210 protein-coding genes, 4 tRNA genes, 2 other RNA genes and 3 other annotated features (2 of these 219 only partly in view) are annotated in these 230,686 nt (G+C 46.7%); of the genes, 182 read left to right on the top strand and 34 right to left on the bottom strand.

The window, feature by feature from the left end:
• The 5 genes from AC4PHM_RS02260 to guaD all read left to right on the top strand — a co-directional run.
• Positions 1-1,027 carry the 3' portion of a pyridoxal-phosphate-dependent aminotransferase family protein gene (locus AC4PHM_RS02260; RefSeq protein ID WP_492019280.1) on the top strand. 149 nt of this gene lie to the left of the window's left edge, so the window shows 1,027 of its 1,176 coding nt (coding positions 150-1,176); its start codon lies off the left edge, out of view; it ends in the stop codon at positions 1,025-1,027.
• Between the two features lie 149 nt (positions 1,028-1,176).
• Entirely contained in the window at positions 1,177-2,685 is a 1,509-nt protein-coding gene (locus AC4PHM_RS02265) for a DUF1846 domain-containing protein (protein ID WP_492019281.1), read from the top strand.
• 244 nt (positions 2,686-2,929) lie between these two features.
• A complete protein-coding gene (locus AC4PHM_RS02270) occupies positions 2,930-3,574 on the top strand; it encodes a cyclase family protein (RefSeq protein WP_492019282.1) in 645 nt (214 codons plus the stop codon).
• Between the two features lie 269 nt (positions 3,575-3,843).
• The gene (gene proC, locus AC4PHM_RS02275) at positions 3,844-4,659 is read left to right on the top strand and encodes a pyrroline-5-carboxylate reductase (RefSeq protein ID WP_492019283.1); all 816 of its coding nucleotides are present in this window, start codon (positions 3,844-3,846) and stop codon (positions 4,657-4,659) included.
• A gap of 113 nt (positions 4,660-4,772) precedes the next feature.
• Complete coding sequence (gene guaD / locus AC4PHM_RS02280; protein WP_492019284.1) at positions 4,773-6,044, top strand: guanine deaminase; 1,272 nt, start codon at positions 4,773-4,775, stop codon at positions 6,042-6,044.
• A gap of 76 nt (positions 6,045-6,120) precedes the next feature.
• Here guaD and greA read toward each other — a convergent pair whose 3' ends face one another.
• From greA to modA, 4 genes are all read right to left on the bottom strand, one after another.
• Entirely contained in the window at positions 6,121-6,588 is a 468-nt protein-coding gene (greA, locus tag AC4PHM_RS02285; RefSeq protein WP_492019285.1) for a transcription elongation factor GreA, read from the bottom strand.
• A 73-nt stretch (positions 6,589-6,661) separates the two neighbouring features.
• Positions 6,662-7,381 (bottom strand): ATP-binding cassette domain-containing protein, encoded by a 720-nt coding sequence (locus AC4PHM_RS02290; RefSeq protein ID WP_492019286.1) that lies wholly within the window; start codon positions 7,379-7,381, stop codon positions 6,662-6,664.
• Positions 7,382-7,408: 27 nt separating this feature from the next.
• A complete protein-coding gene (gene modB / locus AC4PHM_RS02295) occupies positions 7,409-8,083 on the bottom strand; it encodes a molybdate ABC transporter permease subunit (RefSeq protein ID WP_492019287.1) in 675 nt (224 codons plus the stop codon).
• Positions 8,084-8,111: 28 nt separating this feature from the next.
• The gene (gene modA, locus AC4PHM_RS02300; protein WP_492019288.1) at positions 8,112-8,963 is read right to left on the bottom strand and encodes a molybdate ABC transporter substrate-binding protein; all 852 of its coding nucleotides are present in this window, start codon (positions 8,961-8,963) and stop codon (positions 8,112-8,114) included.
• 393 nt (positions 8,964-9,356) lie between these two features.
• Here modA and glsA point away from each other — a divergent pair, with 393 nt between their 5' ends.
• The 3 genes from glsA (at position 9,357) to asnS (ending at position 12,767) form a co-directional block, all read left to right on the top strand.
• Complete coding sequence (gene glsA, locus AC4PHM_RS02305; RefSeq protein WP_492019289.1) at positions 9,357-10,256, top strand: glutaminase A; 900 nt, start codon at positions 9,357-9,359, stop codon at positions 10,254-10,256.
• A gap of 115 nt (positions 10,257-10,371) precedes the next feature.
• A complete protein-coding gene (locus tag AC4PHM_RS02310; RefSeq protein WP_291400637.1) occupies positions 10,372-10,956 on the top strand; it encodes a helix-turn-helix domain-containing protein in 585 nt (194 codons plus the stop codon).
• A gap of 91 nt (positions 10,957-11,047) precedes the next feature.
• Positions 11,048-11,297 (top strand) — a binding site (T-box leader).
• A gap of 84 nt (positions 11,298-11,381) precedes the next feature.
• Positions 11,382-12,767: an asparagine--tRNA ligase gene (gene asnS / locus AC4PHM_RS02315; RefSeq protein WP_492019290.1), complete on the top strand. Its 1,386-nt coding sequence runs from the start codon at positions 11,382-11,384 to the stop codon at positions 12,765-12,767.
• 205 nt (positions 12,768-12,972) lie between these two features.
• On the opposite strand, the gene AC4PHM_RS02320 is transcribed toward asnS, so the two are convergent.
• Positions 12,973-13,656, bottom strand: coding sequence for an MgtC/SapB family protein (locus AC4PHM_RS02320; protein ID WP_492019291.1), 684 nt, complete (start codon positions 13,654-13,656; stop codon positions 12,973-12,975).
• 206 nt (positions 13,657-13,862) lie between these two features.
• On the opposite strand from AC4PHM_RS02320, the gene AC4PHM_RS02325 reads away from it, so the two are divergent.
• The 5 genes from AC4PHM_RS02325 (at position 13,863) to AC4PHM_RS02345 (ending at position 18,745) form a co-directional block, all read left to right on the top strand.
• Positions 13,863-14,801: an NAD-dependent epimerase/dehydratase family protein gene (locus AC4PHM_RS02325; protein ID WP_492019292.1), complete on the top strand. Its 939-nt coding sequence runs from the start codon at positions 13,863-13,865 to the stop codon at positions 14,799-14,801.
• 47 nt (positions 14,802-14,848) lie between these two features.
• Positions 14,849-15,748, top strand: coding sequence for a glutamate formimidoyltransferase (ftcD, locus tag AC4PHM_RS02330; protein ID WP_492019293.1), 900 nt, complete (start codon positions 14,849-14,851; stop codon positions 15,746-15,748).
• Between the two features lie 4 nt (positions 15,749-15,752).
• Positions 15,753-17,036, top strand: a complete 1,284-nt coding sequence (hutI, locus tag AC4PHM_RS02335; RefSeq protein WP_492019294.1) for an imidazolonepropionase — start codon at positions 15,753-15,755, stop codon at positions 17,034-17,036.
• A gap of 71 nt (positions 17,037-17,107) precedes the next feature.
• The gene (locus AC4PHM_RS02340; protein WP_492019295.1) at positions 17,108-17,725 is read left to right on the top strand and encodes a cyclodeaminase/cyclohydrolase family protein; all 618 of its coding nucleotides are present in this window, start codon (positions 17,108-17,110) and stop codon (positions 17,723-17,725) included.
• 186 nt (positions 17,726-17,911) lie between these two features.
• Entirely contained in the window at positions 17,912-18,745 is an 834-nt protein-coding gene (locus tag AC4PHM_RS02345; protein ID WP_492019296.1) for a DegV family protein, read from the top strand.
• A gap of 71 nt (positions 18,746-18,816) precedes the next feature.
• On the opposite strand, the gene AC4PHM_RS02350 is transcribed toward AC4PHM_RS02345, so the two are convergent.
• Both AC4PHM_RS02350 and ytvI read right to left on the bottom strand, forming a co-directional pair.
• A complete protein-coding gene (locus AC4PHM_RS02350) occupies positions 18,817-20,727 on the bottom strand; it encodes a type I glutamate--ammonia ligase (RefSeq protein ID WP_492019297.1) in 1,911 nt (636 codons plus the stop codon).
• A 153-nt stretch (positions 20,728-20,880) separates the two neighbouring features.
• Positions 20,881-21,948 (bottom strand): sporulation integral membrane protein YtvI, encoded by a 1,068-nt coding sequence (gene ytvI / locus AC4PHM_RS02355; RefSeq protein WP_492019298.1) that lies wholly within the window; start codon positions 21,946-21,948, stop codon positions 20,881-20,883.
• A 222-nt stretch (positions 21,949-22,170) separates the two neighbouring features.
• On the opposite strand from ytvI, the gene AC4PHM_RS02360 reads away from it, so the two are divergent.
• The 8 genes from AC4PHM_RS02360 (at position 22,171) to AC4PHM_RS02395 (ending at position 30,347) form a co-directional block, all read left to right on the top strand.
• Positions 22,171-22,944, top strand: coding sequence for an enoyl-ACP reductase FabI (locus tag AC4PHM_RS02360; RefSeq protein WP_492019299.1), 774 nt, complete (start codon positions 22,171-22,173; stop codon positions 22,942-22,944).
• A gap of 218 nt (positions 22,945-23,162) precedes the next feature.
• Positions 23,163-23,747, top strand: coding sequence for a hypothetical protein (locus tag AC4PHM_RS02365; protein ID WP_492019300.1), 585 nt, complete (start codon positions 23,163-23,165; stop codon positions 23,745-23,747).
• Positions 23,748-23,779: 32 nt separating this feature from the next.
• Positions 23,780-24,715 carry an RluA family pseudouridine synthase gene (locus AC4PHM_RS02370; protein WP_492019301.1) on the top strand — a complete coding sequence of 312 codons (936 nt, stop codon included), beginning with the start codon at positions 23,780-23,782 and terminating at the stop codon, positions 24,713-24,715.
• A 31-nt stretch (positions 24,716-24,746) separates the two neighbouring features.
• A non-coding RNA gene (gene ssrS, locus AC4PHM_RS02375) (6S RNA) lies at positions 24,747-24,924 on the top strand.
• Between the two features lie 68 nt (positions 24,925-24,992).
• On the top strand, positions 24,993-26,435 hold the full coding sequence (pdxR, locus tag AC4PHM_RS02380) for a MocR-like pyridoxine biosynthesis transcription factor PdxR (RefSeq protein ID WP_492019302.1): 1,443 nt from the start codon (positions 24,993-24,995) through the stop codon (positions 26,433-26,435).
• A 61-nt stretch (positions 26,436-26,496) separates the two neighbouring features.
• Entirely contained in the window at positions 26,497-28,587 is a 2,091-nt protein-coding gene (locus AC4PHM_RS02385; RefSeq protein WP_492019303.1) for a YgiQ family radical SAM protein, read from the top strand.
• A gap of 4 nt (positions 28,588-28,591) precedes the next feature.
• Positions 28,592-28,834: a DUF896 domain-containing protein gene (locus tag AC4PHM_RS02390; RefSeq protein ID WP_492019304.1), complete on the top strand. Its 243-nt coding sequence runs from the start codon at positions 28,592-28,594 to the stop codon at positions 28,832-28,834.
• Positions 28,835-28,880: 46 nt separating this feature from the next.
• Positions 28,881-30,347, top strand: a complete 1,467-nt coding sequence (locus tag AC4PHM_RS02395; protein WP_492019305.1) for an aminopeptidase — start codon at positions 28,881-28,883, stop codon at positions 30,345-30,347.
• A gap of 118 nt (positions 30,348-30,465) precedes the next feature.
• Here the strand turns inward: AC4PHM_RS02395 and AC4PHM_RS02400 are convergent, their stop codons facing one another.
• Positions 30,466-31,362 (bottom strand): selenium metabolism-associated LysR family transcriptional regulator, encoded by an 897-nt coding sequence (locus AC4PHM_RS02400; protein WP_492019306.1) that lies wholly within the window; start codon positions 31,360-31,362, stop codon positions 30,466-30,468.
• Between the two features lie 199 nt (positions 31,363-31,561).
• Between AC4PHM_RS02400 and AC4PHM_RS02405 the strand changes: the two genes are divergently transcribed.
• From AC4PHM_RS02405 to AC4PHM_RS02425, 5 genes are all read left to right on the top strand, one after another.
• Positions 31,562-32,236 carry a response regulator transcription factor gene (locus AC4PHM_RS02405; protein ID WP_492019307.1) on the top strand — a complete coding sequence of 225 codons (675 nt, stop codon included), beginning with the start codon at positions 31,562-31,564 and terminating at the stop codon, positions 32,234-32,236.
• Between the two features lie 15 nt (positions 32,237-32,251).
• On the top strand, positions 32,252-33,673 hold the full coding sequence (locus AC4PHM_RS02410; protein WP_492019308.1) for a sensor histidine kinase: 1,422 nt from the start codon (positions 32,252-32,254) through the stop codon (positions 33,671-33,673).
• A 166-nt stretch (positions 33,674-33,839) separates the two neighbouring features.
• The gene (locus AC4PHM_RS02415; protein WP_492019309.1) at positions 33,840-35,039 is read left to right on the top strand and encodes a S1C family serine protease; all 1,200 of its coding nucleotides are present in this window, start codon (positions 33,840-33,842) and stop codon (positions 35,037-35,039) included.
• Positions 35,040-35,226: 187 nt separating this feature from the next.
• Complete coding sequence (locus AC4PHM_RS02420) at positions 35,227-36,054, top strand: MBL fold metallo-hydrolase (RefSeq protein ID WP_492019310.1); 828 nt, start codon at positions 35,227-35,229, stop codon at positions 36,052-36,054.
• 64 nt (positions 36,055-36,118) lie between these two features.
• Positions 36,119-36,457: a hypothetical protein gene (locus AC4PHM_RS02425; protein WP_492019311.1), complete on the top strand. Its 339-nt coding sequence runs from the start codon at positions 36,119-36,121 to the stop codon at positions 36,455-36,457.
• 80 nt (positions 36,458-36,537) lie between these two features.
• On the opposite strand, the gene AC4PHM_RS02430 is transcribed toward AC4PHM_RS02425, so the two are convergent.
• Positions 36,538-36,621 (bottom strand) — tRNA-Leu (locus AC4PHM_RS02430).
• A gap of 158 nt (positions 36,622-36,779) precedes the next feature.
• On the opposite strand from AC4PHM_RS02430, the gene AC4PHM_RS02435 reads away from it, so the two are divergent.
• From AC4PHM_RS02435 to AC4PHM_RS02625, 39 genes are all read left to right on the top strand, one after another.
• The gene (locus AC4PHM_RS02435; RefSeq protein ID WP_492019312.1) at positions 36,780-39,311 is read left to right on the top strand and encodes a sulfatase-like hydrolase/transferase; all 2,532 of its coding nucleotides are present in this window, start codon (positions 36,780-36,782) and stop codon (positions 39,309-39,311) included.
• A 113-nt stretch (positions 39,312-39,424) separates the two neighbouring features.
• Positions 39,425-40,366 (top strand): metal-dependent hydrolase, encoded by a 942-nt coding sequence (locus AC4PHM_RS02440; RefSeq protein WP_492019313.1) that lies wholly within the window; start codon positions 39,425-39,427, stop codon positions 40,364-40,366.
• A 247-nt stretch (positions 40,367-40,613) separates the two neighbouring features.
• On the top strand, positions 40,614-41,204 hold the full coding sequence (locus AC4PHM_RS02445; RefSeq protein ID WP_492019314.1) for an RNA polymerase sigma factor: 591 nt from the start codon (positions 40,614-40,616) through the stop codon (positions 41,202-41,204).
• Entirely contained in the window at positions 41,204-42,508 is a 1,305-nt protein-coding gene (locus AC4PHM_RS02450; protein ID WP_492019315.1) for a DUF4349 domain-containing protein, read from the top strand. The genes AC4PHM_RS02445 and AC4PHM_RS02450 overlap by 1 nt, the downstream gene beginning before the upstream one ends.
• A 219-nt stretch (positions 42,509-42,727) precedes the next feature.
• A complete protein-coding gene (gene polA, locus AC4PHM_RS02455) occupies positions 42,728-45,397 on the top strand; it encodes a DNA polymerase I (RefSeq protein ID WP_492019316.1) in 2,670 nt (889 codons plus the stop codon).
• Between the two features lie 50 nt (positions 45,398-45,447).
• Positions 45,448-46,047: a dephospho-CoA kinase gene (gene coaE, locus AC4PHM_RS02460; protein WP_492019317.1), complete on the top strand. Its 600-nt coding sequence runs from the start codon at positions 45,448-45,450 to the stop codon at positions 46,045-46,047.
• A gap of 95 nt (positions 46,048-46,142) precedes the next feature.
• Positions 46,143-46,229, top strand: a tRNA-Leu gene (locus AC4PHM_RS02465).
• 129 nt (positions 46,230-46,358) lie between these two features.
• The gene (locus AC4PHM_RS02470; RefSeq protein ID WP_492019318.1) at positions 46,359-47,150 is read left to right on the top strand and encodes a hypothetical protein; all 792 of its coding nucleotides are present in this window, start codon (positions 46,359-46,361) and stop codon (positions 47,148-47,150) included.
• Positions 47,151-47,536: 386 nt separating this feature from the next.
• The gene (gene rsxC, locus AC4PHM_RS02475) at positions 47,537-48,856 is read left to right on the top strand and encodes an electron transport complex subunit RsxC (RefSeq protein WP_492019319.1); all 1,320 of its coding nucleotides are present in this window, start codon (positions 47,537-47,539) and stop codon (positions 48,854-48,856) included.
• Positions 48,857-48,868: 12 nt separating this feature from the next.
• Positions 48,869-49,813, top strand: a complete 945-nt coding sequence (locus tag AC4PHM_RS02480; RefSeq protein WP_492019320.1) for an RnfABCDGE type electron transport complex subunit D — start codon at positions 48,869-48,871, stop codon at positions 49,811-49,813.
• Positions 49,810-50,382 (top strand): RnfABCDGE type electron transport complex subunit G, encoded by a 573-nt coding sequence (locus AC4PHM_RS02485; RefSeq protein ID WP_492019321.1) that lies wholly within the window; start codon positions 49,810-49,812, stop codon positions 50,380-50,382. The genes AC4PHM_RS02480 and AC4PHM_RS02485 overlap by 4 nt, the downstream gene beginning before the upstream one ends.
• 15 nt (positions 50,383-50,397) lie before the next feature.
• Positions 50,398-51,000 (top strand): electron transport complex subunit RsxE, encoded by a 603-nt coding sequence (rsxE, locus tag AC4PHM_RS02490; protein WP_492019322.1) that lies wholly within the window; start codon positions 50,398-50,400, stop codon positions 50,998-51,000.
• Positions 51,001-51,013: 13 nt separating this feature from the next.
• Positions 51,014-51,595 carry an electron transport complex subunit RsxA gene (rsxA, locus tag AC4PHM_RS02495; protein WP_492019323.1) on the top strand — a complete coding sequence of 194 codons (582 nt, stop codon included), beginning with the start codon at positions 51,014-51,016 and terminating at the stop codon, positions 51,593-51,595.
• A 16-nt stretch (positions 51,596-51,611) separates the two neighbouring features.
• Complete coding sequence (locus tag AC4PHM_RS02500) at positions 51,612-52,595, top strand: RnfABCDGE type electron transport complex subunit B (RefSeq protein ID WP_492019324.1); 984 nt, start codon at positions 51,612-51,614, stop codon at positions 52,593-52,595.
• A 284-nt stretch (positions 52,596-52,879) separates the two neighbouring features.
• On the top strand, positions 52,880-53,119 hold the full coding sequence (locus AC4PHM_RS02505) for a DUF4321 domain-containing protein (protein ID WP_492019325.1): 240 nt from the start codon (positions 52,880-52,882) through the stop codon (positions 53,117-53,119).
• The gene (locus AC4PHM_RS02510) at positions 53,119-53,694 is read left to right on the top strand and encodes a Maf family protein (protein ID WP_492019326.1); all 576 of its coding nucleotides are present in this window, start codon (positions 53,119-53,121) and stop codon (positions 53,692-53,694) included. The genes AC4PHM_RS02505 and AC4PHM_RS02510 overlap by 1 nt, the downstream gene beginning before the upstream one ends.
• A 29-nt stretch (positions 53,695-53,723) precedes the next feature.
• A complete protein-coding gene (gene radC / locus AC4PHM_RS02515; protein ID WP_492020446.1) occupies positions 53,724-54,407 on the top strand; it encodes a RadC family protein in 684 nt (227 codons plus the stop codon).
• 168 nt (positions 54,408-54,575) lie between these two features.
• Positions 54,576-55,592, top strand: coding sequence for a rod shape-determining protein (locus AC4PHM_RS02520; RefSeq protein WP_492019327.1), 1,017 nt, complete (start codon positions 54,576-54,578; stop codon positions 55,590-55,592).
• Positions 55,593-55,605: 13 nt separating this feature from the next.
• Complete coding sequence (gene mreC / locus AC4PHM_RS02525) at positions 55,606-56,457, top strand: rod shape-determining protein MreC (RefSeq protein WP_492019328.1); 852 nt, start codon at positions 55,606-55,608, stop codon at positions 56,455-56,457.
• A complete protein-coding gene (gene mreD / locus AC4PHM_RS02530) occupies positions 56,454-56,939 on the top strand; it encodes a rod shape-determining protein MreD (RefSeq protein ID WP_492019329.1) in 486 nt (161 codons plus the stop codon). Before mreC ends, mreD begins: the two co-directional genes overlap by 4 nt.
• 13 nt (positions 56,940-56,952) lie before the next feature.
• On the top strand, positions 56,953-59,832 hold the full coding sequence (locus AC4PHM_RS02535) for a penicillin-binding transpeptidase domain-containing protein (RefSeq protein WP_492019330.1): 2,880 nt from the start codon (positions 56,953-56,955) through the stop codon (positions 59,830-59,832).
• Positions 59,833-59,886: 54 nt separating this feature from the next.
• Positions 59,887-60,615: a septum site-determining protein MinC gene (gene minC, locus AC4PHM_RS02540; RefSeq protein ID WP_492019331.1), complete on the top strand. Its 729-nt coding sequence runs from the start codon at positions 59,887-59,889 to the stop codon at positions 60,613-60,615.
• A 19-nt stretch (positions 60,616-60,634) separates the two neighbouring features.
• The gene (gene minD, locus AC4PHM_RS02545; protein WP_492019332.1) at positions 60,635-61,429 is read left to right on the top strand and encodes a septum site-determining protein MinD; all 795 of its coding nucleotides are present in this window, start codon (positions 60,635-60,637) and stop codon (positions 61,427-61,429) included.
• A 12-nt stretch (positions 61,430-61,441) separates the two neighbouring features.
• Entirely contained in the window at positions 61,442-61,711 is a 270-nt protein-coding gene (gene minE, locus AC4PHM_RS02550) for a cell division topological specificity factor MinE (protein ID WP_492019333.1), read from the top strand.
• A 104-nt stretch (positions 61,712-61,815) separates the two neighbouring features.
• Positions 61,816-62,928, top strand: coding sequence for an FtsW/RodA/SpoVE family cell cycle protein (locus AC4PHM_RS02555; RefSeq protein ID WP_492019334.1), 1,113 nt, complete (start codon positions 61,816-61,818; stop codon positions 62,926-62,928).
• Between the two features lie 50 nt (positions 62,929-62,978).
• Complete coding sequence (locus AC4PHM_RS02560; protein ID WP_492019335.1) at positions 62,979-64,811, top strand: TIGR03960 family B12-binding radical SAM protein; 1,833 nt, start codon at positions 62,979-62,981, stop codon at positions 64,809-64,811.
• The gene (locus tag AC4PHM_RS02565) at positions 64,811-65,548 is read left to right on the top strand and encodes a TIGR03936 family radical SAM-associated protein (RefSeq protein WP_492019336.1); all 738 of its coding nucleotides are present in this window, start codon (positions 64,811-64,813) and stop codon (positions 65,546-65,548) included. Before AC4PHM_RS02560 ends, AC4PHM_RS02565 begins: the two co-directional genes overlap by 1 nt.
• A gap of 11 nt (positions 65,549-65,559) precedes the next feature.
• Positions 65,560-66,972 (top strand): ribonuclease E/G, encoded by a 1,413-nt coding sequence (locus AC4PHM_RS02570; RefSeq protein WP_492019337.1) that lies wholly within the window; start codon positions 65,560-65,562, stop codon positions 66,970-66,972.
• A gap of 182 nt (positions 66,973-67,154) precedes the next feature.
• The gene (gene rplU, locus AC4PHM_RS02575) at positions 67,155-67,466 is read left to right on the top strand and encodes a 50S ribosomal protein L21 (protein ID WP_291401108.1); all 312 of its coding nucleotides are present in this window, start codon (positions 67,155-67,157) and stop codon (positions 67,464-67,466) included.
• Between the two features lie 9 nt (positions 67,467-67,475).
• On the top strand, positions 67,476-67,823 hold the full coding sequence (locus tag AC4PHM_RS02580) for a ribosomal-processing cysteine protease Prp (protein ID WP_492019338.1): 348 nt from the start codon (positions 67,476-67,478) through the stop codon (positions 67,821-67,823).
• Positions 67,813-68,094, top strand: a complete 282-nt coding sequence (gene rpmA, locus AC4PHM_RS02585) for a 50S ribosomal protein L27 (RefSeq protein WP_291401111.1) — start codon at positions 67,813-67,815, stop codon at positions 68,092-68,094. Before AC4PHM_RS02580 ends, rpmA begins: the two co-directional genes overlap by 11 nt.
• Positions 68,095-68,182: 88 nt before the next feature.
• On the top strand, positions 68,183-69,454 hold the full coding sequence (gene obgE, locus AC4PHM_RS02590) for a GTPase ObgE (RefSeq protein WP_492019339.1): 1,272 nt from the start codon (positions 68,183-68,185) through the stop codon (positions 69,452-69,454).
• Positions 69,455-69,507: 53 nt separating this feature from the next.
• Positions 69,508-69,801: a ribosome assembly RNA-binding protein YhbY gene (gene yhbY, locus AC4PHM_RS02595; protein ID WP_492019340.1), complete on the top strand. Its 294-nt coding sequence runs from the start codon at positions 69,508-69,510 to the stop codon at positions 69,799-69,801.
• 13 nt (positions 69,802-69,814) lie between these two features.
• Positions 69,815-70,462, top strand: coding sequence for a nicotinate-nucleotide adenylyltransferase (gene nadD / locus AC4PHM_RS02600; RefSeq protein ID WP_492019341.1), 648 nt, complete (start codon positions 69,815-69,817; stop codon positions 70,460-70,462).
• On the top strand, positions 70,443-71,051 hold the full coding sequence (gene yqeK / locus AC4PHM_RS02605; protein WP_492019342.1) for a bis(5'-nucleosyl)-tetraphosphatase (symmetrical) YqeK: 609 nt from the start codon (positions 70,443-70,445) through the stop codon (positions 71,049-71,051). The genes nadD and yqeK overlap by 20 nt, the downstream gene beginning before the upstream one ends.
• Positions 71,052-71,060: 9 nt before the next feature.
• Positions 71,061-71,435, top strand: a complete 375-nt coding sequence (gene rsfS, locus AC4PHM_RS02610) for a ribosome silencing factor (protein WP_492019343.1) — start codon at positions 71,061-71,063, stop codon at positions 71,433-71,435.
• 247 nt (positions 71,436-71,682) lie between these two features.
• Positions 71,683-74,142, top strand: coding sequence for a leucine--tRNA ligase (gene leuS / locus AC4PHM_RS02615; protein ID WP_492019344.1), 2,460 nt, complete (start codon positions 71,683-71,685; stop codon positions 74,140-74,142).
• A gap of 5 nt (positions 74,143-74,147) precedes the next feature.
• On the top strand, positions 74,148-74,798 hold the full coding sequence (locus AC4PHM_RS02620; protein WP_492019345.1) for a helix-turn-helix transcriptional regulator: 651 nt from the start codon (positions 74,148-74,150) through the stop codon (positions 74,796-74,798).
• A gap of 11 nt (positions 74,799-74,809) precedes the next feature.
• Complete coding sequence (locus AC4PHM_RS02625) at positions 74,810-75,211, top strand: Rid family detoxifying hydrolase (RefSeq protein ID WP_331488090.1); 402 nt, start codon at positions 74,810-74,812, stop codon at positions 75,209-75,211.
• Positions 75,212-75,294: 83 nt separating this feature from the next.
• On the opposite strand, the gene AC4PHM_RS02630 is transcribed toward AC4PHM_RS02625, so the two are convergent.
• Positions 75,295-76,683: a D-alanyl-D-alanine carboxypeptidase family protein gene (locus AC4PHM_RS02630; RefSeq protein WP_492019346.1), complete on the bottom strand. Its 1,389-nt coding sequence runs from the start codon at positions 76,681-76,683 to the stop codon at positions 75,295-75,297.
• A 98-nt stretch (positions 76,684-76,781) separates the two neighbouring features.
• On the opposite strand from AC4PHM_RS02630, the gene AC4PHM_RS02635 reads away from it, so the two are divergent.
• The 7 genes from AC4PHM_RS02635 to AC4PHM_RS02665 all read left to right on the top strand — a co-directional run bounded on the left by AC4PHM_RS02635 (position 76,782) and on the right by AC4PHM_RS02665 (position 84,856).
• Positions 76,782-77,300: a ComEA family DNA-binding protein gene (locus tag AC4PHM_RS02635; RefSeq protein WP_492019347.1), complete on the top strand. Its 519-nt coding sequence runs from the start codon at positions 76,782-76,784 to the stop codon at positions 77,298-77,300.
• Positions 77,301-77,433: 133 nt separating this feature from the next.
• A complete protein-coding gene (gene selD / locus AC4PHM_RS02640; RefSeq protein ID WP_492019348.1) occupies positions 77,434-78,474 on the top strand; it encodes a selenide, water dikinase SelD in 1,041 nt (346 codons plus the stop codon).
• Between the two features lie 46 nt (positions 78,475-78,520).
• Positions 78,521-79,915, top strand: a complete 1,395-nt coding sequence (selA, locus tag AC4PHM_RS02645) for an L-seryl-tRNA(Sec) selenium transferase (protein WP_492019349.1) — start codon at positions 78,521-78,523, stop codon at positions 79,913-79,915.
• 12 nt (positions 79,916-79,927) lie between these two features.
• The gene (gene selB, locus AC4PHM_RS02650) at positions 79,928-81,835 is read left to right on the top strand and encodes a selenocysteine-specific translation elongation factor (RefSeq protein ID WP_492019350.1); all 1,908 of its coding nucleotides are present in this window, start codon (positions 79,928-79,930) and stop codon (positions 81,833-81,835) included.
• 33 nt (positions 81,836-81,868) lie between these two features.
• On the top strand, positions 81,869-82,558 hold the full coding sequence (locus AC4PHM_RS02655) for a response regulator transcription factor (RefSeq protein WP_492019351.1): 690 nt from the start codon (positions 81,869-81,871) through the stop codon (positions 82,556-82,558).
• Positions 82,559-82,682: 124 nt separating this feature from the next.
• Positions 82,683-83,984, top strand: coding sequence for a sensor histidine kinase (locus AC4PHM_RS02660; RefSeq protein ID WP_492019352.1), 1,302 nt, complete (start codon positions 82,683-82,685; stop codon positions 83,982-83,984).
• Positions 83,981-84,856: a GerMN domain-containing protein gene (locus AC4PHM_RS02665; protein WP_492019353.1), complete on the top strand. Its 876-nt coding sequence runs from the start codon at positions 83,981-83,983 to the stop codon at positions 84,854-84,856. Before AC4PHM_RS02660 ends, AC4PHM_RS02665 begins: the two co-directional genes overlap by 4 nt.
• A gap of 126 nt (positions 84,857-84,982) precedes the next feature.
• Here AC4PHM_RS02665 and AC4PHM_RS02670 read toward each other — a convergent pair.
• Together AC4PHM_RS02670 and plsY are read right to left on the bottom strand one after the other, a co-directional pair.
• A tRNA-Sec gene (locus AC4PHM_RS02670) sits at positions 84,983-85,079 on the bottom strand.
• 53 nt (positions 85,080-85,132) lie between these two features.
• Complete coding sequence (gene plsY / locus AC4PHM_RS02675; protein WP_492019354.1) at positions 85,133-85,762, bottom strand: glycerol-3-phosphate 1-O-acyltransferase PlsY; 630 nt, start codon at positions 85,760-85,762, stop codon at positions 85,133-85,135.
• Between the two features lie 223 nt (positions 85,763-85,985).
• On the opposite strand from plsY, the gene AC4PHM_RS02680 reads away from it, so the two are divergent.
• From AC4PHM_RS02680 to AC4PHM_RS02695, 4 genes are all read left to right on the top strand, one after another.
• Complete coding sequence (locus AC4PHM_RS02680; protein ID WP_492019355.1) at positions 85,986-86,900, top strand: 2-thiouracil desulfurase family protein; 915 nt, start codon at positions 85,986-85,988, stop codon at positions 86,898-86,900.
• Positions 86,901-86,974: 74 nt separating this feature from the next.
• A complete protein-coding gene (locus AC4PHM_RS02685; RefSeq protein ID WP_492019356.1) occupies positions 86,975-88,489 on the top strand; it encodes a cryptochrome/photolyase family protein in 1,515 nt (504 codons plus the stop codon).
• A gap of 216 nt (positions 88,490-88,705) precedes the next feature.
• Positions 88,706-92,959, top strand: a complete 4,254-nt coding sequence (locus AC4PHM_RS02690; RefSeq protein ID WP_492019357.1) for an acyl-CoA dehydratase activase-related protein — start codon at positions 88,706-88,708, stop codon at positions 92,957-92,959.
• 250 nt (positions 92,960-93,209) lie between these two features.
• Entirely contained in the window at positions 93,210-94,100 is an 891-nt protein-coding gene (locus tag AC4PHM_RS02695; protein WP_492019358.1) for an MBL fold metallo-hydrolase, read from the top strand.
• Positions 94,101-94,164: 64 nt separating this feature from the next.
• Here the strand turns inward: AC4PHM_RS02695 and AC4PHM_RS02700 are convergent, their stop codons facing one another.
• Positions 94,165-95,385 (bottom strand): alanyl-tRNA editing protein, encoded by a 1,221-nt coding sequence (locus AC4PHM_RS02700; protein ID WP_492019359.1) that lies wholly within the window; start codon positions 95,383-95,385, stop codon positions 94,165-94,167.
• A gap of 184 nt (positions 95,386-95,569) precedes the next feature.
• Between AC4PHM_RS02700 and AC4PHM_RS02705 the strand changes: the two genes are divergently transcribed.
• The 6 genes from AC4PHM_RS02705 to holA all read left to right on the top strand — a co-directional run bounded on the left by AC4PHM_RS02705 (position 95,570) and on the right by holA (position 103,607).
• A complete protein-coding gene (locus AC4PHM_RS02705) occupies positions 95,570-96,472 on the top strand; it encodes a hypothetical protein (protein ID WP_492019360.1) in 903 nt (300 codons plus the stop codon).
• Positions 96,473-96,495: 23 nt separating this feature from the next.
• On the top strand, positions 96,496-98,430 hold the full coding sequence (locus tag AC4PHM_RS02710) for an Eco57I restriction-modification methylase domain-containing protein (protein WP_492019361.1): 1,935 nt from the start codon (positions 96,496-96,498) through the stop codon (positions 98,428-98,430).
• Positions 98,423-99,151, top strand: coding sequence for a PIG-L deacetylase family protein (locus AC4PHM_RS02715; RefSeq protein WP_492019362.1), 729 nt, complete (start codon positions 98,423-98,425; stop codon positions 99,149-99,151). Before AC4PHM_RS02710 ends, AC4PHM_RS02715 begins: the two co-directional genes overlap by 8 nt.
• Positions 99,152-99,319: 168 nt before the next feature.
• Positions 99,320-99,880: an ECF transporter S component gene (locus AC4PHM_RS02720; protein ID WP_492019363.1), complete on the top strand. Its 561-nt coding sequence runs from the start codon at positions 99,320-99,322 to the stop codon at positions 99,878-99,880.
• A 274-nt stretch (positions 99,881-100,154) separates the two neighbouring features.
• Positions 100,155-102,458, top strand: a complete 2,304-nt coding sequence (locus AC4PHM_RS02725; protein ID WP_492019364.1) for a DNA internalization-related competence protein ComEC/Rec2 — start codon at positions 100,155-100,157, stop codon at positions 102,456-102,458.
• A gap of 90 nt (positions 102,459-102,548) precedes the next feature.
• Positions 102,549-103,607 (top strand): DNA polymerase III subunit delta, encoded by a 1,059-nt coding sequence (holA, locus tag AC4PHM_RS02730; protein WP_492019365.1) that lies wholly within the window; start codon positions 102,549-102,551, stop codon positions 103,605-103,607.
• Between the two features lie 184 nt (positions 103,608-103,791).
• Here holA and rpsT read toward each other — a convergent pair whose 3' ends face one another.
• On the bottom strand, positions 103,792-104,061 hold the full coding sequence (gene rpsT / locus AC4PHM_RS02735; protein ID WP_291401165.1) for a 30S ribosomal protein S20: 270 nt from the start codon (positions 104,059-104,061) through the stop codon (positions 103,792-103,794).
• Between the two features lie 207 nt (positions 104,062-104,268).
• On the opposite strand from rpsT, the gene lepA reads away from it, so the two are divergent.
• The 30 genes from lepA (at position 104,269) to rnpB (ending at position 137,014) form a co-directional block, all read left to right on the top strand.
• Positions 104,269-106,089 (top strand): translation elongation factor 4, encoded by a 1,821-nt coding sequence (gene lepA / locus AC4PHM_RS02740; RefSeq protein WP_492019366.1) that lies wholly within the window; start codon positions 104,269-104,271, stop codon positions 106,087-106,089.
• Between the two features lie 112 nt (positions 106,090-106,201).
• On the top strand, positions 106,202-107,332 hold the full coding sequence (gene hemW, locus AC4PHM_RS02745) for a radical SAM family heme chaperone HemW (RefSeq protein ID WP_492019367.1): 1,131 nt from the start codon (positions 106,202-106,204) through the stop codon (positions 107,330-107,332).
• A 293-nt stretch (positions 107,333-107,625) separates the two neighbouring features.
• Positions 107,626-108,654, top strand: a complete 1,029-nt coding sequence (gene hrcA / locus AC4PHM_RS02750; protein WP_492019368.1) for a heat-inducible transcriptional repressor HrcA — start codon at positions 107,626-107,628, stop codon at positions 108,652-108,654.
• Between the two features lie 18 nt (positions 108,655-108,672).
• Positions 108,673-109,248, top strand: a complete 576-nt coding sequence (gene grpE / locus AC4PHM_RS02755; protein WP_492019369.1) for a nucleotide exchange factor GrpE — start codon at positions 108,673-108,675, stop codon at positions 109,246-109,248.
• 85 nt (positions 109,249-109,333) lie between these two features.
• Entirely contained in the window at positions 109,334-111,166 is a 1,833-nt protein-coding gene (dnaK, locus tag AC4PHM_RS02760; RefSeq protein ID WP_492019370.1) for a molecular chaperone DnaK, read from the top strand.
• Positions 111,167-111,282: 116 nt separating this feature from the next.
• Positions 111,283-112,446, top strand: coding sequence for a molecular chaperone DnaJ (gene dnaJ / locus AC4PHM_RS02765; protein WP_492020447.1), 1,164 nt, complete (start codon positions 111,283-111,285; stop codon positions 112,444-112,446).
• Positions 112,447-112,605: 159 nt separating this feature from the next.
• Entirely contained in the window at positions 112,606-113,553 is a 948-nt protein-coding gene (gene prmA, locus AC4PHM_RS02770) for a 50S ribosomal protein L11 methyltransferase (protein WP_492019371.1), read from the top strand.
• A complete protein-coding gene (locus AC4PHM_RS02775) occupies positions 113,546-114,328 on the top strand; it encodes a 16S rRNA (uracil(1498)-N(3))-methyltransferase (RefSeq protein WP_492019372.1) in 783 nt (260 codons plus the stop codon). The genes prmA and AC4PHM_RS02775 overlap by 8 nt, the downstream gene beginning before the upstream one ends.
• A 3-nt stretch (positions 114,329-114,331) precedes the next feature.
• On the top strand, positions 114,332-115,666 hold the full coding sequence (gene mtaB, locus AC4PHM_RS02780) for a tRNA (N(6)-L-threonylcarbamoyladenosine(37)-C(2))-methylthiotransferase MtaB (RefSeq protein ID WP_492019373.1): 1,335 nt from the start codon (positions 114,332-114,334) through the stop codon (positions 115,664-115,666).
• A 1-nt stretch (position 115,667) separates the two neighbouring features.
• On the top strand, positions 115,668-116,012 hold the full coding sequence (locus AC4PHM_RS02785) for a histidine triad nucleotide-binding protein (RefSeq protein WP_492019374.1): 345 nt from the start codon (positions 115,668-115,670) through the stop codon (positions 116,010-116,012).
• A gap of 140 nt (positions 116,013-116,152) precedes the next feature.
• Entirely contained in the window at positions 116,153-116,338 is a 186-nt protein-coding gene (gene rpsU / locus AC4PHM_RS02790) for a 30S ribosomal protein S21 (protein ID WP_291401175.1), read from the top strand.
• A gap of 31 nt (positions 116,339-116,369) precedes the next feature.
• Positions 116,370-116,816: a GatB/YqeY domain-containing protein gene (locus AC4PHM_RS02795; RefSeq protein ID WP_492019375.1), complete on the top strand. Its 447-nt coding sequence runs from the start codon at positions 116,370-116,372 to the stop codon at positions 116,814-116,816.
• 195 nt (positions 116,817-117,011) lie between these two features.
• The gene (locus tag AC4PHM_RS02800) at positions 117,012-118,079 is read left to right on the top strand and encodes a PhoH family protein (protein ID WP_492019376.1); all 1,068 of its coding nucleotides are present in this window, start codon (positions 117,012-117,014) and stop codon (positions 118,077-118,079) included.
• A gap of 23 nt (positions 118,080-118,102) precedes the next feature.
• Positions 118,103-118,576 carry an rRNA maturation RNase YbeY gene (gene ybeY / locus AC4PHM_RS02805; protein WP_291401178.1) on the top strand — a complete coding sequence of 158 codons (474 nt, stop codon included), beginning with the start codon at positions 118,103-118,105 and terminating at the stop codon, positions 118,574-118,576.
• A gap of 2 nt (positions 118,577-118,578) precedes the next feature.
• A complete protein-coding gene (locus AC4PHM_RS02810; protein ID WP_492019377.1) occupies positions 118,579-119,709 on the top strand; it encodes a DUF3048 domain-containing protein in 1,131 nt (376 codons plus the stop codon).
• Position 119,710: 1 nt separating this feature from the next.
• Entirely contained in the window at positions 119,711-120,106 is a 396-nt protein-coding gene (locus tag AC4PHM_RS02815; RefSeq protein ID WP_492019378.1) for a cytidine deaminase, read from the top strand.
• 49 nt (positions 120,107-120,155) lie between these two features.
• Complete coding sequence (gene era / locus AC4PHM_RS02820; protein ID WP_492019379.1) at positions 120,156-121,046, top strand: GTPase Era; 891 nt, start codon at positions 120,156-120,158, stop codon at positions 121,044-121,046.
• Between the two features lie 64 nt (positions 121,047-121,110).
• Positions 121,111-122,496: a magnesium transporter gene (gene mgtE / locus AC4PHM_RS02825; protein WP_492019380.1), complete on the top strand. Its 1,386-nt coding sequence runs from the start codon at positions 121,111-121,113 to the stop codon at positions 122,494-122,496.
• 1 nt (position 122,497) lies between these two features.
• Positions 122,498-123,319, top strand: coding sequence for a DNA repair protein RecO (gene recO, locus AC4PHM_RS02830; RefSeq protein WP_492019381.1), 822 nt, complete (start codon positions 122,498-122,500; stop codon positions 123,317-123,319).
• A gap of 13 nt (positions 123,320-123,332) precedes the next feature.
• Positions 123,333-124,010 carry a DUF4342 domain-containing protein gene (locus tag AC4PHM_RS02835; RefSeq protein WP_492019382.1) on the top strand — a complete coding sequence of 226 codons (678 nt, stop codon included), beginning with the start codon at positions 123,333-123,335 and terminating at the stop codon, positions 124,008-124,010.
• A 459-nt stretch (positions 124,011-124,469) separates the two neighbouring features.
• Positions 124,470-125,855: a glycine--tRNA ligase gene (locus AC4PHM_RS02840; RefSeq protein WP_492019383.1), complete on the top strand. Its 1,386-nt coding sequence runs from the start codon at positions 124,470-124,472 to the stop codon at positions 125,853-125,855.
• Positions 125,856-126,074: 219 nt separating this feature from the next.
• Positions 126,075-126,734, top strand: coding sequence for a transcriptional regulator CcpN (gene ccpN / locus AC4PHM_RS02845; protein ID WP_492019384.1), 660 nt, complete (start codon positions 126,075-126,077; stop codon positions 126,732-126,734).
• Entirely contained in the window at positions 126,731-127,546 is an 816-nt protein-coding gene (locus AC4PHM_RS02850; protein ID WP_492019385.1) for a pyruvate, water dikinase regulatory protein, read from the top strand. The genes ccpN and AC4PHM_RS02850 overlap by 4 nt, the downstream gene beginning before the upstream one ends.
• Before the next feature lie 10 nt (positions 127,547-127,556).
• On the top strand, positions 127,557-130,208 hold the full coding sequence (gene ppdK / locus AC4PHM_RS02855) for a pyruvate, phosphate dikinase (protein WP_492019386.1): 2,652 nt from the start codon (positions 127,557-127,559) through the stop codon (positions 130,206-130,208).
• A 216-nt stretch (positions 130,209-130,424) separates the two neighbouring features.
• Complete coding sequence (locus AC4PHM_RS02860) at positions 130,425-131,432, top strand: deoxyguanosinetriphosphate triphosphohydrolase (RefSeq protein ID WP_492019387.1); 1,008 nt, start codon at positions 130,425-130,427, stop codon at positions 131,430-131,432.
• A 277-nt stretch (positions 131,433-131,709) separates the two neighbouring features.
• Positions 131,710-133,554: a DNA primase gene (dnaG, locus tag AC4PHM_RS02865; RefSeq protein ID WP_492019388.1), complete on the top strand. Its 1,845-nt coding sequence runs from the start codon at positions 131,710-131,712 to the stop codon at positions 133,552-133,554.
• Positions 133,547-134,653, top strand: coding sequence for an RNA polymerase sigma factor RpoD (rpoD, locus tag AC4PHM_RS02870; protein ID WP_492019389.1), 1,107 nt, complete (start codon positions 133,547-133,549; stop codon positions 134,651-134,653). Before dnaG ends, rpoD begins: the two co-directional genes overlap by 8 nt.
• A 158-nt stretch (positions 134,654-134,811) precedes the next feature.
• Positions 134,812-135,525, top strand: coding sequence for a tRNA (adenine(22)-N(1))-methyltransferase (locus tag AC4PHM_RS02875; RefSeq protein WP_492019390.1), 714 nt, complete (start codon positions 134,812-134,814; stop codon positions 135,523-135,525).
• A complete protein-coding gene (locus tag AC4PHM_RS02880; RefSeq protein WP_492019391.1) occupies positions 135,501-136,634 on the top strand; it encodes a Nif3-like dinuclear metal center hexameric protein in 1,134 nt (377 codons plus the stop codon). The genes AC4PHM_RS02875 and AC4PHM_RS02880 overlap by 25 nt, the downstream gene beginning before the upstream one ends.
• 25 nt (positions 136,635-136,659) lie before the next feature.
• Positions 136,660-137,014, top strand: an RNA gene (rnpB, locus tag AC4PHM_RS02885) — RNase P RNA component class A.
• 124 nt (positions 137,015-137,138) lie between these two features.
• Here rnpB and AC4PHM_RS02890 read toward each other — a convergent pair.
• The 6 genes from AC4PHM_RS02890 to AC4PHM_RS02915 form a co-directional block, all read right to left on the bottom strand.
• Positions 137,139-137,567, bottom strand: a complete 429-nt coding sequence (locus AC4PHM_RS02890) for a flavodoxin family protein (protein ID WP_492019392.1) — start codon at positions 137,565-137,567, stop codon at positions 137,139-137,141.
• A 105-nt stretch (positions 137,568-137,672) separates the two neighbouring features.
• A complete protein-coding gene (gene fdhD, locus AC4PHM_RS02895; RefSeq protein WP_492019393.1) occupies positions 137,673-139,067 on the bottom strand; it encodes a formate dehydrogenase accessory sulfurtransferase FdhD in 1,395 nt (464 codons plus the stop codon).
• Positions 139,068-139,090: 23 nt separating this feature from the next.
• On the bottom strand, positions 139,091-141,775 hold the full coding sequence (gene fdhF, locus AC4PHM_RS02900; RefSeq protein ID WP_492020448.1) for a formate dehydrogenase subunit alpha: 2,685 nt from the start codon (positions 141,773-141,775) through the stop codon (positions 139,091-139,093).
• A gap of 57 nt (positions 141,776-141,832) precedes the next feature.
• Positions 141,833-143,632 (bottom strand): NADH-quinone oxidoreductase subunit NuoF, encoded by a 1,800-nt coding sequence (gene nuoF / locus AC4PHM_RS02905; RefSeq protein WP_492019394.1) that lies wholly within the window; start codon positions 143,630-143,632, stop codon positions 141,833-141,835.
• A 24-nt stretch (positions 143,633-143,656) separates the two neighbouring features.
• Positions 143,657-144,025: a (2Fe-2S) ferredoxin domain-containing protein gene (locus AC4PHM_RS02910; RefSeq protein WP_492019395.1), complete on the bottom strand. Its 369-nt coding sequence runs from the start codon at positions 144,023-144,025 to the stop codon at positions 143,657-143,659.
• The gene (locus AC4PHM_RS02915; RefSeq protein ID WP_492019396.1) at positions 144,022-144,522 is read right to left on the bottom strand and encodes an NADH-quinone oxidoreductase subunit NuoE family protein; all 501 of its coding nucleotides are present in this window, start codon (positions 144,520-144,522) and stop codon (positions 144,022-144,024) included. The genes AC4PHM_RS02910 and AC4PHM_RS02915 overlap by 4 nt, the downstream gene beginning before the upstream one ends.
• Positions 144,523-144,964: 442 nt before the next feature.
• Between AC4PHM_RS02915 and AC4PHM_RS02920 the strand changes: the two genes are divergently transcribed.
• The 5 genes from AC4PHM_RS02920 (at position 144,965) to epsC (ending at position 149,239) form a co-directional block, all read left to right on the top strand.
• Positions 144,965-145,861 (top strand): diacylglycerol/lipid kinase family protein, encoded by an 897-nt coding sequence (locus AC4PHM_RS02920; protein WP_492019397.1) that lies wholly within the window; start codon positions 144,965-144,967, stop codon positions 145,859-145,861.
• Positions 145,862-145,921: 60 nt separating this feature from the next.
• Positions 145,922-146,314: a large-conductance mechanosensitive channel protein MscL gene (gene mscL, locus AC4PHM_RS02925; RefSeq protein WP_492019398.1), complete on the top strand. Its 393-nt coding sequence runs from the start codon at positions 145,922-145,924 to the stop codon at positions 146,312-146,314.
• Between the two features lie 103 nt (positions 146,315-146,417).
• On the top strand, positions 146,418-147,368 hold the full coding sequence (locus tag AC4PHM_RS02930) for a nucleoside hydrolase (protein ID WP_492019399.1): 951 nt from the start codon (positions 146,418-146,420) through the stop codon (positions 147,366-147,368).
• 104 nt (positions 147,369-147,472) lie between these two features.
• Positions 147,473-147,689: a binding site (T-box leader), on the top strand.
• 56 nt (positions 147,690-147,745) lie between these two features.
• Positions 147,746-148,660: a cysteine synthase A gene (gene cysK, locus AC4PHM_RS02935; RefSeq protein ID WP_492019400.1), complete on the top strand. Its 915-nt coding sequence runs from the start codon at positions 147,746-147,748 to the stop codon at positions 148,658-148,660.
• Between the two features lie 6 nt (positions 148,661-148,666).
• On the top strand, positions 148,667-149,239 hold the full coding sequence (gene epsC / locus AC4PHM_RS02940) for a serine O-acetyltransferase EpsC (RefSeq protein ID WP_291401211.1): 573 nt from the start codon (positions 148,667-148,669) through the stop codon (positions 149,237-149,239).
• Positions 149,240-149,309: 70 nt separating this feature from the next.
• Here epsC and AC4PHM_RS02945 read toward each other — a convergent pair whose 3' ends face one another.
• Genes AC4PHM_RS02945 through AC4PHM_RS02955 form a run of 3 tightly spaced genes read right to left on the bottom strand, consistent with a single transcriptional unit; the run spans position 149,310 to position 152,884 of the window.
• Positions 149,310-151,136 carry an ATP-binding protein gene (locus tag AC4PHM_RS02945; RefSeq protein ID WP_492019401.1) on the bottom strand — a complete coding sequence of 609 codons (1,827 nt, stop codon included), beginning with the start codon at positions 151,134-151,136 and terminating at the stop codon, positions 149,310-149,312.
• Between the two features lie 47 nt (positions 151,137-151,183).
• The gene (locus AC4PHM_RS02950; protein ID WP_492019402.1) at positions 151,184-152,437 is read right to left on the bottom strand and encodes an ABC transporter substrate-binding protein; all 1,254 of its coding nucleotides are present in this window, start codon (positions 152,435-152,437) and stop codon (positions 151,184-151,186) included.
• A 15-nt stretch (positions 152,438-152,452) separates the two neighbouring features.
• A complete protein-coding gene (locus tag AC4PHM_RS02955; protein WP_291401217.1) occupies positions 152,453-152,884 on the bottom strand; it encodes an Lrp/AsnC family transcriptional regulator in 432 nt (143 codons plus the stop codon).
• A gap of 159 nt (positions 152,885-153,043) precedes the next feature.
• On the opposite strand from AC4PHM_RS02955, the gene AC4PHM_RS02960 reads away from it, so the two are divergent.
• The 18 genes from AC4PHM_RS02960 (at position 153,044) to AC4PHM_RS03045 (ending at position 170,152) form a co-directional block, all read left to right on the top strand.
• Positions 153,044-154,441 carry an oxaloacetate decarboxylase subunit alpha gene (locus AC4PHM_RS02960; RefSeq protein ID WP_492019403.1) on the top strand — a complete coding sequence of 466 codons (1,398 nt, stop codon included), beginning with the start codon at positions 153,044-153,046 and terminating at the stop codon, positions 154,439-154,441.
• A 327-nt stretch (positions 154,442-154,768) separates the two neighbouring features.
• The gene (locus AC4PHM_RS02965; RefSeq protein WP_492019404.1) at positions 154,769-154,909 is read left to right on the top strand and encodes a hypothetical protein; all 141 of its coding nucleotides are present in this window, start codon (positions 154,769-154,771) and stop codon (positions 154,907-154,909) included.
• 27 nt (positions 154,910-154,936) lie between these two features.
• A complete protein-coding gene (locus AC4PHM_RS02970; RefSeq protein WP_492019405.1) occupies positions 154,937-155,338 on the top strand; it encodes a hypothetical protein in 402 nt (133 codons plus the stop codon).
• 90 nt (positions 155,339-155,428) lie between these two features.
• Positions 155,429-156,403 carry a hypothetical protein gene (locus tag AC4PHM_RS02975; protein ID WP_492019406.1) on the top strand — a complete coding sequence of 325 codons (975 nt, stop codon included), beginning with the start codon at positions 155,429-155,431 and terminating at the stop codon, positions 156,401-156,403.
• A gap of 252 nt (positions 156,404-156,655) precedes the next feature.
• The gene (locus AC4PHM_RS02980; protein ID WP_492019407.1) at positions 156,656-157,591 is read left to right on the top strand and encodes a TadA family conjugal transfer-associated ATPase; all 936 of its coding nucleotides are present in this window, start codon (positions 156,656-156,658) and stop codon (positions 157,589-157,591) included.
• Positions 157,575-158,345 (top strand): type II secretion system F family protein, encoded by a 771-nt coding sequence (locus AC4PHM_RS02985; protein ID WP_492019408.1) that lies wholly within the window; start codon positions 157,575-157,577, stop codon positions 158,343-158,345. Before AC4PHM_RS02980 ends, AC4PHM_RS02985 begins: the two co-directional genes overlap by 17 nt.
• Positions 158,346-158,351: 6 nt before the next feature.
• Complete coding sequence (locus tag AC4PHM_RS02990) at positions 158,352-159,065, top strand: hypothetical protein (protein ID WP_492019409.1); 714 nt, start codon at positions 158,352-158,354, stop codon at positions 159,063-159,065.
• The gene (locus AC4PHM_RS02995; protein ID WP_492019410.1) at positions 159,062-159,274 is read left to right on the top strand and encodes a Flp1 family type IVb pilin; all 213 of its coding nucleotides are present in this window, start codon (positions 159,062-159,064) and stop codon (positions 159,272-159,274) included. Before AC4PHM_RS02990 ends, AC4PHM_RS02995 begins: the two co-directional genes overlap by 4 nt.
• Complete coding sequence (locus AC4PHM_RS03000; RefSeq protein WP_492019411.1) at positions 159,271-160,521, top strand: FHA domain-containing protein; 1,251 nt, start codon at positions 159,271-159,273, stop codon at positions 160,519-160,521. Before AC4PHM_RS02995 ends, AC4PHM_RS03000 begins: the two co-directional genes overlap by 4 nt.
• Before the next feature lie 188 nt (positions 160,522-160,709).
• Positions 160,710-161,318 carry a TetR/AcrR family transcriptional regulator gene (locus AC4PHM_RS03005; RefSeq protein ID WP_492019412.1) on the top strand — a complete coding sequence of 203 codons (609 nt, stop codon included), beginning with the start codon at positions 160,710-160,712 and terminating at the stop codon, positions 161,316-161,318.
• A gap of 75 nt (positions 161,319-161,393) precedes the next feature.
• Positions 161,394-162,494: an efflux RND transporter periplasmic adaptor subunit gene (locus AC4PHM_RS03010; protein ID WP_492019413.1), complete on the top strand. Its 1,101-nt coding sequence runs from the start codon at positions 161,394-161,396 to the stop codon at positions 162,492-162,494.
• 5 nt (positions 162,495-162,499) lie between these two features.
• Positions 162,500-165,544, top strand: coding sequence for an efflux RND transporter permease subunit (locus AC4PHM_RS03015; protein WP_492019414.1), 3,045 nt, complete (start codon positions 162,500-162,502; stop codon positions 165,542-165,544).
• A gap of 106 nt (positions 165,545-165,650) precedes the next feature.
• Entirely contained in the window at positions 165,651-166,190 is a 540-nt protein-coding gene (gene hpt / locus AC4PHM_RS03020) for a hypoxanthine phosphoribosyltransferase (protein ID WP_492019415.1), read from the top strand.
• Entirely contained in the window at positions 166,187-166,786 is a 600-nt protein-coding gene (locus tag AC4PHM_RS03025) for a flavodoxin family protein (protein WP_492019416.1), read from the top strand. Before hpt ends, AC4PHM_RS03025 begins: the two co-directional genes overlap by 4 nt.
• Before the next feature lie 84 nt (positions 166,787-166,870).
• Positions 166,871-167,440: a phosphate propanoyltransferase gene (locus tag AC4PHM_RS03030; protein WP_492019417.1), complete on the top strand. Its 570-nt coding sequence runs from the start codon at positions 166,871-166,873 to the stop codon at positions 167,438-167,440.
• A gap of 118 nt (positions 167,441-167,558) precedes the next feature.
• The gene (deoC, locus tag AC4PHM_RS03035) at positions 167,559-168,224 is read left to right on the top strand and encodes a deoxyribose-phosphate aldolase (RefSeq protein ID WP_492019418.1); all 666 of its coding nucleotides are present in this window, start codon (positions 167,559-167,561) and stop codon (positions 168,222-168,224) included.
• Positions 168,225-168,342: 118 nt separating this feature from the next.
• The gene (locus tag AC4PHM_RS03040; RefSeq protein ID WP_492019419.1) at positions 168,343-168,726 is read left to right on the top strand and encodes a hypothetical protein; all 384 of its coding nucleotides are present in this window, start codon (positions 168,343-168,345) and stop codon (positions 168,724-168,726) included.
• A 211-nt stretch (positions 168,727-168,937) separates the two neighbouring features.
• Complete coding sequence (locus AC4PHM_RS03045) at positions 168,938-170,152, top strand: ROK family transcriptional regulator (protein ID WP_492019420.1); 1,215 nt, start codon at positions 168,938-168,940, stop codon at positions 170,150-170,152.
• 132 nt (positions 170,153-170,284) lie between these two features.
• Here the strand turns inward: AC4PHM_RS03045 and AC4PHM_RS03050 are convergent, their stop codons facing one another.
• Both AC4PHM_RS03050 and AC4PHM_RS03055 read right to left on the bottom strand, forming a co-directional pair.
• Positions 170,285-171,142, bottom strand: coding sequence for a thiamine pyrophosphate-dependent enzyme (locus AC4PHM_RS03050; protein WP_492019421.1), 858 nt, complete (start codon positions 171,140-171,142; stop codon positions 170,285-170,287).
• A complete protein-coding gene (locus AC4PHM_RS03055) occupies positions 171,139-172,812 on the bottom strand; it encodes a 2-oxoacid:acceptor oxidoreductase subunit alpha (RefSeq protein ID WP_492019422.1) in 1,674 nt (557 codons plus the stop codon). The genes AC4PHM_RS03050 and AC4PHM_RS03055 overlap by 4 nt, the downstream gene beginning before the upstream one ends.
• Before the next feature lie 132 nt (positions 172,813-172,944).
• Here AC4PHM_RS03055 and tpx point away from each other — a divergent pair, with 132 nt between their 5' ends.
• Positions 172,945-173,448, top strand: a complete 504-nt coding sequence (gene tpx / locus AC4PHM_RS03060) for a thiol peroxidase (protein WP_492019423.1) — start codon at positions 172,945-172,947, stop codon at positions 173,446-173,448.
• An 85-nt stretch (positions 173,449-173,533) separates the two neighbouring features.
• Here tpx and AC4PHM_RS03065 read toward each other — a convergent pair whose 3' ends face one another.
• The 3 genes from AC4PHM_RS03065 to AC4PHM_RS03075 all read right to left on the bottom strand — a co-directional run bounded on the left by AC4PHM_RS03065 (position 173,534) and on the right by AC4PHM_RS03075 (position 175,813).
• A complete protein-coding gene (locus AC4PHM_RS03065) occupies positions 173,534-174,871 on the bottom strand; it encodes an MATE family efflux transporter (protein WP_492019424.1) in 1,338 nt (445 codons plus the stop codon).
• Between the two features lie 111 nt (positions 174,872-174,982).
• Positions 174,983-175,660, bottom strand: a complete 678-nt coding sequence (locus AC4PHM_RS03070) for a uracil-DNA glycosylase (protein ID WP_492019425.1) — start codon at positions 175,658-175,660, stop codon at positions 174,983-174,985.
• A 65-nt stretch (positions 175,661-175,725) separates the two neighbouring features.
• A tRNA-Leu gene (locus AC4PHM_RS03075) sits at positions 175,726-175,813 on the bottom strand.
• 186 nt (positions 175,814-175,999) lie between these two features.
• On the opposite strand from AC4PHM_RS03075, the gene AC4PHM_RS03080 reads away from it, so the two are divergent.
• The 8 genes from AC4PHM_RS03080 to AC4PHM_RS03115 all read left to right on the top strand — a co-directional run bounded on the left by AC4PHM_RS03080 (position 176,000) and on the right by AC4PHM_RS03115 (position 184,732).
• The gene (locus tag AC4PHM_RS03080; protein ID WP_492019426.1) at positions 176,000-176,377 is read left to right on the top strand and encodes a hypothetical protein; all 378 of its coding nucleotides are present in this window, start codon (positions 176,000-176,002) and stop codon (positions 176,375-176,377) included.
• Positions 176,378-176,395: 18 nt separating this feature from the next.
• On the top strand, positions 176,396-177,217 hold the full coding sequence (locus AC4PHM_RS03085; RefSeq protein ID WP_492019427.1) for a two-component system sensor histidine kinase NtrB: 822 nt from the start codon (positions 176,396-176,398) through the stop codon (positions 177,215-177,217).
• Positions 177,218-177,231: 14 nt separating this feature from the next.
• Positions 177,232-178,188 (top strand): 1,4-dihydroxy-2-naphthoate polyprenyltransferase, encoded by a 957-nt coding sequence (locus AC4PHM_RS03090; protein WP_492019428.1) that lies wholly within the window; start codon positions 177,232-177,234, stop codon positions 178,186-178,188.
• Positions 178,189-178,257: 69 nt separating this feature from the next.
• On the top strand, positions 178,258-179,481 hold the full coding sequence (locus tag AC4PHM_RS03095) for an MFS transporter (protein ID WP_492019429.1): 1,224 nt from the start codon (positions 178,258-178,260) through the stop codon (positions 179,479-179,481).
• A 48-nt stretch (positions 179,482-179,529) separates the two neighbouring features.
• Complete coding sequence (locus tag AC4PHM_RS03100; RefSeq protein ID WP_492019430.1) at positions 179,530-180,810, top strand: MFS transporter; 1,281 nt, start codon at positions 179,530-179,532, stop codon at positions 180,808-180,810.
• 119 nt (positions 180,811-180,929) lie between these two features.
• Positions 180,930-181,844, top strand: coding sequence for a LysR family transcriptional regulator (locus tag AC4PHM_RS03105; protein ID WP_492019431.1), 915 nt, complete (start codon positions 180,930-180,932; stop codon positions 181,842-181,844).
• 411 nt (positions 181,845-182,255) lie between these two features.
• Positions 182,256-183,212: an agmatinase gene (speB, locus tag AC4PHM_RS03110; protein WP_492019432.1), complete on the top strand. Its 957-nt coding sequence runs from the start codon at positions 182,256-182,258 to the stop codon at positions 183,210-183,212.
• 62 nt (positions 183,213-183,274) lie between these two features.
• Entirely contained in the window at positions 183,275-184,732 is a 1,458-nt protein-coding gene (locus tag AC4PHM_RS03115; RefSeq protein WP_492019433.1) for a YjiH family protein, read from the top strand.
• A gap of 161 nt (positions 184,733-184,893) precedes the next feature.
• Here AC4PHM_RS03115 and AC4PHM_RS03120 read toward each other — a convergent pair whose 3' ends face one another.
• From AC4PHM_RS03120 to ychF, 5 genes are all read right to left on the bottom strand, one after another.
• Positions 184,894-186,207, bottom strand: coding sequence for an ABC transporter permease subunit (locus tag AC4PHM_RS03120; protein WP_492019434.1), 1,314 nt, complete (start codon positions 186,205-186,207; stop codon positions 184,894-184,896).
• A 1-nt stretch (position 186,208) separates the two neighbouring features.
• Positions 186,209-187,252: an ABC transporter permease subunit gene (locus tag AC4PHM_RS03125; protein WP_492019435.1), complete on the bottom strand. Its 1,044-nt coding sequence runs from the start codon at positions 187,250-187,252 to the stop codon at positions 186,209-186,211.
• Positions 187,249-188,856, bottom strand: coding sequence for a sugar ABC transporter ATP-binding protein (locus tag AC4PHM_RS03130; protein ID WP_492019436.1), 1,608 nt, complete (start codon positions 188,854-188,856; stop codon positions 187,249-187,251). Before AC4PHM_RS03130 ends, AC4PHM_RS03125 begins: the two co-directional genes overlap by 4 nt.
• A 162-nt stretch (positions 188,857-189,018) precedes the next feature.
• Positions 189,019-190,194: a DUF3798 domain-containing protein gene (locus AC4PHM_RS03135; RefSeq protein ID WP_492019437.1), complete on the bottom strand. Its 1,176-nt coding sequence runs from the start codon at positions 190,192-190,194 to the stop codon at positions 189,019-189,021.
• 386 nt (positions 190,195-190,580) lie between these two features.
• Complete coding sequence (gene ychF / locus AC4PHM_RS03140) at positions 190,581-191,672, bottom strand: redox-regulated ATPase YchF (protein ID WP_492019438.1); 1,092 nt, start codon at positions 191,670-191,672, stop codon at positions 190,581-190,583.
• 235 nt (positions 191,673-191,907) lie between these two features.
• On the opposite strand from ychF, the gene rpsD reads away from it, so the two are divergent.
• The 32 genes from rpsD to pyrR all read left to right on the top strand — a co-directional run bounded on the left by rpsD (position 191,908) and on the right by pyrR (position 224,623).
• The gene (gene rpsD, locus AC4PHM_RS03145; protein WP_492019439.1) at positions 191,908-192,495 is read left to right on the top strand and encodes a 30S ribosomal protein S4; all 588 of its coding nucleotides are present in this window, start codon (positions 191,908-191,910) and stop codon (positions 192,493-192,495) included.
• Between the two features lie 129 nt (positions 192,496-192,624).
• Positions 192,625-193,902, top strand: coding sequence for an EF-P 5-aminopentanol modification-associated protein YfmF (gene yfmF, locus AC4PHM_RS03150; RefSeq protein ID WP_492019440.1), 1,278 nt, complete (start codon positions 192,625-192,627; stop codon positions 193,900-193,902).
• The gene (gene yfmH / locus AC4PHM_RS03155; protein ID WP_492019441.1) at positions 193,899-195,197 is read left to right on the top strand and encodes an EF-P 5-aminopentanol modification-associated protein YfmH; all 1,299 of its coding nucleotides are present in this window, start codon (positions 193,899-193,901) and stop codon (positions 195,195-195,197) included. The genes yfmF and yfmH overlap by 4 nt, the downstream gene beginning before the upstream one ends.
• A complete protein-coding gene (gene lgt / locus AC4PHM_RS03160; protein WP_492019442.1) occupies positions 195,197-195,928 on the top strand; it encodes a prolipoprotein diacylglyceryl transferase in 732 nt (243 codons plus the stop codon). Before yfmH ends, lgt begins: the two co-directional genes overlap by 1 nt.
• A gap of 364 nt (positions 195,929-196,292) precedes the next feature.
• The gene (mraZ, locus tag AC4PHM_RS03165) at positions 196,293-196,724 is read left to right on the top strand and encodes a division/cell wall cluster transcriptional repressor MraZ (RefSeq protein ID WP_492019443.1); all 432 of its coding nucleotides are present in this window, start codon (positions 196,293-196,295) and stop codon (positions 196,722-196,724) included.
• 20 nt (positions 196,725-196,744) lie between these two features.
• Positions 196,745-197,677, top strand: coding sequence for a 16S rRNA (cytosine(1402)-N(4))-methyltransferase RsmH (gene rsmH, locus AC4PHM_RS03170; RefSeq protein WP_492019444.1), 933 nt, complete (start codon positions 196,745-196,747; stop codon positions 197,675-197,677).
• 19 nt (positions 197,678-197,696) lie between these two features.
• The gene (locus tag AC4PHM_RS03175) at positions 197,697-198,173 is read left to right on the top strand and encodes a hypothetical protein (RefSeq protein WP_492019445.1); all 477 of its coding nucleotides are present in this window, start codon (positions 197,697-197,699) and stop codon (positions 198,171-198,173) included.
• Positions 198,174-198,256: 83 nt separating this feature from the next.
• A complete protein-coding gene (locus tag AC4PHM_RS03180; protein ID WP_492019446.1) occupies positions 198,257-200,221 on the top strand; it encodes a penicillin-binding transpeptidase domain-containing protein in 1,965 nt (654 codons plus the stop codon).
• A 96-nt stretch (positions 200,222-200,317) separates the two neighbouring features.
• A complete protein-coding gene (locus AC4PHM_RS03185) occupies positions 200,318-201,823 on the top strand; it encodes a UDP-N-acetylmuramoyl-L-alanyl-D-glutamate--2,6-diaminopimelate ligase (protein ID WP_492019447.1) in 1,506 nt (501 codons plus the stop codon).
• A 56-nt stretch (positions 201,824-201,879) separates the two neighbouring features.
• A complete protein-coding gene (gene mraY, locus AC4PHM_RS03190; RefSeq protein WP_492019448.1) occupies positions 201,880-202,833 on the top strand; it encodes a phospho-N-acetylmuramoyl-pentapeptide-transferase in 954 nt (317 codons plus the stop codon).
• 12 nt (positions 202,834-202,845) lie between these two features.
• Positions 202,846-204,222 (top strand): UDP-N-acetylmuramoyl-L-alanine--D-glutamate ligase, encoded by a 1,377-nt coding sequence (murD, locus tag AC4PHM_RS03195; protein ID WP_492019449.1) that lies wholly within the window; start codon positions 202,846-202,848, stop codon positions 204,220-204,222.
• Between the two features lie 5 nt (positions 204,223-204,227).
• Positions 204,228-205,349, top strand: coding sequence for a putative lipid II flippase FtsW (gene ftsW / locus AC4PHM_RS03200; protein WP_492019450.1), 1,122 nt, complete (start codon positions 204,228-204,230; stop codon positions 205,347-205,349).
• Between the two features lie 2 nt (positions 205,350-205,351).
• A complete protein-coding gene (gene murG / locus AC4PHM_RS03205; protein WP_492019451.1) occupies positions 205,352-206,458 on the top strand; it encodes an undecaprenyldiphospho-muramoylpentapeptide beta-N-acetylglucosaminyltransferase in 1,107 nt (368 codons plus the stop codon).
• An 8-nt stretch (positions 206,459-206,466) separates the two neighbouring features.
• Positions 206,467-207,213: a cell division protein FtsQ/DivIB gene (locus tag AC4PHM_RS03210; RefSeq protein WP_492019452.1), complete on the top strand. Its 747-nt coding sequence runs from the start codon at positions 206,467-206,469 to the stop codon at positions 207,211-207,213.
• A 13-nt stretch (positions 207,214-207,226) separates the two neighbouring features.
• Positions 207,227-207,946 (top strand): DUF881 domain-containing protein, encoded by a 720-nt coding sequence (locus tag AC4PHM_RS03215; RefSeq protein WP_492019453.1) that lies wholly within the window; start codon positions 207,227-207,229, stop codon positions 207,944-207,946.
• 18 nt (positions 207,947-207,964) lie between these two features.
• The gene (locus AC4PHM_RS03220; RefSeq protein ID WP_492019454.1) at positions 207,965-208,693 is read left to right on the top strand and encodes a DUF881 domain-containing protein; all 729 of its coding nucleotides are present in this window, start codon (positions 207,965-207,967) and stop codon (positions 208,691-208,693) included.
• On the top strand, positions 208,690-209,046 hold the full coding sequence (locus AC4PHM_RS03225) for a small basic family protein (protein ID WP_291402950.1): 357 nt from the start codon (positions 208,690-208,692) through the stop codon (positions 209,044-209,046). Before AC4PHM_RS03220 ends, AC4PHM_RS03225 begins: the two co-directional genes overlap by 4 nt.
• A gap of 117 nt (positions 209,047-209,163) precedes the next feature.
• Positions 209,164-210,300, top strand: coding sequence for a cell division protein FtsZ (gene ftsZ, locus AC4PHM_RS03230; protein WP_492019455.1), 1,137 nt, complete (start codon positions 209,164-209,166; stop codon positions 210,298-210,300).
• A gap of 82 nt (positions 210,301-210,382) precedes the next feature.
• The gene (gene nrdR / locus AC4PHM_RS03235; protein WP_291402953.1) at positions 210,383-210,853 is read left to right on the top strand and encodes a transcriptional regulator NrdR; all 471 of its coding nucleotides are present in this window, start codon (positions 210,383-210,385) and stop codon (positions 210,851-210,853) included.
• Positions 210,854-210,862: 9 nt separating this feature from the next.
• Positions 210,863-211,651 carry a purine nucleoside phosphorylase YfiH/LACC1 family protein gene (locus AC4PHM_RS03240; RefSeq protein ID WP_492019456.1) on the top strand — a complete coding sequence of 263 codons (789 nt, stop codon included), beginning with the start codon at positions 210,863-210,865 and terminating at the stop codon, positions 211,649-211,651.
• Positions 211,648-213,009: a DUF512 domain-containing protein gene (locus tag AC4PHM_RS03245; protein WP_492019457.1), complete on the top strand. Its 1,362-nt coding sequence runs from the start codon at positions 211,648-211,650 to the stop codon at positions 213,007-213,009. Before AC4PHM_RS03240 ends, AC4PHM_RS03245 begins: the two co-directional genes overlap by 4 nt.
• Before the next feature lie 34 nt (positions 213,010-213,043).
• Positions 213,044-214,369, top strand: coding sequence for a ribosome biogenesis GTPase Der (der, locus tag AC4PHM_RS03250; RefSeq protein ID WP_492019458.1), 1,326 nt, complete (start codon positions 213,044-213,046; stop codon positions 214,367-214,369).
• Positions 214,366-215,403, top strand: coding sequence for an NAD(P)H-dependent glycerol-3-phosphate dehydrogenase (locus tag AC4PHM_RS03255; RefSeq protein WP_492019459.1), 1,038 nt, complete (start codon positions 214,366-214,368; stop codon positions 215,401-215,403). Before der ends, AC4PHM_RS03255 begins: the two co-directional genes overlap by 4 nt.
• Before the next feature lie 78 nt (positions 215,404-215,481).
• A complete protein-coding gene (locus tag AC4PHM_RS03260) occupies positions 215,482-215,853 on the top strand; it encodes a hypothetical protein (RefSeq protein WP_492019460.1) in 372 nt (123 codons plus the stop codon).
• A 39-nt stretch (positions 215,854-215,892) separates the two neighbouring features.
• Positions 215,893-217,134 carry a biotin/lipoyl attachment domain-containing protein gene (locus tag AC4PHM_RS03265; protein ID WP_492019461.1) on the top strand — a complete coding sequence of 414 codons (1,242 nt, stop codon included), beginning with the start codon at positions 215,893-215,895 and terminating at the stop codon, positions 217,132-217,134.
• Between the two features lie 5 nt (positions 217,135-217,139).
• Complete coding sequence (locus tag AC4PHM_RS03270; protein WP_492019462.1) at positions 217,140-217,838, top strand: YggS family pyridoxal phosphate-dependent enzyme; 699 nt, start codon at positions 217,140-217,142, stop codon at positions 217,836-217,838.
• Positions 217,839-217,929: 91 nt separating this feature from the next.
• Positions 217,930-218,403, top strand: a complete 474-nt coding sequence (locus AC4PHM_RS03275) for a cell division protein SepF (RefSeq protein ID WP_492019463.1) — start codon at positions 217,930-217,932, stop codon at positions 218,401-218,403.
• A 16-nt stretch (positions 218,404-218,419) separates the two neighbouring features.
• Positions 218,420-218,677 carry a YggT family protein gene (locus tag AC4PHM_RS03280; RefSeq protein ID WP_492019464.1) on the top strand — a complete coding sequence of 86 codons (258 nt, stop codon included), beginning with the start codon at positions 218,420-218,422 and terminating at the stop codon, positions 218,675-218,677.
• 53 nt (positions 218,678-218,730) lie between these two features.
• Positions 218,731-219,471, top strand: coding sequence for a YlmH/Sll1252 family protein (locus AC4PHM_RS03285; RefSeq protein ID WP_492019465.1), 741 nt, complete (start codon positions 218,731-218,733; stop codon positions 219,469-219,471).
• Positions 219,472-219,585: 114 nt separating this feature from the next.
• Positions 219,586-219,811: a binding site (T-box leader), on the top strand.
• Positions 219,812-219,885: 74 nt separating this feature from the next.
• On the top strand, positions 219,886-222,984 hold the full coding sequence (ileS, locus tag AC4PHM_RS03290; protein ID WP_492019466.1) for an isoleucine--tRNA ligase: 3,099 nt from the start codon (positions 219,886-219,888) through the stop codon (positions 222,982-222,984).
• Positions 222,985-223,152: 168 nt separating this feature from the next.
• A complete protein-coding gene (locus AC4PHM_RS03295) occupies positions 223,153-224,097 on the top strand; it encodes an RluA family pseudouridine synthase (protein ID WP_492019467.1) in 945 nt (314 codons plus the stop codon).
• A gap of 10 nt (positions 224,098-224,107) precedes the next feature.
• Positions 224,108-224,623 (top strand): bifunctional pyr operon transcriptional regulator/uracil phosphoribosyltransferase PyrR, encoded by a 516-nt coding sequence (gene pyrR, locus AC4PHM_RS03300; protein WP_492020449.1) that lies wholly within the window; start codon positions 224,108-224,110, stop codon positions 224,621-224,623.
• 86 nt (positions 224,624-224,709) lie between these two features.
• Here pyrR and AC4PHM_RS03305 read toward each other — a convergent pair whose 3' ends face one another.
• Entirely contained in the window at positions 224,710-226,503 is a 1,794-nt protein-coding gene (locus AC4PHM_RS03305; RefSeq protein ID WP_492019468.1) for an Rqc2 family fibronectin-binding protein, read from the bottom strand.
• Between the two features lie 116 nt (positions 226,504-226,619).
• On the opposite strand from AC4PHM_RS03305, the gene dapF reads away from it, so the two are divergent.
• The 6 genes from dapF to priA form a co-directional block, all read left to right on the top strand.
• Complete coding sequence (gene dapF, locus AC4PHM_RS03310) at positions 226,620-227,462, top strand: diaminopimelate epimerase (RefSeq protein WP_492019469.1); 843 nt, start codon at positions 226,620-226,622, stop codon at positions 227,460-227,462.
• Positions 227,463-227,489: 27 nt separating this feature from the next.
• A complete protein-coding gene (locus AC4PHM_RS03315) occupies positions 227,490-228,374 on the top strand; it encodes a YicC/YloC family endoribonuclease (protein ID WP_492019470.1) in 885 nt (294 codons plus the stop codon).
• A gap of 42 nt (positions 228,375-228,416) precedes the next feature.
• On the top strand, positions 228,417-229,040 hold the full coding sequence (gene gmk, locus AC4PHM_RS03320) for a guanylate kinase (RefSeq protein ID WP_492019471.1): 624 nt from the start codon (positions 228,417-228,419) through the stop codon (positions 229,038-229,040).
• A complete protein-coding gene (rpoZ, locus tag AC4PHM_RS03325; protein ID WP_492019472.1) occupies positions 229,034-229,240 on the top strand; it encodes a DNA-directed RNA polymerase subunit omega in 207 nt (68 codons plus the stop codon). Before gmk ends, rpoZ begins: the two co-directional genes overlap by 7 nt.
• A gap of 13 nt (positions 229,241-229,253) precedes the next feature.
• The gene (gene coaBC / locus AC4PHM_RS03330) at positions 229,254-230,486 is read left to right on the top strand and encodes a bifunctional phosphopantothenoylcysteine decarboxylase/phosphopantothenate--cysteine ligase CoaBC (protein WP_492020450.1); all 1,233 of its coding nucleotides are present in this window, start codon (positions 229,254-229,256) and stop codon (positions 230,484-230,486) included.
• A gap of 77 nt (positions 230,487-230,563) precedes the next feature.
• A protein-coding gene (gene priA, locus AC4PHM_RS03335) for a primosomal protein N' (protein WP_492019473.1) crosses the window boundary here: on the top strand, positions 230,564-230,686 show its 5' end (the start). The gene runs 2,352 nt beyond the window's last position; 123 of the gene's 2,475 nt are visible here — the first part of the coding sequence; it begins with the start codon at positions 230,564-230,566; its stop codon lies beyond the right edge, outside the window.

Raw genomic sequence — 230,686 nt, forward strand, 5'->3', positions numbered from 1 at the left:
CTCAAGAAAAATGAACGCTTCTGGTCCCACCTTTATCTTGGCAGGGGAAGGCATATTGGGACTTGAAGCTGCCTGCGCCTCAATGATTGAGCCAGGTGACCGGGTGCTTACCATTTCCAATGGCATTTTTGGCAGAGGCTTTGATGATTTTTCAAGGATGTATGGCGCTGAGACGCTGCTGTATGAGGGGGATCTGCGCAGGGGAATAGACGCGGTCAAGCTGGACCGGTTCATAATGGACCACGGACCGTTTAAAGCAGCGACCGTGGTGCACTGCGAGACGCCGTCGGGGATTACGAATGATCTGGAGACCATCGGCAAAGTACTGAACCGGCATGGCATCCTGTCTATTGTGGACGCAGTCTCGTCCTTTGGCGGGGAAGCGCTGAGCGTGGACGCCTGGGGGCTTGATGTGGTCCTCAGCGGATCCCAGAAGGTGCTTTCCGGACCTGCCGGCCTGAGCACGGTGACCCTGAGCCAAAGGGCTGTGGAGCGCATCAAGGGGCGAACAACACCTATTGCCTCCTATTATGCCAACCTGTCGATCTGGCTGGATTACTACGAGAAAAAATCGTTTCCTTATACGCAGCCGGTTCAAATGTTGATAGCGCTGAAAAAAGCTGCGGAGCGACTTGAGGTGGAGACGCTGGCGGAGCGTCACAAACTCTTTGCGGAGGCAGTGCGCGGCACCTTTAAACAGCTCGGCTTTGAGCTATTTGCCCTCGATCATGAGTCCAATACGGTGACGACGGTGCTTTTGCCTTCTGGGGTGGACTTTAAGACATTGTTTGACCAAATGAAGACGATCCACGGCGTTCTTATAGGCGGTGGCTTCAATTTTCTTGAAAACAGGATCTTCCGAATTGGTCATATGGGGGAAAACCTCTCTGCTGATAAGATCGCAGCAGCGCTGGATGCACTTCAGGCGTCCTTCGAAACTATGGGTGCAATAGTTGGAAAGGGACGATACTCCGAAGTCTTTCGTGCGCTGCTGGTGCAACAACAGGAGGACTTAAAGGCGTGCTGAAATCAAGCAGAGTGTTCGGATAAAAATAATTCGAATTAACCTCCGGGGGCTGGCATATTCCCTTTACATTCCGCAATGGCTGTGTGATAATATTACTTTAATTGAGGAGCGGGATCGCACAGCAAGCGGATTAATGGGAGGGTATTGTCTTGAAAATCGGGTTCGACCACAACAAGTACATCGAAGAACAATCGAAGTATATTCTTGAGCGCGTCAACAACTATGATAAGCTGTATTTGGAATTCGGGGGCAAACTCCTGGGCGACTTTCACGCAAAGCGCGTACTGCCCGGCTTCGACGAAAACGCTAAAGTCAAGCTGATGCACCACCTGAAGGACAAGATTGAGGTCATCATCTGTGTCTACGCGGGTGATATTGAAAGAAACAAGATCCGGGGCGACTTTGGCATTACTTATGACTTGGATGTCCTGAGGCTGATCGATGACCTCAGAGCTTTTGAACTGGACGTAAACAGTGTCGTGATCACGCGCTTCGACAATCAGCCGGCCACCACGCTTTTCATAAATCGCCTTGAAAGACGCGGCATCAAGGTCTACAAGCACTCTGCCACTAAGGGCTATCCAACGGATGTGGACACTATTGTCAGCGACGAAGGCTACGGCAAGAACCCCTATATAGTCACGACAAAACCTATTGTACTGGTCACGGCGCCAGGACCTGGAAGCGGCAAACTCGCGACTTGTCTGAGCCAGCTTTATCATGAACATAAACTTGGCCGCACGGTCGGTTACTCAAAATACGAGACATTCCCAATTTGGAACGTGCCGCTGAAGCATCCTGTCAATATCGCCTATGAAGCGGCAACCGCGGATCTGAAGGATGTCAACATGATAGATTCCTTCCACTTTGATGCCTACAATGAAGTCACGGTCAACTATAACCGAGACATTGAAATGTTTCCGGTGTTGAGAAGAATCATTGAAAAAATCACCGGTGAAGCGGCCGTTTACAAATCTCCTACGGATATGGGCGTCAACCGCGTTGGCTTTGGAATCATAGATGATGAAGTGGTCAAGGAAGCTTCCCGCCAGGAAATCATCCGCAGATACTTTAAGACGAGCACTGAGTACAAAAAAGGCTTTGTTGAAAAAGAGGTCTCCAATCGTGTCAAGCTGATCATGGAAGAGCTCAACCTGAAAGAGGAAGACCGAAAAGTCGTCATGCCGGCACGAGAGTATTCTGCCAGACTGAGAAAACAGTCCAGCAAGAACGAGCTGTCACCGGTTGTGGCACTGGAGCTGCATGACGGCACCATTGTCACCGGAAGAACCTCCAACCTCATGGACGGTTCAGCGGCGGCGCTTCTGAACGGCATCAAGCATCTGGCCAATATTTCGGATGAGATTCACCTCATTTCTCCGGTCATCCTGGAGCCAATTGTCGATCTGAAAGCCAACAAGCTGGGAAGCCGCAATACGCTCCTGGATTGCGAAGAAATTCTGATAGCCCTCAGTATTTCCGCAGCGACAAACCCTACGGCGCAAGTGGCCCTGGACAAGCTTTCCATGATGAAAGGCTGTCAGGCCCACTCCACGACTATCCTCAGCGTCAATGACGAGCAGACCTTCAGAAAGATAGGGATCGATCTGACTTGTGATCCGGAGTATCCGTCAGAGAGCCTGTACTACAATAACTAGAAGCATAAATATATCAATTGCAAATGCCGCATCCGTCTCAGTTGGGTGTGGCATTTGCTGTTATTAGGATCATCGAATTTTGGGATTTTGATGGGATCTTTTAATTTTGGCCATTCTCAAGGGGCTCTGAAAGTGATATTATGTAGAATAATGTGTATGTATACTTTATCGACAGCGTACAGCCAAAACGTTTATAAAATCCATTTCGCTGCCGGAGTTTCTCTATAGAAGTTGGGGGATGCTTATGAAAATTGTGGATCTGACACATCTGATCAAAGAAGGTATGCCTGTTTTTCCGGGGACAGAGCCTCCAGTTCTCGAGGCGGCGAATACCCTCGAGAAGGATGGCTTTCGGGAGAAAAAGCTTCATATGTATTCACATACAGGGACTCACATGGATGCACCGGCCCATATGATTGCTCAGGGATGGACTTTGGACCAGGTTCCGGCGTCGGCTTTTTTTGGACCTGCTGCAAAAGTGGATGCCAGAGGACTTCAACGGATAGAGAAACATCACCTGGAGTCCCTGATCCGGCCTGAAACTGAATTTCTGATTCTCTGGACGGGCTGGGATCAATATTGGGGATCTGAAAACTATTTTGGCGCGTTCCCTGCACTCACTCCAGAAGCGGCAAAATGGCTTTCAAGACTTCCGCTCAAAGGCGTCGGAGTTGACGCAATTTCCATTGATCCAATGGACTCGGTGAGTTTTGAAGTACACCTTGAGCTGCTTGGCAGTGACAAAGTGCTCATAGAGAATCTGAAGGGATTGGATCAGCTGCCTGAGCATTTTCTTTTCAGCGCCATGCCTTTAAGACTTGAGGATGCCGATGGTTCTCCAGTTCGCGCCTTTGCGCTGATCGATCACGAATTGTCAAAAAATTGTTAGATGCTAACAAAAAAATTCTATTGGGGACTGAGACGCCGGACCGGCAGCGACCTTTACCCAAAAGATCTGACTGGGTAGACAGAAGGGAGGAAGGAACGCCAGTGACTTTGACACTAGTAGTACATTCCGGAAATAACTGTGCAATAAAAAATGAATGTTAAGCCTGAATATTGCCAGCAGGTTTTACGTTTTTTTGCATAGATATTTCAAGAATGTTGTACTAGATCTTGTGATAACGAGATCAAAGGTCAGACCTGCGTTCCGCAACTATGAAGCTAGCTATGATTGGCTGCGGCAATATGGGAAAAATATTGCTGCAAAGCGTACTTAAAGCAGAGAGGCTCAAGACATCCGAGTTTTCAGTGTATGATCGAAAACCTGAACGACGCAAAGCCCTGGGTGAAAACTACCCTGGTCTTGAACTGCCTGACAATCCTTATGACTGTGTGAGCGGCGCAGATTATCTGCTCCTGGCTATAAAGCCCTATCAGTATGCGGCCATGCTGGCAGAAGTTCGCGATTTCATTTCGAAGGACACGGTCATTATCTCCATTGCGGCGGGCATAGGCACAGAGCACCTCAAACGCTGGATTGATCCCAGTGTCAAAGCAGTCATTACCATGCCCAATACACCAGCCCTCGTCAACAAGGGCTTAACCGCAATCTCTTATGGCGAGGGTCTCAGTGCTGAAGAAATGGCATTCTGCCGTGGACTTTTCGAATGTGTCGGTGAAGTGGTGGAAATTGAGGAAAAACTCATGTATGTTGTTCCGTCCATCAGTGCATCTGCGCCAGCCTATATCTACGTTTTAATTGAGGCAATGGCAGACGGCGGCGTCATGCAGGGACTTCCCAGGGATCTGGCCTACAAAATGGCAGCCTTGACTGTGGAAGGCTCCGCGCGCATGGTGCTCGATACAGGAAAACATCCCGGTGAGCTGAAGGATCTGGTTACGTCACCAGGCGGTACAACTATTGTCGCGCTGAAAAGTCTTGAAAATGACAAATTCAGAGCGACGATTATGAATGCTATGGAAGCTGGAACCAAGCGCGTTGAGCAGATGATGAAGGGTCAGCAACCTTAGTTTGTTACTTTTATACAAGACAATATGTGGTAAACCTCAGATTTTTTTGAGCTGTTTGCAACTTTCTGTTACAATGTTCGTGTATCTAAACGAAGGTTAAGGAGCGTTGTGTGATGGCTAAAGCATATCAGGGACATATCCTATATACAAAAAATCCGGACCGTTTTGAGATCTGTGAAAATGGCGCAGTTATTGTGGAAGATGGCAAAGTGGTCGAGGTCCTGAAGACCTTGCCAGAGAATCTGGAAGCCCTTGAAGTTTTCAATATGGGAGACCGGCTGATCATTCCAGGATTTGTTGATCTTCATTTCCATGCGCCCCAGTTTCCAAATTTGGGACTTGGGCTGGACAAAGAACTGCTGCCATGGTTGGAAGACTATACATTTCCTGAAGAGGCCAAATACTCTGATCTGGATTACGCTGAGTCTGTCTATACCCGTGTTGCCAAAGAAATATGGCGTCAGGGAACGACGCGCATAGTCCTGTTCAGCAGCGTCCACAAGGAGAGTACAGAGCTTCTCATGTCGATCTTTAACAGGGCAGGCCTGGGTGCTTATGTGGGCAAGGTCAATATGGACCGTAACTGTCCGGACTTCCTTGTAGAATCGACCGAAGACTCTATAGAAGCGACAAAAGCCTGGCTCGAAGCCACAGTCAACTTATATCCAAGAGTCAAACCTCTGATCACGCCAAGGTTTGTGCCAACGTGCACCTCTGAGCTGATGCGGTCACTGGGGGACTTAGCCGCGGCGTACAATGTGCCGGTTCAGACGCATATCTCAGAGAACCAGGCTGAAGTCGACTGGGTCAGAGAGCTGCATCCTGAGAGTGCGGACTATGCTGCGGTCTATGAGGACCATGGCTTGCTGGGCGATAAAACCATACTGGCCCATTGCGTCCACAATACAGATGCGGAAATTGAAAAAATGGCTAAACTTGGCGTATTTGCTGCCCATTGTCCAAATGCCAACTACAACCTGGCCAGTGGGATCATGCCGGTTAGAAAGTTTTTGAACGCCGGCGTAAAAGTGGGCCTTGGGACTGATGTTGGTGCCGGACACAAGGTATCCATAGCCAGCGTCATGAGCACGGCCATTCAGGCTTCCAAGATCGCCTGGCTGAACTCTGACCGTACTTTGGCACCGCTCAGCACTTCCGAGGCATTCTACCTTGGCACCAAGGGCGGCGGCGCCTATTTTGGAAAGGTGGGCAGCTTTGAGCCCGGTTATGAATTTGACGCTTTGGTCATAGACGATCACCGTTTGGGGGTCACAGAGGGACGGACCTTGGAAGAGCGCCTGCAGAGATTCCTGTATATCGGGGATGACCGTGATATTGTCTCGAGATTTGTCTCGGGTGACGAGATCATGGAGCCTACAAAATAATAGACGAAAAATAAAAAAGCAGTATGACTTGAGTTTTTGGCCTTAGCTGGCCGACGCTCATTTCATACTACTTTTTTTAGTTGGTCACTGTCAGGACTTTTAAAGTGACACTGCCGCCTGGGGTAAAAATATTGACGACATCCCCGGCTTTACAGCCTACAATGGCCGAACCAATGGGAGATTCGTTTGAAATTTTCCCGTCAAACGGATCCGCTTCGATTTTCGTGACGAGGGTGAAATCATCCTGGTCGCCACTTTCGATGTAAAGAACTTCGACCTGTGATCCGAGTCTGACCTGATCATGCGTGTAATCTCCGGCATCCTCCAGTTCATAGCTTTCAAGCATGCCTTTGACCTTCAAAATCTCTGTCTCGTTCAAGGATTGGGCTTCGCGGGCGGCATGGTACTCAGCATTCTCTGACAAGTCGCCAAAACCGCGGGCCTTCTTGATTTCTTCAGAAATTTCTTTGCGCTTTCCAATCAGCAGGTCGAGCTCACGCTCTAATTTTTCAACTGCTTCCTTGGTTAAAATGAGTTTCTTCAAGTGATCACTCCTTCGATACAGAGTCCATCATACCAGAAAGTGAGATGAAAATTAAGCATTTTTTAAGATTTAATTAAGAATTTACAGAATCGTCAAGAAAACCTGACCGCCTTTTGAGGCTCACAGGCTTGCCGCATAGGATCTCCAAGTGATCTCCCGGGAAGGCGTCCGCCTCTTCAGGACTATGGGTGACGAGGATTATGGCCTTCTGATAATGGGACTGGACCGAAAGCAGAAGTTGGATCGCATTGTCCCTGTTTGCCCTGTCTAGTGAAGCAAAGGGCTCATCCATAAGGAGAATGTCTGCCTCCGAGGAAAGCGCACGGGCTATGGCCACTCTCTGGCGTTCGCCGCCGGATAACTCCGCCGGGTATTTGGAAGACAGGTGCTCAATTTTCAGAAAGTCCAACTGTTCGTGAATGCTTTGCCGATGGTCACGGCCCATCACCCTCTCTTGAATCTGACTGTGAAGCTCGCCTCGGTGTCTGTGTCGGACTCCAAACATGACGTTCTGCAGGACGGTCATATGAGGAAACAGCGCCAGTGACTGAAAGATGTACCCAATGCGGCGATCTCGCGGCGGAAGGGAGACCCCGGTATCATGGTCGAATAGGAGTCTGCCGTTCAGGCGAAGGTACCCCTTGTCCGGTGTCGTCAGTCCGGAAATCAGATTAAGCAAAGTCGTTTTTCCTGAACCTGAGGGTCCCATCAGGATTAAAAATGGTGACTCTGTGGTGTGCGCAACATCCAGGGTAAAGGCGTTCAGCTGTTTGACGAGATGAAAGTCTATCATGGAAAAGGCTCCTTTGACTAATTTAAACTATTGAGTCCTGGATTTGTCCAAAATGAAATTGACACTGAACATGGCGGTAATGCCAATAAATAAAGAGATCAGCATAAGTGCGTCAGCCGTGGCGTGGTCACCGCCCTCAGCTGCAAAATAAAGTGCTGTCGGAATGGTCTGGGTTTTACCGGGAATATTTCCGGCAACCATGAGAGTTGCACCAAATTCTCCAATGGCACGAGCGAAAGACAGCGCGAGCCCTGTCAGCAGTTTTGGTTTAGCCAGTGGAAGCGTGATCTCGGTGAAAATATGCCATTCGTTAGCCCCCAATGTCCTGGCGGCGTTTTCGAGACGTTGGTCCACGCCTTGAAAACCGGCGCGGGCGCTTTGATACATCAAAGGGAGGGAGACAATAACTGCGGCAATGACGGCGGCCGGCCAGCTAAAAAGGAGTGTTTTGCCAGTGGCTGCAAAGATTAAGCCTCCCAGCCAGCTGTTTTTTCCTAGAGCAAGAAGAAGCAGGTAACCGACAATGGAGGGTGGTAAAACCATCGGCAAAACGACCAGGGTTTCAAGGACTCTAAAGGAAGTTTTTTTTGTCTGAGACAGTTTGCGGGCGAGCAGGGTACCCAGAACACCGGTGAACAAGGTCGAGAGGGCTGCTATTCTGAGAGAGAGGAGGACAGCGCTGAGGATCAGGGGATGGGACAAGGTTATCACTCGCTTTCGGGTGAAGACGTCAATTTTGGTCTGGAATGGAAAAACCATAGGACTTAAAAACAGAAATGGCTTCTTCGCTGCTCAGGAATTTCAGGAACGCCGCGGCTTCAGGATTATCTGAAAGAAGGGCGGCAGGATACAGGATGGGTTGATGTGTATGATCGGGCAGGGTCAGCGCTGCACCTTCAATTTCAAGCAGGGCGACATCCGTTGCGAAGACAAAACCGGCATCCACAGCACCTGAATTCAGATATTGAAGGACTTGTCGGGCGTCCTTGGCATAGAGCTTCTTATCTTCAATCAGATGCGATACGCCCAGGCTTTCTAGGGACTGGACAGCGTATTTGCCCACGGGGACACTGGACGGGTCGCCCAGAGTGATGCGTTCGGACACTTCGAGAAGGTCCGGAAATGTTTCGAGTGACGCGGGGATCTCTAAATGTGTGGTGATAAAACAAATTTGATTGCTTAAGAGGTCACGCCTCGAAGACTCAAGAAGCAGTCCCGCGTCAGACAAGGCGTCAAGATCAGAGGAGGAGGCTAGTAAAAGCAGGTCAAAGGGCGCGCCTTCCTCAGCCTGTTTTCTGAGTGTGCCTGAGGACGCAAAAGAAATTTGGGGGAGGACGCCGGTTTTCGAAGCATAGAGTTCAGAAAGTTCATTTAAGGGTTCTGTGAGGGAAGACGCGGCACCCATAATGAGCTCTGTTTTTTCGCTGGATGTGCTGCAGCCGGTGAGGGTAAAGATGACTGCAGCCAGGAGGACCAGCATTAGGGATCTTATTTTGGGGAAATCCTGTGAACGGGAAGGTTCATAATTGTTTGCCCTTGATAACGTACCGGTGGTACTGGGTCTGTTGTTCGTCGTCTTCACGGGGAGGCTCCTTCGTTATGTATTTTAAAGTATAACGGTGGCTAAAAGGAATCGGCACGGGAGATCGTGCCGAATTCTGATGTTATTATAGCATGAATTGATCCATTCTGGTAGAGTGAGGCAGTGAGTAAAACTTATCATGCGTTTCATTGAAAAACACTTGAAATAAAAGCCCCTTGCATTTATGATGTAATAGATGAATTGAATATAAAAAGATGTTTTTTTGTTTAATTCAACTGAAATTGTCTTTTGTAACAATGCAAATTCTTAAAATGCAGTTGAAAAATATGTTCTGCCGGTTTGAAACTTCCTTACATAAAAATATTTTGAAAAGGAGAGAAGGCTTGACTATGTGTTGGCATAGGTAAGCCGCAATGGATGCAGGATTACTTATTGGAATTGGTAAAAAAATATGGTCCGTCCTCTAGAGAGGGTAAAGTTGCCACCTATATTCCTGAGCTTGCTAAAGTCAGTCCTGATGGGATAGGAATTTGTATCAGAACACAAGACGGTCTGACTTGCGCAGGGGATGCCAACGTTAAATTCACTATGCAAAGTGTCTCCAAGCCTATTGTGCTGATCCTGGCTTTGATGGACTGGGGGACGGACAAGATCTTTGAGAAAGTTGGAAAAGAACCCACCGGCGATCCATTTAACTCCATGATCCGACTTGAAACTTATGAAAAGCACAAACCCTTCAATCCTATGATTAATGCCGGTGCAATTTCGATTGCTGCTTTGATTAGAGGGGAATCACCAGCGTATAAGATAGAACGTCTGCTCGCATTTATGAGGAAAATCGCTCATAACTCCAGTATTGAGATTGACAGCAGGGTATATCAGAGCGAAAAGGAAACCGGTCACAGAAACCGGTCCATTGCACATTTTCTTCGGGCCATGGAAAACCTTGATCAGGATCCAAATGATGTTTTGGAAGTTTATTTCAGCCAGTGCTCAGTCAGCCTGACATGCTCAGATCTTGCCAATATGGCCATGGTGCTGGCTCTCGACGGCAAATCCTATGAGACTGGGGAACAACTTTTCCCAAGAGAATATGCCAAGATTGCAAAAGCCTATATGCTGACCTGCGGTATGTATGACGGCTCAGGGGAATTCGCTATACAAGTCGGCATCTCGGCGAAGTCTGGCGTAGGCGGTGGTATCATGGGTGTTGCACCCGGGCGCATGGGCATAGGGGTCTATGGACCGGCGCTGGATTCCAAAGGGAACTCAGTGGTAGGCATTAAAATGCTTAAGGATTTATCTGACACTTTTGATTTGAATATATTTTAATTAATACGGTAAATAAGGGAAATTGTTTAACTTGATTAAAAAATAACGTAAAAACATGGAAATAATTTTAATATAGGTTTATAATGAGAGTAAGTCTAACAGATGGAGCGTGACTATGCCTAATAATATTGGAGATAAAATCAAGGATCTGCGTTTATCCAAAAAAATGACCTTGAAAGAACTCAGTGAAATGACAGAACTGTCCATTGGATTTCTTTCTCAGGTTGAACGCGGACTGACAGCTCTGGCGATCACGTCTCTGGAAAAAATCGCTCGGGCGCTGGATGTGGATCTTTCCTATTTCTTTCCGCTTAAAAAGAGAAGCAATGACGTCATCATGCGATCTTTTGAGCGAGAAGTCGCCAGAGTAGACAGTGCGCACTTTATTCACTATCATTTGAGCAATGACCTGGAAAACCGGGATATTTTGCCGCGCGTCATCGAAATATTGCCTAAGTCAGAGGATGAGCTGCTTTCGCCTTATCAACATGAAGGGGAAGAATTCATTTACGTGCTGGAAGGCATCTTCACCTTATATTTGAACAACGAACGCTTTGAACTATATCCGGGAGACTGTGCCCACTTTGAGTCCAATACGGTTCACAACTGGGCCAACTATACCAGCCGCATGGTCAAAGTGCTTTGCATCAACGTTCCAAATGGCTTTAAGCACTCTGAGATTGTAGAACCTATGCTTTAGCGGCGAAGTGTGATCAGCATAGGCATAGATCTTCACTTGTGCACTGTTTGACTATTGAAGTGGTTTACACTATAATAGTTGTAATTTAGTGTGTATAGCTATGAAGGGAAGAGTAATGCGACTGTCTGACCCCAGCGAAGCGGGAATGGTGTGAGCCCGCCGTCGTGTCACCGCATGAAGAACATCCTTGAGCTCCTGACCGAAAGCTTGCAAGACGGCTGATGACAAGCCGGGCACAGCCGGTAGATTCAGGCGACTGACCTTCGTTACAGGGTTTTGAGAGGCTGAGTCACGGGATTCAGCAATCAGGGTGGTACCGCGAATAACCTTTCGTCCCTTGTCATTAGTGCAGGAGCGAAAGGTTTTTTTGTTGGAGGAAACAATGTATTTTTTAATAGAAATGAAAAAAATATGGAGGAATCTGCATGCAATTGATGAAAGATTTAATGCTCAGCTACAATGAATTGGCTGGACAGTCGGTTACTGTTGGCGGCTGGATCAGAACCGTCAGAGACAGCAAGAACTTTGGGTTTATTGAATTAAATGATGGCACGACTTTCAGGAACGTACAGATCGTGTTTGACAAGACTCTTGAGAATTTTGATGAAGTAGCGAAGTATCCAATTTCAACCTCGCTGATTATCACTGGTGAACTTATTCTGACACCACAGGCTAAACAGCCCTTTGAAATCAAGGCAACTGAGATTGTCATTGAAGGCACCTCGGATGCGGACTATCCGCTTCAGAAAAAACGGCATACCCTGGAGTATTTAAGAACAATCGCGCATCTCAGACCGCGCAGCAATACTTTTTCAGCAGCGTTTCGCGTCAGGTCGGTCGCGGCGTTTGCCATTCACCGTTTTTTCCAGGAAAAAGGCTTTGTGTACGCCCATACTCCAATCGTCACTGGCAGTGATGCAGAAGGCGCCGGCGAAATGTTCCGCGTCACTACGCTGGAGCTGGGAAATCCTCCAAGAACTGAATCGGGTGAGATCGATTTTTCTGAAGACTTCTTTGGCAAAGAAACGAACCTGACTGTCAGTGGTCAGCTTGAGGCAGAAATTTTTGCGCAAGCTTTCAGAAATACTTATACGTTTGGTCCGACATTCCGAGCAGAGAATTCCAATACTGCCCGCCATGCAGCGGAGTTCTGGATGATTGAGCCTGAAATGGCATTCACGGATTTAAATGGCAATATGGAAATCGCGGAAGACATGATTAAATACATTATAAGGTATGTCATGGCAGAGTGTCCTGAAGAGATCGCCTTCTTCAACGAGCGCATTGATACAGGTCTTGTGGAAAGGCTGACCCATGTAGTCAACTCTGATTTTGCGCGTGTCACTTATACTGAAGCCATTGAGCTCCTCGAAAAAGCAGATGTCGTATTCGACTATCCAGTCAGCTGGGGTCTGGACCTTCAGACAGAGCACGAGCGTTATCTGACAGAAAAGGTGTTCAAGAAGCCTGTCTTTGTTATCAACTATCCTAAAGAGATCAAAGCCTTCTACATGAGATTGAACGAAGATGGCAAGACTGTTGCGGCCATGGATCTGCTGGTTCCGGGCGTTGGTGAGATCATAGGCGGTTCACAGCGTGAGGAGCGTTATGATAACTTGGTTCAGCGCATTAAAGATATGAACCTTCACGTAGAGGACTACTGGTGGTACCTCGAGCTTAGAAAGTATGGCACGACCCGCCATGCAGGCTACGGACTGGGTTTTGAGCGGATCCTCATGTACCTGACAGGGATCACCAATATCCGCGACGTCATTCCGTTCCCACGTACGGTTAAGACGGCGGAGTTCTAGGAATTGGCTGAAACTGAATAAATATTGAAAGACGGTGTCAATGGGCTCTTACAGCCTAATGACACCGTCTTTTTTTTGTAAAGAAATATCGAGAACGCATTACTAGTACAACATTCTTGAAATATCTATGCAAAAGAACGTAAAACCTGCTGGCAAAATTCAGGCTTAACATTCATTCTTTTTGCACAGTTATTTCCGGAATGTCCTACTGGATTGGTGTTACCTGTTCCACGGATTTCAACCCGCTCAGCGCGGATAGGTCATCCATAAGGCCAGTGAGATCAAAGGCTTTGGGATACTTAAGCGCCAGAGTAATAACAGCGGTTTGATCACTCTGATGATCCAAATCAATATCCTGGATCAAACATTTGTGAAAGCCGGTGACATCTCCGATCTTGCCGATTTGGCCTGGCGTGTTTTCAGATACGATCCGAAGTACAAGTTGTCTGCGTTTTTTGATGATGTTTTTTTCGATCCGCGCGAACAGCTCTAAAATGACCAGAACCGTCAGCGTGGTAATAATGCTGAGCGAATAATAGCCTGCCCCAATAGCAAGGCCTATGCAGGCAACTGTCCAGAGACTTGCTGCTGTCGTTAAGCCCTTGACGGAATTACCTTCTTTAATAATGGTACCGGCACCTAAAAAGCCTATCCCGCTGATGACCGCAGCGCCAAAACGTCCGGGATCGAGAATGACCAGTTCCCCATAGGCGCTGGTCATGATGGCGTTGATCATCATAACCAAGGTAGAGCCAATACTGACGAGCATATGGGTTCTAAAGCCTGCAGGGCGGTTCACGCTTTCGCGTTCAATTCCAATGATACCGCCGAGAACGCAGGAGAGCAGCAGTTTTATGAGCATATCTGAGGTGACCATGAATTCGGGCATTATATGACCTCCAAGCGTCAAACAATCATCATTATTCATAAGTTTAACATCCGAATCCGACCAAAGCGATGATTTTTTGAAATTTCGGGTACAATCAGGGTGGGATGATCAATTTAATATTGATTATCCGCCTGCAGTTTGACGCTTTTTTGACAGCCGGGATCTACACTGTGAATGGATCCGGCGACCCGGGGAGAGTGTATGAATTGAAAAAAATACTTATCACAGGCGCATCCGGACAAATTGGCACTGAACTGACGACTTATCTGCAGTCCATTTATGGGGTTGATCAAGTCATTGCTTCAGGCAGACACGAAGACATCCGTCATCACGCAATCTACGAAAAACTGGATGTTCTAAGTGCCGAACAGCTCTTTGAGGTCATTCGCAAACATCAAATTGACAGTGTCATCCATCTGGCGGCTATCTTGTCTGCCCAGGGAGAAAAGAATCCTGAAGCTCTTTGGCAGATCAATATGAATGGCCTCTACAATGTTCTTGAGGTGGCAAAGGAGACTTCTGCAGCGGTGTTCACACCTAGTTCCATTGCAGCCTTTGGACCTGAGACGCCTCTGGACAACACGCCGCAGCTGACCATACAGCGTCCCAGAACGATCTATGGCATATCCAAAGTCTCGGGAGAATTGCTGTGTGATTACTACCATCATCACTTTGGTGTTGACACTCGGGGATTACGTTTTCCGGGATTGATTTCCCATGAAGCACTTCCGGGTGGAGGGACTACGGATTATGCGGTGCATATTTTCTACAACGCGGTTGAGACCGGTCAATTCACTTGTGATCTGGGACCGGAGACTTTTCTCGACATGATGTATATGCCGGACGCTCTCAGAGCGGTGGTTGAGCTGATGGAGGCGGACCCGGCAAAGCTTGAGCATCGCAATGCCTACAACATTTCTGCAATGAGCTTCTCACCCTCTCAATTGGCAGAGGAGATTCAAAAACATCTTCCTGAATTTAGAATGGACTATGACATCAATCCCGTCAAGCAAGCCATTGCCGACTCGTGGCCCAACTCGCTGGATGACAGCTGCGCCAGGACGCAGTGGGGCTGGAGGTCTGAATACGACCTGTCAGCCATGACAACTCACATGCTCAAAGTACTCGGTTCCAGATCCCGTTAGGAGCCGGTACCCCCAAATAAAACAATATCGAATGGAGGCAATTAAAAATGGCGTTTAACAAAATTGTACAATGTGTCCCAAACTTCAGTGAAGGCAAAGATCGTGAAAAGATCGAAAAAATCGTTCAGGCATTCAGAGGCAAAGAGGGCGTCAAGCTTCTTGACTACAGCAATGATGAAGATCATAACCGCGTCGTCGTCACGGTTGTTGGTGAGCCTGAGCCGCTGAAGGCAGCTGTGGTTGAAGCCATGGGCATTGCATCCGAGCTGATCGATATGACGACACATCGCGGCCAGCACCCTAGAATGGGCGCAACAGACGTCGTTCCTTTCATTCCAATCACGAATGTCACCATGGAGGAGTGTGTCGCCCTTGCAAAGGAGACAGCAGCACTTGTCTATGAAAAGCATTGCATACCTTCTTTCCTTTATGAAAAGGCAGCGTCCGCTTCACACCGCGAGAACCTCGCTGATCTAAGAAAAGGCCAGTTCGAGGGTATGGCTGAAAAAGTCAAAGAGGACAAATGGAAGCCTGACTTTGGCACAGACATCCATCCGACTGCCGGCATCACAGCGATTGGCGCCAGAATGCCGCTCGTAGCCTTCAATATCAACCTCGATACAAATAACCTTGAAATTGCCAATAAAATCGCGAAAAATGTTCGCTTCCTTTCCGGCGGTCTCAGATATTGCAAAGCTATCGGAATCGACCTTGCTGACCGCGGGCAGGTTCAAGTCTCCATGAATATGACGGACTTCACCAAAACACCTCTTTATCGCGTCTTTGAGCTCGTCAAAATCGAAGCGAAGCGTTATGGCGTCAACGTCGTGGGCAGTGAAGTCATCGGGCTCGTGCCTATGGAAGCTCTGATCAGCACTGCAGAATATTACCTTGGTGTTGAAGTCTTCTCCATGGATCAGATTCTTGAAAAAAGAATTATGGAGTAAAATCATGACTAAAAAAAAGGCAGATGAAAATTTCGTCCTTCTACTGTCAAATGCTGCACAAATCGTTACGGTCAGCGGCTTCGAGGCTAAAAAAGGTGAACAGATGCAGGAACTTGACGTCATCGAAGGCGGTTCTGTTCTGGTCAAAGGCGACCGGATCGAGCGCATTTTGATGGCTGGAGAGACCATAGGCGACATAGTCCCGGATGAGGTGATTGACTGTACCGGCAAGACCATTTTGCCTGGCTTCGTCGATTCCCATACGCACCTGGTCTTTGGGGGATACAGAGAAAACGAATACAACTGGCGTCTTCGCGGAGATTCCTATGTCGACATCATGAATCGCGGCGGCGGCATCATCAATTCCGTGCGCGGCACCCGTGAGGCATCTTTTGAAACGCTGTATGCGACCGGGATGAAACGCCTCGACAGCATGACCCGTTTTGGCGTCACCACGGTGGAAGCCAAGAGCGGCTATGGTCTTGACAAAGAGACTGAGCTCAAGCAGCTCGAGGTTATGAAAGCCCTTCAGACAGACCACTCCCTGGACCTCGTCACCACGTTCATGGGCGCCCACAGTGTGCCAACAGAGTATAAGGGAAGAGGCGCAGAATTTATTGAATACCTGATCACTGAAGTGATGCCCTTAGTTAGGGAACAAAACCTCGCCGAATTCTGTGATATCTTCTGTGAGCAGAATGTATTTTCTGTTGAGGAATCCAGACGTCTTCTGACCGCAGCGAAAGACATGGGCTTCAAGCTCAAACTCCACGCAGATGAAATCGTTCAGCTGGGCGGTGCTGAGCTGGCAGCTGAAGTTGGGGCTGTTTCTGCTGACCATCTGCTTCAGGCGTCGGATGAAGGCATCCGCAGAATGGCAGAAGCGGGGGTTGTTGCGACTGTTCTGCCGTGTACAGCCTTTAGTCTGAAAGAGCATTACGCCAGAGCGCGCCGCATGATTGACAGCGGGTGTGCGGTCGCAGTGGCGACGGATTTCAATCCGGGCAGCTGTTTCACGGAATCTGTGCCTTTGGCAATTGCGCTGACTACACTTCAAATGGACATGCGCATAGAGGAAGTCATTACGGGTCTGACCCTGAATGGCGCTGCAGCGGTTGGGCGCGCTCATGAAATTGGAAGTATAGACCCAGGGAAAAAGGCAGACCTTGTGATTCATGAGTTCCCATCTTATCAGTATATTCCTTATCACATTGGCGTTTCCACCGTTGAAAAAGTGATAAAGAACGGAAGACTCATTTTTGATGCTTGTAAAATTGAGATTTTGTAAATTCTTTCTATAGCATATTAATTGAAGTTGAAGTATACTGAAATCAGAATTATTTAAGGAGGAGTAAATTCATGTTATCCAATATGAAAATTACCGAATTTTTGGCAGCTACATCATCAGATGCTCCAGTTCCTGGCGGCGGCAGTGTTGCAGCACTTTCTGCAGCAATCGCATCATCCCTTGCGGAGATGGTTGCGAACTTAACCATCGGCAAAAAAGGTTATGACGAAGTTCAAGATGAAATGAAGGCAATTTCAGAAAAAATGAGCGCCTATACGCCAAAGTTCGTCGATTTCATTGACAAGGATGCAACCTCCTTCGACGACGTTATGAAAGCGTTCAAGCTCCCTAAAGAGACGGACGAAGAGAAGAAGGCCAGAACTGAAGCCATTCAGAACGGCATGAAGCTTGCAGCGAATGTACCACTTGAAACTGCTCAGGCTGCTATGGAAATTCTCGGCATGATCGAAGCGGTTGTCGAGAGAGGCAACAGCAACGCAGTCACAGACGGCGCAGTTGCGGCTATGATGACGCGTACGGCTGTACTCTCCGCACTTTACAACGTCAAGATCAACCTCGGCTCCATTAAGGACGCAGAGTATGTTGAGAAGGCTGCTGCTGAAGTTGCACGCATCGAGAAGGAAGTCGTTGAAATCGAAGCTAGAATTCTTTCAAAAGTGAAGCTCTAATAGAATGAATGATAAGAAAGCCCTGGATCAGTTTCTCCAGGGTTTTTGTTTATTATAAGTGTGGCTAACCTGTCAATGGGAAACTTGATGTCAACTGCATCCATGACTGCAGGCTTCGTCCGTTCACTTGTCAATTGTCGCCAAATACCCTATAATCAAAGAAAGACGCTAAATGAGGTGGAACAAATGGGGTTCAAGATAATTGCGGACAGCTCTAATGATATGTCACCTGATCTTCAAGCGAAATATCCGGTCGAAATCGTTCCATTTAAGCTGACCTTGGATGGTGTAGACTATGTGGATGACGCACAGCTCGATCCTATTCAGTTTATTGCGGATATGAGTGCGGCCAAAGATGTGCCGCGTTCTGCATGTCCTTCTCCCAATGATTTTATTGAAGCCTTCGAAGGCGAGGAGGACTGCTTTGTAGTCACGATCTCTTCCAAACTGAGCGGAACCTTTAACAGCGCCCAAATCGCGAAAGAGATGTTCCTTGAGAGTCAACCTGACAAGAAGATTCATCTCGTGGATTCCAAGAGCGCTTCAATTGCGGAAACCCTGATCTCTATGAAGCTGCATGAGCTTATTGGAAAAGGTCTGGATTTCAATGAGATTGTTGAAGCCATAACGGACTATGTGAGTGGCATGAAAACATTCTTTGTCTCCGAGTCTCTGGACAATTTGATTAAGAACGGCAGGATTTCGAAGCTGAAAGGTGCGTTCGCCACGGCGCTGAGCATCAAGCCTATCATGGGCGCTGAGGACGGCGAAATCAGGATGTTTGACAAAGCACGGGGTTCGAACAAAGCTTTCGATCGCTTGCTGGAAATGATCTACGAGAATGCCAAAGCAGTCGAGGACAAAATTCTGGCGATTTCCCACGTCAACAACCCTACGAGAGCGGCGCATCTTAAAACGGAAATTCAGAAGCACTGCGGCTTTAAAGAGGTGATTATCGTTCAGACCCATGGGCTGAGCAGCTTGTATTGTGACCGACAGGGAATCATAGTGTCATTTTAACTCAAAAGGTGCAGTGCTCCAATCAATTGCTGGCTGGAGTGCTGCACCTTTTTAATGGATTGGTTTAAGTGTTAGTTCTCAATTGAAATCAGGTTGTGACGATACTCTGTATAGATGGTTTTCAGCATCGTCATTTTCGTCATCATTTCAATTTGCAGTTCGCTGGCGAGCTCAAACTGCTCGTCGCGGATCGCGTTCTTGATTCGGGTAAAGAGGGCCTGTTTATCCAAACTGTTTTTCATGAGCTCTGAGCGGAGCGCGCGAATTTTTTCCCAGTTGACGATGTCAAGATCCGTTATGTCGTCGAGACCGTGAAGCTTGACATAACGTCTGATCAGGTCTTCATTCGTCGGGATCACGCGGTTTGTGAGTTCGGAGACCCACTGACTTAAAATGGTCGCCTGATAAGACTCGATGACTTTTTCCGGGAAGACTTCGCCGCGTGTTAAAACACTGACTTTGTCTTTATATTGATCAAATGCTTTGAGATTTTCCCAAACTGTACGAGGCGGAACGCCAAACAACTGATTGCGCTCTTCACTGGTATAGTGCTCAAAGACATCTTCCTCACTGCGATAGGCTCTGAATTTCTCAAGATAATCAGAGTCCTCGCCGTAGGACTTGGACAGTTCCTTCTCGAGCTCTGCCTCTGTTGGCTTCTTGTCCAGAACGTAAGCAATACCGTCCAGCATAGCCTGATAGACAGCCGCAGTGGTGAGGTAGGTGTTGGAGGTAGGATTTGGTGAACGCAGCTCGAAGCGCGTTGCAAAAGGATTATCCATATCTCTGATGAGTCCGATCAGGACGGTACGGTTTCGAGCCGGAACCTCCACAGTGTGGCCGATGCAGGAAACAGTACATACCGGTGCTTCAAAGCCCGGTTTCAGGCGGTTAAAGGCGTCATTTGAAGAAGTGACAAAAGGATTGATGACTTCATAGTGCTTCAGGATGCCCATGAGTGCGCCCCAACCGAAAGGATTCAGGTAGGAGTCCTTCATATTCTTAGGTGAGAATAAATTCAATTTTCTTCCGGAACTCAGCTTGACCGCGATCCCAACGTGGTGGTGTTCGCCGTTTCCTGCGACGCCTTCGATAGGCTTTGCGCGGAAGGTCACTTTAAGTCCGTGTCTGACAAAAGTCTCTCGAATGATTTCGCGGGCAAAGAGCTCGTGGTCCGCAGATTGAAGTGCCTCATCATATTTCCAGTCGATTTCGAGCTGCTCCATAATGTGCGTAAATTGGCTCATGCCAGCGAGCTTGGAAGGAACGCCGCCAACTTCTTTGTGCCCCATTTCAGCGTGATAGCCATAGTTGTCCAGGTTGATCAGAGACTGCTCCATGGCGGTTCTAACCGGACCTACGGTACGTTTCCAGTACTGCTCTTTCAGTGTTTGAGAAGCAGTAAGTTTTTCAGTGTCTGTTCTATGATCAGGTGTTTTAACCCAGAATTCCACTTCTGTTGCCATAGTCATGTAAACTTCCTCGACAACTTCATCTCTCGTTATGCCGAGGAACTCTCTTGCGTAGTCGCTCTCTGCCAGCCATGCTTTGAGGGTGGATTTGAAGTATTCCGTTGACTTTTTAAGGACTGCTCTTGAGCAGACTGGTTTGCCGTCATGGTAAAGGAACGCGGGGATGACCAGCGTGCCAACCGGGCGTCCGGTAGCCACATCGCGGTGAGCCAGGTTGTAATCCACCATCCATTTTACATTTCGGTCTGGAATGAGGTCAACCTTGGCGTTGTTGATCTGAGCGATTTTCGGCAAATAAACGCTTGAACCGTCCGTTTGAACACCCTGGTTCAAAAAACCATCAATGTCTTCAAGAAAAATTTGAACTGGAATCTTTTCATCTGTGCTATTGTTGCCCAAATCCACTGCGGTCAGGGAAACAAACTTTATCTGGGGATGATCAGCCAGCAGTTGTTTAATAGATTCTTCGTCGTGTTGATCAGCGGGAATAAAATATAGAAGATCGTTCACGTTACACCTCCGGTCTAAGTTTATGCTCTTTCACGAATTATTATAGAGAGATAATGAAAAGAAGTAAAGGAAATTTCAATAAAAATACCAATGAAAACATAAAAAAATCATAAAACAACCAGTTTATCACGCATGATAAACAAATATAACGTTTTAATGTTCGTGAATTTGTCCTTTTGAGAACTTTTTGTAATAAGCGACGACTGTGATGGCGGTGAGGGGACCAAGGATCAAACCGGAAAAGCCAAGAAAACGGATGCCTAAATAAAGCGAAAACAGCGTAATTAATGGATGGATGCCAATGTGATGCCCTACAATTTTAGGTTCAAGCATTTGTCTGGTGACTGTGACAACGGCATAAAGAATCAGCAGTTTAACCGCCATGGAGACATCAGACAGGATCAGCTTTGAAAGCGCCCACGGCACATAAACCGCCGCAGGTCCCAGAGCCGGCACAACATCCACCAGACCTATGCCGACGGCTATTGGAAGCGCATTTGGCACTCTCAGAATCAATAAGCCTGCCAGGGAGACTGCAAATGTAATGGTCATCAAGGTCAGCTGGGCCTTGAAGTAGCCTGCGACGACTTTGAGGACATCCTGTTTGAAGGTTTGAATATACTGGTTGTCGCTGATATACTTTTGAATCCACGGTCTGAACAGCTTTTCAATGCGTTTTCTGTCGACTGTAAAAAAGAATGTGGAGATTATAATGACGAGAAGTGAGACGACCAGGCGCGGCAGCGATTTTAGCATGCTGAAAGAGGACGTGGCTGCCTCTGAGAACACTGAAGCAAGGGAGCCTAAAAAACCTGACCAAGCGGTGGTCAGAAAACCGGCGGACTCTTCGGGAAGGTTGAGGAAAACTTTTTCAATGACATTCAGGACACGTTCGTTGTAATTTGTGAGACTTTCAATCCATCCGGGAACCATGGGCAGCAATTCTTTAATTGAGAGCACAATAATGATGCCGAGCCTGAAAATAATAAAACCGCCCAAACCAATAAAAAGAGCCATCAACACCAGGGTGATCAGCGAATCCGGCAGACTAAGACCAGATTTGACGCGATCCACTATGCTGCACAAAGGCCGTGAAAGCAGATAACCCAGCCAAAATGGGAGCAGTACAAACAGCAGCGGGATCAATTGGGTATAGAAAAGAAACAGGAAGAAAAGCCCCAGCGCGATCAGGCTTAGCTTGGACAAGATAATTGAATTCACCGAGATCACCTCCGAATCATTACAACTCATACCCATTTTAAGTAAACAGTCCACAACATCTATGAAGGACCTTTGCAAGGAAATGGTTGAAATGAGGTGTATGCGGCGGTGAGGGCATAGATTGTCAAAGGGATAACAGGACTTGATTTTACCTTTTCAATCCTTTATAATGGTAAAAGATTGTGATCAGATACTAATAACTAATTATAAATGGAGGTTACCATGAGCTTATTGAATCAGAAAAAGATTCTGGTAATGGGTGTGGCTAATAAATGGAGTATTGCGTGGGGCATCAGCAGAAAACTGATCGAGTCAGGCGCGCAGCTCATTTTTACTTATTACGGGGAAAAGAGCCTCAGAGGGCTTGAAAAGTTAGTCGAGGAAGAGGGCATTACCGGCGTGCGTATGATTGAGTGTGACGTCACCCAGGATGCCAGCATTGAACAAGCGTTCAATGAGATCGCATCTAAGGAAGGCAAGATTTTTGGTGTGGTACATAGCATAGCGCACGCAGATAAAAATGAACTGGACGGTGATTATTACAATACCTCCAGATCCGGCTACAGCATGGCCCAGGACATCAGTGCATTTTCGCTGGTCGCTGTGACTAAGCATGCTCTACCAATACTGGAAGAGGGCGGATCCATTGTGACGCTGACGTACCTCGGTGGCGAGCGCGTCGTCAAGAATTACAATGTCATGGGTGTTGCAAAGGCAGCGCTGGAAATGAGCGTTCGCTATCTGGCACATGATCTTGGACCACTTGGCTTCAGAATCAACGCTATCTCGGCCGGACCGGTGAAAACGCTGGCAGCAAAGGGCATCAGCGGCTTCAGCAATCTGTCTTCGAATTTTGTCGACCGTGCGCCTATGAGACGCATGGTAACTACGGAAGAGATTGGCGGCGCGGCGGTGTTCCTGCTCAGCAGTCTGGGCAGTGGCGTGACAGGTGAAGTTCTGCACGTGGATTGCGGTTATTCTATACTAGGGTATTAATTTGAATTTCTGATCCAACAAAGTAAAGGAAGATGAAAGAGTGCAGTTTATAGATCGCTGCCTGATTCATCTTCCTTTTGTTTTGCACGAATGAGTGGATCCTGAGGTTTATGGTGTTTGTCGATGGCATCCGTCTCCTTCGTTTGTTGCCTTAACGTTGCAGTCGAGCGCTTTTTTGATATAATGTAAAGGTTAATAGTACACGGAGGTGACCTCAAATGCACCTGAAGACGAATCAACTCAGCAATATGCTCATTGACCTGGACAGGGCGCTGACCCGCGGAGAGGCAGAGAATGTTGTGGAAGCCATTAAGAGAATCCGCTTGATTTGCGATGATATTGAGCTGTCCGTTCAGGATGAAATCGACTATGCCAAGCGTCGTGATGAAGCTTTGAGATTAAAATATAAGCATGAACTCATTAATGAAATCTCATTTCTAATGAAGCCGGTAACAGTCGAAAACGTCTATGACGGCGATTATCTGGATCATTTTGTGGAGACCCGGGCAAGGCAGCTTGCCGAGGCTGGCGCCGAGGCAGCCCACAACGCGTTTTGGACCGAATACCTAACCCTGCACGGCAATATCTTTGGATCAGTGCCAGCCGAACTTTTAACCCCTGAAGCTGTGGCCTATCTCGAGAAGTCGGGTTGGAAGCGCGTCCAAGTCAGCGTTCTGGACTTTGGAGACGCTCTGGAGGTCACCATGGCCTTTTATGAATACTGTGATGAAAAATTCGGACGCTATATTGTCGTCCAGGAATCCAAGACAAATGCTTTTATGGTTCTCGCCTTTGGCATTTGAGCTCAAGAATTTGGGAAGGCGGCGTCAGAAACATGTTTGAACAGCTGGGACATGACAGGTTGGACTTCCGGATTGAGGAAGCCCAAACCGGAATGAAAATCATAGATGTAATGGTACAGTGGATGGATTTATCTGTCCGTCAGGTAAGAAACGGAAAGAATCGAAAGGATGTGCTCCTGAATGGCCGTCCTGTTTCGGTCAATGGGTTTGTCAGAACCGGAGATTTGATCACTTATCAGATGGAGATTGAGGAAAACTATTTCGAGCCTGAGGCAATTCCCATTGAAGTGGTTTATGAAAGTGACGATCTGGTTTTGATCAATAAGCAGCCTTTTGTCGTGGTGCACCCGACCAAGAGTTATCCTTCCGGGACTATCGGCAACGGCCTTGCCATGCACTTCAAGAAGCGGGGCATCAACCCAAAAATCAGGTTCATCAACCGCCTTGACCGGGACACGTCCGGGCTGCTTCTGATTGCCAAGAATCCGTACGCGCAGCATGTGGTGACGGAGCAGATGAAGCGGGATGAGGTGGAGAAACGGTATCTGGCGCTGGTCCACGGCCGGGTCGAGGCTGAGGAAGGCACTATTGAGGCGCCTATTGGCAGACCGGATGAAGATCAGGTCGAGCGCAAGGTGATGGCCGATGGTCAACCGTCCACCACCCATTTCTGGGTCAGGGAGCGCTTTGGCAGCGCGACACTGGTGGAAGTGCGTCTCGAAACAGGCAGGACGCACCAGATCCGTGTGCATTTCAGCCACCTGGGACATCCGCTGGTGGGAGACACGTTGTACCACGAAGGGTCCGACCTGATCGACCGACAGGCACTCCATGCCTTCAAACTCTGTTTCAGACTGCCGAGGACGGGCGAATACCACTGCTTTGAAGCGCCGCTTCCGGAAGATTTCGAGCGTCTCCTGACGCAGCTTCGCGACTCGGATGCCGTCTCGGATGCATTCAAGATTTGATATTATTGCTAACTTGTATTATAATGTAATCAGTACTCTGGGGTGTGCGTTATTACGGATAAAATTCAACCACTGGCATATTATAGGGAGCACGTGTTTTCTGAGAGATGACAAGCCGGCCAGACCGGACGCCAGAACTCTGGAACAGTACACCCACTTAGGTGGAGTGTGGTGCTGAATTTCATCCTTGACGGCACTCTGGAGATATCTTCATTTTTTGAATGAAGATTTTTTTTGCGAATGCAAGATAAAAGTGAATGCGGCAAGGAGGAAGTACATGCAGCCTTATTATGGAATAACCATTGATAAGCAGGATCAGGAGCACTTATACATTCAGGTGTATAAGCATTTGCGCACCCTGATTTTCAACAACTCCATCAAGCCTCATGAAAAGCTTCCGCCTATTCGCAAATTGTCCGCTATTTTGGGTGTCAACAATGTCACCATTGTCAATGCTTACAAGCTCCTGGAAGAAGATGCGCTGGTCTATAAGAAAATCGGCAGCGGTACCTATGTCGCGCCTGTTGAAGATGAACTGGAAAATGAAAGGGACACGGAGGAACGTCATCGTATTGTGCCTTATGATTTTTCGGTTTCATCCCCCACAGCGGATCTCTTTCCGGTTAAGGATTTTAAAATCGTCATTGACGAAGTACTGGAACGGGATAAGGGCTATGCCTTTGGCTATCACGAGAGCCAGGGCTTTTTTCCGTTTAGACAGTCTCTGTCCGCTATGTTCGGAGGATCTAAAGTCGCTCTTGACCCGGACCAGATTCAAATCATTTCCGGAGCTCAGCAAGGGATCGATCTTGTCGCGAAATCCGTACTGGATTATGGCGATTATGTTTTCGTCGAAGCCCCAACCTACACCGGCGCGCTTGCAAGTTTCAAGCTCAAGGGCGCTCTAATTGTTGAAATCCCCATCCAGGAGGACGGCATTGACTTGGAGGCCCTAAGTCAACAAGCCAAAAAGTTGAAGCCCAAACTCATTTATGTTATGCCCAACTTTCAAAATCCTACGGGATATTGCTACAGTGACGAGAAAAAGCGAGGCTTGATTGAAATCGCGAAATCCTGCGGGGCGTGGATCCTTGAAGACGACTATGCTGCGGATTTAAATACCGGTGATGCGCTTGTATCGCCACTGAGCGCCTATGATCCCTATGATAGAATTATTTACGTCAAGAGCTTTTCCAAAGTACTGATGCCTGGGCTGCGACTGGGGTACATGGTCGTTCCTGAGGCGCTGCAGGATGAAATTGCCCTCGCCAAGCACGCCACAGACATATCCACTTCAGGACTATTGCAGCGTGCTTTCGATCTGTATATACGAAAGGGCCTTTGGGACCGTCAAATCGTTCTCATGAAGCGCATCTATGACAAGCGTCATGCTGTTATCACGCGTTATCTTCAGTCACACGATGTGCCATGGATCCACTATCATCTGCCGCAAGGCGGCTATAATTACTGGATTACCATGGATGCAGCCCTCAATGCGGATGAATTGATGTGGCGGCTGAACAAGAAAGGTGTGGCGATTTTGTCCGGGAGTACCTTTTATCATCTGCAGCTGAAGAGCTCATCCTTCAGGCTCAGCATTGCAGCCATAGATGAAAAGGAAATTGAGGCCGGGCTCGGGATCATCTTTAATGAGATCGAAGCCATGTACCATGAAATGTCCGGGAGCAAGCCCGGGTTAATGAAATCACAGGTGCTGTAAGCACCCTTTGGGCGCAGGTTGTCAAACACTTGAGCTCATCCACACCTATAAGGAGTTTTGTATGTCAAATCAGGGATTTATGCCTGTCAATCAAGAGGATCTGAGCGCGCTCGGCTGGGAGCGCGTGGACTTTGTACTTGTCACTGGTGATGCCTATATCGATCATCCTACTTTTGGTGCGGCGGTCATTGGGCGCGTACTGATGGATGCTGGGTTTAAAGTCGGAATTCTGTCTCAGCCCAACTGGAAAACCACAGAGGCCTTTAAGACATTCGGACGCCCAAGACTGGGATTTTTGGTGACAGCAGGAAATATTGATTCCATGGTCAATCACTATTCCGTCAGCAAGCGGCGAAGAGACAAAGATGCCTATTCGCCCGGTGGAAAGATGGATTTGAGACCAGATCGTGCAACCCTTGTGTACACTCAAAAGATTAGAGAAACTTTTTCCAAAATGCCTATTATCATTGGTGGCATTGAAGCGAGCCTCAGACGTTTTGCCCATTACGATTACTGGGATGACAAAGTTCGCAGATCCATCCTCGTTGACTCTGAGGCGGATCTTTTGGTGTACGGCATGGGAGAGCATCAGATTGTCGAAATAGCAAATTTGATGAATCAGGGCTTTGAGCCTAAATATATCCGTCATATTCCCGGTACCTGCTATGTTGCCGCGTCCCGGGATGAGGTTTATGATGCTGTAGAAATTCCTTCATTTGAAGAAGTGACGGCAGATAAGAGAACTTACGCAAAGGCCTTCATGGTTCAATATGATGAGCAGGATCCCATTCGCGGGAAGACGCTGATGCAGGCCCACGGCACCAGATGGCTCGTTCAGAATCCCCCGGCCATGCCGCTGAATCGCAGCGAGCTCGACCAGGTTTATGCGCTGGATTATAAACGAGACATTCACCCGGCCTATCAGAGTCTGGGCGGGGTTCCGGGCATTGAAGAAGTCAAGTTCTCAATTATTTCAGAACGTGGCTGCTTTGGTTCCTGTTCGTTTTGTGCCTTGACCTATCATCAGGGGAGAATTGTTCAGAGTCGGTCCCATAAGTCCATTCTCGAAGAGGCGAAACGGATTGTTCAGGATCGCGACTTTAAGGGTTATATTCACGACGTTGGCGGGCCTACGGCTAATTTCAGAGCACCGTCCTGCAAAAAGCAGCTCAGGCTGGGTACGTGCAAGCATAAGCAGTGTCTGTATCCTGCACCCTGCAAGGACCTCGAAATCGACCATGAAGATCTGAGACTGCTGTTAGGCAAGCTGCGCCAGGTAGAGGGCGTCAAGAAAGTCTTCCTTCGCTCCGGACTGAGATATGATTATCTGATGGCTGATCCAAACCCCGCTTTCTTTAAGGAACTGGTTCAGCATCACGTCAGCGGTCAGCTTAAGGTTGCACCGGAGCACGTTGCTGGGGAAGTGCTGGATAAAATGCAAAAGCCAGCCGGCAAAATTTATGGCAAATTTGTGGACCGGTTTTTTGAGCTCAGCAAGCAATGCGGACTGGAGCAATATCTGGTGCCGTATCTGATGAGTTCACACCCCGGAAGCACGCTGCACAGCGCTATCGAACTAGCCGTCTATCTTAAGAAGATAGGTTATCAGCCTGAGCAGGTTCAGGATTTCTATCCGACGCCGGGAACACTTTCGACCACCATGTTTTATACGGAGCTGGATCCACGTGATATGACACCGGTATATGTGCCGAAGAGCAAAGAAGAAAAGAAAATGCAGCGTGCGCTGCTTCAATTTGGAAGGCCGCAGAATTACGAGCTGGTCTATAAAGCGCTTATCCAGGCTGGCCGCACGGATCTTATAGGGTTTGGTCCCAACTGCCTGATCAAGCCGCGAGACGGCTCGAAAGTTCCGGATCAAAGGCGTGGAACGGGCAGCGGTACAAATGTCCGAGGCAAGGGCAGAACCGCTGAAAAGGATAAATCGGTCAAAAATGACAAATCCGTCAGAACTGACAAATCCGTCAGAACTGACAAATCCGTCAGAACTGACAAATCCGTCAGAACTGACAAATCGGTCAGAACTGACCACAGTACTGAAAAAGGACTTTCTCGCAATAACACAAAAGGCGGTGCGCGCCAAAGTGCCAAAACAAAGTCATCTGGCAGCGGATTTAAAACTAAACGGAGTTGATACTATGTTATCCAAAGAAAAACTGGACAGAATCAATATTTTAGCGAACAAAGCAAAAAATGGTTCATTGACTGAATCAGAAAAAATTGAACAAAAGCTTCTTAGAGAAGAGTACCTGGAGGCGTTTCGAGAGAACTTCAGACGCCAGCTGGACAACATTGAAGTCAGGTATGTGGATGAGGATGGAAATCCAGTCGAAGACCAAAAGACGGGCACACCACAAAAATTTAAAGAGAAATTGAATTAGTAGTAAGTAAACAAACCAGGACAAACCCTACCAATGAGGTGACATTATGTCGACTAATCAAGCGCATACAGACCGCAATACCTCCATAAAAGACCGGCTGACTCACAGCTTTCCCATAGTCTGGGAGCAGCTGGATGAAACCGAAACTGCTGCAGTTTTTGAAATGGGTGAACGCTATAAATCCTTCATAACTCTGGGCAAAACAGAGCGACTCTGTGCTGCAGAGATCAAACGCATCGCTGAAAGCCATGGGTATCTCAATATGGACGCACTGACTGAGGGCTATAAGCCAAATGCAGGAGACAAGCTCTATCGCCTCAATCGCGGCAAGGCGCTTGTCATGATTGTTGTAGGTAAGGCAGGTCTTGAGGAAGGCATGCACATTGTAGGCAGCCACATTGATGCACCGCGCCTGGATCTGAAGCCAATGCCTCTTTATGAAGACTCTGACATGGTGTTTATGAAGACCCACTATTACGGCGGTGTCAAAAAATATCAGTGGACTTCAATTCCACTCGCCCTGCATGGCACGGCCAGAAAAGAAAACGGAGAGCTGGTGGAAATTCGAATTGGTGAAGACGCGAACGATCCTGTTCTCTTTATCACAGATCTTTTGCCGCATCTTGCCAAAGATCAAGTCACAAAGCCACTGGGAGAAGCCATAACTGGTGAAGGCCTCAACGTACTTGCCGGCAGCGTGCCGCTGTCCAAGGGCGATTCGGATAGCGCGGCAGCCTCAGAGGAGAACCTCAAGGACAAAGTGAAACTGCATCTGCTGAAACTCCTTGAATCACGCTATGGGATCACTGAGCGCGAACTGGTAACAGCGGAACTGGAAATAGTCCCAGCCGGGGAAGCCAGGGATGTTGGACTTGACCGCGGGATGATCTCCTCTTATGGACATGATGACCGCGTGTGCGCTTTCGCCAGCCTCGAGGCCATATTGGGCGTTCAAAACCCGGAGAAGACCGCAATCGCTTATTTCACTGATAAAGAAGAAGTGGGCAGCATGGGCAATACGGGTGCAGAATCCGCGTTTTTTGAAACAACTGTAGCGGAGCTGATGCTCCTTCAAGCCGGGACTTATCACGATTTGATGCTGAGGCGCGCCCTTGCAAAGACGGAAGTGCTTTCTGCAGACGTCAGTGCAGGTTTCGATCCAAACTACTCAGAGGCCTACGACAAGCGAAATTCCGGCATGATGGGCCGGGGACTTGAAATTATGAAATATACCGGTGTGCGCGGTAAGTCCGGCAGCAGCGACGCCAACGGTGAATATTTTGATAAAGTGGCGCGTCTTTTTGAAGCCAACAAAGTCAGCTGGCAGGTCGGTGAACTGGGGAAAGTCGACCAGGGCGGCGGAGGGACAATCGCTTATATCCTTGCCAATAAAGGCGCTGAGGTCATAGACTGCGGCGTGCCGGTTCTAAGCATGCATGCCCCCTATGAAGTGATCAGCAAAGCAGATCTTTATATGGCTGCAAAAGGCTATATGGCCTTCCTGAATCGATAAAAAAACAGGCGGACCATTGAATGTGACACTGAGTCACTTCTTTGGACGCCTGTTTTATTATAAAACAAAACCCTCAATGCCCTTTTGCCGATGGTCGCTGGACTGCACACAATAAATTTTATAAGGGTTTATTTTTCTTATCTTCGTTTATAAAGCTCTTAAAAGTATCAGACAGTGGAGAAAGAACCCTTTTTTTGTGGAAGACGAAATAGAAAGACCTGTTGATTTTAGCATCTTTATAAGGGATCAGTTTCAGACGTTTTTCAGAGAGTTCCTTCTGGATAGATTGCAGCGAGAAAAAGCTATACCCCATCCCCAACTCCACCATACGTTTAATGGTCTCGTTGCTCTCGACTTCAGCAATGATTTTTAGTGTCTCGGGATCCAGCCCTGCATGTTCTTTTAAAAATCTCATGGCGGCTGAACGGGTTCCAGAACCTTGCTCTCGAAGGATCAGAGCAATCTCAGGCATGAGTTCAGTTTTGATGGCGTCCACACCGTCAACAGGTCCTGCCAAAACAATTTCATCCTCCATGATTTCAATGCAGTCAAGCTGCGCGGATTCCGGCTTAGCGCCTACGATACCGAAATCAATTTCTCCGGAGAGAATTTTTTCAATGACCTGAGACGTATCGTGCTTCATCAGATTGTACCTGACATCAGGGTAGATCAAACTGAAGCGTTTGAGCGCGTCCGCCAGATAGTACTGCTCAGGGATTGAACTTGAAGCGATTTCGAGGATGCCTTCAATTTTGCCTTTATACTCTTCCAGTGAAAAAAAAGCATGCTCCTTTTTATTAAGGATGCTGATGGCGTGCTCACAAAATATTTCACCGGCCTGTGTCAGGGAGATTTGCTTATTCGTTCTGTTAAACAATACAGTGCCTAATTCCTTTTCAAGCAAATGAATGTGATTGCTGATGGTGGGCTGCGTCAAATACAGCTTTTCCGCCGCTCTGGAGAAACTCTTCAATTTTGCGATCATAACAAAGCTTTCCAATTGTTTGAAATCCATATTACCACTCCTCGACAGCTGCTGCGGTTGGATCTGTTTCAGGACGGGTTAAAAAACCAATCCCGCCGTTCGTTACTCCGGAGCGCCATATTCCATTCTATTCTATCACATGAATAGGATTATGAAAGTCAAATTGAGGTATGTATACTATTGAAATTACTAATTGTCAGCAAAAGTAACTGATGAATGGGGGAGCGTCATGAAGAAAAAAATTATGGTGGTTGATGATGACCCCAATATCTTGAATTTGATGAAGATTTATCTTGAACAAGAGCGTTATCATGTCATCCCCATAAACGACAGCACAAAGGCCGTTCAACTATTTAAAATTGAGATGCCGGAGGTTGTGCTGCTGGATATTATGATGCCTCAGCTTAATGGCTTTGAGTTGCTCGCGGAACTTAGAAAGCTCAGCAACGTGCCAATCATCATGCTCTCCGCCAAAGGGGAGACTATTGATAAAGTCATGGGACTTGAGCTTGGCGCAGATGACTATCTCGTCAAGCCGGTTGACCCCAGCGAATTGATGGCAAGAATTAAAGCGGTGTTTCGCCGATACAGCGGAAACTCAGAAGACAGCAAAATATTGGAGTTTCCTGATCTGATTATTGATTTGGGACGCTTTGCGGTCACCTGTAAGGGCAAGCCAGTCGTTATGCCGCCTAAGGAACTCGAGCTGTTCTATCTTCTCGCTTCGCATCCAAATCAGGTTTTTACGAGAGAGCAGCTTTTGGACAGGGTTTGGGGCTTTGACTATGTAGGTGAGAGTCGAACCGTGGATGTCCATATCAAGCGTCTCAGAGAAAAACTGCCTGAGCACGACGCTTGGGAGATTAAAACCGTTTGGGGTGTGGGGTATAAATTTTCAATCTGATCAGGTGGTGATTTTTTGAGAACCATTTATTATCGACTGTCCATGCTCTATGTCATCATACTATTGATTTCTTTTGCTTTCATTGTTATTGGTGTCAATATCGCCATCAACAGTCTGATGATCAGTCAAAAGCAAGAAATTTTGCTGGACAAAGCCATGACTTTCCAGCAGATTTATTCAGATGCCGCCTCGAGTGGCATCCTGGATGTGCAGAGATTGGAAATTGAAGTGCAGTCACTTGAAAATTACTTAGGCGCTCAAGTGCTGCTGGTTGACCGCCAAGGCCGTGTGTTTATGTCAGATGCCAATGTGACGGATCTTATAGAAGAAGCGGAGATCAGCAGCTATGACCTGGAAATGATGTATTCAGGAGACGTCATTACTAAGCGCACTAAGCTCAGTCAGTTTGGACAGGATCAGTACCTCTTGATTGGATATCCAATTTTTATAAATTTTGAGGTTGAATATGTCTTGTTTTTAATGGCGTCCATCCCAGAGATCAGCATGACTGCTCAAGATGTAAATACTGCAGTTGCTATGGGACTCGGACTCAGTGCTGTTGTGGCGCTTTTGATGCTGTTTACTTTTTCCAGAGCCATGAGCAGAGAGATTAATGATCTCAATGAAATTGCCAGGCATGTGACCAGCGGCAATTTTGACAAGCGCATCCAAAGTAAGCGCCAGGACGAGATCGGTGAACTTGCGCAAAGCTTGAACACCATGGCTGAAGCGCTTATGAAGCTGGAGCATACGAAACAAAATTTCATTTCGAATCTGAGTCATGACCTGCGCTCTCCGCTGCAGTCCATCATTGGTTATACCAAAATATTGCTGGAAGGCAAATCAGAACCGGACAAACAAGAAAAATATCTCACCATAGTTTTAAACGAGAGCGAACGACTGACAAAGCTGGTTAACGATATATTGGACTTGTCAAAAATGCAGAGTGGGCATTTGGAACTTGAAAGAACCTATTTTGATCTGCATGCATTAATTCTCAACGAACTTGATAAAGTTGAAGGGAGAATTGAAAGCAAGAAGCTTCATGTCATTGTTGATTTTATGGAGTCTGGCTGCCAGACTTATGCAGATTACGCAGGGATCCAAAGTGTATTTCAAAACTTAATCGATAACGCAGTCAAGTTTGTGGATGTTAATGGGACTCTTGAAATAAAAACGGAACTACAGGAACACAAGGTCCTGGTCAGCATAAGAAATACCGGTGTCGTTTTATTGCCTGAAGAACTGAACGAAATTTGGCAGCGCTTCTCAAAACTCGACCGGGCAAGGAGCGAGCACAGGGATTCTTCTGGGTTGGGACTGGCCATTGTTCGCGAAATCATAAAAGTGCATGATGAACGCATTGAAGTCATCAGCACACCTGAGCTGGGTGTTGTTTTTCAGTTGACCCTTCCGTTCGTGAGCTGGCAAATCTAGAGATTGCACCCGGTGAACTATAGAAAAATTAATTATTTTGAAAATGTTTTTTTAGAAACTGTTCATAAAATCTTCACAAATTTTTTCTAAACTTGAGCTATCAATAAGATTACCAGTGTTAACAGTTGCGTCACAGCACTATTTAATCAAACAGGAAGGTGAAAGTATGGATCAACAAGATTTTCAACCAACGTCTTCTGAACCTGAAACGCAGACAAATAAACGACCATCGGCAGAAACAAAATCAAACAGCTTTGCTAAACTGCTGGTCATCATTCTGATCATGGCGGTCGTCGGCGGCTTTTCTGCAGGTGCGGGGGCTATGTTTTTCAAGAATTATTTAATGCCGGACGAGACGCAAGCGCCTGTCCTGACCACACAGCCAGCAACTGAAAGCGCGATTGCAGCAAGCGCTGGAGACAATGCGGATATCGCGGCCATTGTCGAGGCGGTTGGCCCAAGCGTCATCAGCATCACGAGCACGGTAACGTATACGGATTTCTTCAACATGGAGCGTACGGCGCAATCTTCGGGTTCCGGCGTTATCTTCGCTGTGACGGCTGATTCCGTGGACATTTTGACCAATGAACACGTGGTCGCGGATGCAAAAGAAGTCATGGTTCAGCTGAAGCCGGATCAGTATTTTAAGGCTGAAATTGTTGGCAAGGACAAATCAACGGATTTGGCGATCATCAGAATTCCTGCGGCAGACATCCCGGCTGAGGTTCTCAGCACAGTCAAAGCGGCGAAGTTTGGAGACTCTGATAATCTTAAAGTGGGTGAAGTTGCAATCGCCATAGGTAATCCTCTCGGCTATAACAGCACTGTTACTGTGGGGGTAATCAGCGCGGTTGACAGGGAAATCAAGGATAAGAATTCGCTTAAACTCATTCAGACGGATGCCGCTATTAATCCCGGAAACAGCGGCGGTGCCCTTGTCAATTCCAGGGGTGAGGTCATAGGAATCAATACGATCAAAATAGCAAACACTGACGTTGAGGGTATTGGTTTTGCCATTCCAAGCAACTCGGCTGTACCAATCGTCAACGAACTGGCTTCCAAAGGATTTGTGTCAAGGCCGTATCTTGGCATCTATGGCATGGAAATCAATGCTGAAACCGCTGAGGCTTATGGCATTCCAATTGGAATTTATGTGCGGGGCGTTATTGAAGGCTCTGGCGCCGAATCTGCAGGGATCACTGCAGAAGACGTCATCATCTCAGTGGATGACACGAGGATTGAGACCATGACACAACTCTCGGAGCTTTTAGCGCAGCGTGAGGTAGGGGACAAGGTGACTGTCAGAGTCGTACGCGGCGGCAGCACACTGGAGCTCGAAGTGACCTTGACGGATGCCAATTCCTGATAGTTGATCCCAAGCTGTACGTGCAAACAATTTTAGAACCGGACGAGGCATCCATAGGGGGTGTCTCGTTTTTTTTGAAAATGACTAAGGGGGTCCATTGAAGTCTTCAGGTTTTTTGAATCGTGAGGGCTTCAATTGGGTATGATATTTCACAAGTGAAAAAGTTTGAGTTTGGAGAGGATGCCACTTGAAGATCACACTGCTCGTTGACAATCAGACCCTGGTGGATCAGTATTTTCTCGCTGAGCCTGCCTTCTGCGCATGGATTGAGTCGGGCGACACGAAGCTGATGTTTGATACAGGCTATTCAGAGGTGTTCCTGGAGAATGCGAGACGACTGAGACTCGAAATTTCTGAAGTGGACCTATTAGTGCTGTCACATGGTCATAGTGATCATACCTGGGGACTCCCGGCGCTGGCTGGGCATTTGCGGCTAAATCGCCGCAGACCGGACCGCGTCAGGCTGATCGCTCATCCGGAGGCCTTTTATGAAAAAGGGCTGGACGGTGAAGTGTATGGCGTCAATTTTAATATTGAGGATTACAAAGATGTCTTCGACGTCGTTCTAACTAAGTCAGCCGTCAATTTGGGAAGCGGTATGATGTATCTGGGTGAAATTCCAAGAAAAAATGATTTTGAAGGCAAGCTCGCCATTGGACAAACTCGTCGCGGGCAAAGCTGGGAAAAGGATTTTATATTGGATGACACCGGATTATCCTATTTGGGAAAAGACGGACTTGTCATAATATCAGGGTGTTCCCATAGCGGTATTGTCAATATTGTAGAGCACGCTATGACACTGAATGAAACGAGAAAAGTCATAGATGTGGTGGGAGGTCTGCATCTTCAGAAGCCCACAAAAGAGCAGCTGGAGGGCACGGTGAGATTTTTTGAATCACTTGACCTGAAACAGCTTCATGCCAGTCATTGCACAGATCTCGCCTCTAAATGCAGATTGATGCAGACGCTTCCTTTAACGGAGGTTGGTTCAGGAAGTGTGCTGGAGTACTGCTGAGGATTGTGCGGGGTTTAATGACAAATACAATCTGAGATTAAAAAGCCTGAAGGGGGTCTACAAAATGAAAGGGTATCGATACAGGTTTAACGGGCATGGTTTTAATTTGATCAAGGTAATCTATCGAATAATAGGAACAGGTTTCGAGCCTGTCTTTTTTGAAGACCGGGTCGATTTTGTGGACAAAGACAATGCAATCTTCGTGACGCTTTTCAACGATCCGGACTATATCAGGCTGGTCTTCAGGGTTTCGGTGCCTAAGCTTGAAGGTGTGACTGAGGGTCAGCTGGAGACTCCGGAAGGACGTATCAATATTTGGACTTATGAGGGTGAAAAAGTGGAAGATGCTGTTTTTCTATCAGAAATTGGGCTGGCCAACTATAACAGCCATCATAAGATCTAGCCGGAATGTGAGTGCAGAGACACTTAAATGACCAAAAGAATAAAGCCCCTGAAGCATCTGCTTCAGGGGCTTTATTCTTTTGGTGCCCGAAGGCGGATTCGAACCGCCACGCCTCGCGGCGGCTGATTTTGAGTCAGCTATGTCTGCCGTTCCATCACTCGGGCGCAATCAGGCATAAATCATGACCTGCAAGAATTATAATAGCACAGAGTATACATTGAGTTCAAGAGTTAATTTTGAACAATTCAAATATTAAAAAACGGTATCCTATGGTATATAGGGGTTTGTTTGTAATATAATCATCAAGTGAAGAAAGGAACTGGTGAATGCTTTGAAGAAGATATTACTTTTGTTAATTGCACTCGTTGCTCTGATGAGCCTAAAGTGGCACTTTTATTATGAGATGATCCAAATGTCAGAAGGTAGTCTGATGACCATAATTCTGACAGTAATGATGGCCTTGTGGATATTTTTCGCCCTGGAAAAGGCGGGAAAACACAAAGGGGCATGGATCTTTGTAGTGATCTATAGCGTGGTATCCGTCATATTTTTGGTCGATGTTGTCTACTTTAAGCAATTCAACGCCAGAGCCACCGTCAAGATCCTGCAGAATGTCGGTGTGGTTGGAGATATTGGAGACAGTATACTGGCAATTTTATCGCCAAAGCATTTTATAGCTTTGATAGATATCCCCCTCTGGGTTCTATTAACAGCAATGCTCCACAAACAGGGGGAACGCTTTTCGATTCGCTGGCGGTTGCTCGTGATATTGCCCGCAGTCATGGGTGTTCTGTTTTCAGTGCCGCAGCTTAGAATTGCTTATACCGAAAAGATTGGTGCCAGAGAGTTTTTTACTTTTCATGTCGAGGACCTTGTTGCCAGTGTCAGTGGAAAAGTAATGAATTTGCAGACGGATCAATTGGAGATCTTGAGTGCAGTCGGACAGAAAAACGCGATCTATCAGGATCTTGAAGCCCTAAAGGCACAAAAGTATTGGGGGATTGGGGAAGGCCGGAACTTAATCGTCATCCAGATTGAGTCCTTCCAAAATTTTGTGGTCAATAGAGACTATGAAGGTCAGGAATTAACGCCTTTTTTAAATTCATTAATTGGACATGATTCGCTCTATTTTGACAGCTATTATCAGCAGCTAGGTATGGGAAATACATCAGATGCTGAGTTCGCGACCAATAATTCTATCTATCCGACTGTCTATGGTCAATCTTACGCGCTCTATCAGGAAAACGCCTTCAGAGGTTTACCGTGGCAGCTCAGGGATGAAGGTTATACCGCGCTTGCGTTTCATGGGTACAAAGGCGACTTTTGGGGTCGGGATCTCGCTTATCCAGGCCAGGGCTTTGAGCGGTTTTACAGTGAGAAGGACTTTACCATTACTGAGCCTCTTGGCTTTGGTTTGAATGATTTTGAGTTTTATGAGCAGTCCGTTGAACTTTTAAAGACTTATCAGCAGCCTTTTTACGGATTTTTTATTACGCTCAGCAATCACCATCCTTATCAATTGCCTGCTGATCTTCAGGAAATTACACTGAGACCTGAGCACCAGGGCACTCTCTTTGGAGATTACCTTCAATCTGTGCGTTATACAGATAATGCGCTTGCTTATTTCTTTGATCAGTTAAAAGAGGCCGGCATGTATGACAATTCTGTCATAGCGCTCTATGGTGATCACCATGGGCTGGTTATTACAGATCTGGAGTCCAAGACAATTTTGGATGATTTTCTTGGAAAGCCTTATGAGTTTGACGAAATGCTTCATATTCCGCTGATTATCCATACGCCGGAATCCGGCGTCAACGAAACAGTAAGCAACATTGGCACTCAAGTCGATTTTCTGCCTACAATTATGAATCTCATGGGGATTCCTAATGACAACTATCTGATTTTTGGACAGGATCTGGTGAATACAACAGGCGGCATTGCGGCATTCCAGGCCTACACTGCGTATGGTTCCTTTATTAGTGAGGACTATGTCTTTGAAATGTCCAGGGATTACATCTTTAATAACTCGAGAGCCTGGAACCGTAAAACCGGAGCGCCGGTAGACATCAACCTTTGCTATTTGCAATACAATAAGATCAAGGAGGAATTCGAGGCGTCCAAATATATTTTGGACAATAACCTTCTCGCAGACGCAACAACCTACTTTGGTCATTTGGCAAAATCTGACGGAGCTGAAAATGGGAATGGTGTTGAAACTATCGGCCAGGAAGTGGTCTTTGTGGGCGGGGCACCTGTAAACGGCGTTGAAGGGACCAATACAAAGGAAGCGCTGGACATGGCTTATGAGGCAGGTGATCGCGTGTTGGCGCTCGATTATTCATGGACTGAGGATGGGGAAGTCGTCGCTATGGAAACAATCGGACAGTTTTCATTACTTCTGGAACAACCACTTAAGGATGCCAGCAAGAAATCGTTCCTGGATGCAAAAATGAGCGGCGGTCTGACGCCGCTGGATCTCAAACGCTCATTGAACTGGCTCAGCCGGCATAAAGACGCTATGATGATCTCGTTTTCCGATGACCGGTCCATTGATTTTTCAAAATATCTTTACGATAATTACCGTGATGCATTGGCGCGTTTTGTCATTGTCGTGGACTCCTTTGAGAAGTACTACAGATTGGGATACTTGAAAGTCGATAAGATCGCAATAGATGCTGATGCGCTTAAGAATGATCCGGAGGACTTGCTCCAGTTTGTCGAGAATAATCCTGTCTATATGGTCATTACCAGTGACGCCAGAATGAGTGAGGATAAAAAGGAAGACATAGCGATAAGGACTAACCTCTTCATTAGGGAAGGCAAGTCCCTTGTGCACTATAAGCCATCTAAATAAAAAAATCAACGGGGGTGCGCTTTGAAAGTGCATCCTTTTTATTGTTCCTTTGCCCTTGTGACTGGGGGGGAGATGTGTTATTATGTTTACATAATGTTATGAGGAGCGGTGAAATGGATCCAATAACCCATGGTGTCATTGGTCTCGCGATATCCACTTTTTCAGGGACCACCCCAAGCCTGGACAATCCTGTTGCGATTGGCGCTGCAATCGGTGCCATGATTCCTGATTCAGACGTGGTCATTCGACTGTTTTCTGACGAAATGACCTATTTGAAGCATCATCGCGGATGGTCACATTCGCTGCCGGCACTCACTATTTTCTCCGGCTTGATCACTCTAGGACTCTCGGTCATGATGCCGGGTTCGCTGTCCTTTGAAGTATTTTTCTGGACTCTGATGGGGGCATTATCCCATACGATATTTGACATTCTCAATTCCTACGGCGCTATGCTGTTTAAGAAAAAGCGCAAGTTGAACTTGCTGACCCTTTATGACCCGTTTATTACCCTGTTGGCGATTTATTTGATTTTCTCGGGGGAAAAATCACTTCTGCAGTACGCAACTGTTGTGCTTTTGTTTGCTGTCTATCTGGCTATGAGGTGGAAGATGAAGCAGAGGGCACATCATCACGTGACGACGGCAATCTCACGGCAGTATGACTTCAAGCGCGTTACAATTCTCCCATCCTTGAAAGCGTTTTATAAATGGGATTTTGTTGCAGATACTAAAAGCCATCATATCGTTGGGAAATATAATCTCTTTACGCGAAAGCTTCAGATTATAGCAAAATACTACAAGAAAGACTCTCGGCATCTTGGGACGTTCGATCAGTCGAATCTTGGGCGCTATTTCAGAAGATTCAGCCCCAATATTCACCTTGAAGTGGTGGAGCATGACAACCATATCGAGTTGAAAGCGATCGATCTGAGGTATTATATGAAGAACAGTTTCCTCCATCATGGCACGCTGTACCTCGACAGAAACGGCGAGATTGTGGAGTCCTATTTTCACCCATACAAACAAAATAAATGGATCCCGGTACTCGAGGGATAGTGGTAAGGTTGACCGCAGCTTCGGCTGCGGTTTTTAATTTGAACCGATCGTGACACGATAAGGTTATGTCTGCGACGTTCGCCAATCTCCCGCAACTTGCTCTGACGTTCGCCGGGACAGGATTCCTTGGCGTAATTTTCACATTTAGGTGTGAATCTTTTTACGGCTTGGGTATGAATGCTTGGAACCAATTGAGGCAGTGCGGCGTCTAAAGCACTGAAAGCCTCGATCGAGGGAGGGATTCAAGTTGACATCCAATGACGCAGTATTGATCCAAAAGAGCAAGCAGGGCGACGTGCACAGCTTTGAACTGCTCATCTCCAAATATCAGGTCTACGCTTATAATATTGCCTGGAGAATGCTTGGCAATGAGGAAGACGCGAAGGATGCGACTCAGGAGACGCTTATCAAGGTCTTCAAAGGTCTTGACAAATTCAAGGAAAACTCAGAGTTCTCAACCTGGCTCTACACCATTACTGTCAACACATGCCGCGATCAGTTGAGAAAGCGCAAGAAGGTAATGACATTATCCGTAGATGACACTGAAGAAAAAGTCCCAATTCAACTTGTTGCTGAAGAATCTGCTGATCCTGCCGTACGACTTGAGCAAAAAGAGGTGGCTGGCCAGTTGCTTTCTGCGTTAGGAAAAATCCCGGAGTTTCAAAAAACTGCAGTACTGCTCCGTGACGTTTACGGTTTTTCCTATGAAGAGATCGGTGCTATTGAAAATTGTTCAGTGGGTACCGTCAAATCCAGAATCAGCCGGGGACGCCACGGTCTGCGTACCATAATACTCAATGAACGAAGCACCAAGATTCAGGAAGGGGGGACAATCTGATGCTTAACACCTGTTCAATAGACCATCTGCACGATTATTTGGAAAGAGATAACTATGAGATGGATCCCCGTGCTCTGGCTGAAATTGAGGCGCATCTTGAACAGTGTTCGGATTGCCGTTCCTATCTTGAAGACTTATCGCTTCTTAAGGGGGAGCTGGCTGCCATGCCACTCAAAGCGCTGCCTGATGGGTTTGAAGAAGAACTTCACGCCAGATTAGTTGAAGAAGCCAATGTGAAATTGGTTTCAAAAAGATCAAAGATTTCTAACTTTACACATTCGATGTCATTCAAAGTACTGAGCGGGATCGCTGCCGTGCTGATCATAGCCATAGTTGTCGTAGGAACGGCTGGTAATCCGTTGAGGAATTTGCTTACAAAAGCTAAGCTTGAAGAAGCATCCAGTGATATGGCCGTAAGTGGAGCCCCTGCACCCGCAGAAATGCCCGCGGCTTCCATGGACAGAGATGGGACGGTTGTCTTTGAAGAAAGCATGAATAACGCCAAAGGTTTCGGTGAAGCCCAGTCAGCTCCGGTGGAGCCAGGTGCGCCGTTAGGTTCAGCGGAAGTGTTTGATCCTTCGCTCTTTGGCAAAATGATTATTCGAAATGGTTCCGTTAGCCTGGAGGTCGAGACGTTTGATACGGCTTACGCCCAAATCGAAGACATTGTGAAGTCCCTTGAGGGTTATATTGAGAGCGCGGATACCTACTCGACGCCTATTTATGACAACAACGGCCGACGTGGTGATATTCAGGGCGGAACCGTCAGCCTCCGTATTCCAAGCACCCGCTTTGACGCCGCCATGCAGCAGATCAAGACTTTGGGTACTGTAACGCATTCCAACATTTCATCCTATGATGTGACGGAAAGCTATGTGGATACCCAGAGCAGGATCAAGAACCTGGAAGCCAGAGAGCTCAGACTCAGAGAACTCCTCGCGCGTGCGGAAGTCATTGAGGACATCATGGAAATCGATCTGCAGCTCGCCAATGTCCGCACGGAGATTGACAGTTTGAATGCGATTATCAAAAGCTATGACAAATCCCTCCAAATGTCGTCCATTCAAGTCAGTCTTAACGAGAAGCCACTGAGTGAGAGTACTATCACAACGCTTGACGACAATCTGTTTGAAAGAATGAGAGCCAACTTCATCCGCAGCATCAATGCGGTGGTTCAAATGTTCCAAACTATCCTGGTCGGCCTGGTGGCTATTCTGCCGTTTCTTTTGATCTTTGGCGCAGTGCTTTATCTGGTGCTGAGACTTGTCAGGAAGTATCTCAGAAACAGAAAGCAAAGTTTGTAATGTATGATTATGCCCCCTTCGAAGGAAGGGGGTTTTTTGTTTGGGATTTTGTTTTTTGCCGATGGTCATTTGTCCCGCACTGCGCGGGGAACGCGAATGAAACCATAGGCTAATGTTCTTTGAAAAGGCTTTTTGGCCAATTTTCTGATACAATAGATTTAATGGGCATCATACAATTAAGCCCATTGTAAGACAACGCGATCAGAGGAGTGGAAAAATTTGAAAAAAATTATGATCATAGACGGGAACAGTCTGTTGAATCGCGCTTTTTTTGCGCTGCCACCATTGACCAACAAAGACGGTGTTCCAACGAATGCGATTCATGGATTTTTATCCATGATTTATAAGATGTTTGAAACTTATGAGCCGGATTACATGACTGTGGCATTCGACCTCAAGGGGCCTACTTTCAGACATGCTGCCTATGACCAGTACAAAGGAACACGAAAGGGGATGCCTGAGGAACTCAGGGTTCAGGTGCCCATTTTGAAGGAAATCCTCGATGCCCTGAACATTCATAGAATGGAACTTGAAGGCTTTGAAGCGGACGATTTGATTGGCACAGTATCAAAGCGCTGCGGTGAGCGTGGCTTGAAGGTTCTGATTGTAACAGGGGATAAGGATGCTTTGCAGCTGGTGGATGACCAGATTGAGGTGCTGATCACGAAAAAGGGGATCAGTCAGATAGAGACTTATGATGCGGACGCGATCCTTAAAGAGTACAGTCTCACACCACTGCAGCTCATTGATTTCAAAGGGCTTAGTGGGGATACGTCAGACAACATCCCTGGGATTCCCGGCGTTGGGCCAAAGACAGCCATCAAGCTGCTGGAGACCTATAAGAGTGTAGAAGCGGTTGTACAAAACTATGAAGATATTGAAAACAAACGCCTTCGAGGGTTGGTGGAGACCTTTGGGAACCAGGCGCTTATGAGTAAGTCGCTGGCGCGAATTGAGACCAATGTTCCTCTGGAGTTTGAGATGGAAGAATTTTCACTCAGAGAGCCTAAGCTTGAAGCGGCCAGAGCTTTGTTTTCTCTTTATGAACTGAAATCGCTCATGGGCCGGCTGAAGTCGGAGTCTGGGCATGTGGATAGTACGTCGCCTGAAACGGCCTCAGAGGATGTCTCGTGGATTGAGGATTCTGCGGCTTTAAGGGATCTCATGGATGAAGCGGCGAGGTCAGGTCAGGTTTCGATCTACAGTCTGATTGAAAAGATTCACGTCAGGGATCTGCGCTTCAGAGGTGTAGGCGTTGCCCTGAAGAATCGATCTTGCTTTATTCCTGAAGTAGAAGGAAAAAATCTGGCATCTGAATTTCTGATGACAATTGGACCTCGTGGAGATATTGAAAAGTGGAGCTATGATCTGAAGAGAGAGTATTTATTGTCTTATAATCTGGGCTATGTGTTGGAAAATGGATGTATGGATATAGCCATTGCCCGATATTTGATTGATCCTTCCAGGACTAATGAAAGACTTTCTGCTATGGCATTCGAACGGTTAAAAATGAATATTCCTGATGATGAGTCCGTTTTTGGAAAAGGCGCCAAGTCTGTGGCTTTGTTTGATGTTGAGCTGCAGCAGGCCGCGAAACTCGCTCAAAGCAATGCCAGAGCTATTTTTGATTTGGCCGTTCAAATGAGGGATGAAATTTCAAATGAAAATATGACTCAACTGTTTCATGAGGTTGAAATGCCTTTGGTTGAGGTTTTGGCCAGCATGGAGTATGAAGGCTTTAATGTTGACTTGAAAGAGATCGAGGACATGGATCTTCTCATCACTGCAAAATTAGGACAGCTTGAGTCAGAGATCTACGAACTGTCCGGAGGGCCATTCAATATTCAGTCGCCTAAACAGCTCGGCGAAATCTTGTTCGACCGTTTGGGTCTGCCTACCCAGAAAAAGACAAAGACGGGTTATTCAACGAGCCATGATGTCTTGGAAAAACTGGAAAAGCATCATCCAATTATTGCATTAATTATGGAATACAGAACTTACAGCAAGCTGAAAAGTACTTATATAGATGGACTGCGTCAAGTTATCAATCCAGTGACGGGGAAAATTCACTCCAGCCTGAATCAAACCGTGGCTATTACAGGGCGCCTCAGCTCTACAGAGCCGAATCTGCAAAACATACCGGTTCGGCTGCCCCTTGGCAGACGGCTCAGAAAAGTATTCCTGGCAAGTGAAGACCACATACTGGTAGATGCGGATTATTCGCAGATTGAGCTCAGGATTCTTGCTCATTTTGCAAATGATGCACGATTGATTCATGCTTTCAAGAACAATCTGGACATTCATACACAAACTGCTGCTCAGGTTTTTGATTTAACGCCTGAAGAGGTCACAAGTCTTGAAAGAAGCCGTGCCAAAGAAGTCAACTTTGGCATAGTTTATGGCATGAGCGATTATGGACTTTCGGAGAATCTTGGAATCACGAGAAAAGAAGCGAGGCTCTATATCGACCAATATTTCGCCAAGTACCCCAATGTCAAAAAATATTTGGATGATACCATTGAGCAATGCAGAACGCATGGTTATGTGACGACCATTCTAAACAGAAAACGGTATATTCCTGATATTCACTCAAAGAACTTTAATCTGCGATCCTTTGCAGAGCGTACAGCTATGAATACGCCTATTCAGGGAAGCGCCGCAGATATCATAAAGATCGCTATGGTTAAGGTTTATCAGGATCTGAAAAAGGGCGGGTACAAATCCAGGCTGATCCTTCAGGTCCATGACGAACTTCTGATTGATTGTGTCCCTGAAGAGTTGGAAGCTGTTAAGGCTTTGTTGAAAAATGATATGGAGTCGGCTGTCCAGCTTGAAGTACCAATTGAGGTGGATATGAATTCGGGTTCAAACTGGTATGAAACAAAATAGCAATCCGAACTTAAATGCATGGAATTCTTGTGTCACTGGAGGTGATGACCGTGAGAAAAATTGCGCTGACCGGCGGAATAGCCAGCGGTAAGTCAACCGTGACCCTTATTCTGCGTGCCCGAGGCTATGTAGTTATTGACGCGGACGATATAGTCAGACAGCTGTATGGAAAAGGGAAACCAATCTATAATGCCATAGTCAGCGCTTTTGGCAATGAGATTCTGAATCTGTCAGGTGAAATTGACCGGAAGAAACTCGGTGCCCTTGTTTTTTCGGATTCAGAAGCTCGCAAATGTCTGAACAGCGCGACACATCCCATTGTGGAAGCAGAAATAACCAAAGAACTTCATGAAAAGCAGCTTCAGGGCGAAACCATGGTATTTGTAGATACGCCGCTGCTGATAGAAACAGGAAACTCAGAACGATATGATGCTGTGATTCTTGTGGTTGTGGATTTTGAGACACAGCTTCAGCGTCTGCAGTCCAGAAATCAACTCAGTCATGATGAAGCCGTGCTCAGGATTAAGAGTCAGATGCCGCTTGAGGACAAAAAAGCCTACGCGGACTTTATAATTGATAATAATGGTACTCTGGAGATGCTTGATCAACAGGTGGATCAGCTTCTCGCACGGTTGAAGCATTCAGATTAGTTCAATTCGGGTGAAAATGTTTTCGGGAAATTCTGGTTGACTTTAGTGTTTCATGGAGGTATAATGAATTTCGTCGGGTAAACCGGCGAATACGTGCGAGAGTGGCGAAACTGGCAGACGCACTATCTTGAGGGGGTAGCGAGCTAATGCTCGTGCGGGTTCAAATCCCGCCTCTCGCACCAAACGGACGATTTCGAATCGTCCTTTTTTTTACCTTTTTTGCCGAAACGTAATCAATTCATCCATCGCGGACAGGCTTTGGCGCACTTGTCAAAGATCCATTCCGAACAGGACAGGAGGATATTTAGATTATGAAGCACACTAAGATTCTTTTCGTCGCGTTGCTTTTAGGACTTGTGATTTCAACAGCAGGCTGCACGAATCAATCCGCTCAGACAAAACCTGAAGATCAGCTGAATACCTCAGAAAATGCCGCGACTGGCAGTGAGTCCTCTGAAGCAGCTCAGACAGAAGGTGCACAGGAGACTCAGTCAGAAAACGAAGAGAGTCATGATGATTTAGAAGCTTTCAATGACTTCAGCGATACTCTTGCTAAATCTGTGGACATTAAAAATTTATACTATGAATATGAACTGCGGGTAGAAGGTGTCTCCAGGGAGTACTATTCTGCATGGAAAAGCGAAGATCAGGTCAGAATTGACTCGTTTGATCATAAGCATAGTATATTCGCGAATCTAAAGGATGAATCTGTCTTTGTGCTGGATCGGACATCAGGTGTTTTATCACCTTCAGCCTATGATGAGGCGTTCTTTAGCGGCATGATGTCACCGGTGGCATTTAACGAGGCCTTGGAGCAGGATATGTTTGAACATGTTCACTACGAGGGCTCGGCACTGATGGACGGCAAACCGTGTGATGTTTATGAGGTTCATACCGCGGACCTCAACGTGATTTATTACTTGTGGAAAGACAACGGACTGACCGTGAAGATGATTGCCCAGATCACAGGGTTCCCCAAATATGAGTATTATTTCAGGAGTCTGCAGCCGGAGGGTGCGTCTAAAGAAGATCTGACAATGCCAAACGACGTGACAGTATCCAAAGAAACCGTTATGCTCCCAACTTTGAAGGTTGGACAATAAAGTAGGTATTCCGAAACAAAGGAAGACAACGCCTCGTGCGATGTCTTCCTTTGTTTATTCAGGGGAAAGGTCGGGCGGCAGTTCGATGTCTTCTCTTTAGGATGCAAGGGACATGACTGCATGATAGAAGCTGCTTTCATTTTTTCTTTTGAATATAACGTTATTATTTTATCAAAATTTATGGGAGCAAATCAACAACACAAGGATAGTGTTAAATAGAATCGGCTTTTTAAGGACCTGCTGTTGTTAACTAATTAACGCTCGAAACGTTGAAAAATATTGAATTCAAGCACTTTCAGTTGACAGTGGCGCGAGATGTAGTAAAATTGTTTAGAGTACTAATTTTATTGATTGTATACTGTATATTTAACTCAAGGGGTGAAACCATGGGCATTTTTTCTTTCAAAGGCGGCATACATCCGCCACACGCAAAGAAATACACTGAACACAAGGCTGTTGAGCTTGCTGTCGAACCAAAAACCGTTGCAATACCACTCAGACAGCATATAGGCGCACCTTGTGATGCGCTCGTACAAAAGGGCGACTATGTCAAAGTTGGTCAGAAAATTGGCGAACCAGCATCATTTGTTTCTGCAGCAATTCATTCAAGTGTCTCCGGTACGGTGAAGGAATTGAAAGTCATGGACACACTCGGAGGAAAAGATTTATGTGTGGTCATTGAATCAGATGGGTTAAACGCAGTAGACGAAAGTATCAAACCACATCCGCCGCTTGAGTCACTCGAAGCCAAAGAGGTTATGGATATTATCAAGGGTGCGGGCATTGTCGGTATGGGCGGCGCAGGTTTTCCAACTCACGTCAAATTGTCACCCCCAAAAGAAAAGACAATTGATTACGTCATTTTGAACGGTGCGGAATGTGAGCCATTTTTGACTGCGGACCACAGACTGATGCTTGAGACGCCTGAGAAAGTTGTACTTGGACTTAGGGCGCTGATGAAGGTATTAGGCGTGCCAAAAGGTTACATAGGCATTGAAGACAATAAGACAGATGCAATCGACTCAATCAAGAAGGCTGCAGCCTCTTATCCGGAAATCGAAATTGCTTCGCTCAAAACGAAATATCCTCAAGGCGCTGAAAAGCAGTTGATCTTTGCAGTCACGGGAAGAGAAGTGCCTTCCGGCGGACTGCCAATGGATGCCGGCGCTGTGGTCAACAACGTCGCTACTGCAGCGGCGATTGCTGAAGCGTTAACCACTGGCATGCCTTTGATAGACCGAATCTGTACCATTACCGGTTCTTGCATTAAAGAACCAAAAAATCTCCGTATTAAAGTTGGCACCATGTTGACGGAAATTGTTGAGCAATGTGGCGGCTTCAGTGAAATACCCGGAAAAATAGTCTTAGGCGGACCTATGATGGGCATCGCGACTTCAACACTCTCTATTCCTTCTACAAAGACTACCTCCGGCATATTAACCTTTAATGAGGCAGACTCGAAGACACCTGATCCATCAGCCTGCATTAAGTGCGGCAAATGTGTCACCATATGTCCTTCGTATCTTGAACCGGTTTACATTAGCGCCTACGCGCTGCTGGATCAATTTGACATGGCAGAGAAGTATGCAGCTCTCGATTGTATTGAGTGTGGCTCCTGCTCGTTCATTTGTCCGTCCAAAAGACCACTTCTCCAGTCCATCCGCTTGGCAAAGCGCGAGATACTGGCCAGAAGAAGAAAAGCATAGGGGGATCGGCAGATGGAACAACAATATAGAGTATCATCATCGCCGCACTTCAGAAGCAATGAATCTGTCAGCGGTATTATGCGGGACGTCGTTATAGCGCTTTTGCCTGCGACGGCGGCGGGGATTTACTTCTTTGGTTTTAACGCGTTGATTACAGTATTACTGTCAGTAGGTGCAGCAGTTGCAACCGAGTTTTTTGTACAACGTTACATGAGAAAAGTTCCAACAACAATTGGAGATTTCAGCGCTGTTGTCACAGGTCTCCTTCTTGCACTGAACTTGCCGGCCTCTGTACCTTGGTTCATACCAGTGGTTGGCTCAATTTTTGCAATTGCTATTGTAAAACAGGCATTTGGCGGTCTCGGTTTCAATTTCATGAACCCTGCACTGGCTGCGCGGGCCTTCCTCATGGCCAGCTGGCCAACGGACATGACGACTTGGGCAGTCCCAAGAGCGGCAGATGGCGTCACAGGTCCAACAGCACTGGGAATATTAAAGGAAGCACTTCCTGATCAGCTGCCTTCCGTTATGGATGCATTGATTGGAAACATTGGCGGCTGTATTGGAGAGACCTCTGCGCTGCTTCTGATCCTCGGCGGACTTTACCTTGTTTGGCGCGGCGTCATTGATATCAGAATTCCTGCTGTCTACATAGCAACGACGTTTGGTCTTCTGTTCATTTTCAATGGTTTTAATTTTCAGATCGCATTCCTGCACGTTTTGATTGGCGGACTCATGCTTGGCGCATTCTTCATGGCGACGGATTATTCCTCAACGCCGGTTAACTTTCGAGGGCAGATGATTTTCGCAGTTGGCGCAGGCCTTCTGACCGCACTGATTCGTCAGTTCGGAGGCTATCCTGAGGGCGTTTCCTATTCAATTCTATTGATGAACGTTGCAACGCCACTGATCGAAAAATATTCGAAATCACGTGTATTCGGAGGTGGCAAGAAATGAAGGAAATTATGAAACTCGGCGCAATATTGCTGGCGATTTGCCTGGTTGCCGCCGTGGCGCTTGGTGTGACAAATGAAATGACCATCGGCAAAATTCTCGAGCAAAGAGAACTGACGAACCAGTTGGCACGTCAGGCTGTTTTGCCGGAAGCGACCAGTTTTGAACCGGTCGAAGCTGACAAACTGGCGGCTATTCAAGGCAATGAACCCATGATTATGGAAGTCTTTACCGGATTAAAAGACGGCAATCTTGTGGGTTATGTAATTAAAACAGCGCCAACCGGGTTTAGCGGTACTGTTGAGGTAACCACTGGCATAAGCGCAGAAGGTACGGTGTCGGGTGTCAGAATAGGCACACACGCTGAAACACCGGGTCTGGGCGCAAACGCGACACTTCCGTCTTTCTACGAACAATATAATGGCATGTCCGCCACTCAAGAACTGGGCGTGTCAAAAACCGCTAAAAGCGATACGGAGATTATGGCGATCACCGGTTCGACGATTACTTCGCGCGCAGTGACAGATGGCGTCAATTCATCTATCCGTGCGGCACTTACATTTGATCGGTAGAGGGGGGCGCATAAGATGAATCTTAAACATTTGACTAACGGGCTCATTAAAGAGAACCCCACATTTTATCAGCTTTTAGGTATGTGTCCAACACTGGCCGTAACCACAAGTGCTCAGAACGGACTCGGTATGGGACTTGCCACCACCGCGGTTTTGGTTGGCTCGAATGCAATGATTTCAATCCTTAGAAAGATTATTCCCAATAAAATCAGAATTCCTGCTTTTGTCGTCGTCATAGCAGCCTTTGTAACCATCGTCGGCATGGTGATGGAAGGTTTTGTACCTGCGCTCTACAAATCGCTGGGACTCTTTATACCACTCATCGTCGTTAACTGTATCATCTTGGCACGTGCTGAGTCTTTTGCCTTCAAAAATGGTGTAGGTCCATCCATACTGGATGGTGTGGGCATGGGTTTAGGGTTTACTTGGGCACTTGTATTGCTGGGCATGATTCGTGAATTGCTTGGAACAGGAATGATCTTCGGCATTTCCATTTTGGGTGCGGCCTATAAGCCGGCAATCATAATGATCCTGCCTCCGGGCGGCTTCCTGACGCTTGGCCTCGTACTTGCTGTCTACAGCGTCATCAAATCCAAAAGAGCGGCCGCAGGCCAATAGGAGGTGAAACGACATGGAAAATGCTAGTTTGTTTGTAATTCTGGTCAGCTCAATTCTCGTCAACAACTTTGTATTGTCACGCTTTCTGGGGATCTGCCCATTCCTTGGCGTTTCGAAGCAGGTAGACACTGCCATAGGTATGGGTCTTGCTGTTACCTTCGTCATGACCTTGTCGGGCATTTTTACCTACTTCATCCAGTACTTCGTACTGGTCCCGCTCCATTTGGAGTATCTTCAGACCATCGCGTTCATACTCGTCATTGCGTCGTTGGTTCAGTTCGTTGAAATTGTTCTTCAAAAAACGAGCCCAACGCTTTATCAGGCCCTTGGTGTCTTTCTCCCGCTGATCACAACGAACTGTGCAGTCCTTGGTCTTGCCCTGTTAAACATTCAATATGAATTTAATTTGATTCAAACTGTGGTCCACTCCGTTGGTGGGGCGCTGGGCTTCTCACTGGCGATTATACTCTTTGCCGGAATACGTGAAAAACAGGTCATTGCAGACGTGCCGCTTCCTTTCCAAGGATTCCCGATCGCTCTGATCACCGCAAGTCTGATGTCAATTGCTTTCCTGGGCTTCACGGGTCTGGTATAGAAAAGGGGTGTAGACTTTGAATGTAACCAACATAATAACTTCAGGCGCAACGCTGAGTGTTATGGGGCTCGCTTTTGGCGCCGCACTCGCTTTTGCGTCTCAGAAATTTGCAGTAGAAGTGGATCCAAAGACTGTCCTGATTCGAGAGGCGCTTCCAGGCGCAAACTGCGGCGGCTGCGGATTTCCTGGCTGTGACCAGTTTGCCAACGCAGTCGCTTCTGGAAACGCTCCGGTCAATGGCTGTCCTGTCGGCGGTGCGAGTTGTGCCTCTGCACTTGCTGAAATCATGGGTGTCAATGCTGAGGTCGGCGTAAAAAAAGTCGCGTATGTGATATGTAAGGGCGGAGATGATAAGTGCCGAACGACCTTTAAGTACGAGGGTATAACGGATTGCCGCGCAGCTGCCATGGTGGCCGGCGGCGGAAAATCCTGTGCTTTTGGATGTTTGGGGTATGGCACTTGTGAGCGGGTGTGCCCGTTTGATGCCATTCATGTCACGAACGACGGCCTGGCCATTGTAGATCCTGAAAAGTGCACAGCCTGCGGCAAGTGTGTTGAAGCTTGTCCAAAGACGGTGATTACTTATGTGCCCTACGGCCAGCAAGTTATTGTCAATTGCAATAACAAGGAAAAGGGACCACAAGTCAAAAAGAATTGCGATGTGTCCTGCATAGCCTGCGGCATTTGTGAAAAGAACTGTCCATTTGACGCGATCCATGTGACAAACAACCTGGCTTCCATAGACTACGAAAAGTGCACCAGCTGTATGATCTGTACTGAAAAGTGTCCGACCAAGTGCATTTCAGGAGATCTTTCACAGCGCAAGAAAGCTTTGATTGAGCCGGAAAAATGTATTGGCTGCACACTTTGCAAACGGGTATGTCCAACAGAAGCGATCACTGGTGAACTCAAAGAAGTTCATGTCGTGGATCCCGAAAAGTGCATAGGCTGCGGAGAATGTGTCAAAAAGTGTCCAAAGGATGCCATTAAAATGGTATAAATTCAATATTGCATAAAGCGCATAGAATGCTGTCTATGCGCTTTATTTTTTTGTCATGTTGATTAAATAACTGCGCTTCAAAAGAGCTTTATCAATACTTTATGGGGAACCTGACAACTGGCAGACAACAGGTCTTTCTTTTTGTCACTTCCTGCGCCTTGAATGGCCGTGGATTAAATGCTAAACTGTAAAAAGCACGTGTGAGTTAGTTCTGTGCAATGATGATGGTAAAATATGTAAAAACGTGATATGCTATATTTGAGAGAATGTCGGAGGGAGTTACCTTGAAAAAAACTACACCCTTGCTCTTGATTTTTATACTTGTAGGTGTCATAGCAGGCGGGTTGATCGGAGATTTATTTGGCAGAAGTATACCTTTACTTTCATATGGAAGGTCAATTGGATTCGACCCATTTACAGTGGATTTGGCTATATTGAAATGGACAATGGGTTTGACCCTTCAACTTAACGTTGCGGGAATTTTGGGACTGCTTTTGGCTATGTTTCTATTTAAGAGGTTTTAATGATGAGAAAATTATTATTGGCATCAGAATCACCAAGAAGGCGCGAATTGATTGGTTTGCTAGGGCGGGATGTAGTCTGTGAGGGCGTGGCATTACCTGAACCAATGGATGATTTTGAAACACCGGAAGAAATCGTTATGGCACTGTCCTTTGAAAAAGCATGGAAAGCAGCGCAAAATTCGAAGTGGCATGATCATGTCATTATTGGCTCGGATACCATTGTCTGTCTGGACGGCAGAAAGCTTGGCAAGCCTGATAATGAAGCGGAAGCTCATCAGATGCTGATGCTTCTCAGCGGGAGAACCCACCAGGTCTTCACCGGCCTCAGTCTGATCTGTCCGGAGCTTGGTCTTAAAATCGTCGATTATTCGGTGACTGAGGTTGAAATGGGACCATTCAGCGCTAAGAAGGCATGGTCTTATGTTCATTCCGGTGAGGTTTTCGGAAAAGCCGGTGCTTACGCTATTCAAGGACTGGGATCTACCTTGGTCAAAGCGATACATGGAGATTTTTTCACCGTTGTTGGTTTACCTGTATATCTGCTGGGGCAGCTTCTCGAACAGCATTCTCTCTAAGTTATTGAGAGGAGCCGGTCCACGTGGTTATGAAGATTACAATGAAATCAATGCCAGAATGTGAGCGTCCCAGAGAGAAAATGATCAAATCAGGGACATCAGCCCTATCGAATGCTGAACTGATCGCTGCAGTCATTGGAAGCGGCAGCAGTCAGGATTCAGCATTGACTTTGGCACAGAGAATTTTAACTTTAGACTCTAAAGGGCTCAGTTTTCTTGCTGCAGCAAATTTTGAAGAACTTTGCAGTCTCCGCGGCATTGGCATTTCGAAGGCAGGTCAGATTTTGGCCGCGGTTGAACTGGGCAAAAGAATTTGTTCTGAGAAGTCGGCTCTCAAGGTGAAAATTGCAGGACCTTCTGAGCTCGCGGAGAAAATGATGGTGGATATGCGCCATCTGACCAAGGAAGTTTTTAAGGTTGTACTTCTGGATACAAAGAATCAAATTGTCTCAATAGAGGATATTTCAATAGGCAGTTTGAATGCGTCCATTGTTCACCCCAGGGAAGTCTTTCAACCCGCAATCAGAAAAAGCGCTAACGCGGTGGTTTTGATTCACAACCATCCCAGCGGTCATCCTGAACCAAGTACTGAGGATAAACGGGTGACGGAACGTCTGATTGAGGCCGGTCAGCTCATGGGGATTCAAGTTTTGGATCACATCGTCATAGGCGATTTGAATTATTTTAGTTTTAAAGAGCATGATCTGATGTAGCTGCTGGAAAAAATACGTCAGGTTTAGGCACACTAACGACATAATGGCGTTCATATCCATCCAAAGACGCCAAAATTAACTGACAGACAGGAGGTAGATCCGGGAAGACTTGTACCGTAATCCAGGCGGAGGTACCCGGATTCAAAGAGTATGAAGTGGTTTGGTTTTATGACAAAAGATATTGGAATCGATTTAGGCACAGCTAACACACTTGTTTACGTGAAGGGAAAGGGCATTGTCCTGAGAGAGCCTTCTGTGGTAGCTATCCATTTGGACACAGGTGAGGTTTTGAGCGTTGGTCTCGAAGCAAAACAGATGATTGGACGTACCCCAGGGAGGATCGTGGCCATAAGGCCATTGAGAGATGGCGTTATCGCTGATTTTGAAGTCACGCAGAAGATGATCCGCTATTTCATTCAGCAAGCGTATCCCAATAAGTCTATGCTCGCTGCGCCACGCATAATTATTGGTGTGCCGTGTGATGTGACTGAGGTTGAAAAACGTGCGGTCATTGAAGCGGCGCTTGCGGCAGGGGCTAAAGACGCATTGATTATAGAAGAGCCCATGGCTGCTGCGATTGGGGCAGGTATGCCTGTTTCAGAGGCGACAGGGAGCCTGGTTGTCGATATTGGCGGTGGTACGACAGAAATCGCAGTCATTTCACTTGGCGGTATTGTCACAAGCAGATCCATCCGAGTTGCTGGCGATGCTATGGACGAAGCAATCGTCCAATACATCAGAAAGCATTATTCCTTGATGATTGGTGAAAGAACGGCAGAAGAAATCAAGGTGGCCATAGGCTCAGTTGAGCCGGTGGATGAGGAGGCGGTATTTGAAGTAACAGGCCGCAACCTTATGACTGGTCTTCCGCGCAGTATTTTTGTCAAAGGGTCTGAAATCAGAGAAGCCCTCAGGGAACCGGCGAACGCCATTATGGATGCCGTAAAGTCAACACTTGAAAAAACACCGCCCGAGCTGTCGTCAGACATCATGCTTCAAGGGATTATGGTTACCGGTGGGGGCGCGCTCCTAAAAGGTATGGCACAAAGAATCAGACGGGAGACAGGAATGCCCGTTCATATAGCAGAAGAACCGCTTGACTGTGTTGCCAAAGGAACGGGAATGGCGCTGGATCATTTTGACGAATTGAAATCAATTATGGTAAACGCAAAGAAATATCGCTGAATGGGTGACTCGGATGCATGCTTATCCAAAGTGGAAGAAAATAATAATCATAGCAGTCTCCATTCTGCTTCTGACCTTTATGGGTATTTCGGCCGGCGGGCGTTCCAGTGTCTCAGTTGTCGAGAATCTTGTGGCGGAAGTCGTCTATCCTATTCAAAAATTCTTTTATGGCATTAATCAGTCAATAGGAGACCGCATAGAGCCTATCGCTGAAATTTACAAGAATGCGCGTGAAAATGAAGCTTTGAAAGAGGAAGTCGAGTCGCTGCGAGCGCAAGTCGTCTCCTTGACACTGGATCAGAGAGAACTGATCGAGCTGAGGGAATTGAAGGGCGCCCTGAGGTACGTAGAGACTGAGTCCATACAAAACTTCGTGTCCGCATCAGTGCTATCAAAGGATCCGGGCAACTGGTATGAAAATTTTGTCATAGATGCAGGCTCTGAGGATGGCGTAACAAAAAACAGTGCCGTAATAAATGGGAGCGGCCTGGTGGGCATGGTATATGACGTCGGTACAGACTGGGCTAAAGTCGTTACCCTGATCGATAAAAGAAGTACGATCAGCTTTTCCTCAGTGGGCATCATAGCGCCTTATGACGGCCAAATTATTGGGAGTGCAGACCATATCCTGAGAGGACAGATTTTTGACCCTACCGCGAAAATGTCACCTGGGGATTTGCTCGTCACCTCTGGGTTGGGAATTTTTCCGAAGGGCATCGTCATTGGCGAAATTAAAGAGCTGATTGATAATCGCGACGCTCTCCTGCCCGAAGTGGTCGTTGAACCGTTTGTGGACTTCCAATCCATAAAAAAGGTCATGGTGATTCCGTCTTCAGCGGTTGATTCGGAGGCTGAGAGCGAATGAAGGCTTTTTGGCTGGTCCTGTCCTCTCTCTTGGTCTACCTGATTCAAACAACCTTCATTCTCAACTTCAGGTTTTATGGCGTGACGGCGAATCTGCCGCTGATCTATGTCGTCATGGCAGCGCTGCTCTTTGGCAACCGCGCCGGCCTGGTTGCCGCTGCCTTGTCGGGACTATTTCTCGACGTATTGTACGCTCATGCGGTAGGCGTGAATATATTCATATTTTGCACCATTGCAATTTTGATCGATCTCTTTGACGAGGCGCTGTTCAAGGACAACTCCCTGACACCACTTATGCTGATCGTCATGGGAACTGTGGTGTATCACGGTTTGTTTTTGGCGCATGCCTATTTTTTCAATTTGCCTATTTTCTTGGGCAAAGTCTTTGCCATCATAGCGATTGAATCGGTCTTTAATGCTCTGATTGGTTTACTTCTGTACAAATACGTTATTCGCCGATGGTTTGGCTACGAACTGAGATAAGGAGCTTTACATTATGAACAAACGTCTGGCTGACAGAAAAAACCACATAGGACTTTTTTTTCTGATCGTCTTCGGTCTGATGATCTTTAGACTTGCGACCATTACGATCGTTGAAGGAGACAGTTATCTTGAGAAGTCGGTCAACAATCGGCTTAAGAAAATTCCTGTTTATGCCAAACGCGGTGAAATTTACGACAGAAACGGTGTACTGCTTGCCGGCAACATACCTGCCTTTACTTTGGATATCATGGCCAGCAGTCTTGAAAAAACCGAATTGAACCGCGTTAGTGTCGAACTGATGACTATGCTGGATTCCAGGGGAGAAAGCCATCTTGAGTTTCCAATACGAATCGAACAGGGAAACTACACTTTCCGCTATGATGATGACAGAATCAAGTGGCTGCTGGACCATGGGTATCCTGATTATTTCACTGCGAAAGCAGTCCTGGATGATTATAGGGTCAAAGAACAGCTTTCAGAGACACTTAACGACCAGGAAGCTTATTCCATTATGATCCAGAAAGGCATCATTTTACCCATCTCTATCAGTAAAATGAAATTTTGGACTGAAATTGAAAAAGAAAATTTCATGAAGATGTACAGTCTCGAGCAAGAAATTACTGCAGAGGAAGCTTTCAAACTCATCAGAGCTCGGAGAGAATTTGGCATTGATGAGTCCTACACTGACGCAGAAGCCTATAAGATTCTGATCGTCAGCCATGCGCTGAAGGAAAAAGGCTACCTGAAATACGAGCCTATTAAGATCGCATCGAACATATCCAAAGCCTCAGCGATTCAAATCAGTGAACGGGCCATGGACCTTCCGGGCGTGAACGTCGGCGTCGAGCCAATCCGGTCATATCCTTACAAGAATGTGGCCGCTCACATTCTGGGTTACATTGGCAAAATCTCAAGTGAAGCTGAAATCTCAAAGTATGTCAGCGAAAACGCCTATGACAAAAATCAATTGATAGGAAAAGTTGGCATCGAGGGCAGGTATGAGTTGGACCTCCACGGTCAAAACGGATACAGGTACATTGAAGTGGATGCGCTTGGTAAAATGGTACGCGAGCTGGATGATGGCTATTATGGATTAAATGTCGAAAACTCAAGTGCCGGAAAGGATATTCGCCTGTCGACAGACATTGAACTTCAGCAAATCCTTGAAAGTGCTTTAAAGCATGGCATTGAACAAATCAAAATTGGGGGTACGTTTACCAGTCAATATGGCAATTACAATTACAGTGAGGCCTTCCCGAATGCCAAAACCGGGGCGGCCATAGCTGTAGACGTGACAAATGGCGAGGTTCTTGCCATGGCAAGTTATCCGGATTATGACCTCAATCTCTTTTCAACCGGGATCACCTATGATGACTGGGATCAGCTCTCTCCCGAAAATCCAAATGATCCTCTGTCACCCAGACCGCTGTTTAATATAGCGACCATGACCGGCGTTCAGCCTGGATCCGTATACAAGATGTCGACCGGTTTTGCCGCTATAGAATATGGGTTAAATCCTTATCAGAAGCTTTACAGTGATGGGTATATCGAAATTGGCGGGACGAGTTTTGGCTGTTGGTATTGGAACGGTTATAGGGGCAAGCATGGTCTGACAGATTTTTTCAGAGGTCTTGAAACCTCCTGTAACTACTACTTCTATAATATTTCCAGTGCCTATGATCACAGAAATCAAACGCCATTAAATTACACCATGTCTACATCTGATTTCCTCGAAAAGTCCAAACTGCTCGGTTTTGATGAAAAGACCGGTCTTGAAATTGAAGAGGTCAGTTATGGCATTCCAAATCCGGAGCAAAAGAGAATCAGTTTGGAACGGACTTTGAAATCCAGGCTGAGAATGCTTTTGCCGGAGTATTTCCCTGCAGCCTTGATCAATACAGAGGAAAAAAGCGAAACCATTTTAACGACTATTATTGGATGGTCCCAGGAAAATCCGGGTCGTGGGACCATTATCACAAGATTAAAGGAAATGGGCGTTGATGGCAGTCTGGGATCCCCGGACAGGCTTGCAGACATTGTCAAGTTTGATTATTTCAATCAGATGAAATGGCATCAGGGTGATACCTTCAACCTTTCTATTGGTCAGGGTGACCATAAGTATACGGTGGCTCAGTTGGCAAGGTATATCATGATTATTGCAAACGACGGGTACCCTTACGAATTGTCTCTGGTCCAAAGTGTAGGTGACGAGGCGGTTGATAAAAATTCAGAGGTTGAGCGCATTACGCTTAACAATCCCAAGACTTTTGAATATATCCGGATGGCAATGCTGAAGGTCACACAAGGTGAAAATGGGACAGCAAAATCAATCTTCAGAGGTTTTCCAGTTGGTGTTGGTGCCAAAACCGGAACGGCCCAAAACCAGGGAAAAATTCCACCGGTTGACGAAGTCGCCTATTTCAAGACTTATCTTAAGCGGATTGATTCAGCGTTGTCTCAGTCCAGTGTGGATGAGAAAACAGCAGCCATTTTGGCGGATCGAAATGAAGAAGTTGCCCAGCTCAGAAAACAGATTACAGGTGCTTCAAAAGAGGATACGCCTGCACTTGAGAGCAAACTCAGCAACCTGATCAGTCAGGGATATCTGACAGAAGCCAGTGCGATGCGCGCTGCAATTAAAGCTTTGAGCGCACGCGGACTCACAGACGCTAAAATTAATGAGTTCCGCCAAGATTATGACAACTTCGCCTGGTTTGTATCGTTTGCGCCCTATGACAATCCTAAAATCGCTGTCGTCGTCATGGTGCCTCAGGGTGGCCACGGGGGATATGCGGGACCAATAGCCAGAGAAGTCATTGGTGAGTATCTCGGTATTGGACCTTTGAATATCGGCACGAGCTCCTCTGGCGGCTCGGAGCTGAACTCAAACTGATGGTTCTGTGAGAATTGGTTGTTAGTTGATACTTCAACGAAAGAAGGTTTTTCAGTGAAGAAAAAAGTTGAATTCAAAGGCACCAGAGAAGGGATTGTTCTCCAACTGGATTCTGAGTGTGATTTCGATGAGTTATTGGATGGACTAAAAGATAAGATCGAACAGGGGAAAAGTTTTTTTTCCGGAGCAACCGTCATTGGGGTCGAAGGCAGAACATTAAACCGCAGAGAGAAAGAACAGGCACAGCAGGTCTTCAGCACCTCCGGCATTCAAGTCGCCCGTCTTGACTTTATAGAGCGATTGGGACATAATTCAAGTAGTGAAAAAGTCAAAACCGTCAGGGAAACCATTGAAAATTCTGAGAACCGATCTGATTCTACAGCGAAAGAGAGTATTGATAAAGCAGTAGAAGCACTTTCTTCAGCAGGAAGTTTGGAAGAATCAGCTCAGAGGCGTGATGATCAGGCGAAAATTGTTTTTGGCACTTTGAGATCCGGCAGAAGCATTAGTTATCCAGGACATGTGATTGTGGTGGGGGATGTCAATCCCGGCGCAGAGATCGTGGCGGAAGGGCATATAGTCGTTATGGGAACTCTAAGGGGCGTAGCACACGCGGGTTCTGCCGGAGATAGCACAGCAACCATAACCGCCTTCAGACTTAATCCTACACAGTTGAGAATCAGTACGCTGATCACCAGGCCGCCGGAAGGCGGGCAAGCACCAGAGTTGCCAGAAATTGCTAGAATCAGAGACGGCAATATAATGATTGAGCCGTATCTTTAAAAATAGGGGGACTGTTGAGATGGGTGAATGCATCGTAATAACATCCGGCAAGGGCGGCGTCGGCAAAACGACGACGACTGCCAATATAGGCGCCGGATTGTCATTGAGAGGAAAGAAGGTCGCGGTCATTGACGCGGATATTGGGCTGCGCAATCTTGACGTTGTTCTGGGACTTGAAAACCGGATCGTCTATGATCTGGTGGACGTCGTCTCAGGAAATTGCAAGACGCGTCAGGCATTGATCAAAGATAAGCGCTTTGAGAATCTCTATTTGTTGCCGGCGGCTCAAACCAAAGACAAGGATGCGGTGTCTCAGGCTCAAATGAAGGTCCTTTGTGAAGAGCTTAAACAAGAGTTTGATTACGTTTTGGTCGATTGCCCGGCAGGGATCGAGCAAGGCTTCAAGAACGCCATAGCCGGCGCGGATCGCGCCGTTGTGGTTACGACACCGGAAGTGTCTGCCGTGAGAGACGCAGACAGAATCATTGGTCTATTGGAAGCGGCTGAGCTTAGAAATCCAAAGCTGATTGTCAACCGGGTTCGCCATGACATGGTGAAGCGGGGGGACATGATGAATATTGAGGACATTACAGATATTTTAGCCATTGATATTATTGGCGTCGTTCCGGATGATGAGAAGATTATCATCAGCACTAATCGGGGCGAGCCGGCTGTCGCCACACAATCATTATCCGGTCAGGCGTTCAGGAACATATCAGCGCGTTTGGACGGCGAAGAGGTTGCGTTCATCAATTTTGACCAGAATAACGGACTTTTCGACAAGTTGATCAAGTTGTTCAACTTCAGCAAGTAGAGGAGGGCTACTATGTTTGATCTTTTAAAATTCCTCAGTCGGCAGGAGTCGAGCAAAAATGTTGCAAAAGAGAGACTTAGACTCGTTTTGGTTCACGACCGCGCAAATTGTTCGCCGGAACTGCTCGATTTGATAAAAGAGGATTTAATCACCGCGCTGTCCAAACACATTGAGATTGATCAGGATGGCTTTGATATTCAAATAACCAAGACGGACGCCAGCACCAATGGACTGCCGGCACTTGTGGCGAATATTCCAATCCGGAATATGAAGCGCGGCTGATCCGCAAGATCGAAGGAAACGCTGTGTCCGTAAACTGAGAGAAACTTTGACGGGCTGTATCTGAGCTTAGGCTTAAGACTCAGCCTTTCTTTGCGAGGTGCGCCATGTTTAATCTGAAATTGTTTAGAAATATCGACTTTGGTCTCATTGCGGTGGTACTCATGATTTTCTCAATTGGACTGGTCATGGTTGCCAGTGCCACGGATTTTCATCTGGATGGCATGAACCGTAATGTGTTGATTCAAAGTGCTGCCTTTTTCATTGGGACAATTCTGGCAGTCCTGGTGATGATGGTGGATTATCGGATCATGGGAGACTTGCAGCGGGTATTTTATGTGTTGTCTATCCTCATCATGCTGACAGTTTACATTCCGGGGCTGGGTGTCAGGCAGTATGGCGCGCTCAGCTGGATTGACCTGAAAATCATGTATTTTCAACCGGCTGAAATTGCCAAATTGGGGTTTATCCTTTCTTTTGCGAAATTTCTAGAAAAAAAAGGTGGTAGGATTTCCAGCGTCAAAGATATACTGGGGATTATTGCGTTCGTTCTGCCCTTTTTAGGCATTTTGTTAGTCCAGCCTGATTTAGGAATGGCGTTGGTGTTTGTATTTATCACCATCGGCATGGTCTATGTCGCGGGAATAGATTTCAAATTGGTACTTGTGGGGCTGATTGCTATGGTGGTTGGCGCACCGCTGGCCTATCAGATTATGAAGCCCCATCAACGCATTCGAATTGATGCGTACCTGCATCCTGAGGATCTGTCACTGCCCGGGAATTACCACGTCATGCAGTCAAAAATTACAATTGGGTCAGGGCAGATGTTTGGCAAAGGCTTGTTTGAAGGCGTTTATCACCGCTCTGATTATCTGCCGGTCAAGGAATCCGACTTCATCTTTGCTGTGCTTGGGGAGGAATTAGGGTTTGTAGGTGGCGGTATGGTCATAGGGCTTTATTATGTTTTTTTGAATAGGCTCATGAAAATGGCAAAAAAATCCAAGGATTTTTATGGAGAGCTGGTGATCGTTGGCATCACGTTTATGTTTGCGTTCCAGATTATTGAGAACATAGGCATGACTATTGGTTTGATGCCGGTCACAGGGATCACACTGCCGTTCTTAAGTTACGGAGGCAGTTCGGTTATGACCTCCATGATTGCGATAGGTCTGGCTTTAAATGTATACATGCGCAGAAAGCGCAGCAGCTTCAATCAATAGATTTCTGTCATTCAACAGCATGAAATAACCAAGTGTTAATCGGAGGAATTATGATAAAAGAAAAACTTGACGCCATTCTGGACCTTGTGGAAAAACCCGCACGCTATATTGGCATGGAGATGCACAGCGTCATTAAACCTGACAATAAGGTAAACGTTCGATTTGCCTTTGCTTTCCCGGATACCTATGAGGTGGGGATGTCTCACCTGGGCCTTCATATTTTGTATCAATTGATAAATAAAGAGGAAGGGCTGCAGTGCGAGCGAGTGTTCGCGCCTTGGCCTGACATGGAGGCCGTCATGCGGTCGGCTGAAATCCCGCTTTATACCCTTGAGAGTTACCGGCCGCTTTCTGAAATGGACATGGTGGGTTTTACCCTGCAGTATGAACTTTCATACACCAATATTCTCAATATGCTGGAGCTTGGAGGTATTCCTGTGTTAAGCGAAGATCGGGGCAACCTTGATCCTGTTATTATCGCGGGAGGACCTTGCGCGTTTAATCCTGAACCGCTGGCGGACATCATTGACCTCTTTGTTATTGGAGAAGGTGAGGAAGTCACCCTTGAGCTTCTCAGACTTTATGAATCTATGAAGCCGAACTTTGAACGCAATGCTTTTCTGAAGCAGGCAGCCCAAATTGAGGGCATTTATGTGCCGTCCTTCTATCAGGTCCGTTATAACGAAGACGGTACGCTGGCAGCGTTTGAGCCGTTGGAATCAGGAGTCCCTGCTAAAATCAGAAAGCGTCTGATGAAGGATCTGAATCAGTCGTACTTTCCGGAAAAATTTATTGTGCCGTTTATTGACACTGTTCATGACCGGGCCATGGTAGAACTGTTTCGGGGGTGTACACGCGGCTGCAGATTCTGTCAGGCGGGCATGATTTACAGACCTATTCGGGAGAGGTCCGGGGATGAGGTTGTGCGTCTCTCTGAGGCGCTGCTGTCGACGACCGGGTATGAAGAGCTTTCACTGACATCCCTCAGCACTCTGGACCACAGTGAGATTCGTCCGACCATAGAAGCACTTTCCAAGCTGAACGAAGATGCTAAAATAGGTTTATCTCTACCGTCTTTGAGACTGGATTCGTTTTCTGTCGAGGTCCTCAAAGAAATTCAAAAGGTTCGCAAAACAGGTCTGACTTTTGCGCCGGAAGCCGGATCACAGCGCATGCGCGACATCATCAATAAAAATGTTGACGAGCAGGATCTCACTGAGACTATGCGTCAGATCTTCGAGCTTGGATGGGATAAAGTCAAACTCTACTTTATGATTGGCCTTCCTTTTGAAACCATGGAGGATGTGGAGGGCATAGCCGGTCTGGGCGATCTTGTGACCTATGTCCACAAGCGTGTTTCCTCCGTTCATAAGAGTAAAGGCCTTTCGGTGACTGTCTCTGCCTCCTGCTTCGTGCCCAAGCCGTTTACGCCTTTCCAGTGGGAGCCTCAGGACAGCCTTGAGCAGTTTAAAGAGAAGCAGCGCTATCTGAAACAGCGCATCACCAATAAGAAAATTAAGTTCAGTTATCACGACGCAGAGACGTCACGGGTTGAGGCTGTTTTTGCAAGGGGTGACAGGAGAATTTCCAAAGGGTTGATCGAAGCTTGGAAAAACGGAGCGCGCTTTGACGGCTGGAATGATTATTTCAGTTATGAGCGCTGGGCAGAAGCCTTTGAGACGACCGGCATAGATATGGACTTCTATGCCACCCGAAAACGAAGCTATTCTGAGCTTCTGCCTTGGGATCATATTGACGCCGGCGTGGACAAGCATTTTCTCGTTGCTGAAAACGAAAACGCAAAATCCGCAGCGCCCACACAGGATTGCCGTGACGGCTGTATAGGCTGCGGCGTCAACGTCTGCTGGGGAGGGCTTTGCTAATGGCACTTTTGAGAATTGAATATACAAAAACAGGACTTCTCAGATACCTCGGTCATCTGGACATGGTTCGCCTGTTTGAGCGCGGATTGAGACGCGGCAAAGTACCGCTCTTATTTTCGCAAGGGTTTAACCCGCATCCCAAAATTGCATTTGCTGCGCCGCTCTCTGTTGGCTACAGCAGTGAGGCCGAACTAGTGGAAATCGAGGTTGAAGAGGGCTGGGATGATCATCAGCTCAAGACCGTGTTCCAAACGTGCTTTCCTGCAGAGGTCGCCTACCGCAGACACCGTTTGGTGGCAAAGTCCAAGTCCCTTATGAGTTTGATGCGCCTTTCGGATTATCAACTGACCTGGTCAGTGCCGGAAGCCTTTTGTCAAAGCGCCATAGAAGCCATTGAAGGCCTTCATGGCCTGACCAGCCTGACAGCCCTAAAAAAGTCCAAAGGCAAGAAAGACAAAGAAATTGATCTCAAGCCGATGGTACACCAACTCAAACTCCTTGAAAAGGGGAAATCGACTGTCCGTAAAACTGTGACGGGGGAGGCCGCAAAGGAAGTCGAAGTTTGTGAACTGCGTCTGTTTGCCACTTTGGATGCCGGTTCAGAGTCCAACCTCAAGCCGGATCTCCTCATAGAGGCAATTGCCTCAAGCATTGGCCTTGAAGGCGAAGCACCGCTCCGGGTTCACAGGACCGCGCTCTACGGAGAAGGCGGCAAAGCACTGTTTGAAATGGAATAGGCGGCAGTAGGATGAGAGAAGTTTATGTGGATTCTCATTTCTTATTCAAGCGAGCAGCTTTCGTAGAAGATGGCATCCTGCAGGCACTGGCTGTTGAGCCACTGATCTCAGAGCCTCTTGAAGGTGCAATTTTTCTTGGGCGTATAACCGCTGTAGTAGAATCCCTCGACGCCGCTTTCGTGGATCTTGGATTGGCACAAGACGCGTTTTTACCGCTTCAGGACCTTCCGGAGCGTCTGGACAGAAAGAGCCTGAAAAATGGATCTGAACTTTTAGTTCAGTTAAAAGCTGAGGGCGGGCGCTATAAAGGCCCCAAGATCACCGGAAAAATAGAGATTCAAGGGCGTTACCTGGTTCTGATGCCGGAATCCAATCAAAAATCAATTTCCCGCAAACTTAAAGACAACGTAAAGCGCGAGGCACTTATGACGCAAGTGGATGCGGCAGTTGGTGAGCTTGGCTACATTGTCCGAACAGAAGGCACGCTGACTCAGCCTGAATGGGTTGCAGAGGAAGCCGCACGACTCAGAATGGATTGGGAAAGGCTGCAGCGGGCTTATGTCACGGTGCGCAGTCCCAAGTGTGTCGATCCTGGTCTAAGCGCTTCCCAAAGACTGCTTTTAAAGCATCTGTCCACACCGGACACCGCGCTCGTGTTTTCAAATCCGGCGGACGCACTTGAGATGGAAGTTTTTTTGAAAAACTACAATCTCAAAGCAGACCTTGCCTCTTCCGTCAAAGGGAAGAAACGCAATCCTTTCCTGTTCGAGACGTCCCACCAGCTTGAACGACAGATCCAGGCTCTTCTGGACAAGAAAGTAGAGCTGGGCGGCGCCTATATGATCCTTGAGGCTACAGAAGCATTTCACGCTGTGGATGTGAATGCGGGCAGCGCTGCTGGTGGGGCGCGGCAAACCATCGGCATCAAAAAGAAAATCAATCAGGAGGCTATTCTCGAATGTCTGAGGCAGCTTGAGCTCAGGAACATTGGCGGCATGGTCATGATGGACCTGATTGACGCTGAGAGTGAGTCTGAGCGCCAGTTTTACAACGCCTTCTTAAAAAAGACTTTGCAGTCTGGATTTTCTGGCATTTTCGCGGCAGAGGTCAGTTCTTTGGGAGTGTTGAGTCTGACTCGGCGAAGAATGGGCAGTTCTCTGTCTGAGCTTATGACATCACCTTGTGGCTGCTGCGGCCAGGGACGGGTTTTGTCTGCACCTGCTCAGCTGGATTTGATGTTGAAAGAAGCAGTGAGATCAGGTGAACGCGGGCCGGCCTTTCGAGTCAGTTCGTCTCTGGCAAAGTTGACAGTAACGCTGGAGCCGTTGATTTCTAAGGCAGAACAGGACTTCGGGTTTGAGCTTCGATGGGTCATTGATGAAAGTCTGGATTATTTATCGATTCAGTACAAAAAAACCTTGTGAAATGAGTCTAGGTCGTATATAATTAGAACGATGTTCAGGCATCTTAGTTTCGTTGCCTGAAAACCGCACGGGAAAGGCTTGGAAATGCACTGACGGCGTATTCGTAAACATCTTTTTGTTGACGTGAATACAAAGTTGGAGCTGCCCGGTCCGGCGAGTTCTCTAAGAGGAGGTGCAAGTTCATGTACGCAATTATTGTAACTGGTGGCAAGCAATACAAAGTTCAGGAAGGTGATGTTTTCAACATCGAGAAACTGAACGTGGAAGCAGGCGAAACTGTTGAATTCAACGAAGTGCTCGCGGTTTCCGGAGACGAAGGCGTTACAGTTGGCAACCCGGTTGTCGCTGGCGCGGTCGTTAAAGCGTCTGTCGTTGGAAATGGCAAAGGCAAGAAGATTACTATTTTCAAATACAAGCGCAAAAAAGACTACCGTAAGAAGCAAGGACATCGTCAGCCATATACGCGCGTTCTGATCGAAAAGATCAGTTTATAGGCCTTTATCATGGTCACCGCACGTGTAGTCTGGTCAGGCAGCAGGCCGGTCTTGTTTGAGATCGAAGGGCATGCCGGACAAGCGGATTATGGACAGGACGTGGTTTGTGCTGCGGTTTCAGTTTTAGGTCAGACAGCGCTTGTCTCCCTGGATGAAATCGCCGGAATTCACGATCTGGACTTCACGGTGGATGAAGGGTATCTGTTTTGCCGTCTGCCGCTCCAATTATCAAAAGCGCAGATGAGCACAGCCCGAATTCTGTTTGAAAGTATGGTTCTGGGGCTTCGCGGCGTCGCGGAAAGCGCCCCGGATTTTGTTAAGTTGTTCACTGAGGAGGTGGAATCTGATGCTTATTAAGTTTAATTTGCAATTGTTCGCGAGTAAAAAGGGTGTTGGCAGCTCGAAAAACGGTCGTGACAGCGCGTCCAAGAGACTCGGCGTCAAGAGAGCGGACGGCCAGACCGTGACAGCGGGCAGCATTCTCGTTCGTCAGCGCGGCACAAAAATTCACCCGGGCAACAATGTTGGCCGAGGTGGAGATGACACACTTTTCGCGAAAGTTGAAGGTGTCGTTAGATTCGAAAGAAAAGGCAAAGACAGAAAGCAAGTCAGCGTCTACGAGGCGTAATACATCAAGCGCATGTTCAATGTCCATCTCACTTTTGTAGATGGACATTTTTCATCTAAATGGTTCATTGTGAAAGCAGGGGTTTTAAATGTTTGTAGATAAGGCAGAAATATTCGTCAAAGCCGGAAAGGGCGGAGACGGCAGAGTGAGTTTCAGAAAAGAGAAATATGTGCCTGCGGGTGGTCCTGACGGCGGAGATGGCGGTCGCGGGGGCAGTGTTATTGCCGTAGTGGATGAAGGCATGCGCACTTTGATGGACTTTCGCTATCTGAAAAAATATATCGCTGAAAACGGCGAGAATGGCATGAAGAAGAAGATGTTTGGCAAAGATGCCAAGGATCTCGTTTTTAAGGTTCCGCCCGGCACTGTTATTCGTGATGCCGAGACGGGCAGAGTACTTGCAGATTTGTTGAAAGCAGGAGACAGCGCGGTTATTGCGCGCGCAGGTCGCGGTGGAAGAGGCAACGTACATTTTAAGACTGCAACTAGACAGGCACCGACTTTTGCTGAGCAAGGAACATACGGTGAAGAGCGTTCGGTGATTCTGGAACTTAAAATGCTGGCAGATGTCGGTTTGGTTGGATATCCAAACGTTGGAAAATCAACTTTCTTATCCGCGACGACCATGGCAAAGCCCAAAATTGCCAACTATCATTTTACTACTTTGACGCCAAATCTGGGTGTGGTCGAGGTCATCAAAGGCAAGAGCTTTGTTCTCGCGGATATCCCGGGTTTGATTGAAGGTGCCAGTGAAGGCGTCGGTCTTGGCCATGAATTTTTACGTCATGTAGAGCGGACGCGTCTCATCATTCATGTTGTGGATGTCTCCGGCACAGAAGGTCGTGATCCGGTTGAGGACTTTGACAAGATCAATCTGGAACTCGAGCGTTACAGTAAACTTCTTACCGAGCGAATACAAGTGATCGCGGCTAACAAGATCGACCTTTTGTATGAACGTGAGGGGTTGGACAAATTCATTGAGGAAATGGCGTCCCGTGGCTATAAAGTGTTCCCAATCTCTGCTGCGACAGGCGAAGGGATCGACGCGCTGATGCATTATGTCACAGAACAGCTGGACACCATTGAACCGCCAGTTATTCACGAAATGGTTGATGCACTTGAGGATGAAGCGGAACTGGATCAGACCATCAGATACAGAAGACACAATGAGGTCTATGTAGTTGAAGGCCTGCCTATGGAAAGACTTGTCTATTCCACAGATTTTACTGACGTTGAATCGCTGAGACGGTTCCAGGAAATTCTGAGAAAATCAGGGGTTATCGATGAACTTAGGAAAATGGGCGTTGAAGATGGTGACACGGTTCGCATCCATACCGTAGAATTTGAATTCTATGACTAAGACGGACAGAGCCTGTCCGAAAAACCTAGTTAGAAATGGAAAAGAGGAATATCATGTTAAAACCAAAACAGCGAAGCTATCTTAAAAGTCTTGCGAATCCTTTGAAGCCGCTGGTGCACATTGGAAAGGAAGGACTTTCCGAAAGTTTGCTCGCACAACTGGATGAGTGCCTGACATCCCACGAACTCGTAAAGGTAACAGTGCTTGAAAATAGCCAGCTAAGTGCAAAAGAGATTGCTTCAGAAGTCTGCGAAAAGACGCGTTCTGAATTTGTTCAGGCAATTGGAAACCGGTTTACACTTTACCGTAAGAATCATGAAGAACCGAAAATCCAACTGCCGAAATAAGGAGCTGTAGGCAATGGAGACGAAGGGCAAACGCATTGGCTTAATGGGCGGCAGCTTTGATCCGATTCACTTTGGGCATCTGGTTCTCGCGGAAGAAATGAGAACCCGCTTAACACTGGATAAAGTGATTTTTATTCCCGTAGGCCGTGCGCCGCATAAGCATGCTGATAAAATGACAATGCCAAGACAGCGCTATGAAATGGTGATGCTGGCAACGCTTGATCATCCCAATTTTGAAGTCTCTTCAATTGAGATTGACCGGGAAGGCATCACTTATTCTCATGAAACGGTTTCTCAAATTGTCAGGGAGAGCTCCCTTGAGGATGAATTCTTCTTTATTGCGGGTGCGGACACCCTCATGGAGCTTGAGTCTTGGCGATCCGTCGAAACGCTTCTGCAAATGGTAACATTTGTTGGTGCGGCGAGACCTGGTACAGATCAAGCTGAACTTCTCCTGAAAATGGAACAGCTGCAGCGGCGGTATAACGCAAGTGTAAAGATTGAAGAACTTCCTGAGCTTGACATATCCTCCACAGATCTAAGAAAGCGCATTGCCTTAGGGCAAAGTGTGAAATACCTGATGCCTGATAACGTAGTGCAATATATTGAAAAGCATCAATTATATCTCAAGGAGTTTTCACATGAAACCTTGTCAGATTGAGAGCCTGAGTCTCAGATTTCCGGAACTCCAGGAGGATTACACTTTCATCTGTGGAAAAATCAAGCAAAAGCGCCTCGCTCATACGATTGGTGTTTTGGAAACCGCCTGTGAATTGTCCCAGCATTACGGTGGCAATCTATTGGCCGTTTCCAGAGCTGCGATCTATCATGACCTGTTCAAAGGCGTTCAGAAATCTGAACTATTAGAACTGGGGCGAAATCTAGGGTATGAAGCATCAGACAGGGTGGACGAACTTCCTGAAATCGCACATGGGCCCATAGCGGCACTATGGCTTGAACGGGAAGGCATTATTTCTGATGCTGTCATTTTGAATGCGGTCCGTTATCATACGGTCGGACGGCGCGATATGACATTGGAAGAAAAAATTGTCTACTTGGCGGATGCCATTGAACCGGGGCGTGATTATCCGGGCGTGTCGGCACTTCGCATGCTGTCAAAGGAATCACTGGATCAAGCGCTTCTTATGTCAGTCACTCAGACTTTGGCATTTGTTCTCGAATCCGGCAGCCCAATGCATCCTAAAAGTGTGGAAATGAGAAACGCGTTATTGTTAACGCTGGAAAAGTGAGGTCATAGAATGGGATCTAATCTAGGCTTGGCGGAGGAAATTGGAAAGCTGATTGACGCCAAAAAAGGCGATGATATTGTGATTTTGGACCTTCGCGGCATTTCGTCTGTTGCGGATTATTTTGTAATCGCTTCAGGCAATTCAGACCGTCAGGTGGTGGCAATAGCTGACCATGTTGAAGATGAGTTGGCGAAGAACGGGATCTACACAAAATATAAGGATGGCATGAAAACCGGACGTTGGGTCGTCATGGATTATCATGACATTCTAGTGCATATTTTTCACAAAGAAGAGAGAGACTATTACAATCTCGAACGTTTGTGGAATGATGCCAAAAAAATTGTATTGAAGGTTGACAGCCAAGGGTCAATTCATTACAATTAATCGTAATAACATATTAGAAGCTGTCAAAATCAGTAAGCAAAACCTCTTTTTCAGAGAGCCGGTGGAAGGTGTGAATCGGCATTGAGCGCGCTGAACTCGTTTGACAATAATTGCTTCAGGCTGATCTGCCAAATATGGATCAATGAGTGGACATGAATGTCAATTAGGGTGGTACCGCGGGCGATAGCCCGTCCCTAAAGATCAAAGCAATGTCCATTTTTTATTTTTTGTTAAGGGAGGGTTATTATTGAAGTATCAATTTGCTGAAATTGAAGAAAAATGGCAGCGCCAGTGGGACCAAGATGAGGCATTCAAAGTGGTCGACAATCCGGAGGCCAAAAAGTACTATGCACTCGAAATGTTTCCCTATCCGTCTGGCAAACTTCACATGGGACACGTGCGCAACTATTCCATTGGTGATGTAGTCGCCAGATTCAAAAAAATGCAAGGTTATAACGTCCTGCATCCAATTGGTTGGGATGCTTTTGGCTTGCCTGCTGAGAACGCGGCGATCGCAAATCAGATTCACCCTGATATCTGGACGAAAAGCAACATAGCTGAAATGAAAAAGCAGCTTAAGCGCCTGGGACTCAGCTATGACTGGGACCGCGAGGTCACGACCTGTATGGAAGACTACTACAAGTGGACACAATGGCTTTTCGTCAAGTTTTTTGAACAAGATCTTGTTTATAAAAAGAAGTCGCCTGTTAACTGGTGTACCTCTTGTGAGACCGTCCTCGCCAACGAGCAGGTCGTTGGCGGTTTTTGCGAACGCTGTGACAGTCCGGTCGTCAAGAAAAATTTATCACAATGGTTTTACAGAATTACGAATTACGCTGACCGTCTTCTCGAGGATATTGAAACGCTTCACGGCTGGCCTGAAAAGGTTAAAACCATGCAAAAGAACTGGATTGGAAAGAGCATTGGCGCTGAAATTGATTTTGCAATCGAAGGATTTGATCAGAAACTCAAAGTTTTCACAACCAGACCGGACACTCTCTATGGATGTACTTATATGGTGCTTGCACCAGAGCATCCCTATGTCTCTGAGCTGACAGCCGGCACAGAGTTTGAGACACCAATCCGGGAATTTGTCGATCGGCTGGCGCGTCTGTCAGAAATTGAAAGGACTTCGACTGAGGCGGTCAAGGAAGGACTGTTTACAGGCCGCTATGCGATACATCCTTTGACAGGCAGTCTGATCCCTATTTATGTCGCCAACTATGTCTTGGTGGAGTATGGCACGGGTGCTATCATGGCCGTTCCTGCTCATGATGAGCGGGATTACGACTTCGCAAAGAAGTATGATCTCGAGATCATTGAAGTCATACGTCCGGTTGATGCTGAAGGAGACTATCAACAAACACTCTTTACCGGTAAGGGTATTATGGTTAATTCCGGACCATTTGATGGTCTGACCATTGAAGAAGGGACTCAGAAAATTGTAGAGCGTCTGGCAGCGGAAGGATCCGGCAACGCAACGACAAACTTTAGAATCAGGGACTGGCTCGTGTCGCGCCAGCGTTATTGGGGTTGCCCAATCCCTATGGTCAATTGCTCGACTTGCGGCATTGTCCCGGTTCCGGTTGAAGAACTCCCAGTTGTTTTGCCAAGAGATGTCAAGTTTTCCGGGAAAGGTGAATCGCCTCTCTTAACGAGTGACACCTTCATGAATACCACATGTCCAAAATGTGGGGGCCATGCGGTTCGCGAAACGGATACCATGGATACTTTTGTTGACTCTTCCTGGTATTTCTTGAGATATACAGATCCTCATAATGAGTCACTGCCTTTCTCCAAAGAAGCTGCCAGCTACTGGATGGAAGTAGACCAGTATATTGGCGGCGTTGAGCACGCTATACTGCACTTGCTCTATTCCCGTTTCTTTACGAAAGTCATGTATGACCTTGGCTTGTCACCTGTCGGTGAACCTTTCAAGAATCTGCTGACACAAGGCATGGTGCTGAAGGATGGCGCCAAAATGTCAAAATCCAAAGGGAACGTCGTCAGTCCGGATGAAATTGTTGCTAAATATGGCGCTGACACTGCACGACTCTTTATTCTCTTCGCTTCACCACCAGAAAAGGACCTTGAGTGGTCTGATGATGGTGTGGACGGCGCGCATCGCTTCCTGAACAGGGTGTTCAGGGCGGTAACTGACGAAGAGGCTGTCAGGGGCAATGGTGAAATCGTTTTGACCCATGAGGATGAAAAGGCGCTCAATTATGTCATGAATCGTACCATCAAAAAAGTTACTGAGGACATTGAAGATCGCTTCAATTTCAACACGGCAATCAGTGCAGTCATGGAGCTCGTCAATGAAATGTACCGCTACCGCGAAAGCGGCAAAGATCGCTGGAATGCGCCGCTGTACGGCGCCGCTGCGGAGTCGTTAGTCAAACTTTTGGCACCGTTTGCACCGCATCTCATGGAAGAGCTTTGGCAGCTGCTTGGCAAAACGGGAAGTGTCCACGAAGTGTCCTGGCCAACCTATGATGCTAAAGCATTGATTCTGGATGAGATAGAATTTGCAGTTCAGATCAACGGAAAAGTCAGAGAGCATTTGGTGGTTTCAAAAGACGCCACACAAGAAGAGATTCAAACGGCCGCTTTAGCGCTTGAAAAAATATCTGAGGCTCTTAGCGGGAAACAAATTGTCAAGGTCGTAGTCGTCCCTAAGAAACTTGTCAATATTGTGGTACGGTGATGACAATGAGTACAAAAATTAATCCAATCATACAGTCCTACGTTCCATTGGTTAAAGGCATAGCTGCGACCTTTGGAAGTCGCTGCGAAGTGGTCCTGCACGATTTTACAGATCTGCAGCACTCCATAGTCGCTATTGAGAACGGCCACGTGACTGGCAGGAGCTCAGGCAGCCCAATGACTGAGTCATCTCTTAAACTGGTCCAGAATGGTAAAGTTGATGAAGATATCATCAATTATACAGGGAAGAGCGCAGATGGGCGTGTTCTAAAGTCTACGACAGTATTTATCAAAGATGAGCACCTAAAAGTGATTGGTTGTTTCTGTATCAATTTTGACATTACAGAGCTCGTTGGAGCGCGTTCTGTCTTAAACGACATCATGAAAATTTCCGAGGATTTTCAGGAGCGTCAGAGTGATCCGAAGAACCTCAACGTGGTTAGTGTTGTCTTAACGGATCTGGTAAAAGAAACTTTAGATGAGGTTGGCAAACCCATTATTTACTTGTCCAAGGATGACAAGGTTATGATGGTGGATCGATTGGATCAAAAGGGCGCATTTCTGATAAAAGGCGCAATTGATTATGTCGCCAACGTGCTTTGTGTTTCAAGATACACAATATATAATTACCTGGATGAAATCCGGGAAACAAAATAGGAGGCGTTATTATGAGCACAGTTATGAAACCCAAAGTTATTTCAACGGATAAAGCGCCAGGCGCAGTCGGACCATACTCTCAAGGCATGAACGCAGGTCCGTTCATCTATGTTTCAGGCCAACTGCCAATTAATCCGGCTACGGGTGAGCATTACAAGGAGATCGAGCAGGCAGCAAGACAGTCCCTGGAAAATTGCAAGGCTATTGTTGAAGCAGGCGGCGGTTCCCTTGAAACTATTGTAAAAGTAGAGATCTTTATTCGTGACATTTCTCTGTTCGCAAGAATGAATGCGGTTTACGCGGAATTCTTTGGCGATCATAAGCCGGCGAGAGCCGCAGTTGAAGTTTCAAAGCTGCCGCTTGACGCTGTGATTGAAATTCAAATGGTCGCCTTTACGGGGACTCACTCATAAAATTTAATCCAAAGCACACGAAAAGGCAGTGTCCGTTTTATTGGACACTGCCTTTCTTTGCTTGAAGCTGGGATAATGAATTATTAATGTGGTTTAAAGGTTGACACCGGACGGCGAGCCCGTGTGGACTGGGTTACAGCCGGATGGGTCGTTGCTTTCGAAGATGGTCTGCGTTTGGTCTTCTTGTTAAATTTTGACATAATCAACCGCCACAGTACCAGTGAAAGGATCACTTTTATGCCAAGGAGCACCAGTGCTTTTGGAGAAGTATCAAATTTGAACCAGCTGTTATTAAAAAGTGTCGTTTCACCTAACGCGGATTTGTCGCTGATTTCATTCAATGTGATCAGCGGTGCTTCAGTCAGCAATTTGCCGTTGCTTATATATCTGATTGTGCCAATACGCTGACCTTCTTTGACAGGCAATTCGAAATCCGGCATCATCTCGGTTTCGAAAGTGATCTCTTCAGGATTCAGCGTATTAGGAATCAACGCCTTGATTTCCTCCTCAGAGTAAAGGGGGATTTTTACTTTCTTGTTGCCATTGTATTCAAAGTAACTGATCAACTCATTTTTACTCGCAAAAGTGTGTGTATTAAAATTTTCGAATCCATAGTCTATTAAAGTTCTGGTGTCCAGGTATAAAAAATTGCCTTGTGCTTTAAGAATGACAGAGATTAAATTTTTACCGTCTTTGGAGGCGCTGCTGATGAAGCATTGTTGAGCCGCGTTTGTATACCCGGTTTTTAAGCCCGTAATGGCTTCATATTTGATGTTGATGGTCTGTCCGCGGTAATCAATTTTATTCCCGGAACCGGTACCATATAAAAATCTGTTGCTGTTGGTAACGTGTCTTTTCTCAGGTTGTTTATTGGTGGGTTGTATGTCATAGCTTACTGTTTTCACAATCTCTCGAAGCTTTTCGTGTTTTATTGCCTCCAGCGCTATTCTCGACAGGTCGTAGGCAGTTGTGACATGTTCCGGGTCAGGCAGGCCATGTGGATTGGTAAAATGCGTATTCAGCGCACCGAGCTCTGCAGCGCGTTGGTTCATTTTTTCAGCGAAAGCCTCAATGCTGCCTGAATCATAAATGGCGAGAGCCTCAGCGACATCATTTGCTGAAGCCAGCAACAAAGCGTATAGCAATTGTTCAACGGTCAAGGTTTCGCCCTCGATTATGTAAATGCGACTGCCTGTGGCCATGGGAGATTTTGCATCTATGGTCACTGTTTCATTCAGTTCGTGACTTTCCAAAATCAGCAGTGCAGTCATCAATTTTGTGGTGCTGGCTGGGAACATCAGTTCATGACTGTTTTTCTCAAATAGCAGCTGGTGGCTGTCACTGTCTATGAGAATTGCAGATTGAGCATTGATCTCTCCCGGGGATATGGCAAATGCTGCAGTGCTTCCGAAGAGCACTGTCAAGCTGCAAAATAAGGTCAACACTGAAATTTTAAGTTTTTTAATGGTCATAGGACACCGTCCCTTGTGTTTTCTTAAAAAGTATTATAACATGGATTTGCTTATAGAAAAATAACAAAATATACCATATAAAGAAAATGGAGGTTAATATGAGATCGATCACAGGCTTATTTTTATTGACTGTCATTGCGGTACCTGCAGCGGTTTACCAGGTCGGAGAACTGACTTCCTTTGAGCTGAATTCTTTTTCGGCCGACACAACCGCAAATAGGGTCACCGAGACCGCCAAGGCAGGGGTTACAGACTTCTCAGAGCAAGTTGAAGGTACGATGTTTATCCTCCAGCCAATAAATCAACAGCAAGAAATGGCGGCTGAGAAGCATTACTTGCGGAGTGAACAAAAGATTGGAAAATTAAACACGCTGGAATTCGCTGACAAGAACGGCCTGTATCAAACACCGCTTCAGAGAATAAATACAATGTCTTTGGAGACATGGATGCAGATCAAAGGCATTGGTCAGGTCACTGCTGAACGGATTATCAAGTTCAAAAATGATAAAGACGGCTTTGCATCTCTGGAAGTACTGCTTGAAATAAAAGGGATTGGACCATCAAAATACGCGGCAATTATGGAATGGCTCGAGCGACAAAACGAAAAACCGGATTGAATCTGCATTACGGTTGGCTCAAATACAGTATGGTCTGACAACTTGCTGGCATCGAGAAATTGAATGTGTATTGTAGCCGTTAGTTTGATATAATTAACGGGATAATGTAAGTAAAAGACTGGAGGTGGCTGCCATGGAAGCCAAACGTTTGACACAACTCAGCAATAGCTCTGGCTGAGCGGCCAAAATAGGGCCGGAAACCCTGGCACAAGTTTTGTGCCATTTACCGAAATTTGAAAGCGACCGCCTACTTGTCGGTCTTGATACGTCAGATGACGCTGCTGTTTACAAATTGAATGAAGAAACGGCATTAATTCAGACACTTGATTTTTTCACACCAATAGTGGATGATCCCTATCAATTTGGTCAGATAGCGGCTGCGAATGCGCTCAGTGATGTCTACGCCATGGGCGGCGTACCGCTGATCGCGCTCAACATCGTGGCTTTTCCAAATTGTTTGCCTATTGAAGTGCTCGGCGAGATCCTTCGGGGAGGCGCTGACAAGGTGAAAGAAGCGGGTGCTTTGCTTGTTGGGGGACACTCCATTGAGGACAATGAGCCTAAATATGGCCTGTCTGTGACCGGCACTGTCCACCCTGACAAGGTGCTGGCCAATTCCTCAGCCAAACCTGGTGATGTTCTTATACTGACAAAGCCGGTTGGACTGGGCATATTAAATACATGCATCAAAGAAGAAATGCTGGATTCGAATTTGGTGGAGGAGGCCATTCGTGTCATGGCGACCCTCAATAAAGTCGCTGCAGAATTGATGATTGAAACAGGTGCCAATGCCTGTACGGATATTACCGGATTTGGATTGATAGGTCATGCACTGGAAATGGCGGAGGGAAGCAAAGTCAGCATAGAACTTGACAGCCATAGAGTCCCTGTCATGGAAGGTGCTCTTGAAAACGCTCGAATGGGTCTTGTTCCGGCGGGCACCTACAAAAATAGGGACTATGCCGGCGAACGTGTCAGGATTGATCCAACAATTTCTGAAGCTATGATTGACGTGCTTTATGATCCTCAGACCTCAGGCGGACTATTAATATCTCTGGAACCTGAACGCGCTCAAATTTTGGAAGCCCTGTACGGTGAAAAGCTTCAGACTGCCTTTGCAAGAGTAGGCAGGGTTACAGAACGTCAAGTCATAGCACTTATTGTCCGACCATAAGTTATCGAGAAAATTGGCCGACCAGGCCATAGTTGAGGTGTCTGTTGTGAGAAAGAATTTATTGCGTGCAATTCCCAAAGTGGATGAACTTATTGCGAATGAGCAGGTTCAGGGGCTGCTTGAGTTTGTGCCTCGCAATCTGGTACTGGAGGTAATCCGGGAGGCTTTGTCAGAGCTCAGACAATTGCTTGTCAGCGTTGAAGAAGCTTCGCTGCCGGAAAGTCTGGATTTGTCTGCTCTGATCAAAACCATCTCAGAAGAAGTAGACAAGCGAAATGGCTATCATTTAAAACGCGTCATTAACGCCACAGGCGTTGTCATTCATACCAACCTTGGAAGATCCCTGCTGGCCCCTTCCATTGCGCAGCACTTAACTGAGGTGAGCTGTTATTACTCTACTCTGGAATACGATCTGGAAACAGGGAAACGCGGCACGCGCTATTCACACGTCGAGTCACTGTTGTGCGAACTAACTGGCGCTGAGGCGGCTCTCGTCGTCAATAATAATGCAGCTGCGGTAATGCTTGTGCTTTCGACAATGTGTGCCGGTAAAGAAGTAGTAGTATCGAGAGGACAGCTTGTCGAGATTGGCGGGGCCTTTAGAGTGCCGGATGTTATGCGTGCCAGTGGTGCTGAACTGATTGAAGTCGGAACAACCAACAAGACACATCTCAGAGACTACGCCGCAGCCATTGGAGAGCGAACGGCGGCGGTATTAAAAGTGCATACCAGCAATTACAGAATTCTTGGATTTACCAGTGAAGTTGAGATAGAGGCTCTTTCCGGCTTATGTCACGAAAAAAACATCCCGCTGATCGAAGATCTTGGAAGTGGTTCGTTGATTGATTTGTCACAATTTGGGTTGATGAAGGAACCTACTGTCATAGAAAGTATGCGAGCCGGCGCAGACGTAGTGACCTTCAGTGGCGATAAAATGCTCGGAGGTCCACAGGCGGGCATAATTCTCGGTCGAAAGACCTGGATTGACGCCATGAAGAAAAACCAATTGACCAGAGCTTTGCGTGTAGACAAAATGACACTCTGTGCATTGGAAGCAACATTAAAGCTTTATAGAGATCCTGAAGCAGTTCGCCGCGAAATTCCGACGGTTCGCATGCTGACGGAACAGCAGGCTGCTATTTTACCCAGAGCAACTGACTTGCAGTTGCAGATTGAAGCATTGGGAACAGCCTATGAGGTGGCCTTATATGAAACTGCCAGTGAAGTGGGCGGTGGCTCGCTGCCCCTTGAAAAGCTCCCAACCTGGGCTGTTTCTGTCAAGCATTCCGAGCAGTCCACTCAGCGGCTGACTGAGGCGTTAAGAGCAAGACGCCTGCCGATTGTTGCACGCGTTTCTGAAGATCGATTAATCTTCGATCTCAGAACCGTCCAATTCGGCGAGGCAGAAGAAATTGTCAAGGCGCTTCGAGAGCTGATGTAAAGGAGAATCTTAATGGCACATGTCATCATTGGAACCGCCGGTCATATTGACCATGGGAAAACGAGTCTGATCAGAGCCTTGACAGGTATTGAAACAGACCGTTTCGAAGAAGAAAAGAGAAGAGGCATCACCATAGATCTTGGTTTTGCCTATTTTGATCTGCCAAGTGGCCGCCGCGCAGGCATAGTAGATGTGCCGGGCCATGAGCGATTTATACGCAACATGCTGGCTGGGGCCAGTGGTGTGGATTTGGTCCTGCTCGTTATTTCTGCGGAAGAAGGTGTGATGCCGCAGACTCAGGAGCATATGGACATATTGTCCTTATTGGATGTCAAAAAAGGTATTGTTGTTTTAACGAAATCAGATCTTGTGGATCCGGATTGGCTTGATATGGTACGGGAAGAAATAAGGGAAAAATTGAAGGGCAGTTTTTTGGAAGAAGCACCTATGATGAGTGTCTCATCAGTCACGCGACAGGGGCTGCCTGAACTGGTAGAGCTGATTGATCAAATGTTGGAAGAGGTTGAACCCAAAAAAATTCAGGAGACACTGAGGCTTCCTATAGATCGCGTATTTACCATGACCGGATTCGGCACAGTGGTCACAGGAACACTGGTAGAGGGCATTCTAAAAGAGGGAGACTCTGTTGAAATCTACCCTAATGGAAAAATGAGCCGGGTCCGAATGATTCAGGTGCATGGTGAAGCTGTCAAGGAAGCCTTTGCCGGACAACGTGTCGCTGTGAATCTGGCTGGGCTGACCAAAGCTGAACTTCACAGAGGCGATGTGTTGGCCAAACCGGGCAGTCTAAGGACAACCCATATCATTGACGCAACTATGAAGCTGCTGGATTCAACAGATAGAACCGTCCATCACTGGATGCGTGTCAGACTGTATCAGGGGACTAAGGAAGTCTTGTGCAGAGTGGCACTTCTCGACAGAGAAGTTTTGAATCCGGGAGAGTCCTGCTTTGTTCAGCTGCACCTTGAGGAAGAAGTCGCATTTAAGTATGGCGATCATGTGGTGATCAGATTCTATTCGCCGCTGGAGACCATCGGCGGGGGCATTATTTTGGATCCTAACGCACACAGGCACAAGCGATTCAAGGAGGAAGTCCTGGATCAGCTGGCGCTGAGGAGTCTTGGGGACAGCCGGCAGATTATTTCGGACCTCATCTTCAGAGAAAGTGCTTCATGTCCGGATATGGCGGGGCTGACAGTCTCATCAGGACTGCCGCCAGCGGAGGTGACGTCATTAATTGAAACACTGCTGAGTGAGGGAGAGATCATTCAAACAGGGGATTCCAGATTCGTGCACGCTGCCTTTATCGAAGAACGTGGAGAAGCGCTGATACGATTATTGAACGAGTATCACCTGAAAAATCCGCTTAGAGCCGGGATTTCCAAGGAAGAAATACGAAGCAAGCTTTTTGCAGGTATAAAAGGCCGAATATTTGATGACATCTTGAATCTTTATCTTCAAAAAGAGATGATTAAGATCAACGGAAGCACGGTTATGCTGACGGGTTTCGAAATAGAACTCTCAGATGCGCAAAATGCCAAGGCTGAAGCGCTGCTCAGACTCTATAAAGAATGTGGTTATAATGTACCAAATTTGCCGGATGCCCTTGCACAGTGTCAGTTCAGCAATAAGGACAAGGATTTGGCAGACCTGATATTTGAACAAGGCCAATTAGTGAAAATCAACGATATGATTGTACTGGAACGCGCGTATTTTGACGAGGCCAAAACACGCCTGGAGTCACATTTTAAAAATCATGAAACATTGAATTTAGGCGATTTCAGGGATATGCTTCAAACCTCAAGAAAAGTTGCCGTTCCGCTGCTTGAATATTTTGATGCAAACAGAATGACGGTTCGGGATGGCGATGTGCGTCGTCTTCGCAGGACAAACGGGTAGAGATCATGAATACCAAAACGGGGATGGTGGCATATGGACGAAAAATTATTGGTCGTGGATGATGAGCCAATACTTTTAAAAGGCTTGAAATTCAGCCTTGAGCAGGATGGTTACCAGGTGGAAGTAGCTGCGGACGGAAACGAAGCTTATGATAAGATTTTGGTAAACGACTACGATTTGATTGTGCTTGATCTGATGCTTCCTGGCATGGATGGACTTGAAGTTTGCAAACGCGTCAGAGAGACTTCCATGGTGCCCATCATCATGTTGACAGCGAAGGGCGAAGACTCCAGCAAGGTATTGGGATTAGAGTACGGCGCAGATGATTATCTGACAAAACCATTCAATATTCTTGAACTTAAGGCGAGAATCAGGGCGATCCTTCGACGAGCCAGTTTTGCGGATCAAAATGTGACGACGAGTCAGTTAAATGTTGGAGATTTCAGCATAAATACTCTGGGGAGAAAGGTCTCCATTCAAGGCAGAGAGATTAATCTGACTGCCAAGGAATTCGATCTGCTGCTGCTCTTAATCCTTCAGAGAGATAAAATTTTCTCGAGAGAAGAGCTCCTTGAAAAGATTTGGGGCTATGAGTACTTCGGGGATGTTCGTACGGTGGATGTTCACATTAGAAGACTCAGAGAGAAGATCGAGGATAACTCATCTGCGCCGCGTTATATTATGACGAAATGGGGAGTCGGCTATTATTTTAACGAAGACTAGACGCTTTATCAGTATCCGGTGGAAGCTTGTCTTCACTTACCTGATTCTGATGCTCATAACTATGCTTCTGGCCATTTCCTTTATTGGGAGCACCCTCCGAACTACCTATATCCGAGACAGGAACATGAGTCTGCTGACACAAGTGAACATTCTTTCCAACCAAATAACGCCAAATTTTTATGGCATACAGTTGGAGAATACCCGTACCTACTTACAGGATTTGATTAAAGGTTACAGTCTGGACATCAATGCGAGAATATTGCTGCTGGACCATAATGGAACGGTGCTGGTCGATTCCTATGATGCTATGCTGGGACAAAATTTTAGTGCATTGCCTGAGGTCAAATCAGCACTGGAAGGCTTAGACTCAAATCAGGTTTATAGCCTGCCAAGCGGTGAAAATGTTATGTATGTCGGTGTACCAATCTCAGAGCGGAATGAAGTAATGGGGGTTGTTCTGGCGTCGTCATCCATAGATGATTTGATTCAAAATGTCAATTTGACTCTCAGACGCGTCGCGCTTTTATCAGGTATTGGACTCTTGTTTACGGGGATGGTAGCTTTTCTTTTTGCCCAGGTCATTGCGTCGCCAATTGAAAAGATGATTCAATTGGTACGTTCCTTTTCCAGGGGTAATTTTGGCGTCTCTATCAAAATTGAAGCCAACGACGAGATTGGACAGTTGGCGGAATCGTTCAATGACATGGCATCAAAGATCAATCAGGTGGATGAGCAGCGCAGAAAATTTGTTTCCAATGTCTCTCACGAACTGCGTACGCCGTTGACTTCCATGAAGATTATTTCTGAAACGCTTCTGCATCAACCCTCCTGGGACGAAAGCGTTTATAGGGAATTTATGCAGGATATTGACGGCGAGGTATCCCGTCTCAACCGAATTGTGGACAGTTTACTCTATCTGGTGGATCTCGAACGGGATGAACTGGTACTGGAAACTCAAATCACCTATTTAAATTATGTCGTTCAAAATGTGGTCAGGAACTTAAAGCCTTTAGCGGATAAAAAGCAAATTCTCATTGTTGTTGAGGAACGTGACCGCCTGCAGTTTTATCTGGACCAGGGGAAAATTCAGCAGTGTCTGATCAACCTGGTCAGCAATGCCATCAAGTACACACCAGAGAATGGGGAAATCAGAATTTCTATTTTCAGGGAAACCACCAATGCTTGCATTGCAATTGCAGATACAGGTATGGGCATACCAGAAAAAGATCTCAGTCACATCTTTGACAGATTTTACAGGGTTGACAGGGCAAGGGCGAGAACGACTGGCGGGAGCGGGCTGGGCCTGTCTATTGCCAAGCAGATTGTGACCCTCCATGGCGGAGATATACAGGTTACAAGCGTCATCAATACCGGTTCAACCTTTACTGTTCGGCTTCCTATCAGGAACTCGGGGGTAGGCGCATGAAGAAAATCATGATTTTGACTCTGCTGATCTTTGCTGGTCTGGCTGGCATTTTCAGCTTATATCAGTTTTTTTCCAACTCAGCTATAGCGCAAACAGAATTGCCGCCAGAACTCGCTATTGATCCGAAACCGTCAGATATGAAAGTCAGGGTAAATCTTTATTTTCCATATGATAATAAACTGAGAATTGAGGAGCGCATTGTAACAGTAACTCAAGAACGGCTCGAAGAAGCCATAGCGAAAGAGCTTCAGAACGGCCCTAAAAATCTCGCCTATACCAATCTGTTTAGTGGAGAGGTTCGCATTTTGGATGTTCGTGTCAGCAACAATATTGCCTACGTCAATTTATCCGAAGCATTTCTGGAACAGAGCTATGTTGGCAATGAGAAGAGCGAACTTTTTGTCTGGTCCATTGTCAACTCGTTTTCAGACATTGATGAGGTCTATCGCGTCCAAATTTTAATTGAGGGAAGACGCAGGGATGTGCAGGTTGGAAACTCAAACCTTTTTCAGTTGCTGACCAGGAATACTTCGTTTATTTATGAGGATCGCAGATACCCGTCCAACAGTGTCATAGAATTTATTGAAGCTGTTTCTGACCGCCGCTATGATCTGGCGTATACCTATTTAACAGAGGGGAGTCAGGACACTTATAACTACGAAGACTTCAAACTGGCTGTAGAAAGTCATTTCGAGACTTTCAGCGGTTTCAGGAGGACGATCCATTTTACGCAGGGATTTTCGGATTCCTGGATTGTCTACGTCAAGTATGACAGCACAGATAGAACAGACGCTGAAAACACTACCAGCAGGTTCGACCTGTGGGAGGTTGTTCAAGTTGGAGATGACTGGAAAATAATCTTTAATAAGTAAACTAATTGACAGGCAACTTTTTCGCGCAGTTCAATATTGCCTTGCTTAAATGAATAAAAAGAAGAGGAAGTCGGTGCCTTAGACCATTTAGGTCAAGCACCGACTTCCTCTTCTTATAAAAAATTATGGCGGGAGTACGTGGGAATCGAACCCACCCGAGAAGCTCTGAACTCCTCACACTGGTTTTGAAGACCAGAGGACACACCAGCACCCATCTACTCCCAGGATAGGCACGAGTTAAATTATATCACAGGGATCTTATCCCGGCAAGGCTAATTATGGCTTTTTCTTCTTGCTCGTCATTTTGGATTCTTCACCTTTCAGAAGCTTTCGAATGTTGGAATGATGCCTGAAAATAACCAGGATTCCCATCAACAGTGAAGCAATTTGATAGACGGGTGAAGGGTCAGTGAAATAGACCAGAATAGGGAATAAAACAGCCGAAATGATGGAAGCCAGTGACATGTAGCGCGTTATAAAGAGAATGGTGAATTGAAGTGTGATTAATATGACACCGATCAAAGGCGCTGTACCAAAGATCATACCTGCAGATGTCGCGACGCCCTTGCCGCCCTTAAACTTAAGGGTTGCGGGGTAGCAGTGGCCAATGACGGCAAATAGTGATGCGACAGCGGCAGCTTCCTGGCCGGCGAGGGCATTTCCAATTAATGCAGGGACAAGCCCTTTTAAGAAATCTCCTATAAAGGCGACGATGCCAGCTTTTTTTCCGAGAACGCGGTAGACGTTTGTAGCACCTGTGTTGCCGCTGCCATAGTTTCGAATGTCGATATGCCCCATCATTTTGCTGGCAAGATAGGAGCACGGGATGCAGCCGAACGCATAACCGAGTAACGCAAACCCTATGAGTGTGATTCCCGATAGGGCAAATAGGCTTTCTGTAGCCATAGGACACCTCCTGACTCCGTCAATTTTAACACATTCAGCTCCTGTACTCCAGATGAAAATGTCAAGGAGCAGCATTAATATCCGGCAAAATTTGAGTTGTGATCCAAAGCTTGAAAATTAGCATGTGAATGAGGCTGCAGGATTAGGGTATGAATATTTAAGCCGGCGATCAGGCTGGATCTTCATTTAAAAAGAAGGCGGGCGTGAGGATATGGAGTTCATCATGGAGAGAAAATTGAGAATTGGCATCAGTGCCTGTATGTATGGATCAAAGGTGCGCTACAACAATAAAGGCTGGGATATGCTGGAACCTCTTGGGAGAGAACGCAGCGATTTCATCTGGCACCCCGTTTGTCCGGAAGTGCTGGCGGGCCTGGGTGTACCAAGAGATGCCATCCGCATTTCCGGTCCCAGCGGAAGTGATGTTTGGACCCACCAAGCCAAAGTCGTTTCCTCAGGCGGGAAAGAAATCAGCAAAGCATTGATGAACAGCAGCGAATTTTGCATAAAACTTCTGAAGGAGGCTAAAGCAGACGCGTTCATATACATGGAGGGCAGTCCGTCCTGTGGGGTGTACAGAACCACACTCAGGGATAAACGGCTGGGCAAGCCGCCTGGGGTATTTGGTCACAAACTGCTCGAGGAGGCTTTTTTCCTGATTCCCGCAGCGGATCTACAGAGTCCTCTGAGGTGGTGGGACTGGCGCAGACGCCTGTACGCCTTTGCCTGGCTGAAAGATGCCCCTCTTGACAGCAAAGCAGATCTGTACGCTATTTGGCACAGGATGAAATTTGTCTGCCAAGAGGTTGATCAGGTTAATGCAAGGGCATTTGGTCACCAAATTGCGAATTTGGAAGATCCAATATCCAAGGAGAGATTGGAAGCGCTTCGCTTTGAGATTCTCATGATGCTGCGTAAGCCATCGACACCGGCTAGAATTAAAAATATGTTATGGAAGAACTATACTCATGTCCGTAAGAAACTGGGGTATGACATAGAGGGGATTTTGAAGCCAGAGGATGAACGCGGGATAACCAAACTGGCCGAGGAATTAATTCTCATGGAGAGAATTGCCTATGAAAATGATGTGCTCATGGGAACGACACCAATCAGCAACCGAGGCCGCAAGGGGCGCTGATTGATCGATTGTTTGATTGACTAAATAACCGCGCCCACCCGTGACTTCAGTCATGGGTGGTTCAATGAAAAAACGTGTCCTATTGGATTAATCTTGAGGGTTTTAAGACAAGTGAAGATGAAGGGGGGGAGGGCTGGCGCCTCTGGGAGTTTAATCTCATCAGACGGTGTCAGCCTGACGCTTTGAAAGGATTGCTGCTGCTTTACAGGGATTTTCGTTTGGAGGATCAAACGGCGCTTTTCAAGGCGCTTGAAGAAACTGATGAATTGGCGATTTTGTGGATCTATGATGAAAAGGCAGAGGGAATCCCCTGGGCTCTGAGAGCGACCAGTCATGGTCTTCGGACCAGGTTGACGGCATTTTTCCAATTCAATGAGCTGCTTAAGACCATAGGACACAAAGCGCTTCTTATTGTAGGTAACCATAATGAGGTGCTGACGGCCCTTAGACAGCAAGCGTACCCTTATGATGCCATTTATTTCAACCGGTTTTTCGATCACGCAGGAAGAGCCATAGAAGCTGAAGCGCTCGCGTCAGGCGTTAAGGTGTTTCCACAAGAAGATGTGATGATCTTTCGTCCCTCAGAGATTTTAAAAAAAGATGGGACCCCGTATCAGATGTTTACGCCGTACTACAGACAATGGTTGGACCGCTTTATACGGACTCCAGTTTCAACAGAGCGCCAAGTGCTGAAGCCGCGGGCAAAGTCAGCAGCTTTGGAGATCGAGTCATTGTCTCTGGTATTGGAACTGGTGTCAGCCTTGGATCCGGAACCGGAACATCCCGTTTTAAAAGGCGGGTACGACCTCATGAAATCTAAGTGGCACACTTTTCTGGAGGAGCGTCTGATACAGTATTCTTCAAACCGCGATATCCCTGCGCTGCAGGGAACCTCCGGCATGTCGGTTTACCTCAATACAGGCATGCTCTCACCGCGTCAATTTGTTGCTGAGCTTATTCGGTATCCTGGGCACGACCCTGTTCTGAGGCAGTATGTTTGGCGTGAATTTTACACGCAGCTTCTCTATCATCACCCTCATGTATTGGAGACGTCTATGAGACCGGAGTATGCCGCTGTTCGCTGGGAAACAAACCCTGACTATTTTGAGGCATGGCGTCAGGGGCAGACCGGGGTGCCTATTGTGGATGCTGCAATGCGCTGTCTGAATCAGGAAGGCAAGATGCATAACCGCTTGAGGATGGTGGCTGCATCCTATCTCGTCAAAGATCTTCACGTCAATTGGCAGCTTGGGGAGCAGTACTTTTTTGAACAACTGGCAGACTCTGAACCGGCTCTGAATAATGGCGGATGGCAGTGGAGCGCTTCAACCGGCACTGACGCCCAGCCCTATTTCAGGGTATTCAATCCGTGGCAGCAGTCTTTGCGCTATGATGAAGCTGCAGCATTCATGAAAATGTGGCTGCCTGAGGTAGAGCACGCACCGGCGGCATTGTTTCATAAACCCGGAGGGCTTGCAGCCTATGGCTATCCAGAGGTAATCGTGGATCATGGGGCAGCGGTGAGAATGACGAAGGCGCTCTATCAAGAGGCCAGGCAAGCGTATTTTGGGATAGCGAAAGAGGAATAGCAGAAAACAATGCAGCAGGCTTACGACTATTGGATAAATTTCCAATAGTCGTAAGCTTGTTTAGATTCAGAGCATTCACGTACAGTTTTCAGTTAGCTTGATTTTTGAAGCCTTCAACTTAGCCGGTGTTCACAAATTGTTTACATTTGAGTTGTTGCAAGGCTTCAGAGGACGGGATATAATGCATCTGAGTGTTATCAATTAGAGGTGGATTATATGAACGCATTATGGATTGCGGGACTCGACGTGGGATCAACGACCTGTAAGATGGTTGTGATGGATGAAAACCGTGAAATCCGATATCAAGAGTACAGACGCCACATGTCTGACATTAAAGGCACAGTAAAAACTATGGTCTCAGAGGTGTACGAAACCTTTGGTGATCTGGAGTTGAAGTTCAAGGTCACGGGTTCCAGCGGATTGCTGATCAGTGACCTTCTTGGCATTCCCTTTGTTCAGGAGGTCATTGCTGGCACCAAAGCCATTGAGGTGTTGTATCCTGAGACGGACGTCGCCATTGAACTTGGCGGCGAGGATGCAAAAATAACTTATTTTGGAACATCCCTGGAGCAGCGCATGAATGGCGTGTGCGCAGGCGGAACTGGCGCCTTTGTCGATCAGATGGCTTCGCTGCTTAGTACGGATGCGTCAGGGCTGAATGATCTGGCGAAGAAATATAAGGTCATTTATCCTATTGCATCACGCTGTGGCGTTTTTGCTAAAACGGATATACAGCCTTTGCTCAACGAAGGGACCCCTAAGGAAGACATTGCAGTATCGGTGCTGCAGGCGGTGGTCAATCAAACCATCAGCGGACTGGCGTGCGGCAAACCTATCAGGGGTAAAGTCGCTTTTCTTGGCGGTCCGCTCTATTTCCTTTCCGAACTAAGACACCGGTTTGTGGAAACACTGGATCTTAAGCCTCATGAGATTATCTTCCCGGATCACGCCCATTATATGGTGGCCATCGGTGCTGCTTTGGAAGCGGAAGCGTTGGATTCGGTACTTCAAATGGGCGCGTTGATTAATAAATTGCCGGAATTTGAGATGAAGGACGAGGAGCAGATTCCTGAACTGGAGCCTTTATTTAAAGACATTGAAGACCTTGAAGCCTTTAGGGCGAGACACAGACAGGCTACCGTTGAAAGAGCCGACCTCAGCGCAGCGAGAGGACCAATTTTCCTGGGGATTGACGCCGGATCCACGACGACAAAAGTCGTTGCAATAGATGACGATCACAGACTTTTGTTCACCCATTATGGTTCAAATGGCGGCAGCCCACTCAAATCCACCATCAGTGCGCTTAAAACTCTTTACAGCAAGCTGCCGGTCTCTGCCTTCATAGGCTCTGCCACGGTCACAGGTTATGGCGAGCATCTGATTCGAGAAGCGATCAGAGTGGACCATGGCGAGATCGAAACCGTGGCACACTATAAAGCAGCGGATCATTTTCTGCCAGGGGTTCAGTTTGTCATTGATATAGGCGGACAGGACATGAAAAGCATGCGGATTAAAGACGGCTTTATTGAGAGCATCATGCTGAATGAGGCTTGTTCTTCGGGCTGCGGTTCGTTCATAGAAACTTTCGCAGGTTCTTTGGGACATCCGGTAACAGAGTTCTCTGTTGCAGGCATGAAGGCTTCTCATCCGGTAGACCTGGGGACACGCTGCACGGTCTTTATGAACTCCAGAGTCAAGCAGGCTCAAAAAGAGGGCGCCAGTGTGGGCGATATCTCGGCGGGCATTTCCTACTCTGTCGTTAAAAACGCGCTGTACAAAGTAATCCGACTGAGAAATCCGGAAGAAATGGGCGAAAAGGTCGTCGTACAAGGCGGTACGTTTTACAACGAAGCGGTTCTCAGAGCCTTTGAGAGAATTGTGGGCAGAGAGGTCATTCGCCCGGATATCAGTGGAATGATGGGCGCTTTTGGTGCCGCGCTGATCAGCGCAAGAAATTATATTCCTGAAACGGTCTCCACACTTCTGCCCCTTGAGAAGCTGGAGAGCTTTACCTTTAAAACCTCTACGGCACGCTGCCAGACCTGTGGCAACCACTGCCTGCTCACCATAAATCAGTTTGAAGGGGGCAACCGCTTTGTCTCCGGCAACCGCTGCGAGAGAGGTCTAGGCGAACATAAGAAACTTCAAGCGCCTCCGAATATTTATCAGTACAAATATGACCGAGTGTTCGATTATAAATCCCTTCCGGTTGAGTCTGCGGTTAGGGGAACCATCGGCATACCCAGGGTACTTAATATGTATGAGGACTACCCATTTTGGCACACTTTCTTCACGAAACTGGGCTTCCGGGTGGTGATCTCCGGGCGTTCCTCTCATGATTTATTCCAAAAGGGCATGGAGACCATACCTTCAGAATCCGTGTGTTATCCGGCGAAGCTGGTTCACGGTCACATAGCGGACTTGATCGAGAAGGGTGTGGATCATATCTTCTATCCGTCAATCCCTTACGACATCAAGGAAGTTGACGCTGCGGAGAATCACTTCAATTGTCCTATTGTCACCTCGTATCCGGAGACCATTCGCGTCAACATGGATGAGATTAGACAAAACAAAATCCATTACATGAATCCGTTCCTGCCGTTAAATGATGAAGCAAGGCTGAAGAAAATTATAGCGCCTTATATGGCCAAACAGTTTTCTCTGAAGAGCGGGGAGGTTCACAAGGCAATCAGCGCGGCTTACGAAGCGCTGGAGGGATACAAGACAGACGTCCGCATGATGGGTGAGGAAATCCTTGCTTATATCAAGTCTACCGGGACAAAAGGAGTTGTCCTGGCTGGGCGGCCGTATCACATTGATCCTGAGATCAACCATGGTATTCCGAACGTGTTTGCTAATTATGGCCTCGCGGTGCTTTCTGAGGACGCAATTGCCCATCTCCATGACGGAGACCGGACGCTGCGGGTGCTGGATCAGTGGCGTTATCACAGCCGGCTCTACAATGCCGCTCACTTTGTGGCAGGACAAAAGAATCTTGAACTCGTTCAGCTCAATTCCTTTGGATGTGGTCTGGACGCGGTTACGACGGATCAGGTTCAGGAGATTTTGAAGCGTCATGATAAGCTGTACACACTCATCAAGATAGACGAAATCAACAATCTGGGTGCGGCGCGCATCCGGATCCGATCGCTGCTGGCAGTTATGAAGGAGCGGGACAAGGTCGATTACGAGCCGCAGCTGCTATACGCCGCAGATGAAAAAATGCCGTTTACCAAAGCCATGAAGGCGACCCACACTATCTTAGCACCTCAGATGTCACCAATCCACTTTGACATGATGGAACACGCGTTTGCGCGTCATGGCTATAAACTCGAGATTTTGCCGTCTGTGGATACAGACGCGATCAATGAGGGGCTGAAGTACGTCCACAATGACGCCTGTTATCCGTCCATTCTCACCATAGGCCAGATTATGTCCGCGTTGAAATCCGGACGTTATGACCTTGCAAAGACCGCGGTAATCATCTCTCAAACTGGTGGTGGATGCCGGGCATCGAACTACATTGGCTTTATCCGAAAAGCCCTTAAGGATGCGGATATGTCCCACATTCCGGTCATTTCCCTAAACTTTGGCGGCCTCGAAAAGTCTGAGGGCTTCAAGATGACGCTGCCGCTGATCAGGCGCCTGGTCCTGGGTATGCTGTATGGCGACGTGCTCAGCCGCGTGCTTTACAGAGTCCGGCCTTACGAAAAGGTCAAGGGCTCCGCTAACGCGCTCTATCAGAAATGGTCGAAAATATGCAGTCAAAATGTTGAGGACGGACGCCTGTCGACTTTCAAAAAGAATGTCACCCAGCTGGTCCGAGAATTTGACACGCTGGAAATTGTTGACACGCCTAAGCCCCGGGTTGGCATAGTCGGTGAAATTCTCGTCAAGTACCACCCGACTGCCAACAACAACATTATTGAGTTTCTGGAAACGGAAGGCGCAGAAGTCGTCGTGCCGGATCTCGCGGACTTCTTCCTCTACAGCAGCTACAACAACGTCATAAAGCACAATCTGCTGGCGGCCTCCTATTTCAAGAAGATGGCGGGCAATATTGCGGTCCAGTATATTGAATCTTTCAGAGGTGTCGTCAAGGACGCGCTGAGCACGAGCAAGCGTTTTGAAGCGCCTAAATCTATCCTCCACAAGGCGAAGGGGGCCTCGCGAATTTTGTCCCTGGGCCATCAGACCGGGGAGGGCTGGTTCCTGACCGCGGAAATGGTGGAACTCCTTGAGTCCGACGTTTCGAATATCGCCTGTCTGCAGCCGTTCGCCTGCCTCCCAAATCACATTACGGGCAAGGGCATGATCCGGGAGCTGAAGCTCAACTTCCCGAATGCGAATATCGCCGCAATCGACTATGACCCAGGCGCCAGCGAAGTCAACCAGATCAACCGCCTGAAGCTCATGCTGGCCAACGCGAAGAAGAATTTGGAAGCCACCAAGGCTGCTGGCAAAGAGTAAAAAGCATTTTGCCGATGGTTTCTTTCCCCAAACCCTAAACAAAGCTGCGTAGAGCTCTAAGTTAACGGGTAGAAAGGAAAAGCGATTATAAGGCATGAAACAGGAGAGTTCTGCGGTCGGTCTTGGGTTTTCATTGATGCTGACGAACTTTCCAGATTTTAAAAGCCCGGACGGGGTAGCCTGTCCGGGCTTTTCAATACTGCTTTTTAAGATCTGTTTTGATTAAATAACCGCGCATTGGAGGGAAATTATGAGTTTCAGAACTTTGACTGAAAGAACCGGGATTTTTGAAAGCGCCGTCAGTATAGGCGTGTTAAAACTGGAATCCGGCTTTGCCTTGATTGATTCCGGGGTGGAGGACAGTGCGCTTAAAAAAGCGCTGCAAGGAGTCGGTGATGGCTGGGGCGCGTTCAAAGCGATTTTCAACACCCACGCCCATGCGGATCATATTGGCGGCAATGCCTGGTCCATACGAAACCGCGGCGTCAAGACTTATGCACCAGAAGGGGAAGCCCATTATATTGAACATCCGGACCTCGAGCCCCACTTTCTTTTTGGCTGTGCGCCTATTCCGGAGCTGCTGAACAAATTTTATTGTGCCAAGGCTTCCGAGGTGCATCACCGCTTGCGTCCCGGGACTTTTGAGCTCGAAGACAGAAAGCTCACCTTGATCGATCTGAAAGGTCACAGCCCGGGGATGCTGGGCGTGATTACGGAAGAAGGGCTTTTTCACGTCGCGGACGCCATAATGCCTGAATCCCTCGTCACCAAGCACAAGCTGATGTTTGTCCACAATCTTGGAGACCACCTGGAAACCCTGGACCGGGTCGCCGGCCTTGCGGCCAGCGGCTATCTTTTGTCCCACGGCGGGTATCTGGAGAAAGTGGATGCTCTTATTGATCTGAACCGCTCGGTTTTGCTGGAAGTCAACGACCTGATCTTTTCCCTGGCTGCGGAAGGCACTGAGGACACCACGATTCACGCCGGCTTGTGTCAGCGCCTGGGCATGGTGGAAAATCCGGGCCAGTATTACCTGAACCACACTGCGGTGCGGGCGCATCTGAAATATTTGAAGGATCAAGGCAAACTAAATCTGATCTGGGAACAGGGGCGACTCCTCTGGGTACCGGTCAGCGCTTAACTGCAGCAAAGATCTAAAATGGACGACTGAGCCAGCCATTCAGGACTGAGCCAATTTGATCCTGCTAAACCTCCATAAGCCCGCGCTGCTGTGTCAGAGCACTTGCGGCTGCTTCAAGGGCTTGATCAAGCAATTCGACTTTTTGTCCGCCGCCTTGGGCCACAGCGGTATTACCGCCGCCTCGGCCTTCCAGGAGCGCGATTGCGGGCTTGAAGACCTCGCGGATGTCCAGCTTCGGAAGACCGTCGCCTCTGGCGCAGAGCAGCTGTGCCTGGCTGCCATCGCTGCCCGTGCCCGCCAGGATGATGACAGCGCCGGGCAGGGCTTTAAGCGCGCCTGCGGATAAGACGCGAAGATCAGCCATGTCTTTGCCGTGCAGGATCTTGAACAGTTGGTGATTTTCAGAACGCTCGATTTCGGAGATCAGACCCTCGACCTCAAACTCCAGCAGTGCGGATTTTGCCTGCCGGAGTTCTTTTTCAAGCTTTGACTGGTTGGACAGCAGCTTTTCGACACCTTTGACAACGTCGGAAACCGGCGTGGCGAGGCTTTGACTCAGCTGTGTCAGTGACATGTTTTTCCTCAGCATATCTTTGATCGCCCGCTCTCCGGCGACAAATTCGACGCGGGTGCCGGCCTTATAATTCTCAAAACGTGAGATCATAAGGCATCCTATGGCTGCTGTGGTGTCGGGATGGGTACCGCCGCATGGGGAGTAATCCAGATCTCCAATCCTGATCACGCGTATGTTGTCCTCTACCTTAGGAATTTTTCTAAGGGGCAGATTTTGAAGCATCGCCTCATCAGGGTAGAGCGCCTCTATTGGGAGGGCTGCCCTGATGGCGTTGTTGGCCATGAGGACTGCGCGTTCCAGAACTTCCTGATCGACCTTTTTGTCGAGATCTATGGAGGTATAGGACTCGCTCATATGGAAGCCAATGGTAGCTGCTTCGCAAAGCTCCAGAAGACAGGCGGACAGGAGATGCTGTGCGGCGTGCTGCTGGGTATGGTCCGCACGCCGCTCTGAGTCAACGCTGGCTTTTACAGGTCCGAGCGGCAAAGCTTTGTCAACGATATGCAGCACCGCTTTGTCTGGGCCGGTCACGACGTTCAAGACGAACGCGTCGCCAATTCGGCCTCTGTCGCCGGGCTGGCCGCCCCCCTCCGGATAAAAGGGGGTTTGGTCCAGAATTATTGCAAACCCTTCCGGGTGTGGCTCGCACTTCGTGATCTGGACATCACATGCCAGGCAAGCGGGGTCTTCCAAATAGATGAGACGGGTCATTTAATAAGTCACTCCTTTGTTAATATTGAAAATAGTCGGGAAAATTTTTTGAGGGGCTGGGAAAAGTCACCATCGGCTAAAGCACTGGCTTTGACTGAGGGCCTATCATGGACAATTTTCCTGTTAAAGACTATAATATCATAGAATTCACCGTTTAAGGCAATCTGAAAGTGAGGGCATAATAATGCAGACTAATTTAGCCGTATGGCAGGACTGGCGCGAGGCGACAGAGGCGCTCCTGTTTTACAGTATGGAACCGCAGTTTGGTGAAATCATTGTGCAGGCGGACAAAGCGTATCGCGGGGAAGAAGATCAGGAGACGCACGCTGACCAATTTGAGAGTTATCTTTTATACGATTATAGAACCGGCGGGTTGAGCTTTGCGGATCGGTATGCCGCGGCGGATCGCCCATACTCTGCATTTTTCAAAGCGATTTCACACACTTATTTCAGCGGCTTTGAGGTCATGCGCTATGATGACCATGTTTTTCTCAAGGATGTTTTCACCAAGCGTGACTTTAAACTCCTGAATCCTGAAGTTCTGGAAGGGGAGAGCTTCCTGGTCGGGAGAGCCATTGGTTTTGCCGATGGTTACATTCTGGCACCCGACTTCGAGCTTTACACCAAAGAAACCATGGAGGCCTTTAAAAGAGCGATTCTGGAACGTCACGCCGCTGAACGTCAGAACGATGCACTCGAAACTTTTATTGAAAACAATGCGCTGCTCATGATGCGTTATTTGGATATTCTGGAAACCATCATGGAAGCGGAGCAGTCCGAGGAAGAGACTTATCTGGTGCACCAGTCGACCTATCTGCATCAGAACTCTGTGAAGATCAGGGAAGTCCTGGAAGCTACGCCGGACTGCGAAATTGCCCTAGATGAACCCGAGGATCTCATTTTCAGGCTGATGCATGAAGGCGATATTATGGCGGAGATCGTCCTGATGAAAAATAAGGTGGTTTTGGAATGCGTGGAGGAAACGGCACTCAGCCAGTCCAGAAAGTGGTTTGAAGCTCAGCTGGGAGAACTGGTTGTTCACTTTTCGGATGAGGTGCTGACGCTGGATGATTTGCTCGAGTCTTAGAAAAGGTAACAGGGGTGAACCGCATGGAAAGAACATTAAGCAGCGTCTATGCCTCCATGGGGGGCCTCGATCAGGGAATGCACCAGCAGCACAGGGATCAAACCGGCAGTTTTTATACGCCTTTTGAGGTGGCAAGTGAAACTGTCCTCATAGCAGCGGTCAGGAGGCTGTGCTTCTTGTATTGTGCTGATCCGGATAGGGTGAGGCGCTGTCTTGAGAAGCCGGGGTCAGACCCACAGCCAGCAGAGCAGTACTTTGAAGCTATGCTGAAATGGTATGTGGTAGATCCTGCCGGCGGAGATGGTGTCTTCGCCTTTGCGTGGCTGAGTCTTCTGGAGAATCTATGTCACGTCCTCGAAAAGGACCCTCAGCTTTTGAAGGAAGCCGCTGAAAGGACCCATCTTTTCGATCTTCAGCCCGAGCCGGTGGCGCACTTTAAACACATGGTGGCGTCGTATTTCAATTTAAAACCGGGTAAATTGGGTAGTTACACCGGCAATGTCCTGGATACAGCTTTGCTGTTTAAAAGTTCGCCGGTATCCGAAGTTTTGGCGCTCGGGGGCTATGATCTTGTCGTGGGCAATCCGCCTTATATTGGCGAAAAGAATCATAAAGACTTGTTTGATGAGGCGAAACGGTATCCCTTTGGGGCGGCGCATTATGAAAAAAATATGGATTTCTTCTATTATTTCATTCATTTGGGAATGGCGCTCCTGAAGGCAGGCGGGGTAATGGGGTTTATTACCACCAGCTACTTTTTCACTGCCGACGGTGCGGCGGGACTCAGAAAAGCAATGGATCAAAATGGCAGTTTTGTGGATCTTGCCCGTTTTGAAGGTGGTTCACTCTTTAAAGATGCAGCAGGTCAGAGCAACGTGATCTTCCATTACAGACGCGGTGTTCAGGAACCCTGCCGTTATGTGGAGGTTCCCGCCAAGTCAAAGACAACGGACGTGACAGAGCGCTGGCGGCAGTCTTCGTCTGTCATCTGGCTGAATCGGAATCAAATTGTCAGTCGCTTTGGAAACTTTTACTTTTCCATGCACCCCGGAGAGCCCCTAGCTATTGAAGAACTGGAAGCGGCATGTGGGAAGACCTTTGGGGAGGTTTTTCAGGTACGCCAGGGTATTGTAAGCGGTTATGACCGGGCACCTGAGGTGGGCGTCTTTGTACTGACCCCTGAAGAAGTTCTATCCCTGGGTATTGAGGAGGCACTGTTAGCACCTTTCTATAAGAATAGTCAGGTCAAACGCGGCAAGGTCGACTTGGAGGTCAAATATTATATACTTTATATTCCCCGGGAAGTTGAAGACTTTGAAACGCGGTATCCTAATGCTTACAGACATTTGAGCCGGTTTAGGGACAAACTCTCAAAGCGGAGGGAAGTCGCAAATGGGGTAAGGCCATGGTATGGACTCCAGTGGCCCAGGACCGCAGCGTTGTTTGAAGGTCCCAAAATTGTGGTGCCCCACAGAGCCCTCAATAATGCCTTCGCTTATACAGATCAGCCTTTTTATGGAAGCGCGGACCTTTATTATTTGACGCCATTAGTTGGTTTGGAAGAGGTTAAACCAGGCAATACAACCAACAGGGGCGGCTTAAGCCAAGAGGATCTGCTTGCAGTGAGTCTCATCCTGATCACAGAGATCTATGAATTCTGGCTCAGTGTCAGAGGCAAGCGCAAGGGAGACGTTCTTGAGCTGTATGCAACCCCCCTAAGACAAATGCCGCTGCCGCCTTTGGAAAGGCGCGATGCATCCTATTTGAAACTTAAAACCTTGGCAGTCGACCATTACCGACGTTTCGGGCATCTCTGCAATGATGACCTGAGGGCGGAAGCCGGTGAAGTGGTCTTCAACTGGCTTGGTCTATCAGAGGCTGCCAGGACCACAATTTACGATTATTTTGAAACGAAACAAGCGAAACCTATACAGAAACGGAGGAAACACTATGAATAGAGCGATTGGCATATTTGCGCATCCGGATGATGAGGCAATTATAATGGGCGGAACCTTGATTCAGCTGGCTGAGATGGGTTGGGAGACCCATTTGATCTGCGCGACAAAAGGCGAGGCGAGTACGGCTTATGACCGGGACTATGTGAAAAAGGAAGATTTGGGTCCGGTCAGAGAGCAGGAGCTGCTCAGAGCAGCAGAGATTATGGGCGTTACGAAAGTTCATTTTCTTGACTATATGGACGCAACTTTGGTGGAACAGGACGAAGCTGAAGCCGTCGAAAAACTGGCCGTTCGTCTGAACGCCCTGCAGCCTGAATTGATCTACACCTTTGAAGTCAACGGTATCTCCCACCATCCAGATCACAAGACGGTTCATCGATGGATGATGAAACTTCTCCATGAGGGAAAGCTCAATTACGCGCCTGAGGCGGTTTATCTGGCCACAGTGGACAACAGGGCAGGACGCCTTAAAAATGGCCTCCTCATGGGCAGTCCTATTGAAGACATTACGACGATCATTGATATAGAGCGGGTTGCGGATCAAAAGGCAAAAGCGATTCTAGCACACAGGACACAGATGAAAATGTTGATCAACAATGGGCTGATTGTGGATGGTGCGCTGCAGCGCAATCATAGGCACGAGTACTTTATTAAACTGGATGGGTCGGGACAGCCGGTTCAACTGAAAGAGAAAGAGATGCAGCTTCCTGCAAAGCGCTGATTGTATAGTTGTGATAGATACGGTGATAAAGTGGAGACCAGTGTTGCGATACAATTCTTGTTAAATTGTGTTGATCCTGTATTGATTGGAGTGTTATAATCCACCATGTACCCTGCCGGGACAATTAAGTAAGGTCAGGGAACAGTCAACGTGAGGGAGGAACGACACTTGAAAAAACTTTCTACTAAAACCGTGGTTCTGATAGGCCTGCTGGCAGCACTGGTTGCGATTGGTACCCTGCTGATCCAGATTCCAATTCCAAAAGGCTATATCCATATTGGTGACAGTCTTGTTTACCTGAGTGGCATTGTACTCGGTCCGGTCTATGGCGCTTTTGCAGCGGGCATAGGCTCCATGATTGCGGATTTTCTGAGCGGCTATACCATTTATGCGCCTGCGACGCTGGTGATTAAAGCACTGGACGCTTTTTTAGCGGGTTGGATCTTCAAGGCTTTTTATCATAAAGGACAGTCCCTGGCCCGCTTAACCGGTGCTTATATTGTCGCGTTTATTGCCGGCGGGGTCTGCATGATTGGCGGTTATCTGATTTATGAATATTTTCTGTATGGCTTTGCCCAAGCGGTGGCCGGTGTGCCGTACAACATGACACAGGCTATTGGCGGCGGCATTGTTGGATATCCGCTGTTGATCGCGTTTAAGAAGGCGAATCTTTTGAAGCCTTTAAATCTTGATGAAATTGATACGTACTCGGACAAAGACAGAAAGTAAGCTGAGTGTGTATTGTTGAGGAAGGGAGCTGGCCCTGCAGGGTACGGCTCCTTTTTTTTGCGGGCTATGGCGTTTGATTGTTGCAAAAATATTACCCCCGCGGCTTGTGGCCTATTGTCCCCAACGCAAGGTTGGGGACAATAGGCCACAAGCCGCGGGGACGGTAATATTCGAAATGTAAAATTATGTATTATTCTCCTTTATAAATTGACATTTAATTACAATATATGTAATAATAGTATTGCTTAATGTCGTCTTATTAGGAGTAGTGCTTATGCGTCGTCCTGCAATCATTGCCTGGGTCGGGCTGGCAATTGGAATTATAGCGGCTTCAGGGCGTTTGGAGATTTGGCTTGCCGCTTTGATTGGGACAGGCTTTGGGTGGATCGCGTCAGAAAGCGGCAGACCTAAGGCTTTAATTTTCGTGCTTCTTATGTTTTCGTTTGGTTATAGTCTTATGCTGAACCGACAAACTATACCCAGGATCGAAACGCCGATTCGTGTTGAGGCAGTTGGTTATGTTGACCGGTACAGCGCGCTGAGTGAAGAGAAGATGATCTTTAACGTCGTTCAGCATTCACGGCGTGATGAATGGGAGCATTCTCAGAATGTCTTTAGTCTTCCGGAAACCTTCAGTGTGGTGTTTAAGCCTGAAGGACAAATGAAGGTTGGAAGCTATCACCGACTGACAATGACTCTGCACTCTGCGGCGCTGCCCAGAAATCCAGGGATGTTCAATTACAGGCAGTTTCTGGATTCAAGAGGCATTGACTATCAGGGGGAAGTGGAGAGGACAGAGGCTCTGGATCACAGTCCTCACAGAGTCGCTGTGTTTAGGGAAAAGGTGCGGCAGCGGATTTTGGATATCCTACTGAAACGGCTTGGCTCAGAGGAAGGGCAGTTAGCCGCAGCCATGATTCTGGGAGATACGTCAGATTTGGACCCAGAGCTTCTGGAAATTTACAGACAAACTGGGACAGCACACATCCTCGCTGTCTCCGGTCTTCATTTTGGTATTTTGTTTACAGGAGCGCAGATGCTGCTGGAACGGATCAAAATGCCTTATAGTATGAAAAAATTAAGTCTCATTGTGCTTCTGTTGCTTTTTCTTGGCCTTGTTGGACTTCGAAGCTCAGCCATGCGGGCAGCAGGCATGCTGATCCTGGCAAGTGGACTTCAGACTTTTGGGAGACAGTATGACCGTTTAAGCGGGCTGGCGCTGACTGGGATGGGGATTCTTGTGTTTCGTCCAGTGCTGCTATTTGATGTGGGCTATCAGATGTCTATGGCCGCTGTCTTCGGTATTGCCGTAGTGCTCCCTGTACTTGCCAAGCCAAACAGGAAAGGAAATCCTGTCAAAGGATGCCTTAACGCTCTGGCATTGAGTTTCTCAGTCCTCGTCGCCACAGCGCTGCCCTCGGCATGGCATTTCAATACGCTGTCGCTGATCTCTGTCATTGTCAATGTGCCTGTGGTTTTTCTTACCGGGTTGGCTTTGCCGCTGGCTTTCTTGACCCTTCCACTGTCACCGCTTCCGGTGCTGCCAGTTCTGACTGGGTGGATGTCAAGTTGGGGACTGCGGCTGATTGAGGCGGTGGTTCGTTTCTCAGAAGGCATGACTGCGCATCCTTCAATCCCGGTTGCGACCCCCGGTGTGTTTAAGAGCGCGGGTATTGCGGCTATTCTGATCGTGCTGGCTATGAGAAGGTCACGCCGTGAGCTCTTTGACTATGGTCGGGTCAGAGTGCTGGGATCCGCAGGTTTATTGGCTTTGATTCTCTTCGGGCTGCCATTTGAAGCTTGGATGCAGCCGGTGGACAGGATTCGATTCTTTGATGTCGGTCAGGGAGATGCAGCCTTGATTCAAACTCGGTCGGGTGAGAACATTCTTATTGATACGGGTGATGGCAGGGCGTTTAGGGAGATGGATCAATTGCTGCTTAAATCCGGCGTCTCAAGATTATCCCTGATGGTGCTGACGCATCCCCACATGGACCATATAGGGGGTGCAGAGGCTGTGCTTGAACGCCTGAAAGTGGGCACACTAGTCCTTTCCGGTGCCGTCCGGAAGGAGACCTATGGGCGCTTGACAGAAGTCGCGTCTCGAAATAGCGTCGAGATCATTGTCGTCCGAAGCGGTAACCGGATTGGACTCAAGGATGGGCACCTTGAGGTGCTGTCTCCGCCGGAAGACATGATAGTCATGGAGGCTGAGGATGCCAATGAAGCCTCAATTGTGATGACCTATGTCACCGGAGAACTGTCTTTTCTGTTTACAGGAGATATCACTGCCAGGCAGGAGTATGCTATAATAGATAGGATTCCGGCGCTGAAAACCATATTGAAAGTGGCACATCATGGTTCAAAAACTTCAAGTTCGGAAGCTTTTATATCGGCGCTGAAGCCAGGAGTGGCTGTGATCTCGGTGGGCAGGAACAGATTTGGCCACCCGGGCAAGATCACGCTTGATACCCTGCTGGAAAACAAATTTTACACTTACAGAACAGACCTCAGCGGCTGTATTGAGATGAAGACGGATGGTGTATCCGTTTGGTTCAAGCAGAAGCTGAACAATTAATTCAGACAAGATAGGGACTAAAAACTCAGAGTTGCGGTGCAGTGCTGCTATTTGGTAAACTCGAGATGGCGAAAAGTGTGAGGTGTTCATTTGGCATATAAAGAATTTTATGATGATTTGAAAAGCAACGCACTGAAGCCGTTGTATCTTTTCTGGGGGCCTGAGACTTTTCTTATGGACAGCATGTTGACTCACACAAAGAAAACACTTGTTGATCCGGCTGCAGAGCCTTTTAACTTCCAAGTGGAGAATGCGGACCAGCTCAGCGCAGAGGAAATGGTTGAAAAAATGGAAACGCTTCCGTTCCTGTCAGAACGCAGGCTGATCATTTTCAAAAATGCCGGTTTCTTTGCCAAGAAACCAGCGTTCACTGCTGCGGGTGAAGGGTTGTTGAAGACCTGTTTTGACAATCCATCTTCTTCAACTGTAGCGATTTTTATTTGTGAAGCAGCTCCGGACAAGCGTCTGAAGTGGAGCGAACGACTCGGAAAGCACGGCCGTGTGGTCTCCTTTGAACGACTGGATGAATCAGAGTTCAGAAAATGGATTGCCCAGCGGCTAAAAAAGGGCGGCGTTGAATCGGATGACAGAACTCGCCAGTATTTAGTTGAAAGGCTTGCCTATTTGGAATACAGAGCAGAAATCTCGCTTCAGGAAATTGATCAGCACCTTGAAGTGCTGATTTCCTTATGTGCAGAGAAGGGACAACTGACTAAGGACGCTATTGTCAAAGTGGTACCTCAGAACCTGGAGGCCAGCAGTTTTAAGCTTGTGGATGCTGCCATCGCTCAGGATCTTCCGAGAGCCTTGGCTATGCTGGAGTCACTGCGGTCAGATGGCGAATCGGAAGTCATGCTGCTTGGAACACTTTATAAAGCCCTGACGCAAATGCATTTAATCCGATTAATGACGAACACAGGCTATAGCGAGGCGGATATCGCTAAGCGTATGTCGCTGCATGCCTACCGGGCGAAAATCATGGCGAAGCAGGCGAGGAGTTTTGACGTGGATTTGCTCAGCGGATATATAATTGAAGCGGCGCGTCTTGATCACTGGATTAAGACTGGCAGAATCAATGCCTGGATCGCTTTTGAAGCACTCCTGACATCGATCTCGGTACGTCGGCCGCTCAGGCCTTTTGGGACTTAGCGACGCTTCTGATCTGCTGAATGTCACTCATCATAAACTTTCGAAGACTCTCCGCAACAAAAAATAAAAAAGCGTATGATCTCTTGATAAGATCATACGCTTATTTGACAAGTTGATTTCTCAACGGCTCAACTTATTTGAAAGTGAACACTTTCTTGGGGAACGTGACGGCGTTTAAGAAAGTTTATCCAGCGATCATGTCTTTGAGGCGCTTATTGAGTCGGGAAATCTTTCTTGAAGCCGCATTCTTATGAATGGTACCTTTAGAAGCAGCCTGGGAAAGCTTTTTCTCAACGAAAGTCAACTTTTCCTGAGCGAGTGCCTTATTGCCAGCTGCAATTGCCTCGAGGAAACGCTTCTCTGCAGTCTTAAGAGCAGATTTGCGGGACTTGTTCAAAAGCGTCTTCTTTTTGATAACTGAAATTCTTTTCTCGGCAGATTTGATATTTGCCATTTACTTTCACCTCCCACTTAGATGTTCAACAAAAGTATTCTATCATGTCGAATTATAAAAAGCAACGATAATTACAAGCATTTTACATAAACCTGACCACACCTTAGCACATTCTCGTTGTGAAGGGGTGGCCGCTGTGTTATAATTGATTGGAATTTCACGGTTCAGCGATACTTTGAACAGCATTAAATAGGAGGAATATATTTCATGTCGAAACACCTGAATCGACAGGACAAAATAAGGAACTTCAGCATCATTGCGCACATTGACCACGGCAAGTCGACTCTGGCGGATCGTTTAATCCAGACTACGGGACTTCTGACTCAACGTGAAATGAAGGACCAAATCCTGGATACCATGGAGCTGGAGCGGGAGCGCGGCATCACCATCAAACTGCAGACCACGCGTCTTGTTTATAATGCCAAAGATGGCGAAGAATACATTTTAAATCTGATCGACACCCCTGGACACGTGGATTTCACTTATGAAGTCTCCAGGAGCCTTGCTGCCTGCGAAGGAGCAGTGCTTGTGGTTGACGCATCCCAAGGGGTTGAAGCGCAGACTTTGGCAAACGTTCACCTCGCGGATATGCAGGGACTCGAAATTGTGCCTGTTCTCAACAAAATTGACTTGCCAAGCGCAAGACCGGATGAAATCAAGCATGAAATTGAGGAGGTCATTGGGATCCTGGCTGAGGACGCGCCGTTGATTTCCGCCAAAGACGGCCTGAATATTGAAGATGTTCTTGAGGCTGTGGTACATAAAGTGCCGGCGCCAACGGGCGACGAAGAAGGACCGTTGAAAGCTCTGATCTTCGACTCTTATTATGACTCCTATCGGGGTGCGGTGGCAATAGTCCGGATTAAAGAGGGCCAGGTCAAAAAAGGGACAAAAATCATGATGATGGCTGCGAAAAAAGTTTTCGAGGTCGTCGAGGTGGGGATCTTTATACCTGGCGCGGCACCAGTCGGGGTTCTTAAGGCAGGAGATGTCGGCTATATAACGGCGAGCATCAAGAACGTCATAGATTGTCGGGTGGGTGACACCATTACAGAAGCGGACCGGCCTGCGCCAGAGCCGCTCCCGGGTTACAAAAAGGCTCAGCCTATGGTCTACTGCGGCATTTATCCGGCAGAAGGCGAAAGTTATGATGTCATCCGCGACGCTCTTGAAAAACTTCAGCTCAATGATGCCGCACTGACTTTCGAACCTGAAACTTCAGTTGCCCTTGGCTTTGGATTCCGCTGTGGCTTTCTGGGGCTCCTGCATCTGGAAATTATACAACAGCGTCTTGAACGTGAATTCGACCTGGATTTGATCGCGACATCACCAAGTGTTATTTATAGAATTACCAAAACAGACGGCGAAGTAGTTATGGTTCAGAATCCAACGAATCTGCCGGATCGCCAGTCTATTTTAACAATGGAAGAACCTATTGTAGATGCACATATTTTCTGTCCGACTGAATATGTAGGCAATATTATGGAACTTTGCCAGAATCGAAGAGGCGTCATGCTCTCAATGGATTATCTGGATGCAAAGCGGGTCAGGCTTCATTATGAACTCCCGCTGAACGAAGTTATATACGATTTCTTTGATGCACTGAAGTCCAAAACACGCGGTTACGGGTCGCTGGATTATGAATTTAAAGAATATCGCGAGTCGGACTTGGTCAAACTGGATGTCCTCCTGAACAAAGATTTGATCGACGCTTTCTCTATGATCGTGCATGCAAGCAAAGCTGTATCGAGAGGCCGCGTTATTTGCGAGAAGCTTAAGGAAGTCATACCGCGCCATCAGTTCGCGGTGCCTATTCAGGCGTCCATCGGCAGCAATATCATTGCCAGGGAGACCATCAGCGCGCTGAGAAAAGACGTGCTGGCCAAGTGCTACGGCGGCGACATTTCTCGTAAGAAAAAGCTGCTTGAGAAGCAGAAGGAAGGCAAGAAGAAGATGCGTCAGCTGGGCTCTGTTGAAGTACCTCAGCAGGCATTCCTCGAGGTTCTCAAATACGACGACAGCAAATAGCCAGAGCATTCTAAGTGCGGCTCTTCTCCGGGATGGACCTGAGAAGAGCCGCGTTCGTGTTTTGGGAAAACGTGCTGCATGCCGCAGCCGGTCACTGAAATGGAGGAGCCAAATGAGTCTGGGATTATATGTACACATTCCGTTCTGCAGGAGCAAGTGCTACTACTGCGATTTTTGCTCCATGCCGGATTTGAGCCGGCGAGGGGACTATATGGACGCCCTTGAGAAGGAAGTGCAGCTTCATGCGGCCCGATATGGCCTGTTAAAGCCTGAAACCATTTTTATTGGAGGCGGAACACCCACACTGCTTGAGACCCAGGATTGGCAAAGACTCGCAAGGCTGCTTGAATGCCATTTTGACTTGTCTTCACTGACAGAATGGAGCGTTGAAGGCAATCCGGAATCCGTTGATTTGACTTTGGCAGAGACGCTGAGAAGTATTGGTGTCAACCGCTTCAGTATGGGCGTCCAAAGCATGGATTTCAGCCTGCTGAAGGCCATAGGCCGCATCCATTCGCCAGAAGAGGTCACAACCGCTTCTAATGCCTTGCGCCGGGCGGGTTTCGACAATATCAACCTGGATCTGATGACAGGACTGCCTGGACAGACTTTAGCCACCGTTGAAGAGACCCTGAGTTGGGTAAAGCAATTTGATCCTGAGCATGTGTCGGCTTATGGCTTGAAAATTGAAGAGGGGACGCCTTTTGACAGGATGGAGCGACAGGGTCTTCTGAAGCTGCCGGAGGAAACTCTGGAACGGGAGATGGACCACAGAATTCGTCAAGTTTTGGGTGAGCATGGTTACCAACATTACGAGATATCCAACTACGCGAAGCCGGGAAAAGCTTGCCGGCATAATTTGAATTATTGGAACTGTGGTTCTTATGCGGCCATCGGACTGTCTGCCCACGGGTATCTGAATGGCGTGCGCTATGAGAACACCTCGGATCTCAACCGATATATTCATGATCTGAACCGTGAAACGCTGCCTGTTATTTCTGAGGAAGCTATCAGCCCTCAGGAGGACGAAAAAGAGTGGATTATGCTGCGCCTCAGACTTTCTGAGGGAATCTCCTATTCAATGTATCGGGCGAGATACGGAAAATCCTTTCTAGATGAAAAGAAGGCTGCCGTAGACAAACTTAAAGGGACAGGTTGGATTGACCTGAAAGAGGATAGCCTAAGACTGACAGAGACGGGACTGGATTTTGCCAACGCGGTTATTGTTGAATTGTTTGAATGAATTTTGCTGAATAGATTTGCAGGGGGAAACGGGCAGATGTACCAATGACCCGAGACACCCTATTCGATTGAATAGAGAGAATGGATGTTAAGGGACCGAAGAACACTGAGGATTCCCTTCACATCCATTTTTATATCCCACCCGCACTTCAGGATTTCTCTTTCTGGTTCCTCTGGTTCCTTTTTCTGCGTTTTTCAGAGAAACCCTTGACAGGTGGAAGAGGCGGTGGTATTCTAAATTTGATCGAGTTAGCACTCGTCAAACATGAGTGCTAACAACAAGGATGTGAAGGCATGCAAATCAACGATCGCAAGCTGCGGATCCTGAAGCTGATAATTGATGACTTCATCGATACCGCTCAGCCCGTAGGTTCCAGAACAATAGCCAAAAAGTTCCCGGTAGGCATCAGTTCCGCGACCGTAAGAAATGAAATGGCGGACCTCGAAGAGCTGGGGTACCTGCTTCAACCTCACACATCGGCGGGGCGCATTCCTTCAGAGGAAGGGTACAGGCTCTATGTCGACCGTTTGCTGACAGACGGCCCCATTGATAAGGATCAGATGGACCTTATCAAAGGGCTGCTTCACGGCAACCTGATCGAGGTTGAGGATGTGGTCAGACAGGCGGCTCAACTGCTGAGTCAATTGACCGGCATGGTGTCTGTCATTTCATTGCCGCAATTCAAGAAGAGCCGGCTGACGAACTTCAGACTGGTCAAAATCATCCATTCGAAAGTGTTGATGATTCTTGTAGCAGATTCAGGGGTTTTTAAGTCTATCCCAATCGATTTCGTAGATGTTGAGCAGAATGAGCTGGACACCCTTTCGGATCTTATTCGGGAGCGGTTCAACGAGCGCCATATTGAAGAGATCGACATCAGGAAGATGGGCGCCCTCATGGTGGAATACCCAGAGTACCGCCGAGTCCTTGAGTATCTTCTCCCCATTGTCAGGGAGACGTTCAGGGAATTCGACCGACTTGAGTATGTCATTGAAGGTAAAGACAGAATTTATGCCATGCAGGACTTTGAAGAGCGACAGAAGGCCAAATTGCTATCGGAGGCCCTCGAACAAAACAAAATTGTGGAACGTCTGATCGGTGTTCTCGAGCATGAAGGTATTTCCGTCAGAATTGGTTCGGAAATTGGTCTTGAGGCATTTTCCAGCTGCAGTGTGGTGTCGACCCCTTACCGAGTCAATAATTCACCAGCCGGCAAAATCGCGCTATTGGGACCCACCCGCATGGATTATGGTCATTCCATGACTATGGTAAACTATATAAGGGAAACTCTATCCGAGCTTTTTTCAGGCATCCACTTATAAGACAGGCAGGTGTAAAGATTGAAAAAACAAACACATAAGGAGCAGGAACCAGTACTTGAAATGGATCCGCTTCAGTCAAAAGAAAATGGGGTGGCCGATGGTCACCTGGAAACGCCCGAGCCCCAGGAAAATGGCGCAGACAAGGAAATTCAGCGCCTGACGGAGGAGTTGGCCGCTAAAAGTGATGCCTTCCTGCGTCTGACCGCTGAATATCAGAACTACAGAAGGCGCGTCGAAAAAGAAAAGCAGGAACTGATCAAATATGGCAACGAAAAACTCGTCGTCGATCTCCTGAAGGTTCTTGACAATTTCGACAGAGCCTTGAGCGCGGTGGATTACGACTGTGAAGAGAACAAAAATCTTATCAGTGGTATAGAAATGATTCGCAAAAGTTTAAGTGACCTCTTGAAGGACTATGGTGTTGAATCCATCGAGGCAGTCGGTCAAATCTTTGATCCGATCATGCATCACGCAGTTATGACTGAAGCTGCTGAGGGCGTAGCGCCTGAAACGGTCCTCGATGAATTCCAAAAAGGCTACACCTTGAACCAAAAGGTGATTCGTCCGTCCATGGTTAAAGTAGCCGCGCACTGATCCACTTGACGTGCAGTGTTGTGAGTCTGTCTCTCATCAATTATAAATGACAATTAATCTGAATTTATATTAGGAGGAAATCAGAATGGCAAAAGTTATAGGTATTGACCTTGGCACCACCAACTCCTGTGTCTCTGTTCTCGAGGGCGGAGAGCCGGTTGTAATTCCAAACGCGGAAGGCAACAGAACCACCCCTTCCGTAGTTGCATTCACCAAGAGCGGGGAAAGACTCGTCGGAGAAACCGCTAAGCGTCAGGCGATCACGAACCCTGAGAGAACCATTGCTTCCATCAAGCGCAACATGGGTAAAGATTTCCATGTCGAAATTGACGGAAAGAATTATACGCCACAGGATATCTCCGCTATGATTCTTCAGAAGCTCAAGGCAGATGCTGAAGCTTATCTCGGCGAAAAAGTCACCGAAGCGGTCATCACTGTACCTGCGTACTTCTCTGACGCTCAGCGCCAGGCGACCAAAGATGCCGGCAGAATAGCGGGTCTCGACGTCAAGCGAATTATCAACGAGCCGACTGCTGCATCACTTTCCTATGGTCTCGACAAAACAGACAAGCAGCAAAAAATCCTCGTCTTTGACCTTGGCGGCGGTACCTTTGACGTCTCCGTCCTCGAAATTGGCGACGGTGTCTTCGAAGTTCTCGCGACTAACGGCAATAACCACCTCGGTGGTGATGACTTTGATGAAGTTGTCGTTAACTTCCTTGCTGACAGCTTCAAAAAAGAAAATGGCATCGATCTCATAAAAGACAGAATGGCGCATCAGCGCCTCAAAGAAGCGGCTGAAAAAGCGAAGAAAGAGCTTTCAACCGTTCAAACTACTAATATTAACCTGCCGTTTATCACTGCGACTGCAGATGGTCCTCTTCACCTCAACATGGACCTGACCCGCGCGAAATTTGATCAATTGACAGAGCATCTGGTAAATTTGACCATTGAGCCGCTCAAGAAAGCCCTTGCAGACGCAAACCTTCAACCCGGCGAGCTCGATCAGGTCATCCTTGTAGGCGGATCTACAAGGACACCTGCAGTACAGGCTGTGGTCAAGAAATACACCAACAAAGATCCGCATAAAGGCATTAACCCGGATGAGTGTGTCGCCCTCGGCGCTGCCATTCAGGCAGGCGTCCTCTCCGGCGAAGTTCACGACGTATTGCTCCTGGACGTCACACCGCTTTCTCTTGGCATCGAGACCCTTGGCGGTGTCTTCACCAAGCTGATCGAGAGAAATACCACCATTCCTACCAAGAAGAGCCAGATCTTCTCCACTGCGGCTGACAACCAGACTGCAGTTGATATTCACGTCCTTCAGGGCGAGCGTCCTATGTCCAAAGACAACGTTACCCTTGGCCGCTTCCAGCTCGACGGCATTCCTCCTGCAAGACGCGGTGTGCCACAGATCGAAGTCACCTTTGACATTGACGCCAATGGTATTGTTCATGTTGGTGCCAAGGATCTCGGCACAGGCAAAACGCAGCACATCACAATTACTGCCACAACCAATCTGAATGAAGAAGAGATTCAGAAGAAAGTCAGAGAAGCAGAAATGTTTGCCGAAGAAGACCTCAAGGTCAAAGAGCTTGCAGAAGTCAGAAACAACGCAGACAACATGATTTACGAATCTGAAAAAGCTCTCGGCGAAATTGGCGATGGCGCGACAGAGTCAGAAAAAGCAGATCTCAAAGAGAAAATTGAAGCTGCGAAAAAAGCTCTGGAAGGCAGCGACGCAGAAGCCATCAAGGCAGCAGTTGAAGCATTGACCAACGCTTTCCATCCGATCGCTCAAAAAATGTATGAAAAAGCCTCTCAAGAAGCCCAGGCTAATGCCGGCGCAAGTGACTCGACATCCCATCCTACGGGCGACGATACAGTCGTCGACGCCGATTACGAAGTCGTGGATTAATAACTGAAAAAACGCCTGGCGTCCAGTGAATTCTAGCTTGCTTGAGCTTACTGGACGCTTTGCAAATCTATTATGCACAGGTGTTTTACCGATCCATCGAAAGAAAGGCGGTAGGGATTTTGGACAAAAGGGATTATTATGAGGTTCTAGGCGTCGCCAGAGGTGCCTCTGAGGATGAAATAAAAAAAGCGTTTAGAAAACTGGCGATGAAGTACCATCCCGACAAAAACCCGGATAATAAAGAGTCTGAAGCGAAATTTAAAGAGATCAACGAGGCCTATGAAGTTCTCAGCGATACGGAAAAACGCAATCTTTATGATCAGTTCGGGCATGCCGGCGTAAACCAGAATACTGGCGGATATGGCGGCGCTGGCGGATTTGGCGATTTTGGCGGTTTTGAGGACATCCTGAATGAAATGTTCGGCGGCGGATTCGGCGGTTTCCGTTCAAGCGGACGACGCGCGGGTCCGACTAAAGGTGCGGACCTCAGGGTGGACTTAACACTGACTTTTGTTGAGGCTGCTTTTGGCGTCGAAAAAAAGATCGAGTTCTATCGCACTGAAGATTGCCATACGTGTGGCGGCACTGGTGCAGAGGAAGGCTCAAAGGTCAATACATGTGCTCAGTGCGGCGGCGCAGGCGAGGTTAAATATGCCCAGCGCAGTCTCTTTGGCGAGACAATTTCCGTACGCCCATGTCAAGCGTGCGGCGGAACAGGCAAAACAATAGATAAACCTTGTCACACCTGTAAAGGCAAAGGAAAAGTCAAAAAGAAACGTACCATTGATGTCAAAATTCCTGCAGGCGTTTCAACCGGAAATCAAATGACGCTTAGGGAAGAGGGCGATTTGGGCGCCAAAGGCGGTCCTAGAGGGGATGTCTATGTCGTACTCAAGGTACTTGCCCACGACACCTTTAAACGAGATGGCAATGACATCTTCTGTGATATTGAAATCTCCTACACTCAGGCTGTGCTTGGAGATGAGGTCACCGTACCGACCCTCGACGGAAAAGTGTCTTATAAGATTCCGGAAGGCACTCCAAGCGGGAAAACCTTTCGACTCAAAGGTAAAGGTGTGCCGGTCCTCAATGGCTATGGCCGCGGCGACCAGTATGTTCGCGTCATAGTTAAGATTCCGACAAAACTAAGCGACAAGCAGAAAGAAGCGCTCAAAGCCTTTGCAGAGTCTATGGGAGAAAAGCTTGAAACTGAAAAAACGGACCAGCCCAAAGGTGAAAAAAAGTTTTTTGAGAAGGTTAAAGAAGCCTTTAACAATTGAACCTTAGATCTATTGCCAGGCGCAGACCTGAAACGGCATTCGTTCACATAAAACGAACGCTGCTTCAGGTCTGCTTTGCTGTAAATTAAGAAGGAAGTTGTGATATAATTTCAGCAGGAATTGTAATTTGTTGTAGTAAACCGTATTGGAGGAGAAACCATGAATTGGTTTGAAGTCAAAGTCAAAACAACTTCAATGGCAGTTGATGCTGTCACAAATTTATTATATGAGTTGGGCGCTCAGGGGATAGTCGTTGAGGACCCCAATGACCCAATTTTCAATGAAGGCTATGAAGGGGACTGGGATTACTTTGACCGAAGTGAGATTAAATTCGAGTTTGAAGGTGCACTGGTCAAAGCCTACATGGAAACGGAGGCGCCTGAAGCCCTAATTCCGGTGATTCAGGCGCAAGTCGCTGACCTTTCTACCTTCGGTTTAGACCCCGGTCTTGGAGAAGTTGAGATAAAAGAAGTCAGAGAGTCTGACTGGGCCAATGAATGGAAAAAATACTACCATCCCGTTCGCATAGGCAGACATTTGATTATCAAGCCGTCCTGGGAGCAGGTTCTTGACGCTGAGCCGCTCGACTTGGTGATTGAACTGGATCCGGGCGGTGCTTTCGGTTCCGGGACACATGAGACTACCACTATGTGCGCGGAACTTCTGGAAGAAAATCTTGTACAGGGCAGCAAGGTTTACGATATTGGCTGTGGCAGCGGCATTTTGGCCATAGTGGCTGCGAAACTCGGTGCCGGGGAAGTCGTTGCGGCAGATATTGATCCTGCGGCAGTGGAAGTCACGAGAGAAAATGTCGAGGCCAATCAAGTTTCTGACGTGATCCAAGTCTGTGAAGGTGATCTGATGCAGGTTGTAGATTCGCCGGCGGACCTCGTCGTGACCAATATCATAGCGGATGTTGTCGCATCACTTGCGGACAGTATGAAATCCTATTTGAACCCGGGGGCAGTATGGATCAGTTCCGGAATTTTGGACAAAAAGCTGCCAATAGTCCTTGAAGCCATGTCTAAAAATGGATACGACGTCCTGGAAGTGCGTGAGAGAGGAGAATGGCGAGCGCTTCTGGTGCGCGCCGGCGAACATGCATAGACTATTTGTTGGTCAGGCCATTAAAGAATGCCCGTGTACGGTACGCGTTGAGTCTCAGGAGGAAGTGCACCACGCGCTGCGGGTGCTTCGGCTGGTTGAAGGGGACCGCATTGAGCTGACGGATGCAGATGGCAGAGAATTTATTGCTGAAATAAAGACGGCGCTCTTGAGTCAGACTTCAGACAGCGTCATGGAAGTGTTGTGCCTTGAGAAGATTGAAATCCACAGGGAGTCTCCTGTCGAGATAACATTGTTTCAAGGACTTCCCAAGCACGACAAATTGGAGTTTATTATTCAGAAAGCGGTCGAACTGGGTGCAGTTAAAATTGTACCCGTGGAGTGTGAGCGATCTGTTTCCAGAATAAGGGATGCAAAGGATGCAGCCAAGAAAACAGAGCGCTGGAACCGGATTGCCCACGAGGCGGCAAAGCAGTCCAAGCGTTCAATAGAGCCCGGGGTCTCAGAGCCTGTCAAGCTGAAGGCAATCCGTGAGTTCACCTCTCAGGATGAACTCAAGCTCCTGGCGTATGAAGGGGCAGCACTTAAACCGCTGATGGAACATTTGGAGGAAGCGCGGCAGCGTGATGATCTGCAGCGTCGGGTGGCGATCATGATCGGGCCGGAAGGCGGTCTGACTGATAAAGAAGTGCATCAGCTGAGTGAGATGGGATTTATAACTATCGGCCTCGGTCCTAGAATCCTTAGGACAGAGACTGCAGGCCTGGCACTGCTGAGCATTATTCAGTATGTACTTGGTGATATGGGAGGAAGGTAACACGTGTCAAGAACAGTAGCATTTTCAACATTGGGATGCAAAGTCAATCAATACGAATCGGACGCTATGGCGAAGCTGTTCAGGGATCGCGGCTATGATGTTGTCCATGAGAATGACCCAGCAGATGTTTACGTCATCAATACCTGTACCGTCACCAACCTTGGCGACCGGAAATCCAGGTCTATAGCCAGAAGGGCGAGGCGGCAGAATCCCATGGCGATCATCGCTGTGGTTGGCTGCTATGCGCAGGTGGCAGCGGACGAGGTCATGCGGATTGAAGGGGTCAATCTGGTGCTCGGCACCAATGAGCGGATGAAAATTGTGGACTACATTGAGGACCTTGGTCCCTGGGACAAAGTCAGCGCCGTTGGCGACATCATGGAGGTCGCTGAATTTGAAGAGCTTCAAATTGACGAGCATGGCGACCGGACCAGAGCGTTTATCAAGATTCAGGAAGGCTGCAACCAGTACTGCAGTTATTGCATTATCCCTTACGCCCGAGGCAGGATACGCAGCCGGAGTATCGATCATATAGAATCTGAGGTCACGAGGCTCGTCGGGCATGGGTTCAGCGAGTTTGTCCTGACGGGCATTCATATCGCGTCTTATGGCAGGGAGGTTGAGAAATCAGAGGCGGAGGCGCAGGCACTGAGTCTGATTGATGTCATTGAGCGCGTGGACGCAATAGAAGGCGTCAAGCGACTCAGGCTTGGCTCCATAGAACCCATGCTGATGACAGCAGAATTTGTGGAACGTCTCAGCCGGTTGAAATCCGTGTGCCCTCATTTCCACTTATCTTTGCAAAGCGGATCGGATCCTGTCCTAAAGCGTATGAACCGTAAATATTCCGCTACGGAGTTTATGGAAGTCGTAGAGCGTTTGAAAACCAAATTTGACAGGCCGTCACTGACCACGGACATCATAGTCGGTTTTCCGGGGGAAACTGAAGAGATGTTCATGGACACTGTGAGACTTGCGTCACAGGTTGGCTTTGCGAAGATTCACGTTTTTCAGTATTCTGCCAAAACAGGGACACCTGCTGCGACCATGAAGGATCAGGTGGATCACTCAGTCCGTCATGAACGCAGCGAGCGTTTGATCGCGATTCAGGACCAGCTTGAGTCCAACTATAACAGACAGTGGCTGGGCAGTGTCAAAGAAGTGTTGTTTGAAGGGGTTCCTGAACTGGGTATAAAAGAAATCGAAGGTCTGACTCCGGATTATCTCAGAGTTAAAGTTGAGGCTGGCCCCGGCTGGATTGGAAAGATTGCCAGGGTTAAACTTGAAGCACTGACGGAGCACGGGTTTGTGGGTTCATTAATGGATGAGGAGGCATAGTATGCAGGATTGTTTATTTTGTAAGATCGCAGGTGGTGAAATACCGTCCAAAAAGGCATATGAAGATGATCAGGTCGTCGTATTTCACGACATTTCGCCTGTCGCGCCGGTGCACGTTTTGATTGTACCAAAAAAGCATCTGGCTTCGACGAACGACCTCAGTGAAGCAGAGTCCGGATTGATTGCTCATGTCTTTAAAGTGGCTGTCAAGGTGGCCTCGGAACTTGGTCTTACAGAAAACGGATACAGGATTGTCAACAATTGCGGAAAAGATGGCGGTCAGACTGTGGAGCATCTGCATTTCCATCTTTTAGGCGGTCGCTATCTGGACTGGCCTCCGGGTTGATAAAAAAGGTGCAATGCGAAATACAGTTGCTTTTTGAATGCTCCTAATGTATAATGTCCTAGTATTCTGTTATTATTCCTCTGTAACGACAGCGGTGCTGTCACCAGAATGCAAGTTTGACACGGGGGGAGGGAATAGCTGTGGCAGGAATTAAAGTTGGAGCTACCGAAACAATAGATAGTGCACTTAGACGTTTTAAGAAAGAGACGTCAAAAGCTGGCGTCCTTGCGGAAGTCAAAAAAAGAAAACATTACGAAAAGCCAAGCGTACAACGCAAGAAGAAGTCCGAGGCTGCGAGAAGAAAGAGCAAGAGCAAATCTTTCTAGTCGCTCTCCTTGGAAGTCAGGGGTGAGTTGAATGAGCTTGAAAGATTTGTTGATGCAGGACCTCAAGACTGCCATGCAGGAAAAGGACGTTCTTAAAAAAACGACCGTCACCATGCTCCGCGCGGCTGTTAAACAGGTTGAAGTCGATCAACGCGTAGAACTTCTTGATCAGGATATTGTGGAAATTGTCGCCAGGCAAATCAAACAGAAACGAGCGGCCATTGAAGAATTCGCTAAAGGCGGCCGTCAGGATTTGGTAGATGAAGCATTGGCAGAAATCCATATCTTAGAAGCCTACCTTCCGGAACAGCTTACAGAGGAGCAAATCAAAGCCATGGTTTTGGAGGCGATCGCTGAAACAGGCGCGTCTTCTCCTAAAGACATGGGAAAAGTCATGGCTATCATGACACCTAAGACGAAAGGTCTGGCAGACGGGAAACTGGTTGCCACACTCGTCAAGGAACAATTAAATCAGTAATAACGAGGCCGCTGATTAAGCGGCCTTTTTTTTTATGTTACAACGATATTACGGTCCGTCGGGTTGAGTTTGGGGACGCGGACCGTAATAATTATTTCAGATGGATTTTTGCATCCTTTTAACGCCTAAACCAATGGATTGTGTTAAAATTAAAGTCAGGATGTTGAATAGTTACAGAAAGGGTGGATCGATCGATTGGAGACACATGAACGCAGAATAAGTGTAGATAATTTGGAAATTCTTTATAAATTGTTTGGAAACCTGGACGAAAACTTGATGCGCATTGAAAATGCCTTTAAAATCAAGCTTGCTTCGAGAGATGGCGAAGTCATCATCATAGGAGAAGATCAAACGGTTCATGTCGTGGAAAAACTGATTGAGGTTCTGATTGGCGCCATAAAAGCCGGCGAAGTCCTGGATGCCCAGAAACTGGACTATTTCATAACCATGTTCAGGGAAGGTGAAGGCGACAAACTGCCCGGGCTTTCAGACGCCATACTCGTGGTCACGTCAAAGGGAAAGTTTGTCAAACCCAAGACCCTTGGCCAGCAGAAATACGTCAAAGCCATTCAGAAGCACGACGTCACCTTTGGCATAGGTCCGGCCGGCACTGGCAAAACTTATCTGGCGGTTGCTATGGCGGTTAAGGCTTTTAAGAATGACGAAGTCTCCAGAATTGTCATAACACGACCTGCGGTTGAGGCGGGGGAGAGTCTTGGATTTTTGCCCGGAGATCTGCAGATGAAAGTCGACCCCTATTTGAGGCCGCTGTACGATGCGCTTTATGATATTCTTGGGACAGAGACCTATTTGAAATATAAGGAACGCGGATTGATCGAAGTCGCGCCGCTGGCCTATATGCGCGGCAGAACGCTGGACAACAGCTTTATCATTCTGGACGAAGCACAGAATACAACCATTGAACAAATGAAAATGTTTCTGACGCGTTTTGGTTTTGGTTCGAAAGTGGTAGTCAATGGGGATGTTACTCAGATCGACTTGCCTTCCGGGAAAAAGTCAGGGCTGGTTCATGCTGCCGAGGTACTTAAATCCGTTGAAGAAATTTCAATGGTCGAATTTACGGATCGGGACGTTGTCAGACATACCCTGGTACGGCGCATAATTCAGGAATACGACAAATATGAAAAGCGGCTTCAGTATAAAGAAGAAGCCAAAAAGGAAGCCAAACAGGAATCCAAACAGAATGCAAGGTATAAAAAGAGCCGCGAGTCACAAGACGGACGCGGTCAGGGAAGAGGATAAAATTCGGATAGGGGGCAATGGAGATGGTGCATATCAATTTTCAGGACCGGCAGGACCGTAAATCCGTACCTGAATCGCTGGTCGCCAAATTGACAGAGGTCATTGAAATGGCACTCGAATATGAAAACCTTGAAGACTATGAGTGCGAGGTCGATCTGACATTAGTAGACGACGCTGAGATCCATCAGCTCAACCTCGAGCACAGAAGGATTGACAAAGTTACGGATGTCCTCTCATTCCCACAGTACGACGCTATAAAAGATATGGAGGACCTTCCTGATCCTATGTATTTGGGTGACATTGTCATTAGTGTAGAGAGAGCACTGGCTCAGGCAAATGACTATAAGCACAGTTTTGAACGTGAAATGTGTTTTTTGACAGCCCATAGCATGCTTCATCTCTTTGGTTATGACCACGAAACTGATGAAGACCAAAAGCAGATGCGCGCACTTGAAGAGTCCATTCTAGAAGAACTTGGCATTACCCGTGAGGTGTAGTCATGTGGCGGGCTGCTTGGCGACTGACTGACAATGTGATTCCTGACAACCTTTCAGTGAGAAAAAATAGGCTTTACAGACTGGTTACCCTATCGTTATTATTGTTTGTGACTACCGCACTTGCAGGCTGTACTACCGGGACTTCTGTAACTGAATCGGAAACCGAGGCTCAAGTGCCTGTTGAAGAACCGGTCACAGCCCCGGAACCAGAACCAGAGCCCGTTGTCGAGCTGCCCTCAGAAGACAGCCAAGTCTGGACAGCTCGCTGGCTGATTGACCGTCCTGTCTTTGTCATGATGGATAATCACGCTGGCGCCAGGCCTCAGTCGGGTTTAAAAGAGGCACTATTCGTTTACGAGATGCTGGCTGAGGGCAACATTACCCGCTACATGGCTGTTTTTACCGGTACAGGGGACTATGAAGTCGGACCAATCAGAAGTGCAAGGCCTTATTTTATTAACAGGGCCCTTGAGTATGACGGCCTGTATGTTCATGTAGGCGGATCACCTCAAGCTTTTTCTGACCTGTCCAAACTCAAAGTGGCGGACATTGACGGCTTATCTGCTGGGAGGAATATTTTCTGGAGAAGAAGCCACAAAAAAATACCCCATAATATGTACTCAACTCTGAATGCGGTTCGAAAAGACGCAGACAGGAAAAAATTCCGGGTTGAACCGGAGTTTGATATTCCTGTATATGCGAAGACCGCAGCACCGCCTTCTGTAGATCAGGCAAGTTCTGTAAAACTGGTATACAGACAGGGCAGCAGCGGTTATGTTTCAGGGTATCTCTATGATGAGGCATTAAAAGCCTATGGTCGTCAGGTCAACGGTGCGCCGCATGTGGACGAACTGGACAAGTCGCCTCTTATGGTGACGAATATCATTATTCAAACTGTCAGAACGAAAACTTTGGACAATGAAGGCCGGTTGGTTATGGATGACGTTGGTACAGGCCAAGGCTGGTATATGAGCATGGGAGCCCGAATTCCAATCCAATGGGAAAAAGCGGACCGTCGCGCTCAAACAATCTATAAAACCGAAGAGGGCACGGCTATAGAACTTAATCCTGGAGTGACCTGGATCCAGGTTGTTCCCCAGTGGCTGGAGCCAGTCTGGAATGAGGGGGCATAGTATGGAGATCACTTATGAAAAACTGATAGAGATGGCTTATGAAGCAATGCGTTTTGCCTATACACCTTATTCGAAGTTCAATGTGGGCGCTGCGCTCTTGACAGACACCGGTAGTGTCTACACAGGCTGCAACATTGAGAGCGCTTCTTATGGCGCTACAAACTGTGCAGAGCGTACAGCGCTGTTTAAAGCAGTCTCAGAGGGGCAAAGGAATTTTAAGGCCATTGCGATTGTCAGTGAATCAAAGCTGCCAACCTATCCTTGTGGCATTTGTCGCCAAATGCTGATGGAATTCGGCGATCTGGACGTCATTCTGGACCGCGGGGGAACTCCCGTCGTTCACAGACTGTCCGAGCTGCTTCCACATTCTTTTACACAGGCAGATTTAAAAATTTAACAAACAGTCTTTCACTTAAGTTTTACCTTATAGGTCAGGAGGAAATTAGTTGCCATTCAAATCAGGCTTTGTTTCAATCATAGGCAGACCGAATGTTGGGAAATCAACACTTCTTAACGCGATAACCGGCGAAAAAATCGCCATTATGTCAGATAAGCCACAGACGACCCGCAATAGAATTCAAGCAATTTACACGACGAAGGATAGCCAGATTATTTTTGTAGACACACCTGGCATGACAAGAGCCAAAAATAAGCTGGGTGATTTCATGATCAAAACCGCGCTGGATACCTTGAAGGAAGTGGATGCCATCATTTTTATGGTGGATGACTCCCTGTCCCTCGGACCGTCTGACAAGTTTATCCTTGAGCATCTCCAGAGCGTCAAGACCCCTGTGATTCTCGCCATCAACAAAGTAGACAAGATCATGCCTGAGCAATATGCCATCATTACTAAATTATACAGTGAGTACAGTTTCATTAAGGATATTGTCAGTTTGTCGGCGCTCCAGGGCGCCAATGTCAATGTCGTGATCGATAAAGTGATTGGATATCTTCCTGAAGGACCTATGTATTATCCGGGGGACATGATTACGGATCAGCCTGAGCGTGCCATAGTCGCAGAGATTATCCGTGAAAAACTGCTGCACTATTTGGATCAGGAAGTGCCCCATGGGGTCGCAGTTGAGATTGAAGCCATGAAGAATCGTGAAAACAGCGACATGGTGGATATTAGGGCCGTTATTGTCTGTGAGCGCGAAAGTCATAAAGGGATCATCATCGGTAAAGGCGGACGAAAGTTAAAGGGCGTGGGCAAAAGCGCCAGAGAGGAAATTGAGCGCCTTTTGGGATCCAAAGTCTTTCTGGAGCTCTGGGTCAAGGTTCGCCCAGGTTGGCGGGACAATGATCTGATGCTCAAGAACTTTGGCTACAAGGAATAATTCCTGACAAATTTTGGACTCAGAATTGAATGACCATTATAGAAACAAAGCTCGGGGGTGACGTATGGCAAATCTTCAGGAGATCGAACAAGAGGAATTGATAAAACAGTTGGTAGAGCTCCTCGAGCTGGGAGCTTACGAGGCTGTTCGAACATTGGATGAAAAGCTGCACTACGCCGACCGGGCTGAAATTCTCGAGGAACTCAGCGAGGAACACAGGCAGGCTTATTTTGAATTACTTGACTTTGAGGATGCCTCTGAGGTCCTTGAGGAAGTTGGCTCCGAGTTATTCTCCGAATTGATCGAGGGCATGGATGAAGACAAGAGGTCCCGCGTCATAGACAATATGGCCCAGGACGACATTGTCGACAAGCTTTCGGGACTGACTGAAGAAAAGCAGGAAGAGCTGCTGTCCTATATGGATGAGGAGATTGCCTCCGAGGTTGAGATCCTCCTCGAATATGATGAGGACTCTGCCGGCGGACGTATGACGAAGGATTACGTCACGCTTACCACCGAAATGACCATTGATGAAGCGATCACTTACCTCAGGCATCATGCGCCAGGCGCTGAAACCATTTATTATGTCTTTGTGACGAATGAAGAGGGTGTTCTGACCGGGGTCATATCCCTGCGCCAGCTCATTGTGGCCGCGCCGGAAACGAAGATCAGCGAAATCATGAATGAAAACGTCATCTCGGTTTATGATGATGAGGACCAGGAAGAGGTTGCCAGACTCTTTTCCAAATATGACTTTATGGTTATGCCGGTCGTAGACAAGGAAGAGAAACTCAAGGGTATCATAACCGTTGACGACATTCTCGACGTCATCGAGGAAGAGGCTACGGAGGATATCTATAAGTTCGCGGGTTCATCGGATCTGGAGATCTACGAGGAAGACGACGCTTCCTGGCTGCGGGTCGTGCGCTCTGTGCGTTCCCGGCTGCCCTGGCTGGTCATCACGATCTTTGGAGGGCTATTGTCAGCCAATGTGGTAGCGCGTTATCAGGGGACGCTGGATGCCCATTCCGCACTGGCTATGTTCATGCCGTTATTGGCAGGTATGGGCGGCAATGTTGGCACCCAGTCCTCGACCATAACGGTCAGAAGCATCGCCATAGGGTATGTGGAAGGGAAAGAGGCCGTCCGGACCTTTCTCCTTGAAGTAGCGACGGGTTTTATTGTGGGACTTGTCTGCAGTCTGATAGTCGGAATTGCAGCCTCCATGACGAACGGCAGCCCTATGATCAGCTTGATTGTTGGGATTGCTATGTTCTCTAATATTCTGACTGCCGCAGCCATAGGAACGCTGGTGCCGATGGTTTTTAAAAAGCTCGGTGTCGATCCGGCAGTAGCTTCCGCGCCATTTATCTCTACAACCGTTGATATCACGGGACTCACCATATATTTTTCCCTCGCGACGTTACTCATTGGAAAGTGGATGGTCTAACATGCTGTTAACGACAAAAGCCATAGTCTTATCCAAGCGAAAACTGGAGGATAATGATGCTCTGATCACTTTGATGACAGAGCGTTCCGGGAAACTGAAGGCTATAGCTAAGGGTGCCAAATCCTCAAGATCCATGATTGCCGCGACGACGCAGCCCTTTACCCTGGGGGAATTTGTACTGGATTTGGGGGCGTCCTGGAACCGCGTCAGAAGTGTGGATGTGCTTGAATCTTTTCGCCACATACAAGAAGATCTGTTGCTGATGGGGTATGGTGCGTATTTTCTCGAAACAGCCTCGCAGCTGCTTCAGGAGGGTGAAGAAAACAGAGGGTTGTTTCAATTGCTTTCGGAGGTTCTGGCAGGGCTCAATGCCTATGACCATCGGCAAAAAACAAAAAAAGAGGCGTCTGAGATTGGTTCTGAACTTTCAAGCGGGGAGGTGGCTGATCCGCCCTTGCACCTTGACCTGGATTGGGTGAAAATAGTCTATGAGCTAAAGCTTCTCTCGACCATGGGCTTTGATATTGAACTCAAACGCTGTGTCCGCTGCGGTGCTGAGGGGGCTCATATTGACTTCAGCGTCCCCGAGGGAGGCGCAGTTTGCAGAAACTGCTTGGTGGAAGGTGATGACCGGATTGGGCGCATGCTGTTTAACATTATGGATTATGTCAAGAAACAAAGCATAGACGTATTGATGGGGACAAAAATAAATCGTTTATACGTCCGCAAATTGGATATCTTATGTATGAGATTTATGAAGCAGCATTTGGGGTATCAAGACTTTAAGAGCTTGGAATTCCTGAAAGCCATACGAAAAGTTTGAGGAGAGTGATCAAATGAGCACAGTTACAATTGAAATGGTCGACGAGGTCCGCAATAGAACGGACGCGGATTACAAACTTGCCAAAGAAGCTCTCGAAATATGCAATGGAGACGTACTCGAAGCTGTGATCTACATTGAATCACTGAAATCTACGGGTGAAAAGCAACGCAGTGAGTTCATCAACCGCGGTACAGAGTTGATCGAAAAACTGAGAGAGCTCGTCAGCAAAGGTGTCATCACTCGAATTCTCGTGGTTAAAAACGAAAATCAAGTCATGAATATTCCGGTACTTGCAGGCGGTGTGGCCGCTCTGGTATTTACCACAGCTACCATTGCGGGTATTCTGGCGGCGGTCGCAACAGGCTGTCACATTAAAGTCGTCAAGGAGAATGGCGAGGTTCTTGATCTCAATGACATGACTGAGGAATCCTTTAAGAATTTTGTCGACGCGACAGAGAAAACAGTTCAGAACGTCAAGGACAAGCTGAAGAAATCCAGTGACTCTGAAGTCAGTGCTGATTCTGAGGATGAGTTTGCCCATGATCCTGATGGGGTGACCATTGTGGTGGATGAAGAAGAAATTAAGTCCTACGAGAAAGAGGACGACCACTATTATGGTGAAGGTCATTTTATGGAAGACGGCGCGGTTGAAGAGGAACATAAAGGCCATAAAAACGCGCATCACAAGTAAAGCTCTCGTATGAAGCGACTAAATGCGACCATTTTTTGACAAGATATGTGATTTTGTCACTTCATAGTCAGTTTTATTAATTGTTTCTGAAAATGGATTAAAGTGCGGATTTTCCGGCTGGACAAGCCCAGGAAGCCTGTGGTACAATCCATTTAAATTCAAATGGATGCAGAGAAGAAGAAGAGTAAAAGGTGAGGACATTCAAGAGAGCCGGCGTCAGGTGCGAGTCCGGCATGAAATCCCTTTGAAGGCGCTTTGGAGCATCATCTCAAAGTGGGCGTTTTGCCAACTAGGGTGGAACCGCGGAAGATAGACTCTTTCGTCCCTAACCGGGATGAAAGGGTCTTTTTTTGCTAGGATGAATAGTCCGGCGGTGTGACACGGATCTGAACTTCATAGCGCCAACATTCTTTAAGTTTCTGATGACTATTCATTCATTACAGTACGGGAGGGTTTCTGATGTCAAAAGTAACTATGGAAAAAATTGTTTCACTATCCAAAACCCGCGGTTTTGTCTTTCCGGGTTCTGAAATTTATGGCGGTTTGGCCAACACGTGGGATTATGGTCCTTTGGGTGTCGAGCTCAAGAATAATGTCAAGAAGGCCTGGTGGAAGAAGTTTGTCCAAGAGTCCAAATACAATGTTGGCCTGGATGCGGCAATTTTGATGAATCCGGCCACTTGGGTGGCATCCGGCCATGTGGGTGGTTTCGCTGATCCACTGATGGATTGTAAGTCGTGTAAAGCGCGGTTTAGGGCGGACAAACTTATTGAAGACCATTTTATGGAAATAGGCCATGAAGGTGTTGTGGATGGCTGGCCTAAAGAAAAGATGGAGGCTTATATACAAGAGCATGGCATTAAATGCCCGGAGTGCGGCAAAAAGGACTTTACGGGGATTCGTCAGTTTAATCTCATGTTTAAGACGTTCCAAGGCGTAACCGAAGATTCCAGTACGCAGATCTTCCTGAGGCCTGAAACTGCTCAGGGGATTTTTGTAAATTTCAAAAACGTTCAGCGGGCTTCCAGAAAGAAAGTGCCTTTTGGCATTGCCCAGGTTGGCAAATCCTTCAGAAACGAAATCACACCGGGCAACTTTACGTTCAGGACGCGTGAATTTGAGCAAATGGAACTCGAATTTTTCTGCGCACCTGGTGAGGATCTTGAATGGTTTAATTATTGGAAGCAATTCTGTCTGGATTGGCTGAAGAACCTCAATATGAAAGAGACTTCCGTTCGTTCGCGTGATCATGCCAAGGAGGAGCTCTCCCACTATTCCAATGCCACAACGGATATAGAATTCCTATTTCCATTTGGCTGGGGCGAGCTGTGGGGAATTGCTGACAGAACGGATTTTGACCTCAAAGCGCACATGACCCATTCCGGCGAAGATCTTCGCTATATTGACCCCATGACTAATGAGAAATATGTGCCGTATTGTATCGAGCCTTCTCTTGGCGCGGATCGCGTCACGCTGGCATTTCTTGTGGATGCTTACGAAGAGGAGACCCTTGAGGATGGCTCAGATCGTGTGGTCATGAAGTTCCATCCTGCGCTTGCGCCTTTTAAAGCAGCTGTTTTTCCGCTTGCCAAAAAGCTGAATGATGAAGCGATTAAAGTCTTTGAAATGCTTTCCAAAGACTTTATGGTGGATTACGACGACTCCGGCAGCATAGGCAAGCGATATCGCAGACATGACGAGATTGGAACGCCATTTTGCATTACCTTTGACTTCGACTCCCTTGAAGATGGCCAAGTTACGGTCAGAGACAGAGATACAATGACACAGAAAAGAGTCCCAATCAACGAATTGGCTGCGCTGATCCGTCAGAGCCAGGAATTCTAAGAAATATGATATAACCAAGAGAGGAAATCAGTGTAGGCACTAAGTCGGTTCGTGACTTAGCGCTGCACTAATTTCCTCTTTCTTTTTAAGGGCGTTCAATTATGTCAATGTATGGGAAAAAAAACAACAATATTATTAAAAATACGATGCAATCCCTTATAAAGTGTAGTAGAATAGTCTCAACGTGTTAAATAGTGCATCACATTAAGGTGAAAGCGGGTGATTAGTATAGAACTTAAAAATCGTCATTATGAAATACTCGAGATAGTTAAAATGCAAGGGCCTATTACCAGTGAAAACATTGCGAGTCTTCTAAATGTGACGCGCTCTGCGATTCGTGCGGATTTAAATCTGCTGACCATGTCAGGCATGCTCGAAGCCAAACCAAAGGTAGGGTATATGTACATAGGCAGTGTTGAACGTCAGAAAATTGCGGACTATCTAAACGCCGTCAGGGTAGGAGATTTGAAATCAAGACCGGTGGCAATCACGGATACCACGTCCGTGTATGATGCTGTGGTCACAATGTTCCTGGAAGATGTGGGCTCGATTTTTATCACCAATGAAGCCAAATATCTCTCGGGCGTCATTTCCAGGAAAGATTTACTTAAAGCCGCTATTGGTGGAAGTGATATTCATCAGATCCCTGTGGGTATCATCATGACGAGGATGCCTAATGTAGTGACGGTTGGGCCGACGGACCCCGTTGTCGAGGCGGCTAGAAAAATCATGGAGCATGAGATCGACGCGCTTCCTGTGGTTGAGGAAATATTTAAAGACGGTCAGATTTTTTACAGAATTGTCGGCAGGTTCTCGAAAACCAACATTACAAAGCTCTTCGTAGATATTGGCAATAAACTTGGGGGGGGATTGGATTGAGTAAAAAATATCACGTCTATGTCATCTCTGACTCACTCGGCGAAACTGGAGAAATGATGGCGCGCGCTGCGGCTGAGCAGTTTGGTGGAAATGAGTATGAAATCAAGCGCTATCCCTTTATTTCTAACGAAGAGCAAATTATGGAGATCGTGGAGGAAGCATCAGCTCACCGTTCTGTCATTTTGATTACGACTGTGCTCACACATCTGAGAGACAAGCTGGTCGAGGAATGCAAAAAACTTGACATTCCCACCGTGGATCTTCTGCTTCCTCTCGTTGATGTTTTTTCAAGATTTCTCGGAGTCGAACCGGCAGGCGAGCCTGGACTTGTTCACAGGCTGGATGAACGTTACTTCAAGAAAGTTGAAGCCGTCGAATTCGCGGTGAAATATGACGACGGGAAGGATCCAAGAGGCGTTAAGAAGGCAGATCTTGTCCTCATTGGGATCAGCAGAACATCGAAAACGCCTTTGAGCATGTACCTGGCACACAAAAACATCAAGGTCGCCAACATCCCTCTGGTGCCCGAGGTGCCTGTGCCAGACGAACTATATGAAGTACCCTCCAATAGAATAATTGGATTAACCACTAATCCGTATAAATTAAATGAAATCCGCCAAGAAAGGCTAAAAGCGTTAGGTCTTGACAGCCACGCCTCTTATGCGGACTTGGGACGAATTCTCGAGGAACTGGAGTATTCAGATAAACTGATGAAAAAGCTTGGATGTCCGGTCATTGACGTGTCAAGCAAAGCCGTTGAAGAAACAGCAAATATCATCGTTGAGATCATGAAAAAAAATATGCTGATATGAGGTGAGTCAATTGAAAAAATGGGTTTATTTTTTTGAGGAAGGCAACGCCGAAATGAAGTCACTCTTAGGTGGAAAAGGCGCAAATTTAGCGGAAATGAAGCGCATTGGACTCCCGGTGCCAAATGGTTTTACTATAACGACTGAGGCATGCAATGCCTATTATGAAACAGGAAAATCTCTGGGTGACGACGTTAAGGTTCAGATCTTTGACTATCTTAAGAAGCTTGAAACCATTACGGGGAAATCATTTGGAAACGTGGAAAACCCGCTTCTGGTGTCCGTTCGTTCGGGTTCGGTCTTCTCCATGCCGGGCATGATGGATACTATTCTGAACCTGGGTCTGAATGATGAGACCGTCGAGGGCTTGGCATCTTTGACAGAGAATCCTAGATTCGCTTATGACAGTTATCGCAGATTCATTCAAATGTTCAGCGATGTTGTATTGAAGGTCGCCAAGTACAATTTTGAGCATGCATTAGAAGCGGCCAAGCGCGACAAAGGACTTACTTATGACACTGAGTTGACGGTGGATGACCTGAAAGCCTTGGTCAAGACCTATAAGGACATTGTTCAAAAGGAGACCAGAAAGCCGTTTCCACAGGAACCGGAAGTTCAGCTAATCATGGCGGTCAATAGCGTCTTCGAATCCTGGGATAATCCTCGGGCACATATTTATAGGAATTTGAACGACATCCCGCATAATCTCGGAACCGCTGTCAATATTCAGGAGATGGTCTTTGGCAATATGGGTGAGACCTCAGGTACAGGTGTCGCCTTTACGCGCAATCCTTCTACCGGGGATTCCGCCTTCTTTGGTGAATTTTTGCTCAACGCTCAAGGCGAGGATGTTGTCGCAGGGATTCGAACACCTAAACCCATTTCTGAACTCAAGGACGTCATGCCTGAAGTGTATACGCAGTTCAGAGAAATTTCGACTAAACTCGAACAGCATTATAAAGACATGCAGGATATTGAGTTTACCATTGAACGCGGAACGCTTTTCATGCTGCAGACGAGAAACGGGAAGCGCACGGCACCTGCAGCGGTCAACATTGCCGTTGACTTCGTCGAAGAGGGACTTATTGACGAAGAGACTGCTATCATGCGGCTGCAGCCAGATCAAATCGATCAGCTGCTGCATCCGACATTTGATGATGTCGATCTCGCTAACGCCAGAGAAATTGCCAAAGGATTGCCGGCTTCTCCGGGCGCAGCTTGCGGCCAGGTGTTTTTTAACGCTGAAGACGTTGTTGCCGCTCAAGCCAAAGGTATTCCTGCCATGTTGGTGCGTCAGGAAACATCGCCGGAGGATATTGAAGGTATGGTCAGCAGTGTCGGAATTCTGACTTCTCGCGGCGGGATGACCTCTCATGCGGCTGTAGTTGCACGCGGCATGGGCAAATGCTGTGTTGCTGGCTGCGGTGAGATTAAAGTGGAGGAATACGCAAAACAGTTTCATGTGGACGGGTTGGTTGTCAAAGAAGGGGATTATATCTCGCTGGATGGCAATAACGGCCGCGTTTTCCTCGGAAAGATCAAGACAAAGGAAGTTGAATTGACCGGAAACTTTGGAAAGCTCATGGGTTGGGCAGACAAGCACAGGGTTCTGAAGGTAAGAACAAATGCGGATAATCCAAGAGACTCAAAAGTCGCGGTCAAATTTGGTGCTGAAGGGATTGGCCTTTGCAGAACGGAGCATATGTTCTTTGAAGAAGAGCGTATTCCGGTGGTCAGGCGCATGATCATATCCAAGACCTTTGAGGAACGAAAGGAAGCGCTTGAACATCTTCTGCCATTCCAGAAAGCTGACTTTATCGGTATCTTCGAGGCAATGGGCGAACGGCCGGTAACGATTCGCCTTCTGGATCCTCCGCTGCATGAATTCCTGCCTCACGAAGACAAGGACATAGAAGCGCTGGCAAAGGACATGAAGATATCAGCCTCTGAACTCAAATCCATTGTCAACGATTTAAAAGAGTTTAATCCAATGCTGGGACATCGTGGATGCCGTCTGGCGATCACTTATCCTGAAATCTATGAAATGCAAGTCAGGGCAATATTCGCAGCTGTGGCGGATGTCGTGAAGCGCCTGGGGTTGAAAGTCAAGCCAGAGGTTATGATTCCGCTTGTAGGTTTCGAAAAGGAGCTTGAGATACTTGACGCCCTTGTAAGAGCAACCGCTGACAAGGTTTTGGAGGAGCAAGGCATTCAGGTGGATTATAAGGTCGGCACTATGATTGAAGTCCCGCGGGCGGCACTGCTTGCAGATGACATTGCAAAACATGCGGAATTCTTTTCCTTTGGAACTAATGACTTGACGCAAATGACCCTTGGATTCTCCAGAGATGATGCCGGAAAATTCATGCCGGAGTATCGACATAAGGAAATCTTTGAAAAGGATCCGTTCCAAACCATTGATCAAAAAGGCGTCGGAAAGCTCATGAAGATGGCGATAGAGCTTGGCCGTCAGACTCGGCCGGAGATCAAGCTTGGCATTTGCGGTGAGCATGGCGGAGAACCGAAATCTGTTGAATTTTGCCACGAAATTGGCCTTGAGTATGTTTCCTGCTCGCCATATCGTGTTCCAATCGCCAAGCTGGCTGCTGCCCAGGCTGCCATTAAAGCTAAGAGCGGAGAAAGTAAAACAGGGATCAATCTTTAGAAAAGATTGGCTGGGTTTGGTGACCATCGGCTATAACTAAAAGAAAAGCGAGAGAGGGAGAAGGTGCCTTGGGAAGTCCGGTTTGACTTCATGGGTCCCATTCTGCCTCTCTTTTTTGACGATTAATTACAAATACTAAAAAAGTTTTTTGAAATAAAGGATTCTTGGGTTTCTTCAGCGAATAATAAGCGAGCGTCATAAATGGAGGTGAGGCTCATGTCCATTAGAGAACGGACAGAAGCGATTGAGCGGTTGGTGCTTTCTGAGCATGCCAAGCATGCTTCGGATTCCCTAGGGAGATTGGTTCCTGAAGAGCAGTGCGCTATAAGAACAGTTTATCAGCGTGACCGCGACAGGATCCTGCATTCTAAAGCGTTCAGACGCCTTAAACATAAGACACAAGTATTTCTGTCGCCCGAGGGGGATCATTATAGAACGCGTCTGACGCATACGCTGGATGTGTCACAGATCGCGCGCACCATAGCCAGGGCGCTTCGACTCAATGAAGACCTTACTGAAGCGATTGCCCTCGGCCACGATTTGGGACACACGCCCTTTGGTCACTGCGGTGAAATGGAACTGGACCAGATTCATCCTGGCGGTTTCGATCACAACGAGCAGAGTCTCAGGGTGGTGGATCTTTTGGAAATCAGGTCGGATGGAAGGCGGGGTCTGAATCTCACTCATGAAGTTCGAGATGGGATCCTCAGCCACAGCGGGGGGAAAAAACCACAGACACTTGAAGGGCACGCGGTATCGTTCAGCGACCGTATCGCCTACATCAATCACGATATTGACGACGCACTGCGGGCGGGGGTTCTGGAGCTCTCAGAACTGCCTGAGGTGTACCTGAAGACCCTGGGCAAGTCTCATAGTCAAAGGATCAATACGTTGATCGTAGATATCGTCAATCACAGCAGAGGTTCGGACCAGCTTTCGTTCAGTCCGGAAATTGCCGAGGCTTTTGTAGGGCTCAGGCAATTTATGTTTGATCATGTGTACCTCAATTTAGATGCCAAAAAAGAGGAAAAGAAAGCGCGCGTGGTGCTCAGAATGTTGTATGAGTATTATTGCGATCTGCCCTCAGAGATGCCTCGGGAATATTTCGAGCTTTATCAGGGGAAGGAAGGCATAGAAGCAGTGAAAGATTATGTTTCCGGCATGACGGATCGTTATGCGGTTCAACTGTATCAAAAACTTTTTGTTCCGGACTTTTGGACTTGACTCAATTTTGCAGGTCAAAATATAAAATTTATTATAAAATAAGATCTTATATGTCGGGATCTTTTCAGAAATGGAAAAACATTTTTTAAAACGAAAAAAAATTAAAGGAAATTGCCTTTAAACGTTGAATTCTTATTATCGTGAAAGGTAAGCGCATTATTATTTCAGGGCCTAAGGACTGTGTGTCCTGCAGCCGGATCAAGAATCATCCGGAACTTTATAAATATTGACAACAGGTCCTTACTCAGGATTTTTTCATTAGAAAAGTGGGTACAATATGTCTAAGTATACAAATGAAGTCGCTGAAGCACTTCTGGAACGCGTGGATATAGTCGATCTTGTGGGGCGCTATGTGCAGTTGAAACGGACCGGCAGAAACCATAAAGGGTTATGTCCGTTTCACAATGAGAAGACCCCAAGTTTTGTCGTCACTGAGGAAAAACATCGCTATCACTGTTTTGGCTGCGGTGCAGGCGGTGATGCAATTGCCTTCTACATGGCCATGGAAAACCTGGATTTTATTGATGCGGTTGAGGCTCTGGCCGAGCGCTATGGCTTGGATTTGGATCGATATAAAGTTCAGAATTCCGCTCAGGAGCAAGAAACGGCTACACTGAAAAAGGCCTTATATCAAGTTAACAGAGAAACTGCCATATTTTACTTGAGAAAGCTAAAGGAAGATCCTTCGGCACAGGCTTATTTGAAGAAGCGGGGTATTGAACCGCTGACCGCCAGACGGTTTGGGCTGGGTTTCGCACCAGATGCGTGGCAAGCCCTGACAGATTATATGGAGCCGCAGCAGCACCCCCTCTTATTGCAGGTCGGTTTGGTGGACCGGCGAAAAAACGGAAATGGCTATTATGACAAATTCCGGAATAGGCTGATTTTTCCTATCCAGGATCAGCGCCAAAATATCATTGGTTTTGGTGGTCGTGCTATTGGAGACGATATGCCAAAGTATCTCAATTCTCCAGAGTCGGTAATTTTCAGCAAAGGCACAGCATTTTACGGGATTCTTCAGGCAAAAGAAGCGCTTGGAAAACTGCGCAGTGTCATTGTGGTAGAGGGGTATATGGATGTCATAATGCTTCATCAAGCCGGGATCACCAATGCTGTCGCCACACTTGGCACGGCTTTGACAGAAGCACATGCCCGGGTCCTCGACCGCTACGTGGACGAAGTGACACTCTGTTTTGATGGGGATGAAGCCGGAAGAAAAGCCGCTCTCCGAGGCGTGGGCATTTTAAAGGATATGAAGGCGAAGTTAAGGGTACTGACGCTTCCGGTTGGCCAGGATCCAGATGATTTTGTCAGAAAAAACGGTGCCCAGGCTTTTCAAAAAATGGTTCAGGAAGCTGACCCTGCGACGACATTCTTAATTCAGGCAGCCAAGCACAGATATAACCTGAATGCACCTAATGAAAAACTGGAATATTTAAAAAATGTTGCAATGATCATAAGGGGACTCGACAGCGAGGTCGAAAAAAGTTATTATATAGATTACGTGGCAAAAGATCAGTCGTATGACTCAAATGCGATTTATAGGGAAGTTTACGGCTTTTCCAAAGCTCGACCTCAGTTTGAAGCCAAGAAACAGATTGAGAAAGTCGCTATTGATCCAACGCAATATAATGCAATTTTTGAACTGGAGAAAAAAATTCTTGAAATTGCTTTGAGAAATAAATCCGCATTTGACCTTATAGGTACAGATCTGGATTTGGATCAAATTGAGAATTCGGAAATAAAGGATCTAATCAAGCGCCTGGAGTTATATTACAGAGTCTATGACACTGTGGGACATGATGAGATCGTTGAGATGTTTGATCTGGAAACGGCCATACGACTGGACCAGGTGGCAAGAAACAGCATTGTGGGTGAAAATCTCACTCGCGAAGCCATGGTGACCAGGATCCATTATAAATTGGCGAAATTGGATGCTCAAATAGCAGAGCTCAGAGCTGAGAGAGAGAAACTTGAACAACCATCGGCTAACGCACTTAGCGAGTCGGAGGTCTCACATCTCAAACTCGTTTTGATCAGAAAGGAAATGGAATTGAAAAAGATGAAAACAGAAGCGGTCAAGGAAAGAGATTCCTTGAGAGGAGGGACGTCGATTGGCTAAGATAGATCCGCAGCATCTTGATACCGTCAAAGAGCTGGCGAATAAGGGGAAAGTGAAAGGCAATCTTACTTATTCAGAAATCGAAGACGGCTTATCGGAACTCGACATCGACAAGGATCAGATTGAAGATATTTATGACTCGTTGGCTTCCATGGGCATTGAGGTCATTGGCGAAAAGGATTTGCTGGATGATGAGCCGCTGATTGAAGAGGACGAGAACGCGGAAGAAGTTGAAGTTGATGTTGAGGATTTATCACTTCCTAAAGGCATCAGCATTGACGACCCGGTTCGAATGTATCTCAAGGAAATTGGAAAAGTGCCGCTTTTGTCTGGAGACGAAGAGATTGAACTGGCAAAGCGCATGGAGGAAGGCGACGAAGAGGCGAAGAAAAAGCTATGCGAAGCAAACCTCAGACTGGTTGTCAGCATTGCCAAGCGTTATGTTGGGCGGGGTATGTTGTTCCTCGATCTGATTCAGGAAGGCAATCTGGGACTGATCAAAGCAGTTGAGAAGTTTGACTGGAGAAAAGGTTATAAGTTCTCCACGTACGCCACATGGTGGATTCGTCAGGCAATTACCCGTGCCATTGCGGATCAGGCTAGAACCATCCGGATTCCGGTGCATATGGTGGAGACCATCAACAAACTCATCAGAGTGTCCAGGCAGCTTCTTCAGGATCTCGGACGGGATCCTAAGCCGGAGGAAATTGCAGCTGAAATGGACATGAGTGTTGAAAAGGTCAGAGAAATTTTGAAGATCGCACAAGAGCCAGTGTCGCTGGAGACGCCTATTGGTGAAGAGGAAGACAGCCATTTGGGAGATTTCATTCCTGACAATGATGCACCTGCGCCTGCTGATGCAGCGGCATTTTCTATGCTTAAAGAGCAGCTTATGGAGGTTCTTGAGACCTTGACACCAAGGGAACAAAAGGTGCTGAAACTCAGATTCGGGCTTGAGGACGGCCGCGCCCGAACTCTTGAAGAAGTGGGTAAACAGTTTGACGTCACCAGAGAACGAATTCGTCAGATTGAAGCTAAAGCTCTGAGAAAACTGAAGCACCCTAGCCGCAGCAAAAAACTCAAGGATTACTTGGAGTAAATCTGCAGCGGTTATCATTGGTTGGCTTTATAAAGTTGTCATGAATTTGAAAAACCGGGAGAGACCTGGTTCTGTGAAAGGAAATTGGTGCAGCATAAGCCTTATCCGGCTTACTTGTGACGCCAATTTCCTTTCGTCGATTAGAGGAGGCCAGAATTGTGAAACCAAGATTGACCCCAAGACTTCGGACAGTTGCCGCTATGGTCCCTCAAGAGTCTAGAGTGGCGGACATAGGCAGCGACCATGCCTATGTACCGGTAGAGCTTATTCGGTCAGGGCGTGCCGTCAAGGTCATAGCCAGTGATGTTCACGTGGGTCCGGTTGAGAATGCAAAAAGTGTTGTCGCAGCAGCGAACCTGGAAAATGTGATCGAGGTTCGACTGGGCTCCGGTTTTGACGTCTATGAGATGGGAGAGATCGATTCTGCGGTTTTGGCAGGTATGGGGGGATTCTTAATCCGCGACCTGATTATTGAGGCGCTGCCGCTGGTGCAGTCACTGAAATGTTTAGTGCTTCAGCCTATGGTCGCAATTCGGGAGCTGAGGGTGTGGCTGCTCCAAAATGGATTCGAAATCCTGGATGAGCAAGTTGCTCAGGAAGGTCAAAAATTTTACGAGATTTTTTCGGTCCAGTATACAGGACGATGCCTCGAAACCGTAGAATTTAAAACCGCAGAAATGGGACAGCGAATGATCAGGGCTGAAGATGAAATTTCCATGAACTATCTCGCCCATAGAATACAAAAGACGGAAAATATTATCCGTGCTCTGGCGCAGGCCAAAGATTCTGAGGCGACTGAGCGTCACGCCTTTGAAGCGCGTCTTAAGCTGTTGAAGGAGGCACAGACATGCTTGTCAACTCCAAGAAAATAGTCAAGCTTATTGAAGATCGTTATCCACCTTCGCTGGCAGCAGCCTGGGATAATGTTGGTTTCCAGGTGGGCAATCCAAACAGCGCCGTCAATAAAATATTGGTTGCGCTGGAGGTTACCCCTGCTGTGGTTCAAGAAGCCATAGATGTCAATGCAGATTTGATAGTATGCCACCATCCGCTTATTTTTGAACCGCTGAAGCGACTAACGGAGAGCAATCCCATTGAGGCCATGATCAGAAAACTGACCGCTGCCAGAATTGGCGTCTACGTCGCCCATACAAACGCAGATGCAGCGCCTGGCGGCTCTGTGGACGCGCTGCTTGAGTCCCTTGGGCTGGAACGCGTTGAAACCATGGGGGACGTCTTCAGCGAATCCTTGTTTAAACTGGCGGTATACGTACCTGTGACCCACGCTGAAATTGTGTCTAAGGCTATGTTTGAAAGCGGCGCAGGCCGTCTCGGTTCTTATTCGGAGTGCAGCTTCAGCACTCCAGGAACAGGGACTTTTTTGCCGATGGAAGGCGCTCAGCCCGCCATAGGCTCTGTAGGTCTTCGCGAACGCGTCGATGAAACCAAGATCGAAGTCCTGGTCCGTCAGGATCAAGTCAGAGAAACACTAAAAGTGTTGTTGGACGCACATCCTTATGAGGTGCCAGCTTATGATTTGTGGCCGTTGAAGGCGCCGGAAGAAATCTATGGTTTTGGTGCCGTAGCGGTGGCCTCATCTGATACCGGTCAGAATCTTAATTTGGCACAGTGGGCGTCTAAGGTCAAAGGCGCTTTGAACGCCCCGGGGACACGCATGGTTGGAGCGCCGGAAGCTCTGGTTCACCGCATCGCAGTGGTGCCTGGAGCGGGGGCGTCTTTTTACAGGGAAGCTGCAGCGGCAGGCTGTGATCTGCTTATTACGGGAGATGTGAAGTATCATGATGCACAAGGTGCCTTAGCGCTTGGCGTTCATCTGATCGACGCAGGGCATTGTGAGACTGAGCTGCCGTTTATCAGCCGCATGGCAGCCCGGTTAAAGGATGACATGGAGCAAAAGGGGTATGAAGCCAGGGTGGTAGTCTCTGAAACGCGTATTAATCCTTTTTCCATTGCTTTTTAGTTTAATACAGCCTATAATAGACAAGTGAGTAAACCAGACAATCGCGTGCGAAAGTACGAGGAAAGTCCGAGCTCCATAGAGCAGGGTGCTGGGTAATCCCCAGTGGAGGCGACTCCAAGGAAAGTGCAATAGAAAGATACCGCCTCAGCAGGCAGGCTTCGGCCGCTGCTGCGGTAAGGGTGGAATGGTGAGGTAAGAGCTCACCAGCGTTCAGGTGACTGGACGGCTCTGTAAACCCCGCCTGGAGCAAGACCAAGTACGGGATGAGAAGGGAGTTGCTCGCTCCCCCCGGTTGGTAGGTCGCTTGAGCCCTCCGGCAACGATGGGCCTAGATAGATGATTGTCAAATACAGAACTCGGCTTATAGGTTTACTCACACAACTTAATACAATAAAGCCCGTTACCAGAAATGGCAACGGGCTTTTTGACGTGTAACAGTAAATTCTGGCTAAATGCCGTGTCATTAAGATACAGGCAGCCTCATAGGCAGAAAATGAAAAGTAGTCACAATTTTCCTGCCATCCGCCCCACAGCAGTCTCGATCTGTCGATCCCGACCCGGCCTTGACCAGTCGATGATTTCCCCACTGATGACCCTTGCGCCTTGCTTTTCTACAAGGTTTTTGAATCCGCTCATAGCCTGATTGCCGCCCATGGCGTGAAGCGGGAAAGCGTGAGTAATCAGAAGTGCGACTTTTTTTTGACTTAGGGCCTTTGAGGGCAGTGCATTTAAATAGGCCGCCATATCTGCTGCCAGCGCAAAGCCCTCTGTGTGGGAGCCGAGCACGAGCGTCTCGAAACTGTCAAGGTCAGGATGATCCTCGATCCGAACCAACGCTGCGGGCCTTCCGGCCTTTGAAAGGCTGGCTTTGAGTTGTTCAGCCACTTGAAGCGTGTGACCGGTTTTGGAGTGAACAATGATGCCGATGGTCATAATTCTTACCCCCAGAAATTTAATTTCTACAGGATAAGCGTACGCTTTTTGAGGGCATGATGCAATGACAATTCTGCACCGAGCCGGCCATTTTTTCAGCGTTTATTAAGGCGCGTCTTTTGGAAGATCGGGGGCACTTTTTATTCGGTGCGCACCGTTATAGACATTAAATCGATTTCCTCTGGTAAAGCCCACAACTGTCATGCCGCGTTCCTTAGCAGCCTGAATAGCCCCATAGGTTGGAGCAGATCGAGAAATGACAGCAGAGATGCCAGCATTGGCACACTTTCCAATAATTTCAGAAGAAATTCTGCCGCTGAAGAAGATCAATTTATCTTTTAAGGAGACCCCTTCGAGCAGCGCTTTACCCACCACTTTGTCCAGCGCGTTGTGTCTGCCTATGTCATCAAAAAAAGACAATCGGACTGAAGCTGAGGCTAAACTGCAGGCGTGGACACCACCAGTGGACATAAAGACTTCGGAACTTGTAGTAAAAGCGCGCATAGTGCTTAAAATAAATTCCGGTTCAATCACCTCCGGACCAAGGGCGTCAGGATCTATCCTAGATACTGGCGGCTGTCCCTGAAAAAGTCTTGCGCCACTGGTGGCGATGGTGCGTGTGCCTTTGACAGAGTCGCGATCCGGAATGACGACAAAAGCCTCGGCATTTTCAGGATCCAGTATGAGTTCAGAAAGATCCTCAGGGCCATCGATCAGACGTTCGCTGTAAAGAAATCCGACTACCAACTCTTTCAGTGATGCGGGACTGCAGAGCAATTTAGCCCACGAAACCCCGTTAACATGTAAGTGAAGGGTGTATTCGCTGACCACTTCATCCTGGTAGGCCTCCCAGTGACCTTCCTCAAAGCGCAGCATAGGCGTCGTTTTTTTCAATTTTAACCGCTCCTTTGGAAAGTATTGTTCAGACAGCTTTTCAAGCTGTTCGGGCGTATTCAGGTTGTCGAAAAGACTCCAATCCGGCGTGTACTCTCGGGTTTTCGACTCTTCAATATAGCAGACTTCATAGTGCTCCAAAAACTTAAATATATTTCTTTGTCCTGAGGCGACAAAGGTTTCTATTCCTGAAAGTAAAGAGAGGTGATAGAAACCGTGAAAAGGTTCAATCCAGTCTCCAAATCGAGTGACACAGGCGCTTTCATCCTTGAGACAAGTCATCATATGACGCGCAAATGCCGGAGAAAAAGAGGGCATGTCACATGCTATAAGATAGATATAGTCACTCCTGGACGCCAGGAGACCGGCGTGAATACCCGCCAGGGGACCTACACCGGACAAAGTGTCCGATACAACGCGGACAGGGCGGCCTGCATAAAGCTCAGGCCGCCCTGTTACCACGACTATGTCGTCAAAGACTTCGGTCAGCTGCCTGAAAATCAGATCTGTCAGGCGAGTATCACCCACACAGAGCGTCTGTTTGTCAAATCCCATGCGGGAGCTTTGTCCACCCGCAAGTAAGACAGCCGTTCCGAAACGTTTCAAAGATTTCACCTCGTTAAGTTGAATTAGACGGTTTGGATTTTCTCAACGCTGACTGCGCAAACTTTTAGTTCAGGCATGTTTGAGATTTCATCCAGCGCTGAAGCGTTAGTCAGGATGTTCGCGGCTGTTTCTGCGAAATGGAAAGGCATAAAGACCACTTGATCTTGGATGGTGTCTGTTACCTTGGCTTTAACCTCGAGTTCACCCCTTCGGGATGCGACCTTGACGAGTTCTCCATCCTCAATCCCAAGCTTGAGGGCTGTGTTTGGAGAAACCTCAATGAAGCCTTCTGAGGCAATGGCATGCAGACCTTCCACACGTTTTGTCATAGTTCTGGTGTGATAGTGGTATAAGATTCGGCCGGTCGTCAGAATAAATGGATAAGCCTCATCCTGAAGTTCTGCAGAATCGACATGATGTACCGGTACAAAAAGTCCCTTTCCGCGGGAGAACTTCTCTTTGTGGAGGTACTGGGTACCGGGATGATCAGATGTTGGACATGGCCATTGTAAACCCTTGTGCTCAATGCGGTCATAAGTGATGCCGCCATAAAGCTGTGTCGCCTTGGAGATTTCTTTCATGACATCTTCAGGTTTTTCATAAGGCGCATCCATACCAAGACGCTTCATGATTTCGACAAAGATTTCCCAGTCCGCTTTCGCTTCGCCAGGCGCCTGGACTGCTTTTCTGACGCGCTGGACCCGGCGCTCTGTGTTCGTAAAAGTACCATCTTTTTCTGCAAAGCAGGCCACCGGCAGCACGACGTCTGCAAGAGCAGTTGTCTCGGTTGGGAAGATATCCTGAACTATGAGGCAGTCCAGGTGTTCGAGGCTTTCGCGGATGTGGTTGGTATCCGGGTCAGAAACCATAGGGTTTTCACCCATGATGTACATCAGTTTGATTTCACCACTGTGGGCGGCCTGCATCATTTTTGTGAGCGGCATACCGCGCTTGTAGGAGAGCTTTGCGCCCCAGAGAGATTCAAATTTCTGAATGACTTCAGGGTTAGTAACCTTTTGGTAGCCAGGGAACTCATCCGGGAGGCCCCCCATGTCGCAAGCGCCCTGAACGTTATTTTGGCCGCGGAGAGGGTTGACGCCGCTGTGTGCTTTGCCTAGGTTGCCGCACATCATGGCAAGGTTGGAGACCGTCATGACATGTCCAGTTCCTGTACTGTGCTGAGTAATCCCCATGGCGTAGAAGATGGAGGCGCGATTCGCATGGGCATACATTCTTGCTGCTTTACGGATCAGATCTGCATCCACGCCGCAAATTTCAGATGCTTTTTCAGGGGTGTAAGCTTGTATGACGTCGATCAGATCGGAAAGGCCAGTGGTCCGCTCTTCGATAAACTCGGAATCATAGAGTCCTTCGTTGTAAATAACATTCATCATGCCATTCAGAAGGGCGACGTTGGTGCCCGGTTTTAATTGAAGGAAGACGTCCGCATGTCTGGCGAGCTCTATGCGTCTTGGATCAGCGACAATTAATTTTGCACCATTTTTAACAGCTTGAAGAATTTGAGCGCCGATAACCGGATGATTTTCTGTTGTGTTTGATCCTGTGACAAACGCGAGATCAATCTTAGGGATTTCCGGGATGCTGTTGGTCATAGCGCCGCTTCCGAGGGTAGTCGCAAGACCTGCGACTGTAGAAGCATGTCAGAGGCGGGCGCAGTGGTCGAGATTGTTGGTGCCGACACCAGCGCGGAACAATTTTTGCATCAGGTAGTTTTCTTCGTTGGTACATCTTGCAGATACCAGGCCTGCCAGGGTATCCGCACCGTAGACGTCACGGGTTTGTTTGATTTTGCCTGCGACAAAATCAAGTGCTTCATCCCACTCCACTTCAGTCAGGACGCCATGCTTTTTAAGCATTGGCTTTTTTAAACGATCTGGGTGGTCAATAAAGCTGTAGCCAAACTTGCCTTTAACACAGAGCAGTCCCATGTTGGAGTGATCATTGACCGGTTCGACATCAACGACCTTGTTGTCCTTAATGACTAGATTCATCTGGCAGCCAACGCCGCAGTAAGAACAAGTCGTCTGGACTTTTTTTGTCTCCCAGTTTCTAAAGCGCTCCTTGCTCTTTGGCATCAAGGCACCGACAGGACAAGCAGAAACACAGTTTCCGCAAGAGACGCAGACGGATTTGTCCATACCGGCTTCAAAAGGATGGGTGATGTGCGTATGGAAGCCGCGTTCGCTGAAGCCAATCGCACTCGTGTTTTGAAGTTCGTCACAAACACGGACGCATTTTCCGCATAAAATGCATTTGTTTTGGTCGTTATAGAAAAATTTATTCGTTTGATCTACGTCGCTGACGCGTTTTGCACCTTTGAACGCTTCGATATCAATCTCATAACGATAAGTATAATCCTGAAGCTTACACTGACCGGCTTTGTCACAGACGACACAGTCGTTGGGGTGGTTTGCCCAGATCAGTTCCAGGACAGATTTTCTTGCGTCAATGACAGCAGGGGTTTCTGTATTGATGACCATACCATCAGCAGCCGGTGTCGTACAGGAAGCCACCAGACTTCTGGCGCCTTCAACCTCGACGACGCACATCCTGCATGCACCGTTTGGCACAAGGCGCTTGTCATTGCAAAAAGTAGGTACAAACAGGCCGGCTTCTTCAGCCACCTGTAAAATGGTCTTTGGCAAATCTACATGTATGGTATTCCCGTTCAGGGTCACCTGAGCCATGTATTCGTCCTCCTTACGATCTAAATTCGAGCGGGCAGACTTTAAAAAGCACCCGCGTTATTTTTTGATAATCGCGTTGAACGGACACTTGCTCATGCAGGCGCCGCATTTGATGCACGCATCCGGATCAATGTGGTGCAGACCTTTGACTTCTCCGGTGATACAGCTGACAGGACATACCTTCTTACAGAGGGTACATCCTTTGCAGGCATCCGTAATGACATAAGTCAACAGTGCCTGGCAGACGCCGGCTGGACAGGTTTTGCCCACAATGTGAGCCTCGTATTCCGTTCTGAAGTAACGCAGGGTTGAAAGTACCGGATTAGGTGCAGTCTGTCCAAGTCCGCAAAGGGAAGAGGCCTTGATATTTTTGGCAAGACGCTCTAGTTTTTCAATATCTTCCATTTCGCCTTTGCCTTCAGTGATCCGGTCGAGAATTTCCAGCATACGTCGGGTACCTTCCCGGCAAGGGACGCACTTGCCGCAGGATTCATCCACGGTAAAGTCCAGGAAGAAGCGGGCGATGTCCACCATGCAGTTATCCTCGTCCATGACAATCATGCCGCCGGAGCCCATCATGGATCCAAGGGAGATCAAGTTGTCATAGTCGATTGGTATATCCAGGTGGTCAGCAGTGATACAGCCGCCGGAAGGTCCGCCGGTCTGAACTGCTTTGAACTTCTTGCCCTTTGGAATGCCACCGCCTATATCTTCGATGACGTGGCGAAGCTTTGTGCCCATTTCAATCTCAATCAATCCTGAATTGTTGATTTTTCCGCCGAGGGCGAAGACTTTCGTTCCTTTGGATTTCTCGGTGCCCATGCTGGCATACCATTCCGGTCCATTGAGGATGATCTGAGGGACATTGGCAAAAGTCTCGACGTTGTTGATGACCGTTGGTTTTCCGAAGATGCCCTTATGCGCAGGGAATGGTGGTTTAGGCCGAGGCATGCCGCGTTCGCCCTCGATAGAGGCGATCAGTGCTGTTTCTTCACCGCAGACAAAAGCACCCGCGCCGAGGCGGATTTCCATGTCAAACGAGAAGTCTGTACCGAAAATGTTCTGGCCAAGCAATCCATGCTCCTTTGCCTGCTCAATTGCAATTTTCAAGCGTTTGACGGCAATTGGATACTCCGCGCGAATATAGACGTAGCCCTTTTCAGCGCCGGTTGCATAACCTGCAATAGCCATAGCCTCTATCAGACAGTGAGGGTCGCCCTCCAGTATGGAACGGTCCATAAAGGCACCAGGGTCGCCTTCATCTGCGTTGCAGCCAATATATTTAATTGGGCCTTCTGTTTTGGCTGCGAATTCCCACTTAATCCCTGTAGGGAAGCCGCCGCCGCCACGGCCTCTTAGGCCTGACTTTTTAACTGCATCCAAGACGTCTGCGGGCTGCATTTCGGTCAAAACCTTTCCCAAGGCTTTATAACCGTCATAAGCTATGTATTCTTCAATGATTTCAGGATTGATGACACCGCAGTTTTTCAGCGCGACCCTGTGCTGCATTTTATAGAAGGTCACTTCACTGAAAGAAGTGGCGAGCTGCTGTTCCGGTGGTGCCAGTTTGTCGCGATAAAGCAGTGATGTGACGATTCGACCTTTCATCAGGTGCTCAGAAACAATAGTATCGACATCTTCAATCTTTACTCTTGAATAGAAGGAACCCTCAGGGTGTACGATACAGATTGGACCTTCTTCACAAAGTCCGAAACAGCCTGTTCTTACCACCATTACTTCCTGATCCAGGCCTTGCTCTGCGACCAGTTCCTTAAAACGCTCCTCAATCTTATCGGAGCTTGAGGACGTACATCCTGTACCGCCGCAGATGAGGACGTGCGATCTGAACAAACTCATTGGCATAAGCCTCCTGTCATGGTTTTACTTTTCTTTGCTGCCGATGGTGAACGCCTCGACAACCTGATGCTGCATCAAATGTGATTTAACGATTTGTCTAGCCTTTTCTTCAGTCATTTGAACATAAGTGGTTTTTGGATGGCCTTCCTGAAAGATCTCAACCACAGGTTCGAGACTGCAGTCGCCAAGACAACCGGTTTGAACCACTCTTATATTTTCCAGCCCTTGCTGGTCGATCTCGTCCAGAATGGTCAGAAGCACCTGACGTGCCCCCGCTGCCATGCCACAGTCATCCATGGCGACTGAAACCGTATAGTTGCCTTTTAAGGTACGAAGATTGATCCGTCGATACACATCCTGTTGCACTTTTTCAAGTTCAGCTAAAGACTTCAAGCGGAAACCTCCTCTGATGTTTTACTATACTTCTCGAGAATACCCTGGATATCACCTTCAATAAGTCGGCCGTAAACTGCATTGTTGACGGTGAGAACTGGTGCGAGCCCGCAGGCGCCAATACAACGAGTCGCTTCGACGGAATAACGGCCATCCGGTGAGGTTTCACCAACTTTGACACCGAGTCGTGTCACAATTTGGTCAAGGAGTTTTTGTGCACCTTTGACATAGCAGGCAGTGCCCAAACAGACGGCAATGAGATAATCTCCTTTTGGTTCCAGCGTAAATTGCGAATAAAACGTGACCACACCATAAATTTCAGCGAGTGGAATGTTCAGTTCATCCGAAATAACTTTTTGTACTTCATAGGGGATCGCGCCAAAAATGACTTGGGCTTCATTCAGTATTGGCATTAAAGGTCCTTGGATATGCCTGTAATGCTCAATGACAGTATGCAGTTTCTGAAAATTGTCTTCAGTTAAAATGTTTTTAGCCATGAAGCAGCCTCCTGACTTTCTTTTTTCGCTGATTTGATTTTATCTCATTTTATCGATTATGAATATATCAAACTTTTATAATTGTAGAAATTTTGTGACAAAAAGTTTTTACTTAGCTATAAACGTTGCAAGTACCTGCTTAATAGTCGGAATTGCAGAGGTATAAATTTAAGTATATTATTTCTCGGTTTCATTGATGTGAAATATATGTGAAAATTTCAACAAAGTTTGGTGGCACAAAAACCAGTAGTCCTGGAGCCGGAACCAATTGCAGAGGGAATCGTATATTGAATGACCGGTATTTACTTCCTTATTGACCAATTTGTAATGTTTCTTGTGCTGGGACATTTGTCAACGACGTGATATAATGACGATACACAGCCGGAGTACATCTGGACTCAGGCAGAGCACCCAATAAGACTAAGCGGGGTAGGCCAACTATATGAACTTTGAAAAAATCGCATTGGTGTACAACTCCTATTCAGGCATGTTGAAGCCATCCTGGAAGCTGGAACCTCTGATTGAATATCTTAAGACAGCCTCAGAAATAATCACCATAGATGTCGCGGGAGATCTTGATATTGAAGAAGAGGTCATAAAAGCGTGTCAAGCAGGCGCGGAGCTTATCATTGCCTGTGGTGGAGACGGCACGGTGCACAGTTGTGCCAACGGGATCATGCAGAGTGGATCTGAGGCAGTATTAAGTGTGCTGCCATTTGGAACCGTTAACGATTTTGCTTCAGTGCTGGGTATGAACGACAAGATAGATCAGTTTATCGAAGTTTTGGAGCGAGGTATTACAAAAAAAATTGACGTCGGGATTTGTAATGGGCTATATTTCATCAATGTTGTCGCTGTGGGGGCGTTCACGGATGTGGGATACGCTGTGCCAAGACCGCTAAAAAAATTTTTCGGCAGGTTGGCTTATTTGGGTTACGGCATTAAAGACAGTTTGAAATATTTGAATGAATCTCACAGGGTTCATTTGGAGATCAATGGCGAGGTCATTGAAAGGGATATCACCTTATTTACTGTGACGAATTCAAACTCAGTGGGTGGATTTAGAAATTATGCTCGGCCCATTGAACTGGATGATGGCAATTTATATTTAATGATAATGAAAAAATCCACCTTCAAACAAGCGGTGAAAATTGTCATGACTTATCTCAGTACACAAAAATTTGCCGGAGAAACCATAGATTACTATCCAATCAAGCATTTTAAAGCCAGCTCCGTGGATCTTATGAAAATTGACATAGACGGTGAAGAGGGCGGTCGTCTGCCCATTGAAATCAAAATATTGGAAAAGAAGCTCAATGTATTAATCCCAAAAGGTTAATTAGGATATTTATGGGTATAATGACTCCAGAGGTAACATTGTGACTAAAGGAGGAGACCCATGCTTAAAGAATTTAAAGCTTTCGTATTAAGAGGAAATGTTGTTGATCTTGCAGTTGCGGTCGTTATTGGCGGTGCATTTGGAAAGATTGTCACCTCACTGGTCAATGATTTGATTATGCCGCTGATTGGCATGATCTTGGGCGGCGTCAGCTTTACAAACCTAAAGTATGTCATTACACCGGCATCAGAAGGGGTTGAGGAAGCAGCAATTCGTTATGGCGCATTTATTCAGTCCGTAGTTGATTTTGTCATTATTGCCTTCGCAATTTTTATGATGATCAAGCTGCTCAACCGTATGAGAAAGAAGCAAGAAGAAGCACCAGCAGCACCGCCTGAACCGCCTCGTCAAGAAGTGCTGCTCGAGGAGATCAGAGACCTGCTTAAAAAATAACACATCACATTAAGCTAGGAAAAGTGAGATAAGAAGGTGTCTAAGGTGGTTGGTTCAACTGCCTTCCTGCACCTTCTTCTACGTTATAAGGGTGGTTGAGACTATGACAATGGCAGGCTTTATCAGGAAGAAAAAAGTTATTCTGGATGTGGATACGGGGATAGACGACGCTATTGCCATCATGCTGGCTTTGGCTTCTCCTGAACTGGAGGTCCTTGGGATTACTACAGTTTCGGGAAACATAGACCTTGAGTCCGCGACTAAAAACACTTTAAGAGTGTTGAAGCTGATAGGCCGGGAAGACATTCCAGTCTATAAAGGCGCGGTAAAGCCGCTTTGGAGGTCAATAAGGTATGCAAAAGAAGTCCATGGAGACTGCGGCCTGGCTGGACAGTTGAGTGATCTTGAGCCGGGAGAGGCTCAGAGCCTATCGGCAGGCGATTTTATCAAAGCTCAAATTGAAAGGTATCCGGGAGAAATAACTTTGATCATGACCGGTCCGGAGACCAATCTTGGCGTCCTTCTTATGCAGGAACGAAACTTGGCGCTGTATCTCAAGGAGATAATTGTTATGGGTGGCGCAGCGGATAGCCGAGGGAATGAATCTCCTGTGGCTGAATTCAATATAGCCATTGATCCTGAGGCAGCTGATCTTGTCTTCCACAGCGGGGCTCCATTGACCATGGTTGGGCTGGATGTGACTCGAAAAGCGCTGCTAAGAAAATCGGATATTGATTCATTAAAGGCATCAGAAGCGGTGAAGCGTTTTGTTGATCAGGTGACTATGGAATATCGTCAAAGGTTTGCTGCCATCAAGGGTTTTGAAGCCTGCCTGATGCACGATCCACTCGCTGTCGCAGTCGCAGTCGATCCCTCACTCGTCAGATGCGTTAACCGCTATGTTGGAATCGAGACGGAAAGCCGTTATTGTGACGGCCAGACAGTTTGTGATTTCGATGACAGGTGGGGCAAAAAGCCTAATGCTGAGGTTTGTATCGAACTTGACCATGAAAGGTTTTTGGATTTGCTGACGAACAGACTGAATCGCTATTAACCAACTAACGGAATGAGAAATTTCATTAATTCGAAAAAAAGCTTTGACTTTTTGATCTTAAGGCTTTAAAATACAGATTAAGCAGAATTCATATTAAATCAGTCGGAAATACAATGACGAAGGAAAGTAGTATTGACAGGTCTTTTCAGAGAGAGGGTGCTGGTGGGAATCCCTCATGACAGTCAGTGCGAAGTGCCCTTCTGAGTTACGCACCGAAGCCCAGTAGGCTGCGTCGGGTTCTCCCGTTACTGAGATCGGACATGTTCTGGTGTCCCAGAGAACCAATTAGAGTGGAACCGTGGAGTTAACTCCGCCTCTATGCATAACGTGCATAAGGCGGAGTTTTTTGTATTTTTAAAACGAGAGGAGTTTTATAAATGATTTATAATTCGTTGTTGGATATGATTGGTCATACCCCAGTTGTCAAATTAAATACACTGACTGCCGGAAATGGCGCACAGGTTTACGTGAAGCTGGAAGGCAAGAATCCGGGTGGGAGTATAAAAGACAGGGCCGCCCTCGGAATGATCGAAGACGCAGAAGCTAAGGGTGCACTAAAGCCAGGCATGACTATTGTCGAACCAACCAGCGGCAACACCGGAATTGCCATCGCAATGATTGGTGCGCTGAAAGGATACCGAGTCGTCATTATCATGCCGGAGACCATGAGTATTGAAAGAAGAATAATAATGAAAGCCTATGGCGCAGAGATTGTTCTTACAGAGGGCTCCAAAGGGATGAAAGGCGCTATCGAAAAAGCGGTCTCATTGAGAGAAGAAGACAAGATGGTTTTTATACCTGGCCAATTTTCAAATCCTGCCAATGCTGAAATGCACTATAACACTACCGCCCAGGAAATAATGGATGATTTTGAGCGGCTGGATGTGTTTGTAGCAGGCGTCGGAACCAGTGGGACCATCAGTGGTGTAGGAAGACGCTTAAAAGAGGATCGCCCCGGTACCAGAATTGTGGGTGTAGAACCTGCGAAATCCCCTGTTATCAGTGGCGGTCAGCCGGGTCCTCACAAAATTCAAGGCATTGGCGCCGGATTTGTAACTGATTTATATAATCAAAACGTCGTCGATCAAATCATGACCATTGAAGATGAGGAAGCTTTTGAGTTTGCCAATCGACTCGCTAGAGAAGAAGGTCTGTTTTTAGGAATCTCAGCTGCGGCAAACGTAGCCGCTGCGATTAAAATTGCGGCAGAACTTGGACCGGACGCTAAAGTTCTGACTGTTGCGCCGGACAGTGGTGACAAATACCTATCTATGAATGTATTTCAGGGGTGATGAGACATGTTTAGAAAAATTAAGTCCTATCTGGATACGGTAAGGGATCGGGATCCGGCTGCGCGATCCTACTTGGAAGTCATTTTTCTTTATCCGAGTGTCCATGCAGTTGGATTATATCGAATTGCCAATTGGCTGTTCCGGCATAAAAGATTTTTTTCGGCGAGGTTTATCTCTCAGTTTGCCAGATTTATTACCGGTATTGAAATTCATCCGGGAGCGACCATCGGCAAAGGCCTTTTTATTGATCATGGCATGGGTGTCGTTATTGGTGAAACCACTGAGATAGGGAACTATGTCACCTTGTACCAGGGTGTAACGCTGGGTGGAACGGGAAAAGACAAGGGGAAGAGGCACCCGACTATTGGAGATGATGTTGTTATTGGCTCAGGCGCAAAAATATTGGGCCCAATTACCGTATCTTCCGGAAGTAAAATTGGAGCCAATTCAGTCGTGCTGCACAATGTGGAGTCTTTCTCCACCGCGGTGGGCATTCCGGCCAGAATGGTGCGCAAAGGCCAGGTTATTGAGATTGACAAATATAAAGAAGCGCATATTTACAATCATATGGTGATTTAACGTGAACTGTGCTTAAAACAAATGAGCTGCTGTAAACCTGATTTCCGGTTTGCAGCAGCTCATTTTTAGGTTATTTATTGAAGGTTTTAATCTCAGAAAGTTCGAGCCTGACCAAACGGCCGCGATCATAAAAAAGGCTCTTTCCACTGGAGAGTTTGTGGTGATCCTCAGTTAATTTAAGCGGGATTTGAAGGCGGTAGTGCATACCGGTCTGTTGTGCGGCGTAGATTGGGCTCAATGTCCCACGGTGGAGCTCTATCAACTGCTTTGAAAGGTAGAGACCAAATCCGGCGCCTTCGGACTTTTTAGCAAACTCAGAATTCAACTGGTGATACTTAAGGAAGGCATTTTGCACTGAAGCTTTGGGTATTCCAATGCTATTGTCACTGTAATCAAGAACAATAGCCTCATCCTCGCAGTTTAAAGCCAGTAGAATTTTTGGTTTATCTGTATTGAACTTTATTGAATTAGAGATCAGATTCAATAAGATTCGATCCAGCTCATAGGGGTCAATAGTCGCTTCCAGTGTTTTAAACTGCGTGTCGAGTTGAATCTCCAGTTCTATTGGATCCAAGACGTCGTTAACCCATTTAATGAGTTCGCTGAGTTCGAAAACCAGATCAACCCGTTTGAGATCGAGCGTATAATCCTTATTTTCCAGTTGATTGGCGTCGATAAGATTGTTGATGACACGAAGCAATCTCATGCTGTTGTTTTTAGCGATACTTGTATATTTGACAAACTTGTCATCCGGTAAGTCTCGGGATTTAACCAAAGCACTCCGTTCCACTGCGTTCACCGCGTTCAGTATGAGGCTTATGGGAGTGCGAAGCTCGTGTGACAAGCTGATGTAATATTCGTTCTTGTAGCGCTCCTCGTCGATCAGCGCTGTCCAGAGTTCTTCGTTCGCGTGATTGAGCTGGTTGAGTTCTGCCGCTTGTTTTTCTACATTCCGTTCGAGATGGTAGCTTCTATAGGAAAACGCGAAAGTCGCAGCTGCGGAAATGAGAAAGAAATAGTTGAACAGTGAGAGTACATCTTGTTCTTCTGAGCGAGTTGCTGGCAGGGAGATCCATTTTTCAATGTTAGCCTGTAACTCACCAGACTTCTTTTGGTTTTGAAGGAAATTATTCAATTCAAATTGTAGAAGTATATGATTGGGATTGACGATAAAACTATTCTCTTCGAGAAACAGAGTTGTTTCTAACGGTTGAAACTGAGATAACTGTCTTTCGTTAAAAAGAAAAGTGCCCAAATCCGACGGCAGAAGGACGGCATCAAATTGATCTGCCAATAGCCCATCCAGTGCAGCATCATGATTTGGCAGCGCAATCAGTGCATTTTTCGTCGCCATATTGCTCAGATACCCGGCCAAAGTATCGCTGCTTCTATAGCCGATACTGAGTCTGCCTGAATCCTCGTGGAACAAATCCTGAACATTCTTCGAATCCATCAAATTTTGATCCACAAATAGTTTGTAATTTCTTATATAAAATGGTGTGGTTGATCTTGCAAAGTCAGGTGCTTTTACTCGACCGCTGCTGTAATAAATATCATAATCACGGTCAAACATAGCCTCCAATTGATCATAGGTTACCAGATCGAGTAACAATTCATAGCCGGCGGCTTCAGAAAATAAGCGCAGCAAATCAACGGCTAACCCGTCGGGCAAGCCGTTGCGATTGATAAACATTATAGGGTAATCATCACTTAAGCCAACCACTTTCAAAGTTTTTGCAACTGAGGAATCAGAAGGTTCAGTTGCTGATAGAGGCATCTCCTGAGCAGCAGCAGTGTTTAAAACATCCTTTTTAAAAATTGAATCAGCCCAGGATCCTTCAGAGTTGATGGCGGCAAAAATGATGAGGAATGTCAAAAAGCGTGTGAGGTTTTTCAATTTGCCCCTCACTTCCTCTCTTACTCTTATTCCTCTTCACTTGGCTGTTAATAAAGCAGTCTTGGCAAAAGCTGATTCAGCATCAATATGGCTTCGTCCGGCGTCTGTCCGTTTTGAAGCGTCAGATGCACCTGTGCCTGGAGCAGAAGAGAAAGCTCGTCGTAATTCGCTACCTTTGGTCTTGGTTTGGACTGGTTAAAATAGTCAACCATGTCATCCAGAAAGGGCATACGTTCCAGGACTTCTTCATCCGAGTACAGTGCGACTCTGGATGGAATGTAATTATACTTCAAATTCATGAGCTTTTCATTTTCGTAAGTTGTCAGGAATTTGATCCATTCGACGGCTTCTTTCTTGTGTTTGGAGTCTTTGGATACCATGTACATCCAACCGCCAAATGCGCCATAGGAGTCGTGCCCGGACTTCAAGCTGGGAAGAGGTGCGACTGCGATTTTATCTTTCAGCTCCGGGGTCTCAGACAGTTTGCGCCAACCCGTTGGCCAATCTCGCATGAAGATCAGGTTACCTTCAATAAAGGCAGCCCGAAGATCACCACTTGAATAATTCAAGGCATCAGTCAAAACAATCTTATCTGTGTAGATCATGGATTGCATGAGGGTAAGTGTTTCTTTCACACCTTGAGCTTCAAAGCGATATGGTGTTTGAGCGGTATCTATGTCATAACCGCCTGACCAGAGAATTTCAAAGAAGCTGCAGGTTAAACCTTCAAAATTTTTCCACGACGCGGCAAAGCCATTTAATCCTGGTTCCTTGTCTTTTATGGCCAAAGCCGTTTCGCTCATCTCTTTGTAGGTTTTAGGCACCTGGAAGTCATACTTTTCCAATAGATCTTTTCTGTAAAACAAGACACCAGAATCAATTCTGTAAGGAATGCCATAGAGTATTCCGTCCACGGTAGCTGCATCAATGGCACTGCTTAGGTATCCCTGAAGCTCATCATTACTAAAATAGGGATCCAAGTCTGCTACCCATTCGGATTTTACAAATATTGACGGCCAGGTAACATCCGCATCAAAGACATCTATGGCGTCTTGCTGAGTAGACAACTTATTGCTGATTATTTCGTATTTGTCATTTGTGTCATCCGGAAGCTGAACATAGTTGATTTCAATACGTGGGTTTTCTTTCTCAAAGGCGGCAATGACTTCCTCCATGACCCCAAGTTTGTCAGGGTGAGCATAAAATTGAAGCGTCACGGTGCGGTTTAGATAATAGAAAAGATTTACCGCAATGGCTGAGACAAAAATCAAGGCCAAAAGGATGATGTGATTTCTTTTCATGAATTTGCGACGCTCCTAGGGCAAGATTGGTTTTCGATCAAGCGGACTGGACAATACAATGGTAGTCCGGGTGTTGCCTAATTGTTGAATGCGATCCAGCAATTTTTCGAGCTCAATGGTGTCAGAGAGAAATACTTTGATTGTCATGCAGTCTTCACCAGTCAAATGATGACATTCTACAATTGCAGGATCGTTCTTTACGAGATGCAGAAATGCCTTGTGCTGATTGACCATCATTTGAACATTAATGATCGCGAAAACGCGCTTTCCCAACAGTTTAGGATCGACGACTGCGGCATAACCTTGAATAATACCAGACTCTTCAAGGCGTTTGACCCGTTCGCTGACAGCTGGTGGGGACAGTGCGACGAGATTGCCGAGTTCCTTCATAGAAATGCGGCCGTCAGTCTGCAAAATTTCAAGAATTTTAATGTCAGTTGAGTCCATGTTGTGCCTCCTTAAAAAACGAAGGAATATTTGAAATTACCTAATTAATAAAAGTCATCACTATATTATCACTTTTCAAATCAAATGTACATTAGGCAAATCGGGTGATAATATCTAGTAGAAGAGTGTTTTTGATTTTGTTGAGGAGGCAATAATGTTATGACCCCCGTTAAAATAACTGAAACTGTATTGCGAGACGGACATCAATCCCTCATAGCGACGCGCATGAAAACAAGTGAAATGGAGCCCATACTTGAAAAAATGGATTCTGTAGGCTATCACGCCATGGAAGTTTGGGGCGGCGCTACCTTTGACGCCTCTCTTCGATTCCTTAACGAGAATCCTTGGGACCGCTTGAGACTGATTCGAAAGCACGTTAAAAACACGAAGCTTCAAATGTTGCTTCGAGGTCAGAACCTGCTGGGCTATAAAAATTACCCGGATGATGTTGTCAAAGAGTTTGTAAAACTTGCCGTGTATAACGGCATTGACATCATACGAACTTTTGATGCGCTCAATGATTTGAGAAATATCGAAACGGCGATCCGCGCCACGAAAGCGGAAGGCGCTCATGCACAAGCAGCAATATCATTTACGGTTTCACCTGTACACACCATAGAGTCCTTTATAGTTTTGGCTAAGGATATGGTGTCTATGGGCGCAGATTCCATTTGTATCAAGGATATGAGCGGGCTTCTAACACCCTACACGGCTTTCGACCTCGTCAAGGGTCTGAAAAACAGCGTAAATGTGCCTATTGAAGTCCATTCCCACTGTACAAGCGGTTTGGCGGATATGACGTACATGAAGGCCATCGAAGCAGGTGTTGATATAATTGATACTGCAATCTCACCATTTGCTCTCGGCACATCTCAACCTGCGACGGAGGCTATGGTCGCCATGCTGAATGAAACTGAACGCAAGACGGGTCTTGATCTCAAGATCCTGAATGACGTTGCGGAACACTTTGCACCTATGCGCGAAAAAGCACTAGAAACAGGACTTATGGATCCCAAAATTTTAGGCATGGACATTAATACTTTAGTTTACCAGGTGCCAGGAGGCATGTTGTCCAATCTTGTGTCACAGCTGAAGCTTCAAAATGCACTTGATAAATATAATGATGTTTTGAAAGAAGTTCCTCGTGTCAGAGAGGATTTGGGTTATCCGCCGCTGGTGACACCGACGAGCCAGATCATTGGTACTCAGGCTGTTTTGAATGTCATCACCGGAGAGCGCTATAAAATGGTGCCCAATGAGGTCAAAGCCTATGTCAAAGGCATGTATGGCAGACCGGCAGTACCTATTAAGGATGAGATCATCCGTAAGATCATAGGGAATGAAGACGTGATTACCTGTAGACCGGCGGATTTGCTTGAACCTGTTTTGGAAGCCAAAGAAAAGGAAATTGGCATGTATATGGAAAGTCCGGAAGATGTATTGACCTACGTCCTATTCCCTCAAGTTGCCTTGGATTTCTTCAAGCTTCGCATGGCTGAGAAATATAGCATAGACAATACCTTGGTCGACAGCGAACAAAATGTCTATCCTATCTAATTAATAATGAAAAGGAAATTGGTGCATCGTAAGTCGAAAGCCACGACTATATGTTGCCTCCAATTTTCTTTTTGTTTATATTTTAAACGTGCATAGTCATCGATTCGCTTTATTGGACATTTTTACTGAAGCGTTTCCGGGAACTTAAGTGTATAATGAGGACAGGAGGTGAGCCTTGTGATTGAATTTCATCCTCAAGCTCTTTCATTTCTAAAGACCACGGGCAAGAAGGAGCTGGTCGTATACAGAACAACTGAAGGCAGCTGCTGAGCTATTCACGATTTGACCCTGGTCAGGGTCGGAGGATTGCGTCAAGGTGAAGCAGAATTGTTTGAAGCTATTGAAACTGAGGGAATCACTGTTTGGTTTGATACAACCCTTGAACTCGCGGATCATGTCACTATCAAAATGGCTGATTACGCGTCTGATTTGCCGGATCGCGACTTGATCGCAGAAGGTGTGTTTTAGAAATTTATTGAAAGTATGGGGGAGCATATGGCAGGAGAGAAAAAAGTGGACCTAACGCTGGAGGAAAAGAAAGCAAGGCGTGCCCAGTCAAGGGCACGGGAAAACCAGGCGCGCCGCGCAGAACGTGAATCATTGGCTATGGAAAGATGGGCTGTCATGCGGCAAAAGGGGATGCGTCATTATGTCATCAAACAAGGTTTGATCACTTGGACCCTGATGACCAGTCTGATCTATGTTCTGCTTCTTGGCGTATCGTTGAAATTTAAATTTACATCTGAGATCCTGCTTCAATTGGGTGCGGCTGTTTTCTTTTTTGCCATCGGTGGAGTATTATTCGGTACTGCTACCTGGTATATTTCTGAATCGAGATACAAGCGCCATTTGGCTGAAAAAGAACGTCTGAGAGCGCAAAAAAAAGGAAAAAAATAATATAAACCACTTTAGGAAGCTGTTGTTTTGGCGGTCATTTAAGACGCCGTGACAACAGCTTCTTTTAATTTATAACAATAAAGGAAATATATGGTTGACGAAATAACAAATTATGGTAATATAAAATCAATGACTACTGAAAGGAGTGGACACATGGTGGTATGCCTTTACTACCCAGAGGAAGATTATCTTGCTGCAATAGAGAGGGCTTGTCTATCATCCGGATTAATTTCTTGGCGGATCAGACTGTTCTCAGAGGAAAGCCTCTGGCGTATCGCGGTACAAGCTGAAGATTTTTCAGGTGTTGCCGCAGGGCCCCGTACTGCTCTGGAAAACGCCGCGCTGGGAAATGACGTCAAAACCATTGTATTGACAGAGGACTTCATTTCAGCCGAAAACGAGTTCTCAGTTTATGAGCCTATTGATGCGTTTAACAGGGCGGTTCAGAGACAAATGGGTTCAATTAAAGCTATGGGTGAATCAGGAGGACTTCACTTCATATTTTCATTTCAGTCTTGTTATCAGCAGCGTCAGGCTTTTGAAGAATTAAAAGCACAGCTTCACCATCTGAATCCATTAGCTGCTATCATCGATTTGACAACTATTGCAAATATTTCTGGAAAAGTCGACGACGCTTTGTCGGAATGGTTATGGGAAGGGGAAGATGCAGTTTTCAGGGAAGGCGGCTGCTACAGTCTGTGTCGCAGGCCTCAGGATATCAGTGCACTTTCCTTGCCGGAGTGGCAGGAAAAGATGACAAATGCAATCAAGGGTATGCCTCACTCAATGTGGTTCTGGTGTGGAGCGGACTATAGAGAAATCCTTATAAAACTCATCCCTTTAGTGAAAAGTATCATTTGGATCTGTGACCATCCAAGAGAAGTGGAACCCGCTGTGGCATGGACTGACATGATTAAAAGCCGACAACTAGGTATAGGTGCCTATTTGATCTCTAACAGGGGAAGCCATCATCCATCTGCCGTACACATGGAAGGTGTATTTGATGGACAGTTTGAAAACTTGACAGATTGCGTTGGCAATATTGTGGCAGGGGGTCGGCGATAATTTATCTGTTAGGGGAGCAGGAGGATCTGCTGTACGATTCACTTTGCGCAGAATTGGCGACTGTGTTGAGTGAGAATCTTGAAGTTGCAGGTGATTTGAAACACAAAATTGAAGCGTTTGTAAGAAACAACGACTCTCTAAGCTGCTTGAGCACAATAGAGAAGATCAGTTTAGCTCAAAATTGGCTTTGGCGCATTCGGGGTTATGATTTTCTGGATTCATATTTAAAAGATCCCTGAGGTGACCGAAATCATGGTTAATGGTCCATCAAAAATTTTTATTGAGAGAAAAAATACCATGGAATGCCTGAATCTTTCGATATCGGACGAAAGGCTGCGTCAGTTAATTCAGAAAATGGTATCCGAGGTTGATCGACGCGTCAATTTCAGAGATCCCATTGTCGACGCGAGACTGAGAGATGGTGCCAGGCTGAATGTCGTTATGCAGCCCGTCGGATTGGATGGACCCTATATGACCATTAGAAAGTTCAGAAAAGATCTGTTGACATTGGAGGCATTAAAAAGCAGAGGAATGATGGATGAGCGCGTTCTGTCATTTCTGGTGGGTGCGGTAAAATCCAGGCAGAATTTAATGATCAGCGGAGGTACAAGTTCCGGAAAGACAACGCTCCTGAATTGCTTGAGCCGCTGTATACCAAAAGGAGAGAGGGTTATCTCAATCGAAGACAGCGCTGAACTCAATTTGAACAGTATTGATAATCTTGTACGCCTTGAAACGCGTCCGTCTGCCGCAGGCGAAGCTCTGGAAGTAACCATGTCAGATCTGATTCGTACAGCGCTTAGAATGCGGCCGGATCGTATGGTCGTTGGTGAGATCAGGGGAGCTGAAGCTTTGGATATGCTGCAGGCGCTTAACACTGGGCATGACGGCTCTATGTCGACAGGTCACTCAAATTCTGGCGCTGATATGCTTGACCGAATAGAGGCCATGGCGTTGATGGCAAGTCACGGAACAGCTGAAGGGATTCGGCGGCAAATTGGATCAGGCATTCACTGGGTCATTCATTTGAAAAAAGACGCAGATGGCTCAAGAAGAATTCAAGAAGTCATTCAGGTACTGGGATATCGTCAAGGCAGGCTCAATTTTGAAACAGTGATCGCAGAAGGCTGCCGAGTGTTGAAGACTGACGTCTTCGATCAAGTGTCGAGCTATGCTGAAATACTTTAGTTTGATCCAGCCGGTATGGTACTATGCGACCCCATCCCTACGACGGATCCGATTGTGGCTTATATTTGCAATCGATACCATCCTTTCCACGTGGATTTTATTTGATCATCCCATTTACTTTCCTTTTGTGTTATTTATCAAGCTTCCGACATTGAATTATCAGGCACAAATGGCAGCTGTTCAAACAAAAGATGAGTTCCTGTCTGATTTTGCGCGTTTTCTCTCTTTAATTGCTTCGTCAACGTCGACGGGTAAGTCACTTCAAAGCGCTTTTGACCAAACCGTTGATGAGTTTTCCACCAATTGTGAACACCTCGCCCTTGAACTCAAAAAACTAAGCCGATTGATGCAGTTGGGAACCCCCCTGACAGCAGGCCTCGCTCGACTGGCTAGGCAATTTGAAGTTGAGGAAGCGGCAGACCTATCACAACAACTCCTTTATGCAGAAAGCTGCGGCCACGATATGACAATGGTTTTAAAGAGGTCATCGGTTTGGATTGGAGGACACATTGTACAAAAACAAGAGCTCATACGAAAAATGACGGATCGGGTTCTGGAGTACAGGCTGACATCGAAAATGCCGCTTCTAGTGCTGCTATTGCTCAATGCTACTTATGCCGACTATTTGAGTATGCTTTACACAACAGCCAGTGGCAGAATGCTGGTGATGGCAGCAGCGCTGGCGCTGGAAGGAGGAACTGTTTTATTTGAACGAACCAGATTGATTCAACTGAAGACCAAGGGGTTGATTTAAATCAATATGTCGTTTGTAACGCGGCATGTTCATCGGGCATTACTTAAATGGCACGAAATGACAAAAACATACGCCAACTATGGCATAAGAATAGAAAGAACAAGTTTGATGAAAGAAGCAGGTTTGTTGATGCCTGCATTTTTTGTGTTGCTTCTGGGGGTGCGTCAGGCATTATCCCTGACTTTGATAACTTCAGTGTTGTGCGTACTATTGGGATTGCTTTCGACACCGCTGATCATTTTTAAAGGGTTGATCGAACGAAAGGAGGCCAGAAGCAGACAACTGGACAGAGCTTTGTTTTCAATGACTTATCGATTTGGGTTGCTCATTCAAAGTGGACATAGTCTTAGGAAAGCACTTGTATTGGCCATGGAAACCGAAAGTTTAAACTGGGTAACATTTCCTGTTTGGCATGAACTCCGAGTTAGACTGAAGCATGGAGGAGACTATGAATCGGCATTACTTAGGCTTCTAACCTTTAATCATTCAGGCACTAAAAGTTGGGCGAGGTGCTGCCTGTATGGCGAAAGAAAATCAGAATCAGATCTCATCGCGTTGCTTCATGACTGGATGATAGACTGTAATATGATCGCGGAGCAGGCAGAAGCTGCAAGTCAGGTAAAAGGGCAATTAGGATTGATGATGCCTGCACTGCTTCAATTTGGCGTCTTGATGCTGTTGCTGATCAGTCCAATTATTTTGGGAGGGATAAACACATGAAAAAGATTTTTGAAAAACTTCGTTATGCTGTTATGAATACTCGTGGTTTGGGGACAGTCGAACTCGTTGTTCTCGTGGTTGTACTTATAGGTCTGGCTCTGTTGTTCAGAACCCAGATCACTGAAATTATGACAAGTATTCTGGATAATATTGATACGGAAACTATCACTATTCAAACTCAGTTGAGTTTGGAAGGCATTTACCTATGATGCAACAGATGGGTTTTGAAGGGCAGGAGAGAATTTACAGATTAGGAATTACATTACCGAACATCAATATGTTTGAGTTTAATGTCCTGACCCATTATCCGGAGCGGCCCTATCTGATTCCATTACTACGGGAAAAGGATGATGATGTTCAATTGGTTTATACGTTTCACAGTCATATGACACTCGAACAGTGGCTTCGCAGAACGGCGGTTGATTATTATGACTTACTATCAATACTGGAAGAAACCGTCAATGTCTTAACTCAGTCAGCGAAACACTACCTGAGACTGGATCATTTCTTGATATCACCTTCACAGATCTGCTATCACACAGGTAATAAACGTATTGAATTGATTTATAAGCCGACACGCACTACTGAACCAAGCTTTGAAGAGAAGTGGCAGCAGCTCTTGAACAGTTTAGTGCCTATCGCTGCTTTAAGTTTGAAACCTGAAGGCATTGAGCAGTTTAAGTCATTGTGTGAATCGACGGTTCATAGGTACGAGCGACAGACTGCCCTGTTAAATGTTATTCGTCACTGGTTTGCTTCAAGCTCTGTTCCGTTTGAAACAGAAACTCCGGACCATGCCACCTTTTATCCTAACTTAAATAGATCTAAACATGTTGGCAATTCAGCCTATGATGCCTCCAATCAACGTATTGGTGACCGGTCAGCGCAAAAATCAATGGTTATGAAGGGAGACCATATTCATCTAAACGCGAAATCAAAGATCAAAAACTCCAATCGAAGAAGCAGTGGGCTGATCGAGTATTTTAAGAGATTTTGCAAAGGTGCAGAAAAATCAATGCCAGATTCGACTGTTTTTCCAATATATGAAATAGGCGAAGAAAGCCATGATCCAATTCGACACAATGCGGCATCACATAGTAAGCTGTCAATGTACAGACCTGAATTTGAAGGCACGACACTCTTATCTGAGCAGGAGAAGCTGCAGGGTAAACTCGTTCTTCAAAATCAACAAGCCTGCAAGATTTTTGAACTTTCAAAGCCAATAACGCGAATTGGTAGGAACACGGTACTTTGTGATGTGATTATTGATGATGACATAACCATCGGCAGACTTCACGCGGAAGTGCACCACATGGATCAAGGATATTTTTTGAAGGATCTTGACTCTTTGAACGGCACCTATCTAAATGAGCAAAGACTGGACAGTCAAACGTTGTATAAGTTGAAAGGGAACGACCGCCTCAGGCTGTCTGAGCAGGAGATCCTGTTTGTTTGAAAGAATGTAATAACATTATTCAGTCCGTTTTCAGCATCGCGCCTTGCAACAAAGAATGCGCTTCTGAGGGACGGACTTTTTACGTGGAGAATAGAGTACTCATAAGTATATGATGAAAGTCAATCCCTAGTTGTTGAAATGTCATTTTGAGGGTATAATTTAATTAAAAATGAACAGGGGTTTATCATATGCAAGTCTTAAAAGAGCAAGTTAGGAGTCGCATAGTGTCTTCTGCCCGGGCGGAATTTCTTAAAAGGGGCTACGCGCAAGCGTCTATGAGAATAGTTGCAGAAAGCTCTGAGATCACTGTTGGAAATATATACAGGTATTTCAGCTCAAAACAGTCGTTATTTGAAGAAGTGGTCACGCCTGCTTACCTGGTATTGAAATCACTTCTTGAATCCGTACAAATCCATGAGGATATGCCTTTACCCACAGAAGATTATATAAGATTTCGGGAGCAGTTCGTCCACGAGATCGCCACTGGTATTGAATCGTACCGTGACGAAATTCTGATTCTGTTCAATGGGTCTGAGGGTACGGTTTTTTCTGATGCCATGAATGAGTTGTCCGGATTAATTTTCTCAGTACTGGAAAAGTATGTTCTTGAAACCATTGCCAGTCGGAACTCAGTTCAAAATCTTAAAGCGCTGGGCCGCTTGATTTCAAAAGGCATAGTTGAAGCCATAAATGATCTTGTGGCCAGAACAGCAACATTTAAGAGAGATGCCGTAGAAAATGAGCTTAGAATGATTATTGATTTTTATTTCAGAGATCTGGTGACCCGTTTTGACTAATTTCATTGAGAAGTCCTCGGGCGGCTAAATAAATAAAATTTTTCAGCCTTAGTAAGAGAAAGAAGGGATGTTGGCATGTTAAAGCCAAGAATCGTTCCATTGTTGCTGACCCTCCTGATGGGGTTGATGGGTACTGCGTGCAATAAGATTGAAATATCAAGTTCTGAACCCGTAAAACAGCCCGTTGAAGTGGTTGAAGTTCATTTGGAAAACCATGTACTCAAGCAGATGTATAATGGTCGTATCAGTGCAGAGTCTGCTGACTCGCTTAGCTTTATGTCTTCAGGTAAAATTGCGGAATTAACTGTGAAAACAGGAGATCCAGTTAAGAAAGGCCAATTGTTGGCAAGACTGGACGATCAGGCTCAAAGCAGCGGTGTCAGCAGCAGTGCAGCAGGGATTAAAGCTGCTGAAGAGGCAGCATCAAAAGCCCGGATTTCTCTGGAACACCTTGAAAAAACCTTGGAGGATTTTAAAGCGCTCTATGATCAAGGCGCTATTTCCAAAGCGGAGCTGGAGGGCGTTGAGCTGCAGGTTTCAGTGACAAAAGCTGAACTTAAAGCGGCTGAAGCACAGGTACAGCAAGCAAAAGCGGGCTTAAGCCTGAGCAATAGCTATTTAAAGGATACCAAGCTTTATGCGCCTAGAAGCGGCGTCGTTTTCGAAGTGTTTTATGAAAAGGGTGACCTGGTATCAGCAGGTTATCCAGTTCTGATGTTGGAGGGTCAAACGGTGACTGCTATATTTGGCATGTCATCCGAGACTTTGATGAAAGGCGAATTTGAGCGCGAAGTGGAAGTTGTCTATGACAATCAGACTTTCGATGCATCAATCTCAAACATCGGAAAGCTTCCTGATCCTGCGACCCAAACTTATGAGATTGAAGTGACACTGCCGTCTGGGAATTATCTGATTGGAGCCATGGCAGAAATCTTCGTGCGCCAAGGTGAAATCAAAGCAGTCAAGCTCCCAATTGATATTGTGCTATCCGGGGAAAATGATTTTGTTTATATCGTGCAGGAAGGTCGGGCAATTAAGAAAAACGTTGTCATCCGGGCGGTACAGAACAACGAGCTGTACGTTGAAGGCCTTGATGATGGTGACCAGGTCATAGTAAAAGGCATGAAGCTTGTGAATCCGCTGGATGATGTTGAAATCGTCAGCGTCACGAGGTGACTGAGATGAGAAGATGGATAGACGCTGCAATCCTGAACAGAAAAATTACTCTTTTTCTGCTGGTGCTCCTTATTGCGGCCGGCGCTTACAACTTTTATATTAGTCCAAGACAAGAGTATCCTGAGATCAATGCGCCCGTCGCAATGATCTCAGTCATCTATCCTGGTGCGTCACCCTCAGAAGTGGAAGATCGTGTAACCTCAAAGATAGTCAGTGAGCTTGAAGAAATTGAAGGTTATGACTATGCCTACACCTATTCCTTCAACAGTGCGTCCGTCACATTTCTAAGATTGATTTACGGCACTGAGGTCCAGGCGGCATGGAACGATCTGGAAGACAGAATGGATGTCCTACAGTCGGAACTTCCACCTGAATGTCAAGCGATTCAGACCAATACGGATCTCGTGGAAACAGCGGGATTAATGGTTACGCTGTCAGGTGAAAACTATACTTATAATGAACTCAATGATCTGGCAATTCAGCTAAAAGATGAGCTAAAGAGCATCCAGGGCGTGAAGCGGTTCGAAATAATGGGAAAACAGGAACGCGAAATCGTCGTTGAGGTGAATTACCAGAAGCTAAATACATTAGGGATCTCCATGAGAGATCTCTTTGGAATGCTTCAAGCACAAAACATAGAAATTCCTTCAGGTCAAATTGAGCAGCATGGCACAAGTGTCAATTTAAGGACCTCCGGCCGTTTAGCCAATCTTGATCAAATTCGTTCCCTGGTCGTAGGTGTTTCTCCAAGTTCAGGTCAAATAATTTTTCTCCGTGAAATTGCGGAGGTTTCTTTTCAAGATGCGGATTCATCTTATAAGATTCTTCAGAATGGTGAAAATGCGATTCTGCTGGCTGGCTATTTTCAAAAGAATGAAAATGTCGTCTTGGTTGGTGAAGAGGTCGATCGGGTCATAAGTCGTTTTCAAGAAACGCTTCCTAACGATCTCAAGATTGAGCGTGTTCTCGATCAGCCAGAAAATGTAAGACGGTCTGTCAATGACTTTATGCTGAATCTGCTGCAGGGTGTCGTTTTTGTTTTGGTGGTTGTGCTTCTTGGAATGGGTTTTAAAAATGCCTTGATCGTTTCGACCGCTATTCCAGCCTCAATAATGATCTCGTTCATTTTTATGGGGTATCTGGGCATTGAACTGCACCAGATTTCAATTGCTGCTTTGATTGTGGCGCTGGGGATGCTTGTGGACAATGCTATTGTGATCATTGACTCCATTCAGGTAAAACTCGATGTGGGATTGGATCGTGCTGAAGCATGCGTTAGTGGGGCAAGAGAGGTTGCGGTTCCGGTGCTGACGTCGACACTTACGACTATCGGCGCATTCTTGCCTTTTATGTTGCTGCCTTCAATTGCTGGCGAATACATTGCCAGTCTGCCGAGCATCATCATGATTTCCTTGTCAGTGTCCTATTTGGTCGCTATATTGATCATACCGCCGCTTGCTTATATGTTTCTGGGTCCGTCCAAGACATCTGGCAGGGGAAAAGGCGTGATCAGGTTGTTTTTTGAAAGGGCACTGCTGGCGGCTTTCAGATTCAGAGTACTTACCTTGATTCTGGTTCTGGCAACGCTGGGATTCACAATCTATGCCGGACTCTCGTTAAATTTGAAATTTTTCCCTTATGCAGATACGGATAAAATATATATTGACGTGCGCTCAGAAAATGCATCTTCAATAGAAACAACAGAAGCGCTCGTCAAGGATGTGAATCAGATATTAAGTGCTGAGCCGCTGATCCTTTCCAATACGACTGCTGTGGGGGGCGGTCTTCCAAAGTTCTACAATACGCTGCCAATAGTCCCTAACTCAAATGACAAAGCGCAAATGATGCTAAGAATGGATCTGGAGGCAATGGCGTCAGAAGATAGCGGAATGACGCTGGAAACTTACGCAGCAGAGCTTCAGCAAAAATTGGACCGGGTCGTGACGGGGGGACGAGTATCAGTAAAATTATTGGAACAGGCGGAGCCTATTGGGGCACCGGTGCAGCTCAGACTGTTGGGGAGTGATTTGGATCAGCTGGGAGAGGCTGCCGAAAAGCTTCAAAAGTTGATATCTCAGGTGGAGGGCACGGCAAAAGTTGACACTGATTTTGAAAACCGCGTTTTTGAGTATGTGGTTAAACCGGATCTGGAGCTCGCTGGCAGCCTGGGTATGACTCAATATGACCTTCAAAGTGAGATCAGTCTGGCGCTCAGAGGTCAGGCAGCGACAACCGTTCGCCTTGATGATGGGGATTATAAGATCGTACTGAAAAGTAATGTGGCCAGTCTGGATGATCTAAGAAATTTTAAAATCAAAGCTGCAGCATCTGATCTGAAAGTACCTTTAGAATCTGTTTCAGAGATCGCTTTGGCCAGCGAATATGCTGTCATCAAATCCTACAAGGGTGATTTGGCGACTGTTGTCATGTCAGACATAGCACCTGGTTATAATGCGGTGGACATTCAAAAGGCCATTGTTGAAAAGATTGATCCAGCGGATTATCCTGGGATAGCTTTTAAGTTTGACGGGGAGAATGAAAAGATTGTCGAGAACTTTGGAAATATTGGCTCTTCAGCCGTTCTCGCGGTGATGCTGGTTTATTCTGTTCTGCTGTTTCAGTTCAGATCCTTCACGCAGCCGCTGATAATTCTCCTCACCATACCGCTGTCCGCGATTGGATCTTTCTTAGGGCTATATTTCCTTGGATTTGACCTTTCCTTTGTAGCAATGCTTGGAATTGTGAGTTTGCTGGGCATTGTCGTCAACAACGCGATTGTACTGATCGACTTCATCAATGTTGAGCGGTCAGAGGGTAAATCCGTGAAGACTGCATGTGTTGATGCCGTCGAAAAAAGATTCCGTCCAATAATGCTGACTACAATCACAACAGTCATAGGCCTGGTTCCGCTGGCACTTTCCGGAAGCGCCTTGTTTGTACCTATGTCGGCAGCACTGATGTCAGGACTTATGGTTTCCACACTGTTGACTCTGATTATTATTCCAATGGTTTACTTGTGGACTCACCATGATAATGATCAGACTATTTGATTAAACAACCGCGCTATTTCTGGATTTCGAAGCGCCAGTGTGGTACTTTCGCCATGCACAGGTTATAATATCAGTACAACCCATCAAATTAAAATGAGGTGATCCTTTGAATCGTGATATTAAAGAAATTCTAATCAGCAAGGAAGCGCTTGATGCGAGAGTGCAGGAGCTTGGACAAGAAATCTCTGAAAGCTATAAAGGCAAAGAGCTGTTAATGATTGGCGTCTTGAAAGGCGCAAATGTATTCATGAGCGATTTGATGCGAGCGGTGAGCGTGCCAATCCAGATCGACTTTATTGCCGCCAGCAGCTATGGCAGCTCAACGGAAAGCTCCGGCGTCGTTCGGATCGTCAAAGACTTGGATTACAGTATTGAGGGCAAGCACGTTATGATTGTAGAGGATATAATTGATACCGGGTTAACGCTGAAGTATCTTTATGACAATTTTTCTGCCCGCAAACCTGCCAGTCTGTCTATTATCTCACTTCTGGACAAACCTGAGAGACGCAAAGCAGACATAAAAGTCGATTATACCGGCTTTGTCATTCCGGATGAATTTATTGTTGGTTATGGCATCGATTATGCTGAAAAGTATCGCAATTTGCCATTTGTAGCGACGCTGAAACCAGAGGTCTATTCAAAGTGAAGCCAAAGCTCGTCGTAATATTTGGCGGTCCAAGACCTGGAAAAAACACGGATCAGGCACTGGACCTGCTTTTATCAGGCATGAACCTCAACCGTTTCGAATTGGAGCGCTTTGATCTGAGAAAAATGAATATCCATCCCTGCACAGGCTGCTATCAGTGTGCAGAAACTGGACGCTGTATTTTCAGGGACGACATGGATCTCATTCTGAAGTCGGTGGATGAGGCGGAGGGGATTATACTGGCAACACCATTTTATTTCAATTCAGTGAGCGCTTTGATGAAAACAATGATCGACCGTTTTCAAGTGAAATGGACCAGAAAATTTATGCTGAAAGAACAGGTCTTTTTTAAGCCTAAAATGGGCTTGCTTCTTGTGACTGCAGGTGCCTTTCAGAGAAAAAATGAAAGTGACGGTGCAAGGCTTGTCGCGGAGTTATTCTTTAAATCAATAAGAGCCTCTTTCGAAGCCTTTGTTTTTATTGAGGGGACGGATGAAAAGCAAGTAATGGAACGGCAGGAACGACATGGAGAGATCTTAGCCGCAGGTGCGGAGTTTGCCATTTCTATCCTCGGATCCGCCCAAAATGAAGTATAATAAGCAGCCGCATTCAGATTTGACAAAATAGACAACATCCATGATAATGTTATGTATAGTGTATACAAAATAGGAGGTTTATTAATGTCTAAAGGATATGTACCAGTAGGATTATCAAACCGTCACGTCCATTTGAGCAAAGCGCATATTGACATTCTTTTCGGTGAAGGCTATGAGTTGACTGTCTTCAAAGATCTTTCACAGCCTGGCCAATTTGCTTGTCATGAGAAGATCGAAGTCGTAGGCCCTAAGGGATCATTTACAATGCGTGTCCTGGGACCTGCAAGAAACGAAACTCAAATTGAAGTTTCACTGGCAGATGGATTTACGCTTGGCGTTGTACCACCGGTCAGAGATTCAAGTGACCTGGCTGACAGCCCAGGCGCTAAGATCGTGGGTCCAAAAGGCGAAGTGGTTATTGATAAGGGCATCATAGCTGCAGCACGTCATATTCACATGCATACAAGTGATGCTGAGCAATTTGGCGTACAGGACAAAGATATCGTATCTGTTAAAGTTGAGGGCAAGCGTGGTTTAATTTTTGACAACGTGCTGGTTAGAGTTCATAAGACTTATGCGCTCGAAATGCACCTGGATATTGATGAGGGCAACGCTGCAGGCATCAAAAACGGAGACAAACTGCTCGTCCTCTAGTGGATCGGTTCAGAATTATGATTACTGATGTTTGATAAACCTGCTTGCAAAAACCAGGCTTAAATCTATTTTGTGAAGCATAGTTATTTTTGGAATGTAATAATAAGGAGGGCTGACCGTGAATCTTGCTGGCTACATTGATCACACGATTTTAAAAGCGGATGCAACACGTGAACAAGTTATGCAGGTCTGCGAAGAAGCGAAAACCCACGGCTTCTGGTCTGTCTGTGTCAATCCCTATTATGTCTCAGCGGTGGCTGAGGCATTAAAGGGTTCTGCTGTAAAAGTGTGCTCAGTCATAGGTTTTCCGCTTGGCGCCAGTGTAACTGCCGTCAAAGCTGCTGAAACCCGCCAAGCGATTGCGGATGGCGCAAGTGAAATAGACATGGTGATCAATATTGCTGCACTGAAAAATGGGGATGATGACATTGTCAGGCAGGATATTGAAGGCGTAGTCGCAGCGCTTGAAGGAAAGGCGATTCTAAAGGTCATTTTGGAAACTTGCCTCTTGACCAGGGAAGAGAAAATCCTTGCATGCAACCTGTCTAGAGCAGCCGGCGCCCATTTTGTCAAGACCTCTACCGGTTTCAGCTCAGGTGGTGCAACTGCGGAGGATATCGAGCTTATGAGAAGTGTTGTGGGTTCTCAGATGGGCGTCAAAGCATCCGGTGGAATCAGAAGCAGGGAAATCGCACTGGAAATGATTGGTGCCGGTGCAAACAGGATTGGTGCAAGTGCTTCAGTGGCCATTGTCCTGAATGAAGACAGCAATGCATCCTATTGATTTCATAGTTCTTAAGGAAGATCGCATGATTGTCATGCGATCTTTTTTAAAACTTAATGCTTTTTTTATTGAATCGGCATGATTACCATATTACAATGGCTTCAAGGGAGTGAAAACCATGTACCAATCATATTCGGGATTTACAGGGCTGCTCATAATTTTGACCATTGTTTTTGTCGTGTTTTGGCTGATTTTTGCAGCTGGCAGTTTTTTGCTCGGGACGCCAATAGGTTTGGCAATTCTGGCTTTGCTTATTGTGAGGCATTATTGGAGAAAAAGTCAATATCTTAAAGCCATGCATCAGGCCGAAGCGGAGTGGCAACAAACAAACACTGGTTCGAATTTTGGGCCTTTCGGAGCCAGTGGCAGCTATAATGCCAGTGAAACCGCTGAGTCCGGAAAGAGATCTGCGGATCAATTTGCAGAGGCAACAGGGGATATAGGGGTAGACCGTTCGGAATACAGTGCTGCAGAGGATGTAAATTTTAAAGAAATTGAATAAATAGCGAATTCGAGAAATCAAACATTATACAAATCCTGACATTTTTAAAACTAAAAATTTACAGAGGTTGTCGCGGCGCAGCGGCAGCCTTTTTACATTTTCTGAGATTAACGCCACATCCTTTTGGTGGGAAGAGGTTGCCGACTTAACTACTTTATGTTATCTTCTTATTAACAACTTATTTTAGTCGCTAAATAAAGTGGGGGATAACTTGGAAATCATATTGCCGTTGACACAAGATCAGATTAAGTGGGTCAATCGATTGACAATTCTGCAAATCATTCAGAAGTTCGGGGAAATTTCCAAATCAGATATAGCCAGATATTCAGGCCTGTCACCCGCGACAATTTCTATTTTATCTGAAACCTTAAAATCTGACGGTCTGATTGATGAAAAGGGAACTGGTGAGTCAACTGGGGGCAGACCTCCCACAGTACTTACTTTGAATGAAAAACAACATTACATGATTGGAATCTATGTTTCCAAATACGGGATCTCTTCCTGTGGGATGACGCTGAGCGGCGGAATCCTGACAGAGGATGATTTATCCTTGTTCGGGGACCGTTCGGGAAGCAGAATTCTAGATAATGTCATCCGTGTCATTCTGGAAATGATGCGCCATCTTTCAAACCGACGATGCCTTGGTATTGGGATCGCTGTCGAAGCTGAACCCTATGCTCAGGACAGCTTCTTGCTGGGCAGCAACGTTCTGATTCGTAAACAGGAATGGCAAGACCGTATTCAACCACTTGGTTGTGAAACCATTCGCATTGAAACAAAATCCAATGCCGTTGCAGTCAGTGAAAAACTTTACGGTAAAGCTAAGGAAGCCTTCAGCTTCTTTGTTCTGGACATAGGAGAGCAGATCACCTCTGCCTACTATTATCAGGATGCCATAGTTAAGGGCTTCAATCAGGGCGCAGGGAATATTGCACATGTCCGGGTCAGTAACCGGAGCATTAAATGTAAATGCGGAAAAACAGGATGCTTTAATGCTGTTGCATCCACTATTGGGATTGAAGAGCGTTTTTTGATCAAACTAAAAGAAGGCAGTACCTCCAAACTTGTTGAGGATTTGAAGGGGGATCTGACAGCGGTTACTGCCAAACAGATCTATGATTATGCGGTCCAGGGCGACCGGTTGAGCCTTTCGGTCATCCGTGAAACTGGAGGCTACATTGGGACTGTACTTTCCTATGTAATCAATGCCATCAATCCGGAGATGGTGTTGATTACCGGTATGTACAACGCCAATAGCATCATGAACCGTGAAATCAACAAATCCTTAAACAAATTAAGCGCGCACAGAAATTTGAATCGTGTCTATGTGGGTGAGGGTGGTATGTACCGCTTTACACCAGCTTTGGGTGCTGCAGCTCTGATTGCTCATGATAATTTGCGGCTTAGTTTTCGAGGACTGCAGTAGAGTGTTCATCACATAATCAGATTAGAGAAAGATGCCCATGAAAGTCATTCGTATAATCGCAATAAAAGGACAGCCAAACTCAAGTTTCGAGTTGCGGCTGTCCTTTTGATTCTATGGACAATTTGATCACTTTTAGAATTTCAGTTGATTAAGCAGTGGCTGGATATCCGTGGGTTTTCGTTCCGCTGCTGCAAGATGGTCGGTTTTAATATGGTCTAGACGGTCGTAATAAGCGGGCTTATCCTCTTTATATAGTATGCCGACTGGGATTCCATCATCCCCCCACTTCAGAGATTCGGCGAATGCGGCGACTTTATCATAGGGATCATAAGACTCTGGAACAGCATAAACACGGTCTTTGTACCACTGATAAGTGTTGACCTTGTTGAATGTGACGCAAGGCTGAAGTATGTCTATAAGCGCATAGCCTCTATGATTTAAGGCAGCCTTTAAAATTTCTTTCATAAAGGGTTGATCGCCTGCATTTGCTCTGGCAACAAAGGAACAGCCAAGGGAAATTGCTAATGTGACAGGATTAAGGGGATCAACTCTCACGCCTTCAATCTGCAGGGTCGTCTTCTGTCCGAGGGGTGTTGTTGGTGCAGCCTGACCTTTAGTCAAGCCATAAACTTGATTGTCATGGATTAAATGGGTGATATCCATATTTTTTCGTATTGCATGAATGAAGTGATTGCCGCCTTCAGCCAGCGCGTCGCCATCTCCTGTATTGACGACCAGTTTCAGTTTGGAATTGGCCACGTGCGCCCCAAAGGCTGCAGGCAATGCTCTGCCGTGAAGTCCGTTGAATCCGTTCGCATGGATATAATGAGGAAGTTTTGCGGCTTGTCCGATGCCTGAGACGATCAGGAGATCTTCCGGAGCGAGGCCCAGTTCTTCAAAGGCGGCTTTCATGCTGCTGAGGATTCCAAAATTTCCACACCCCGGACACCAGGTATTTTCTTTGTGATTGTCAAATGGGGAAGTCTTCACTTTTGAATCAGCTCCTCATAAGCCTTCAGGATATACCCTGGGCTGAATTGTCTTCCATCATATTTCAAGATGGAGTGATGAATAGGATAGGCAAGCTCTCTGGAGATCAATTGTCTGAGTTGGCCCTGGTAGTTTCCCTCAACGTTGATGAGGCGGGCACCCCTCTCAATAAGGGTTGTAAGCGTCTTAACCGGCAATGGGTAAAGATCTCCGAATATCAAAGCGCCAATGGATCTGCCTTGCATTGTGAGATGCTCGACAGCGGCCTCAACAACTCCGGCTGTAGAGCCCCAGCAAATCAAAATGTCTTTGGCTTTGGGATCACCAATCAGTCGTGGCTCTTCCATTTCTTTGATAATTTCATTGAGCTTAGACATTCGTCTCTCATTCATAGCCACTCTGTTGCTGGCGCTTTCTGTAACGCCGCCATTTTCGTCGTGTTCGTGGCTGTCATGCATCACGATCTGTGAGGTCATCCCAGGGACGGCTCTGTCTTGAACCAAAGTTCTAAGATCGTGATGGCGATAGTCTTCTCTGACTTCTTTAACGAGGTGAAGATCAATTTTCAGGGCCTTCAAATCTGGTTCCCTGACCGTAGAAGTTGAGTCAGCAAGATATTGATCTGAAAGAAGAATGACAGGGACCCTATATTTATCAGAGAGGTTAAAAGCTCTAAAGGTTTTATAGAAAGCGTCCTCAATAGAATTGAAGCTTAGGATGATTCTGGGAAATTCGCCTTGAGAGGCATCTAGTACAAAATTGAGGTCGCTTTGCTCGGTTCTCGTCGCCATTCCGGTAGCAGGACCAGGCCGCTGGACATCCAGCATGACCACAGGTACTTCAGCGACAGCTGCGAAACCCAGGCCTTCCACCATAAGCGAGAAGCCGCCGCCGCTGGTGGAGGTCATGCTGCGCAGACCATTCGATGCTGCGCCTATAATGCTGTTGATAGCAGCAATTTCGTCTTCAGCTTGTTCTACGACTAAAGGATAACGGGTTTCATACTGTGTCAGATAGCTCATGACACCTGTGGAGGGTGCCATAGGATAGGCGGAATAAAACCCGACACCAGCGGCCAGAGCACCGAGTGCAACTGCCTGATTGCCAGACATGACGAGGTGATCCTCATTGGTTTTGGGTATAGAGGTTAAAATGCAGTGCGTCGCCTCGTATGCCTTTCGGGCGGTCTTGGTGTTGGCATCTATGATTGCCTCTGTCCAGCGCTTGTCCACAAGATGATTCAGAGTGCTTTCCTCCAAGCCGATGGCTTTGACAATCGCCCCCAAAGCCACCATGGAATACCCTTTGGCATTTCCGGTTTCTTTTAAGATATCCTTAAAATTCAGACGTGTGACCTGGTGACGACATGGCTCTGGCAATACCACATCAGCATCACAAATAATCAATCCGTTGTCCGTCATTCTGTCATAATGCTCTTTTATGATTTCTGAAGTCAATGCGACTATGACGTCGAGCGCATCATCATGACAGTGAACGGGATGATCTGAAAGTGTCACGTGGGTAAAGTTGGTGCCGCCCCGAATTCTGGACATATAGTCCTTGTAGGAATGGAAATGGAAGCCCTTTTTAGTCAATAGTCGGGTCAAAAACTGGTCAATGGTATTGATCCCATGTCCTGCGGAACCACCAATCAAAATATTGATTCGCATTTAATCACCTCGTTGTGTAATGTTATAGCACTTTAAATTGCGTCAGCAATATTCTTTTACCCATTACTGTTTAAAAACAAACAAAATGGGAATTTAATCAAGTATCATCGAACAGCATAGGAGGATATCGTAATGGAATTTGTATTTGCAGGCAAGAGTGAAAAATTGGCAGGCACACCTGTTGAGGTTGGTCAGGCAGCAAAGGATTTTACAGCGATCAAGAGAGACTTGTCCAATTATGAATTTTTTAAGGAGACCGAAGGGAAGGTCGTCGTCATCAGCTGCGTACCGTCCCTTGACACCGGCGTCTGTGAGTTTCAGACTACCAAATTCAATGAGGAAGCCAGCGAATTGTCTGAAGATGTGGCCATTGTGACCATTAGCTGCGATTTGCCTTTTGCACAAAAACGCTTCTGCGGCACACATGGCATCGACCGCATAGAGGTAGTCTCAGATCATAGAACGCTGTCTTTCGGAAACGCGTACGGTTTTGCTATTGAGGACGTTCGCCTGCTTGCTAGAGGTGTCACTGTCATTGACAAGAACAAGGTGATCCGTTATGTGGAATATGTGCCCGCAGCCAGTCAGCATCCGGATTATGAAAAGGTCATAGAAGCCATCAAGGAATTGGTTTAAGAGCCCATTAGAATTTTGAGGATAAAAAGCAGCGGCTGAGTTTTCGGTTTAAGAAAACTCAGCCGCTGTTTTATAATGGGTCAAATCAAATTTTTATCTCTGTCCATTTCTTTTGTTTAAGTTTTATATACATGACTGTGCAAAAGAGGGAATAAGAAATAAGTTCTGCATACCAAGCGCCTATGAGATCGAAATCCATGATTCTGACCAGCATATAGGCAATTGGAACATTAATGAGCCATACTCTGAAAAAGGAGAGCTGCATGACCGTTCTGGTGTTGCCTGAGCCTCTCAGAACCCCCGACATGACCAGCAAGGCATTCAGAAATGGCTGAAGCAGCGCACTGAGAATGAGTACCGGGATAATAGTCTTGATCACACTGGGATCACTCGTGAATAATCTTGGCCAAAAATTCAAAAATGAAAGGAACAATATCCCCATGAACACGCCCCAGGCAAGGCCTAAAATTGTGGATTGCCGTCCAGTACTATAAGCCAGATCGGGATCTTTTTCACCAAGGGCTTTTCCTGTCAAGGTTGCTGCTGCGATAGAAATTCCAACCGCTGGCATGTAAGAAATGGATTCGAGGTTGATCAAAATTCTGTATGCAGCTTCGGAAGTAGTGTCCAAGGAAGAAATAATTACGTTGACCGCTATAAAGCTGGCTTGAATCAAGGCCTGCTCTGCGGCGCCGGGTAAACTGATTTTGACCAGCGGTTCAAATATGGTTTTGGTAGGCAGCATATCACAGAGTCGCAGGTGCACTTTCTTTTTTAGATCAAATAAAATGAAGGTATATATAGCTACAGACAGCCAGCGTGCTGAAAGAGTTGCAATGGCTGCACCTTCAATTCCAAGTGGAGAAAAGAATAAGAGCCCTTTGATGAGAACATAATTGCCTGCGATATTGAACAGATTGGCTATTAGAGTTATTTTCATTGGGGTGCTCGTATTTCCTGAGCCGCGGAGTATCGCGGCGAACGAAAAAGACAGGAACATGGGCAGAATGCTGAGACCAATCCATTTGAAATACTTTGCTATGTAAAGATCAACCTCTTCAGAGGTTTGAAAGATAGAGAAAATTTGGTCTTTAAACACATAGCACAAAAGTGTTACCAGAAGCCCAAGAGTTAAGTTGAGGAATACAACTTCACTGGCGGTTTTGTTGAGTTTGGTGTAATTTGACTCACCGTAGCTCCGCGCGATTAAAGCGGTTCCACCTGTATTGAAGGCAGTAAAAACAAAGATGAGTGTGAAGATGATTTGATTAACAAAACCAGAGGCCGATAAAGCCGCATTTCCAATCATCCAGCTGATCATAAGTGTATCAGCCATCCCCAGCAGCGTATCGAAGCTCATATCGATAATGGCTGGCAGAGATAATGACAATATGCTTTTTATGGCAGTCTTTTTAGTCGTCATCGTTCATGCCCCCGATGACATAAGTCTAGCATATTTCACAGAACAGAACAATTGGGATTAACCGACTGACTAAGCTTTCTGAATAAATATTTTTTTATGGCGTTTTCGGTTCTACAGAGCATCGATTTGCCAGTCAATTGATGAGACTCCGTGTGCTGTCAGGAAGGTATTTGCTTTGCTGAAGGGTCTGCTGCCGAAGAAACCTCGATAAGCTGAGAGTGGGCTTGGATGGGGCGACTCCAAAACCAGATGCTTTGGATTGGTCAAAAAGCCTTTTTTTGACTGTGCCGGCTTGCCCCAAAGAAATACAACGATAGGTCTATCTTGAGCATTAATAACCTGGATAACAGCATCTGTAAATTGCTCCCAGCCTTTACCCTGGTGAGAATTGGCCTGATGTGCCCGAACGGTCAGTACAGTATTAAGAAGCAGTACACCCTGGTCAGCCCATTTTTTCAGGCAGCCATGATTCGGAATATCACATCCAAGATCCTCCTGGAGTTCTTTATAGATGTTTTGCAGTGATGGTGGAATTTTTTGCCCGGGAAGAACTGAAAAGCTGAGGCCATGTGCCTGGTTTAGATCATGGTAGGGATCCTGTCCCAGAAGCAGTACCTTGACATCCTTTAATGGGGTGTAATGCAGCGCATTGAAAATATCATGCATGGGAGGAAAAATCTGCTGGGATCTGTATTCCTGGATTAGAAATTGCCTGAGTGCCTTATAATAAGGCTTTTCAAATTCTTCCGATAGTACTTCCTGCCAGTCGTTTTTCAGTACTGTCGCCATCTGATAAAGTCCCTCCTGGGATTTAATGAGAAAAGACGACCTTCTTAGAGAAGATCGTCTTTCAGTGGTGCGAGAGATGGGAGTCGAACCCACACAGGCTTAGCGCCCATAAGAGCCTGAATCTTACGCGTCTGCCAATTCCGCCACCCTCGCGCGGCACTATTACAGTATATTCGAAAAACGACCTTTTGAAAAGAGGTTTTTTGATTTTTTTTGTAAGAACAATTTTCACTATATAGATAATAATTTTTTATGTTCAGAAAAATTCTCGATTCTTTGCTGTCATAAGCCTTCCAATGACTTATAATGGAGTAGAGATCCATTTTAGGAGGGGGCACCATGCATTATTTCAGCCTGAAAACGCCTTACTATTTAAGTGCGACTTTGAATTTTAAACCCTCGCAGTCTTTTGTTCTCGGTATACTGATCGGGATAATCATTATTGCGGTTATTTTGATGGTGCGTCAATATGTTGTGGTAACGTCAAAACTCAAGAAAATTGAATCCAGACGGGAGAATTTCAGGAGTCACTTCTATCAATTTCTTGATTTGTTTCCTGTAGGAATACTTGGATTCAGCCAATCCGGTGAAATTTTACTCAGGAACTATTCGGTTAAGCTACTGACAGGTATTGAAACCCAGGGTTTGCGAGATGTAAAAGATATGAACTGCTTCACTGAGGCACAAATAGATTGGCTCATCCACCAAATCCAGTAAACTGGACCAAGTAGAGAAATGCAGGCACAGATCAAGACGACAACAGGCGTTAAAATGTTGCTGATCAGTGTTTATGTACCCACTGAGCGCGATCCGGATCTGCCTTCCGCCTATGTCTTAATACAGGATCAAACACGTGAAAAGTCAATGAGCGCATTGCTGCAGCAACAAGACAAGATTGAAAAGATGAATCAATTGTCAGCGGGTGTCGTTCATGAGCTGAAGAATCCGCTGAGCTCCATCAAAGGCTACATCCAGATGCTGGACCAACGTCTGGACGATCCAAGTTTTGTAAAACTGGCTATGTCCGTTCTGCCAACTGAAATTGATCGACTGATTACAATGGTAGAAACCATGCTGAATTATGCCAAGCCAAATGCGTTGAAAAAAGAAATCTTTAATTTGAAAAAGTTAGTAGAGGATGTCAGTCGGTTTTTTAAGATAGAAATGTCATCCCACCGCATTCAGTTAAAGATCGAACTCACGGATACACTTGTATTTTCCAGTATCAATGGCATACGGCAAGTGCTGGTGAATGTGTTGTTCAATGCGGTCGAGGCAATGCCCGCTGGAGGCGTCATAGATATAAATTCAAAGCAGGAAAATGGCTTTGTTTCGCTTCTGATTCATGATAATGGCAGTGGAATGACTCAGGATCAGCTGGAGCATTTACTCGAGCCTTATTATACAACTAAAGAAAATGGATCTGGCATGGGGATTCCAGTTTCTAATCAGATTCTATCAGAACTTGGGGGACACCTCAGATTTGAAAGCGTTATAGGCGCAGGTACGACAGTGATAATTGAAATCCCGTTGGTATCAGCGGAAGAGGGAAGTTAAGGAGTGACAATTGATTGAAAATCAGCAGTTTTTTTAAACTGGTAGAAATACAGACAAAAGTTGCCAGTGTGTTTCCATTTTTATTCGGAACACTGTATGGCATTTGGCTCCGCGGCTCATTTCGTTGGCAGCCGGCAGTAATAATGCTCCTGTCTTTGTTATGCATAGACATGGCAACGACTGCGGTCAATAATTACATGGATTTTAAACGCGCGATACGAAGAGAGGGTTATGGTTATGAAGAACATAACGCCATTGTTAAAGATCAGGTCGAAATCGACCGCGTAAAATTGGTGATCATCACATTGCTGGGACTGGGTTTGATTATGGGTTTGATCCTGGTGTGGCTGACCGACTGGATCGTGCTTCTGGTCGGTGTCATATCAACTGGGATTGGGGTCTTTTACTCCTATGGACCAGTCCCTATCTCAAGAACACCACTCGGAGAAGTTTTTTCAGGTGGATTTATGGGAATCTTGATTCCGTTTCTGGCGTTTTATATTCAATTTCCAATTGGAACGTTGATTGAGGTGGGCTGGTTGGCGGATTGGGTGACCATCGGCATAGATTATAGCCTTTTGCTGGGGTTGATCGTTGTAAGTTTGCCCTTTGCAGCAGGTATTGCCAATATCATGCTTGCCAACAATATTTGTGATTTGGAGGATGACTTGACGAACCGCAGGTATACGCTGGTGGCTTATATTGGGAGGGCCCACGCAATCGCACTTTATCAGCACCTGGCAGTGGCTGCATATGGTGTTATGGTGATTTCAATAGCCGTGGGCTGGCTGCCGGTTTTCTCTGTGATTGCCGTGGCTACCGGTCTGCCTGTCTATAAACTTACACGGGACTTCTCTGGACGTCCTGATAAAAAGGAGACGTTTATCAACGCTGTAAAAAGCTTTGTACTGATCGCAGCTGGGATGGTTCTTTCAATGGGCATAGCAGTAGCCTATGCCTATTATTATTAATTTCCAGTCTCAAATTGCGCTTATCAGACAAGGTTTCTTGACATTAATGATGGGCAAAGTGGTGATCAAATGGAACGCTGGAAAATAAATCTCTATGCACTATGGCTGACGCAAGTGCTGTCATTGACAAGTTTTGGTCTTGGCATGCCTTTTCTCCCTTTTTATATTCAGGAGATCTCACCAATGAGCCCGGAGACAGTAAAGTGGTACACTGGACTTCTCAACGCGCTTCCGGCCTTGACGATGGCGGTGATGTCACCTATTTGGGGCATGGTCTCAGATCGGTATGGAAGAAAAATGATGCTTCTAAGAGCCATGGGCGGAGGCGTTATGATCATAGGCATGCTCGGCATGGTCACTGCTATGTGGCAAATCGTTGTGTTGAGAGGGCTTCAAGGGATATTCACAGGAACGGTTACTGCAGCGCTGGCTTTCGTTGCTAGCAATACACCCACGAAAAATCTTTCTTACGCAATAGGTTTTTTGTCGTCCTCAACTTTTCTGGGCTATGCCATAGGACCAATTATTGGCGGAATAGTGGCGGAATGGTTTGGATACAGAGTCAGTTTTTTTGTGGGTGCCGGACTGATGCTGGTCGCTTTTTTGATGGTCTTATTTATTATCTGTGAAGATCCTAACAGTTATGGGCGTGTCAGGGAAAGGCAAAAGACGGACTTGCCATGGTACAAGATATTTACGCCGGTTATAATGGTGCTGCTGGTTGTTCTTCTGATCAATCGCGTTACGCGAACGGTCTTTACACCTTATATACCAATCTATGTATCAGAGGTTATCCCTGCCGGGAAAAGCCCTGCGCAATGGACAGGTTATATTAACGGATTAGCCGGATTTTCCACTGCAATGGCAGCGATCCTCATCAGCAGAATAGCAGACCGCTATGACAAGCGACGTCTGATGTTTGTTTTGGCGGCCATCACCTTAGGATTATCCCTGTTGGTGCTGAGGACAAGTTCGATTATGTCATTCACCTTGTTATATGGGGTCATGTTTTTTACACTCGGAGGAATAGAACCCATAGCAATGTCCATGACTGCTGAGTTAACACCGGCAGATCGTCGAGGGACTTTGTTTGGATTTCAGGGGCTTTTAGGGAGTATTGGCATGGTGTTGTCACCTATGTTCGGCGCCTGGATTTCTGTAGCCCATGGCGTACGTGCCATTTTATGGATCATTCCTGTCATGCTGATCTTCAATATTGTGATATTTATGGTCAGGGGAAATTATGCCAAGCGCAGAAGTCATGCTGAGGAAGATCATAACCAGTCCATGTAATACAAACTGTTTCCATACTGAATGACATTGGGGAAGTGAATATTCAATATGCTGCGACGCTTTTTAGTTCCATACCGTGGCTTACCACGGGACATTTATGTTATTTTTTTCTCGCGGATGATCAATGCGGCGGGGTTATTCATTTTTCCATTGTTTACCCTGATCCTGACCAGCAAGATTGGTCTTTCAGCTTCTGACGCAGGAATTTGGCTGACACTCATGGGCGTTGTCATTGTACCGGCCAATTTGCTGGGCGGCAAACTGGCTGACTGGGTGGGAAGAAAACCTATGATCCTTATTGGACAGTCAATTGGCGGGTTTCTTTTTATGATCTGTGGTTTTTTGGAACCGGGCATGACACAGATCTATCTTATTTTGAGCGCCTGCTTTTTCTTTGGACTTTCTGATCCGGCAAACTTATCCATAATTGCTGATTTGACGACAAAAGATCAGCGTGAAGCTGCCTATGCATTGTCTTATATGGGATTTAATCTTGGATTCGCAATTGGACCGACTATTGGAGGTCTTCTTTTTAATCGCTTCTACGCATGGATATTTTGGGGTGACGCACTGACTTTATTTGTTTCAGTGGTGTTGGTGCAGCTTTTTATTAGGGAGACGTATAAAAAGAATAAGATTGTTTCAAAGCTCAAAAGCAAGCCGCAGGCGGACGAAAAGATGGCTGAACCGGTTCCGGATGCCATGGAAGTGGCGGTAACCGGTTCCGTTCTAAAAGTACTGGCAGAGCGTCCAATTTTGCTGGTGTTTTCATTGATTTTATTGTTTTACAATTTTTCCTACGCGCAGTGGCATTATCTGCTGCCCATTCAACTGGAGAACCTGTTTCCAATGAAAGGTGCATCGACTTTTGGACTGCTGGCAAGCATGAACGGACTTGTGGTCCTGATTTGCACACCTTTATTGACGTCAGGCCTTTGTCGTTACCCAGCGCTACGACGTGTAGCACTTGGAGGCGTGCTCTATCTGATTGGCTTTGGCACCTTTGCCTTTGCGGACAGCCGGTTCCTTTTTGCGCTGGGCTGTGTCATCTTTACCCTGGGTGAAATCACTATTACCATCAGCTATATGCCATACGTGGCAAACCGGACCCCTGTGAGTCACAGGGGCAGAATGAACGCCGTACTGCCACTGCTTATGGGTGTTGGGTACACTTTAGGTCCGGTCGTCATGAGCCGCGGATTGTTGGTTTTTGAGCCCCAGACAGGCTGGCTGATGATCTCAGGGGTGTTGACAATGGCCGTTGCGTGTATGATCATACTGGAGCGTTACGATTCCAGGGTGGGTATTCATGACAGTAGAGTCAATTGAATATATAGTGTGATTTTTTATGGTTATTATTCTCTCGGTAAATATTGCTTTATAAATAATTAGACCGATGGTATTCTATTGTCAAATTGATCTCAATTTTTTTCTGTTGGGGAAGCAAAGTGGGTGAATGGATGCGAAATTTCAACACATCAACTTTTATTCAGGTTTTGGAAGTAGAGAAATGTGGGTCGATCAGTAGAGCGGCACAAAACCTATATCTTTCACAATCAAATTTAAGCACCAGTATTAAGTCTCTTGAAAACGATCTGGGATATACAATATTTAACAGATCCAGCCAAGGGGTTACAGTAACGCCTGAAGGCCAGCTATTCATAAAGTCTGCTAAAATTATTGTTGCAGAATTAAAGAACATCGAGAAAATTGATAAAATTTGCAGATCAAAAGATAGCAATCTATCTATAGTCTGTGTTTACTCATCCTTTATCTTTAAAAAATTTATAGATTTCCGTAAAAATTATGCTTTAGGTGATTTAAAAGATAGTTTTAAAGAGACGGGACTTAATCAAGCTATGCAGGATATAATAGCTAAAACATACAGGATTGGCTTTTTTTATGATTTCGAAATCAACATTCATAAGCGTTGGGAGTTAGCGGAAAAATATTACCTGGATATAAATCTGCTATCTACAAATATCCCGGTAACTGCCTTGATGTCTGTGAAGCATCCCATGGCAAATGAATCCGCATTAACGCCTGAGACTTTACAAACCTATCCGCTCGTAACATTTGAGGATTTTGAGAATGATGATTGGTTGGGAGCTATGGGAATTCTTGCCGAAAAAGATGTTTTATATATCTTTGACCGAGGGGGCATGATCGAGACGGTCAAATATGGTCATTATATTGGAATTAGCGTCGGAAGGCCTTTTAGTTATATAAAAGAAGATCTGTCATTGGTCTCAATTCCAATACATGGAATTCAGCATCAATTAAACCAATACTGGGTTAAATCAAATTCTTACGATCTTAATGAAATTGAACAAGGATTTCTCGGATTTATCAAAAAACCCTGATAAGAAGTGTCTTTTTTTCGCTTTTTTTGAATGGGATTTGTATGTCAGAGATACGGCTTATAAATCAAATCATCCAACTTGATGTCAAAAACTCTCAATATATTGGGAGTTTTTTTTATTTCAGCTGAAACACTGGCACATAATCTATAATCTCATAAGCTGAACTGTTATATGTTATTCGTTATTTACATATATTTAAGTATATATTTATTGAATTATAGATTGTTTGCATTTGATATATATTGTGTAATTTGCTGTGTTTTGATACTGAACTTACAATTTTGAACAACAAAAGATATATGTAAAAACATATGGCTTTGCCAATTTTGGTATAATTCATTTTCAGAATATTGTGTTATTATTGCATAAACCAAGCCGAAATAACTTAAAAATTAATTGGAGGAATTATTTATGAATCATAGTCAATCGTCAAGCGCGTTATCTACACCGAGATTCTGCAACACTGGAACATTTATGCGTATGCCTAGAATGAGTGATGTAAATAATCCGGATTTTGTCATATTTGGAATTCCGTTCGATACAGCATCATCATACCGCAGTGGCGCTCGTTTTGGGCCATCTGGAATTCGAAGCATTTCAGCAATGATGAAACCAAATAATGTCATTATGGGTGTCAACATTCTCGAAGAATTAAAAGGCGCTGATTATGGTGATGTCAATGTGACCCCCGGATATATTCAGCCTACCTATGACGCTATTGAACGAGAGCTTCAGCCAATTGTTGATGCTGGTATTATCCCTATAGGACTTGGTGGTGATCATAGTGTCACGCTGGCAGAAATGAGGGCCGTTGCAAAAAAATATGGACCACTTTCGATGGTTCACTTTGATTCACATGCAGACATCAATGATGAGGTTTTTGGACAAAAGTACAATCATGGGACACCTTTCAGACGCTCGGTTGAGGAAGGCCTTGTAGACCCGTCGCGTTCCATTCAGATTGGGATGCGGGGTTCATTATATGATCCTGACGAGCACCGGATCGCTGAAGATGAATTAGGTTATAGACTCATTCCGGCTCATAAGGTTTTTGATATGGGATTTGACGCCGTTGTAAAGGAAATTAAGGATAGGGTCGGCAACCATCCGGTATTTTGTACCTTTGATATTGATTTTGTCGATCCTGCTTATGCTCCTGGCACAGGTACGCCTGAAGTAGGTGGCTTTACATCCAGAGAAACATTATCACTTCTCAGAAAGCTGAAGGATCTGAATTTTGTGGCTTTTGACGTCGTAGAAGTCGCACCGGCCTACGATCATGGAGAAATTACATCTTACATGGCAGCGAATATATGCTTTGAATATATCTCAATGCTGGCGCTCAAGAAAAAAGAAAGAAAATTGTAAAACAACGTTCAAGTGGACTTTCGGACAACAAAAAAAATGTTGGTTTGTAAAGGAGTGTATTTATGATAAGCGAAAATATTAAAATTGGTAAAGTTGAATATGATTGTGATATGCAATCAGCAGATTTGGACGCCATAAAGCTGAACAAAAGTGAATTTATGGCAGGTTTCATTAGAATGCTGGTGCTAAGCTCAATTGGGATCTTTGTCTTCTTCTTTTCGGTTCCTATCAATGGAGAGAACAAAATTGTTTTTGCCATAATATATAATGCTTTTATTAATATATTTGGTAATTTCGCTTATTGGATCCTGCTGGCAATCATTTTCGGAAATTTCCTGTTTCATATTAAATTTAAGTATTTCAGAAAACCTTCCGATGAATCCGCCTTATCAAAAGTCTATGAGAATGATACAAGAATACATAGTGTTCTGTACGCTGTCGGTGCATTTTACGCACTCCTGTATGCTTTAAAAGTCAATGTTCCGGGTTTTGTTGGATTTGAGATTATCACTGGGGCTTCCACCGGAGGAAGCGTATTCCCTCCAATTGTGTTAGGCGTGCTGGGGATCATAATCGTGGGCGCTGTTTTTATGCCGCTTCTATTAAACTATGGCGTCCTTGAGATTGTGGGAGTGCTGTTGGAACCTTTAATGAGACCAATTTTTAAAGTTCCGGGAAAAGCAGCTCTTGACGCAACTGCTTCGTTTGTAAGCTCATCCTCCTTGGGTGTGCTCATAACCAATAGACTTTGGAAAATGAATGTTTATACTGAAAAAGAAATGGTTACGATCATGACCGGCTTCAGTGCAGTCAGTATCGGATTCGCATACTTGGTTATTGAAACTGCAGGATTATCAGACGTATTTTTAAAAGTATACGCCATCAGCTTTGTCCTTGCGTTTATCATTGCCCCAATCATGGTACGTATTCCTCCGATCTCAAGAAAGAAAGATATTTTTTACAACGGCCATATTCAGACACCTGAAGAGCGCGTTGAAGAAACCAAGTACGATATGACGACGATTCCAACAGGATTTCAAAGAGCGGTTAAGCGCGCGTTTATAGCAAAAAGTCTTTTCACCAATTTAAAATTGAGTTTAAAAGACGGAATTCTGATAGTTCCACAAGTATTGACCATGCTGTCAGCAATAGGTGTTTCAGCATTAATTTTAGCAGAGTACACACCTGTCTTCACATGGATTGGCTACATTTTTCAACCGATACTCAACCTTCTTCAGATCCCTGATGCCAGCAGAATAGCCGCATCTATTCCTATTGGGATCGCAGAGATGTTTCTACCTGTACTGTTGATCCAGAATGATGTTGAGATTCTGTCTATTGAAGCTAGAGCTTTTGTGACAATTGTCTCAATGGTACAGATTATATTCTTTTCAGAAACTGCAACTGTTATGCTAGCCACCAAATCACCAATCAAGGTTAGAGAAATTGTCATATGTTTTATCGAGCGAACGATGATAGCAATGCCATTAGCCGCAATCGCGATTCACTTGTTCTTCTAGACGCAATAAAAAAACCAAGCAGTTAGTAAACACATTTGGTTGTTAATTAATAACTTCTCCCCAAATTAAGTAAAACCAATGAAATTGAAAATGGTCAAATGAGCACAGTGCAATGACTGTGACCATTTGACCATTTTACTTAAAAAATTAAATTTTTTCGTTTACTCCTCGCCCAGCTGCTTACGTTTGGCCTGAATCTGCGTCTTCCACGCATGAAGTCCCAGAGATAAGCCTATGACACCATAAGCGACGAAAACCCTGAAGTATTCCCCAATCTGAGCGTTGCCAAAGAGATTTTTGCCTGCAAAAGGGGAGATGATAAACATCAGGTGAAACAGCGTCGTTCCCAGGATCGCTTGGCCGATGGTCGCCTTGTTGACCGAAGCGCCGCCAATCAGAATCGATGCAACGGCAAACATGCCAACCTGTTCGTGGGAGCCATAGGTGTTGAGAGTACCGATATTCTGAAGGAAAATCAGCTGTCCCCATGCCGCTAGTACCGTGGAGATCATGATAGAAATAATCCTCACTCTGTCGACGTTGATACCGGAAACCTTGGCAACGTGCATATCTTGACCAACTGTTCTGAAATCCTGACCTAGTTTGGTTCGAACAATAAACAGGTTAAAGGCGCAGAGCAGAAGGATAGAGATGATGGTCGCCACCGGAAATTTGATCATAGCCACAAGGCTTTTTGAATTTAGGACGACAACCGAAAAAACAATACCCGTCATTGATAAAACGGTATACATCAAGTATTTAGGCAACTTGGCGCGCTCGATCTCGTCCTTCCTGACGCGGAAGACCTTATAAAGGCTGAAAACAGCAGTGATTACTGAGAAGCCTGCAAGGGCGGGGAAGAAGCGTGTCTTGTAAATGCCGTCAAGGGCGTAGAGGATCCCATCTTTGAGGTCGATAGTATTCTTTATGCCAACACCCCCGGAAAGTACTAAAACCGGATTGTCCATTGGGATGAGGGTACCGATCAGGAACAGGAAGAGAAATTGATAGAGACCCATTGCGAAAAATCCCAAGATCATGGACGTGATCATTTCCTGGCCCTTGGTTTTGTTAAGGATTTTGCCTGTTAACCAGCCAAAGAGAAGTGCGAAGGGTACACTGATCAGCGCGGCCAAAAGGAAGCCATTCATCCCGGTAATCTGCCAGTGTGTGACTGCGATCAGTGCAATCTGGCCCGCCATAGCACCAATGACGATACCAAAGTTGAGGCCCATCCCGGCCAGTACCGGAATAATCAGAGACAATACAAGGAATGAGTTTCTAGCGATCCGGAGCACTAACTCATTCATGACAAACGCAGCCGGCTGTTTAGCCAGGATCAGTCCAAAAAAGCAAATGACCACAAATATGATGGTGACAATATTGTCAAAGGCGATCTGCTTGAGGTTCAAGGCCGGCTTCTTGATAACTGAGGCTTTCACATCTTCTAAAAGTGGCTTATTTTGATCCGTCATGCTAATCACCTCCGTTTGAGACTTTTGTCAAGGAATATAGAATGATGCCATTCTGAACAATAATTCTGGCGATCTCTGACAAGTTGCCCTCAGTGACAATTTTATTCGCAACAGGCAGGGAAACTGTCAGCAGCCCTTGGAAGAGAAAGGTACCAATGATGACATGCATCAAAGTGGCCTTGTGTGAAGAGGCTCCGCCAATCAGAATTGCAGCGACCGCTGCAAAGCCCATCATCATAGGCGCTTGATAGAGCTGGAAGAAGCCATAGCTCTGGGAATAAACGATTATTCCCACTGCCCCAAGAATGGTTGAAAGCATAGTGCCAATAATTCTTGCGCGATCAACTTGAATGCCGGTCGCAGCCGCGAATTTTGGATTAATGCCCGCCGCGCTCATCATAACACCAGTCCGGGTTCTGAGAAATAAGAACATCAATAAGCACATAGCCAGGAAAAACAGGAGAAGTCCCGTTGGAACCATGACACCAAAAATTTTGAAATCCAGGAAATTGTTCAGCAGCTTGTCGTATTTGCCAGTCAGAGTGATAGTCGTTCTAAGTCCGTCGCCGATAGGCCATTTGATTTCAGGGCTATGGAAGGGAAGCAGGAGCCAGGCGATGTTCATGAGCGATACAGCAGAGAAACCAACATAGGTAGCGACCAACATTTCGGATCCTTTGACGCGATTAAGCATCAGACCGTATAAGTATCCTATGACAGCAGCAATGGGAAGGGAGACCAGGATCGCAGTTATAAAACCATTGATACCAATCAGGTTCATCTCAATGCTGACCAATCCGCCCAGCAGACCGCAGACTATGCCGAGAGGCAGCCCGAAATTCAGACCAATGCCACTATGTATTCCCGGGACCATAGCGAGTACGAGCACGCCGTTCATCCCTGTTCTGACTAAGGTATCCGACACCAGCGAATTAAGGGGAAGCTTGAGGAAATAGGCTGATACCAATAGGACCAGAAAGAAAGATAAAATGATCAGACGGGGAAGTCCAAACTGATGGATAAATTTTTGAAGCCGCTCTTTCATCTTATTGCTTCCCCCTTCTCAATGACTTTGCCATAATCACCTGACATCATCAGGCCAAAATTCGCATCGCTGTCATTTGGCGCGAGGACACCCTCGATTCTTCCTTCTGTCACAATAGCAATTCGATCGCAGATCGATCTTAGCTCTGCCAGCTCGCTGGAAGTCATCACAATAGTCATACCGTGGTCACGGTTCAATTTGATCAATGTATCCAGAACCAATTTTTTGGCGCCAATATCGATCCCTCTGGTGGGTTCGGAAACAAATAGAATTTCGGGATTCAAGGTCAGCGCCCGAGCGATGCATACCTTTTGCTGGTTTCCGCCGCTCAATCGTCTGGACGGTTGTTCCGGTCCAGTACAACGAATATCCAGATCCTTAATCATTCGGTTGGCGTGGTCTCGGATCTCACTTGTATTTTTCTGTGTGACCGGTCCATATTTTTTTATGTACCGTTTGTGAATATGCATGGAAGAGATGACAATATTGTCTTCGATTGAGCTGTCAAGCAGCAATCCTACGCCTCGACGGTCCTCTGACACAAATGCGATCCCCTTTTTTAAAATCGCTTCAGGCTGACTGGAGGGGAGAACCTCACCCTTAAAAAGGACTGTGCCGGTTGACGGATACAAGCCCATAATTCCATTAGCTACGCCAATTTTTCCTTGCCCGGCCAGTCCCCCAAGACCAAGAATTTCACCCTTATGGATTTCCAAGTTAACACCTTTGACTTGTTCGCCGGGCATTTGAACTTTGAAATCTTTAATTTCCATTAATATCTCAGGCGTTTTGGCAACATCTCGATTCTCAGAATGCATAGCCTCTATTTCTCGACCTACCATCATGGCAGCAATCTCCATAACATTGGTGTGCGCTGCTTCAAGAGCTGCGACTTGTTCGCCGTCTCGAAGAATGGTGATGTCTTTGGCAATAGCCATGACTTCCTCCAGTCGGTGGGTAATGAACAGGATTGCAATTCCTGCTTCGCAAATACGCCTCATCGCTGCCAGAAGTGTATCCGCTTCACTTTCAGTCAAGACTGCAGTTGGCTCGTCAAAGACGAGAAGTCTGACGTTTTTCTTGTCTATTTCACGGGCAATTTCAATGAACTGCATGTAGCCTACCGGCATGCCGGAAACACCCTGACGTTCGTTAATGTCGACGCCAAGAGTATCTATAGCTTGACGGGCATCCGCGTTCATGGCTTTTCTGTCTAAGGTTTTCATGGATTTTCCAAACAAAGCGCTGACGACATTGTTTTTTAAAATTTCCCTATTGAGTTTGATATTCTCGGTGACAGTAAATCCGGGAATGAGCATGAATTCCTGGTGGACCATGCCTATGCCGTGTTCCATGGCATCTTTTGGTGACTTGATCTGGACTTCTTTGCCATCGATCATAATCTTGCCGTCATAACCACCTGTACTATGGATGACTGGCATTCCGAATAGGATGTTCATAAGCGTCGACTTGCCAGCGCCATTTTCACCTAGCAGGGCGTGAACCTCACCTGCGCGGGCATTGAGCGTGACGCCTTTTAGCACTTTATTGCCAAAGTAGTCTTTTTGAATATTTTGCATCGAAAGGACATATGATTCGCTCAAGCTGTACCTCCCCTGATTGTGTCATTTGCATTTAGTACCCTGTAGCTTCATGATTCTGATTCGCGTTTATAGGCACTCTTCATTTAAAACCGGAGGCGCCACTTGGTGGCAGCCTCCGGTGCGCTGTAGAACTTTTGTCTCATATAGACTTGAGAGGTTTAATTAGAAGGTGATGTAGTCAGAAAGAACCATGAAGAAGTTATCAAAGGTGTTGCCGGTGCTTTCGTTAGTGAAAGTATCCAGTTTAATAGGAGAACCGGCGATGTTTGTGAAGACTTCTTCAACTTTTGCTTTGTCAACCTTGTCAGCTGTTTCACCGTTGAGGTATGCGATTGCATAGTCTACGCCGCCCTCGACGAACATCATGTTGACCGGGATAGGCCATGTGGAGAATTTGCCTGTGCCGCCGCCTTCAGCGATCTTCGTTTTGATTTCGCCAACGAGGAAGTCGATATCGCCTTTTTTATCTTCAGGAATTTCGATGCCAAGAGCGCCCGGATAACCATGATAAGGCGATGGGCAGCATTGCTGCGGATAAAGCGCGCCGCCCTCGAGAACCGCTTTGATCAGAGGCTCCTGCATTGCGCAGTTTGTGCTGAAGAAAGCAGTTTCAGTGCCGTATTCTTGGATCTTTCTAGGCACATCTTCGAGGATGAACTGTTGAGCGCCCGGAACGCCAGCGTCGCCAGTCGGATCCGGAGCAGTCGCGTCTACAAAAGTGATGCCAAGTCGCTCGCACTCAGATTTAAAAATGTCTCTGCGCATAGCGAGAAGCTGGTAGGACATGTGGCGTGGGAAGGAATAGTGAACAAACGTCTTTGCGCCCATTTTTTGTGCTTGCTCAATGATGGAGTAGCCCATGCCGAGCTCGTCAGCCTGGAAAACGACGTCTGCTTTGCTGGCGATCATGTCTGGGTCTTCGCCAGGGACGCCTGCAACAAAGAGGATGTCATCGCGAATTTCACGGACTTTGTCGATGGCAGCTGAAGTGCCAGGTACAGCCTGAACGATGACGATGGCTTTGACCTCAGGATCAGAGGCCATAGAAAGAACGTTCGCGATAGTCGTTTCTGTTTCTTTCATGAAGTTGTCCGGATAAGTTTGAAGAATAATCATATCGCCATACTTTTCTTTCATTTTTTCAGCAGCGCGATATTCTTCTTCACCTTGGGAAACGGTGCCTGTCATGATACCGATCTTATAAGCTGGTGCTTCAGGAGTAGCAGGTGTTTCACCGCCTGCAGGTGCGGCCGGAGCAGGTTCTTCCTTAGGTCCGCAGGCGGCGAGACTGAAAATCATAACCGCGAGCATCAACAGTGCCAATAGTCTCTTTGACATATGTATCCCCCTTTTACAATCTTGGTCAGCAGCGCTCTGACCTATTAAAAATTCTACAGGAATTTACCAAATCCTTCAATGCTGCAAAAAAATTCAAAATGAATATATACATTTTTGATGTATAAAATAACAGCATCTTATTATTTATTCGTTTGAGAATTCAGAAATTTCAACGGTTTCAATTAATTGGATCGAAATCTCGTTTCATTCTACTTTCACTTGTTAAGAAAACTTCATATGTCACAAGATGCTTTTGAATCAGAATTTAAAAAATCATTGAGCAAAAAAAACCCCCAAGGGCTTCTGGAGGTCATTGGAAAGTCGTATATAGAGTTATATGTTAATCAGCAAGCATTAAAAAGATCAGACTTAAGAAAACATAAGGCCTAAACGTTGAAGCGGAACAGGATCACGTCTCCGTCCTTGATCTCATATTCTTTTCCTTCAAGGCGGACCAAGCCTTTTTCTTTTGCGTGTGCCATTGTGCCGACATGTATTAAATCATTATAGGCAATAGTTTCTGCGCGAATGAAGCCTCGCTCAATATCAGAGTGGATTTTCCCGGCCGCCTGTGGGGCTTTTGTTCCGCGGCGGATCGTCCAAGCTCTTACTTCCTGCGGTCCTGCAGTCAGAAAACTGATCAGGTCCAGCAGGTGATAACATGCGTGAACGAGCTTGTCGAGACCGGCTTCGTCAAGCCCGAGGTCATTTAGAAATGCAGTGCGGTCCTCCTCGTCGAGTTCCGCAATTTCCTGCTCAATTTTGGCGCAAATGACGACGACCTCAGCCTTTTCGGTTTCAGCATGCTCTCTGACCGCTGCAACATAAGGGTTGTCTTCGCCGCTCATCAGGTCATCTTCAGAGACGTTGGCGACATAAATAATTGGCTTATAAGTCAGAAGGTTGAAGCTCTTTGCAAGACGATCCTCTTCGTCATCCAGATCAAGTGTTCTTGCACTTTGGCCGGATTCAAGCACTGTATTGATGCGTTCGAGCAGGTCGAGCTCTGCCTGAAGTGACTTGTCCGCCTTCAACCCCTTTTTGGTTTTGTCGATGCGCCGTTCAATCATTTCAAGATCTGAATAAATCAATTCTAAATTGATAGTTTCAATGTCGCTCAGGGGCGCGATTTTCCCTTCCACGTGCACGACATTGTCATCTATGAAGCAGCGGACTACGTGAACGATTGCAGCAACCTCGCGAATGTGGCCCAGGAATTTGTTGCCGAGACCTTCGCCCTTGCTGGCGCCTCTGACCAGTCCTGCGATATCATAGAACTCTATAGCGGTCGGCACTACTCTTTGAGAGCTATACAGTCCTTGAAGGACACCGAGTCTCTTGTCCGGAACGGCGACGACGCCGACGTTTGGTTCGATAGTACAGAAGGGATAGTTCGCAGATTCAGCGCCTGCCTTGGTGATCGCGTTGAACAATGTGCTTTTTCCAACGTTGGGAAGCCCAACAATACCTAATTTCATCCAATTCTACCTCACTTATTTTTCAGGTGCCGCTATAGCGGTCAGCGTCACTCATATTGACCCACCTGAAGATTATAATAGAAAACCAGACAACATGCAATTCTAAAGAAGGAAAAGGCGAAGGGCAAATGAGAGCTGCAAATGATAATAAAAATCATTTGCAACAAATAAAGGTTTTTGATATACTGATTTTGGCTTGATTTTACCGCGGCAATCCAAAATCTGGAGGTAAAGCATGGCTAGACCCATGGGACCAAAATTCAAAGAATGCAGACGTCTTGGACTAAACGTCCACGGCCATCCTAAGGCAATGGACCGCTATAAGCAGGGCATGGCGCGGGATGACCGCAAACTGTCAAAATACGGGGAGCAGCTCCTCGAAAAACAACGTCTCAAAGCGTACTACGGCGTTATGGAAAAACAAATGACACACTATGTCCGGCGCGCATTTAAAAGCCGCGACATTCCGGGCAACTATTTGGTGCGTGCCCTTGAAACCCGTCTCGACAATCTGGTTTATCGCGCCGGATTTGCTTCGACACTGAGACAGGCCCGACAAATGGTCGTTCATGGCCATATTTCTGTCAATGGCAAAAAACTGGATATTCCAAGTTTTTCAGTCAATGTTGGGGATGTCTTAGCACTCCGTTCGGACTCACAGGTATTTCTGAGTAATTTTGATAAGGCACTTGGCAGCGTGCCCTACATTGAACGGCTCGAGTCACCGCGTTCTGCTGTTCTGATCAGAATGCCCGAGCGCTCTGAAATCCCTGTTGTGATCAACGACGCGCTAATAGTAGAATTCTACTCCAAACAGCACTAATAAGAGATGTTTGCCGATGGTAATCTGTAATGCAATTGAATTTATTTTAAAAATAGCAGGGAAACCTGCTGTTTTTTTTAAAAAAAGGTATAATAGATACAACTACAATGTCATAACACAGGTGATTGCATGATAGAAGAGGTTAAATACATTCAATTGGCACCAGGCGTCAGGCTGGTACTGATCAGGTCAGGCAAATTCAAAACTGACTTGGTGAGCGTCTATTTGAAACGTCCGCTGGGCAAGGCAGAGGCGACTTACAATACTCTGCTGGCACGGGTTATGGAACGCGGGACTGAACGGTATCCAACCTCGCAGTCCTTTAATGCGCATCTTGATAATCTATACGGCGCAATGCTTTACTCTGATGTCACTAAAATTGGAGAGCTGCATGTACTGCAGTTTAAGACTCAATTGCCCAGGAGTTCCTGGATTCTGGACATGAATTCGTTAACAGAAGCCATTGGCATCTTGAAAGAGGTAATTTTCGAGCCTGCCTTGGAAGAGGGCGCTTTCATAAAAGCCTATGTCGACCAGGAAATAGAAAATCTGAAACAGGAAATTGAAAGTCGAACTAACGACAAAGCCACTTACGCCATGGACCGAATGGTGGAACATATGTGTCCGGACGAGCCGTATAGTGCTTATACGTATGGGGATATTTCGTATCTTGAAGGTATGGATGCGGTTAAACTCTACGATCATTATTTAAAAGTACTCGAGGAAGCGGAAGTTGACATAGTTGTATTCGGCGATTTCGAATTTGAACAGGCCTTGACAGAATGCAGGGCGGCGTTTGCTTTTTCTGGCGCAAGAACATCATTGGAAGTTACCTCTCCTTGGAGTTCAGAACCTGGAAAAGTGAAAGAGATTGTTGAACGAACTGATGTCAATCAAGCAAAACTGGTTATTGGCTACCGTTCTCCCATAAGCGGCGACCATCCGCTCTATTATCCAGCTATGTTGTTCAGCACTGTCTTGGGTGGCACTCCGAGCAGCCGTTTGTTTAACCGGGTCAGAGAAAAAGAGAGCCTTTGCTATTACATCCAGTCAAAATTTGACAGGTTCAAGGGCATGCTCATGGTTATGGCGGGGATTGACAAGACGTCTGGGACAAGAGTCACAGAACTGACAGATGAAATCTTTCGGGATCTGATTGAAGGCCGTGTCAATCAAGAGGAACTTGAGATAGCGAAAAAATCCATTGTCTCAGGCCTTAGATCCATTACGGACTTTCCAAACAGCTATAGTAATTTTTTGTTTTCCCAACTTCTGTCGCATGAGGAACTGGATATTGAAAGAATTATCGACAAAGTCAATCAGGTCAGCGCTGAGCAGATGACCGAAGCAGGTAGAACCTTTGTCAAGGACACGTGGTATATGCTGACAGGGGAGGAAGACCAATGAGCAATTGGACAAGTTATTCAGACCCACTTTTAAATGAAACCATTCTAAGACACAAAATGGATTGCGGACTGGAAGTCTATTTGCTCGTTAAACCCGGATTCGCAAAAAAGTTTGCTTACTTTGGCACACGTTATGGCGCATTCTTCAATGACATTATCCTTGAGGGTAAGCGCGTCACATTCCCGCTTGGGGCGGCACACTTTCTTGAACACAAGATCTTTGAAGATAAAGAGAAGAACGTCTTTGACGCATTCTCGGAGCTTGGTGCTTCCGTCAATGCTTACACAAACTATACTTCTACCGTCTATCATTTTTCCACCAGCGACAATTTCGAGCCCAGTCTCGAAAAGCTTCTCGAATTTGTTCAAAGAACTCATCTGACGGACGAAAATGTCGAGAAAGAGAAAGGAATCATCCTCCAGGAAATTGCCTCGTATGAAGATGATCCAGGCTTCAGAACCTTGGTTAATCTATTGAAGAATCTATATTTGGAACACCCAGTCAGGGAAGATATTGCAGGCACGCCTGAGTCTGTCTCTGCAACAACGAAAGAGGCGCTTGAGCTGGCTTACAGCACTTTTTATGTGCCTGAAAACATGGTCCTCTTTGCAGCGGGGGATCTTAATCCGGATCACGTGTTGGAAATTGTGGAGCGAAGTTTAGATGATGCTTTCAAACAACGCAAGAGCCAATTTGAACTGGTAATGCCAAAAGAACCTGCCGGCTGTAATAATGAACGGGTTGAAATGGAAATGTCAGTCCCTGCACCACTCTTTGAAATGGCTTACAAGCATCCGCCGTTTCCTTATGGCGCTCAGGAAACACTCAAACATACAATGGAAATCAAAGTGCTTCTGGATGCACAATTCGGGCGCGGCTCTATTTTTTACAATAAGATGTATGACAGCGGAATATTTAATCCGACTTTGTCCATAGATTTTACACAGGGTCAGGCTTATACTTACACTATTTTCGGTGGTGAATCCCAGCGATTCGAAGAAGCTATTGAAGCGTTTCGCGCTGAAATTGCGAGGATTCTTGAGGAAGGTCCCGACCATGATGCGTTTGAGCGCATCCGCAGAAAAATGACCGGGAAGTTTATCAGTGCTTCAAACTCTCTGCAATATTTGTCCAGTGCTTTCATGCATTATTACATGAAGGGACATCATCTGTTCGATTATCTTAAAACCATTCATGAGATCCAAGTGGATGAGGCTTTTGAAACCTTTAAAAGCATATTTTCAAATCCGGATGAAGTCATCTCGATTATCAAACCAAGAGGAGAGAAATCATAGTGAATCCAGTTGCATTTGAAATTTTTGGCATAGGCATACGTTGGTATGGCATTTTGATAGCCGCTGCCATGTTGATAGGATCTGTCTATACCATTCGTGAGGGCAAGAAACTCGGGTATTCAGAAGATCATCTGTTGGATTTGATTTTGGTGGTTTTGGTGAGTGCCATTGTTGGAGCAAGACTTTGGTATGTAGCGTTTAATTTATCTTATTATCTTTCAGATCCATCAGAAATTATCAACCTGAGAGGCGGCGGTCTGGCTATACACGGCGGTGTGGTATTTGGTATTATTGCCGGATATTTTGTTACCCACTGGAGACGCCTGGACTTTTTTATAATGGCTGATATCATAGCACCTGTCCTGGCACTTGGTCAGGCTATCGGCAGATGGGGAAACTTCGCTAACCAGGAAGCCCACGGCGGCCCAACAGACTTGCCCTGGGGAATTATGATTGATGGGGTTAAGGTTCATCCTACGTTTCTATATGAATCATTATGGAACCTCGCGCTCTTTGCATTTCTGATGACACTCAAAAAGCGAAAGCCATTTGACGGAGCGCTGATGTTTCTGTACTTGATCATTTATTCAGTTGGGCGTTTTTGGATTGAGGGGCTTCGAACGGACAGCTTGATGGTCGGTCCATTCAGAACAGCTCAAGTGACAAGCTTGATTATGATTGCTGTTGGTATAGCTGCCTGGCAATGGAGGTCAAATCGCAAGAAGCCTTAATGCATTGGATTTTCATACACACTAAATTGGAAGCGTGTAGCTCTTTGGTCGAATTTAAGACTGTGTATTAATGAAGTTTTGTCAATTTTAAGGCGCTCTTATGAGCGCTTTTTTTGTTGTCTTAATAGTTGATTGCGGGTTTTTGACAGCTTAAATTACTTCTTGATCACCTATTTCAGCCTTCGTTTTCTACTGAATATTTCAATGAAAATAATTATGCATTATTTTCAAAATTTTGTGTGAAAGCAGTAGATATATTGATGTAAATAATGTAAAATGAAATCAATAAGTGGGTAAAAGTGGGTCAAAGTGGTATAAAGTGCAATAGTTGAACCTGAAGTCTTATGGATAAGGGGGCGGGGCCATGTTTATCGGTGAATTTACACATGCGTTGGATGCTAAAGGCCGCGTCAGTATCCCGTCAAAATTCAGAGACTCTTTAGGTGATCTGTTTTACATCACAAAAGGTCTGGATAACTGCCTCTTTGTGTTTCCTGAAGAAGAGTGGAAGCTTTTTGAAGAAAAATTAAAAGCGCTTCCTATGACGAATAAGAACGCAAGGGCGTTCGTCAGACTGTTTTTCTCAGGCGCTTCTGAATGCGAGCTGGATAAACAAGGCCGCATACTGATTCCACAAACGCTGCGGGAACATGCAGCTATTGAACGTGAAGCTGTAATCATAGGCACAGGGACTCGTATTGAGATCTGGAGCCAGGACGGCTGGAACGGTTACATTGATCCTGAAAATATCGATTATGATGAAATCGCAGAACATATGGCTGAACTTGGAATATAACAGGACAAGGAGGTATGACCGTGGCGTTTGAACATGTCAGCGTACTGTTGGAAGCTTGCATTGACGCACTTGAGATCCGGGAGAACGGGGACTACGTAGACTGTACACTCGGCGGCGGCGGTCACTCAGAAGCCATCCTGGATAAATTGCCGGAAGGCAGACTGGCAGGTATCGATCAGGATCGTGATGCGTTATCTGCAGCATCGTCGAGATTAGAGCGTTTTGGAAATCACTTCTATCCTGTTCACAGCAATTTTGTTCATATAAAGAGTGTGATAGAAGATCTTGGATGGCCAGGTGTTGACGGCATTTTGATTGACCTTGGCGTTTCCTCCTATCAACTGGATGAAGCAGAGCGTGGATTTTCTTATATGAATGAAGGTCTCCTCGATATGCGGATGGATCAATCCCAGTCGTTGACAGCAGAAGAGGTCATCAATACCTATTCTGAGAAGTCTCTTTACGAAATCATTAGGGATTATGGTGAAGAGAAATGGGCTTCAAGAATTGCAAAATTTATTGTTGAAGCCAGGAGACAGGCGCCAATTAAAAAGACTTCTGAGCTGGTCTCCATCATAAAGGCGGCAATACCCTCCAAAGCCAGGCAAGATGGTCCTCATCCTGCAAAGAGAACTTTTCAGGCAATTCGCATCGAAGTCAATGATGAGCTGGGCATTATTGAAAAGACCATCAGAGACGGTGTGGAGACCTTGAAACCGGGTGGCAGGATAGCGATTATAACCTTTCATTCTCTTGAGGATCGCATTGTCAAGCAGACGTTTAAGGATTTATCAACAGCGTGTATATGCCCGCCTGAATTTCCTGTCTGTGTCTGCAATCGAAAAGCTATTGTCAAAACCATAACAAGAAAGCCCATTCTCCCTTCTGATGAAGAGCTTGAATATAATCCTAGAGCGAGAAGTGCAAAACTTAGAGTAGCAGAAAAATTGTAAGGTGCAGGGGGTCATAACCATGTCAGCAGCAAGAACTATGACAGACTTTCAAAATTATGATGATTATCGCGCTTACATATTGAGAAAAAATGTGGAAGAGGCTGCTGACCGACACGAAGAAAAAGCTTCGAGAAAAAAGCAGCGCAGAAGGCTGTCCATGTCTTTGAGAATCATTTCTTTTTCAGCTCTGCTCTTTATTATGCTCTCGGTGATCGTCATCCGATATGCAGATGTTTATGAAGCTAAATACGACATTCATGCCATGCAGTCTGAGATCAAGCAGATCAACCAGGAAATTGAAGAAATCAGAGCCTCCATGGATAGTACAGTGTCGCTGGAAAACGTTGAGAGGGTTGCGGTACAAGAACTTAAAATGCAGTATCCGCAACCGGAACAAATAGTTTATTTGACATCTAACTGGAAATACTCCCTTGACAGCGATGCCAAAAGTGATTATGTTGTAGAGGATGGAAATACAACAGGTACCATGAACTGACCTCCACTGGACTGCGATAAATCTCGCAGTCAGTACATCCCTAGGGCTATGGCACCTTGTTGACCTGTGGAAGGAAGGCTTCTATGACGAAACCAAATAAGATGCATCGACTTCGTTTATGGGCTGCCTATCTTATAGTCAGCCTTATTTTATTCGCGCTGATTGGAAGATTGGCGTACATACAAGTCATTAATAATGAATTCTATCTCACAAAAGCGCTCAGCCATCAAATCCGGGACATTCCGCTTCCAGCACTTCGCGGGGACATTTTGGATCGCAATGGGATGAAACTGGCTTTCTCCATGAGCACCTTTACGGTGTGGGCAAGGCCGGCGGATGTCGATGATCCGGCAGCACACGGTGAAGCTTTGTCGACAATCCTGGATGAGCCAGCGGCCAGTATTTCTGAAAAAATAAGCAATCCCGACAGCACTTTGGTACGCGTTGCGAAGGGATTGACCAAGTCCAAAGCGGATTTGGTGCGCAACAAAGGCCTCAAAGGTGTTTGGGTGACGGAGTCGAGCAAGCGGGTCTATCCCTATGGCAACTTCGCCGCTCATATCATTGGTCATTCGACTGAGGATGGAGAGGGCCTGTCCGGTATAGAGCAAATGTTGGACGAAGCGCTGTCAGGTCTTGACGGTAAGATTGTCTCCCACACTGACGCAGCAGGCAGAACGCTCCCGGTGGGGGATGAAAAAGTCTACGAACCGGAGGATGGCTACAATGTAGTTCTGACACTGGACGAAGTCATTCAACATTTCACTGAGAAAGCAGTGGATGGGGGTCTGAAAGACTTTGGCGCGAAGCGCATTATGGCGGTTGTCATGGATCCTATGACAGGTGAGGTTCTGGCTATGACAACAAAGCCGGATTACGATCCCAACACCCCTCGGGAGCTCACCGCCTTTTTCACTGAGGAAGAAATTGCCGCAATGGACAATGACGCTATGTTTCAGGCGTGGAATCAGATCTGGCGAAACCCAATCGTCAGCGATACTTACGAACCGGGTTCCACCTTTAAATTACTGACGGCTGCTGCTGGTTTGGAAGAAAACAAGGTGAGTGTGAATTCTACTTTCAACGACAAAGGCTATATAATTGTCAATGGCGTCAGACTCAACTGCTGGAGAAGCAATAACCCTCACGGACTTCAGACGCTGACCCAGGGTCTTGAAAACTCATGCAATCCTGTGTTTATTGAAATTGGGCAAAGGCTTGGAACCGAAACCTTTTTTAATTATGTTGAGGATTTTGGATTCACAGAAAAAACTGGGATCCTCCTGCCTGCTGAAGGCAATGCGCTCGTTCAGGCAGAGGAGAGGATTGGTCCCGTCGAACTTGCCACCATGTCTTTTGGCCATGGCGTATCAACGACGCCTATACAAGTGGCAACGGCAGTTTCTGCGATTGTCAATGGCGGCAATTTGATGCAGCCTTTGATCGTCAAATCCTTGTCTGATGATGAGGGAAATGTCGTGGAATCATTTGAGCCTAAAGTCAGGCGTCAAGTGATTTCAAAAGATACTTCAGATGAGATGCGTAAAATGATGGAATCTGTCGTCCTAAAAGGATCAGGAAAGAAAGCTTACATTCCGGGTATTGGCGTGGGTGGCAAAACGGGTACGACAGAGAAACTGGTCGACGGCCGTTACTCCAAGGACCTAGCTTATGCTTCGTTTGTTGGATTCGCACCGGTTGATGATCCCAAAGTCGTGGTTCTGGTGATTGTTGACGAACCAAAAGATATCAACTTTGGCAGTGTCGTTGCGGCGCCTATCGCGCATAACATATTGCTGGATACTTTGAGATACATGAAAGTGGAGCCTGAAATCCTCGATGCTGCTAAAATGGTCACAGTCCCGGAGTTGACCGGAAAGACATTCAAGCAGTCGCAAGCCATTCTCGACGCATCTGAATTGTTGCTCAATACTGTGCCGATTGATCTTGACGACCCCGAAGCGATCGTGCAAATGCAGTATCCCGCCGCGGGAGAAAAAATTCGTCAACACTCAATTGTAATCTTGTCTTTTGATACGACGCATTAAAAAATAGTTTTAAAAATGCTATAATAAGAAGGCAATTTGTTGTATACTAAATTGCCTTTTTGTTTTATCAATTTTCAGGACAGAGGTGGATGCCGCTTGAATTTGGAATATTTGCTGGAGGGACTATCTTACGAGTGTCTTAAAGGACACCTGGACGTTGAAATAACGGGTATACAAACGGACTCAAGAAGTATAGGCTCGGGAGACCTGTTTATTGCACTGGAAGGCAGCACCACAGATGGCCATCGTTATTTGAGCCAGGCAGCAAGCCAAGGGGCAATTGCAGCTTTAGTTGAAAAACCCAAAGAAGGGCTGAACATTGACCTCGAATCGTCAGTTTTTCAATGTGTTGTACACGTTCATGACCTGAGCCGCAGTCTTGCACGCCTGGGTTCGCGCTTCTATGAAAATCCCTCTGAAGCTATGACTGTGGTTGGCATTACTGGCACGAATGGCAAAACTTCGGTGGCTCAAATGCTTGCGGATGCTCTGGAGAGTCAAGGGAAGCGGGTGGGAGTATTTGGAACCATCGGCAACCGCATTGGGGATCTGACTTTTGAAACACAGAACACCACACTCGAGCCGGTGGCGCTCCAGAGGTTGTTTCGTGCTGCTGTGGATGCCGGCGTGTCGCATCTGATTATGGAAGTGTCGTCACATGGACTTGAATTAGGGCGTGTAGACCACACACAGTTTAAATGCGCTGTATTCACGAATTTGACGGAAGATCATCTGGACTTTCATGGAGATATGGAGTCATATTTTCAGGCGAAGCTGAGGCTCTTTGAAATGAATCAGGGCACTTCGGTCGTCAACTGGGAGGACGCTTATGGAAAGCGCCTGGTCGAGCGCCTGCGCGCGTCTGGGAAGCCGGTGGTCACCTATGGTTTGTCCGGGGAATGTGATTTTAGAGCGGAGGGGATTTCTTGGACGCCCCTTGGTACTGAATTTACTCTAAAAATGCCAGAGGCTGAATCAAAGGTATGCGTTCCTGGGCTCGGACGAATCCAGGTTTTTAATACTTTGGCAGTTTTTGCGACTTTGTCGGTGCTTGGCTTTGAAACTGATGCCGTGATTCGTTCTTCCGGAAGTCTGAAAGCAGTACCGGGCAGAATGGAGCGCATTGAGGGGTTGTGGCCTTTTGATGTTTTCGTCGATTTTGCCCACACGCCAGACGCGCTGAGGAACGTTCTTGAGATCGCCAGGGAAATGACGCGGGGCAAACTTCACATCTTATTTGGCTGTGGTGGTGACAGAGACCGGATGAAGCGACCGGTCATGGGTCGGCTTGCGGCGACGCTGGCAGACGCCGTTTATCTGACCAGTGATAATCCAAGATCAGAAACACCGGAGTCAATTTTGACGGAGATTTTGTCGGGTATTCCGGAAGCGCTGATGAATAAGGTGATTGTTGAGACTGATCGGCGCATTGCGATTCAATCCGCGATTCACCAGTTGGAGCACGGGGATATTCTGATCCTGGCAGGTAAAGGACATGAACCTTACCAAATCATTGGGTCAACCAAACATCATTTTGATGACAGGGAAGAAGCACTTGAGGCGCTTAATATTTCAGTGGCGTCCAAAAATGCTACTATTTAGAATGATACTTAAATTTGAGAATTGATCAGCAAACTTAGAAACTGTGGAGGCGTTTTATGATTCAAACATATTTGCTGGTGGGTGCTTTAACACTGGCTGTTGGAATAGGGCTCGGATTTGCGCTGATCCCTTTGCTGAGAAAAATGAAATTTGGTCAGAGCATCCGCGAGGAAGGTCCAAAGGCACATCTGGCAAAATCCGGAACACCGACTATGGGCGGTCTGATTTTCATGACCGCGGTCGTAGGTGTCATACTCATGCGGGGCAGGTTTGGACCGGAAGTCAAGTTGTTTTTACTCTTGTTTGGCGGCCTTGGAGTCGTCGGTTTTGCGGACGACTATTTAAAAATTATTCGAAAAAAGAATTTAGGACTTCGAGCGTGGCAAAAATTAGTCGGACAATTCGCTGTTGCTTTAGCTGGAGCCTGGTATGCCGGTTTGGCTTTTGGAACGGGGATTCTCCTTCCGGGAACCGGGCAAGTGCTGGATCTGGGGATCCTCTACTATCCGTTTGTGACCTTTGTGATTCTGGCGCTTTCCAATGGTATTAACCTGACAGATGGACTGGATGGATTGGCAGGCTCTGTAACAACGCTGGTGTCATTGACCTTAGCGGTGATCTCCTACCGCTTGGGCGCTTTTGAAAATGGCGAACTTGCTTCAATTTTGGCGGGCGGGTTGACAGCGTTTCTCTTTTTTAACCGCTACCCCGCCAAGGTTTTTATGGGTGATGTGGGTTCACTGGCCCTCGGCGGCGCTGTAACCGCATTGTCGCTTTCAACAGGGACGGTGCTCTGGATCCTTATTTTTGGGGTGATTTATGTCATCGAGACAGTCAGTGTCGTGCTTCAGGTGGGGTCGTACAAACTCAGACAAAAGCGCTTGTTTAAAATGGCGCCACTTCATCACCATTTTGAGTTGTCAGGCTGGCATGAGACTAAAGTAGTCGTTGTATTCAACGCTGTGACCGCGCTAGGCTGTTTACTCAGTTTGTGGCTGCTGCGTCTATAAGGGGGCAATGGAATGACAGGAGAGAAGAGAGCGTTAGTCGTTGGACTCGCCAAGTCGGGGATTCCGGCAGTTAAGGCATTGAATCAGTTAGGTTACTCAGTTGATTTGAATGATTTGAAATCGGCAGAAGCCTTCGACAGTATTTTGCCTACTTTGGCAGGCTGTTACAGAAACACTCTTTTTGGCGGGCATCCCAAGGTTGAAGAAATCACAAACTACGATCTGATCCTCGTCAGCCCCGGTGTACCCATGGATCTGCCCTATATTACGGCAGCAAAATCAGCCGGAATTGAAATTATTGGTGAACTCGAACTCGGTTTCAGGCTTGCAGAGGGAAAGTTTTTCGCTATCACCGGCACAAACGGAAAAACTACTACCACGGCGTTGACCGGGGAAATTTTCAAAGCGGCGGGTAAACATGCCATCGTAGCCGGAAATATTGGTCAGTCTGTTGTCGAGCTTGCGTCGACGTCCACGGATGAGACCTGCTGGATCACTGAGGTCAGCAGCTTTCAGCTCGAATCCATTCATGCGTTTCATCCATCCGTCTCAGCTATCCTGAATGTGACACCGGATCATTTAAACAGACATAAAACCATGGAAAATTACATTGACGCCAAGTGCAGAATTTTTGAAAATGCTGCGGCAGGGGATGTTGTTCTTTTAAACGCTGATAATCCCGAGACCTTGGCACTCAAGGAACGTGCGGCGAAAACCGGCGCCAGAGTCACGTTGTTCAGCAGAAAAGCGGAGGTGGAGGACGGCGTCTTTTGTGATTCCGTTTCCGGTGATTTGATCTTGGTGGATGCAAAGTACGGTATTAGAGAAAGGATCGTTCACAAAAGTGAAATTTTTATCCCCGGCAGCCATAATCTTGAAAATGCTTTGGCGGCAGCCGGAATTGCCTACTTCGCGGGATTAAGGCCTGAGGTAATTGCCACAGTGCTAAAGTCTTTTCAAGGTGTAGAGCATCGCATTGAATTTGTTCGTGAAGTTAATAACGTTTATTATTACAACGATTCCAAGGGAACCAATCCAGACGCGTCCATTAAAGCGGTTGAAGCAATGACGCGTCCTACGGTCCTGATCGCAGGTGGAATGGACAAAGGCAGTACGTTTGATGAATTGATAGAAGCCTTTGGCGGTCGTATTATAAAACTTATTGTGCTTGGTGAAACAGCGGCGCTTATTGAAGAGACCGCGCAAAAGCTTGGCTTTGAAAACGTGTCCCGTGTTGCGACTATGGATGAGGCCGTGGTCCTGGCAGAAGCATGCGCGCCTGAAGGCGGTGCGGTACTTTTGTCGCCGGCGTGTGCGAGTTGGGATATGTATGAGAACTTTGAAAGACGAGGAGAGCACTTTAAGCGCTGTGTCATTGAATTGAGGTGAAGGTCGTGAAAAATGAAACTCAAGGCATAGATTATGCTTTGCTGGTAGTGGTGATGCTTTTAGTATTCACAGGTGTCATGATGGTCTTCAGCTCAAGCTTTTATTACGCCATGGCTAAATGGGAAAACAAGTATCTCTTTCTTGAAAAGCATTTGGTCTGGGCAGGTGCCGGCGTTGTCGCCATGATATTTTTCTCTTTGATTGATTATAAATTTTACAGGAAAATTGCGTTTTTCTTGTTTATTGCCAGCTTTATCTTTTTAGGACTCCTGTTTACGCCACTCGGTAAAGAAGTTAACGGCGCAGTCAGGTGGGTGGACATAGGCCCGCTGACATTTATGCCGAGTGAATTCGCAAAAATGGCAGCGATCCTCTATATGGCTGGATTTCTTGAAAATCGCCAGAGAAAAATGCATAAGTTTTCATCAGGATTATTACCAGTCCTCATCATAGTGGGTGCTTATTTCGTATTGATTTATAAACAACCTAATCTCAGCAATGCCATTACGATAAGCGGAATTCTCATGGCAATGGCCTTTGTTGCAGGTGTCAATATATTTCAGCTCATGACCCTTGGCGCAGCCGGTGGAGTTGGAATCTATGCGGCAATTTTATCCAGTGAATGGCGTGCCAGACGCTTCCTGACCTTTCTTGATCCGTTTAAAGATACTTTTGGCGATGGGTGGCAGGTCATCCAGTCCCTGTATGCCTTAGGTTCAGGCGGACTTTTTGGTGTCGGACTTGGCCAAAGTACTTTAAACAAGCTTTATATTCCGGAACCCCAAAATGACTTTATTTTTGCTACGGTTGGTGAGGAGCTGGGGTTTGTCGGTTCGTCCTTTCTAATTTTATTATTTCTGTTCCTGATCTATAGATGCATCCGCATTGCCATGAATGCACCAGATCAGTACGGCATGTTTCTCGCGACTGGTATTACAGCTATGCTCGCTATCCACACCATTATCAATGTGGCGGTTGTGACGTCATCCATGCCTGTAACAGGACTTCAGTTGCCTTTCATAAGCTATGGCGGCAACTTTCTGCTGATGCTTATGATTGCCATGGGGATCATGCTGAACATTTCAAAACAGTCAAAATCCATTCAAACGAAGCAAAGGGAGTCCTGAATATGCGAATTGCAGTTACCGGTGGCGGTACCGGTGGCCATATTTATCCAGCACTGGCGGTTATTGAAGCTTTTCAAAAGGCGGATCCCGACCTTGAGGTGCTTTATATTGGGTCAAAGCGCGGCCTTGAAAAAGATATTGTAGAAAAGGCAGGATTCCGCTTTGTAGGCCTCGATGTCAAAGGCTTTCAGAAAAAAACGCCGGGAGATATTTTAGAAACGACGTATAAGGCAGTTGGTGCGCTTTTCAATGCTTACGGTCTGATCAAGAAATTCAATCCGGATCTCGTTTTCGGTACTGGAGGTTATGTAAGCGGGCCTGTTGTTTTAGCTGGTGCGCTTTCCGGGAGATTTACTGCGATCCATGAGCAGAATGTCCATCCGGGAAAAACAATCCGCATGCTTGAAAAGAGAGTTAAAAGGACTTATATCAGTTTTTCTGAGACCCTTTCATCTCTTAAGCATCCTGAGAAAGCGCTCCTGACTGGAAATCCGGTTCGGGAACAGTTTAAACATCTGGACAAGGCTGAGTGCAGGTCAAAGATCGGAATAGAGGACGAATTTGTGGTCCTTTCTTTTGGCGGAAGCGGCGGTGCAAAAAAACTGAACGAGACCATGATGCTGGTAATGAATCAATACAGACATCAGTCCAGAGTCAGGATTATTCATGTCACTGGAAAAGCCCATTATGAACGCTATATGAAACTGCTTGAGCAAAATGAGTTCAAGTTGGTCAATCATCTGAAGGTAGTGCCATATCTTTATGATCTGCCGCAGTATTTGGCAGCGGCAGACCTTGTCATCAGCAGGGCAGGGGCAACTACTATTGCGGAGCTCTGCGCGGTTTCGACACCTTCTATTTTAATTCCATCACCAAATGTCAGTGAAAACCACCAGGAATACAACGCAAGATCCCTGGAACGCGCCGGTGTCAGCGTTTTACTCCCTGAACGGCATTTGAGTGACACTAGAATTGTCGGTATGATTAACGATTGGATCAATCATCCGGAAAAATTGGAAAAAATGAAGTCTAAATTCGCGGCGATCCAACATGAGGACGCGGCCGCGGCCATTGTAAAGGACATCGTTCAGGTGTTGTCAGCGAGGTGATATGAGCCATGAATACGGAAGCGTCAATGAATTCTCCTTCAAAATCCATTACAGTTGCCGTTGTGATCTTGGCGGCAGGAATGGCTCTTTTTACAGTCAGCCTCTTCATGACCGATTTTTTTCGCTTGAAGACACTGATTTATACGCCAAATATCTACATGACTGAGGAGATCCTCATTGAGCAAATGGGCCTTGCCAAGGGTAAAAACTTGGTGTTTCTGATGTCTGAACACAGCCTCGAACAACAGCTGATGACACATCCATTTATTGAGAAAGCTGAAGTCAGTAAGATTTTACCATCCGGCATAGAGCTGAATCTGACCTACAGGACCCCTTTCTTAAGCATATACAACAGCGGATTTTATATCCTTTTGGATGAGTCACTGCGGGTCCTTGGCGTCGATGATTCACCGCCTGAAGCGGTCGGTGTCTCAGGATTTAGGTTTAAAGAGTTCAAAATTGGCGAGAAAATCAAAGTGGAGAATCAGTCGATTTTAGACCACACCGTAGATTTGGTTTTTTTGATGAAAAAATCTCACTTGACCTTTACAAATATGATAGAGTATGAAGATGGAAGTGTTCAGATCCAAACAGAAGATGGTATAAAGGGCAGTTTTGGCGAAGTTGAAAATGTTGAGCGCAGGTTCAATAATTTTGTCGTGATTTATGAAAATCTAAAAGAGAAAGGCACTTCGACTGGGCTGATTGATGTCAGTACGGAAGGCCTTCCAACATTTAAACCGTTTGATCAATAGGAGGTCAACCCGCGTGAAAATCGGAAAAGATCAGCTGATGATTGGTTTGATCTGTATTGTTCTCGGCATTTTTGTGGCCATACAGTTTAAAACAGTACAAAAAAATGTACTCCAGGGCTTAAGTCCAATCCAAAAGTCCACACAGCTTGTGACAGAGCTTACAAAATTGAAAAATGAGCGGGATTTGCTTCAGAGCGAAGTCGAGACCTTGGATGCCCGGCTGAAAGAAATCGAAGAAACGGAATCCAGGGGCAGTGTCCTCATTAAAAACTTGAATGAAGACCTCAACAAGTATAAAGCGTTATCAGGCCTCGTGGATGTCGCGGGCCAGGGCATTGAGGTTTTGATAGACAATCCTCAGAGGTCCATTGATTCGGCTTACGAATCCAATCTGGTTTATGATTATGAACTGATCTTATCCATGGTCAATGAACTGAATGCGGCAGGCGCTGAAGCTATAAGCATTAATGACCAAAGAGTGCTCAGCACCACTGAAATCAGAGCAGCAGGGGAGAATATCAATGTCAACAAAATCCCCCAGAATCTTCCTCTCGTCATCCGGGCGATTGGGAACAACGTCACGCTTGAAAATGCCATCACCAATAGAATGGGTATTGTTTCTGAGCTCAGGGACCGGAAATATGTCGTAGAAGTAAAACGCATGGAGAAAGTCACTATATTGAAATACGCGGGCGCAGTTGAGTTTCGCTATGCCAATATTGTTCAGCAGTAAGCAGATGGGGGAAGTCCGGTGAAAGTGAATCGCAGTAAAGCCATAATTATGATGCTGATGATCACGCTGGGAATTCTGATCGCGCTTCAGCTGAAGGTCACCAACCTCGGATTTAAATACGTTCAGATTTCAGATCTTGACGGACTTCAAAGAACCATCGAAAAGGAAAAAGCAGAAATTGAGCGTTTGGTGGCACTAAAGAATCAATTGCTTCAAAAGTCGGAGCAATATGAAGCAGCTCAAGATCCGAATGTGTCCTTTGAGTCGGTGCTGATGGAAGAAATCAGACTTTATAAAGCCTTTTCCGGGTATGCGCCGCTGGCTGGCCCCGGTGTCGTAATTATCGTCTCAGATGGTGAAAGAGACTTACAGGAAGGTGAGGATCCGAACACACTCATAGTACACGACTATGACATCAGAGCGCTGATCGACGATTTAAGAAATGCCGGTGCTGAAGCCATCGCCATTAATAACCAAAGAATTCTGCTGGGAAAGACCGAACTCTATTGCACGGGTCCTACCATACTGATCAATAACCAGGTTTTCGCTCAGCCTTACGTTATAACTGCCATAGGCAACAGAGATCGGCTGATAGAAGTGGCTGAGGGACCAAGCGGTTATGCCGGATTGCTGCGGCAGATTGGACTTTACGTTGAGGTTAATTCCAGCATCAATGTCAAAATTCCAGCCTATACGGAATTTAAAAATCCCCTTTATTTGAACCTGTTGGAGGAAATCAAACCATGATCATCGCTGTCATTGGAATTATTGTCGGACTCGGTATTGGTTACCTGATACCATTGTCAGTTACAACCAGCTTTGCAATTTATTTTTCTGTCGCCATTCTGGCAGCGATCGACTCCGTGTTTGGTGCCATTCGGACATCAAGGGATGGAACCTTTGACATGGTGATCTTTGTCAGCGGTTTTTTCACCAACGCCATACTCGCAGCGTTTCTCGCCTATATAGGTGATAATTTAGGCGTGCCAATTTATTATGCTGCCGTATTTGCCTTCGGTGTGAGGTTGTTTAATAACCTGGCGATCATACGCAGGGATATCATTACCAGTTATCGGCAGAAAATGACAAAAAATACGTGAAAAAGGTATCAAATTTGATTAAAGATATTCTTATGTACAATATGTTGTGGTATTATTAAATTAATATTTAGCGAAAACACAAGATGAATGACATAGAATAGACGAGGGGGCTAAATAGTGTTGGAATTTGATATCGATATGGAACAATTTGCCCAGATTAAGGTCGTCGGCGTCGGCGGCGGCGGCAGCAATGCTGTCAATCGTATGATTGAGGCTAGCCTGAAGGGTGTTCAGTTTATAGCCATAAATACGGATAAGCAAGCACTCTATAATTCAAGAGCAGAATATAAAATTCAGATTGGTGAAAAACTGACCAGGGGCCTCGGCGCTGGCGCAAACCCAGAAATTGGCAGCAAGGCGGCGGAAGAGAGCCGTGATGATGTCTATCAGGCGCTTCAAGGGGCGGATATGGTCTTTATCACTGCTGGCATGGGCGGCGGCACTGGTACGGGTGCAGCTCCAATCATTGCTGAAATTGCAAAAGAAATGGGAATCTTAACGGTTGGAGTAGTCACCAAACCGTTTACATTTGAAGGCAAGCGCCGCATGACCCACGCCGAGCGAGGCATTGATGAGCTCAGAAAACGTGTGGATACCTTGGTCACAATTCCAAATGACCGACTCCTCGAGGTTGTGGATAAGCGGACTTCCATAGTCGAAGCGTTTAAAATTGCGGATGACGTACTTAAACAAGGTGTTCAGGGGATCACGGATTTGATAGCGATTCCTGGCCTTGTCAATTTGGATTTCGCCGACGTTAAAACGATCATGTTTGAACGCGGACTCGCGCATATGGGCGTTGGTCGCGCCAGCGGCGACAACAGGGCCGTTGAGGCTGCCAAACAGGCGATTCACAGCCCGCTCCTGGAAACGACGATCAATGGCGCAAAGAGCGTTCTTTTAAACATTACAGGCGGTCCTAGCCTGGGACTTTTGGAAATTAATGAAGCGGCTGAAATTGTCGCCAGAGAAGCGGATGAAGATGCGAATATAATCTTTGGCGCGGTGATTGATGAAACTATCAAGGACGAGATTAGAATAACGGTTATTGCAACTGGATTTGAAGATGTCATTAAAAAGGCAGCTCAGGAAATCAAGGCAGAACCGGCTGTCGTCCAGGAAGAAGCACCTGCGGTAGTTGAAACACCAGTGGTTCAGGAAGCTGCTGTGCCAGTTCAGAACGTAGTAAAGAGCTCCGGCGGCAATGAATCCGGAGAATTTGAAATTCCACCGTTTTTAAGAAAAAGAAGGTAACGAGTCGACTGAAAACCATTGAGCCTTCAGTCTGGGACCACCTGTTCTCAGGTGGTCTTTTGTTAGTAGGGGGAGAGCGTACTTGAATTGTCCATATTGTGGTGACAGTGAAACAAAGGTCATTGATACACGCCCTGCGGATGAGGGCGCGTCGATCCGGAGAAGACGTGAATGTACCCAGTGCAGGAACCGCTTTACAACCTATGAAAAAATTGAAGAAGTACCGCTTGTCGTCGTCAAAAAAGACACGACCAGGGAATCCTTCAACCGAAACAAACTTCTGGGCGGCATTATCAGGGCGTGTGAAAAACGGCCTGTGTCCATGGAGCAGATTGAACATTTGGTGGATTGGATTGAGAAAAAACTCCAGAATACTCTGGATCGGGAAGTGTCGTCACAAGCTATCGGGGAGCTGGTGATGCTCAAACTGAAAGAGTTGGACGAAGTAGCTTATGTCCGGTTTGCGTCAGTCTACAGACAGTTCAAAGATATAAATACTTTCGTAGACGAATTAACCAAACTCTTAAACGAAAAAAAGCGCCCCGGGCAGTGAGGACTTAAAATGTCAAATATAACGTTTCAATCATTGGAAAAATTTCCAGAGCTGATAGCCGGGATGACAACGCGTCATGGCGGCGTCAGCGAAGGTATCTTTGAAAGCAACAATATGGGGATATTGGCGAACGAACCTGATGACAAGGCCATTGTAAATATGAGAGCCATGATCCGCGCATTGCCGGTTCGTCCGTGGAAGGTAGCAGTGACCAGGCAGGTTCACGGCACGCGTTATGCTGTACTGGGCCAGGAGCCGCCTGAATCGAGCTTTGAGCCTGATTTTTCAGTTTTTCCGGAAACTGACATTCTGATGACGAATGAGCCCGGCGTGCTGCTGATCACCTTTTACGGGGATTGTGTACCCATCCTCGTTTATGATCCGCAGCATAAAGCTGTCGGACTCTGCCACAGCGGTTGGAAAGGGACTTCTCTTCGCGCCGCTGAGGCGCTGGTCAAGGGTATGATCAAGGAATATGGAAGCCGCCCGGAAGCCTTAAGTGCCGTTGTTATGCCGGCTGCTGGCGTATGCTGCTATGAAGTTGGCTTTGATGTTTCCAGCCTCTTTGAGGCTTATCCGGAGCATTTGGTGCCTTTTGGCAACAAGCATAAGATTGACTTAAAGGGGATCAATGCGGAAAATCTGATATCTTGCGGGATCCCTGCAGAGGCCATAGAAGTATCTCCGCTATGTACTCTATGTGACGACAGATTCTTTTCGAATAGAAGAGATGGCGGCCATACCGGCAGGATGGCCGCGTTTGCGTGCCTCAATGAGCACAATGAGGTGATCGAGTGAGCAAGGATCGTGGACATATCATTTCCAAAGTAGAAGCTGGTTCCATTGCTGAGGAACTTGAAATTGAGGCAGGCGACCGCTTGTTGAGCATTAATGGCAAAGAAATCAGGGACGTCCTGGATTTTTTGTTTTACTCCGGGGATGATGAGATTGAAATTGAAGTCATGAAACCTGATGGCGAGGTCTGGGCACTCGAAATAGAAAAGGACTTTTATGAAGAGATAGGCATTGAATTCGGTAACCCAATTCTGGATGATGCCAAGCACTGTCATAATAACTGTATCTTCTGCTTTATCGATCAGTTGCCAAAAGGCATGCGCCAGTCCCTTTATTTCAAGGATGACGATTCCAGACTTTCTTTTTTGCAGGGGAACTATGTTACTCTGACGAATGTCAAAGACCAGGATCTTGACAGAATGATAGACTATCAGCTGAGTCCGGTAAATGTCTCCATCCACACAACCAATCCGGAGCTGCGGCAACAAATGCTGAACAATCGGTTCGCGGGGGATATTTTGAGCAGGCTAAAAAGGCTGACCGACAACAGAATAGAAGTCAATGGGCAGATTGTGCTCGTTCCCGGCGTCAATGACGGTACAGAGCTCGACAGAACACTGGGCGATCTTTCGAAGATGGGTCCCAACCTGGTCAGCGTCGCCGCAGTGCCGGTGGGCATGACGAAGTTCAGGGAAGGCCTTGCGCTATTAACCCTCTACGATCAAAAGTCGGCATCCGACCTCATCGATCAGGTCACTCAGTGGCAGGTCAAATTTCTCGAGCAACGAGGCAGCAGATTTATTCATCTGTCAGACGAGTTCTATCTGACAGCAAAGCGGGAAGTGCCGGCTTATGAAGCTTACGAGGGCTTCAGGCAACTCGAAAATGGCGTCGGTTTAATCCGGAAATTTGGCACCGAAGTCTTAAGTGCCCTTGAGCATCTTCCGTCAAAGCCTGACAAAGATAGTGCAAATGCGTTTTTGCCGATGGTCACGGTAGATCTGGTGACCGGTACCTTAGCCGGTGACTTTATGGCCAGCTTGGCAGAAGCCGTCATGAAGCGTCTGCCCAATTTGGAGCTCAGGATACATCCCATCGTCAATCGCTTTTTTGGCGACACCATTACGGTGGCGGGACTGGTGACCGGAGCGGATCTCTATGAAACGCTGAAGTCGAAACAAAATCTCAAATGGGTGCTGATGCCGGAAGCCATGCTGAAGTCGGAGGAAACAGTATTTTTGGACGACTGGTCTGTAGCTGGCTTGAGTGAAAAGCTTGAAGCCGAAGTGATACCTGTCAAAGTGGAAGGGCAAGCATTGATCGATCAACTGATCGATCTGATTCAGAAGGCATCCACTTAAGCCTTGTGGAAACAAAAATTCAGGAGTGAACAAAATGAGAAAGCCAATTGTTGCTGTTGTTGGTCGACCTAACGTAGGCAAGTCAACATTTTTTAATAAGGTAGCAGGAAAGAGAATTTCCATTGTCGAGGATACACCAGGCGTCACCAGAGACAGAATCTACGTCGATGCCGAATGGCTCGACTACAGATTCACCATGATCGATACCGGGGGCATTGAGCCGGATTCGAAAGATATCATTTTATCGCAGATGCGCGAGCAGGCGCAGATTGCCATTGATACTGCAGACGTCATACTCTTCATGATCGACGGTAAAGCATCTTATACCACAGGGGATGAAGAAATTGCCCTCATGCTCCAAAGGGCAGGGAAACCTGTCATTCTAACAGTCAACAAAGTGGACAATGCGCTGCCAAATGAGTTTTACTATGATTATTACAATTTAGGACTCGGCGAGCCGTTCCTCATTTCTGCCATCAATGTCCTGGGACTCGGAGATTTGTTGGATGAAATCGTCAAGCATTTTCCAAAACCATCGGAAGAAGAAGGGGAAGATGAAACGATCCACGTTGCGGTCATTGGAAAGCCAAACGCAGGGAAATCCTCACTGATCAACAGTATTTTGGGAGAGCAGCGCGTCATCGTCAGCGACATTGCCGGTACGACCCGGGATGCCATTGATACCCCTTTCGAATACGGCGAAGATCAGTATGTCTTTATCGACACCGCAGGCATTCGAAGAAAAAGCCGTGTCAATGAAAGCATTGAAAAATACAGTATTTTGAGAGCGCTGACAGCGATTGAGCGGGCGGACGTCTGCCTCTTGGTTCTGGATGCCACAGAAGGTGTGACTGAACAAGACAAAAAGATTGCCGGGTATGCCCATGAAGCCGGCAAAGGCGTCGTTATTGTCGTCAACAAGTGGGATCTGATTGAGAAGGATAACTACACATTCAACCAATTCGAAAAATTGGTGCGCAATGAGCTGGCGTATATGCAGTACGCGCCAATCCTTTTCGTCTCAGCGGTCACGAAGCAGAGACTGTTTAAATTGCTCGACACGATCAAGCACGTTTCAACTGAGTGCGCCAAGCGCATTTCGACCGGCATGCTGAACGACGTCCTCAACGAGGCTGTTATGCTGACTCAGCCGCCGTCGGATAAAGGCAAGCGCCTTAAGATCTATTATATGACTCAAGCCTCTGTCAAACCACCGACTTTCATCCTGTTTGTGAACGACCAGGAGCTGGCCCATTTTTCTTACGTCCGCTATATTGAAAACTTCCTGAGAAAGAATTTCGACTTTATTGGAACGCCAATACGTTTTATCGTCAGGGAGAAGAAGGAAGTGAAATCTTGAAGATTGCGGTTTTAGGAACCGGCAGCTGGGGCACAGCGCTGGTCAAAGTGCTGCTTGACAATGGTCAGGAAGTAGCGTTTTGGGGTCGCGACCCTCAGCAGATCGAATCCATAGGAAAAACAAAGCACAACGCGAAATACCTTAAGGGCGTTGAGCTCAGCGGCAATTTGACGGTGACCTCGGAGTTGAAACAGGCGATCTCTGGGGCTGAGATCATTGTGATCGCTGTCGCCTCTCAGGCTGTTCGAAGTCTGCTGACACAAATTGACGCCAAACTGGTCTCCAAGGATGCCATTTTTGTCAATGTGTCAAAAGGGATCGAACTCGGGACACATCAGAGGATCTCTGAAATAGTTCTGTCTTTTTTCCCGAACAACAGGTACGTCGTGCTCTCGGGGCCTTCTCATGCAGAGGAGGTCTCCGCAGGGATTCCCACTACCCTGGTGTCATCTTCCATCAGCAGGGCTGCGGCTGAACAGGTGCAGGACGTGTTTTCGAGCGGACTGCTCCGCGTATATACCAATCCTGATGTCGTCGGTGTTGAACTTGGCGGTGCGCTGAAGAATATTATCGCACTGGGAGCGGGCATCAGCGATGGCCTTGGATTTGGTGACAATTCCAAAGCGGCGCTGATGACCCGGGGCATTGCTGAAATTGCAAGGCTTGGGCGCTCACTCGGCGCGAGCAGTGCTACGTTTCAAGGACTCAGCGGCATTGGTGACCTGATTGTCACATGTACCAGCCTGCACAGCAGAAACCGAAGATTTGGCATGCTGATTGGACAAGGTATAGCAGTTGATCAGGCGCTGGAAGAGATCCAAATGGTCGTCGAAGGCTACTATACCATCCATTCTGCTTATGAACTCTCTCAGATTGAAGGGGTGGAAATGCCTATCACAAGAGAGCTTTACAGAATCCTTTATGAAGGCGAAGATGCCAGAGACTCTGTAAAGCGGCTCATGCTGAGGGGTAAAAAACACGAACTCGAAGAGGCAGCTGAAGCCCTTAAGATTTGGGATGTGCCTGGCTTATAGAACTGTATAACTTTACAGACCTGCTCACTTCTTTTACAATAGGAATGAGTTATAGTATGGATCAAGGAGGGACATGGCATGCTTGATCATTTGACCGCGCTGCTGATTGCTTTGCTGATGCTGTCCGTGATGGGATACCTTATGTCTGCCCTTAAAGAAACAATGGACTTTAAAAGGGCAGTGGTTCGATTCAAGAGCCGCAAGGTCACTCAAAGCCTGATTGATCAGTATGATGTGAAGATTTTTAAACTTGGCGGCAGACGCGTCAATATTGGAGATGAAGTCAGAATTGTGCTTGAGAATGAAGAGCAGCTGAAGGGCTGCATACTCGGCGCCAGAAAAAAACTGAACTCTCTGGCTTTGATTACAGAGCTCGATGAAATCGTCGAATTGAATATCAGGCAAATCAGGAAGTTGAAAATTGTGACCAAATATGGCCGATTGTTTTGATGCAGACAAATAAAATGGTCAAGAACAGGAGAGGGTGAAATGAGAATCAAACATTATGGGCGTTTTTTTATGTCCATGCTGATTCTGGTGCTGGCCCTGTCTGCGGTTGGGATGATGATTTACCGCACCTGGTTCCTTAAAGACACTGCGTATGAAGTGACCTATGATACACTCGACATTGATAAGACCTACGCTTCTGTGATTTTCAGGAGGGAAACCCTGGTAAGAAGCAACGTGGGCGGCAGTGCAGCTTATGCGGCTGAGGACGGATCGAGGATAAAACGCGGTGAAAAGATTATGGAAATTCAGAGTGATGGACAGACCGCCGCGGCATCAGTCGAAGAAGAACCGCTGACCTCAATTAAAATTGACGAAATGCTGACTGGTGATATTGACAATCTCAATAAAGAAATTGAACAACTGAAAGATGCGATCCATGAGGAAGCTGCCCTGCAAAACTTTGTGCGCGTCGCGGAACTGCGTAAGGATCTGATGCTGAAGCTCGACAAGAAGGTCAAATTACTTGACGATAAGAGCCTTTTGCGAAAAGGCGCATCCTCATTTAAACAAGCCTATGTAGGATCTATGGAAGCAGTTGAGGGTGAGCTGGTTGAGTTTTTCAGTCAGGATGCAGGCATTGTCTCCTACGAGACAGATGGCTTGGAACAGACGCTGACAATTGAAAATCTGTACACCATTGATTATGGGAAATTAATGAGCGGGTTGCCGCCGGTGATGAAGGACTTAACCACAGCGCTGGTTGTACCCGGCAGTATTGTTTACAGATTGATCGATCCTTCTGCCTGGTTTATTGCCGCACAAATAGAGAAAGAAGAAATTGACCTATATGAAAAAGACAAAGTGCTGGATGTTGAATTTGATGGGACCAAGATTGTTGGCTCCGTTGCGGATGTGTTTGAGAGCGGCGGAAAAGGGATTCTGGTGATCAAAATCAACGAGCTCCATCCGGCTTTTTATACGAAGCGATATGTGGAGGTACGAATTGTCAGAGAGAATTTTCAAGGTCTAAAAGTATTGAAATCTTCCATTGTCACCCTTGATGGCACCACTGGTGTATTCGTTCTCGACATTGATCACCGGGCGATCTTCAGGCCGGTTAAAATCCTCGGCTATAATGAGGACTATGCCATCGTCAAGGACGGGTATCTGACATCGACCGCAGAGAACGGCTCTGAACGTGTCAAGACACTTGAAGTTCGCAATTTGGTGTTGATAGATCCAACCGGCGTCAAGTCGGGTGATAAATTTGAACAGAGGTGAAAGTAATGATGACAACGGAGACGCTGCAGGATCATCTGAAGCATGTTGAGTCTCGGATTCGCGAGGCGGCGATCCGATCCGGTAGGGCACCTGAGGCTATTCAGCTGGTCGCCGTTACAAAGACTCAAAGTGTTGAGACTTTGGAAAAGGCTTATTTGGCCGGTGTAAGAACTATCGGAGAAAACCGGGTCCAGGAACTGTTAGCCAAATGGCCGAGCTTCGAGGATCGCTTTGAGTGGCATATTATTGGTCATTTACAGACGAATAAAGTCAAATACATCATAGACAAAGTTGCGCTGATCCACTCCGTTGACAGTTTGAAGCTCGCTCAGGAAATATCGAGGCAGGCCGCCAAAATTGGCAAGGTCATGCCGGTATTGATCCAGGTGAATCCTGCTGAGGAAGAGACAAAATTTGGTCTTTCAAGCAGTGAAGTCGAGTTGCTGGTCAGGGAAGCTGCCTTGCTGCCCGGAATCAAAATTCAAGGCCTTATGACCATTGCGCCTTTTGTTGAAGATGAAGGGCTGCTCAGACAAGTATTCAGTGAAATGCGCCGGATCTTCGAACATTTAAAGGAGTCTTCTATCCAAGGTGTTGAGATGAAGTTTCTTTCTATGGGGATGACTCATGATTTTGAGATTGCCATAGAGGAAGGTGCGACAATGGTGCGCATTGGATCGGGTTTATTTGGTGAAAGACAGTAGTGAGGGCTGAAATGCCTTTTGTGGCAATAGGTGACCTAAAGTGACCATCGGCAAAGAACAGCACTGCAATTTGAGAAAGGGGCGCTAACCCATGGCAGAAAAATTTATTGACAAAGTCAGAAGCATGATGGGATTTGAGACTTCTCAGGATGAGGAAGTGTATGAGGAAGACTTTGCGGAGGATGATGACGTGTATGATCGGAGTTATGCCGGTGCAACCGGAAATTATTCTAATCCGAATAAGGTTGTCAATCTTCACAAAAGTCAAAGTATGAAAGTCGTGTTATATCAGCCAAGAGATTTTGAGGATACGCGTGCTGTCATTGACAGCCTTAAGACAAAAAAACCGGTAATTCTGAACATCGAAGAACTCGACCCTGAACTTGCCAGGAAAATTTTCGATTTTTGCAGCGGTGCGCTGTACGCCATTGATGGGCACATTCAGAAGGTGTCAAGGGGAATCTTTATCCTGGCACCCAGCAATGTGGATATTTCAGGGGATGTACGAGGCGAACTGGAAAATAAAGGCGTTTTCGCATGGTCAACACGAAAAGACAGCTTCTAAAAGCAGGAGGAATTAAATGTATTTGTTTAAGACAACCATGATTTATTTTTTAAACCTGGTAGTATTTTTAATTTTGATTCGAGCGGTGCTCAGCTGGTTTATCAGAGATCTGCGAAATCCCATCGCTGCGTTTGTATACCAGGTGACAGAGCCGTTGCTCTCTCCGTTCAGACAGATTATTCAGCGACTTGGCTACAACGGCATGATCGACTTTTCGCCAATCCTGCTGATTATAACTGTACAGCTGCTGTCCAGTTTTATCATTGGCTTATGATGGACCGAACGAAGTGGCTGGAAGGTGCACGAGAGGACTCGACGCGCGCTCAAATGGCAAAAGTTTATGACCAGCTGTCTCAGTGTCAGCGCCAGAATAGACCGGTTTTCACGGATTTTGTCAATCCGGTGGTCCAGGATTTGTGCAAGTCTCACTTCGCCGCTTCAAAAGACAAGGATTTGCCTGTAATGCGCTTTGAAGGCGGACACCCTGGCTATGAATCCTGTGTCATAGGATTCTATCCGCTGGGTGATCCTTTTGAACTTCACCCAGTGCCTATGGTGCTGCTCGAGATCAGCGCGCTTGAAGCGACAGCGGTTTGGTCCCACAGGGATCTGCTTGGAAGTCTTCTCGGGCTGGGACTCGCCAGGGAGAAGTTTGGAGACTTAAGAATTGGGGAGAAGGCCGCTTTTGTTTTCGTGCTGGAAAAACTGGCGCCCTTTGTCATAAATACACTGGCGCGCGTCTCAAGAGATCCGGTCAGCGTCAGGGAAGTCCTTTGGTCAGAATTTCCTGCAGAGGATGCGGGCGGTGAGCTGCTGTTCAGGACTGTAAAGTCGCCGCGGCTCGATGCTGTTATTGCAGTGGGGTTTGACCTGTCAAGGAGTCAGGCACAGAAGCTCGTGGAAGCGGAGCGTGTCAAGGTGAACCACAGACCTGAAAACAGGCCGGATAAGTCCGTTCCGGAGGATGCTGTGATTTCCGTACGAGGGTATGGACGTTTAGTACTTGCGGCGAACCTTGGCAATTCTAAAAAAGACAGGACCAAGATGCAGCTCAAGCGTTTTTGTTGAGGGCAGCTGTTGTCTGCCTTTTGTCACTTGATAGCTTTGCGCCCAAGGTGCTCGCTGTGGGTTTCAACAAATGTGGTTGACGCTCAAAAGAAATTGTAATATAATTTTGCAGTGTATACAGCGATGAAGGGAAGAGTATTTCAGATGTTGCGTCTCGAGAGAGCCGGTAAAGGGTGGAAACCGGTGGCCATGCTGAAGGAAAATCGCCCCTGAGCTTCCGTGTGAGCCTGTGACCAGGCAAGCGTCGGACGTACAAACCGCGTTAAGGTTTTTGAGTGGTGTCTCTTTTTTTTACGGAGACTCAAGCTGGGTGGTACCGCGATTGATGATCGTCCCTGGGCATGTTTGCTCAGGTTTTTTTTGTTTCTTAAGTCCGGCTGATTGTCGGAACTACTTGAATAGGGGTGTAGATGCGTGGGTTATCCTGAATTGTCGAAGAAACCAGTTTCCGAAACGGAAAAAGTATTACGAGGTCATTGGGACCAGATTGATTTGCTGCATCAGAGTGTCAACAGTCGTGAAGGCAGACCAGGCTTTGTCTTTTATGATGGACCGCCAACCGCAAATGGACGTCCCGGCATTCACCATGTCCTGGCACGCGCGTTGAAGGATTCAATTTGCCGCTATAAGACCATGCAAGGCTATCAAGTCAAGCGAAAAGCCGGCTGGGATACCCATGGCCTTCCGGTGGAAATTGAGGTGGAAAAGCGTCTGAACCTCAACAACAAGCTGGAAATCGAGTCTTATGGCATTGAAAACTTCAACCATCAATGTCGTGAGTCTGTGTTTGAGTATGAAAGTGTGTGGCGGGATCAGACCGAGCGCATGGCCTATTTGATCGATCTTGAAAATCCGTATATTACCCTTGACAATGATTATATCGAAACCGAGTGGTGGATCCTGGATCAGTTCTTTAAACAGGGGTATATCTATGAAGGCCACAAAATTCTCCCTTATTGCGCACGCTGCGGCACCGGACTGGCATCCCACGAGGTCGCGCAGGGTTATCAGGAAATCAAGACTGCCACAGTCTACGTTAAATTTAAGCGTAAAGACGCGGACGAGTACTTCCTCGTTTGGACGACGACGCCTTGGACGCTGGCTTCCAATGTCGCTTTAACTGTCAGTGCAAAAGAGGTCTATGTCAAAGTCAGACAAAATGATGAGATCTACTATGTCGCTAAGGCATTGGCACCTGCTGTGCTTGGCAAAGAGTATGAAGTCCTCGAGGAAATGGACGGCAAATCCCTTGAGTTTGTTGAATACGAGCAGCTCATGCCCTTTGTCAAAGCAGAAAAGAAGGCGTTTTTCGTCACTTTGGCGGATTACGTCACGACGGATGATGGTACGGGCATAGTTCATACTGCGCCTGCCTTTGGCGAAGACGACTACAATACCGGCGTTCGTTACAACTTGCCGGTTCTGCAGCCGGTCAACGAAGATGGAAAATATACCGAAACACCATGGGTAGGCAAATTTGTCATGGATGCGGATCCGGAGATAATCGACTGGCTCAAGGAGACCGGGAAGCTTTACAAGCGTCAAACCATGGCTCATAACTACCCGCACTGCTGGCGCTGCAAAACCCCGCTCCTTTATTATGCAAAGCCAAGCTGGTATATTGAAATGACCAAATTCAGAGATCAGCTCATTGAGAATAACAATTCCGTCAACTGGCATCCTTCCTACGTGGGAGAAAAGCGCTTCGGCAATTGGCTGGAGAATGTCAATGACTGGGCGATTTCCCGCAGCCGTTACTGGGGGACACCGCTCAACATTTGGAGATGTGACGAATGCGGCCATACGACTTCAGTCGCTTCCAGACAAGAGCTGGTGGATCGTGCCAAGGAAGAGATCGGACTCGATATTGAGCTTCACCGCCCATATGTTGATGGCATTCACCTGACCTGCGACAAGTGTACCGGCAATATGACACGGGTTACAGATGTCATAGACTGCTGGTTTGACAGTGGTGCGATGCCATTTGCCCAACATCACTGGCCTTTTGAGAACAAGGAGAATTTTGATCAGCTGTTCCCTGCTGATTTCATCTGTGAGGGTATTGATCAGACGCGCGGATGGTTCTATTCGCTGCTTGCCATTTCTACCTTCGTCATGGGGAAAGCACCTTACAAGAACGTCTTGGTCAACGACCTGATCCTGGATAAAGAGGGCAAGAAAATGTCCAAATCCAGGGGCAATATTGTAGACTCCTTCAAATTGTTTGATCAATATGGTGCTGACGTTGTCCGCTGGTACCTCTATTTTGTATCCCCAGCTTGGACGCCTACCAAATTCGACGAAGAAGGTGTTCGTGAAGTTGAAAGCAAGTTCTTCCGAACCATCAAAAACGTCTACAATTTCTTCAGTCTCTATGCGAATACAGATAAAGTCGATGCGACGGCTCAATTTGTCGCACCTGCCGACCGCCCTGAACTCGACCGCTGGGTGCTTTCCAAACTGAACCGTTTGGTAAATGAAACTACTGAAGCCCTTGAAGCTTTTGATACAACCAAAGCCGTCAGAAAGATTCAGGAGTTTGTCAATGAAGACTTGTCAAACTGGTATATCCGCCGCTCCAGACGTCGTTTCTGGGAGACGGAGATGTCCGAAGACAAAATTGCAGTTTACAACACGACTTACGAGACACTCATCACTGTCTGCAAACTGGCAGCGCCTTTCGCGCCGTATGTGACCGAAGAGATTTACCGCAGCCTGACAGGTGAAATGTCTGTGCATCTGGCTATGTTCCCGGTTGCTGACGATGCGCTGATCGATGAGCGCGTCGAGCAGAGAATGGACTTGATACGCGACTTGGTGACGCTGGGCCGCGGTGCGCGTGAATCCGTCAAAATCAAAGTGCGTCAGCCAATCCAGCGCGTTTATGTTGACGGACGTTATGAAGCTCTGATTTCAGATCTGTCTGACCTGATCGAAGAGGAGCTTAATGTCAAGGAAGTGGTCTTTGCTGAAGACCTGGGTCTCTACATGAACTTCTCGCTGAAACCAAACTTTAAAGTACTGGGTCCAATTTTAGGCAGTAAAATGGGCGCTTTCTCAAAAGCACTTCAGACTGTCAGCCCGCAAACTGCAGCCCCAATCCTGAACAGCGGCGGAACCTTTGACATTGATCTGGAAGGGGAATCCTTTACGCTGGATCAGGAAAATGTCCTCGTCAACATTTCAGCAAAAGAGGGCTTTACCGTGGGTATGGACAATAACCTGTTTATGATCCTCGACACCACCCTGACTGAAGAACTGATTCTCGAAGGCTATGCCCGAGAGTTGATTTCAAGAGTTCAGCAGATGCGTAAAGCAAATGACTTTAACGTTCTGGATGAGATCAAGATCTTCTATGAATGTGATGATCGATTTAATGCAGGCATCCTGGCACATGAATCGTACATCAAGGGAGAGACCCTCGCTGTCGAGCTGATCCGCGGTCAGCAGGCAGCTTATGAGGACTATGTCTTGAATGATTGTGATGTCAGGCTGTATGTTGAAAAAGTCTAAAGAGCACACTCCCGGTTTGACCCGACACCCAAAGTAACAGAAGAATCCCAAAAAGCCAAAGCAGGGACTAGCCTTGATATTCAACGCTCGTCCCTGTCTCTGTCTTAGTTATCAATGGGTGCAGCGTTACCTGAAGCGCTTTTAAACTTTATGGGAGGTGGCAGTCACATGCAGGATCAGCAAAATGAAGTTTTAAGTTTTGAATTTGACGAGGCTCAGGACGAGCGGCTGGACCTTTATCTGAGCCGTATGACCGGCGCCACGTCCAGGACCTATCTTCAAAAATTGATCAAGGAAGGCCACGTGACCGTCAATGGCAAGGTAGTTCATATTAAAAAAGAAAAGCTCAAGACAGGTGATGTCATCACACTTGAGTTGCCCCCGGCTGAACCTCTTGAGATTGAACCGGAAAATATCCCCCTGGACATAATCTATGAAGATGACGCCCTTCTGGTTGTCAACAAGGCCAGCGGGATGGTCGTTCATCCTGCGCCTGGGAGTACTACCGGTACCTTGGTGCATGCGCTTTTATATCACTGCAGCGGACGGCTTTCCGGCATCAATGGCGTCGCCAGGCCGGGCATTGTCCACCGGCTGGATAAAGATACCTCGGGACTTATGATGGTTGCGAAGACGGATCTGGCCCATCATGCACTGGCGGAGGAACTCAAGAATCAGAAGTCCATTCGACGCTATCTGGCTCTGGTCATAGGCAATTTTCATCAGGATGAAGGCAGAATTGAGGCGCCTGTAGGACGCGATCCCAAGAACCGGCTGAGAATGGCTGTCGTCACTGGCGGGAAGCCTGCAGTAACTCATTACAAAGTCATTCAGAGATACCGGCATTACACGCTTGTGGAATGCCGGCTTGAAACCGGCCGGACACATCAGATCCGTGTCCATATGAAATCCATTGGGCATCCCATAGCCGGGGACCCTCTTTATGGTACCAAGACTGCACTATTTCCACTGGATGGCCAATTTCTGCACGCCAAGACCCTTGGCCTGACACACCCGGTGACACATGAACTGATGACGTTTGATTCGGAGCTGCCTGAACGGTTTAAGGCCGCACTGGAGAAAATTGAAAGGCGGGATCATTCTGGAATTTAAAGCGAGTATTATGGACGCGCAGGCCATCTCACGGGCAGTCACGAGACTGTCTCATGAAATCATAGAGCGCAACAAAGGCATTGAAGACGTTGTCATTATTGGCATCAGATCCAGAGGAGAACCGCTGGCAAGACGGATTGCCGCCAAGATTGAAGCCATCGAGGGTACCACGGTTCGTACGGGCGCACTGGATATCACCAAGTACAGGGATGATCTGCCGGCTGAAGCTGTCAGTCGGGGTGGTGCAGGCAGTGATATCAATTTTGAAATTACCGGTCTCAACGTCGTTTTGGTGGATGATGTCATTTATACTGGACGCACGGTTCGTGCAGCGCTGGATGCGCTTATGGATTTTGGCAGGCCCAAAACCATACAGCTCGCTGTATTGGTGGACCGGGGACATAGAGAATTGCCAATTCGAGCGGATTACGTTGGTAAAAACGTACCGACTTCAAACCGGGAAATCGTCAAGGTGAGATTGACGGAGCAGGATGAAAAAGATGAAGTCAGCATTTACGAACGCTGATTCCAAAATGACTTAATACCAAAAGAATACGAGGAGGTCTGTGTCTTGGCACTGACCTCCTCGTATTCTTTCAAATCTTTTGTGTATTATACCTGCAGCCGTTTGATGACCGTTTCGTCCGGTGTCACGTACAGCGTCTTGTTGTGCACGTAGATGACCATGCCTGGTTTAGCGCCTGACGGCTTTGACACGTGGCGGATCTCGGTGTAATCCACAGGGACTTGTCCGCTGAGACGCGCCTTAGAATGCCACGCAGCCAGCATAGCTGCCTCAAAGAGCGTCTCCTCACGAACCGGCTTACCCTGGGTGCGAATGACGACGTGAGATCCTGGGACTGACTTGGTATGGAACCACAAATCTTTATTGGATGCTGTCTTTAACGTCAGTTCGTCATTTTGAACATTGTTGCGTCCGACAAGGATCTCAAAGCCTTCGGTACTCTTATACAGCAGGGGCGCTGATTTTGGACGTTTATCCTTCCTGCGGCCTTTGCTTTTCATGTAGCCTTCTTCAGACAGCTCCATCCTTATGGCATCAAGATTGGCGGCATCTGTGGAGTGTTCGATCTGTAGGAGAACACTTTCAAGGTATTCCATTTCACGCTCGGTCTGCTCAAGCTGAGTCAGGATTTCTGTCTGACCGTTTTTTAGTTTGGTGTATTTTCTGAAACAGCGCTGGGCATTTTCTACAGGTGTCAACCGAACATCCAGAGGGACACGAAGTTCCGGCGCCTCTTCTTCAAAAAAGTTTTCCACAATGGCCTCGTGATCACCCTTTGAGAGTCGGTAGACGTTCGCGAGGATCAACTCTCCGAATTGTCGTTGTCTCTCAGCGTCTTCCGCCTGCTGAAGGTCGTTCTCCAGGTGGCTCTTCTTGTTGATGACGCGTTCCAGCCGGTTTTCCACCAGTTTTTTCATGGCAGCGGCCTTTTGATCCAGCCGGTCCTGCAGATCACGCTCTTCAAACATGCGGTTGACACAAAGCGAAGGTTCCATGACCGGGGATAACAGCCCGGAGACTTCGAGCCTTAAAAGCGGCGCCGCAGTCAGGTCCAGAGGTTTGCCTGTCTCATCCAGAATCAGCCTTGTCTCAAGGGTGCCGGTTGTCAATAGATGTCTGAGTCGTCTCAAGACTGCCTCTACTGCGTCGCGGGAAGCGGCGTCCAAACGGTCTGCAGGAAGCTCCGCGTCGACACCCGCTTCAAGACAGAGCTGCTGGCACAGCGCCGGTGAGAAGCCCTGATAGGCATTCAGCAGCCATTGCTTCAGGGCAAAAGTCGGTTTTGCAGCGCCTGTCACGGTTTGATTGCCATTTAAAGAGTCCTGAGCAGATACCAAGTCCGGAAGTGACGGATCTGAGATCCGAAGGTCCATTTTACCGCCTGGCGGAAGCTGGTAAACAATACCAGGATAAATTTGCCGCACCCTGGATACCGCACTGGAGATGCGTTTTACCGCATCCACGACGACCAATGAATCCGCCTGATAAAAAATCAGGTTGGAGTGCCGTCCCATAATTTCCGCGCATAAAATGCGCTCTACCCGGTTTCCGAGTTCATCGTAAGTGTCAAAGACGAAGTCCAGAATCCGTTCCAACCCCCGCTGGCGAATGTCAATGAGCCTTGCACCGGTCAAGTGTTTCCTCAACAGCATACAGAACATGGGTGGCTGCTGAGGATTTTCCGGCTTTGAATGCGTGAGCGAAACATAAGGCATTGAAGCAGAGGCAGTGAGCTTTAGCCGATGGTTGCTTCGATCACTCCGGATTCCCAGAATCAAGGTGTCGCCCTCAGGCTGATAGATTTTGTCAACCCGTCCGCCAATTAATTTTTCTTGAAGCTCTGCGGCCAGCGCCGCCATAAAAATGCCATCATAGGCCATGGAGATCCCTCCCGAAATACAATAAGTATAGCACGCACACCGCAATTTATAAAGAAATCGGGTTCAGTGTATGTTAGAATAAATAAGGAACTGCTTTAGTGAAGGAGGCCTTTATTTTGAAATGGACGAAATGGCACGGCGCCGGCAATGATTTTTTGATTGGCGACTGGTCTGAAGACTATACAGAAACTCAGTGGCAAGCCTTGATTGCCAAAATTTCTCACCGTCATTTCGGTGTCGGCGCAGACGGCGTCATGTTGGTGGCGCCTGCTGAAGACGAAAACTTCGCTGCCAGAATGATTTACTATAATTCTGACGGTTCCAGAGCTGCCATGTGCGGCAATGGCATTCGCTGCTTTTCAGCGCATCTCCATAGAACGGGCAGAGCCCGGGAAGGTTTTTTCACTGTTTTGACGGATGACGGACCTAAAGAGGTAGCGCTGCGTGTTGATGACAATGGTTATCAAGTTAAAATTTCCATGGGTGCAGCCGTTTTTGGAGCAGATCAGATTCCCGTTTTGTCTGAACTAGGCTACATGTTGGACGAGAACATTGAAGTCCTGGGTAAAACATTCAAAGTGACAGCCCTAAAAGTCGGCGTACCTCATTTGGTCGTCGAAATGGACGACCTTGATGAAATTGAGATTCGGCGCTTTGGGCCCGCACTTGAAAATCATCCGGCTTTTCCACAAAAAATTAATGTCAATTTTGTCAGACTGCTTGGCGAGTCAGCCATTGAAGTTGTGACCTGGGAACGCGGCGCCGGACTGACTATGGCCTGCGGAACCGGCGCTTGTGCATCTTTTTACGCTCTATGCCACGCTGGAAGATTAAATCGAAATGCCCATGTTAAAGTACCGGGCGGCACTCTGGAAATCTATGCAGATGATCGGGAAGAGATCTTCATGACGGGTCCCGCCGTTGCCGTCGCAGAGGTTGAAACCCTGGCAGCGTTTTAAATTATTAGAAAAGGCAGGAGACGGACTATGACCTATTCAATGACAGGATACGGCCGCGGTGAAGCAAGCAGCGACAGAATCAAGATCGTAGTTGAAATAAAATCAGTCAACCACAGATATTCAGAAATTGTAGCCAAGATTCCAAAGAAAATGAATCCATTTGAAGAACGTGTCAAAGCTATGATCAAGGATCAGGTTCAACGCGGACGTATTGAGCTTTATGTCAATTACGAAGAGCAGGTTGGCGCAGATTATTCCATATTGCCGAATGATGCGGTTCTGGATCAGTATTACGCTGCGCTTACACACCTGAAAGACCGTTACGCACTCAGAGATGATGTGACGTTGTCTTTGATGTCCAGACACCCTGAGGCGTTTAGAGTGGAGTATGTGGAAGTGGATGGGGAAGCCATCTGGTCCGTTCTTGAAAAAGCCACTGCTGCGGCAATAGCTCAAATGGTTGAAATGAGAAAGACCGAAGGCGCGAAGCTGGTAGTGGACATCCTGGAAAGAATCAGCCAAATGAAGTCGAGACTCGAAAAGATCGAAAGTCAGTCGCCTCAGATTGTCGAAGCGTATCGTCAAAAGATGAGAGATCGCCTCACCGATCTGCTTGGAGATATGGGGATTCAGATTGACGAGTCGAGAATTGCCCATGAGATCGCCATTTTTGCAGATAAAACCAATGTGACTGAAGAGATCGTCAGATTGAAATCCCACTTTGATCAAATTGCGGATATCATTGACCAAGGCGGCGCTGCCGGCAGGAAACTCGATTTTCTCGTACAGGAAATGAACCGGGAGGTTAATACCATCGGCTCAAAATCTCCTGATTTTGAAATCAGCAACGACGTCATAGAGTTGAAAAGTGAGCTTGAGAAAATCAGAGAACAGATCCAGAATATTGAGTAACTTGCTGATTTAGAATCGATCTGAAGGGGAGTCGCGTTAAAAATGAAAAGAAAAGGTTTGCTCTTGGTTGTTTCCGGGCCGTCCGGCGTTGGAAAGGGAACCATCTGCAAGGCATTGATGAAACTTCGTGAAGATATAAAGCTATCCATTTCCATGACGACGAGGGCACCTAGAACGGGAGAAGAGGAAGGCGTCAATTACTTTTTTACGGAGCGGGACACTTTTATTAAATTGATGCAGCAAGGTGAACTGCTCGAATACGCCAAAGTCTACGACAATTATTATGGGACGCCAAAGGCGTTTGTCATGGAACAGTTGAATCAAGGTGTGGATGTGCTGCTGGAAATAGACATTCAAGGTGCACTGAAGGTAAAGGCTCAGTATCCCGAAGGCGTCTTTGTCTTTATTTTGCCCCCGACTATGGAGGAATTGAAAAACCGGATCGTCGGCCGCGGAACAGAAAGCGCCGAAGCCATTGACAAGCGATTCACCGCCGCCTACAATGAGATAGACTTAATGGAAAACTATAATTATTTTATTTTCAATGACCGTGTCGATCTCGCCACAGCGCGGTTGATCTCGATTATTGAAGCTGAACGCCTTAGAATCAGGCCTCAGTCTGTGAAAGAACTGATTCGTGAAATCAAGGAGGAATCGAAGTGTTAAAACCACCTATTAATGAACTGATCGATATTGCAGGGAGCCGCTATGCACTTGTAGTACTGACTTCCAGACGCGCACGCCAGATAATTGACGGCGCAGAAGTTAAAATTGATGACAAAGCCATCAAAAAGCCAATGAGTATTGCTACCCAGGAACTTTTTGAACACAAGCTGGAAATCATCGATTTCGACAAAGAGGATTGATCAAATGAGTGGCGTGTTGTCGGGCAAGAACATTGTCCTTGGCGTCACAGGCGGGATTGCTGCCTATAAGTCAGCGGATTTGGTCAGCAGATTGAAGAAACTGGATGCCAATGTTTACGTGATTATGACAGCGCATGCGAAGGCGTTCGTTTCGCCGCTCACCTTTCAGTCTCTGTCTCAAAACTATGTGGTCGAGGACATGTTCGAGGCCCCCAGGACCTGGGATGTTGAACATATTGCGCTCGCGAAGCTCGCAGACCTCTATGTAATCGCCCCTGCATCAGCGAACGTAATTGCGAAAATGGCTGCCGGAATTGCAGATGATTTCTTGACGACGACAATTCTGGCGACTCAGGCGCCCATTCTCGTTGCGCCTGCCATGAACACACAAATGTATCTGAATCCCCTGACACAGCGAAACATGAAAATGCTTCAAGATTTGGGCGCCTGCTTTGTTGCACCTGGCAGCGGACGGCTGGCATGCGGTGATGAAGGCGTTGGAAAGATGGCTGAGCCGCAGCAGATTGTCGAAGAAATTGTCAAACTGCTCGCTCATAAATCCACAGATGATCTGCCTCAACTGCTGGAAGGCAAACGTGTACTTATCACAGCAGGTCCAACCCGCGAGGCTTTGGATCCGGTGCGTTATCTGACAAATCACTCCACCGGCAAAATGGGATACGCCATTGCTGAAGCTGCGGCAGCCATGGGCGCGGAAACGAAACTGGTTTCCGGGCCGGTCGAGTTGCCTGCGCCTGAAGGCGTTCAGCGTGTCAAGGTCGAATCTGCCCGGGACATGTTTGAGGCCGTCATGAGTGACTTAAACTATGACATTATCATTATGACAGCTGCAGTTGCGGATTACCGGCCAAAGACCGCACAAACCCAGAAAATTAAGAAGATAGAGGGAGATTTAACACTGGAGCTGACGCGAAATCCCGACATCCTCTTTGAGGTGGGCAGAGTCAAGACGCATCAAGTCCTTATTGGTTTCGCAGCAGAAACAGAGCATGTCTTGGAACATGCTGCTGCAAAACTTAGAAAAAAGAACTTGGACATGATCGTGGCGAATGATGTGACAGCTCAGGGCGCGGGATTTGGAAGCGACACCAATATCGTGACGTTTATCACCTCTGACGGTGAACAGACCGCGTTTGATCAAATGGAGAAATCCGAAGTGGCAAAGGCTATCTTGAAAAAGGCGGCTGATCTATTGTCTTTGGCAGATCCGGTCGGGACGAGATAAACTGGGCAACCCAATATACCATCCGGGGGTAGAGGCATCTACTCCTGTTTCTTTATGATGCAGTGGAGGTGTTTCAAGTGCAAGAGCAACCATTGAACCGGAAGCAGCCCGAATTGCTGGCAGATGTGATTGTGCTGAAAATGACACGTTCCCTGGATCAGCTGTTTACCTACAGGATCCCGGAGGCGCTCGCCTGCGAG

The organism is Acidaminobacter sp. QWL-03, from assembly GCF_058683855.1.

Coding starts and splice junctions, on each gene's coding strand:
- AC4PHM_RS02270 (WP_492019282.1), top strand. CDS start 2,930: ATGAAAATTGTGGATCTGACACATCTGATCAAAGAAGGTATGCCTGTT.
- proC (WP_492019283.1), top strand. CDS start 3,844: ATGAAGCTAGCTATGATTGGCTGCGGCAATATGGGAAAAATATTGCTG.
- guaD (WP_492019284.1), top strand. CDS start 4,773: ATGGCTAAAGCATATCAGGGACATATCCTATATACAAAAAATCCGGAC.
- AC4PHM_RS02290 (WP_492019286.1), bottom strand. CDS start 7,381: ATGATAGACTTTCATCTCGTCAAACAGCTGAACGCCTTTACCCTGGAT.
- AC4PHM_RS02310 (WP_291400637.1), top strand. CDS start 10,372: ATGCCTAATAATATTGGAGATAAAATCAAGGATCTGCGTTTATCCAAA.
- asnS (WP_492019290.1), top strand. CDS start 11,382: ATGCAATTGATGAAAGATTTAATGCTCAGCTACAATGAATTGGCTGGA.
- AC4PHM_RS02320 (WP_492019291.1), bottom strand. CDS start 13,656: ATGCCCGAATTCATGGTCACCTCAGATATGCTCATAAAACTGCTGCTC.
- ftcD (WP_492019293.1), top strand. CDS start 14,849: ATGGCGTTTAACAAAATTGTACAATGTGTCCCAAACTTCAGTGAAGGC.
- hutI (WP_492019294.1), top strand. CDS start 15,753: ATGACTAAAAAAAAGGCAGATGAAAATTTCGTCCTTCTACTGTCAAAT.
- AC4PHM_RS02340 (WP_492019295.1), top strand. CDS start 17,108: ATGTTATCCAATATGAAAATTACCGAATTTTTGGCAGCTACATCATCA.
- AC4PHM_RS02345 (WP_492019296.1), top strand. CDS start 17,912: ATGGGGTTCAAGATAATTGCGGACAGCTCTAATGATATGTCACCTGAT.
- AC4PHM_RS02360 (WP_492019299.1), top strand. CDS start 22,171: ATGAGCTTATTGAATCAGAAAAAGATTCTGGTAATGGGTGTGGCTAAT.
- AC4PHM_RS02365 (WP_492019300.1), top strand. CDS start 23,163: ATGCACCTGAAGACGAATCAACTCAGCAATATGCTCATTGACCTGGAC.
- AC4PHM_RS02370 (WP_492019301.1), top strand. CDS start 23,780: ATGTTTGAACAGCTGGGACATGACAGGTTGGACTTCCGGATTGAGGAA.
- pdxR (WP_492019302.1), top strand. CDS start 24,993: ATGCAGCCTTATTATGGAATAACCATTGATAAGCAGGATCAGGAGCAC.
- AC4PHM_RS02385 (WP_492019303.1), top strand. CDS start 26,497: ATGTCAAATCAGGGATTTATGCCTGTCAATCAAGAGGATCTGAGCGCG.
- AC4PHM_RS02390 (WP_492019304.1), top strand. CDS start 28,592: ATGTTATCCAAAGAAAAACTGGACAGAATCAATATTTTAGCGAACAAA.
- AC4PHM_RS02395 (WP_492019305.1), top strand. CDS start 28,881: ATGTCGACTAATCAAGCGCATACAGACCGCAATACCTCCATAAAAGAC.
- AC4PHM_RS02400 (WP_492019306.1), bottom strand. CDS start 31,362: ATGGATTTCAAACAATTGGAAAGCTTTGTTATGATCGCAAAATTGAAG.
- AC4PHM_RS02405 (WP_492019307.1), top strand. CDS start 31,562: ATGAAGAAAAAAATTATGGTGGTTGATGATGACCCCAATATCTTGAAT.
- AC4PHM_RS02415 (WP_492019309.1), top strand. CDS start 33,840: ATGGATCAACAAGATTTTCAACCAACGTCTTCTGAACCTGAAACGCAG.
- AC4PHM_RS02425 (WP_492019311.1), top strand. CDS start 36,119: ATGAAAGGGTATCGATACAGGTTTAACGGGCATGGTTTTAATTTGATC.
- AC4PHM_RS02440 (WP_492019313.1), top strand. CDS start 39,425: ATGGATCCAATAACCCATGGTGTCATTGGTCTCGCGATATCCACTTTT.
- AC4PHM_RS02450 (WP_492019315.1), top strand. CDS start 41,204: ATGCTTAACACCTGTTCAATAGACCATCTGCACGATTATTTGGAAAGA.
- AC4PHM_RS02470 (WP_492019318.1), top strand. CDS start 46,359: ATGAAGCACACTAAGATTCTTTTCGTCGCGTTGCTTTTAGGACTTGTG.
- rsxC (WP_492019319.1), top strand. CDS start 47,537: ATGGGCATTTTTTCTTTCAAAGGCGGCATACATCCGCCACACGCAAAG.
- AC4PHM_RS02480 (WP_492019320.1), top strand. CDS start 48,869: ATGGAACAACAATATAGAGTATCATCATCGCCGCACTTCAGAAGCAAT.
- AC4PHM_RS02485 (WP_492019321.1), top strand. CDS start 49,810: ATGAAGGAAATTATGAAACTCGGCGCAATATTGCTGGCGATTTGCCTG.
- rsxE (WP_492019322.1), top strand. CDS start 50,398: ATGAATCTTAAACATTTGACTAACGGGCTCATTAAAGAGAACCCCACA.
- rsxA (WP_492019323.1), top strand. CDS start 51,014: ATGGAAAATGCTAGTTTGTTTGTAATTCTGGTCAGCTCAATTCTCGTC.
- AC4PHM_RS02510 (WP_492019326.1), top strand. CDS start 53,119: ATGATGAGAAAATTATTATTGGCATCAGAATCACCAAGAAGGCGCGAA.
- radC (WP_492020446.1), top strand. CDS start 53,724: ATGAAGATTACAATGAAATCAATGCCAGAATGTGAGCGTCCCAGAGAG.
- AC4PHM_RS02520 (WP_492019327.1), top strand. CDS start 54,576: ATGACAAAAGATATTGGAATCGATTTAGGCACAGCTAACACACTTGTT.
- mreC (WP_492019328.1), top strand. CDS start 55,606: ATGCATGCTTATCCAAAGTGGAAGAAAATAATAATCATAGCAGTCTCC.
- mreD (WP_492019329.1), top strand. CDS start 56,454: ATGAAGGCTTTTTGGCTGGTCCTGTCCTCTCTCTTGGTCTACCTGATT.
- AC4PHM_RS02535 (WP_492019330.1), top strand. CDS start 56,953: ATGAACAAACGTCTGGCTGACAGAAAAAACCACATAGGACTTTTTTTT.
- minD (WP_492019332.1), top strand. CDS start 60,635: ATGGGTGAATGCATCGTAATAACATCCGGCAAGGGCGGCGTCGGCAAA.
- minE (WP_492019333.1), top strand. CDS start 61,442: ATGTTTGATCTTTTAAAATTCCTCAGTCGGCAGGAGTCGAGCAAAAAT.
- AC4PHM_RS02555 (WP_492019334.1), top strand. CDS start 61,816: ATGTTTAATCTGAAATTGTTTAGAAATATCGACTTTGGTCTCATTGCG.
- AC4PHM_RS02560 (WP_492019335.1), top strand. CDS start 62,979: ATGATAAAAGAAAAACTTGACGCCATTCTGGACCTTGTGGAAAAACCC.
- AC4PHM_RS02565 (WP_492019336.1), top strand. CDS start 64,811: ATGGCACTTTTGAGAATTGAATATACAAAAACAGGACTTCTCAGATAC.
- AC4PHM_RS02570 (WP_492019337.1), top strand. CDS start 65,560: ATGAGAGAAGTTTATGTGGATTCTCATTTCTTATTCAAGCGAGCAGCT.
- rplU (WP_291401108.1), top strand. CDS start 67,155: ATGTACGCAATTATTGTAACTGGTGGCAAGCAATACAAAGTTCAGGAA.
- AC4PHM_RS02580 (WP_492019338.1), top strand. CDS start 67,476: ATGGTCACCGCACGTGTAGTCTGGTCAGGCAGCAGGCCGGTCTTGTTT.
- rpmA (WP_291401111.1), top strand. CDS start 67,813: ATGCTTATTAAGTTTAATTTGCAATTGTTCGCGAGTAAAAAGGGTGTT.
- obgE (WP_492019339.1), top strand. CDS start 68,183: ATGTTTGTAGATAAGGCAGAAATATTCGTCAAAGCCGGAAAGGGCGGA.
- yhbY (WP_492019340.1), top strand. CDS start 69,508: ATGTTAAAACCAAAACAGCGAAGCTATCTTAAAAGTCTTGCGAATCCT.
- nadD (WP_492019341.1), top strand. CDS start 69,815: ATGGAGACGAAGGGCAAACGCATTGGCTTAATGGGCGGCAGCTTTGAT.
- yqeK (WP_492019342.1), top strand. CDS start 70,443: ATGAAACCTTGTCAGATTGAGAGCCTGAGTCTCAGATTTCCGGAACTC.
- rsfS (WP_492019343.1), top strand. CDS start 71,061: ATGGGATCTAATCTAGGCTTGGCGGAGGAAATTGGAAAGCTGATTGAC.
- AC4PHM_RS02620 (WP_492019345.1), top strand. CDS start 74,148: ATGAGTACAAAAATTAATCCAATCATACAGTCCTACGTTCCATTGGTT.
- AC4PHM_RS02625 (WP_331488090.1), top strand. CDS start 74,810: ATGAGCACAGTTATGAAACCCAAAGTTATTTCAACGGATAAAGCGCCA.
- AC4PHM_RS02630 (WP_492019346.1), bottom strand. CDS start 76,683: ATGACCATTAAAAAACTTAAAATTTCAGTGTTGACCTTATTTTGCAGC.
- AC4PHM_RS02635 (WP_492019347.1), top strand. CDS start 76,782: ATGAGATCGATCACAGGCTTATTTTTATTGACTGTCATTGCGGTACCT.
- selB (WP_492019350.1), top strand. CDS start 79,928: ATGGCACATGTCATCATTGGAACCGCCGGTCATATTGACCATGGGAAA.
- AC4PHM_RS02655 (WP_492019351.1), top strand. CDS start 81,869: ATGGACGAAAAATTATTGGTCGTGGATGATGAGCCAATACTTTTAAAA.
- AC4PHM_RS02660 (WP_492019352.1), top strand. CDS start 82,683: ATGAGTCTGCTGACACAAGTGAACATTCTTTCCAACCAAATAACGCCA.
- AC4PHM_RS02665 (WP_492019353.1), top strand. CDS start 83,981: ATGAAGAAAATCATGATTTTGACTCTGCTGATCTTTGCTGGTCTGGCT.
- plsY (WP_492019354.1), bottom strand. CDS start 85,762: ATGGCTACAGAAAGCCTATTTGCCCTATCGGGAATCACACTCATAGGG.
- AC4PHM_RS02680 (WP_492019355.1), top strand. CDS start 85,986: ATGGAGAGAAAATTGAGAATTGGCATCAGTGCCTGTATGTATGGATCA.
- AC4PHM_RS02690 (WP_492019357.1), top strand. CDS start 88,706: ATGAACGCATTATGGATTGCGGGACTCGACGTGGGATCAACGACCTGT.
- AC4PHM_RS02695 (WP_492019358.1), top strand. CDS start 93,210: ATGAGTTTCAGAACTTTGACTGAAAGAACCGGGATTTTTGAAAGCGCC.
- AC4PHM_RS02700 (WP_492019359.1), bottom strand. CDS start 95,385: ATGACCCGTCTCATCTATTTGGAAGACCCCGCTTGCCTGGCATGTGAT.
- AC4PHM_RS02705 (WP_492019360.1), top strand. CDS start 95,570: ATGCAGACTAATTTAGCCGTATGGCAGGACTGGCGCGAGGCGACAGAG.
- AC4PHM_RS02710 (WP_492019361.1), top strand. CDS start 96,496: ATGGAAAGAACATTAAGCAGCGTCTATGCCTCCATGGGGGGCCTCGAT.
- AC4PHM_RS02715 (WP_492019362.1), top strand. CDS start 98,423: ATGAATAGAGCGATTGGCATATTTGCGCATCCGGATGATGAGGCAATT.
- AC4PHM_RS02725 (WP_492019364.1), top strand. CDS start 100,155: ATGCGTCGTCCTGCAATCATTGCCTGGGTCGGGCTGGCAATTGGAATT.
- rpsT (WP_291401165.1), bottom strand. CDS start 104,061: ATGGCAAATATCAAATCTGCCGAGAAAAGAATTTCAGTTATCAAAAAG.
- lepA (WP_492019366.1), top strand. CDS start 104,269: ATGTCGAAACACCTGAATCGACAGGACAAAATAAGGAACTTCAGCATC.
- hemW (WP_492019367.1), top strand. CDS start 106,202: ATGAGTCTGGGATTATATGTACACATTCCGTTCTGCAGGAGCAAGTGC.
- hrcA (WP_492019368.1), top strand. CDS start 107,626: ATGCAAATCAACGATCGCAAGCTGCGGATCCTGAAGCTGATAATTGAT.
- dnaK (WP_492019370.1), top strand. CDS start 109,334: ATGGCAAAAGTTATAGGTATTGACCTTGGCACCACCAACTCCTGTGTC.
- prmA (WP_492019371.1), top strand. CDS start 112,606: ATGAATTGGTTTGAAGTCAAAGTCAAAACAACTTCAATGGCAGTTGAT.
- AC4PHM_RS02775 (WP_492019372.1), top strand. CDS start 113,546: ATGCATAGACTATTTGTTGGTCAGGCCATTAAAGAATGCCCGTGTACG.
- AC4PHM_RS02785 (WP_492019374.1), top strand. CDS start 115,668: ATGCAGGATTGTTTATTTTGTAAGATCGCAGGTGGTGAAATACCGTCC.
- AC4PHM_RS02795 (WP_492019375.1), top strand. CDS start 116,370: ATGAGCTTGAAAGATTTGTTGATGCAGGACCTCAAGACTGCCATGCAG.
- ybeY (WP_291401178.1), top strand. CDS start 118,103: ATGGTGCATATCAATTTTCAGGACCGGCAGGACCGTAAATCCGTACCT.
- AC4PHM_RS02810 (WP_492019377.1), top strand. CDS start 118,579: ATGTGGCGGGCTGCTTGGCGACTGACTGACAATGTGATTCCTGACAAC.
- AC4PHM_RS02815 (WP_492019378.1), top strand. CDS start 119,711: ATGGAGATCACTTATGAAAAACTGATAGAGATGGCTTATGAAGCAATG.
- mgtE (WP_492019380.1), top strand. CDS start 121,111: ATGGCAAATCTTCAGGAGATCGAACAAGAGGAATTGATAAAACAGTTG.
- recO (WP_492019381.1), top strand. CDS start 122,498: ATGCTGTTAACGACAAAAGCCATAGTCTTATCCAAGCGAAAACTGGAG.
- AC4PHM_RS02835 (WP_492019382.1), top strand. CDS start 123,333: ATGAGCACAGTTACAATTGAAATGGTCGACGAGGTCCGCAATAGAACG.
- AC4PHM_RS02840 (WP_492019383.1), top strand. CDS start 124,470: ATGTCAAAAGTAACTATGGAAAAAATTGTTTCACTATCCAAAACCCGC.
- AC4PHM_RS02860 (WP_492019387.1), top strand. CDS start 130,425: ATGTCCATTAGAGAACGGACAGAAGCGATTGAGCGGTTGGTGCTTTCT.
- dnaG (WP_492019388.1), top strand. CDS start 131,710: ATGTCTAAGTATACAAATGAAGTCGCTGAAGCACTTCTGGAACGCGTG.
- AC4PHM_RS02880 (WP_492019391.1), top strand. CDS start 135,501: ATGCTTGTCAACTCCAAGAAAATAGTCAAGCTTATTGAAGATCGTTAT.
- AC4PHM_RS02890 (WP_492019392.1), bottom strand. CDS start 137,567: ATGACCATCGGCATCATTGTTCACTCCAAAACCGGTCACACGCTTCAA.
- nuoF (WP_492019394.1), bottom strand. CDS start 143,632: ATGAGTTTGTTCAGATCGCACGTCCTCATCTGCGGCGGTACAGGATGT.
- AC4PHM_RS02915 (WP_492019396.1), bottom strand. CDS start 144,522: ATGGCTAAAAACATTTTAACTGAAGACAATTTTCAGAAACTGCATACT.
- AC4PHM_RS02920 (WP_492019397.1), top strand. CDS start 144,965: ATGAACTTTGAAAAAATCGCATTGGTGTACAACTCCTATTCAGGCATG.
- mscL (WP_492019398.1), top strand. CDS start 145,922: ATGCTTAAAGAATTTAAAGCTTTCGTATTAAGAGGAAATGTTGTTGAT.
- AC4PHM_RS02930 (WP_492019399.1), top strand. CDS start 146,418: ATGACAATGGCAGGCTTTATCAGGAAGAAAAAAGTTATTCTGGATGTG.
- cysK (WP_492019400.1), top strand. CDS start 147,746: ATGATTTATAATTCGTTGTTGGATATGATTGGTCATACCCCAGTTGTC.
- epsC (WP_291401211.1), top strand. CDS start 148,667: ATGTTTAGAAAAATTAAGTCCTATCTGGATACGGTAAGGGATCGGGAT.
- AC4PHM_RS02950 (WP_492019402.1), bottom strand. CDS start 152,437: ATGAAAAGAAATCACATCATCCTTTTGGCCTTGATTTTTGTCTCAGCC.
- AC4PHM_RS02955 (WP_291401217.1), bottom strand. CDS start 152,884: ATGGACTCAACTGACATTAAAATTCTTGAAATTTTGCAGACTGACGGC.
- AC4PHM_RS02960 (WP_492019403.1), top strand. CDS start 153,044: ATGACCCCCGTTAAAATAACTGAAACTGTATTGCGAGACGGACATCAA.
- AC4PHM_RS02970 (WP_492019405.1), top strand. CDS start 154,937: ATGGCAGGAGAGAAAAAAGTGGACCTAACGCTGGAGGAAAAGAAAGCA.
- AC4PHM_RS02975 (WP_492019406.1), top strand. CDS start 155,429: ATGGTTGACGAAATAACAAATTATGGTAATATAAAATCAATGACTACT.
- AC4PHM_RS02980 (WP_492019407.1), top strand. CDS start 156,656: ATGGTTAATGGTCCATCAAAAATTTTTATTGAGAGAAAAAATACCATG.
- AC4PHM_RS02985 (WP_492019408.1), top strand. CDS start 157,575: ATGCTGAAATACTTTAGTTTGATCCAGCCGGTATGGTACTATGCGACC.
- AC4PHM_RS02990 (WP_492019409.1), top strand. CDS start 158,352: ATGTCGTTTGTAACGCGGCATGTTCATCGGGCATTACTTAAATGGCAC.
- AC4PHM_RS02995 (WP_492019410.1), top strand. CDS start 159,062: ATGAAAAAGATTTTTGAAAAACTTCGTTATGCTGTTATGAATACTCGT.
- AC4PHM_RS03000 (WP_492019411.1), top strand. CDS start 159,271: ATGATGCAACAGATGGGTTTTGAAGGGCAGGAGAGAATTTACAGATTA.
- AC4PHM_RS03005 (WP_492019412.1), top strand. CDS start 160,710: ATGCAAGTCTTAAAAGAGCAAGTTAGGAGTCGCATAGTGTCTTCTGCC.
- AC4PHM_RS03010 (WP_492019413.1), top strand. CDS start 161,394: ATGTTAAAGCCAAGAATCGTTCCATTGTTGCTGACCCTCCTGATGGGG.
- AC4PHM_RS03015 (WP_492019414.1), top strand. CDS start 162,500: ATGAGAAGATGGATAGACGCTGCAATCCTGAACAGAAAAATTACTCTT.
- AC4PHM_RS03030 (WP_492019417.1), top strand. CDS start 166,871: ATGTCTAAAGGATATGTACCAGTAGGATTATCAAACCGTCACGTCCAT.
- AC4PHM_RS03040 (WP_492019419.1), top strand. CDS start 168,343: ATGTACCAATCATATTCGGGATTTACAGGGCTGCTCATAATTTTGACC.
- AC4PHM_RS03055 (WP_492019422.1), bottom strand. CDS start 172,812: ATGCGAATCAATATTTTGATTGGTGGTTCCGCAGGACATGGGATCAAT.
- tpx (WP_492019423.1), top strand. CDS start 172,945: ATGGAATTTGTATTTGCAGGCAAGAGTGAAAAATTGGCAGGCACACCT.
- AC4PHM_RS03065 (WP_492019424.1), bottom strand. CDS start 174,871: ATGACGACTAAAAAGACTGCCATAAAAAGCATATTGTCATTATCTCTG.
- AC4PHM_RS03070 (WP_492019425.1), bottom strand. CDS start 175,660: ATGGCGACAGTACTGAAAAACGACTGGCAGGAAGTACTATCGGAAGAA.
- AC4PHM_RS03080 (WP_492019426.1), top strand. CDS start 176,000: ATGCATTATTTCAGCCTGAAAACGCCTTACTATTTAAGTGCGACTTTG.
- AC4PHM_RS03085 (WP_492019427.1), top strand. CDS start 176,396: ATGCAGGCACAGATCAAGACGACAACAGGCGTTAAAATGTTGCTGATC.
- AC4PHM_RS03095 (WP_492019429.1), top strand. CDS start 178,258: ATGGAACGCTGGAAAATAAATCTCTATGCACTATGGCTGACGCAAGTG.
- AC4PHM_RS03100 (WP_492019430.1), top strand. CDS start 179,530: ATGCTGCGACGCTTTTTAGTTCCATACCGTGGCTTACCACGGGACATT.
- speB (WP_492019432.1), top strand. CDS start 182,256: ATGAATCATAGTCAATCGTCAAGCGCGTTATCTACACCGAGATTCTGC.
- AC4PHM_RS03115 (WP_492019433.1), top strand. CDS start 183,275: ATGATAAGCGAAAATATTAAAATTGGTAAAGTTGAATATGATTGTGAT.
- AC4PHM_RS03120 (WP_492019434.1), bottom strand. CDS start 186,207: ATGACGGATCAAAATAAGCCACTTTTAGAAGATGTGAAAGCCTCAGTT.
- AC4PHM_RS03125 (WP_492019435.1), bottom strand. CDS start 187,252: ATGAAAGAGCGGCTTCAAAAATTTATCCATCAGTTTGGACTTCCCCGT.
- AC4PHM_RS03135 (WP_492019437.1), bottom strand. CDS start 190,194: ATGTCAAAGAGACTATTGGCACTGTTGATGCTCGCGGTTATGATTTTC.
- ychF (WP_492019438.1), bottom strand. CDS start 191,672: ATGAAATTAGGTATTGTTGGGCTTCCCAACGTTGGAAAAAGCACATTG.
- rpsD (WP_492019439.1), top strand. CDS start 191,908: ATGGCTAGACCCATGGGACCAAAATTCAAAGAATGCAGACGTCTTGGA.
- yfmF (WP_492019440.1), top strand. CDS start 192,625: ATGATAGAAGAGGTTAAATACATTCAATTGGCACCAGGCGTCAGGCTG.
- yfmH (WP_492019441.1), top strand. CDS start 193,899: ATGAGCAATTGGACAAGTTATTCAGACCCACTTTTAAATGAAACCATT.
- mraZ (WP_492019443.1), top strand. CDS start 196,293: ATGTTTATCGGTGAATTTACACATGCGTTGGATGCTAAAGGCCGCGTC.
- AC4PHM_RS03175 (WP_492019445.1), top strand. CDS start 197,697: ATGTCAGCAGCAAGAACTATGACAGACTTTCAAAATTATGATGATTAT.
- AC4PHM_RS03180 (WP_492019446.1), top strand. CDS start 198,257: ATGACGAAACCAAATAAGATGCATCGACTTCGTTTATGGGCTGCCTAT.
- mraY (WP_492019448.1), top strand. CDS start 201,880: ATGATTCAAACATATTTGCTGGTGGGTGCTTTAACACTGGCTGTTGGA.
- murD (WP_492019449.1), top strand. CDS start 202,846: ATGACAGGAGAGAAGAGAGCGTTAGTCGTTGGACTCGCCAAGTCGGGG.
- murG (WP_492019451.1), top strand. CDS start 205,352: ATGCGAATTGCAGTTACCGGTGGCGGTACCGGTGGCCATATTTATCCA.
- AC4PHM_RS03210 (WP_492019452.1), top strand. CDS start 206,467: ATGAATACGGAAGCGTCAATGAATTCTCCTTCAAAATCCATTACAGTT.
- AC4PHM_RS03225 (WP_291402950.1), top strand. CDS start 208,690: ATGATCATCGCTGTCATTGGAATTATTGTCGGACTCGGTATTGGTTAC.
- AC4PHM_RS03240 (WP_492019456.1), top strand. CDS start 210,863: ATGTCAAATATAACGTTTCAATCATTGGAAAAATTTCCAGAGCTGATA.
- der (WP_492019458.1), top strand. CDS start 213,044: ATGAGAAAGCCAATTGTTGCTGTTGTTGGTCGACCTAACGTAGGCAAG.
- AC4PHM_RS03260 (WP_492019460.1), top strand. CDS start 215,482: ATGCTTGATCATTTGACCGCGCTGCTGATTGCTTTGCTGATGCTGTCC.
- AC4PHM_RS03265 (WP_492019461.1), top strand. CDS start 215,893: ATGAGAATCAAACATTATGGGCGTTTTTTTATGTCCATGCTGATTCTG.
- AC4PHM_RS03270 (WP_492019462.1), top strand. CDS start 217,140: ATGATGACAACGGAGACGCTGCAGGATCATCTGAAGCATGTTGAGTCT.
- AC4PHM_RS03275 (WP_492019463.1), top strand. CDS start 217,930: ATGGCAGAAAAATTTATTGACAAAGTCAGAAGCATGATGGGATTTGAG.
- AC4PHM_RS03280 (WP_492019464.1), top strand. CDS start 218,420: ATGTATTTGTTTAAGACAACCATGATTTATTTTTTAAACCTGGTAGTA.
- AC4PHM_RS03285 (WP_492019465.1), top strand. CDS start 218,731: ATGGCAAAAGTTTATGACCAGCTGTCTCAGTGTCAGCGCCAGAATAGA.
- AC4PHM_RS03295 (WP_492019467.1), top strand. CDS start 223,153: ATGCAGGATCAGCAAAATGAAGTTTTAAGTTTTGAATTTGACGAGGCT.
- pyrR (WP_492020449.1), top strand. CDS start 224,108: ATGGACGCGCAGGCCATCTCACGGGCAGTCACGAGACTGTCTCATGAA.
- AC4PHM_RS03305 (WP_492019468.1), bottom strand. CDS start 226,503: ATGGCCTATGATGGCATTTTTATGGCGGCGCTGGCCGCAGAGCTTCAA.
- AC4PHM_RS03315 (WP_492019470.1), top strand. CDS start 227,490: ATGACCTATTCAATGACAGGATACGGCCGCGGTGAAGCAAGCAGCGAC.
- gmk (WP_492019471.1), top strand. CDS start 228,417: ATGAAAAGAAAAGGTTTGCTCTTGGTTGTTTCCGGGCCGTCCGGCGTT.